Below are 230,686 nucleotides of genomic sequence, written 5' to 3' on the forward strand. Positions count from 1 at the left end.
GTCTTACTCCAAGCCGACCGCAAGGTCGGCTTTTTCTTTCTAAACAGGCCCGACCGCAGGTCGGCGTTTTCTTGCGATAGACTGGCGCCAAATCAGCCGGGCGGCTGGGACAGGGCCAGGTTGCCGCTGAGCAGCGCCGCCAGATCTCCCGCGGAAGCATCAGCATCGGCACGTAGCCGGATCGCGAATTCGGCCATCGGAACCGGCGGCAGGCCCAGCTCGCGCGGCGCTTCGACAATGCCGGAATGGGCAAAGCGCGGGGTTCGCAAGGTCAGCGCAACGCCGGCATTCACCGCGGTGCGCAGGCCGGCCAGGCTGGCGCTGCCGGCGGCGATGCGGTAGCGGCGGCCGGCCGCATCGAGCGCCGCCAGTGCGGCCTCGCGAAACCCGCAATGGGGATCGAGCAGCGCCAGCGGCAACTCTTCCTGCCGCCAGGCCAGCCCTTTCCCAGAACACAGCCACATCATCGGCTCACGCAGCACGCCGACCTCGTCCGGCGCGGCCGCCTGGCGCATGACAATCGCCAGATCGAGGCTGCCGGCCTGCAGCGCCTGCGCCAATTCGGCGGAGCGGCCAACCCGCAATTCGATCCTGACGCGCGGGTGGCTGGTGGCGAAGGCACGCAGCAGATCCGGCAGGCCGCTGTCGGCGAAATCCTGCGTCGTGCCGATGGCGACACGCCCGGCTGCCCGCGCCCCCTTCAGCGCCAGCCATGCCTCGCGGTGCGCGGCAAGAATGCGCCTTGCGTGGCCGACAAGGTCCTCCCCGGCCGGCGTCAGGCCGCGGCCCCTGCCCTGCGGCGCCAGCAGCGGCTCGCCGACGATCTCCTCCAGCCGCTGCATCTGGGCGGTCACCGCCGAAGGCGAACGGCCAACGCTGATAGCCGCCCGCGCCAGCGAACCGCTGTCGACGAAAGCGAGGAAGGTTTTGAGCAGATCCGGATCGAGTGCTTCCATAATTCGATAATATCGAATCTTCTGTTGAAAACAATTCGATTTTTTTGACTCAATGATGGTGGCATGGTCTCTCCAACGGCAATCAGACGCCGCTGGAAACCAAGGAGACGAACAATGCCTATCATCAATATCAGCGTCACCGGCAAGCCGGACGCCGCCTTGTCCGCCAGCATCGCCAGGGAAATAACCGAGATCACCGCCACGCAATTGCGCAAGGATCCCACGATCACCGCCGTTGCCATGTCCTATGTCGATCCGCAGCACTGGTTCGCCGGCGGCAAGTCGCTGGCCGAGCATGGCACCAACACGTTCTGGCTGGATATCAAGGTGGTCGACGGCACCAACACCAAGCTCGAGCTGGAAGCCTATCTCAAGGCTCTCTTCGATGCCTTCGGCCGCCTGTTGGGCAGTGTGCACGAGGAAAGCTATGCCTTCGTGCATGAAGTTCCGGCAGCCGCCTATGGCTATGGCGGCAAGACGCAGGAGTTCCGTTTCATCAGCGGGCGGTTGAAGGCAGCGTAAGGGTCGTTCTTTCTCCCTCCGGGGGAGAAGCAACACCGTCTCTTCCCACATTGACCTAGCGCCCACTTGCGCTACCCTCTGCGCCGAGGCGGCCGCGGAAGAGCCGCGATGACAAAAGTCGTTGGGAGAGAAGCGGCATGATCCTGACACTGGCGCTGCTTGCGGGTCTCGTTCTGGCCTGGCTGCTGATCGGCGTGGTGGAGAAATTCCGCCTCGACCTGCGTTTCAGCAAGGCGATGCTCTACGTGCCGTTCAAGCTCGCCTACCGGATCAACGACAGCCGCATCAGGATCGCGCGCAAGGCGCAGGCTCCCGTTATCTACGTCATCTCGCACCAGTCGCGCTTCGAACCAGCGCTGATGCTGTCGCTGCTGCCGGATGACACGCTGCACATTCTGGACGAGGTCTCGGCACGCTCGCCGTGGCTGGAACCCTGGCGTGAGCTTGGCCGAACGATCGCCTTCAATGCCGAACATCTTTTCGTCAGCCGCCGGCTGGTGCGTGTGCTGAAGGGCAAGGGCCGGCTCGCCGTCTATCTGCCGGACGCAGTCGAGCCTGACGTCAAGACGTTTCGGCTGTTTCGCGCCGTCACCCGCATTGCCATGCAGGCTGACGCCCGCATCGTGCCGATCTTTGTCGCCGGTGCCCGTAGCCTGCCTGTTTCCCTGACGCCGGCGGCCAAGGCCCCGCGGCACTGGTTTCCGCGGCTCTCGATCAGCGTACTGGAGCCGACGACCATCGCCGAACTGGTGGCACGCAATCCGGACCAGGCCTCGAACACCAATTCGCTGTTCGACCGCGTCGCCGAGGCCCGGCTTTTCGGCAACGACCTCGACCGCGGCCTGTTCCTGGCCATGCGCGATGCGGCAGCCAGGGTCGGCGCCTCGCATCCGATCATCGAGGACGTCATCTCGGGCGCACTGAGCTACCGCAAGATGTTCATCGGTGCCCGCGTGTTGGGCAGGCGCTTCGAGGCGGTGACGGCGCCAGGCGAAGCGGTGGGGATAATGCTGCCCAACGCCAATGGCGTCGTGCTGTCATTCGTCGGACTTCTGTCAGCGGGCCGGGTGGCGGCGATGATCAACTACACGGCCGGGCCGGCGAGCGTCACCGCCGCCGTGCGCACGGCCGTCATCCGCACCGTCATCTCATCGCGGGCCTTCGTCGAGAAGGCCGATCTCGCCGATATCGTCGCCGCGGTCGAAAAGGGCGGTGCCAGGCTGCTGTGGCTGGAAGATGTTCGGACCAGCGTCACCGCGCTGGACAAGCTTGCCGCCGCCTTGCTGTGGCGTTTGCCGCTGCAGCGCCAGGATGCGGCCAAGCCGGGCGTGATCCTGTTCACCTCCGGCTCCGAGGGCACGCCGAAGGCGGTTGTCCTGTCGCAAAAGAACCTTCTCGCCAATGCCATGCAGGCCGAGGCGCGCATCACTATCTCGCCGGCCGACATCCTGCTCAACGTGCTGCCGGTGTTCCATTCCTTCGGCCTGACGGGCGGCACCATCCTGCCGCTGGTCACCGGGGTAAAGCTGTTCCTCTATCCCTCGCCGCTCCATTACAAGATCATCCCCGAGATCGCCCGCAAGGTGAAGCCGACCATCATGTTCGGCACCGACACCTTCCTCGCCAACTATGCGCGCACCGCCAAGGACGGCGACTTCTCCAGCCTGCGATTCGTCGTTGCCGGCGCCGAGGCTGTGAAGCCGGAAACCCGCCGCGTCTACCGCGAGCGCTTCCAGGCCGAGATCATCGAAGGGTTTGGGCTGACCGAGGCCGCGCCGGTGGTTGCCGTCAACACCGCCCTCCATGGGCGCGACGGTACGGTCGGGCGGCTGCTGCCGGCCATGCGCATGAAGTTGGAGCCGGTCGAGGGCATATCGGATGCCGGCCAGTTGTGGCTCGACGGACCGAATCTGATGATGGGTTACATGACATCAGACCGCCCCGGAGAGTTGCAGCCGCTGAGCGGCTGGCACGACACCGGCGACATCGTCGCCGTCGACCGCGAAGGCTTCATCACCATTCGCGGCCGCGCCAAGCGCTTCGCCAAGATCGCCGGCGAGATGGTGTCGCTGGGCGCGGTCGAGATGCTGGTGCAGTCGCTGTGGCCGGAAGAACGCCATGCGGCGGTGGCGGTGCCCGACAAGAGACGCGGCGAACGCATCGTGCTGGTCACCACCGCCGACGATGCCAATCCTGAAGAGCTGCGCCAGTTCGGCAAGAAGGCCGGGGCCGCCGAACTGATGGTGCCGAACGACATCGTCAAGGTGGAGGAAATCCCGGTGCTCGGTTCCGGCAAGACCGATTATGTCTCGACCAGAAAGCTGGCGATCGACAGGCTGGGGCGGGGCATCGCGGCGTAACGCCGCCAGATCCAACCAATCGTTTCACCTCAGGCAAGCCGGGATGATCGGCGAGATCCGGTAGGATTCACGCTTCTTCCATGCCTCGACACCCCTGAAGATGGCCCCTCGCCAAAGAATCGCCAAAGTGGTGAGTGACCATTCACTCTCCATCGGAGCAAGATTTCCAACCTGGAGGAAAGCTGCACATGGCAAAAATCCTTGTCACGGGAGGGACCGGACATCTCGGTCGCGATCTTGTGCCGGCGCTGTCCCAGGCCGGTCACGTCGTCAGATTGCTCGCCAGGAAGCCGATGAATGATCCCTCCCTGCAATGGGCCTTGGGCGACTTGGCAACCGGCGAAGGCATCGATGACGCGCTTGGCGGCATCGACACCGTGATCCATGCCGCGACCCTCTCGCCCATCGCCAGGCGCGGCATGAGGCCGATTGACTTCTTCTTCAGCCCGACAAGCGTCGATGTCGAAGGCACGCGGCGCTTGCTTGCAGCATCGCGTCGCGCCGGTATCGGCCACTTCATCTTCGTGTCGATCGTCGGCCTCGAATTCAGCAGCCTGCCCTATGCCCGAGCAAAGTTGGCGGGCGAACAGCTTGTGCGGGAGTGCCCGCTTGCGTGGTCAGTCATTCGCGCAACGCCATTCTACTACCTCTTGGAGCAGATGCTGGGTGGGCTGAAATGGCTGCCTGTCTGGCCGTTGCCAAATTCGCTCTCAAATCCCGTCGATACGCGAGATGTAGCCCGCTATCTGGCGGAGGCGGTGAATGACGGGAAGCGCGGGGTACGCCCTGCGATCGGCGGCCCGGATCTGATGCCCTTCTCAAGTTTCGCACGGCAATACTACGATGCGCTCGGGCTCAGGCGGCTCGTCCTGCCACTGCCGGTCAGCCGCAAGATGAGCTTCAAAATGGGTTTGGTCGAAACCAATGAGCGGCTTGGTCAAAGGAACTGGAGGGCGTGGCTTTGCGAACGACACAAGCACGCGGCAGTCGATTCGCATCGCCAGGCCGCCGGCTAGCGCCGTTTGTGATTGTGCGCGTGGTGTTATTGTCCTCTGAGAATCCCCTACCCTAGTCATGGAGCTGGGATCCGCTATGAAACCGCCATCAACTGGACGGGAACGCATTCTGCGTGAAGCCATCCGACTGTTTGCCGAGCGAGGCTACGACCGGACGAGCGTTCCCGACATTCAGGAGGCGGCAGGCCTGTCGCGCGGCTCCGGCGCACTCTATAAGCACTTCCCTTCAAAAGAGGACCTGCTTGCCACCGCGATCGATCAGTTTGTCGATACGTCACGGGAAGGCCGTGCCGAACTTGGCGAGACAACGCTTTCCATCGACGAAAGTTCGCGGCGCCTTGTGGAGCGCATGCTTGAAAAGCTCAGCGCCAACCGCGACGTGCTTCGGATCTTGTGGCGCGACCTGGAGCATTTCCCCGCGCTGAAAGCCTCCGCACGTGGCGAGATCATGCAAAGCACTTATCTTGCCGTCGCGGAATGGCTGCGGGAGCGCCAGCGTCAGGGCGAATTGCGCCCGCACGACAGCGAGGCGATCGCCGCCGTGATCGTCGGCAGCGTCGCCATGTTCCGGGTCTTCGAAGCGATCTGGGGTGAACGTGCAATCGAGATCAGCGATGAACGCTTTGCCTCCGCCTGGGGCGATCTGTTGCTTGGCGGCTTGCGACCTAGACCAGTCTAGCGATCAGCCTATGTCCGAAGGCGGTACCTTCTCGCCTTCGAGCTTGGCGCGCTTGGAATAGGCGCGCACGGAAAACGGCAGGAAGATCAGATAGCCCGCGACCGATGCCGTCAGCGTGTACCAGGGATAGGTCATCAGCAAGAGGATGTAGAGCACCACGGCCAGAATGACCGGCAGCACCCTGTCGCCCGGGATCTTGATGCTCTTGCCGGAATAGACCGGCAGCCGGCTGACCAGAAGGAAGGCGACAAGGATGGTGAAGCCGGTGGCGACGAAGGCGGCTGGGCGGCTTGGCTCCAGCCCGAGCCTCAGGAAGAACAGATAGAGCGGCAGCATCACCAGCACCGCGCCCGCCGGCGCCGGCACGCCGACGAAATATTCCGACTGCCACAGGGGCCGCTCGGCCTTCTCGTCGTCGAGCACGTTGAAGCGGGCGAGCCTGAGCCCGCAGGCGATGGCGAACAGAAGGGCGGCTATCCAACCCGGCGAGCCGGCGCGATCGAGCAGGAAGGCATACAGCACCAGAGACGGCGCGACACCGAAATTGACGATGTCGGCGAGCGAATCCATCTGCGCGCCGAATTTCGAAGTCGCCTTCAGCATGCGTGCGAGCCGGCCGTCGATGCCATCGAGAAAGGCAGCCAGCAGCACCATCACCACCGCTGTCTCGAAGCGGTCTTCGAAGGCAAAGCGGATGCCGGACAGGCCGGCGCAGATGGCAAGCACGGTGACCAGATTGGGCAGCACCATGCGCATCGGGATCTCGCGGATGCGCGGACCGCCGCTGGCATGGGCCTCGAACTTCTTGAACGGCGCGCCCAAGGCTCAGGAAATCCTGACGAGCGGGGTGCCGGCGACACCGCCGAATTCGGCGAGCACGGTTTCACCGCCGACCGCCGTCTGGCCAACGGCGACACGCGGCGTCGCGGCCAAAGGCAGGAAGACGTCGACGCGCGAACCGAAGCGGATCAGGCCGAAACGCTCGCCGGTGCCGATCGAGCCTCCGGCCTCGGCCCAGCAGACGATGCGGCGCGCCACCAGGCCGGCGATCTGGACGGCGGCCACCGTGCCGTTGGGGCTCTCGATGACCAGGCCGTTGCGCTCGTTCTCGGTGCTGGCCTTGTCGAGTTCGGCGTTGAGGAATTTTCCGGGCCGATGCTCGATCTTGGTTATGCGGCCGCGCACGGGCGCGCGGTTCACGTGGCAGGAAAAGACGTTCATGAACACCGAGATGCGGGTCATCTCGACATTGCCGAGGCCAAGCTCGCGCGGCGGCACGGCCGGGCCGACCGCAGAAATGATGCCGTCGGCGGGGCTGACGACCAGGCGGTCGTCGACCGGCGTGACGCGCTCGGGATCGCGGAAGAAATAGACGCACCAGGCGGTCAGGATCAGGCCGATCCAGAACAGTATCGAGGAGAAATAGCCAAGGAAAAGTGCGCCCGCGCCAAAGGCCGCGATGAAGGGGTAGCCTTCACGATGGATCGGTACGAACGCGTTCTTGACCGTGTCGACAAGGCTCATGGGGTGGGGGCGGTCCCTGTTTCAGGTCCGGCCTCAATAGCCGAAACACCCCCTGCCCGCAACGCGACAATCGGCGACGCCACATTGGCTGCGGCTGGCGGGCGCGACGACGGGCTACAGCCCGTGCGATATTGGCGGTGCGGTCAAGACCCGCGGGTCGATACCGACGACAACCGACAAGCCGCCGTCATGCGGTGCCAACGCCCTACCGGCAATGTTCCCTGAACGGAATAACAAGGCGGCTGTCGGAAAGAAGGCCCCTCGCCCGTCCTTGGGTGTGACAGCGTCCTTCCAAAGCCTTTTCAGCCATGATGACGCGCAACAAGGAGGTCCGTAATGCAGATACAATCGGCCGCACCGGCGCGTCTCGTCACCGCCGGCCTTGCCTTCGGCGAATCCCCACGCTGGCATGACGGACGCCTTTGGGTCTGCAACTGGGGTACCGGCGAGATCATCGCGATGGATGCGCACGGCAATCGCGAAATCATGCTCACCGTGCCGGCCGTCCTGCCCTATTCAATCGACTGGCTGCCGGATGGACGCCTGCTTGTCGTCTCGGGCCGCGAAGGCTTGCTGTTGCGGCAGGAGGCTGATGGCAGGCTCGTCACCCATGCCGATCTGCGCGGTCTGTCGAAGAGCCCGTGGAACGAGATCGTCGTCGACGGGCGCGGCAACATCTATGTCAATGGCGGCGGCCCCGCGCCGGCTGCCTGTGAGCATTTCGGCCCAGGCACCATCGTGCTAATCACGCCGGATGGCGCGCTCCGCCAAGTGGCTGACGACATCGCCTTCGCCAACGGCATGGCGGTGACCCCGGACAACAAGACCCTGATCCTTGCCGAATCCCATGGCAACCGGCTGACCGCCTTCGACATCGCCGCCGACGGCAGCCTGTCCAACCGGCGCGTCTGGGCCGACCTCGACGGTTATCCCGACGGTATCTGCCTCGATGCCGAAGGCGCGATCTGGTACGCGGATGTCCCCAACAAGCACTGCGTGCGGATGCGCGAGGGCGGCGAGGTGCTGCAGACCGTCACCGTCGATCGCGGCTGCTTCGCCTGCATGCTGGGCGGTGCGGACAGGAGGATGCTGTTCGTCGTCGCTGCCGAGTGGCGCGGCTTCGAGCACATGGTCAGCGACGCACGCACCGGCCAGGTGCTCAGCGTGGAAGCGCCGGCACCCGGCGTCGGCTGGCCGTAAGCCTGGAGCAGTTCACGTTGCTCTATGCCTCGGGAATCCGCTGATAGTTGGCAATGTCGGCGCGCACCCCAAGCCGAGCGATCGTCTCCTGCGGATTGAAGGCGATGCGCTCGTGCGCGGCCTTGACGATCGGAACGACCTTGTCGACGGCGGCCTGGCTCTCCCATTCGACGATCGTCACCAGGTTGAATTCGCCCGGCCCCGAAAATTGTTCGAGCAGGAAATCCTGCACGAAACCCTGCTGCTGGCGCAGCAATTCGTGCGTCGTCCTGACCTTGACGAGGATCTCCTCGCGGGCGGCGGCCGGCACGACGAACTTGTCCACCCTGAACACGCTGCCGCCGTTAACGTTCTGATTTATGTCGTTCATTTCGATTGTTCCGTTCCTGGATGATGGTGTTTTCGGGGCTCCAGGAGCGGCGTACAATCTCAACTTAAGTTGAGGTCAAGCGGAAAAATCAATTTACCTCCGACGTCCGCCGGCGAACGATGACGCCGAACTCGTCGCCCTCGCGGGCAAGGCGCAGGCGCTCCTCGGCTTCGGTCGCCTCGCGCTGGCGGTCCCACATCGAGGCATAGAGGCCGTGCTTGCGCATCAGCTCGACATGGGTGCCGCGTTCGGCGATCTGGCCGTCCTTGAGCACGATGATCTCATCGGCGGAAATCACCGTCGACAGACGGTGGGCAATCACAATGGTGGTGCGGCCCTTGCTGACGAGATCGAGCGCGGCCTGGATCTCCTGCTCGGTGTGGCTGTCCAGCGCCGAAGTCGCTTCGTCGAGCATCAGGATCGGCGGCGCCTTCAGGATGGTGCGGGCAATCGCGACGCGCTGCTTTTCGCCGCCGGAAAGCTTCAGCCCGCGCTCGCCAACCATCGACTTGTAGCCGTCTGGCAGCTTTTCGATGAACGGCCCGATCTGGGCGAGTTCGGCGGCCTTGCGGACTTCCTCCTCGCTCGCGCCGACGCGGCCGTAGCGGATGTTGTAGGCGATGGTGTCGTTGAACAGCACCGTGTCCTGCGGCACCATGCCGAGCATCGCGCGCAGGCTGTCCTGGGTGACATCCCGGATGTCCTGGCCGTCGATCAGCACCTGGCCGGCCTGCACGTCATAGAAGCGGAACAGCAGCCGCGAGATGGTCGACTTGCCGGCGCCCGACGGCCCGACAATGGCGACCGTCTTGCCGGCCGGCACGTCGAAGGAAACACCCTTCAGTATCTTGCGATTGGGATCATAGGAGAAATGCACGTCGCGGAACTCGACCTTGCCCGCGCCGACGGTGAGCGGCTTGGCGTCCGGCTTGTCGACAATCTCCTGCGGCACGTCGAGCAGGTCGAACATGTGCTCAATATCGGTAAGGCCCTGGCGAATTTCACGGTAGATGAAGCCGATGAAGTTGAGCGGCACGGAAAGCTGCACCAGCATGGCGTTGATGAAGACGAAATCGCCGACGGTCTGCGTGTGGGCCTGCACCTCCAGCGCCGACATGCACATGACGACGACCGTGCCGAGGCCGAAGATGACGCCCTGGCCAAAATTCAGCCAGCCGAGCGAGGTCCAGGTCTTGGTGGCGGCGACCTCGTAGCGCGCCATCGAACGGTCGAAGCGGTCGGCTTCCATGCGCTCATTGGTGAAGTATTTGACCGTCTCGAAATTGAGCAGCGAGTCGATCGCCTTGGTGTTGGCGTCGGTGTCGCTGTCGTTCATGTCGCGACGGATCGAGATGCGCCAGTCGCTCGCCTTGACTGTGAACCAGACATAGAGCCAGACGGTGATCGCCACCACGGCCACATATTTCCAGCCATAGGTAAAACCGAATATGCCGGCGGTCAGCGCGAATTCGAGGATGGTCGGCGCCGTGTTGAGCATGATGAAGCGCACGATCGTCTCGATACCCTTGGTGCCGCGCTCGATGATGCGCGACAGACCGCCGGTGCGGCGCTCCAGGTGGAAGCGCAGCGACAGCTGGTGCATGTGGACGAAGGTGCGGAACGCAAGCTGGCGCACGGCATGCTGGCCAACGCGGGCAAACAACGCGTCGCGCAACTGGTTGAAGCCGAGTTGAACCAGCCTCAGCACATTGTAGGCGACGACCAGCATCACCGGGGCGAGCATGAAAGACGGCAGCGGCGGCGGCGTCTTGAAGCCGCCAGCCAGCGCATCGGTTGCCCATTTGAAGAAATAGGGACCGGCCACCAGCGTTAGCTTGGCGACTACCAGCAGCAGCGTAGCCCAGGTGACACGCGCCCTGAGATCGGCGCGGTCGGCCGGCCACATATAGGGCCACAAATTGCGCAATGTCGTGAGCGTTGAGGTGTCGGCGGAGACGGTTTTTTCGACCACTTTTCTTGCCTTTTGGGTGAGAGGGTCAGCGGCCGGAGCAGCAGGAATTGACGAGGGCGTTCAGCGATGCCGATACATCGGCAAGGGCTACGCGATCAACGGCATAGCGCGAGCGCTGGCGGTCGGGCTCGAAGCGGACCAGACCGGCCTCGACCAGTATTTTCAGATGCTGCGACACGGTGGACTGCGCCAGATCGAAACGGTCGACGACCTCGCGACAGCAGCAGGAATTGCTGGCCGAGAGGTGCTTCAGTATCTCAATGCGCGCCGGATGCGACAACGCCGCAAATTGCGCCGCGACAGCGTGGCTATCCAAGCTGCGGTTGGGTGGAGCGCCGGCAGCGCGATCTGTTTCAAGGGCGGATTCGGTCATCGTTCATCGGCGATAGACGATGGACGGCACCGCCGCAAGCTACTCTTCCGGGCAGATCGAACGGCGGCAAAAGCGCAGAACCGGATTCATGCGACGCGCTTTAGGTCTTTGTTTCCATGCATGTCGTCCCCCCAAAAACCGAGGTCACTCTTGGGCAGCATGCATCAATGCTCCGAGATGGATTTCTCGATCCCTGGAATAGCGGCGATCTCTTCAGCCAGAAATTCGACCAGCAGGCGGACCCTTGCGACGCCTGCGCGCTCCGGGACAATCAACATGTTCAGCGGGACGGATGGCAGCGAATAATCCGCCAGTATCGTCTCGAGCAAGCCCGCCGCCAGGAGATCGTCCACAAGCCATCGATGCGCCGGCGCGATCCCGCGAGCAGCGATCATGGCCTGCCGCGCGGCAAGTCCATGATCGATCCGCAACCGCCCCGCGAAAGGCACCGTGTGGCGTTCGCCGCCGGCGCCCTGCAAAGCGAGCGTTTCGCTGCCCGCCACGTTCGACATCCGGATGCCCTCATGCCGGGACAGATCCGAAGGGATGACGGGCCGTCCCCGCGCCGCCAGATAATCCGGAGACGCCACGAGCAGACGCCGCGACTGGCCGAGGGCCTGCAGCTTCAACGAGCTGTCCGTGAGCGGCCCCAGCCGGACGGCGATATCGACACCCTCGCGGACGAGGTCCACCCGCTCATCCGTGAGGCTGAGGTCAATCCCGATGTCTGGATGACGGTCCTGAAAAGCGAAAATCAGGCGGCTGACGTGCAAGACACCGAAAGCTGCCGTGCAGCTTATCCGGATCGTGCCGGCGGGCGCGCCACGCGTGCCCGGGCCTCATCGCTGGCCTGTTCGACGAGGCGCAGGATCTGAACGCTATTGGCATAATAGCGGCTGCCTTCGGCGGTCATCGTGACCCGCCGGGTCGTCCTGCTGAGCAAAGGCACGCCGACAGCTTCTTCCAGTTCCCGCACATGCCGCGTGATCGCTGACTGCCCGACACCAAATTCCCGCGATACGGCCGACAGGCTGCCACGCTCGGCCACGCGAATGAAGGTACGCATGCGCTCGAATGTAATGTCTGACTTATCCATTATCCGGCACAATATTATGCATTACCTGCATATAGTGGATTGAACGGCCATTGGCTACCTTGCCGTCAGTTTCCTCAATATTGGATCTGACCCATGAAAGTTCTGCTCGTCTTCGCTCACCCTGAATCACGTTCGCTGAGCGGCGCCCTTCGTGACGTCGCCACAAGGGAACTCGAGGCTCAGGGGCATGAGGTGCGCGTATCGGACCTGTACGCCGATGGCTGGAAATCCGAAGTCGATCGCGCCGACTTCCCGTCGCTTGAACCCGATGCGCGGCTCATCCCGGTCGCGGCTTCCAAGAAGAGTTTCGAGGCCAACACGCTAGCCGCAGATGTGCAGGCCGAGATCGAGAAGCTGCTGTGGGCCGACACCTTGATCCTGCAGTTCCCGCTCTGGTGGTTCGCCATGCCGGCAATCCTCAAGGGCTGGGTCGACCGTGTGTTCGCCTACGGATTCGCCTATGGCGTTGGTGAGCATAGGGGCGATCGCTATGGCGAGGGCACCCTTGTCGGGAAACGCGCTATGTTGATCGTGACCGCCGGGGGCTGGGAGGAACACTACACGCCACGCGGGATCAACGGCCCCATCGACGACCTGCTGTTCCCGATCAATCACGGGATCCTCTATTACCCCGGATACGACGTGCTTCCGCCGTTCGTGGTCTACAAGGTCGATCGTCTCGACGAGACCGGCTTCCAACCGGTGGCTGAACAGCTGCGTGAGAGGATGCGGACGCTACCGACGACGACACCCATCCCATACCGTCGGCAAAATGGCGGAGATTATCTCATTCCGAGCATGAATCTCCGCCCTGAGCTGGGCGATCCCGGGGCAAACGGTTTCGCCCTTCACTCCAACCAAGCAGGCGATGCCAGTTGATCGATGTAGGCTTCTACTGCGCCTTGGTCGGCGCCGTCGTCGCCTGCTCGCCCATTGCCTTGAGGTCGGCGGCTTCGCCTTCCTTGGACTTTTCCGGGACCTTGAACACCTGGCCGGGCCAGATGTGGTCGGGATCCCTGATCTGGTCCTGATTGGCGAGGTAGATGGTGGAATAGCGCACGCCGTGGCCGTAGACGCGTCGCGAAATCCGCCACAGCGTGTCGTTGCGGCGGATAATCACGGCGCCGTCGGCATGTTCGAGCTTTGGCGCCACGGCCTCCGGCACGTCGCTTGGCGGCGTGGTGGCAGCGACAACGGCCGGAGCCTCCGCAGCCGGCGCTGCCGGTGCGGCAGGAGCCGGAGCGGCGGGTGCTTCGGCGGCTGCCGATGCGGCAGGCTTGGTCTCAGCTGGCTTGGCATCCGCCGGCTTGGTCCCGGCAGGCGCCACGGCGGCAACCGCTTCGCCCGGCTCGCGCTCGAACGGCACCGCGGCGCGGGCCACGACCTTCACGCCGTCGGCATCGAGGCCGTCGACATGGATGGTGTAGCTGCCGACCGGAATGTCGCGCGTCGCTTCGACAAGGAAATGACCGTCCGGCGATGTCAGCGCGTCACCGAGCAGGATGTCGTTGGCGTAGGCGCGCACCTTGCGGCCTGGGTCGGCGAGGCCGGCGACGAAGATCTTGTTGCCGTCGATCTCGACCGCCTCGACGACGATCTTGGGTTCGGCCACGCCGGCGGGCGGTGTTGCCGGCGCGGCACCGGCGACGGCCGGGGCCGGTGCGGCGGGCGCCGGAGCAGCAGTTGCGGGCGCTTGAGCGGCCGGCGCCGGAGCAGCAGCCTGGTCGCCGGTGGCAGGTGCTGCCGGTTTGGTCCCTGGCGCCGGGACCGTCAGCAGTTCGGCCGGCTTGCCCGGCTCTTCGACCATGGCCAGCACCTGGCCGGCGGCTTCCTTGGGAACCGAAACGACAGCGGTCTGCACCGAGACGGTCACGACGGTGCCGACGGTCGAATGCAAGGCAATCGTATAGTCACCAGGCTTCAGCGGGTCGTCGAGCACGATGACAAAGGCGCCATCGGGACCCGCCACGGTCGAGCCAAGCACCGTCGTGCCGCTCAGGATCTCGACCTTTGAATTGGGCGCTGCATTGCCGGCAATGACGATCGAGCCGTTGCCCTCGACGCGCACGACATCGAAAGTCGGCGAGATCGGGCCGGCTGCCACGGGTGCGGCCGGTGCAGGCGCTGCCGGAGCCGTGGCCTCTGTCGCGGGTGCGGCTGGAGCAGTCGCCTGTGGTGCTGCGGCGGGAGCAGCCGGCACCGCCGGCGCCGGCAGTCGCCCTTCCGTGCCGGGATCAGCCGGTTTCGGCGCCTCGGGCGGCGCCAAGGCCGCGACCTTCGCCGGCGGCGTTGGATGAAGATACGGGTCGAGTGCGCCCGATACATAGGCGGTTCCCGCGGCCGCGACGGTCCCACCCGCCGCGAACAGGAATGCCTTCAGTGGATTAATTGCCATATTTCCCTACCCCTTAGCCACCTAATGCCGGTCTAGCGTGTTTTGCCAATGCCGACAAGAAAAACGGGCCGTCAAGAAAAACCTCGGCTTGTCAACCCTTGGGGCTTGACCACGCATTCAGACCCAATCACCAATCATCCGCATGAACACGATTCGATCCGTCTGCGTCTATTGCGGCTCGTCTCCCGGCCGCGATGAAATCTATGCCAAGGCCGGGCACCTACTTGGACGCTCGATTGCCAAAACGGGCCTGCGGCTGGTCTATGGCGGCGGCACCAAAGGCATTATGGGCGCCGTCGCCGAAGGCGCGCTCAAGGCCGGTGGCAAGGTGACCGGCATCATTCCCCGCTTCCTGATCAACAGGGAAGCAACCGAAACCGCGCTAGACCGGCTCGACGAGTTGCTGATCACCGACAACATGCACGAGCGCAAGCACAAGATGTTCGAGAAATCCGACGCCTTTGTGGCGCTGCCGGGCGGCATCGGCACAGTCGAGGAAATCGTCGAGATCATGACCTGGGCGCAACTCGGCCATCACCGCAAGCCGATCGTCTTCGGCAATATCAACGGATTCTGGGACCCGATGACGGCGTTGCTTGAACACATGACGGCAGAGGGCTTCATCCACACCGCGCAACGGGTCAAGCCGCTGGTCGTCAACGACCCGGAGGCCATCGTCCCCGCCATCATGGTGGCAGGCTCCTCCGTCGACGCCCCGACCGAGGGCGTGCAGTCGGTGATCGACAAGATGTAGGGAATAGGCAGTGGGAAATTGGGCCTGCCTACCGCCTACCGCCTACCGCCTACCGCCTACTGCCTACTGCCTTCCGCAAATCCCCAATCACCGCGCGCTCGTCCTGCCGGCGCCAGGCGAGATAAATCGCCACGCTGCGCTTGAACCAGGGCAGGTCGCGGAAGACTATTCCCGGCGGCGCGGCGCTTCGCAGGCTTTCCTGCACCGTCGCCAGGCCCAGCCCGGCGCTGACCAAGCCGAGTGAGGTCAAGGGGATCGGCGGTCTCATAGGCGATGTCGGGTACGAAGCCAGCCTCGATGCAAGCGGCCAGGAACTGACCGCGGTTAGTGTCGGCGGGCTGGCGCACCACGGTGATCCACGGGCGGCCGTCGAGATGATGCGGGCCGATGTCGGCGACAGCCGTAAGCGCATCGCCATCGGGTATCGCCAGCACCAGCGGCTCGCGGCGGACCAGCATCGAGGCAATTTCGGGATAGTCGGCCGACGGCGGCGAATAGACCAGGCCGAGATCGAGCGTACGCTGGCGCAGACCTTCCAACTGCGCGGCAGAGCGCAGGCTCATCAGGCTGAGATGCAATTGCGGTCGCTCGCGGCGGAATTGCCTGAGCATGCCGGCGACCAGGCCTGCATGCACGGCGCCCTCGACATAGCCGATGGCGAGACGGCCGACCGCGCCGCTGGCGAGGCTGCGGCCGAACTCCTCCACGCGCCGCGCATTGGCAATCAGAGCGCGGGCCTCGGTCAGGAAGGCGCGGCCCTCCGCATTGAGATGAACCCGCTGCTTTGCCCGTTCGAACAGAGTGACGCCCAGTTGCTCCTCGAGCTGAATGATCTGCCTGCTGAGTGGCGATTGCGAGATGTGCAGGATTTCGGCGGCGCGACCGACATTGCCGGTTTCGGCGACGGTGATGAAGTAGCGGAGCTGGCGCAGGTCGAACACTTTTTCTCCGAGCTTTACGACCTCAAAGGTCTCAACTTTATCCTAATCAGTCTTGGACAGTCTGACTAGTCAAAGGAATAGTCGGTCATCCCAACCGAAGGAGACCGACATGCAGTTCTTTGCCCTTCTCACCCGTAACACCGCAAAGTTTGGCGACGCCGACTTTGTACCGCTTCTGCCCGGCGAGGCCGAGCAGCGCCGCACGCTCTACGCCGAAGGCGCGGTGCGCCAGGTCTGGAACCGCGGCGACATCCCCGGCAGCGGCATGATGTTCGAGGCGGCGGACGACGCCGAAGTGCGCGGCCACCTCGCCACCTTGCCGCCGATCAAGGCCGGCATGATGGAGATCGCCGCCATCGTGCCGCTTAACCCCTACCCCGGGTTTGGGCCGAAGCGCTGAGTTACCCCGATCGCGATGCGGTGGCGGTGAAGGCGCCGTCGCCGCGCTCCTGCTCGACACACCGAGATCGGCGGATGTCAAGAAACTGTCACACGAAACCGGCTTCCCGCATGCTAAGACCTTGCAGTGAGCCGCTTGCGCGGTTCGTTGCTTGGACGATCTGGAGAAGCGACAGTGAACATCGCCCTCCCCGCCGAAGGCACCGATCTTTCACCCTATTTGCCTGATGAACACGGGTTGTTCTTCATCTACCATTTCACCGCTGAAGGCGTGCGCACCAAGGATCCGGCGCAAGCCCACTGGACCTGGCGCAGCTACCAGATCACCGACCTCCACGCACGCCAGGAAATCGGCGCCGAGTTGGCCCTGCCGGCCCCGGCGCGCGACGCATTCCTCGCCCCCAGCCATGGCTGCCACATCGATTATGAGGATGGCTGGCTCTATGGCGATCTGCCGGACCTCAAGCATGACTTCTCGGAGGCGCGCGGGCTCGTCCATTTCCGCTTCGCCTTCAACGACACGATGTTGATCGGCGCCCGCAAACAGCCGCTGGAGTCGGTCGACGCCGTCCGCAAGGCGGTGGAGAACGGATCGCGGAAATTCCGCTCGCCATCGGACCTGATCGAGGCGGTCATGGGCCAGTCGCTCGACGGCATGTCGGGCGAGCTCGGCAAGCTTGGCGATGCGCTCGACGGCATAGAGGATCGCGTCGTGCGCGATGCATGGCACAATGAACGCCAGGCGCTGGTCGAGGCGCGCCGGCAACTGGTGGTGATCCACCGCCAGATGGCGACGCTCACCAACCTGTTCCGGCATCTCGACCATTCGCATCGCGACGAGCTGCCTGATCTGATCAATGATATGGCGGCCAGACTCTCGCACCAGGCCCTCACCCTCTATAATGACGGCGAGCAGTTGCAGGCACGCACAAGGTTGTTGCAGGACGAGCTGATGGCGAAACTGACCATGCAGTCGAACCAGCTTCTCTACATTCTCTCCGTCATGACGGCGGTGCTGTTGCCGATGACCATCATCTCAGGCCTGTTCGGCATGAATGTCGGCGGTTTACCCCTGGTCGACACGCCGATGGGCTTCTGGGTGGTGACGGCGGTTTCGCTGCTGATCGCCGGCGTGACGTACCTGTTCGTCAGACGGCTCGGACAGATGTAGCCGCCGCCCGTCGCGCCGTGACCAGCATCGACCAGGAATACATCGCCAGCGCCGTCCAGATCAGGGCAAAGGCAATGGCTTGTGCCGTGCCGAACGGCTCGTCGAAGATCAGAACCGCGATCAGGAAAACCATGGTCGGCGCGATGTATTGCATGATGCCGATGGTCGAGAGGCGCAAAAGCTTGGCGCCGAACGCAAACAAAAGCAGCGGCACCGACGTGACCGGACCGCAGCCCATCAGCAACGCCGTGTCGGTGCCGGTGCTCGACACGATGTGGTCCTGTCCCGTCGCGATCAGGTAGACGATATAGCCGAGAGCCGGTACGGACAGCAAAAGCACTTCGAGCAGAAAGCCCTGGCTTGGCCCGATCGGCAGCGTCTTGCGGAAGAAGCCGTAGGCGGCGAAGGAAAACGCCAGCGCCAGCGACACCCAGGGCAGCTTGCCGCCCTCGATTGTCAGCACCGTGACGGCGACCGTCGCCAGCACCACCGCCGCGATCTGCAGACGGTCGAGCCGCTCGCCAAGCAGCAGCGCACCGACGACGACGCTGACCAGCGGGTTGATGTAATAGCCAAGCGCGGTCTCGACGGTGCGGTCGACCGCGATCGCCCAGACATAGATGCCCCAGTTGACCGAAATCAACGCCGCCGTCAGCGCCGCCATGGCAATGGTGCGGGGCGACCGAATTGCCGCCTTGAAGTCCGCCGTGCGGCCGGCCCAGACCAGGACCGCAGCGGCGATCGGCACGGACCAGACGATGCGGTGGGCGATCACCTCGGCAAGCGGCAGGTGCGCCACGGCCTTCATGTAGAAAGGCAGCAACCCCCACAAGAGATAGGCGCCCAGCGCCAGCAGGAAGCCGCGACGGGCCTTTGATCCCGCGTCCAGGGTAATTGCTTCAGTGACCATGGCCCAACGCTATGGCCCAGTAACCTTGGCAAGACCATCGCAAAGTTCTGATGGATCAATGGACTTTCGCTGATGGTTCAACCTTATTCGGCGGCAACAAGCCCGGCCATCTCACGGTTCTTCATCAGCTTGTAGATGATCGAATCCATCAGCGCCTGGAAAGAGGCGTCGATGATGTTTTCGGAAACCCCGACCGTCCACCAGCGCGCACCGGTGCCGTCATGCGATTCGATCAGGACGCGGGTGATGGCCTCGGTGCCGCCATTGAGGATACGCACCTTGAAGTCGGCGAGCTCGAGATCGACGATCTCGCTCTGGTATTTGCCGAGATCCTTGCGCAGCGCGATGTCGAGCGCGTTGACCGGGCCGTGCCCTTCCGCCACCGACATTTTTTCCTCGCCGTCGACCAGCACTTTGACGATCGCTTCGGACACCGTCTTCAGCTGGCCATTGGCGTCGAAGCGGCGCTCGACCATGCAGCGGAACGAGGTGACGTTGAAGAATTCCGGCAAGCCGTGCAGCATCTTGCGGGCGAGCAGCTCGAAAGACGCATCGGCGCCCTCATAGGCATAGCCCTCGGCCTCCCGCTCCTTGACGACCGCGATCAGCGCATCGAGCCGGTGATCGTCCCTGGGCACCTCGATGCCGCGCCGCTTCAGCTCGGCGAGGAAATTGGCCTTGCCGCCCTGGTCCGAGACCATGACGCGACGGCGGTTGCCGACGGATTCCGGCGGCACATGCTCATAGGTCGCCGGCTCCTTGGCCAGTGCGGAGGCATGGATGCCGGCCTTGGTGGCGAAAGCCGAGGCGCCGACATAGGGCGCCTGCGCTTCCGGCGCGCGGTTCAGCAATTCATCGAATGCGCGCGACAGACGCGAAATGCCGGTCAGCGCCTCGGCCGAAATGCCCGTCTCGAAGCGATCCGCGAATGCCGGCTTCAGCGCCAGAGTCGGCACGATCGTGATCAGGTTGGCGTTGCCGCAGCGCTCGCCTATGCCGTTCAGCGTGCCCTGGATCTGCCGCACGCCGGCCTCGACCGCGGCCAGGGAATTCGCAACCGCCTGGCCCGTGTCGTCATGGGCGTGGATACCAAGATGATCGCCGGGAATGCCTGATGCAATGACCTTGGCGACGATGGTGCGCGCTTCCGATGGCTGCGTGCCGCCATTGGTGTCGCACAACACCACCCAGCGCGCGCCGGCGTCATATGCCGTCCTGGCGCAGGCCAGCGCATAGTCCGGATTGGCCTTGAAGCCGTCGAAAAAGTGCTCGCAATCGACCATCGCCTCCTTGCCCGAGGTGACAGCGGTTTCGACCGAAGTCTTGATCGACTCCAGATTCTCTTCATTGGTGCAGCCGAGCGCGACGCGGACGTGATAGTCCCAGCTCTTGGCGACGAAGCAGATGGCGTCGGATTTCGACTGCACAAGCGCCGCAAGGCCGGGATCATTCGAGGCCGAGACCCCTGCCCGCTTGGTCATGCCGAAGGCGACGAATTTGGCGCGTGCCGTGCGTTTCTGCTGGAAGAACGCCGTGTCGGTCGGATTGGCGCCGGGATAGCCGCCCTCGACATAGTCCATGCCGAAATCGTCGAGCAGTTTTGCAATCGCGATCTTGTCCTCGACGGAAAAGTCGATGCCCGGCGTCTGCTGGCCATCGCGCAATGTGGTGTCGAAGAGATAGAGGCGTTCGCGGGTCATGGTCATTTGCCTGCAAATTTGTCCGTCGCACGGATCAGCCGGTCGAGGATGCCGGGCTCCGAATAAGCATGGCCGGCGCCCTCGATCAGATGGAAATCGGCTTTCGGCCAGGCCTTGTGGAGCGCCCAGGCATAGCGTGCCGGACACGGCATGTCGTAGCGGCCATGGACGATGGTACCGGGGATATCCATGAGCTTCCAGGCATCGCGCAGAAGCTGCCCCTCGTCGAGCCAGCCGGCATGGACGAAATAATGGTTCTCGATGCGAGCGAAGGCGACGGCATAGTCGTCCTCGCCAAACTTGCCGCTGGTTTCCGGTTCCGGCAGCAGCGTGATGGTTTCGCCTTCCCACAGGCTCCACGCGCGGGCTGCTTCCAGCTGCGCCTTGCGGTCCGAGCCGACCAGCCGCTTGCGGTAGGCGGCCATCATGTCACCGCGCTCGACCTCGGGGATCGGCGCCACGAAACGCTCCCACTTGTCGGGAAACATCTCGGAGACGCCGAACTGATAGTACCATTCGAGCTCGGCGCGGGTCAGCGTGTAGATGCCGCGCACAACCAGCTCGCTGACGCGATCGGGGTGCGTCTCGGCATAGGCGAGCGCCAGCGTCGAGCCCCAGGAGCCGCCGAACACCAGCCATGTGTCGAAGCCGGCCATTTCGCGCAGGCGCTCGATGTCGGCGACGAGATGCCAGGTCGTGTTGGCCTCCAGCGAGGCGTTCGGCGTCGATTTTCCGCAGCCGCGCTGATCGAACAGGATGACGTCGTAAAGTTTTGGGTCGAACAGCCGCCGGTGTTTGGGCGAGATTGTGCCGCCCGGCCCGCCATGCAGGAACACGGCCGGTTTGGCGCCCTTGGTGCCGGAACGCTCCCAGTAGACCTGATGGCCATCGCCGACATCGAGCATGCCGCTGTCGAACGGTTCGATCTCCGGGTAGAGGGTACGCAAGCTCATAGTTTCAGGCCCTGTTGCGGCCAGTTGGCCGTTTCGCGATCGGGGTGCTGGAAGGAGATGATCTGCTCCTGCCTTGCATAAAAGTCGGGATCGTCATGGACCGGCGCCTCGAAGATTTTTTCCACCCAGGGCAGCCTCGCCGCATAGTTGACCTGAATTTGCGGCGCCAGATCCGAGCGATCGTCGAAGGCGCCGATCGCGATCTCGAGCCCGCCGGGCTGGCGGTAGGTCAACGGTGTGCCGCAGCGGGCGCAAAAACCGCGATCGATGTTGACCGAAGACTGGAAATAGCTTGGTTCCTCACGCGTCCATTCGACACCGTCCCTGGGTGCCGTCACCAGCGCACCGAAGAACGAGCCGAACTGTTTGTGGCACATGGGGCAATGGCAGATGGACGAGCGCCCGAGCGCGCCCTTGATGCGGAAGCGCACGGCGCCGCACTGGCAACCGCCGGTTCGGACAGGTTCGATCATGGTCTTTCCTCCGGCGGCCATTGGTCGGTGTCGTGGTCGGGATGCTGGTAGGACACAAGCTCGGCGAGATAGGGAGCCGAACCCATGTCCGCCATCGTGTCCTCGCCCGGCAGTTGCGGAATGGTGTCGACATAAGGCAGTTTTGCCTCCGTACCCCACTGGATGGTCGGTGCGATACCAGCCGGATCGTCGAAGGCGGCGATCGCCAGCGCCATGCCGTCGGGCGCCTCGAAGGTCAGCGGCGTGCCGCATTCGGCGCAGAAGCCGCGCCGGGCGGCATTGGAGGAACGGAAGCGCTTAGGCTCGCCGCGTGTCCAGTCAACCCTGGCGCCGCGCACCGAGACCAACGGCAGGTAGAAATTGCCGCTCGCCTTCTGGCACATCCGGCAGTGGCAGATCGAGGCATCGCCAAGCGCGCCTTCGACGCGGAAGCGCACCGCCCCGCATTGGCAGCCGCCTGTGTAGACCGGCCGGTTGTCAAGGCTCATGGCTCACTCCGGATCATGGCAGACGGCCTCGACATTGTTGCCGTCGGGATCGAAGACGAACGCGCCATAATAGTTCGGATGATAGTGCGGGCGCAGGCCCGGCGCGCCATTGTCCTTGCCGCCGGCGGCAAGGGCCGCGGCATGGAAGGCATCGACCTCGGCGCGGCTGCGCGCGGTGAAAGCGACATGCTGATGGGCCTTTTGTCCCTGCTTGCCTTCCTGCAACCAGAACACCGGCCGATCACGGCCATAGCCTCCGACCTTTTCGCCGCCGGTGTATTCCAGCGGCACCATATAGAGCAGGGAAGCACCAAGCGGCGCCATCGCCTTGTCATAGAAAGCCTTCGAAGCGTCGAAATCTGCAACGTCGATGCCGAGATGGTCGATCATCTCTTTACCTCCCAAGTGGTGATGCGCTCGCCTGTGGCGGGATCCTTGCCGTCCTTCAACCGTACGCCTTGCGCCAAAAGCTCGTCGCGGATGTGGTCGGCTTCGGCCCAGTTCTTGGCGGCGATGAGAGCGAGGCGATTGGCGATTGCCTTGGCGATCTTGTCTTGGTCGACCTTTGCCGAGGCAACATCGAAGCCGAGGAACAGCAGTGACGCCTTCAGCGCGGCGGCGGCTTCGTTGCCTTCCGCGGCCTCGCCAGCCAACTGCGTCAGGACCTGGAAGGCAGCATAGGTGGCGAGATCGTCCGACAAGGCATTGATGACCTCCACCGGCAACCGCCCTGCCGCAGGCGCCAGATCGGCGGCGCGTTTCCACTTGCGCAGCGTGTTCTCCGCCTCCTCCAGCTTGCGCACGGAAAAGTCGATCGGCTCGCGGTAGTGCGTCATCAGCATCGCCAGCCGCAGCACCTCGCCCGGCCAGTTGCGGCCGCCGAAGGTCTCGGTCTCCAGCAGTTCGTGGATCGAGTAAAAATTGCCGAGGCTCTTCGACATCTTCTGCCCTTCGACCTGCAGGAAGCCGTTGTGCATCCAGACATTGGCCATGACTGATGTGCCGTGGGCGCAGCGCGACTGGGCGATCTCGTTCTCATGATGCGGGAAGATGAGATCGAGGCCGCCGCCATGGATGTCGAACACCTCGCCGAGATAGGCTGCCGACATCGCCGAGCATTCGATGTGCCAGCCCGGCCGGCCCCTGCCCCACGGGCTCTGCCAGCCCGGCTCTTCCGGCGATGACAGCTTCCACAGCACGAAATCGCCAGGGTTCTTCTTGTGCGCATCGACGGCGACGCGGGCGCCGGCCTGCTGTTCGTCGAGATTGCGCTTCGACAATTGGCCGTAGTCCGGCATCGACGCGGTGTCGAACAGAACTTCGCCCGCCGCGACATAGGCATGGCCGCGTTGGATCAGGCTTTGAATCAAGGTGATCATGTCGGCCTTGCCGTCGGCGCGGGGCTCGACGAATTCGGTGGCGCGCGGCTCGACCGTCGGCTCAAGGCAGCCGAGCGTGGCGACATCCCTGCGGAACTGGTCGGCGGTCTTTTCGGTCACCCGCCGGATCGCTTCGTTGAGCGACAGCTTTCCGGCCGATATCTCGTCACCGAAATCGCGCAGCGCACGCGCGTTGATCTTGTCGTCGACGTCGGTGATGTTGCGCACATAGGTGACATGCGCCTGCCCATAGAGATGGCGCAGCAGGCGAAACAGCACGTCGAAGACGATAACCGGCCTGGCATTGCCGATATGGGCGAAGTCGTAGACGGTCGGGCCGCAGACATACATGCGCACATTGAGCGCATCGATCGGAACGAAATTCTCTTTCGTGCGCGTCAGCGTGTTGTAGAGGCGCAGCCCCTGCGGTGCGTCGGACATTCCATGCCTTCCCGGTTCAGAACTTTTTATCCGGATGGAGCCGGTCCCGCGCCGAGGCGCAAATCAGACTCCAGCCTGCTGGCCGGGGCGTTTGTCCACTCTGGGGAAAGATGAGGCGAAAACGTCCCGACCAGCGCGAGGCTAGCCAATAATGCAAATGCCACAAATGGCGAAAGACGTTTTCATGGGCGGCTTTATCGCCTTGGTCAGTGTTGCCGTCAAGTCGCTGCTTCCGAGAAAAACGCCGTAAAGATTGGCAAACGCGTCGCTCGATCACGCGGAATCAGGCAGTGAAACATTTTATTAAACATGTCGGCACAGTCATGAAACATTGGCCGGCTAGATCACCAAACGTCACGATTTGGTCGGATTCGACGGTCAAACGCGAACACGAAAACGTTACCTGGGAAGAGAAACATGCCTCGAAGCAAGCAGGAAGCCACCCGCGCCAAGCAACCGGCGCTGGCCAGCCACTATCGCGCCATCGGCCCGGCCGCGATCGTCGCCGCCCTTCTTCACACCGCGAAGAAAAAGAAGCCGGCGCCGAAGATCATATCGCCCCGCGCTGCCTGAAGCAGAGTGCGGCCGGCGCCAAAGGCGCCGGGCATGAGGCGTATAAGCCTCCAGACAGAAACTTCAGCTAGAACAACGTCATCTGACTGTCGTCCGCGTCGGGCTTCTGGCGCCTGGTCTTCTCGGGCTCCGGCCCGACCTCGCCCCTCTGCTGAATCTCCGGGCCGGTGTTGGCGACCTTGTTGACGAGGTCGGAGACGGGGATAGCTTCGAATAAATCCGGTTGCGCCGGCCGCAGCAGGTCGGCGACATCGCGCGGCTCCAACGTGCGGCAATCCAGCCAGCGGGCGAAATCCCCGGGATCGATGACCACAGGCATTCGATCGTGGATGTGGGCGATGGCGGCATTGGCGTTGACCGTCAGGATGGCGCCGGTGTCCATTTCCGAACCGCCGGGCTCGGCATAGGTCTCCATCAGGCCGGCAAAGGCGACCAGGCCGCCTTGCCTGGGCCGGATCCAGTAGGGTTGCCCCTTCTTGCCCCCGCTCTGCCGCCATTCGTAGAAGCCTGACGCCGGCACCAGCGTGCGGCGATGGCGCATGGCGGCCTTGAAGGAGGCCTTTTCGGTTGCGCCTTCCGAGCGCGCGTTGAACAGCAGCGGAAACTCCCTTGTGTCCTTGACCCAGGTGGGAATGAGCCCCCAGCGCACTAGCATCGGTTGCCGATCGGGCAAATTGGAACCCGGTGCCCGCGGCGCACCGGCGGTCGCCATCAGCACCGGTTGCGTCGGCGCGATGTTGTAGCGGGCCGGGAAATCCTCGAGCTCCGCCAGGCCGAGAAAGGCAGCGGTCTGATCCGGTGTGGCGGTCAAGGCGAAACGTCCGCACATGATCGATTGCTCCTGCCTTCGAATGGCGCCGCCGGAAAGTGACAATGGAACAGCCGCACTGCAACCGCTAAAGCTGTCAGGCGGCGGCCGTCCACAGCGGGCTGCGGCGGCCGAACGGTGGGAGCCATGAACAATACACGAAAGATACTGCCGGCGGTCTCGGTAGCCGTGGTGCGCGGCGACACCGTGCTGTTGGTCAAGCGGGCACGGCAACCTTCACAGGGTCTCTACGCCTTTCCTGGCGGCAAGGTCGAGGCCGGCGAGACGCTGGAGGATGCTGTCAGGCGCGAGCTGCTGGAAGAGACCGGCTTGCGTGCCACCGGTTTTCGCCCGCTTCGGGAAATCCATATCGACGGCAGGGACGATTCCCACCCTGTCGATTACCGCCTCACGGTCTTTGGTGCCGCCTATGCCGGCGGCGAGGCCGTGGCCAGCGACGATGCCGAGACAGCAGCCTTCTACACGCTCCGCGAGATGGCGGCGCTGCCGCTTGCCGGCTCGGTGTTCGCGGTGGCGGAGGATCTGCTTGGCCGACCAGCTGGTTCCCCCGAAAGCCGCTGAATTCCCCAACCGCCGCGCCGGAAACGCCTTGCAGGCGACAAATTGTTTGGCCACATAGACTTATGAGCCGCGCTCCTTTCCTTGTCGCTTTGTGCCTTGCCGTCAGTACGGCCGCGGCCGCGCGGCCGGCGTTCAGCGCCGAGTCACCGTTCGAGCCGGGACTGATGCGGCTGGCGGAGGTGCTGGGGTCGCTGCATTTCCTGCGCAATCTGTGCGGCGAGAAGGGCGACCAGTGGCGTGGCCAAATGGAAAAACTGCTCGAATCGGAAAATCCGGATCCGGAGCGTCGCGCCCGCTTCATCGCCAGCTTCAATCGCGGCTATCGTTCCTTCGGCGGCACCTATACGAAGTGCACGGCTTCAGCCACGGAAGCCATCAGCCGTTACATGAAGGAAGGCGAGACGCTGTCGCGCGACATCGCCTCGCGCTACGGCAATTAGGCGGCCATCAACAGATATCCGCGCCGTCGCTGGTCCTATCAGACAAATCCGGCTTGTAGCGGTCTGTGTCTTGGTGCAATCCTGATGTTGCACTTCTGCAACAACGTTAATCAAACGTTACCGCAAGAATGCGAAATTAACTCAAACTGAAGGTTTTCACCCCGCAGGCCGGCCTAATCGGCTAAGTTTGATCCGGGTTGAAACGCAGCTTCGCCAAACACAGCCGTCTGCTGTAAAAGACGATCAAAAAAATGTCGTATTTACAGATACTTACTCAAGGCTGCGTGTAAACGGAACAGATCAAGCCTGATCCGCTCTGAGGGATCGCAGCTTGAAAGGGTGGACATCGCTTATGGAACATGGTGTCAACGACATCGACGCGCTGGTCAGGGAAGAAAAGCGCCTGACGGCGGTGGAAAGCCACAGCGAAGCCTGGGCCGAGGGCCTTTCGGCCGGCATCGAGCCCGAGATCATTGCCGAGGCGGCGCTTGAGACCGCGTTTGGTGAAATGCTGCGCGCCAACGGCGAGACATCGGCCCTTGCCCTGCTCGACCGCATGCGTGAAAAGGTGATTGCTGGCGCCTTCGAACCCGAGCGGCTGCGGCACTGAACCGACATCCGGTTCTTTGACGATCGAGTGCCGTTTGGGCATCATGCCCGGGGCCAAGGAGATACGGGCAGTGAATTTTCCGATGTCAGGCCGGCCTAAGGGCTTGGTCCTCCACATCCGTCTCGCCGCGTGCTGTGCCGCGATTGCCTTTGTGACGTGCCTGGCAAGCAGCCCTGCTCATGCGCTGAGCGAGATCCAACGCGAAGAGCTTCCCTCGCCTGTGACACCGTCAGCGGATGACGACGTTTCGTCGCCCGGCGGCGCGATTCCCATGCCCGACCCGGTGGGAACGCCACCTTCGACCGGCCAGCAGCCGGCCGCTCCGGACGCCGCGGAGCCCGACAGTCCATCGGATGGCGGCACCAACAGGCCGCGTGTCGATCCCGAAGCACCCTTGCCCGAGGTCGTCTACGACCTTAGCAAGCTGCCAGAGCCCGTGCGGCGCATGCATGATCTGATCATCGAGGCCTGCAAGAGCGGCGACATTGAAAAGCTGCGGCCCCTGATCGGCAAGGGCGACAGCATGACCCAGCTGTCGCTGGCCGACATCGACGGCGACGCCATCGCTTTCCTCAAGGGCCTGTCCGGCGACCCTGATGGCCAGGAGATCCTGGCCATACTGGAGGAAGTGCTCAGCGCCGGCTATGTCCATGTCGACGCCGGAACAGCGCAGGAACTCTATGTCTGGCCGTATTTCTTCGCGCTGCCGCTGGACAAGCTCGACGCCAAGCAGCGGGTCGAACTGTTCAAGATCGTCACCGCCGGCGATTTCGACGATATGAAGCAGTTCGGCGCCTATATTTTCTATCGCGTCGGCATCACGCCTGGAGGCCAGTGGACATTTTTCGTCGCCGGAGACTGAGGGCTTGCCCCTGATCAGAAGGGGAAAGGAGGCTCAGACGACAAGGCCTCGGAAAACTCCACCGCCGTGCCCTGCCCGGGCGTCACGATTTCGCCTTCCCACATGACGCGGCGGCCGCGAATGACGGTGCCGACCGGCCAGCCGGTGACTTCCCTGCCGTCATAAGGCGTCCAGCCCGCCTTCGAACCAGCCTGCGCATTGGTGATGGTCTCACGCCGCTTCATGTCGACAACCGTGAAGTCGGCGTCGTAGCCGGCGGCGATGCGGCCTTTTCTGGCCATGCCGAAAATGCGCTGCGGGCCGTGGCTCGAGAGATCGACGAAACGCTGCAATGTCAGCCGGCCTGCGTTGACGTGATCGAGCATGATCGGCACCAGCGTCTGCACACCGGTCATGCCCGAGGGCGAGGCCGGATAGGGTTTTGCCTTTTCGGCCAGCGTGTGCGGTGCATGATCGGAGCCGAGCACGTCGACAATGCCTTGCGCGATGCCGTGCCAGACGCCATCGCGGTGGCGGGAGGCACGCACCGGCGGGTTCATCTGGATCAGCGTGCCGAGTCTGGGATAGTCGTCGGCGCTGAGCGTCAGATGGTGCGGCGTCGCTTCGCAGGTCGCGACGTCCTTGTGCTGTTCGAGGAATGAGATCTCCTCGGCGGTCGAGATGTGCAGGACATGTATGCGGGCGCGAACGTCGCGCGCGATGCGCACCAGCCGTTCGGTGCAACGCAAGGCGGCGATCTCGTCGCGCCAGACCGGATGCGATGACGGCTCACCCTCGATGCGTTCGCCAAGGCGCTCGCGCAGGCGGAACTCATCCTCCGAATGAAAGGCGGCACGGCGGCGGGTGTTCCGCAGGATCGAGGCGACGCCTTCGTCATCCTCGACCAGCAGGTCGCCGGTGGACGAACCCATGAAAACCTTTATGCCCGCGGCGCCCGGCAGCCGCTCGAGCTCGCCGACATCCCTGGCGTTGTCGCGGGTACCGCCGACCCAGAACGCGAAGTCGCAATGCATGCGCCTGCTGCCACGCCGCACCTTGTCGGCCAGCGTTGCCTCGCTGGTGGTCAACGGGTTGGTGTTGGGCATCTCGAACACCGCGGTGACGCCGCCAAGCACCGCCGCCCGCGAGCCGGTTTCCAGATCTTCCTTGTGCTCCAGTCCAGGCTCGCGAAAATGCACCTGGCTGTCGATGACGCCCGGCAGGATATGCAGGCCGCCACAGTCGATCGTCTCGCCGGCCGAGGCCTGGCGGAGATCGCCTATTGTGGCGATGCGTCCATTCTTCACGCCGATATCACGTGCCCCCTCGCCATCATGGTTGACCACTGTGCCGCCTGTCAGGATGAGGTCGTAGGTCATGGCCATGCTCTCTTGCGGGGGGAGTGTCAGCGGCTTACGTAATGGCCAACCGTTTTGCAAGATCAGGCTTTTATCCTTCCCATGCCCTTTGCCCTGCTGAAAGACCGCGCGCTCATCTCCGTCTCCGGCCCGGATGCCGAGCACTTTCTGCAAAACATCCTGACCACCGATCTCGATACGCTCGGCGCCGGCGAAGCCAAGCCGGGCGCGCTGTTGACGCCGCAAGGCAAGATCCTGTTCGACTTCCTGATCTCGCGTGCCGGCGAAAACGCCTTCCGGTTGGAATGCCGGGCCGACATTTCAGACGATTTCATTCGCCGGCTGATGCTCTACAAGCTTCGCGCCAAGGTCGAGATTGCCAAGTCGGAACAGTCCCTTGTCGCAGTTGCGTGGGGAAAGGAGTCAATCGCCTCAGAAAATGATTCAACCGCGTTTGCCGACAAGCGCTTTGCCAAGGAAAGCGTCACACGCACCTATGCCGGCATTGCGGACGCCGGCGACATCGCTGCATGGCAGGCCTTCCGCATCGCCCATGGCATCGCGGAGAGCGGTGCCGATTATGCGTTGGGCGACGCCTTCCCGCATGACGTGCTGCTCGACCAGACCGGCGGCGTCGGCTTCAAGAAAGGCTGCTATGTCGGCCAGGAAGTGGTCTCGCGCATGCAGCATCGCGGCACCGCCAGGCGACGTGTGCTGATCGTGCAAGCTGGGCTTGCCCTGCCCGCCTCCGGCACCGAACTCACCGTCGAGGGCCGGCCGGTCGGCACGCTCGGCTCGAGCGCCGGCGACATCGGGCTTGCCATTGCCCGCATCGACAGGGTCAAGGCGGCGCTCGACGCCGGCCAGCCGATCCTGGCTGGCGATGTGCCGGTGACGATGGCCATTCCCACTTGGGCCAAATTCAGTTTTCCGCAGGAAACCGTCAGCGCGGAGGAAGCCTGATGGCGGCGGACCGCACCGGGGCGCCGCCACGCGCCTGGCAGCGCATGCTGTCCGGCCGCCGGCTCGACCTGCTCGACCCCTCGCCGCTCGACATCGAGATTTCCGACATTGCCCATGGGCTCGCCCGCGTCGCCCGCTGGAACGGCCAGACCAGCGGCGAGCATGCGTTTTCGGTCGCCCAGCACTCGCTGCTGGTCGAAGCCCTGTTCAATAATCTGGTGCCTCAGGCTTCTGCCACCGACCGGCTCGCCGCGCTGCTGCACGACGCACCTGAATATGTCATCGGTGACATGATCTCGCCGTTCAAGTCGGTGATGGGCGGCAGCTACAAGGACTGCGAATTGCGCCTGCAGCGCGCCATCCATCAGCGCTTCTCGCTGCCTCCCGAACCGGCCGCGGCGGTGCGCAGGGACATCAAGCGCGCCGACCAGATCGCCGCCTATTTCGAGGCAACGCTGCTTGCGGGCTTCTCGACCGCCGAAGCGACCGAATTCTTCGGCCGTCCGCGCGGTTTCTCCGCCGAGCGCTTCGATTTCACACCACGCTCGGTGACTTGGGCGCAGGATGCCTTCCTGAAGCGGTTTTCGGCGCTTGAGAAGTCGCGGCATCCAGTTGCGACATCGGCGGTAGGGTAGAGAACGCTAAATTAACCGGAAACGGCAACAGTGTGGTGTTCGATCACGCACCGCAGGCGCGCCTCATGCCCGTCGTGGATGTCAAGGATGGTTCGATCGTCCCGGAGCGGGCAGCCGAAGGCGTGGAGCGCTCTCGCCACATGGAAGACGAATTGCGCGAACAGAACGAGCGCTTTTCCGCCGCTGTCGAGAACATGTCGCACGGTTTGTGCATGTTCGATGCCGACGAACGCATGATCATCTGCAACGGCAACTACATCGACATCTTCTGCCTCGACGCCAAGCTGGTACGACCGGGCATCCGCTTCATCGACATCCTGCGGCACAGTGTCGACATCGGCATCGCCTCGCAAAGCGCCGACGAGCTCTATGCCATCCGCAAACCCTATATCGACCAGGCGAAACCCTCGACCTACGAAGAAACGCTGTCGGACGGTCGCATCATCAACATCTCGCACCGCCCGCTGGCCCTCGGCGGTTGGGTCTCGATCTACGAGGACATCACCGAACAGCGGCGCGCCGAGCAGGATCTCAAGGAGCAGCATCGCCGTTTCGACGCGGCACTCGCCAACATGTCGCAAGGCCTGCTGATGTACGACGCCGACGGCAAGATGATCGTACGCAACCGGCGCTTTCTAGAGCTCTACAAAGCCACCGCGGCGGACTTTCCGCTTGGGACGACGCATCGCGACGCGCTCGAAAAACTGCTGGAGCTCGGCATCTACCAGAAGATCGACGTCGACAGCGAAGTCGCCAAAACCGAAGCCTGCCTGAAAGCGGCAAAAATGCACGAGGCCTATCGTTATCTAACCGACGGCAGGACGATCCTGGTCACGCGCCAGCCGATGAGTGGCGGCGGCTGGGTGGTGACCTTCGACGACGTCACCGAACGTCGACGCACCGAAGAGCGCATGATCCATCTTGCGCATCACGACACGCTGACCGGACTGCCCAATCGCTCGATGTTCCGCGAACGGCTCGACGTGGCGTTGGAGGATGCGGCGGCACCGCCGTTGGCAATCTTCTCGCTCGATCTCGACCGCTTCAAGGCGATCAACGACACCTGGGGACATCCCGCCGGCGACTGGCTCCTGAAAAGCGTCGCCGAGAGGCTGCAGCGTTGCCTGCGCAATGAAACAGACGTGGTCGCCCGCTTCGGCGGCGACGAGTTCGTCGTCATGCAGTTCAACTCGAGGGGCATCGCCGATGCTGAAAAACTGGCGAAGCGCATCGTCGAGGCCATCGCAAAACCGTTTCGCGACAAGAGCCGGGATATGCATATCGGCATCAGCCTCGGCATCGCCGTTTTCCCTGAAGATGGCAAGGACGCCGATACGCTGCTGAAAAACGCCGATACGGCGCTCTATCGGGCCAAGAGCGAAGGGAGAAACCTCTATCGCTTCTTCGAGCCCGCGATGGATGCCATCGTGCAGGCCCGGCGGGCGCTCGAGGTCGACCTCGACGCGGCGCTGCCGCGCCAGGAGTTCGATCTCGATTTCCAGCCCATCATGAACATCGCCTCCGGCGAGATCATCGGCGCGGAGGCCTTGATGCGCTGGCATTCCCCGACGCGCGGCACGGTCGCGCCAGACGCGTTCATTCCCGTCGCCGAAGAGACCGGACTGATCGTGCCGCTCGGCGAGTGGGCGCTGAGGAAGGCCTGCGCAGCGGCGGCCAGCTGGCCTCCCGGCCTGCGCATCGCGGTCAATGTCTCGGCCGTGCAGCTCAAAAGCGGCGGGTTTGCCCGCAGCGTCATCTCGGCCCTGGCCTTTTCCGGGGTGCCGGCCGGACAGCTGGAGCTGGAAATCACCGAAACCGTGCTGATGGACGAGAGCAAGGCCGTGCTGAAGACGCTGCGGCAGTTGCGCGATCTCGGCATCCGCATCGCGCTGGATGATTTCGGCACCGGCTATTCCTCGCTCGGCTATCTCAGGCGTTTCCCGGTCGACAAGATCAAGATCGACCGCTCCTTCATCCGCGATATGGGCAATCGCGACACGGCGGCGATCGTCCGCACCATTATCGGCCTCGGCAACGAGCTTGGTATTGTCGTCACCGCCGAGGGCGTCGAGACCGAGGTACAACTCGACATGCTGCGCGACAATGGCTGTGAAGAGGCGCAAGGCTATCTGATCGGCGTGCCGTCGAAGGCAGCGGACATCCAGCGTCTGTTGAAGGCGCGTGCGCTACACAGCCAGACCGGCTGATGGCATCGGTCAATTCAGCGTTTCGATATATTTCTCGTGGAAGCTGACATAGCCCGGCTCGACCACCTTCAGATGCCGCTCGATCAGCGCGTGAAACAGCGGCAATTGGTGAAACGGCACGCCGGGATAGGCGTGATGCTCGGCATGGAACGGCATGTTCCAGGCGAGCTTGCGCACCACCCAGTTGGTCAGCGTGGTTCTCGTATTCTCCAGCATGTTGGCCACGAACGGACAGCGGCCGTGCTCGGCCAGCAGATAGAGGCGCAGAAACGGCTGCCCCAGCAGAGCGGGAATGATCCAGACATAGAAAAGCACGGAGAGCCGGAAATAGACGGCAAGCAAAAGGACGACCGCGTAGAAAGCAATCATGGCGCGCGCTTCGGCCCGCACCTTGGGCCGGCCTTTCGGCGGGACATAGCTTTCCTGGCTGCTGCCAACCGCATTGGCGTAGAGCGTCTTGAGATGGCCCCACCACAGCGGGATGCCGGAAACATGCACGAGATACTGTCTTAGCGTTTCCGGCTTGGGAAAGGCCAGCTCCGGATCGTTTTCGGGGTCCTGGGTGAAGCGGTGGTGGGCGAAATGGAAATAGCGGAACCAGTCGGCCGGCAGCGCCAGCGCCAGGCTGCATACGCGCGCCACGGCATCGTTCAGCCACTGCGTCGCGAAGGCCGTGCGATGAACCGTCTCATGCAGCAGCGTGAACAGGAAGACGATCAGGATGCCTTGCGGCAGTATCAGCAGCGGCCAGAATGGTACTTTCGCGGCGATCAGCGATCCAATGATCGCAATCGCCCCCCAATGGGCGCCGAGCTGAACGAGACCCGCAGCGTTGGACTTGGCGGTCAGGCGACCGCGCTCTTCCGGGGTTAGTGACGCGATGATGTCGCGATGGTCCATCGGTTTCGATCCAGGCTGGCGATTTGACAAGGCCCACTCTAGGCGGTGAAAAAGCTTTCCAAAAACGACGATTCCTGCGATTTGGATAAGCTCACCTTATCTATCTGGCGATCATGGTCACATCTCCATCGCTCAAAGGACTTCAGGCTTTCGAGGCCGCGGCGCGCACGGGCAGCTTCGCCGCGGCAGCGGAAGAGCTTTCGGTCTCGGCCGCCGCCGTCAGCCAGCTTATCCGCACCGTCGAGGAACAGATGGGGCGCAAGCTGTTTCATCGGGTCAACCGCAAGGTTGTGCTCACCGAGGCCGGCGTGGAAATGCTGCCACGGTTGACCATGGCCTTCCAGGAAATCGGCAGTGTCTCGCGCGAATTGGGCGGCGATGCCTTCCGCCCGCGCCTGGTGGTATCGGTGCCGCCTTCGATGGCCATGGGTTGGCTTTCCCAGCGTCTGGCGGGCTTCGTCGCCAGCCACGGTGCCGCCGACATCTCGCTGCGTGGCGACGACGACCCGGTGCCGTTCGACCGTGAACTGATCGACATCAGGCTCTCCTACGGTCTGCACTATCGCGAGCACCCGACCGAGGACATCACCCGGGACGCCGTCTATCCGGTCTGCACACCGGGGCTTGCCAGCACGATCAAGGCGGAGGCACTCGCCGGGTTGCCGCTGATCCACACCGACTGGGGACCGACCGGCGCCTCGTTTCCGTCCTGGCGCAACTGGTTCGAGGCTGAAGGTGCCCAGCCCGGACGGGCGGCGCAGCGGGGCCTGTCGGCCAACTCGTCGCGCGCCGCCCTCGACCTCGCCATTTCGGGGCTGGGCGTGGCACTGGCGCAAGGGGTCTATTGTGCCGAAGCGGTGGAGGACGGCAGGCTGGTCCGACCCGCCGCAAGGGCGATCGCGCTGCGCCAGCCCTATTGCCTGACCATTCCGGAGCGCAGCGCCAGGCGCGATGTCGTGGCGGCGTTCCGCGATTGGCTGATAGAGGAATGCCGGCGCGCTGTGGGCTCGCCGGCGCTCCGCTGACCCGTCCTTTAGTCAGAGGTGCCCGCTCAAGGCCGCCACCATGTCCTTGTTCGTCGCCACCGGAACAATCTCGAACTCGACCAGATCAGCCCATTCGATCACCCAGCGCTGCAGCAGTGTGACGTCGTCCGTCTCCACCAGCAGGAAGCAGCGGCTCATATCCGCGGCGATCCAGCTGTGGTGCACGACAAGCTCCTCCGGCTTCAGGCGGCCCCGATCGCGGAAGCGGCGGTAGATATCCTTGCGGTCGCAGCCGGTGAAATCCTCGATCACGATGAACTGCATGTCTTCCCCTTGGTTGACCGTTACCGCCCCGGCCGGTCGAGGCGCTCCAGGAACCACTGCGTCAGCCGCACCCAAACCTCGTCCTTCTCGCCGGAATCCTCCCAGCCATGGTCGAGATTTGGGTTGTCGTTGACCTCGATGACGAAGACGCCGTCCTTGGTCTCCTTGAGGTCGACGCCGTAGAGGCCGTCGCCGATGCAGCGCGCCGCCTTGACCGCCGTCTCGACGACATGGGGCGGCGTCTCTTTCAGCGTGAAGGTCTTGATGCCGCCCTGGTCGGGCTTGCCATTGGCCTTGTGATTGACGATCTGCCAGTGCTTCTTGGCCATCAGATAGTGCACGGCAAACAGCGGCTGGCCGCCGAGCACGCCGACGCGCCAGTCATATTCGGTCGGAATGAATTTCTGCGCGATGAGAAGGTCGGAATCCTCCAGCCACTCGGTCGCAAGCCGTGTCAGTTCCTCGAGATTCTCGCATTTCTTGACGCCGCGCGAGAAGGACGAATCCGGGATCTTCAGCACCAGCGGGAAGCCCAGCGTCTGTGCGGCCAGTTCGAAGTCGGAGGTGCCGGCGATCATCACGGTCGGCGGCACCGGCACCTTGTTGTAGGCCATCAGCTCGTTGAGATAGACCTTGTTGGTGCAGCGGATCATCGACAGTGGATCGTCGATGACGGGCATGCCTTCCTGCTGGGCGCGGCGGGCGAAACGATAGGTGTGGTTGGAGATCGAGGTGGTCTCGCGGATGAACAGTGCATCATAGTTCGCGAGCTTGGCAAGGTCCTTCCTGGTGATGGGCTCGATTTCGACGCCCATCTTTTCGGCGATCTTGGCCCAGTAGCGCAGCGACGAGATTTCCGACGGCGGCAGTTCCTCGTGCGGATCGACCAGCGTGGCGAAGGTGTAGCGCGCCGGCGTGCGCCCCTTGGTGTCGCGCCATTCGCGGTTGGTGTAGGTCTCCAGGCACTGGATGAAGCTTTTTTCCTCATCCTCGGTCATGCGCGCCAGCGGATGGAAGCCGATCTTGCGGATCGAGGCCCATTCGGCGCTGTCCTTGATGTGGACCTCGAGTGCCGGCGCCCGGAACCAGTCGAAAAGGAGCTTGGAGAAGCGGTCCCAGACTTTCGACGGGCCGATACCGAAGAAGATGCACACCTTGGCCGGAAAGGCGCCGCCGAGGTCCTTGCGGCATTTGTTGAGCGCCAGTTCCAGTTCCGGCAGCGCATGTTCGTAGAGCTTGCGTTCGGACAGGTCGATCATCGTCTCGACGGTCGGAATGACCTTGTGGCCGCGTGAACTCGCCAGCAGCGAGGCATAGTAGCCGCGGCTCTGGTAGCCGTAATTGTTCGACAGGTTGATGACCTTCGGCCGCTGGCCGCGGAACAGCGACGGATGCGCGAGATAGTCGCGATTGGTGATGATCTTGTGCGGTGTCGCCACCTGGTCGAGATCGCTCTGCCGGCCGGTAAGGATGACCCAGGTCATTGTGTGTCGCGCTTCCCCAGAGTGATGGCGGCACGCAGTCCGTCGCGGCCGAACTGCGCCATGTTCATGAAGATGCCGTAGGGCACGGGAATGTTGGCGGCATCAAGGATGGTTTCCTGCCTTTCGTCCTCGACCCAGGGGTCGTGGATCAGAATATGATCGCCGTCGTCGCCGATGGCCAGCACCCAGTGCGGCACCTTCTTGCCGAACATAAGGAAGCCGCTGATCAGCACCAGCACCAGTTTTCCCGCGGCGATCGCGGTTCTGATGTCATCTAGGGTGAACGGGCGGTAATTCACCGGGATGCCGTAAAGTTCCGCGCGGCGGCGAAAGTCGACCTGGGCCAGTTCCATCACGCGGCGCTTGTCCTCGCTGCGCACCGATTGCAGGAACAGCGCGCCGTAGAAGGAAACGAAGATCTCCGCCGCGAGTCCGCTTTCATAACCCGAGACAGCCAGGCCGAATGGTTCGCAGCCGCCCGGCCCCGACATCATGAAGACGGTCGTGGCTTCGCGCCAGAGGCGGATTTCCATCACCGGATCGGGCACGAAGCCGCGATCGAAATTGGCCATCGCCATCATCAGGCAGCATGGGCCGCAGGTGAACTCGCAGGTCTGCTGGTAGAACGGCACCCTTGTGGCGACCGGAAGGTCGCCGCGCAGGGTTTTCTCATAACGAAGCGCGGTCGCGCCGTCCTCGTAATAGCCAGGCTCGCGGCCAATCTTGCGGTAGCCGGCCTGCTCGTAGATGCCGATGGCGCGGCCGTTGTCCTCGCGCACTTCGAGACGCAGCATCATGCGGTCGTGCCCGAAGGCCGCCTCCTCCGCCGCGGTCAAAAGCTGGCGCCCGATGCCGAGCGCGCCGAAAAATGGGCCGACGGCTATGGAATAGAGCCGCGCCACCCCACTGCCCTTGCGAAACAGCACGATCGCGTAGCCCGCGACGCGGCCGTCGAGCTCGGCGACCAGCGTCTCGGCGGTCTCGCGCTCGATGAACAGGCGAAAGGAGCGACGGGAAATGCGATCGCTCGAAAAAACGGCTTTCTCGATGGCGGCGAGATCATCGACGTCAGACGCGCGGGCCGTGCGGATCTCGGCAGGCATGCGACTTGGGAAAACCTCGATTGCGTTGCGGAAACGGCCCCGGTCAAAAGCGTCGCAAACACCAGCCGAAGCGCCGGTATTCATCAAGCGCTATCGCTCCTTGATTAGGGCCGAATTGTGACAGTTTCCGCCGCGGCAAGGAAGCTCGCGGGCTTTGAACAGGATCGCTGTTTTGACAGGCCACCGGCTGCGAACAATTGCGGCCAACTCAGCTTGCGAGGCCTGCCAGAAGCTGGCCATAGGCATTCTTGGCCACGACCGCCAATTGCTCGCGCGGCAGCGAGCCGACGACGGCGCAGCCATAGCCCTTGTCCAGCCAGTAGACGGCCTGCGGGCCGTCCTGCACCGAAGCATAGGTGCCCTTGGCATTCTCCACCGATTCCGCGGTGACGAAGAGGGATATGCGTTCGCCCTTGTCGTCCTCGTAGAGCAGCATCGCGGCCTTGCTGTCGCCGGCCGGCAGCAAGCGGCCGCCAACCAGTTGGAAGCCGTTCGCGGTCAGGTCCGGCGCCACCAGCTTCAGCCCGACCCGGTTGGACAGCCAGGTCTGCAAATGATCCTTGTCGCTGGCCGGCACTTCCACGGCATGCCGCTTCTCGGCGGCGTATATGACATGGGCGGCAATCGCCTGTTCGGCGAGCCGATCTTCCGCCGGATCCTCCTGTCGGATGGCGTCCATGCCGGCAAAGTAGCCGCCAAATCCACCCGTGGCCAAAAGCACCGCGGCGGCAGCCGCAAGCCACCAGCGCGAGCGCGGCATCGCAGCCTTAACCGGCGCTTCGCCGAGCACCACCTTGCGCAAGCGCGCGGGAACAGGTTCATCCAGCACGCCGGCAAAGGCCGAGCGCAGTGCCTCCCGGTCGGCTGTGAAGCGGGCGCTCCTGGCCTTCATCTCGGGATTGGCGTCGAGCCAGGCATCATAGGCGGCGCGCTCGTCGGCCGGCAGTTCGCCGTCGAGCGCCATATGGATGTCACGTTCTGAAAAATCGCGGCGGATCATTTCTCGACGATCCTTATCGCGCGGCGACGCGCCGTGTCATCCAGCAAACCGCGCAGTTCCTCACGCCCGCGCGCAATGCGCGACATCAGCGTGCCGGCGGGCACGCCCAGCATGTTGGCGGCCTCGGCATAGGAAAAACCCTCGATGGCGACCATCACAAGGGCCGCGCGGCGATCGGGGCTGATCGCCTGCAGCGCGTCGATGATCTCGCGTGAGGCTATGCCGTCCAACTGCTCGGCCGGCTGGGCAACCGCCTCGCCCGCTTCCAGGGGCAGCATCGCCGCTTCACCGCGACGGTTCACCTTGCGCATCTGGTCGATGAACAAATGATGCATGATCGTAAACAGCCACCTCCTGGGGCTTTCTCCCGTCTGCCAGTTGTCGAGCCGCACGAGTGCGCGCTCGAGGCAATCCTGGACGAGGTCGTCGGCAGAATCCCGGTCGCGCAATAGCGAGCGTGCGTAGCGGCGCAGGCGCGGTATTTCGCCAAGGATTGCTGCCTTCTTTTCGTCCATGACCGCTGGTTCTGAAATCGCCCTTGTTGATCCCGATTCAACGCGCCTTCCCGGCGCGACGCAAGCGGCCAGCGCGAAGCGGTCCGCCGCCCCGGTCACCCAAGCAATGAGATAACGCTGGCGGGAGCCGGTTTATTCCCGGCTCGATTGAACGCCTGCCGTCATTGTTCGACGACCGGTATCTTCTCCCTCGCCGCCTGCGTCAAAAGTCGCTGGTAGAACAGGCCGATGCCGATCAGCACGGCGCCGAGGCCGATGAAGGAAAGCGCCCTGAGTACGCCCTCCAGCTCCGACATGTCGAAGAGGAAGACCTTCAGCACGGCGATCGCGATCAACGCGGCCGAAGCAATGCGCAGCACCTGCGACTTCAGCCAGACGCCGGCGGTGAGCAGCGCCACGCCGATCGCCAGCCAGAGCGCCGAATAGGTGTAGGTTTCCAGCTGGCCGAGCCCGCTCCACAGGCCGATGAACTCACCCTTGAACAGCCGTCTGACCGACAGGGTGGCATAAGCCAGCGCAAGCATGGCCGCCACCACCGCCAACATCTGCGCATACCATTTCGGCCGCTTGTCCCTGACATAGAGCGCCAGTCCGCCGGCGGCGACGGCCGGCAGGAGATAGGCGAGGAACAACAGGTTGAAGACCGGAATCCGGCCGGTCGATTCGTCCGTAAACAGCGGATTGAGCACCACGAAGTGCCGGATGACGATCAGGGCGACAGAAACCACGCCCGCCGCCATTGAGCCATAGCGCAGCACCGAACTTGGCGAGCGCATGTCGATGGCGACCAGGATGGCGCCGGCGCCGATGGCAATCAGCGTGTAGATCGCCTGTTCGGCGAGCGTCATCGGACCTGTGTCGATGACGCCGCCATGCATGGCGTGACGCACCAGCATGGCAACGGCAAGCAGCGCAAACAGCGCCGCCGCCGCTTCCATGGCGAGGCGCGGCCGGCCGTTGGTGGTGCGGGCGAGTTGCCAGGCGGCGAAGCCGAAGGCGAGCGCCGGGACGCCATAGCCCGGCAGCAGCCAGTTGAACACCGGTGTCGTCGACAGGAACTCGGCGCCGACGATGGTCGGATCGAAGCCGACACGCCCAAGTACGGCGATCACGGCGCCAACCGGAATCCAGCCGAGCACCGGGTAGGAGCGCCAACGCGTAGCCAGCGCCGGCACGATAGCTGCTGCACCAAGCAGAATAGTGGTCCAGCCGGAATTGAAAGCCATGTGCAGCATCAAGAGGCTGGCGAGCGCCGCACCGACCAGAGCAAACGACACGGCCAACCCGCCCTTGAGTGAAGGCTCTTCGGCGCGCGCGATCCATTCGCCGCCTCCGGCGAAAACCGCGACCAGCAGTGCGGCGACGGCGGCGTAGACAAAATCGCGGTCCAGATTGCCGAAGGTGAACCAGAGTGCCAGCAGGATGACCAACGGCACGATGACACCCGATGCCGCCCATGAGGCGGATCGAAACGAGGCAGATGCCGCGAATTTGCGGGCGGCCCACATGCCCGAGCCGATGAAGACCAGGCCCAGCGCAAGGCCGATGCGCAAGGTCAGTGCATTGGACGTCGCCGCGGGCAAACCATCGACACCGAGAGCGCCGACCGAAAAGTCGGATGCGATCGAGGTTGGCGGGATGATGCCAAGATAGATCATGACCGTTGCCAGTCCGGCGGCGTAAAGCAGTGGCAGCGCCAGCGGGCGATAAAGCGCGACGGCCACCATCGCCGCGAGGATCACGGCGCCTGGCAAGGCGTAGCCGGCTGCGGCGAAGGCCGGGTCGATCGACAGGCCCAGCGCCGAGAAGGCAACGAACAGGCCAGGCACGATGGACGGCCAGTCGAAGGCCCTGGCGGTTTCGTCGCGATGGCGGCCGAGCCAGACAAAAGCGAGCACGGCCAGGGTGACGGCGTCGATGAACAGGATGGCGGAGAGGTTCGCGCCCGGCGCGTCGGTCATGTAAAGAATGGTCCAGATGCCGGTGCCGAAAAAGGCGGCGGCCATCAGCGCTGTCCAGTCACGCATGCGGGCGATGACAGCGGTGGTGGCAAGCACGATGGCGAGGTAGCCGAACAATGCCCAGGGATTAGGCGCCTGCGAGGCGATCAGCACCGGCGTCACCATGGCGCCGACAAGACCGATGCCGGCCAGTGCCTGGCCATGGACCAGGGCCGCCGCGATCGTCGCCACACCGATGGCACCAAGCAGCGTGAAGGCAAGCGCCGGGCCGATGAAGCCGTAAATGCCGTGGGCGGCATAGACGGTGCCGAACAGGATGAAGGCACCGGCCGCCGTCAGGATCGCCGGAATATAGGCGCCGGCAACGCCTTGCACCGGCACCTTGAAGCCGGTGCGGCGGATGAACTCGCCGCCGGCAACCAGCACCAGCCCGAGCACCGCTGCCATGGTGAGCCGCACGCCGGGGCCGAAAATACCGGCCTCGATTGTGTAGCGGATCAGGAACAGGCCACCCAGCGCCAGCGCGATGCCGCCGACCCAGACCGCCCAGCGCGTGCCGAGTGCCGTCTCGATATCCGGCTTGCCGGGAGCCTTGGGCGCTGCAACCGGCTCGACAGGTTCTGCTGCCTTCGGAGCCTCGCCCGCGGACCAGGGGCCGGACACAGCCTCGCCAGCTGGAGCTTCCGTTTCTGTAGCCGGCGCCTGTACGATCGGTTCACTCACCGCCGGCGAGGCGATATCGGCCGCTGCCGCAGCCATCGGCGCCGCGTCAGCCTTGCCCTCGGCAGCTATCTGTTCTGCCGGTTTGGCCACCGGCGGCACGGCACCTGAAAGGACGAGACTGCGCAGCGCGCCAAGCTCGCGTTCGATCAGACCGATGCGGCTCTGCTGGCGCGAAATGATAACGAACAAGGCGATGATGGCGACAAGGCCGATCAGACTTTCAAACATGGCGGTTCCCCCAAACCAGGCCAGTTTTCACTGACGTTTCATCTCACTGACATCCAAATACGGCGGCTACACGGCTGAAAAACTCAACGCGCCGCCAGATCGGCGGCTGGAACATGTCTCGGTACCGAAAACCAAGGACTTGCCGCCGAGCGACGAACCGGTCTGGATAAAGGTCGACCTCCATCATGCGGCATTGTCTCCGGCAATGGCCTTGCGCGTCGCATGATGCTTGCGCAAGGCGGCGAGAAAGCCGGCGCGGGCATCGGGCTGTTCGATGGCACGCGGCTCATAGACGTGGCGCGTGAAGAAAAACCCGGTCAGCCGGAAGGCGTCCTCGACCGCCGCAGGATCTCCGCGCAGGCCGGAGCCGCGTTGCAGAAAGGCCGGCAGCGCCAGCATCTTGTCGCGCCATGGCGCGCCGGCTTCGCGCGACACCGCACGACCTGACTTCGGCGAGACATAGGCCAGATCCTGCTTCGTTCCGGTGGCGGCGCATTGGCTGAGGTCGAGGCCGAAACCGAGTTCATCAAGGATCAGAAGCTCGAAGCGCGCCACCAGTTCGCCGGCGGCGTCGGCATCATCGAGATGGACGATCATCACGGAAAGCGCCTCGTAAAGGCCGCCATGAGCGTCACGCTCGGGCAAGAGGCGCAGATGCGCGGCCATGGTCTGCAGGCCGTAGACGGCAACGGCGCTGTCCATCAGCCTGGCAGCGTTCATCTCGATCGCCTCGGCCTGGAATGTGCCGAGATGCTCGTCAAGGCGGGCCCGCCACAAGAGGTCGACGCGATTGCCGGGCTGGAGAACGGGTTGCTGCTTGCGCGAGCGGCCGCCGCGCACGAGACCGAGATGGCGGCCATGCGCGCGGGTCATCACCTCGAGGATGGCGCTGGTTTCGCCATGCTTGCGGGTGCCGAGAATGATTCCCTCGTCGCGCCATTCCATGCCTAGAGCTTTTCACCCGTTGGACAGCGAAATCAAGGTATGGGGTTTGGGTACCTGACAGACCGGGCACTGGGACGGCGAGCAAAAAAACGCCCGCAGCGATACGCTGCGGGCGGTCTGGTAGGGTCAGTCGATGCTTTAGAACGAGCGCTGGAAGCGGAGAATGCCGCCGACGCTGCTCTTCTTGTTGGCCTTGGTCCAGTTGCTGAAGTCGGCGTCGTCGAACTTTCCAGCATTCAGGTAGTCGACTTCGGCCGTGACCGTCATGCCGGGCACAACTGTATAGGCAACGTTGGCGGCGATGCCGAGGTTCTTCCAGTCGTCATAGGAGACCTGGGCGTTGAACGAAGTCTTGTCGTTGAACTTGTAGGTGCCGCCGCCCCAGACTGCCCAGTTGCCGCCCCACTGCTTGTAGAAGCCACGGCCCTTCGCGTTGACAGCGTTGGTCGGGTCGGTCAGGTTGTCATCGGTGCCGTAGCCACCCATGACGAACAATGACAGTTCCTTGGTGACGTTGACGTCCAAACGAACCTTGCCGGCCACTTCCTCGTAGTTGCTGTCATAGGCGACAACACCGGTGAGCGCACCCCAGTCGGCCTTGTACTTCAAGCCGCCGACGACATGCGGAACGTAGCTGTCGATCGTGTTGGCGCCGGCGCCTTCTTCGAGCGAGACCACCGCGGTGATGCCGTTGCCCGCGTCGAAGTAGTATTGAACGACGTTGCTCTCCTGCCCACCATAAGGAACCAGCGTATCCTGGATGACGGCGCCGGCATAGCCGATGAACGTATCGAAAGCCGTATCGTCCTTGCCGACACGCAGGCCGCCGAGCTGGATGTAGGCGAACCGCAGCGACGTAGACTTGTTGCGGCCCTGCCAGTCAGTGGAGCCCGAAGTATAGTCGCCGCTGCTGTTGCCGAAATTGAAGCGGGTTTCGGTGTAGGTCTTCAGGGTGCCGAGTTCGGTCTCCTGACCGGTCCAGGTCTTCAGCGTGAAGCGGGTGTTCTTGTAGTAGGTCGAATGAGTGTCGCCGTCCTGATGGTCCGGGACATGGTTGACACCATCCAACGAGCCGGAGTCACCGACGCCGATGTCATAACGGACATAGCCACCGATGCGCAGGCAGGTTTCGGTGCCCGGGATGTAGAAGTAGCCGGCGCCGTAGACGTCGCAGATCTTGACGTATTCGGCTGGTTCCGGTTCGGCGACGACGACAGCGTCGGCGGCGCGTGCGCCGCTGACCGCGATCAGTGCCGCGGCTGAGCCGAGAAGGAGGCTCTTGATGTTCATTTTATGACCTCTCCAGTCAAGTTTAAAATGGCTTCGGATTTGTGGCTGGCGGATATGTTTTCCCGCCTCACCCCCACAACGAAAAAGGCGCGCACCGCGTCCCCTTTTCGCGGCGAACATACCCATCAAACTTCCGCCTTCAATGACGGTTTTTGAAATAACAGCGATTCAAAGAACAGTTTTATTCTGTGTTGCACAAATAACACTCGCCGTATAGCAAATGGCACAATCGGTACAACGTCATAAAATCAATATATATCCCGATAATTTCTCGACTAACTATGTTTTAAGCAGGTTACCATTCCACAAAGACCCCGTTAAATGGGAATTTTTGGACTATTTCCGACAACACTCGGTGGTTATTTTTCGTTCCATCTATCGTGGACTGGGATCCAATCCACTCCGAGGTTGCGACGGATAGCCATGCTGGTCGCTGGGTTGGCCATATCTGCCAAAGCAATCGAAACGCACCGGCGCGCGCTGTCGCTTTCCCGATTTGTGGTGGTAGCGCTCTCGCTGCATGACAATCACATGCCGGTGCGTGCCACCGGACAGGCTTTAGGGAGCCCAGTGCGACAGGTGCGCGAACGAGAACAAAGACGGTCGAGGAATCACGTCATGTCCAGCGCCTGCGGTCGGCCAGCGCCGCGTCGATGACACGCCAGGGCGCTACTGCGGGAATTCGAGCCCCATCTCGCGGTAGCGTTCGGGGTCATCGCCCCAGTTCTCGCGCACCTTGACGAAAAGGAAGAGGTGCACCTTCTGCTCGAGGATGCCCGCTATCTCCATGCGCGCCGCCTGGCCGATGGCGCGGATGGTCTCGCCCTTGTGGCCGAGCACGATCTTCTTCTGGCTGTCGCGCTCGACATAGATGGTCTGGTCGATGCGCACCGAGCCGTCCGGCTTCTCTTCCCATTTCTCGGTCTCGATATGCGAGGAATAGGGCAGTTCCTGATGCAGCCTGAGATAGAGTTTTTCGCGGGTGATCTCGGCCGCCAGTTGCCGCATCGGCAGGTCGGAAATCTGGTCCTCCGGATAGTACCAGGGGCCGGCCGGCAGCGCCTGCGCCAGATAATCGAGCAGGTCCTTGCAGCCAGAGCCGGTCAGCGCCGAGACCATGAAGGTGCGCTTGAACGGCACTTTCTCGTTCGCCGCCGCGGACAGAGCCAGAAGCGTCTCATGCTTGACCCGGTCGACCTTGTTGAGGATCAGCGCCATCGGCTGGCGCACATCCTTCAGCCGTTCGAGGATGGCATCGGCGTCGCCCCGGATGCCGCGCTCGGCATCGATCAGCAAAAGCACGATATCGGCATCCTTGGCGCCGCCCCAGGCGGTGGTCACCATCGCGGTGTCGAGGCGCCGCTTGGGTTTGAAGATGCCGGGCGTGTCGACGAAGACGATCTGCGCATTGTCATGGGTGGCGATGCCACGCACGATGGCACGCGTCGTCTGCACCTTGTGGGTGACGATCGACACCTTGGCGCCGACCAACTGGTTGACCAGGGTCGACTTGCCGGCATTCGGCGCGCCGATCAGCGCGACGAAGCCGGAATGCGTGGTGGGGGTTTCGGCAGTTTCAATATCGGTCATGCCGCGTTCCATACACCTTCGCGCAGCAGAAGGGCAGCCGCGGCTGCCTGCTCCGCTTCACGTTTGGAACGGCCACTGCCGATCGCCGGTTGAAATGCACCGACCCTGACGCTGACGGTGAACAATGGATCGTGGTCCGGCCCCTCGCGGCTGTCGATCTGGTAGGCGGGAACCGCACTTGCCGCCTGATGCGCCCATTCCTGCAATTCGGTCTTGGCGTCGCGGCGCGCCGCACCGGAAGCCTGCGAACGCGGCTGCCAGTATTTGTGAATGAAGGCGCGCGCCGCCTCCAGCCCTCCGTCGAGGTAGAGCACGGCGATCAGCGATTCCAAGGCATCGGCGCGCAGATTGACGCGCTTGCGCCCCTCGAGCCCGCGCACATCCGATCCGGCGCGGATCAGATCCGGCAGCCCGATATGTTCGGCGATCTCGGAAAGCGCCTCGGCATTGACCAGCGCATTGAGCCGCAGCGACAATTCGCCTTCCGCCGCGTCGGGAAACGCCGCCAGCAGCATATCGGCAACGACCAGGCCGAGAACCCGGTCGCCGAGAAATTCGAAACGCTCGTAATCGGTGCCGGCATTGGCGCCGCGGGCGCTGGCGTGGGTCAGCGCGCGCTGCAAGCGTTGGCGGTCGGCAAAAGCATGGCCCGTGCGTTCCACCAGCGCTTGCGCGAGCGCATCGGCGGTCAACCGTTTTGTTGCCGCCATGACCCTAGTTGACGAAATGGAACAGGCGCGAAACGCGCATCAGCGACGGCCATTTCCAGATTTCGAGAGGGCTGGCCTTGCCGGCGATCGAGAAGAAGACAAGGTTGGCGCGGCCAACCAGGTTTTCGGCCGGAACGTAGCCGACGGTGAACCGGCTGTCGGCGGAATTGTCCCTGTTGTCGCCCATCATGAAATAGTGACCGGGCGGCACGTCGAATTCGCGCGTGTTGTCGCCGATCGAATTCGGATTGAGGTCGAGCGTGTCGTAGCTGACGCCGTTGGGCAGGGTTTCCCGGTAGACGTCGATCGGCTGAGGCATTTCAGTGATATCGGGATTGTCGATCTGGCCGGTCTTCACGCGCGGCACGCCGACGCCGTTGATGAACAGCTGGCCATTCTTCATCTGGATCTTGTCGCCGGGCAGGCCGACCACGCGCTTGATGTAGTCGACGGACGGATCCGGCGGGAACTTGAACACCACAACGTCGCCGCGCTTGGGCTCGGAGCCCCAGATGCGGCCCGAGAAGAGATCGGGCCCGAACGGCAGCGAATAGCGCGAATAGCCGTAGGACCATTTGGTGACGAACAGATAGTCGCCTTCCAGGAGTGTCGGCCGCATCGATCCCGACGGGATCGAAAAGGGCTGAAACAGCAGCGTGCGGATGACCAGCGCGAGCAAAAGCGCCTGGACGATGACGCTGACGGTTTCGCCAAGCCCGCCGGATTTCTTCTGGGATTTTTCAGCCACGCTCATGTCGTCCTCGATTGTGCGTTGGATGTATAGAGTCTCGGCGCGCGCTGGGCAACGTCAATGCCGGTCCGTCAGATGCAATCAATGTGGCGCTTGTTCGACGGGCAGCGCCTCGATGATCACAAAGGCTTGAGCGAGCGGGAAATCATCGGTGATGGTGAGGTGGATCGCCGCCTTGTGCGCCGGGGGCAGGATTTTTTCGAGCCGTGCCAGCGCCCCGCCGGTCAGTGCCATGGTCGGCGCGCCGCTGGGCAGGTTGACGACGCCCATGTCGCGCCAGAACACACCTTGCGCCAGACCCGTGCCGAGGGCCTTGGCGCAGGCCTCCTTGGCGGCGAAGCGCTTGGCGTAGGAAGCGGCGCGGGCACGGCGGTTCTCCGAACGCGCCTGTTCGACCTCGGTGTAGATTCTCTCGATGAAACGCCGACCGTGACGCTCCAGCGATTTCTCAATGCGCCTGATATCGATCAGATCGCTGCCGATGCCGATGATCATCGCGTAGCGGAACCGATGCTTGCTCCGGGATGAGGCGGTTGCTCGCGGCGGCTTGCGCGCTCGGCCAGCCGCTTGCGCCTCTGCTCGCGAAAGACATTCATGCCCCAGCGCGTGACGCCGTAGAACAGGAGGCCAAACACCAGCCCGAGCGGCACCGCGCCGATCAGCATGGGTTCCAGCACGGGATGCCATAGTTTCGCAAAGGAAAGCGTGTGCAGCATCTCGCCCAGATGCGCCGGCGGACCATGCGCCGGCAGGCGATCGTGCAGGATGAGCTTGCCGGTTTCCCAGGATGCGCCCCACAGAATGGGAAAAGTCAGCGGATTGCCGAAGAAAACAGCACCGAGTGCCGCCGCCACCAGATTGCCGGCGATCACCCAACACAGAACGGCGGCAATGATGAAATGGAAGCCCACGGGAAAGAACGAAGCGAAGACACCAGCCGCCACACCGGCTGCCACCGCGTGCGGCGTGGCCTTCAGCCGCAGGATGCGCTTGGAGAAATACTGCAGCGAGCGCGTGAACGACCGGCGCGGCCACAGATAGGTGCGCACCCGCTCCAAAAGGCCATCAGGCTTGCGGCGACGAAAAAGCACTCTCTTCCTATTCCCGATACTTTACAGCTTGCGTGCCGGCCATCTTCAGCCGGGCTTCAACCGCCACATCTTGCGCTTTACGGTCACCCGAAGGCAATCGCGACTTTGATATAGCGATCCGCAAGCCCGACAACAACCGAACGGTACCTGTACAGCGGCCGCGCCGCCATGATCTTTGGTAAGGTCCACGTCTTCAACACCTGACAATCGCGGCGAATTTGAGAATGGCTTCGGCCTATGGTCGCAGCCGGATGCCTGAGACATCACCGCAAGTACCGGCTGACTTCGACAAGATTGCCGTCCGGATCGCGGAAATAGACAGACATCATCGGACCGCGCGCCCCGATGCGTTCGACCGGCCCCAGTTCGAGCACAACGCCATTGGCTTCGAGACCGGCGCGGATTTCGTCGAGCGGTCGTTCGGTGATCAGGCAGAAATCGCCTGACCCTGGCGTCGGCGCCTTCGCCTTGGGCTCGAAGGTGCGGCTGATCTCGTGGACATTGATCTTCTGGCCGCCAAAAGCCAGCGCCGTCGGCCGGCCCGGCGTGTCGATGCGCTCGAAACCCAGCACGCGCTGGTAAAAGGCGCAGGTCGCTTCGAGCGACGCCACCGTCAGCACGAAATGATCGATCCCGACGATCATTTCGAATTTGCCTTCACGCATGTCGTCACTCCCAAAACCGCCGCGCACTTTTGGGCGACATGAACGGTCAGATATTGCGGCTGCCGGGCTTGACCGCCGGTATCGCCGCAAGCTCCGGCGGCAGCCGGTCGGGCGGATAGGCCGGAACCTCGTATTCGGCGAGCGCGATCAACGGCACGCCGACATGGGTCTTGCCAGCTGAACGGTCGATGATGCAGGCGGCAGCCACCACCTCGGCGCCAAGCTCGCGCAGGCACTCGATGGTTTCGCGGATCGACAGGCCGGTGGTGACGATGTCCTCGACGATGACGACGCGCGCGCCCCTGACGATCTCGAAGCGACGCAGGCGGAACTCGCCCCCTTCCCGCTCGACCCAGATCGCCGGCACGCCGAGATGGCGCGAGGTTTCGTAGGCCGGGATCAGGCCGCCGATCGCCGGGCCGACGACATAGTCGATCTTGCCTGGCACCGCTGTCCGGATCTTTTCGGCCAGCGCCTTGCAAAGCCGCTCGGTCTTGTCGGCATGCATGAACACCCGCGCCTTCTGCAGGAAGACTGGACTGCGCAGGCCCGACGTCAGGATGAAATGCCCCTCTAGAACAGCACCCGCCTCGCGGAAAATGCCCAGCACTTCATCGGTCTTCATCTGCGCCTGCCCCCAGATAGATCAGCCATGTCAGCCATTCACACGCCGTGCGTCGCTGACGCTCGAATTGTCCTTGAGCTGCGACAGCAGCCGGTTGAGATGCTTCAGATCCCAGACTTCTAGATCGATCAGCATTTCGGTGAAGTCGGGCGCGGTGCGCACCATCGACAGCGTATGGATGTTGGCGTCGTTGGACGCAACGACCTGGGCGATATCGGCGAGCGAGCCCGGCGCATTGATGGCGGTGACCGAGACACGCGCGGGGAAGCGCTCCTTGGTGCGCTCGTCAATGTCCCAGCGCACGTCGATCCAGCGCTCGGGCTGGTCATCGAAAGCCTGCAGCGCCGGCGACTGGATCGGATAGATGGTGATGCCGGTGCCCGGCTGGACGATGCCAACGATGCGATCGCCCGGCACCGCGCCTTCCGGCGCGAAGCGCACTGGCAGGTCGCCGCGCACGCCGCGGATCGGCACGGCGCCGTCGCGCGGCTGGTCCTTGTCCTTGCGCGCGGCCCGGCCCGGAATCTGGAACAGCATGCCGGCGGCGTTGCGGATCTTCGACCAGCCCTCCTCGCGCTGCTTGGGCGCTGCCGGCGTGACACGCTCGTCCTTATAGTCGGGGAAGACCGCCTTCATGACGTCGGTGGAAGCCAGTTCGCCACGGCCGACGGACGCCAGCACGTCCTCGATGTCCTTGCGTGCCAGCCGGTGCAGGACCGGCTTCAGGCTTTCCTTGGTGAAATTCTTGCCGGCCCGTTCGAAGGCGCGTTCGAGAATGCGCGCGCCGAGACCGGAATACTGCTTGCGGATGGCGTTCTTGGTGGCCCGGCGGATGGCGGCGCGCGCCTTGCCGGTGACGACGACCGATTCCCACGCCGCCGGCGGCACCTGCGCCTTGGAGCGGATGATCTCGACCTCGTCGCCATTCTTCAGTTCCGTCATCAGCGGCATGATGCGGCCATTGACCTTGGCGCCGACGCAGGTGTCGCCGACATCGGTGTGCACCGCATAGGCGAAATCGATGGGCGTGGCGCCGCGCGGCAAGGCAATCAGCATGCCTTTGGGCGTGAAGCAGAACACCTGGTCCTGGAACAGTTCCAGCTTGGTGTTTTCGAGGAAGTCCTCGGGATTGTCACCTTCCGCAAGCTGTTCGATGGTGCGCCGCAGCCAGGCATAGGCATTGGTCTCCTTCGAGATCGCATGGCCGGCGCCGTTCGTCTTGCCGCCGGTGTCCTTGTAGATCGAGTGCGCCGCGACGCCGTATTCGGCGATCTTGTTCATTTCGCGGGTGCGGATCTGCAGCTCGACGCGCTGGCGCGAGGGGCCGACGATGGTGGTGTGGATCGAGCGGTAGTCGTTCTGCTTCGGCGTCGAGATGTAGTCCTTGAAGCGGCCGGGCACCATCGACCATGTGGTATGGATGGCACCGAGCGCGCGGTAGCAGTCCTCGACCGTATCGACGACGACGCGGAAGCCGAAAATGTCGGACAGCTGCTCGAAGGACAGCGCCTTGGCTTCCATCTTGCGGAACACCGACCAGGGCTTCTTCTGGCGGCTCTTCACGCCGGCGTTGATGGCATGCTTTTCAAACAGCGCCGACAGTGCCTTTTCAATATCGGTCAGCACGCCCTTGTTGCGCTCGAAGATCTCGGCGAGCCGCGCGGTCACGGCACGGTAGGCTTCCGGATTGATGTAGCGGAAGGCGATCTCCTCCAGTTCCTCGCGCATGCCTTGCATGCCCATGCGCCCGGCCAGCGGCGCATAGATGTCCATCGTCTCCTCGGCGATGCGCAGGCGCTTGGCTTCCGGCACGTGGTCGAGGGTGCGCATGTTGTGCAGCCGGTCGGCGAGCTTGACCAGCAGCACGCGGACGTCTTCCGAGATCGCCAGCAGCAGCTTGCGCAGGTTCTCAGCCTGCTCTGCCTTCTTGGAAACGAGATCAAGCTTCTTCAGCTTGGTCAGGCCCTCGACCAGCTTGCCCATTTCGGGGCCGAACAGATCGTCGATCTCGGCCCGCGTCGCCGTGGTGTCCTCGATCGTGTCGTGCAGCAAAGCGACGGCGATCGTCGCCTCGTCCATGTGCATTTCGGTGAGGATGGCGGCGACTTCGAGCGGATGCGAGAAATAGGGATCGCCAGAAGCGCGCTTCTGGTGGCCATGCTTCTGCATGGCATAGACATAGGCCTTGTTGAGCAACGCCTCGTTGACGTCAGGCTTGTAGCGCTGGACGCGCTCGACAAGCTCATACTGACGCATCATGGGCGGAATCTCTCAGCGATGAAATGAATCATGCGCCGCACTGCTGTACGGCGCATGTCATAGATAGCCACGAAACTGCCGGGACGGAAGTGCCGGAAACGTGTTCCGGGCAGGTCCAGAAACTCTCTTAGTAGTCGTCGCTCTTTTCCGGCGGTACCAGACCTTCGATGCCGGCCAGCAGGTCTTCCTCGGTCATGCGATCGAAGGTGATGTTGTCCTCGGCTTCGTCGGTTTCGGTGGCCGCGACAGCGCCGCCGGTCTGGTCGGCGATCACCTCGCCATCGGCCTCGGGCTCGTCGACCTCGACATGCTTCTGCAGCGAATGGATCAGATCTTCCTTGAGGTCGTCGGGCGACAGTGTCTCGTCGGCGATCTCGCGCAAGGCAATGACCGGGTTCTTGTCGTTGTCGCGAGGAACGGTGATCTGCGCGCCCTGGCTGATCTGGCGAGCACGATGGCCGGCCAAAAGCACCAGCTCGAAGCGGTTGTCGACCTTGTCGATGCAATCTTCAACGGTTACGCGGGCCATGGACTGCCCCTTTCATGCCTGGATTTGATGGAAAACAGGCGCGGTCCATAACCCGAACGCCGCCAAAATACAAGCATCATGGCATTGGCGGGACTGTTGGCGCCCAATCCCTGCCTAAACACTGGATTTGGCAAACCGCCCGCGTCGTTCGCTCGACGCCGCGATCACAATTGCTTGCATTGCCCCATCACGCCTTGGATTGCCACCAAACTGGCGTTATCTCGGATGGACAAGGTCAGCCGGTTTATTATGAGCCCGACCGATAGTCGCTACCGCATTTCGTTTAGACGGCCGCATTTTTCGAAAAGGAATATTTTCCATGTTCGACCCACGTGAAAAAATCGCCTTGTTCATCGACGGTGCCAATCTCTACGCTACGTCGCGGGCGCTCGGCTTCGACATCGACTATCGCAAGCTGTTGTCGAGTTTCCAGAAGCGCGGCTATCTCTTGCGCGCCTATTATTACACGGCGCTGGTCGAGGATCAGGAATACTCCTCGATCCGCCCGCTGATCGACTGGCTCGACTATAACGGCTTCAAGGTGGTGACCAAGCCGGCCAAGGAGTTCACCGACTCGACCGGCCGCCGCAAGATCAAGGGCAATATGGACATCGAACTGACGGTCGATGCGCTGGAGCTCGCCGATGTCGTCGACCACTATGTCATTTTCTCCGGCGACGGCGACTTCCGCACGCTGGTCGAGGCGCTGCAGCGGCGCGGCCGCAAGGTGTCGATCGTCTCGACCATGGCCTCGCAACCGCCGATGATCTCGGATGATCTGCGCCGCCAGGCCGACCATTTCATCGACCTGACGACGCTGAAGAACGAAGTCGGCCGCGATCCTTCCGAGCGGCCCGTGCGCCGGCCCGAGCCGGCTGAAGTCGACGAGGACGACTACTGAGGGCGGGCACCTTGACCGCCCTCCCCGCTTCCGAACCCAGCCGCGACTGCCCGCTCTGCCCGCGGCTGCATGACTTCGTCGCCGAGTGGCGGCAACGCGAGCCGTCATGGTTCAACGCGCCGGTGCCGACCTTCCTGCCGCCGCAGGGTGAGGACACCGTCCAGCTTCTGATCGTCGGGCTGGCGCCCGGTCTGCGCGGCGCCAACCGCACCGGCCGCCCCTTCACCGGCGACTATGCCGGCGACCTGCTCTACTCGACGCTGATCGCGCACGGCTTTGCACGCGGTGAGTTCAAGGCGCGGCCCGATGACGGGCTGGAGCTTGTCGGCACGGCGATCACCAATGCCGTGCGCTGCGTGCCGCCGGAGAACAAGCCTGTCGGCGCCGAAATCTCGACCTGCCGCAGCTTCCTGGTGCCGACGATTGCACGCTTTCCCAAGCTACGCGCGGTGCTGGCGCTCGGATCGATCGCGCACCAGTCGACCGTGCGGGCGCTCGGCGAGCGCGTCGCCGCCTATCCATTCAGGCATGGCGGGCAGTTGCCGGCCGGTGGCATCACGCTGTTTTCCAGCTATCACTGCTCACGCTACAACACCAATACGGGCGTGCTGACCGAGGCGATGTTCGTCAGCGTTTTCAGCGAGATCGCGGCGTTCCTGAAGATATAGATTCACTCCTCAATGCGCCGGCGCAAGCAGCGCCGCCAATTTCTCCAGCCCGCCCTGCAGAACGTTCAGGTCGACGTCACCCTCGATACCGTCTATGCGCCCGCGATTGTGGTACTGCCAGTAGATCCAGTCGTGGCGGTCAGGTTCCACCAGCAGCGAGCGAAGCCAGAGCGGGCGAGCGGCGATCTGCCCGGCATAGGCAGCCTCGGCCTCATCGGTCAGATAGACGATCGCCGTCTTGCCGAATGCCTGCTCGACAGGTCCGAGGAAAGCCTGGAGTTCAGCATTCAGTTGCTCGGGCGATGGGCGCTGCGGACAGTTGCCGCCGAACTCGACATCGACGACCGGCGGCAGCAAGGGCTGATCGTGCGGTACCACCGAGATGAAATTCTTCGCCTGGTCGGCGCCGGGCCGGCAGAAGGTGAAGAAATGATAGGCGCCTACGGCAAGGCCGGCCGCGCGGGCCTCACGTAGATTGGTGGCAAAAGCACGATCGACATGATCGCCGCCCTCGGTCGCCTTGATGACGGCGAAGGCGACATCGTCGGCGGCAACGCGCCGCCAGTCGATCTGGCCTTGATGATGCGAGACGTCGATGCCTCTGACCGGATATTTGCTACGGTCGGGAGAATAGGTGTGGAAGTAGAAGAAGCCGCCGGCCACCGCCATCGCTGCAAACGCCAGGCTCATCAATCCCCAGAGGATGATCCGGTTCTTCAAAGCGATCCCCTCTGGCATCTGCCGATTGCGCTTGCCCGAAATTTGGAAGCCAAACTGGCTTTTCGAGGGCTACCGCCTGATGTCTCTCACCCACGCTCCTTCAAGAGCCGGCCCTTCTCACGCGACCAGTCGCGCTGTTTCTCGGTCTCGCGCTTGTCGTGCAATTTCTTGCCGCGGCCGACGGCGAGCAGCAGCTTGGCGCGGCCCTGGTCGTTGAAATAGATTTTCAGCGGCACCAGCGTCATGCCTTCGCGGTCGACGCTCTGCGACAGCTTGGCCATCTCGCGCTTGTTGAGCAGGAGTTTGCGCCGCCGCCTGGGCTCGTGGTTGAAGCGGTTGGCCTGCAGATATTCGGGCAGATAGGAATTGATCAGCCAGATCTCGCCGCCTTCGACCGAGGCATAGCTGTCCTGGATATTGGCCTGGCCTTGGCGCAGGGACTTGACCTCGGTGCCGGTCAGCACCAAGCCGGCCTCGATCGTGTCGAGCACCTCATAGGAAAACCGTGCCTTGCGGTTTTCCGCAACGGTCTTGTTGTTGGGATCGGCTTTTCTGACTTGATTCATGATGTGGAGAGGTGGCGCCTCATCCTCAATTAATCAAGCCGGCGTGCTTCATGGCCGCATCGATCTTCGCCGCGGTCGATTCCTCGACCGTGACCAGCGGCGACCGCAGCACATTCTCGACCTTGCCCAGCTTCGACAGCGCGTATTTGGCGCCGGACACGCCGGGCTCCAGGAAGATCGCCTTGTGCAGGGGCAAGAGACGATCCTGCAATTCCAGCGCCTTGGCGCTGTCGCCGGAAAGCGTCGCCTCCTGGAATTCGGCGCACAGCCGCGGCGCGACGTTCGAAGTCACCGAAATGCAGCCGACACCGCCATGGGCGTTGAAGCCGAGCGCCGAGGCGTCCTCGCCGGAAAGCTGGATGAAATCCTTGCCGCAGGTCATGCGCTGCTCGGACACACGCTCGACCTTGCCGGTCGCGTCCTTGACGCCGACGATGTTCTTGAAGTCGTGAGCCAGCCGCCCCATCGTCTCCGGCATCATGTCGATCACCGAACGCGGCGGGATGTTGTAGATGATGATCGGCAGCTTGGTCGCCCTGGCGACGGCGGCGAAATGCTCGTAGAGGCCGCGCTGCGTCGGCTTGTTGTAATAGGGCGTGACGACCAGGGCGGCATCGGCGCCAACCTTTTCGGCATACTGCACGAGGCCGACGGCTTCCGCCGTGTTGTTGGAACCGGCGCCGGCGACGACCGGAGCGCGGCCCTTGGCCACCTCGATGCAGACCTTGACGACATGGCGATGCTCATCGTGCGACAGTGTCGGCGACTCGCCAGTGGTGCCAACGGGAACCAGACCGGTCGTGCCTTCCGCGAGCTGCCATTCGACAAAGGCGCGAAAGGCTTTCTCGTCGAAACGCCCGCTCTTTTCGAACGGTGTCACGAGCGCAGTAAGCGAGCCTCTCAGCATGTCGTCCAACTCCTTGGGACTTGTTTGTCGATGCATGTCGCTGTCCCAAAACCGGTATCCACTTTTGGGCGACATGCATCGGTGTTTGTCGATCAGTTTGTCGTGCGCGCCTTCTAACCGAAAGCGAAGCGGCGCACCATAGTCTCGACATGGTTGCGCGGCAAGCATTGCCATGGTGCCAGCAAGCGCAATTCGAACAGCCTTGATAACTCTTTGTTTACGAGCCCTTCACGACCTAAGTCTAGGCTTCGAGGTATCTTCGCCTGCTGGTAGAATGCTGAACCAAGGAAGACACGAGACCATGCCGACCCGTCGGCCTCACCTCTTCGCGCTGCTTGGCGCCATCGCCGCGCTGATGCCCGGTGTGGCGATCAGCGGCAGCGTGGATGCGCGGGCCACCGCGGCGATCCCGATGCCGAGCCCGCAGGACAGCGCGCCGCAGGCCCCCTCGACCGGCGTCTTGCTGCTGAAGAGCGGGCTGGACGCGCTGGCGGCCGGTGATATTCCCGGCGCTCGTCGTGTGCGCGATGGGCTTCCCGCCCAATCGCTCGACCAGCACATACTGGCCTGGGCGATCGCACTTTACGGCGGCGACAAGGTTCCGAGCGGCGACATCGCCGCCGCCGCGAAGATGCTGCCCAACTGGCCGGGCACCATTGCCTTGCGCAAGAACAGCGAGCGGGCGCTCTATCGAGAAAACCCCGCTCCCGACATCGTCATTGCGGCGTTCGATGGCAGCCAGCCGCAGACATTCGAAGGCGTCATGGTTCTCGCCCGCGCCTATGTGGCGACGGGCAATCTCAAGGCGGCACGCTCGGTGCTGTCGCCGTTTTGGCGCACCACGGTCCTGGAAGCCAAGGACGAGACGTCGCTGATCAAGGAATTCGGCGGTCTTATCCCTGCCGCCGACCACCGTTTTCGCATGGACCGTATGTTTTATGCCGACCGGGTGAATTCCGCGCTGCGCATTGCCGGTCTTGCCGGCGCCCAGCAGTTTGCCGAGGCCTGGGCCGCGGCCGACAGAGGCGACAGGAATGCGTTGAAGCTGTTGAAGGCGGTCCCGGCATCCCAGCGTTCTGCCGGCTATTTCTTCGCGCAGGCCGAGTATCTGCGCAAGCAGGAGGATTTTGCTGGCGCCGCCGCCGTGGTGATGAAGGCGCCGACGGACCGCGAGGCTCTGGTCGACCCGGACGCCTGGTGGGTCGAGCGCCGGGTGCTGTCGCGCGAACTGGTTGACCAAGGCGACATGAAGACGGCGTACACGATTGTCGCCACGCATGCCGCCGAAAGTGCAGCCAATGCGGCCGAGGCCGAGTTCCATGCCGGCTGGTATGCGCTGCGTGGCCTCAACGACCCCAAGCTTGCCGCGACGCATTTTTCGCGCATCGCCGACCTTGCCCAAGGGCCGATGACCCTGTCGCGCGCCTATTACTGGCTCGGCCGTGCCGCGGAAGTCGGCGGTCCCGGCAGCGCCAAGGATTATTTTGGGCGCGCCGCCAATTATGGCACGACCTTTTACGGGCAGCTTGCCGCCGAACGTGTCGGCCGGCAGGCGCTCAACATCGTCTATCCCACGCCCAGTGCCGCCGACCGGCAGAATTTTGCCGGCCGCGAGGCGGTCAGCGCGATCAAGCGGCTGCAGGAGGCAGGCTATGATCGCTATGCCGAAACGCTCTATCGCGACCTCGCCGGCCAGTTGACCAGCCCAGGCGAACTGGCGCTGCTTGCTGTCCTTGCCGAGAAGCAGGGCAACCATTTCATGGCGCTGAAGGTCGGCAAGATCGCCGGCGCGCGCAGCATCGATGTCGGCGCGCTGTCGCATCCGCTCGGCGTCATTCCTGATTCGGCCAATATTTCCGGCTCGGGCAAGGCGCTTGCCTATGCGATTGCCCGCCAGGAGAGCGAATTCAACATCGGTGCCGTATCCAGCGCCGGCGCGCGCGGGCTGCTGCAGCTGATGCCGGGAACCGCCAAGCAACTGGCGAAGAAGGCCGGGTTGCAGTTTTCGCAGGCACGGCTGACCACCGACGCCGGCTACAACGCCACACTCGGCTCGGCCTTCCTCGGCGAGCAGCTCGATCGCTTCAACGGCTCCTACGTGCTGACCTTCGCCGGCTACAATGCCGGCCCCAACCGGGCCAGCCAGTGGGTGGCGAAATACGGCGACCCGCGCGGCAAGGACATCGATGCGGTGGTGGACTGGATCGAGCGGATTCCCTACACGGAAACAAGAAGCTACGTGCAGCGCGTGATGGAGAATTACGAGGTCTACAAGATGCGTATTTCCGGCAAATACGACATTGTCAGCGACCTCGTGAACGGGCGCAACTGAGGACGCTGACGGCTTGAGAGGCGACCGAGCGTCGCTCCTTCTATTTGACCATCCCTGCCCTCGTCTGTAGCAGTCGCAGACGATCCAGACAGGGAGTCCTTTCAGATGTCGAGCACCGGAGGTTTTCCCGACTTCTTCTACGTAGCGCCAGACGGGCTGAGACTTCATGCCCGCCTCTATGGCGAAGCGAAGCCTGGACATTGGCCGGTCATCTGCCTGCCCGGCCTGACCCGCAACGCGCGGGATTTTCATGAGCTGGCACTTTATCTTTCGACGCGATCGCCGGTACCGCGCCAAGTGGTTGCCTTCGACTATCGCGGACGCGGACAGTCGGCCTACGATCCCGATGTCAGCCACTACAATGTCGGCGTCGAGGCCAGCGACATCCTTGCCGGGCTGGCCGCGCTTGGCATTGAGGGGGCGGCCTTCATCGGCACCTCACGCGGCGGGCTGATCATCCATGTGCTTGGCGCGCTGCGCCCGGCCGTGCTGAAAGCCATTGTGCTCAACGACATCGGGCCGGTGATCGAGCCGGCCGGCCTCGCCCACATCCAGTCCTATCTCGAACGCACGTCGAAGCCGAAAACCTTCACCGAGGCGATGGATGCCCAGCGCAGCGTTCACGGCAAGGATTTTTCCAAGCTCACCGACGCCGACTGGACGCGGATGGTGGGAGCGCTCAACCGTGAGACGGATCAAGGGCTGTTGCCGGATTTTGATCCGAAACTGGTCGATATGGTCGCCAATCTTGACCTGTCACAGCCATTGCCGGCGCTGTGGCCGCAGTTCGAGGCGTTGGCAGCCATTCCCCTGCTCGCTATCCGTGGCGCCAATTCCAGGCTGTTGTCGCCTGAAACTCTGGAGCAGATGCGCCAGCGCCATCCGATGATGGAAGCGATCGCGGTCGAGGGCCAGGGCCACGCCCCTTTCCTCGAAACTGGCAGCTTGCCCGGCGATATAGCGACCTTCCTTGATCAGGCTGAGCGCAGACACCAAACAAAGTAAACCCTAAGACCAGATCTGGCCCTGAGGTCACCATGACAGTATATACAGGCCTTTGGAACTATTTGGCCTTTGAGCTTTTCCCTGACGCTTTCGCTGCCTTCGCCGCGCCCGCCTGACCCCGTTCGGTCATCGGAATGGCGCGGCTGAGGCCGGATTTGGTGATCCAGAAGGAAACGCGATGTTCCTGGATGTCGTTCAAGATCAGTCCGAGCGCCCCGCCGAGACGGCAGCCGCTGTCGACCAGGAAGACTGAAAGCCTGTAGGCATCCTCGCTTCGGCTCCTGATGGCGGCGAACAGCCTGGCCTACGGACGAAAGGGCTGTTCGGCTGCTATCCCCCAGCGTTGTTGCACAAATGACGCGATTTGGCCCAACTCAGAAAGCACTCGTTAACCATCAGGGCCGCCCTAACCCCCATATTCACGGGCACATCCGGCAACCGGCTGACGGAATCAAGGCGAGGCGACGAATCACGTGCCAGGGATTCGCCGCAGAACCGCCGCCGCTGGGAAAGCCACGGCGCGGCATGCGATTATTTTTCGACAGAATGACTTCTTTTTCCGAGATAATGGCCGGGGCTTGTTGATTGTGCCGGCGCTTTTCTTTATCCAGCGGCGCAACGGAGAGGTGGCCGAGTGGTCGAAGGCGCTCCCCTGCTAAGGGAGTAGAGGTCAAAAGCTTCTCGTGGGTTCGAATCCCATCCTCTCCGCCACCCTATGCCCTGCAGACTTCGAATCACATCAATCAGGCCATGTCGCCTCAACCATCCGGCCGAGACTCACAAGCGCATTGGCCAGCCCCATCCGGATAGCGGGACGGCCGCCGTCGATCTTGAGCGCTTTCTCATAAGGCGGCGCCACGATGTCGGCCTTGCCGAATTCGGCGTAGGCGCGACCAGCGCGCAAAGCGCCTCAACCCAGTCGGCATTCAGCTCGCAAGCACGTTCAAAATGCCTCATCGCATGCACATGCTCGCCGACCTTCAAATAGGTCTCACCCAGTGTCAAATGGTAGTGCAGATTTTGAGGGACCTCTTTTACCACTCGCTCAACAAACCGAATGGCCATTTGGTCTAGGCCGAGCGCAAAGGATGTCCAGTTTATGAGCCAATACGCGCTGACAAAGTGCCTCCGCATCCAGCAACCGATTTGCCCGATGCAATTGACAGCCTGCCTGAGCAATGCATCATCAGCCTGTGCACGGGGTAGTGGGCTTGCTTTCGGATGGGTGATTTCGGTCCGGACGAAATTTTCTGATGCTTCGACCAGGCGGGCGGCAGACGATTGTTCATGGTCCTTCGCTAGCAAAAAGAGGCGACGGAATCCGGCGTTACGGCTGCAGATCGCAGGGTGCTTGCACGGCCAGGCTGGTCACGCTAGCAAGGAGGCCCTTTCCAAGCGAGCTTCCCCCATGCGTCTGCGCCCTGCCCTTTCGCCGCTTATCGCAGCACTTCCCTCGACCGTGCCTTTTGTCGGCCCGGAAGCGCAGGAGCGTGAACGCGGGCGGGCTTTTCGTGCCCGCATCGGCGCCAATGAGAGCAGTTTTGGCCCATCGCCACGGGTCATCGCCCGCATGGAGCGCGTGGCGCGCGACCAGTGGATGTATTGCGATCCCGACAATTACGAGCTGAAGGTCGCGGCTGCCGCGCATCATGACGTGGCGATCGAGAACGTCGTTGTCGGCGAAGGCATCGACGGGCTGCTCAGCCTGGTGGCGCGCATGTATGTGGCGGCTGGCGATGCCGTGGTCACCTCGCTCGGCGCTTATCCAACCTTCAACTTCCATATTGCCGGCGTCGGCGGGCGGCTGGTGACAGTCCCTTACGAGAACGACCGCGAAAGCCTGGATGGTTTGCTTAAGGCGGTCGTCAAGGAGAAGGCCCCGCTGGTCTATCTGTCCAACCCGGACAATCCGATGGGCAGTTGGTGGGAAGCGGACGAGGTGATCCGCTTCATCGAGGCATTGCCTGAGACCACCATGCTGGTGCTCGACGAGGCCTACGGCGAATTGGGGCCGGCCTCGGCCCTGCCGCCGATCGACATCTCGCGACCAAATGTCATCCGCATGCGAACCTTTTCAAAGGCTTATGGGCTTGCCGGGATACGCTGCGGCTATGCGATTGCGGAGGCGCAGGTGATCCGCGACTTCGAGAAGATCCGCAACCATTACGGCGTCAGCCGCATGGCGCAGATCGCCGGCGTCGAGGCACTCGCCGACCAGCCCTATCTCGAGACGGTGGTGGCGCGGGTGGCTGCCGGGCGCCGGCGCATCGCTGATATCGCCGAGCAGAACGGGTTGAAGCCGCTGGCCTCGGCGACCAATTTCGTCACCATCGACTGCGGCCATGACGGCCCCTTCGCGCTGAAAGTGCTGCAAGGTCTGCTGTCACGTGATGTGTTCATCCGCAAGCCGATGGCGCCAGGACTCGACCGCTGCATTCGCGTCAGCGTCGGCCTCGACCACGAACTGGATATCTTTGCCGAGGAATTGCCGGGCGCGCTGGCGGCGGCGCGGGGGAACTAGGCAATTCAGCTGCGTTCGGATGCTGGCGCTGCGCTTAGCAGATGCCTGACGCGTGCCAATATATCCGACAACTCGGCCGCTTCCTCGTCGCCCAGGTCCACGGTCAGGCGGGTGAGATCGCGATCCGCGGCTGCCTGGAGTGTGGCAAGCGCGGCCTGGCCGCGAACGGTGAGCGAGAGGACGCGACCGCGCAGAGCCCCAGGGCCGGTGCGCATTTCGGTCAAGCCCGCGGCAAAGAGTTTTCTAAGGATTCTCGTGACATAGGCCGGATCCAGTTGGAGTTCCCTGGCAATGCCGGACGCTGCTGGCCCGAAATCGGTTTGAAACGTTCGTGCCAGAAAGCCTGCCTTGCCGCCAGGGGCGGCAGCAATACGGCCAGGTCGACGGCCCAGTTCGAACAGCACCCGCGCCTCGGTCAGCGTAAAGGCGCTGTGCGTCAAGGTTTCGTCGAGCAGCCCGACCAGGCCGGTATAGAACCGGTTGAAGCATCTGAGATCGCGGACCAAGGCACTCCGATCGGCTGGCATGTCATGCGCCTTCCCTGAGATTCCACATCGGTGGATCATTGCGTAAAAGTTGATCAAGTCAACTTTTTATTGGATCAAGTCATCCATCTTACGAGCAAGCCTCGGCTTCTGTTCGATAGTCCCCCTCAAGCCAGTTGCCTTCGCTCGATCCTGCGCCAGACTCTATGCAAGGGAGCGCACGATGAACGATCGGCAAAGGGCCGTGCAGGCCCGCGTACACGGCAGGGTGCAAGGCGTCGGCTACAGGATCTGGGCGAAGGGCGAAGCGGCAGGGCTTGGGCTGGTGGGCTGGGTGCGCAACGAAAGAGACGGCACGGTAACGGCATGGCTCGCCGGCGCCGAAACGGCTGTTTCGTCCATGATCGAACGGCTTCGGCAGGGCCCGGCGGGCGCTTCAGTCTCCCGAGTCGATGTCGAGGAGATCGAGACCTGGACCGCGCCTGGAGATTTCAGAATCGTCGCATAGGCGCATGCGCATCATTTGACTAGACTGGCACTCTTGAATTAATTGAACGTTCGTTTTATTTTTGTCAGCCTAACGAGGCGATCATGGCGCGCACCACGGGATCCGACGGCGAGCGAACCGAGGCGGCAGTCCGCGAAGCGGCGGTCAACCTGATCGCACGCTATGGCTACGAGGCGATGTCGATGCGCCGGCTGGCGGCCGAGGTCGGCGTGCAGGCGGCCGCGCTCTATCGCTATTTCCCGACCAAGGAAGACCTGCTGTTCACTCTGATGCGCGAGCACATGGAGGGGCTTCGCCAGGCCTGGGAACACACGAGGCCAACCGATGCAGATCCGGCGGAGCAGCTTGCGGCCTATGTGCGCAACCACATCGCTTTCCACATCGAGCGCCGGCATGCCACGCATGTGTCGAACATGGAACTGCGCAGCCTGTCGCCCGACAGGCTGACCCAGATCCTGCGCATGCGCACAGCCTACGAAAAGGAACTGCGCAGCATCTTGCGCGAAGGCGCCGAGGCCGGCGACTTCAGCATCGAGGACACCGGTCTGACGGCCATGGCGCTGATCCAGATGATGACCGGCGTCATCGTCTGGTTTCGCCCGGGCGAGCGGCTGTCGGTCTCTGAAGTGACGGCGACATATCTTTCGATGACAATGCGCCTGGTTGGCGCGAGGATGGATACCTGCAGCGCCGCACGTCCCTCGGACGTGCAAAGGACGCTGTAGCACTTGAATTTTGCGCATGATCCTTTCCGAAAATCGAAGTCGATTTTCGGGGTCATGCGGCGGGAGGAACGCCATGTACACCAACACGCTCAGCTTCGGGTATGACGAGGACATCGAGGCGCTGCGCGATATGGTGCGGCGCTTCGCCCAGGACAGGATCGCCCCGATCGCCGGCGATATCGACCGCCAGAACGAATTTCCGGCGCATCTGTGGCGCGAGCTCGGCGAACTCGGCCTGCTCGGCATCACCGCCGATCCCGAGTTCGGCGGCAGCGGCATGGGTTATCTCGCCCATGTGATTGCGGTGGAGGAAATCTCCCGCGCGTCGGCTTCGGTCGGTCTTTCCTACGGCGCCCACTCCAACCTCTGCGTCAACCAGATCAACCGCTGGGCGACGCCGGCGCAGAAGGAAAAGTTCCTGCCGCCGCTGTGTTCGGGCGAGCGTGTCGGCGCGCTGGCGATGTCTGAATCCGGCGCCGGCTCGGACGTCGTCTCGCTCAAGCTGCGCGCCGAAAAGCGCAATGACCGCTATGTGCTCAACGGCACCAAGATGTGGATCACCAACGGCCCGGACGCCGATACGCTTGTCGTCTATGCCAAGACCGACCCGGAGCGGAAATCGCGCGGCATCACCGCCTTCATCGTCGAGAAGGCCATGACGGGATTCTCCGTGGCGCAGAAACTCGACAAACTCGGCATGCGCGGCTCCAGCACCGGCGAACTGGTGTTTGAAAATGTCGAGGTACCGTTCGACAATTTGCTGCATGAGGAAGGACGCGGCGTCGAGGTGCTGATGTCGGGCCTAGACTATGAGCGCACGGTGCTCGCCGGCGGCCCGATCGGCCTGATGGCAGCCTGCCTCGACGTGGTGATTCCCTATGTGCACGAACGTAAGCAGTTCGGCCAGCCGATCGGCGAGTTTCAACTGGTGCAAGGCAAGCTTGCCGACATGTACACGGTGATGAACGCCGCGCGCGCCTACGTCTACGCCGTCGCGGCCGCCTGCGACCGCGGCCAGACCACCCGCAAGGACGCCGCCGGCTGTGTTTTGTTCGCCGCCGAAAAGGCGACGCAGATGGCGTTGGACGCCATCCAACTGCTGGGCGGCAACGGCTACATCAACGATTATCCGACCGGCCGGCTGCTGCGCGACGCCAAGCTTTACGAGATCGGCGCCGGCACCAGCGAAATCCGGCGCTGGCTCATCGGCCGCGAGATCATGGCGGAGGGGGTGTGAGCATGGCCGTCCTGCAGACTCAGATCTCCCCCTCCTCCGACATCTTCCGCGCCAATGCCGATCGCATGCGCGCGCTGGTCGCCGACATCGCCGAAAAGGCCGCGACCGTCGAGCGCGGCGGCTCGGAGGAGGCGCGCGAGCGCCATATTTCGCGTGGCAAGCTGCTGCCGCGCGAACGCCTGGCACAATTGCTCGACACTGGTTCGCCCTTCCTCGAGATCGGCCAGTTCGCGGCGTGGTCGATGTATGGCGAGGAGATTTCCTCGGCCGGCATGATCGCCGGCGTCGGCCGGGTCGAGGGCACCGAGGTGATGGTCGTCGTCAACGATGCCACGGTGAAGGGCGGCACCTACTATCCATTGACGGTGAAAAAGCATCTGCGCGCGCAGGAAATCGCGCTGCAGAACAATCTGCCCTGCATCTATCTGGTCGACAGCGGCGGCGCCAATCTGCCCAACCAGGACGAGGTGTTTCCCGACCGCGAGCATTTCGGCCGCATCTTCTACAACCAGGCCAACATGTCCGCTGCCGGCATCCCGCAGATCGCCTGTGTCATGGGGTCCTGCACGGCCGGAGGCGCCTATGTGCCGGCGATGTCGGACGAGACGATCATGGTGCGCAACCAGGCAACCATTTTTCTCGGCGGCCCACCGCTGGTGAAGGCGGCCACCGGCGAGGACGTCAGCGCCGAGGATCTGGGGGGCGCGGATGTGCATACGCGGCTCTCTGGCGTTGCCGACCACTATGCGATGGACGACGAACATGCGCTCGCCATCTGCCGGCGCATAGTCAAAAACCTGAATCGGAACAAGACCGTAAGCCTAAACTTACAGAGATCGATTCCGCCGCTTCATCCGGCGGATGAACTCTACGGCGTCGTGCCGACCGATTTGCGCCAGCCCTATGACGTGCGCGAGGTGATCGCGCGCCTCGTCGACGGGTCCGAGTTCGACGAGTTCAAGCAGAATTACGGCACGACGCTGATCACCGGTTTTGCCCATCTCCACGGCATGCCGGTCGGCATCATCGCCAACAATGGCGTGCTGTTTTCCGAAAGCGCGCTGAAGGGCGCGCATTTCATCGAGCTGTGCTGCCAGCGCGGGATCCCGCTGGTCTTTCTGCAGAACATCACCGGCTTCATGGTCGGCCGGAAATACGAGGCCGGCGGCATTGCCAAGGATGGCGCCAAGCTGGTGATGGCGGTTGCCACCGCCAGGGTGCCGAAGGTGACCGTGATCATCGGCGGCTCGTTCGGCGCCGGCAATTACGGCATGTGCGGCCGCGCTTACTCGCCGCGCTTCCTGTGGATGTGGCCGAATGCGCGCATCTCGGTGATGGGCGGCGAACAGGCGGCAACCGTGCTCGCCATGGTCAAGCGCGAAGGCATCGAGCGCAAGGGCGGCGAGTGGAGCGCCGAGGAGGAAGCGAAATTCAAGAAGCCGATCCTGATGAAATACGAGCATGAGGGCCATCCGCTCTACTCGTCGGCCCGCCTCTGGGACGACGGCATCATCGATCCGGCGAAGACGCGCGACGTGCTGGCGCTCAGCCTTTCCGCGTCGCTCAACGCCGAGATCGAGGACACGCGTTTCGGCGTGTTCAGGATGTGAGATGAGCAAGGCGTTGAACAGGATCCGCATTCACACCGGGGACATCACGAAGCTGGATGTCGACGCCATCGTCAATGCCGCCAACACCTCGCTTCTCGGCGGCGGTGGAGTCGATGGCGCCATCCACCGCGCGGCGGGTCGTGAGCTCGAGGTCGAATGCCGGATGTTGAACGGATGCAGGGTCGGCGACGCCAAGATCACCAAGGGTTACAAGCTGCCGGCTCGACATATCATCCACACTGTCGGGCCGATCTGGCAGGGCGGCGGCAAGGGCGAAGCCGAACTGCTGGCCTCTTGCTATCGCAGGTCGCTGGAACTCGCGACTGCCAATGATTGCCGTTCGGTGGCGTTTCCCGCGATCTCGACCGGTGTTTACCGCTACCCCAGGGCTGAGGCGACCGAAATCGCCGTCGGCACTGTCAGCATGATCATTGAAGAGAAACCCATGCCCGAAACCGTCATCTTCTGCTGCTTCGACGAGCATACGGCGGAACTATACCGGCGAACCGTTGCTGCGCTCCGGAAGGGTTGAACTGTATGGACCAATCGATTCATCAGCATAGGCAGCGTCGAATCTCCGCTGGCGAACTGGCGTCGAGACAAAATATTCGCTACTGCTTGTCCCGTGCAATGCAATGGGGACAGGGTGGGAATGGAACTGAAATATTGCCGGGGGATGGCTGCCTCGATACTTGCATCCATACTAATATTCACCACAGCTGGCGCCGGCCAGGCCGGATCACTCGCAGGAAGCAAGGGAGACGTGCATTTTCCGCCGACCGTGGGCTCGGGCGAATGCAACGTTGCCTACAAGGGCTACGTTGCGGCGAGCGGTCATTCGGCCTACGCCACGACCTTTTATTCGCGAGTCGTCGACCTCTACATCATCTGCGGGACGAAGCTCAACGCATCTTCCCAGAAGGCCGCGGAGGAGATGGCGCTGCGCAACTGCCAGGCTGGATTGACGCGTTGGAAGCTAAAGACCGCAAGTGGCGGCTGCGCGATCTCGGCATCGAAATAGGCACATGCGCTTCGCTCGTAGAGCGCTCCCTTGGTAAGGGGGCGCTCTATATCAAGTGCCGAACTGCAAGGCAGCATCCGGCAAACGGAAAGCCTATCCATATAGGTTTGCGACCCAGAGGGGGCGCGAAGGAACGCCTGCGTCGCTTTCAGCAAGGCCTGGCTACGGAGGCTCCATGTTCAGCAAGATCCTGATCGCCAATCGGGGCGAAATCGCCTGCCGTGTCATCCGCACGGCCCGCAAGATGGGAGTGCACACCGTCGCCGTCTATTCTGACGCCGACGCGAAATCCCTGCATGTCGAGATGGCCGACGAGGCCGTTCACATCGGCCCCTCGCCGGTCGGTGAGAGTTACTTGCGCGGGGACCGGATTGTCGCGGCTGCGCTTTCGACGGGGGCGCAGGCCATCCACCCCGGTTACGGCTTCCTGTCGGAAAACCCTGATTTCGTCGACCAGGTGGTGGCGGCGGGGCTCACCTTCATCGGCCCATCGGCGGCCTCGATCCGCGCCATGGGGCTGAAGGACGCCGCCAAGCGGCTGATGGAGAAAGCCGGCGTTCCCGTCGTTCCAGGCTATCATGGCGAAGCGCAGGAGATCGTGCTGCTCGCCTCCAAGGCACGCGAGATCGGCTATCCCGTGCTGATCAAGGCGCGCGCCGGCGGCGGCGGCAAGGGCATGCGGCGCGTCGAACATCCCGATGATTTCTCCGAGGCGCTGTCCAGCGCCCGGCGCGAGGCAAAGGCTGCTTTCGGCGACGACCGCGTGCTTGTCGAAAAATATGTCGACAAGCCACGGCACATAGAAGTGCAGGTGTTCGGCGACAATTTCGGCAACGCGGTGCATCTCTACGAACGCGACTGCTCGGCGCAGCGCCGCCATCAGAAGGTGATCGAGGAAGCCCCTGCCCCCGGCATGACGCCGGCGCTGCGCAAGGCGATGACGGAAGCCGCCGTGAAGGCCGCCAAGGCGATCAATTATTCCGGCGCCGGCACCATCGAGTTCATCGTCGATGCCTCGCAAGGCCTCAAGCCCGACCGCTTCTGGTTCATGGAGATGAACACCCGCCTGCAGGTCGAGCACCCCGTCACCGAAATGGTCACCGGCACCGATCTGGTCGAGTGGCAGTTGCGGGTTGCCAGCGGCGAAAAGCTGCCGAAGACGCAGAGCGAGATCGCACTGACCGGCCATGCCCTGGAGGCGCGCATCTATGCCGAGGATGCGGCAAAGGGCTTCCTGCCCGCAACGGGCACGCTGCATCATCTGAAGTTCCCTGAGGCGGCCTGCGAGGGCGCCACGATGCGCGTCGAAACCGGCGTGCGGGCCGGCGATGCCATCTCCCCCTATTACGATCCGATGATCGCCAAGCTGGTGGTTCATGCAAAGGACAGGCAAGCAGCGTTGGAAGCGCTCGGCGCGGCGCTGTCGCGGACCGAAATCGCCGGTTCCACCGTCAACACCGGCTTCCTTGCCGCCCTTGCCGCCGATCCCGACTTTTGTGCTGGTGACGTCGACACCGGCCTGATCGGCAGACATCAGGCCGCACTGACCGGCGTCGCGCCGCCGACCGGCGAAATCGTCTCGGCAGCAGCCCTTGCCGCCTCCGGCGCAGCAGCCTTGCCGCCATCGAACGACCCATGGTCGTCGCTTTCCGGCTACGCGCATTTCCACGGCGTGGCGCGGCGCACGCGGCTGAAGTTCGGCGAGGCCGATATACTGGCAAAGGTTTCAGTGCGGCCGGACGGGCGCTTCCAGGTGGCGCTCGATGCGCCCTATGACAGCACCAATTCGCATGATTTTCGCGCCGCTCCGCGCCTTGCCCGCTGGCCTGGCCACATCACGGTGTTCGAAGGCGCCGTCGGCTATACATTCGCGGTGACGGACCCGTTGGCACGGAGCGATGACGCGGCCGCCGCTTCCGGCAGCCTGCGCGCGCCGATGCCCGGGCTGGTCAAGCTGGTGCGCGTGGCTAAGGGCGACGCGGTGATCAAGGGGCAACCGTTGCTGATCCTCGAGGCGATGAAGATGGAGCACACCATTGCCGCCCCGCATGACGCGGTGGTTGCCGAGATCGCCGCGGAAGGGGCGCAGGTCACCGACGGGACTGTGCTGGTGCGGTTCGTAGAGGAACAGAGCGCCCAGACCGCTGCCGCGGGCCGATGAGCGGAACGCTTCGCGAAACGGCAAACAAAATGGCCGGGGTGAAAATCCCGGCCATTTCCTTGAATTACATCACTACCCGAGATTACTGCGCGATCGGCGCGTACTTGCCGTCATGCCACTGGTTGATGTCGTAGCTGGCGTTCTTGAGGTCGCCCTTCTCGTCGAAGGTGACGTCGCCGACAACGGTGCTGATCGGCGTGCCGTTCTTCAACGCCTCGGCAACCTTGGCCGGATCGTCGCTGCCGGCACGCTTGATGCCTTCGGCGAAAGCCTGGACCACGGCGTAGGAGAACAGCGTGAAGCCTTCCGGCACGAAGCCGCCGGCCTTGATCTTCTCGACAGCGGCCTTGGCTTCCGGCTTTGCCTGCGGGTCCGACGGGAAGACGAACATGGTGCCTTCCCCAGCCGGGCCGGCAACCTGCCAGAATTCCGGCGAGGCGATGGAGTCCGGCATGATCAGCTGGAACTTCAGGTTTTGTTCGGCCGACTGACGCAGGATCAGGCCGGCTTCCGGATGGTAGCCGCCGAAATAGACGACGTCGGCCTTGAGATCCTTCAGCTTGGTGACGAGCGCCGAATAGTCCTTCTCGCCGGGATTGATGGCGTCATAATAGACTTCCTTGAGGCCGCCAGTGTTCATGGTCGCCCTGACGGCATCGGCCACGCCCTGACCGTAAGCGCTCTTGTCGTGCAGGATGACGACATTCTTGCCGGCATATTTCTTGGCGATCCACGGGCCGATGAAGGCGCCCTGTGCATCGTCACGCGTATAGAGGCGCATGATGGTCGGCCAGCCGGCCTTGGCGGCCGCGTCGGTCAGCACCGGGTTCGAGGAAGCCGGGCTCATCATCAGCGCACCGGCCTCGGCATAGACGGCCGAAGCGGGAATGCTCGAGCCCGAGCAGGCATGGCCGTCGATGAACTTGACGCCGTTGGCGACGATGCGGTTGGCGACCGACACGGCCTGCTTGGGATCGCACTGGTCGTCCTCGATGTCGAGCTTGATCATCGAGCCGTTGACGCCGCCGGCGGCGTTGATGGCGTCGGCGGCGGCCTGTGCGCCCTGCTTGAACTGGTCGCCGATGGTGGCGAGCTGTCCGGTCATCGGGCCGACCACCGAAACGGTGATGTCGTCGGCGAATGCCACCGGCGCACTCATCATCAGGCCGAAAATGGCCGCGCTCAAAATACTCATTTTTTTCATGGCAATAGAACTCCTCCACTCACGCGCGGCCGCCCCGGCCGCGCTTCTTCCAGAGAGGCGGGACAATTTCATCCTTCATTGGGCCTGTCTAGGCGCATTGGCGCCACTCGATTGGGCCTGCGGACCCTCATCGACGCAAAAAGCCACGCCAGCCTTGTTCCGGCTGGTCGTGGCTGTTTGCCTATCGGGCTGTTTCCCCAGCGCCCCCGCGCCGCGAACCCCAACGTGGCCTTCCCTGTCGTCCCTGCCATGATCCGAAGAAACGGATTCTTTTCGGGATCATGGTCCGTCGCACGGCTTGGGCCTGTCCGGCTGCCGCATTCTTGTCGTTCATGGCCTGTGGTCTGGCTGTCTGCGCAGCCTTGTCCCTGTTTTGGCCCGACCGTCTTGGAGCGGTCTTGGCCGGAGCGTCCCCGCCTGCCGGAAATCTAGTGCATGGTCATCCATTCGCGGGCTTCGCGCAGCGCCTTGGCGATCTCGACCTTCGACATGGCGGCCGACAGTTCCGAGCGCAGTTCCGCGGCACGGGCCGAGCCCTTGATGGCGGCGATGTTGAACCATTTGTGGGCGGCAACGACGTCGGTTTCGCAATCGCGACCGGTCGCATACATCATGCCCAGTTCGAAAAGAATGTCGGCCTGGGCAGTTGCCCCCATGGCGCCGAAACCTGCTTCAAGCATTTCAAAACGTGCCATTTTAGTCCCCTGTCTGGCTCCCGAGAGCTGCCTCCGTTCGTCTTGTCCGGGCCGCTCTTTCGATGCTTTCGAGAATGCCGATCAGGCTTGAATCCGCCGTTAAATGGCGTGCTTAATTTGAGGAAAACAAAGCTAAAACAATAGGTAAACGTGGAAATTCGTTAAGGATACGAAGCCAGCAATTCAGCCGATTTTCGTCAAATTCGACGAAAATTTTCCGAGCCTCGATCAACACTCCGCTAACCACGGGAAACAAACAGGACGCGCCGGTCGTTTTCATTTCCTCGCCGACGGCGTCAATTCAGGGGGCTTTGAAATGCCAAGATCTTCCGCAGCGGCACCGCTTTTGTTTTGCCATGAGCTGGATTAGCTTACGTTTGCGTAAGCGGCAGACCGGCGAGGCGGAGAATTCGGCCGGCTATCCAAGGGAGCAAGATATGTTTCGAAAAGTGAGCCTGGCTCTTGCAGCCACATTGATCATGGCGGGTGCGGCGTCGGCCGATCCGATCGAGGGCAATTGGAAGACGCAAGCCGGGGATACCGCTGCCATTTCAGGCAGCGACTCGTTTTCCATCACGCTCAAATCGGGCAAATATGCCGGCAAGACGATCGGCTCGCTCAAGGCGGCGGGCGACAACAAATATGCCGGCAGCATCACCGATCCTGCAAACGACAAGACCTATTCGGGCAAGGCGACATTGTCGGGCACCGCGCTCAAGATGAGCGGTTGCGTGCTTGGCGGACTGATCTGCAAGAGCCAGACCTGGCACAGGCTCTGATCAGCCTATCCTTGTGACATCCTGACGGGGCCCGACGGGCCCCGTTTTCGTTTCACCGGCACGTCAAGCCTTGGGGCTCTTGCCCCCCGCTGCAGGTAGCCGCGCACGCCGGCGACGACCAGCCCAGATCCCGTCAATCAATTTGAACCGCAGATGAACACCGGCATCAGAGCCGGTTCAGAGGCGTTGGGGCATTCTCCAGCGCGTTGAAGGAGACACGACCCAATGCTTGCTCGCCGCTTCACCATCGTCTGCCTGCTGATGAGCCTGTTTGGAATGTTCTTCGCCATCCTCGTCGCCGAAGCGGGCCGTTCTCCCCGCTCCTGGGACGAAGCCACCAGACTATGCCGCCTCGCCTGCCCGACCAACCTTCGCCACTGAAACAAAGAAACCCGGACCTCGAAAAGAAAAGCTCAGACATCATGACCCGCATCGCCGCCAACACTCTCAAGACCCTTCGGCTCCTGCCGCGGGCGGCGCTTATCCTGGTGCTCTTGGCCGCGCCCGTCCTGGCGGTACCGATGATGCGTACCGATACCGGCTCGACGATCGAGGCACCGGCCCTGAGGAAGTCCGGCGTGGGTTTCGTTCTGCTGGTCAGCCTGCAGCGGGGATAAAGAAAAATCGCGCTCTGAGCGCCTTCGGCAGCGACACCCCTCCCAACCGCTCGTCCAAGTCTCTATATTGAGCCATGGAAAAGCGAATCTACCCCCAAGCCATCGAATCTGTCGTCATGCCAGAGCCTTTTGGCCGGCAAAGCTTCGACAGCGCCGAAAAAGCCGTTGCAGCACTGCAGCTGCTTTACGACCGCAACACCAAGTTCCTGCGCGACGCCTTCGCGGCCCTGGCGGCCGCCGGCGGCGACAGCAGCAAGCGCTACCGCGCCTTCTATCCCGAGATCGGCGTCACCACGAGTTCGTTCACCCAGGTCGACTCGCGCCAAGCCTACGGCCATATGCCGACACCCGGCCATTTCGCCACCACGATCACGCAGCCGCACCTGTTCGAGAGCTATCTGGTCGAACAGTTGCGCCTGATCATGCGCAACCACGGTGTCTCGGTCACTGTTTCGGAATCGACCACGCCCATTCCGCTGCATTTCGCCTTCCTGGAGGGAACTTACGTCGACGGAGCCGCCGCCGAACGCATCGAGCGGCCGATCCGCGACCTGTTCGACGTGCCGGATCTCGACGGCACCGACGACCAGATCGCCAACGGCACGTTCGAAGTGGCCTTCGGCGAACCAAGGCCGCTGGCGCCGTTCACGGCGCAGCGCATCGACTATTCGCTGCACCGCATGACCCATTATACGGCCACCAGCCCGCAGCATTTCCAAAACTTCGTGCTGTTCACCAACTACCAGTTCTACATCGACGAATTCGTCGCCCGCGCCCGCGACCTGATGGAGAAGGGCGGCGGCGGTTACGCGGAATTCGTCGAGCCGGGCAATGTCGTGACCAAAGCCGGACAGAACGCGCCCAGCGAAGGCGTTGGACCGCAGCGCCTGCCGCAAATGCCGGCCTATCACCTGAAAAAGCCGAACCATGGCGGCATCACAATGGTCAACATCGGCGTCGGCCCTTCCAACGCCAAGACGATCACCGATCATATCGCCGTGCTGAGGCCGCACGCCTGGGTGATGCTTGGCCATTGCGCCGGGCTGCGCAACACCCAGGCGCTCGGCGATTATGTGCTGGCGCATGCCTATGTGCGCGAAGATCACGTGCTGGACGACGACCTTCCGGTCTGGGTGCCGATCCCGCCGCTGGCGGAAATCCAGGTTGCCCTGCAGGAAGCGGTCGCCGAAGTCACCGGCCTGTCCGGCTACGATCTGAAGCGCATCATGCGCACCGGCACGGTCGCCACCATCGACAACCGCAACTGGGAACTGCGCGACCAGCGCGGACCGGTGCAGCGCCTGTCGCAGTCGCGCGCCATCGCGCTCGACATGGAATCGGCGACGATCGCCGCCAATGGCTTCCGCTTCCGCGTCCCCTATGGCACGCTGCTGTGCGTTTCCGACAAACCACTGCATGGCGAGTTGAAGCTGCCTGGCATGGCGACCGAGTTCTACAAGCGCCAGGTGGCGCAGCACCTTACCATCGGCATCAGGGCGATGGAGAAGCTGGCCGAGATGCCAATGGAGCGGCTGCATTCGCGCAAGCTCCGGAGCTTTTCGGAGACAGCGTTCCAATAGGCCGCCGCAGCGCCTGGGCGATGCATTTCGTCGTCTTGCCCGGGCGACAATTGGGTCGATAAGCAGATGGAACGGATCGTCAGGCGGCATTCGGCAGACACGACCTCGATGATGACAGGCGCGCGCTTGAAAATGATGGCTGGGTTGGCATTCCTGGCGATGACCGCGCTATCGGCCGCGCTGTTGGCCGGATTCTTCGGCTCGCTGCATCCGGCCTTCGATTCCTTCTCGCATTTCCGAATTCACTTCAGCGTGCTCATGGCGCTTCTGGCACTGCCGCTGCTTGCCAGCTCGTTTCGGCTGCAAGCGGCAGCGGGGCTGCTGTTTGCCATCGCCTGCCTGGCCACGACGGCAAGCGCCCTGCCGAGGCTCTGGCCGCAGCCGGCGGTTGCCAAGCCCGCCGATCAGGCTGTCTACAGTCTGCTGCAGATGAATTTGCGCTTCAACAACCCGACGCCGAAGAAAGTGCTCTCCCTGATCGGCCGCGCCAACCCGGACGTGATCACCCTCGATGAGGTGTCGCAGATGTGGACGACCGAGCTTGGCTACATCGCCAGCGCCTATCCCTACCGTATCCTGTGCCCCTACCCGAACGGCATGTTCGGGGTGGCGTTGCTGTCGCGCCGGCCGTTCGTGGCCGGCACCGCACCGCGCTGCGAGCCGCGCGGCGCGATGGCAACCGCCACCATCGACTTCGGCGGGATCGACGTCGATGTCGCCGCGATCCATTTGAGCTGGCCGTGGCCGAAGGAGCAATACTGGCAGATCGGCGAACTGGCGCAGACATTGGCCGGGTTGGGCGAGACCGCGATCATGGCCGGCGATTGCAACGCCGTGCCGTGGAGTGCGGCGGTGCGGCGGGTCGCGGCTTTCGGCGGGCTGACTCTTATGCCTTCGGCCGGGCCGACCTGGATCCACCGGACACTGCCCGACGTCCTGCGCCGCTATGCGGGCCTGCCGATCGACCAGGTGTTCAGCAAGGGCGGCTTGACGATCCTGTCTTCGAAGCGGCTGGAGGACACCGGCTCCGATCATCTGCCGGTGCTTGTCGAGTTCACGCTAAGGCCAGACGACAAGCAGCCTGAGAATGACCACGCCACCGCGCTCGCGGCGAGCGACTTGTCGGTGAAGCCGCAAAGCTGACACGCCAATCGAGCGGGGCTGGCGGCAAGGTCCCGCGATGGCGAGGGCTCTGGTCCCTTGTTCCAACGCAATTCCGAAGGGAAACCGCTGCGGCGCTTTCCCGGGAAAACCGCTTTACACTTTTCCTGGAATTGCCCTGGTTCAAGGTTTTCCGGTCAAGGCAGCGATCAGATGCTCGACATGGCCGCCATTGCGGTGTTCACGCCGATCGAAGGCGTTTTGTTTGGCCTCATATTCGGCATAGATCGCCTGGATGCGCAGCCGCGCCTCGCGGCGCGTCTTGTGGCAGGACGGGTCGTTGGCGACCCGCAGGCCGGTTATCGACCTTTCCGTAGCGCGCATCATCTCCCTGGCGATGCGCCCATGTGTTTCCTCATGGGCGCGAACACCTGCGAAAAACCTGTTCCAGCGCCTCCTCAGGGCCGGCGTCGCGGGCGAGGCAAGGCGCGGGAAGGTGTAGGAAAGATTCAGCGTGCCATTGCCCCCTCGCATCCGACAGAAGCCGTTGCCCTGGCCGGCGTCGAGATCCCAGTCGACGGTATAGGAGGTTGTGGCGATGGCGTGCGTCATGAAGCCGTGCCGGGGGCCTTGTCTGTCCATCGCGTCGATGAGGGCGGCGCCCGAGCCTCCCGTGACGTCGTAGGTCCGCGTCTGGATGACTGCCCTGGTGCCGGCCGAGGCCTGAGGCGCACACAGCGTCCCAATGGCGACGAGGCATGTCAGAACTATGCGGCGCATCGGCCTTCTCCCTATCCCCGGAGAAGGGAACCATAGACCGGCGGCCGTTTCAACGGTTCTGCTGACCTGCATGCCCTCGCAGCCGGCCCCCACCCACATTTTCTGCCGCCGAGGCCGAAACCGCCGGCCGCGCGACGTCACATGCCCTGGTAGACCGGACCCTCGCCGCCTTGCGGCGGCACCCAGTTGATGTTCTGGTTCGGATCCTTGATATCGCAAGTCTTGCAGTGGACGCAGTTCTGCGCGTTGATGACGAAGCGGACGTCTTTCGCCGCCGGATCGGCGGCGGCGTTGCCGTCCTTGTCGACCCATTCATAGACGCCGGCCGGGCAATAGCGTGTCGAAGGCCCGGCGAAGACATCGTGCTCGGACCGCTTCTGCAGTTCCATATCGCCGACCAGCAGATGGACCGGCTCGTTCTCTTCGTGGTTGGTGTTGGACAGGAACACCGAGGACAAGCGGTCGAAGGTCAGCACGCCGTCGGGCTTCGGATAGGCGATCTTCTTGTGCTGGGCGGCGGGCTCGAGCGTGGCATAGTCGGCCTTGCCGTGCTTCAGCGTGCCGAAGGGCGAGATGCCGAACAGCGTGTTCAGCCACATGTCGAGGCCGCCAAGACCGACGCCGACGATGGTGCCGAAGCGCGACCACAGCGGCTTGACGTTGCGAACCTTCTTCAAATCCTTGCCGATATCGGTCGCGCGCCAGGCTTGCTCGTAGGAAGTGAGCTCGTCATTGGCACGGCCGGCGCCGATCGCCTCGGCGACATGATCGGCCGCCAGCATGCCCGACAGGACTGCATTGTGGGAGCCCTTGATGCGCGGCACGTTGACGAAACCGGCAGCGCAACCCATCAGCGCGCCGCCCGGGAAGGACAGTTTCGGCACCGACTGCCAGCCGCCCTCGGTGATGGCGCGCGCGCCATAGCCGATCCGCTTGGCGCCCTCGAACGTGCCCGCGATCGCCGGATGGGTCTTGAAACGCTGGAATTCCTCGAACGGCGACAGATACGGGTTCTTGTAGTTGAGGTGGAGGACGAAGCCGACCGCCACCTGGTTGTCCTCGAGATGGTAGAGGAAGGAGCCACCGCCGGTCTTCATGTCGAGCGGCCAGCCGAAGGAATGCTGGACCAGGCCCGGCCGATGGTTCTCCGGCTTGACCTGCCAGAGTTCCTTGAGACCGATGCCGTATTTGCCTGGCTCGCGGCCGTCGGAAAGCTTGTACTTGGCGATCAACTGCTTGGCGAGCGAGCCGCGCGCGCCTTCGCCGATCAGCACATACTTGCCCATCAGCGCCATGCCCGGCGCGAAGCCCGGGCCATGCGTGCCGTCCTTCTCGACGCCCATGTCGCCGGTGACGACGCCGGTGACGGCGCCCTCCTCATTGTAGAGCAGGCCGGCAGCGGCAAAGCCCGGATAGATCTCGACGCCGAGCGCCTCGGCCTTGCCAGCCAGCCAGCGGCAGACATTGCCGAGCGAGACGATGTAGTTGCCGTGATTGTTCATCAGCGGCGGCATCAATATGTTGGGCAGGCGGAACGAGCCGGCAGGGCCGAGCACCAGGAAATGATCCGCAGTGACCGGCGTCTTGAACGGGTGACCTTCTTCCTCGCGCCAACCGGGCAGCAGCCGGTCGATGCCGATCGGATCGACGACGGCGCCGGAGAGGATATGGGCGCCGACCTCGCCGCCCTTTTCCAGCACGACGACGGAAAGCTCGGGATTGACCTGCTTGAGGCGGATGGCCGCGGCAAGGCCGGCCGGACCGGCACCGACGATGACCACGTCGAATTCCATGCTTTCGCGTTCGATATCGCTCATCAACCCCTCCGCACTGGCTTGCCGCTGTCGCGTATCTTGCTGGCTCTTGCGCTGCATAGCGCATCAATTGGCGACAGGAAACCGGCGCAGACGTGACAATGCGGATTTGGCCAAAAAGTCGCGCATCTTGCGGCAGGGCAGCCATTTGCGCCCGGCAAGACCGGCCACGCCTGCGTTTTTTGATTGTTCGGCGGCTTGCTTATCGGCCATACTTCCGGCCATGCGCATTCCTGGGCCAGCGGGCTTTTCTTCGACGCGCTTTCTTTTCCCGCCCGGCCGGGTCCGCCGGGCGATTCTTCTGGCCCTTCTGGTGGCGGCACCGGGTCACGCCGCCGCGAACGAGGTGAAGGTCTGGGCGACAGGCGCCTATTCCTTCTCCGACGAGCTCGGCGGCTTCCGCATCACCGGAGCTTCCGGCATCGGAACCAAGGACGATCCGCTGGTCATCACCGAAGAGCTGAATTCGGCAACACCGGTGACGCTGACCATCCGCACGACAAAGCCGATCCAGACATTCGGCAAGGCGGGCGAATTCGCCAATGGCATCATGTATATGCGCATCAACGTGCTCAACAACAGCGGCCAGGCCTGGATCGAATTCCAGTTCGAGCTCCAGGAGGTATTGGATCAGCCGAGCGTGTTTGGAGACGGGCTTTCCTTCGACCAACGCAACAAGACGCCGGACAATATCTGGTCGAGCAATTTCGCCGATTTCGACCGGGAGTTCGAGCCTTACGACCGGCTGCTGTTCAAGGACGGCAAGGTCGACCCGCTGAAGACCGTCAGCTTCGAGTTCCTGATGACCGATTACACGCCGCGATGGACCTTCTATCTGGTGCAGGATCCGCGCATCCCGACCGGATAGGGCAAGCGGCCGGTCTTGCAAAATGCAGTCATGCGGACGAATGTGCGCGCCATGACTGCCGCGTCCCCCAACAGCCCGACCGATATTGCCGACATCCTGGCCTTCTATGCCAGCGCCGGCGTCGACGAGGCGCTGGAAGACGCCCCGGTAAATCGCTTCGCCGAGGCGGCGCCGAGACCTGTCGAGCGCGCGCCGGCGCTGGTGGCGCCACCTCCCGAAGAGAAGGCGCCGGAGCGGCCAGCGGCACCGCCCGGACTGGATGCAAGCAAGGTGCCTGATGCGCCCCCGGCGCGTTCATCGGTCGCCGCGGTGCCAGACGAAGCCCAGGCGGCGCTTGCGCGCCAGTTGGCGACAACGGCAACGACCCTGGAGGAGTTGCGCCAGCACATGGCTGCCTTCGACGGCTGCAATCTCAAGGCCACCGCCAAGAACCTGGTCTTCGCCGACGGAAACCCGGACGCCGAGGTGATGCTGGTGGGCGAAGCGCCGGGCCGCGACGAGGACATCGAGGGGCTGCCCTTCGTCGGCCGCTCGGGCCGGCTGCTCGACCGCATGCTGGCCGCAATCGGGCTCGACCGCACTTCGGTCTACATTGCCAATGTCATCCCGTGGCGGCCGCCGGGCAACCGCACGCCGACGCCGCACGAGACCGAGATCTGCCGGCCGTTCATCGAGCGGCAGATCGAACTGGTCAATCCCAAGGTGCTGGTCAACCTCGGCGGCCCGTCGGCCAAGACCTTGCTCAACACCTCGGAAGGCATTTTGCGGCTGCGCGGCAACTGGCGCGTCCACACCACGGCCTCCGGCATCGCCATCCCGGCCATGCCGACGCTGCATCCGGCCTATCTCCTGCGCACGCCGGCGCACAAGAAGCTGGCATGGCGGGATTTTCTCGAGGTGAAGGCGAAGCTGCGGGCACTCTCGTAGATCGCCATAACCCCGCAGGTAATTGAAATGCCGCCCCTGTCAGCCTAACCATCCTGCCATGACATCAGCCCAAACCTCCGCCGGCAGTCTGATCCGCGAATGGCGCACGCGCCGCCGCATGAGCCAGCTCGATCTCGCCATGGAGGCCGAAATCTCCCAGCGGCATCTGAGTTTTGTCGAGAGCGGCCGCGCCGCGCCCTCGCGCGACATGGTGCTGCATCTTGCAGAGCAGCTTTCGATCCCCCTAAGGCAGCGCAACCAGCTGCTGCTCGCTGCTGGCTTTGCACCGAGCTTCAGCGAACGGCCGCTCGGCGACACGACGCTGGCGCCAGCGATGGCGGCGGTCGAGATCGTGCTCAAGGGGCATGAGCCCTTCCCTGCGCTGGCCGTGGACCGGCACTGGAACCTGGTTTCGGCGAATGCCGCGATTGCTCCCTTCCTCGTCGATGTCACCGAGGCTTCGCTGCTGGCGCCACCGGTCAACGTCCTTCGCCTTTCCCTGCATCCCGGCGGCATCGCACCGCGCATCGTCAATCTCGCGGAATGGCGCACGCACCTGCTTGAGCGTCTCAAGCACCAGAACGATGCCAGCGGCGATCCGGTGCTGGTCGAACTGGAGCGCGAGCTACGCGCCTATCCGTCCGGGCTGAAGGGCAGCAGGCCAACGCCCGTCGAGCCGAATGCCATCGTGCATCCGCTGCGCCTCGCGCATGGCGATCAGGTGCTGTCGTTCATCAGCACAATCACCGTTTTCGGCACGCCGCTCGACGTGACCTTATCGGAACTGGCGATCGAGTCCTTCTTCCCCGCCGACGAGCAGACTCGTGCGGTACTGGTGCGGCTGGCGAGGGAGCGGTCGGAACGGTCCTGATCACCCCTGCGGCGGTGCGGCCGTTCTGGTGCGCGTGCGCTCCAGACCGAGCTGCCGCTCGCGCCAGATGATGAAGATGCCGGCGGCGACCACGATCACGCCGCCGACCAGCGTGTTGAGCGAGGTCACGTCGCCGAAAATGAAATAGCCGACGACGACGCCGAGGATCATCGAGGTGTATTCGAAGGGCGCAACCACCGAGGCCTCGGCATGGCGATAGGCGGAGGTCATCAGGATCTGGCCGAGGCCGCCGCAGAAGCCGGCCATGACGAGCAGCGCGGCTTGCGTCGGCGTCAGAGCTTGCCAGCCGAAAGGCAGTGTCAGCAGCGAGAGCACGCTGGCGGTCGACGAGAACCACAGGACGATGGTCGCCGTCTTCTCCGTCTGCACGAGATTGCGCACGAGCAGCATGGCGACCGCCGAGATCGCCGCGGCCACCAGCGCGGCCATGACGCCCAGGACCTCCTGGTCGTCGAGCCCTTCATCCGAGTTGAGCAGCGTCAGCTCCGGCCAGGAAATGATGAGCACGCCGACAAGACCAACGGCGACCGCGCTCCAGCGATAGACGCGGATCGACTCGCCAAGGAAGACCGAGGAGAACACCACGACCAGCAGCGGCTGCGCATAGTTCAGGGTGATCGCCTCCGGCAACGGCAGCCTGGTGAGCGCGAAGAAGCCCAGCCCCATGGCGCCAACGCCGACGACGCCGCGCGCGACGTGGTTGAAGGGGCGTTTGGTGACGAATGCCGTCGGCAGCTGTCCCTTCACCGCCAGGAAGGCGATGATCGGGAAGATGGCGAAGAAGGAGCGGAAGAAGACGATCTGCCCTGCCGGCACGTCGCCGGCCGCCTTGATGCAGGTTTGCATGCCGACAAAGACCGCGACGGACACGATCTTCAGCGCGATGCCCCTCAGCGTGCCGTGGCCTGCCGTCGTTCCTGGTTCCGCCCCTGATGTCACGTCGGCGATGCGCCCCTGATCGCGGCCCAGATCCGCGCCGGCGTCGCCGGCATCTCGATATGCCTGATGCCATAGGCGCGCCACAGCGCATCGGTGACGGCATTGAGCGCCGCCGGTGTCGAGCCGATCGTGCCGGCCTCGCCCGCGCCCTTGATGCCCAGCGCATTGGTGGTCGAAGGCACGTTGCGGGTCTCGAAATGAAAGAACGGAAAATTGTCGGCGCGCGGCATTGCGTAGTCCATGAAGCTCGCCGTCAAGAGCTGCCCATCCTCGCCATGGATGGTGTTCTCAGTCAGCGCCTGGCCGATGCCTTGCACGACGCCGCCATGGACCTGGCCGGCGAGCAGGATCGGATTAACGGTGACGCCGAAATCGTCGACGATGGTGTAGCGGACGATCTCGGTCGCGCCGGTGTCGGGATCGATCTCGACCTCGCAGATGTGGGTGCCGTTCGGATAGGTGCACTCGTCCTGCACGAACTCGCCGAACCCCTTAAGGTCATCCGGCGTCTTCGCGGCCTTGGCGATGCTCGAGAAATCGATGCTCCGGTCTGTGCCGACGATGCGCGCAACGCCATCGGACAATTCGATATCGCCGGCCGAGGCCTCAAGCTCGTCGGCGGCGATGCGCTTGATCTTGTTGGCCAGATCCTCGCCCGCGCGGGAAGCTGACACACCTCCCAGCGGAATGGACCGCGAGCCGCCGGTGCCGCCGCCCGCCTTCAATTCGTCGGTGTCGCCCTGGCGGACATGGATCTTGTCGATGTCGAGATTGAGTTTTTCCGACAGGAACTGCGCATAGGCGGTAGCATGCCCCTGGCCGTTGGTCTGGGTGCCGATCTTCAGCGTCACCGTGCCGTCGCCATTGAGCTCGACAAAGGCCGGTTCGGAGCCCGGAAAGGCGCAGGCCTCGATATAGGTCGCCATGCCGATGCCGCGGATCTTGCCACCGGCTTTGGACTGTTCCAGCCGCTGCGGAAACGCCTTCCACTGCGACCGTTCGATGGCGCGGTCCATATGCCCTTCGAATTCGCCATTGTCGTAGAGCCGGCCTGTCTGCGTGCGATAAGGAAACTGCTCGGGCCGGATGAAATTGCGGCGGCGGATCTCTTCGACGGGCCGGCCAAGATCATGCGCGCAGGCATCGACCAGCTTTTCCAACAGGAACGCAGCCTCGGGTCGCCCGGCGCCGCGATAGGCGTCGACCGGGCAGGTGTTGGTGTAGAGGCCGGTCACCGAGACATCGAGCGCCCTGATATCATAGACGCCGGTCGACATGGTGACGCCGATATACGGGATGAAGGGGCCATATTGCGAGACATAGGCGCCGATATTGGCAAGCAGGTCGACCCGCATGCCGAGGAAGCGGCCATCCTTGTCGAGCGCCATCTCGGCCGTCACCGCATTGTCGCGGCCTTGGGCGTCGGTGAGGAAATGTTCCGTGCGGTCGCCGGCCCATTTCACCGGACGGCCGAGCCGCTTCGCCGCCTCGAGCACCAGCGGATATTCGCGGTAGACGAAGCTCTTCGGCCCGAAACCGCCGCCAACATCGGGCGTGATGACGCGCAGCTGGTCCTTTTTGATCTTGAACACGCTGGCCAGGATGTACTGCATGGAATGCACGCCCTGCGACCCTGTGGTCAGCACGAAGCGGTTTTCCCCGACATTCCATTCGCCGATCGCCGAGCGCGGCTCCATGTAGTTGCAGACCAGCCGATTGTTGACGAATTCGATGCGCGTGACGTGAGCGGCCCCCGCGAAAGCCGCGTCCGTCTTCTTCTTGTCGCCGATATGATAGGTGAAGGCACGGTTGGAGCCGAGTTCCGGCCAGACCAGCGGCGTGCCCTCGGCAAGCGCCGTCGCGGTGCCGGAGGCAGCGTCCTCGCCGTCATAATCGACCTCGATCAGTTCGGCGGCATCCTGCGCCAAGGCGTGGCTGTCGGCGACGACAAAGGCAACCGCATCGCCGACATAATTGACTCGATCCCGGCACAGGATCGGAATGTCGCGCGTCGGCGCTTTGGTGCCGTCCGGTTGTGCCTGCATGACGCCGGACTTTAGATCGCGCAGATGGGTGAGATCCTTGCCGGTCAGCACCAGATGGACGCCAGGTGCCGCCTTCGCCGCCGCGGTCGAACCAATGGTGAAGCTCGCCTTGGCGATCGGCGAGCGCAGGACATAGCCGTGCAGGACGCCGTCTGGCTGGATATCGTCGGTGTAGCGGCCCTGGCCCTGGATGAAGGCGGTATCCTCGCCCCGCAGCACGGAAGCGCCCATGCCGAATTTCGGTGTGACGACGGTCATGGCTGCCTCGCGGGATATGGAGAACGAATGCCTGAAATAGGCATCGGCCGAGTTTTGTCGAGGGACCATTTCGTGTAAAGAGCGCGGACTTCAAATTTCTTGGACCAGCGGGAACTCCGCGTCCAACGCAATCGACAGGAAAAACAACGGAATGCGCACGGACACCGGCCAGGTCTTCAAGCTCGAAGACTATCGCCCCAACGATTATCTCATTCCGCGGACCAACCTCACCTTCCGCCTTTCGCCCGAGGCCACGATCGTCACCGCGACACTGACTGTCGAGCGTCGCGACGGCGTAGCCGCGGCGGCGCCATTGGTGCTCGACGGCGACGGGCTGACGCTCAAGCGCGTCGAGATCGACGGCAAGAAGGCAAAACCGGCGGACCTGCTGGTGACACCTGACCAGCTCACCATTCTCAAGCCGCCCGCGCGCCGCTTCCAACTGCTGATCGAGACCGAACTGGCCCCGGCGGGCAACGAGGCCCTGATGGGTCTCTATCGCTCGAACAATGTCTATTGCACGCAATGCGAGGCCGAGGGCTTCCGCCGCATCACCTATTTCCTCGATCGCCCGGACATCCTGTCCGTCTACACCGTGCGGATCGAGGCGCTGCGCGACGAGGCGCCGCTGCTCCTGTCCAATGGCAATCCGGGGGACAAAGGCAATATCGGGGACGGCTGGCACTATGCCGTCTGGCATGACCCCTTCCCCAAGCCATCCTACCTGTTCGCGCTGGTGGCCGGCAATCTCGGTCGGGTCGCCGACAGTTTCGTCACAATGTCCGGCCGCAAGGTCGAACTCGGCATCTATGTCGAGCGCGGCAAGGAGAAGCTGGCCGGCTACGCCATGGACGCGCTGAAGCGGTCGATGCGATGGGACGAGGAGGCGTTTGGCCGCGAATACGACCTCGACGTCTTCAACATCGTCGCCGTGTCCGACTTCAACATGGGCGCGATGGAGAACAAGGGCCTCAACATCTTCAACGACAAATATGTGCTGGCCGACGAGGAGACGGCGACGGACGCCGATTTCGCCAATATCGAGGCGATCATCGCGCATGAGTATTTCCACAATTGGACAGGCAACAGAATCACTTGCCGCGACTGGTTCCAGCTTTGCCTGAAGGAAGGCCTGACTGTGTTCCGCGACCATGAATTCTCCGCCGACCAACGCTCGCGCGCGGTCAAGCGCATTGCCGAGGTGCGCACGCTGCGCGCCCACCAGTTTCCCGAGGACCAGGGTCCGCTGGCGCATCCGGTGCGGCCGCGCCGCTACCGCGAGATCAACAATTTCTACACGGCGACGGTCTACGAAAAGGGCTCCGAAGTGGTGCGCATGATCCGCACCATCCTGGGGGCAGATGCCTTCCGCGCCGGCATGGACCTCTATTTCGAACGGCATGACGGCGAAGCGGCGACCATCGAGGATTTCATCAAAGTGTTCGAGGATGCCTCGGGCCGCGACCTGTCGCAGTTCGCGCTCTGGTATCATCAGGCTGGCACGCCCAATCTGACGGTCAGTTCGACGCACAATCATTCTGCGCAGGAATTCACGCTCGAAATCGAGCAGTCGGTGCCGCCGACACCCTCCGAAAGCCGCAAGCGGCTGATGCATATTCCGCTCGCCTTCGGGCTGATCGGCGCCGGCGGCAAGCCTGTCGCTTATAGCGGCGTCGAGGGCGCCAGCGTCGAGGACGGCGTCATCCATCTGCGCAAGCGCCGCCATATGGTGCGCTTTTCGGGTGTGATTGAGCGTCCGGCGGTGTCGCTCAACCGCGGCTTTTCGGCGCCGGTGACGCTGTCGGTCGAGCAGAAGGCCGACGACCAGTTCTTCCTTGCCCGCCATGACAGCGATGCCTTCTCGCGCTGGCAAGCCTTCAACACGCTGCTCACCGATGCGCTGATCGCTGCCTTCCGCGAGTTCCTTGGCGGCAGGCAGCCGGTCTTCGCCACACGGCTGACCGAACTCGCCGGCAGCATCGCCGGCGACGAGACGCTGGAGCCTGCCTACCGGGCGCTTGCGCTGGCACTGCCGGGCGATGCCGACATCGCCCGCGACATCGGCAAGAACATCGACCCCGATGCCATTCATGCAGCCCGGCAGGGCTTTGCGCTGGCGATCGCCACGACCAATGCCGAGGCGTTTTCCAGCCTCTACCACAGGCTCGCCGACAAGGCGGCCTTCAGTCCCGACGCGGCGAGCGCGGGACGACGCGCCCTGCGCAACATTTTGCTGGACTATCTCTCGCTGCTGCAAGGCGGAGCGGCGTTGGCGGCCAGGCATTTCCAGTCCGCGACCAACATGACCGACCGCGCGGCCGCCCTTGCCGTGCTCGCGCATCGCCACCATGCTTCGCCGGAGGCAAACAAGGCGCTGGCGGCTTTTGAAAAGACCTATGCGTCCGACCCGCTGGTCATGGACAAATGGTTCCAGATCCAGGCCAGCGTGCCAGGGCCGCAGGCTGTGGACACGGTCCGCGCGCTAACCGCCCATCCTGCCTTCTCGATGGCCAATCCGAACCGGGTGCGTTCGCTGATCGGCACATTCTCCAGCGCCAACCAGACCGGCTTCCACCGCGCCGACGGCAAGGGTTATAGGTTCTTCGCGCAGACGGTGCTCGAGGTCGAGAAGCGCAATCCGCAAGTGGCGGCAAGGCTGGCGACGGCATTGCGGTCGTGGCGTTCGCTCGAACCGGGCCGGCAGGCCAAGGCCAGGGAAGCGCTGCTTTCGATCGCCAATGCCGAAAACCTGTCGGCGGACCTGCGCGATATTGTCGAGCGTACGCTGGCCTAAACGCGCCTTACCTTCTCCCGTGTGGGAGAAGGTACAGCCGCCGCACCTCCAGACGCGCATTATTTTAGTCGATTTTTAATCTTTTTTCGCCGGGCCACTGGACAAGGCGAATCACGTTTGATTCTTTACTGACGATTCGGAAGTGCGGCGTTTGCCGGATCACAAAGCAGCATAGGCAAATTCGGGGAGTGCCATTTATGGCAAAGGCGGACGCGTGGGGCGCGCCCGGTGGGATGGTTTTTGCGCGTCGCGAGGCGCGCAGCGACGGCCTTGCCGGGAATACGCAGCTCATTGCCGAACCGGCCTACAAGCGGCTTCTGGCCGCCGAACCGCTGCTGCGCCGGTCGATACCGGCCCTGATCATCATCTTCCTGCTCGTCATCGCGGCGCTGCGCGTGCTGTCGCTCATGAATGAGCGTGACGATGTCGAACGCGACGCCAAGGCGATCCTGACGCTGGCGGCGGGTCAACTGGCCAGTTCGTTGGCCACCACCTCGGACACCGTGCCCGGCGCCGTCCAGGACCTGCTGGAGACCACCAGCCGCCAGGGCGCGATGGGCCGCAGCCATGTGCTCGTCATCACCGACAGCGCTTTCAGGATCACCGCGGTGACGCCGCGCTCGATGCCCTGGCAAGGCCATTCGCTCGACGGCCTCGTCCAGGGCGGCCAGCCGCTGTTCATGTTCGGCGACCGCGCCGGCGTCATGGAGGTCAACATCGGCGGCCGGGACTGGTACGCCGCGGTCAGCGTGGCCAGGGATCGGAAGGGAGCCGCGGCGGCGCTGGTGCCGCAGGAGGCAGTGTTCGACACGTGGCGCAAGACTGTCTCGCTCAACGTCACCCTGTTCGTGCTGACGGCGGGCGTGCTGATCATCATCCTCTACGCCTATTTCGGACAGGCGGCGCGCGCCCAGGCCGCCGACCGCATCTACCTCGAGGCGCATCAGCGCATCGATATGGCGCTGGTGCGCGGCCGCTGCGGCCTGTGGGACTGGGATATGGTGCGCGGCAAGATGTACTGGTCGCGTTCCATGTACGATATGCTGGGCTACGAGCCCTGCGATACGATGCTGTCCTTCGGCGAGGTCGACGAGATCATCCATCCCGAAGACGGCGACCTGTTCGAGCTCGCCAACAGAATTGTCGCCCGCGAAATCGACCACATCGACCAGGTGTTCCGGATGCGGCATGCCGATGGCCAATGGGTGTGGATGCGTGCTCGCGCGCAGGTCATGGATCCGGAGGCGCCGGAAATCCAGCTGATCGGCATCGCCGTCGACGTCACCGAGCAGCGCCATCTGGCGCTGCGGTCCGAGGCTGCCGACCTTCGCCTCAGGACGGCGATCGAGAACATCAACGAATCCTTCGTGCTGTGGGATTCGGCGCAGCGGCTGATCATGTGCAACTCTAAATACCAGCAGGACAACGGGCTGTCGGATCGCGACGTGATGCCGGGTATGACACGCGCTTCGCTGGAAGGGCGGATGCTGGCCTTTGCGTCCGAACGCCGGCTTGCCAACACCAATGGTCCGCAAGGCGGCGCCACTTTCGAGCGGCAGCTGTCCGACGGCCGCTGGCTGCAGGTCAATGAACTCAAGACAAGGGATGGTGGCATCGTCTCGGTCGGCTCCGACATCACCCAGATCAAGCTGCACCAGGAGAAGCTGGTCGACAGCGAGCGCCGGCTGATGGCGACGATCCATGATCTCAGCCTCGCGCGGCGGGCCGAAGAGGAGCGGTCGCGCGAACTGGTCGATCTCAATCGCAAATACATGAAGGAAACCGAGCGCGCCGAGGCGGCGAACCGGGCCAAATCCGAATTCCTGGCCAACATGTCGCATGAACTACGCACGCCATTGAACGCCATCATCGGCTTTTCCGAGCTGATGGAACAGGGGTTGTTCGGCCCGCTGGGCTCGTCGCGCTACGAGGAGTACGCCACGGATATCAACAGCAGCGGCAAATACCTGCTCGGCGTCATCAACGATATTCTCGACATGTCCAAGATCGAGGCCGGCCAATTCTCGCTGGACCAGGAGCAGATCGACCTCGGTCCGCTGATCAGCGAGACGGTGCGCGTCGTCTCGCTGCAGGCCGCGCAAAAGGCGATCACCGTGGAAACGCGCATCGCCGACGCGCTGAGTCTGTTCGCCGATCGCCGGGCGATCAAGCAGATCGTCATCAACCTCCTGTCCAATGCGGTGAAGTTCACCGGCCAGGGCGGCCATATATCGGTCAGGGCCCGCAACACGTCCGGCGCGCTGGTGCTGACCATTGAGGACAATGGCTGCGGCATCCCGAAAGAGGCGCTGGGCAAGCTCGGCCGACCCTTCGAACAGGTTCAGAACCAGTTCTCCAAGAACCATGCCGGATCAGGCCTCGGCCTTGCCATCTCACGCTCGCTGGCCGAGCTCCAGGGCGGCGCGCTGAAGATCCGTTCGACCGAAGGTGTCGGCACGATCGTGTCGGTGCGCATTCCGGTGAAGAAGGCGCCGCCGGCGGTCAAGGCGGCCGCTTGAGCGGCAGGCCCCGAGCGATATCGCCGGAGCCTGGATCAAACAATCTTATTGGACGCTGTCGTCATCATCCGGTTGGCGGTGATGGCCAAAGCGATGGCCCTTCGGCAGTTCGCTCTTCTCGATCTTGCCGTCATTGTTCTTGTCGAGCATGGCGAACACCTTCTTCTCGCGACCGGTGATGTCATCCGTGGTCAGCGTGCCGTCGCCCTTGGTGTCATAGCGGGCGATGATGCGCCTGGCCATCCGCTCGAAGCGCGCCTTCTCCAGTGCGTCGGCGAGTTGGGCGACGGTCAGCTTGCCGCCATTGTCGGCAACGAGCTTCTTCAGCCGCGCGTTCATGGCGTCGGAAAACTGGTCGAAGGTGATGGCGCCGTCTGACGCGGTCATTGCCTTGTCGAGGCGGGCCATCATGCCGTCGCGCATTTTCGCGCTGGCATTGTTTTCGGCATAGGCGGTGGTGCCGACGGCGCCGGCAAGTGCTGCGAAGGCAAGGGCAAGCTTGGTTGACTTTCTCATGGTCTTCTCCTGTTGCATCGTCACCCCCGATGCGAGAGCGGCGGATCTTCGATCCTGTTGCCGCTCTATCTCTTTGTTCGAGGATCGGATTTTCCCAAAACCGGCTTCCACTTTTGGGTCCGATGCTTCGACAGCTGTTTCATGGTCGTCCGGCACGAAGCAAAAGATCAAAGTCCTTCCTGACCTTTTGCGACGTCTCCTTGAGATGTGCTTCCAGTACACCGAAATCCGGCAGGTCGGTGACCGCCAGAAGCAGATCCGAAAGCCCAGGCGGAACGTCGTCGCGCTCGAACGGGCCGGTGAGGCACAGCCGGGTCATCTGGGTCAGCGCCAGATAGAGTGCGAAGGCGGCACCAAGCTCCTGCCTGACGTCGGCACCAGCGAAGCCAGGCGCGAGGCGGGACAAAATCTCGGCCGTACCGGTGACACGCGGCCCGGCCTCGGCCTGCCCGGTGATGACAGCCACCTGGGCGATGAACTCAAGGTCGATCAGCCCGCCGGGGATCAGCTTGATGTCCCAGAGATCGCGCGGCGGCTTTTCCTTCTCGACCATGGCGCGCATGTCCGAAGCCTCGGTCTTGACCTTTGCCGCGTCGCGCGGCTGGCCAAGCACGGCTGCGACTTCCGCTTCGACCTCGGCGCACAGGCCGGCATCGCCGCCAATGGCGCGCGCCCGCGACAGCGCCATGTGTTCCCAGGTCCAGGCCTCCTGGCGCTGGTATTTCTTGAAGGCATCGATGTGGGTGGCCACCGGCCCCTTGTTGCCGGACGGCCTAAGCCGCAGGTCGAGTTCGTAGAGCACTCCCTCCGCCGTCGGCGCCGATACGGCCGAGATCAGCCGCTGCGTCATGCGGGTGTAGTAGTGGGAAGGCGCCAGCGGCTTGTCGCCGTCGGAGTCTTCGGCGTCCGCGTCATGGTCGTAAAGCAGGATGAGATCGACGTCCGACCCCGCGGTCAATTCGCGGCTGCCGAGCTTGCCCATGCCGAGCAGCGAAACCACGCCGCCGGCGATCATGCCGTGGCGCGCCGCGAATTCGGCGGTCACGGCTTGCAGCGCCGCCTCGATGGTGAGATCGGCGAGATCGGAAAAGGCGCGGCCGGCGCGGGCCGGATCGATCGAACCGGCAAGCAGCCGCACGCCGATCAGAAACTTTTGCTCAGAGGCAAAGATGCGCAGCCGGTCGAGCACCTCCTCATAGGCCCTGTCGCCTTCCAGGAAGGCGGAAAGCCGTGCCGAGAGATAGGCGCGGTCGGGGAGTTCAGTCAGCAAGGCCGGGTCGAGCAGGCCGTCGAAAACATGCGGCCGGCGCGTGATGATCGCCGCCAGCCGGGGCGCGGCGCCCATGATCGTCGCCATCAGCTTGAGCAGCGCCGGGTTGGACTGCAGCAGCGAGAACAGCTGGATGCCGGCAGGCAGGCCAGCAAGGAATTCGTCGAAACGGATCAAGGCTTCGTCCGCCCGGCGCGTCTGGCCGAAGGCCTTGAGCAGCGCCGGCGTCAACTCCGTCAGCCGCTCACGCGCCTCCGCCGACTGGGTGACGCGATAGCGGCCGAAATGCCAGCCGCGAATGACGCGGCAGATGTCGCTCGGCCGCTGGAAGCCGAGGCCGTGCAAGGTCTGCAGCGTGTTGGGGTCATCGACATCGCCGGTGAAGACCAGATTGCCGATGCCCGCCGAAAGCTCCGGGGCCGTTTCGAACAGCGCTGCATAATGGCGCTCGACCTGCTGCAGCGAGGCGCGGAATGCCAGGGAAAACGCCGCCGCATCGGCAAAGCCAAGCATGCGGGCGATGCGCTCCAGCCCTTCATCGTCTTCCGGCAGCGTGTGCGTCTGCTCGTCCGCCACCATCTGAACGGCATGCTCGACGCGGCGCAGGAACCAGTATTGGCGGGCGAGTGCATCACGCGCATCGGCAGTGATCCAGCCGCGCGCGGCGAGCTGGCCGAGCATCGGCACGGTTTCGCGGCCGCGCAGTTCGGGGAAGCGGCCGCCGGCGATGAGTTGTTGGGTCTGGACGAAGAACTCGATTTCGCGGATGCCGCCACGGCCGAGCTTGACGTTGTGGCCCTTCACGGCGATCTCGCCATGGCCCTTGTGGGCGTGGATCTGGCGCTTGATCGAATGGACGTCGGCAATCGCCGCGTAGTCCATGTATTTTCGCCAGATATAGGGCTGCAATTCCTTGAGAAAGGCGGCGCCCGCGGCGAGATCGCCGGCCACCGGACGCGCCTTGATCATCGCCGCGCGTTCCCAGTTCTGGCCGCGCGCTTCGTAATAGCGCAGAGCCGCTTCAACCGGGATCGCCAGCGGCGTCGAACTGGGATCGGGACGCAGCCGGAGATCGGTGCGGAAGACATAGCCGTGCTCGGTGCGGTCCTGCAGGATGCGCACCAAGCGGCGCGTCAGCCGCGAGAACAGCTCCGTGGCGTCGAGGGGGTCGACCACGGCGGGCGCATCCGGATCGAAGAAGACGACAAGATCGATGTCGGAGGAGAAATTCAGCTCATGCGCGCCAAGCTTGCCCATGCCGAGCAGGATCCAGCCCGATTGCAGCGACGGGTTGTCGAGATCCCGCAGTTTGAGCTTGCCCTGGCCATGCGCGTCGCGTAGCAGGAAGTCGACGGCCGCACGCGTGCAGGCATCGGCAAGATCGCTCAGCCGCCGCACGCTCAGCGACGTTTCCGCTTCACCGGCGAGATCGGCCAGCGCGATCAGGAAATGTGCCTCGGCCTTGCACTGGCGCAGCTCCATCATCACGCTGGATTCGGAGACCGTGTCGGCCAACGGCGCCTGTTCGATCGCGGCGGTGATCGCCTCCAGGCGCGCCTCGACCGGTTGTTCGAAAAGAGCATCCAGGATACGAGGCCTGCGGCGCGCCGTGTCGCGCAAAAACGGCGAGAGGTCGAAGACGGCGGCCAGGAAATCCTGCCCCTCCCCCTTGCCGGCCAGGAATTTGGCCAGCCGCGTCAACTCTTCTTCGCGTGCCGCCGCGGCGATTTCGGCCAGTTCCCGCCGCGACCGGCCTTCGTCGAGAGGGGCGAGCCCAACCACCGGCTTCAATAACCAGTCCGTGACCGTCCGTTTCGCAACCGCAGCCATCAGTGATCCTCCCGTGCGGGGAAACTCATGACCACGGATAGTCCCGGATTGCCAGGCAGGAGATCAAGCCGCCCATAGTGGAAAGTCATGACTGCCTTGGCGAGGCTGAGGCCAAGGCCGGAGCCCGGCCGAGAACGGCTTTTCTCCAGTCGAACGAAACGTTCGGTCGCCCGGGCCCGGTCGGCATCGTCCGGAATGCCCTGGCCGTTGTCGGCGACACAAAGCCTGATCTCGCCATGGGTCCGCTCGAGCGTCACGCGAACGGCCGGCTTGGACGTGGAGTCCGTCGAATATTTGATCGCGTTGTCGACGATGTTGGACAGCGCCTGGCCGATCAGCTCGCGGTTGCCGTCGACGAGAAAAGCACCATTCACTTCGGCTTGGAGCGAAACGCCGGCCTCTTCCGCCACCGGCTCGTAGAGCTCGGCGACATCACGCACGGCCGCCGCCAGATCGACGCGGTTGGTGTGCTCTGACGAATATCCAGCCTCGAGCCTGGAGATCATCAGGATGGCGTTGAAGGTCTTTATGAGTTGGTCGGACTCGGCGATGGTGCCTTCCAGCGCCTGGCGGTAATCGACGGGCTTGTGCTTGCCCGAAAGTGTCGCTTCGGCGCGGTTGCGCAGCCGGGTCAGCGGCGTCTTCAGATCATGCGCGATGTTGTCGGAAACCTGCTTCAGGCCTTCGTTGAGCGTGGCGATCCTGGCCAGCATGGAGTTGAGATTTTCCGAAAGCCGGTCGAATTCGTCGCCGGCTCCGGTCACCGGCAGCCGGCCCGAGAGATCGCCGCCCATGATGCGGCGGCTGGCCTCCGACACGCTGTCGATGCGCTTCAGCGCGGCGCGGCCGACAAAGAACCAGATTAGCAGTCCGCCGAGCCCCATCATGCCGAGCGCCAGCGTCAGCGCACGGCGGATGACGGCACGAAAGCGCTCCGGTTCGCCAAGATCGCGGCCGACCAGCATGATCATCTGGTTGGGCAGCCGCAGCACCAGCGCAATGGCGTTGTGGCCCTGCTCGCCTTCGGATTGCCGTGCCGCGTTGTCGCCAGTTGCAGGAGCTGTCGTCTGGTCGGACGTTCCGCTGCGCAGGCGGTCAAGCTCGCCTTCTCCGAAGCGCTTGTAGGAGAACGGCTCTGTCGTCCAGCCCTCCGTGTCGATCACCCCCGGTTCGAGGCTCTGCACGTTGCCGGTCAGGATCTGGCCGTTGGCATCGGCGATAAGATAGAGGTTGGCACCGGGCTGGCGGGAGCGGTTTTCGACCACGCGCACCAGCACGGGCAGGCCGCCGCGCTGATAGGCGCGGGCGAGGCCCAGCACTTCGTCGTTGATGGTCTCCTGCGTCTGCGCCGTCAGCATGCGCGCCGACAGCGAGGTCATATAGAAGACAAGCAGCACGGCGCAGAGCGCGAAGAGCAGAAGGTAGAGCGCCGAAAGTCGCGCTGCCGTCGTCTTCATGATGGCCGGCACGGAAAGAGCCATGCTGTCGCCTAGATCAGCGTGACGATTGGTCGAATCGTCATGCTGATCCAGCTCTTTGTTGGAGCATGATCTCTGGACAAACGGAAACCGTTTGTCCGAGAACACCGGTTCCCACTTTTCGGGATCATGCTCTAGCCGCCCTTCAACATGTAGCCCGCGCCGCGAACCGTATGCAGGATCGGCTTGTCGAAGCCCTTTTCGATCTTGCCGCGCAACCGCGAGACGTGGACGTCGATGACATTGGTCTGCGGGTCGAAATGATAATCCCAGACATTTTCAAGCAGCATGGTGCGCGTCACCACCTGGCCGGCATGGCGCATCAGATATTCGAGCAAGCGGAACTCGCGCGGCTGCAGGGTGATCTCGCGCGCCGCCCGGCGCACCGAATGCGACAGCCTGTCGAGTTCAAGATCGCCAACCCGGTAGACGGTTTCGGCCTCCTTGGCACTAGCGCGGCGGTTCAACACCTCGACGCGAGCCAGAAGTTCGGAAAACGCATAGGGCTTGGTCAGATAGTCGTCGCCGCCGGCGCGCAGGCCGGTGACCCGGTCATCCACCTCGCCCAGCGCCGACAGGATCAGCACGGGCGTGGTGTTGCCCCGTGAGCGAAGACCGGCAATCACAGACAAACCGTCGCGGCGCGGCATCATCCGGTCGATGACCATCACATCATAGTCGCCGGCATCCGCAAGCGCGAAACCGGTCTCGCCGTCACCAGCGACATGAGCGGTATGACCAGCCTCGGTGAAGGCTTTCTGCAGATAATCGGCAGCCTCGCGATCGTCTTCTATGACGAGAATCTTCATGGGGCCGTTATACGCGATTTCGCTGGAAGGTTGAGTAGCCGGCATCTGCATTTTAGCCTTTGCCAAAGCGCGCCGCGATCAAGATGATCGAGGTCTCGCGCGATAAAATCTTGTTCTCTGGTTGTCTTCATCCCGAACATGCCTGCTTCGGGGCATGATCGGGCAAATCATCACATTCTCACGGCCCATGCCCGAGGCAGCGTTTTCCGGCGGCTTTCAAAATGTGCGGCAGCGGGCGATGGGAGGCCCGCTGCCGCTGGAGGAGAGCACGATGACTGACTAACGTACCCCGCTCCATGCTTTCCCATGCGGCGGCTCGGGGGTGTTTGATACCGCCGCACCGGAAAAGTCGTTGTCAGCCCTTGGCGACGGGCAGCGCGACGAAACGGTTGTTGTTGTCGCGGGTGACCTGCATCAGCACCGCCTTGCGGCCGGACTTCACCGCGTCGGTCATCGCCTTGGTGACATCCTCGGTGCCATTCACTTCGTTCGAATTGACCGCGGTGATGATGTCTCCCGGCTGGATGCCGCGGTCGGCCGCGGCGCTGTCGGGATCGACATCGGTCACCACAAGGCCCTTGCCGTTTTCGGACTTGGTGACGGTGAGGCCGAGATCGGCCAGCGTATCAGGCTTTGCCGGAGCCGCGGGCTGCTGCTGCTGATCGTTCGAGGCCTGCTTGTCGCTGGCCGGCAGCTTGCCGAGATCGACCTTGATCGCCTGGCTCTTTCCGTCGCGCCAGACGGTGACATCAACCGACTTGCCGGGCGAATAGGCGCCGATCAGGCGGGCGAGTTCCTTCGGCGAGGCAACATCCTTGCCGTCGACCTGGGTGATGACGTCGCCAGCCGTGATGCCGGCTTTCTTGCCGGGGCCATCGTCCTGGGCGCTCGACACCAACGCACCATTGTTGGACTTCAGCCCGAGCGATTCGGCGATGTCGGAGGTGACCGGCTGGATTTCGACGCCGAGCCAGCCGCGCTGCACCGCGCCGCTCTTCATCAGGTCCTCGACAACCTGCTTGGCGGTCGAGGCAGGGATGTCGAAGGCGATGCCGACACTGCCGCCCGAGGGCGAGAAGATCGCCGTGTTGATGCCGACGACCTGGCCATTGAGGTTGAAGGTCGGGCCACCCGAATTGCCGCGGTTGACCGAGGCGTCGATCTGGAGGAAATCGTCGTAGGGGCCGGCGCCGATATCACGGCCGCGCGCCGACACGATGCCGGCGGTGACGGTGCCGCCGAGGCCGAACGGATTGCCGACGGCAACGACCCAGTCGCCGACGCGGACCTTGGAATCATCGGCGAAGTCGACATAGGTGAACTTGCCACCGCCTTCGACCTTGAGGACGGCGAGATCGGTGCGCGGGTCGGTGCCGACCAGCTTGGCGTCGAGTTCCTTGCCGTCATTGGTCACCACGGTGAAGGCGGTGCCCTCTTCGACGACATGGTTGTTGGTGACGAGGTAGCCGTCCTCGGAAATGAAGAAGCCGGAGCCCTGCGCCACCGGGCGCGGCTGGTCATTGCCGCGGTCGCGGTGACCGAAGCGGCGATGGCCTTCGTCATCCTGGCCGCCCTGGTCGCCAAAGCCGCGGAATTCCTTGAAGAAGCGGCGCAGTTGCGGATTGTTGGGCAGATTGTCGAAGCCGTCCTGGCCATCGGAGCCATCATCGGCGGTCGGCTGGATCTTGGCCTTCACCTTGACGCTGACCACGGCGGGCGAAACGCGCTCGACGACATCGGCGAAACCCTGCACCTGCGGCGCCTCGACGCGTACGGCATCGGCCAGAACGGGGCTGGTTCCGCTGGTCAGCGCGCCAACGCAGATCACGCCGGCAACGGCGACGGAAGCGGCGGCAGCCAGGAGACGCTTGCGGGTGCGGGAATATGAATTGGGGGCAATATTCATGGGGTCTCGTATCCTCTTTCAAAGGGACGCGCCTTGATCGGCATCCTCGGGCAAGGAGAATTAGAGCGACGCACATTACCGCGCCATTTCCGACACATGAAACTTTGGTAATGTTGGCGGGCGACGGCAGCCGTCAGTCGCGGTGCAGGATAGCGTCCAATGCCGCCTGCTCGTCGGCCGACAGGGTCTTTGTCGCCAGGGTCCGGCGCGAGCGCGCGGTCAGCACGATGAACACGCCTCCGACCAGCAGCAACAGCACAGGCGTGCCCCAAAGCAGCGCGTTGCGCAGGTCCAAGCGCGGCCTCAGCAGCACGAATTCGCCGTAGCGCGAAACCACATAGTCCATGACCTGCTGGTCGGTATCGCCGGCGACGAGGCGCTGGCGCACCAGGATACGCAGGTCGCGGGCAAGGTCGGCGTCGGATTCGTCGATCGACTGGTTCTGGCAGACCATGCAGCGCAGGCCTTCCGACAGCGCCCGCGCCCGCGCCTCGAGCGCCGGATCGGCCAGCATCTCGTCAGGCTTCACCGCCAGTGCCGTGCCGGCAGAGCCGAGCGCCAGCATCAGGACGAGCAACGCGGCGGAGAACCTTGCCTTCATGACAGGACCACGGGCGCCTCGGCGCTCGCCTGCTTGCGCCGACGCGACGGCGCGCCGACACGCAGACGCCTGTCCATCAGCGACATGGCCGCACCCGCCATCATCACCAGACCGCCGCCCCAGATCAGCGTCACCAGCGGTTTCCACCACAAGCGCACCACCACCGAGCCGTCCTTGGCCTCGTCGCCAAGCGAGATGTAGAGTTGGGAAAGACCAACGGTCCTGATGCCGGACTCCGTCGTCGTCGTCTGCCGCACCGGATAGAAACGCTTGGCGGAACTGATTTCGCCGACAGGACTGCCGCTGACACCGATCAGTTCGAAGCGGCCACGGTCCTCGCTGTAGTTTGGCCCCTGCGCCGGATAGAGCCCGACGAAACGCAGCGTATGGCCGGACAATTCCACCGTCTCGCCGGCGCGCATGGTGAGGATCTTCTCGGTACCGAAAGAGAGCGTGGCGACGATGCCGAGCAAGGTCAGGCCAAGGCCGAGATGGGCCAGGGCCGTGCCGAAGACCGAGCGCGGCAGTCCGGCGAAGCGCCTGAGCATGACGGATGGCGCGACCGATCCGACGCCGGACTTGACGGCAAGGTCGGTCAGCGCACCGGCGACCAGCCAGACAGCCAGGCCGATGCCGAGGGCCGCGAACACCGACGCGCCGTCGATAAACACGCCGGTGACGAGCATTGCCGCCAGCGCCGTGGCGAAGGCCGCCATCAGGCGCTGCGACGCGGCGATGACGTCGCCGCGCTTCCAGGCCAGCAGCGGGCCGAACGGCACGAGGACGAGAAGCGGCAGCATCAATGGGCCGAAGGTCAGGTCGAAGAACGGCGCCCCGACCGAGATCTTGTCGCCGGTGAGCGCCTCCAGCGCCAGCGGATAGAGCGTGCCGACGAGCACCGTGGCGGTCGCCGTGGTCAGGAACAGATTGTTGAGAACGAGCGCACCTTCGCGCGAGATTGGATGGAACAGGCCGCCGGCCGTCAGTCGCGAGGCGCGCAGCGCAAACAGCGCCAGCGAGCCGCCGATGAACAGCGTCAGGATGCACAGGATGAAGACGCCCCGCGCCGGGTCGGTGGCGAAGGCATGCACCGAGGTGAGCACGCCCGAGCGGACCAGGAAGGTGCCGAGCAGCGACAGCGAAAAGGTGAGGATGGCGAGCAGCAGCGTCCAGATCTTCAGCGCCGAGCGCTTTTCCATGACGATCGCCGAATGCAGCAGCGCGGTGCCCGCCAGCCACGGCATGAAGGAGGCGTTCTCGACCGGATCCCAGAACCAGAAGCCACCCCAGCCGAGTTCGTAATAGGCCCAGTACGACCCCATGGCGATGCCGCCAGTCAGAAACATCCAGGCGACCAGCGTCCATGGCCGCACCCAGCGCGCCCAGGAGGCGTCGATGCGCCCCTCGATAAGGGCGGCGACCGAGAAGGAAAAACAGATCGAGAAGCCGACATAGCCGAGATAGAGCAGCGGCGGATGAATGGCGAGGCCGAGATCCTGCAGGACCGGATTGAGGTCGCGGCCCTCGATCGGCGCCGGGTTGAGCCGGATGAAAGGATTGGACGTCGCCAGGATGAACAGAAAGAAGGCAGCGCCGATGGCGCCCTGCACGGCCAGCACATTGGCGCGCAGGGTCGCCGGCAGATTGGAGCCGAAAGCGGCGACAAGCGCGCCAAAGAAGGTCAGGATCAGCACCCAGAGCAGCATCGAGCCTTCGTGATTGCCCCAGGTTCCGGTGATCTTGTAGATCATCGGCTGCAGCGAATGCGAGTTTTCCCAGACGCTCGCCACGGAGAAATCGGAGTTCGCATAGGCGCTCGCCAAAGCGACAAAGGACAGCGCCGTCAAGGCGAAACCAGTCACGGCGACAGGACCGCCGACAGCCATCAGGCGCTGGTTGTCGAGGCGCGCGCCGAACAGCGGCACGATCGTCTGCACCAGCGAAAGCGCGAACGCCAGGACTAGGGCGAAATGTCCAGTTTCAACCATGCCCCTCACTCACTTTTGCTCTCCTGCCAGACACCTTTGGCCTTCAGCCCGTCGGCCACTTCCTTGGGCATGTAGCGCTCATCATGCTTGGCAAGCACGCTGTCGGCAACAAAGACGCCGTCCGGACCGAAACTGCCTTCGGTGATGACGCCCTGCTCCTCGCGAAAGAGGTCGGGCAGGATGCCGGTGTAGGTGACCTTGACCGATTTGTGCGTGTCGGTGACCGAAAAGGCGACCGTCGCGCCCTGCCCGCGCTGGATGGTGCCTTTCTCGACCAAACCGCCGAGCCTGATGCGCTGGCCGGGCTGGACACTCGCCGTGGTGAGGTCGGCCGGCATGTAGAAATAGGAAGCCTTCTGGCCAAGCGCGTAGAAGGTCAGCCCGGTGGCGGCACCCAGGAAGGCCAATCCGCCCACGATGACCGACAATCGCTTCTGCTTGCGTGTCATGACACGTTTACTCCGTCGCCGTCAGGCCGAGCGAGGCGGCAAGGGCGGTGAATTTCTTGGCTTCGTCGCTGCCCGGGCCAAAGACGGCAATGGCGCGACCGAGCGCCTCGCGCGCCTGATCGGCCTTGCCCAGCACGACATAGGAACGAACGAGCCGCATCCATCCTTCCGCGTCGCGCGGATTTTGCCGCAGTTTTTCGTCGAGAGCCGCGACCATGGTGTTGATCATGGCTTCGCGATCCTGCGGCGACATGGAGGATGCGGCGTCGATATCCGCGGCATCGGGGCCCTTCGCGGCCGCACCGGAAGCGACTTCGGGATTGGCGGATTTGGCCAGTGCCTGCTCCACGGCGCTGCGCCATGGCGAATCCGGCGGCAAAGTGCCCAGCATGGCCTGCCAGGCCGTGGTCGCGTCCTTGTTGCGTCCCTCCTGCGCCAAGGCCATGGCCAGGTAGAAGCTGGCTTTTGCGTTGGCGGGATCGAGCTTCAGCGCCGCCTCGAAGGCATCCTGCGCATCGGCGGAGACAATGCCGCCCGCCGCACCGGCAATCGCCTCGCCGAGGCCGGCCTGGCGAACAGCGCTGTCGCCGTCGAGGCGGATGGCATTGCGGTACGCGGCGACCGCGTCGGAGAAGCGCTGCATCCGCAGATAGACCGGGGCCAGCACGTCCCATCCCCTGCCGTCGGACGGGTTGGCGGCAAGATGGGCCTCGGCCCGTGCAACCAATTCGTCGACCGAACTGTCGGCCGGGTTCTTGGCCAGCCGTTGGCTGAGCGGCTGCGCCGGCAAGTCAGGCGAGCCAATCTGGCTGTAAACACCCCAGCTGACCAACGGCACCGCCAGCACGGCCACGGTCGCGACAAGCCGCGCTGTGACCGACGCCTGCCGCGCCGATGCCTTGCCGGCCGTATCGGCATTGTCGAGGCGCAGGATGCGGCGCGCGATTTCAGCGCGCGCCTCGGCTGCTTCGGCCGGCTGGATCAAGCCGCGCCCGGCGTCGCGGTCAAGCTCGGACAACTGGTCGCGATAGACTTCCAGATCGTGATCGCCACTCGATGACGCGCCCTTGGCTCCTGCGGCCAGCGGCAGCAGCACCGCCAGGCTCGCGCCGAGCGTCAGTATCGCGGCTATGACCCAGAACAGCATGGTTCTTCCAATAACGACAGAGCCCTGCCCTGCCAACACAGGCATCCTGCGACGCTTTGACGGTCAGCGCGCCTGACGTCCTTGATCGACATCAACCGGCCGGATTCCAATCGAAGCCGGTTCGGTCTTTGTTTGTGCATGTCGTTGTCCCAAAACCGCTGCGCAGTTTGGGCGACATGCGAGCTGTCAGGTCAGCGGCGTCCAGCTGCCATCGGCATTGCGGCAAGCGGTTCCGCGCGCCGTCACCCCGGCGCCGCCGGTGAACACCGTCTGCGTGTACTGGCGGCAGTCCTGCGAACCGACGCGATAAGGCTGGGCCGGAACCACCTCGCCATAGTGCGAAGCCTGATCGCCCTTCCACGCCACCTTCTGACCGCTCGTCGTATATTCGAGCGCCTTGTATTCAGCCTCGAGCGCGCTGTGCTTCTCGGCGTCGCTGAGGCCATTGCCGATCGAGCCGCCGATCAGGCCGCCGTCCATTGCCGAAATGATCGACTTGGTGACCTTACCGCTTGTCGGAGGCGTCGAGGCCGGTGTCGGCGTCACGGTGGGACCTTTGCCGCTCAAGGTGGTGCAGCCGGAGACGGCCAGCAATGCGGAAACGAGCGCGACGCGAATCTTCATGCCAACAACCGGTTTTCTTGAGTTGGAGCCTGCCATGGATGCGCCGGGGGCCGCGTCATCGGAGAAGTAGGCGTGGCCATAGTATTGATATTTGTCGGAAATTTGGCCGCTGCCGGCAAGTTCGAGAGCAATCGGCGTTGCTCCGGGATCAATCCATATGCCGCCATAACAAACGCCTTCCATCGCTGTCGGTTGGTCCGGGGAAGCGTCACTGAAGGCTCCGCAAGCGCACCACTGCCTTCAATCCACCCAGGCCGGACCGTTCGAGCGCGAGAACGCCTCCATACTCGTTGACGAGGTCGGCGACAATGGCAAGTCCCAGACCTGTTCCCGGTTTTGTCTCGTCCAGGCGCCTTCCACGCTTCAGCGCGTCGCGGGCCTTGTCCTCGGGAATGCCGGGACCGTCGTCGTCGATGCTGATCTCGAAAAGATTGTCGTCCTTGCCGGCCAGGGGGGCCACCGTGACCGAGACTGCGCTTTTTGCCCATTTCATCGCATTTTCGAGAAGATTGCCGAGCAATTCCTCGAGGTCCTCGCGCTCTCCGGCAAAGACGACCTCGGTGGCCGGCAGGGACAGCGACAGGCTGGTCTGCGGATTGAGCTTCTGCAGGACCCGCACCATGCGCTGCACCAGCGGCGCCACCGGCGTACGGTAGACGACGCTGTCGCGCTGCGCCGCGACGCGGGCGCGCTGCAAATAATGGTCGACCTGCTTCTGCATCGAGGCGGCCTGCTCGGCGATCAATTGTCCCTTGGCGCCGCCAAGCGCCCTGCCTTCGTTGAGCAGCACCGCAAGCGGCGTCTTCAGCGAATGGGCGAGATTGCCGACCTGGGTCCGCGAGCGCTCGACGATGCGTTTGTTGTTTTCGATCAAGGCGTTGGTTTCGTTGGCTAACGGCTCGATCTCGGCAGGAAAGCGGCCGTCGAGCCGCTGCGCGGTGCCTTCGCGCACCATGGCAAGGGCGTTGCGCACCCGGCGCAGCGGCTGCAGGCCGAGCAGGATGGCAATGGCGTTGATGGCGATCATGCCGACGCCGAACAGGCTGAGATAAGTCAGCAGGCGGCGCTGGAAGGTGGCGATTTCCTGTTCGAGTTCGCTCTGGTTGCCCATCACCCGAAAACGCGCGGCGCGGTTCTTGGCATCGAGCACGAATTCGCTCTCGAACACTTCGAGCTGCTCGCCGTCTATGCCTTCGGCCGAATAGCTGCGCTGGAAGCTGGCATTGAAGGGCACCTCGGCGACGCTTGGCGACGGAATTTTGCTCGTCATCGACGACGAATGAAGGTCACCATGCACGCCCTCCGAGGCAGGCTCGACCGACCAGTACCAACCGGAATTCGGCTCGGAGAAGCGGAGGTCGCCAAGGTCCGGGGCGCCGGTAAGCGCACCCGTGTCGGAAATGCCAACGGACCCGATCAGGTTGAACAGATGCGCTGAAAGCAGGCTGTCGAAGCCGCGCTCGCTGGCCTGGCGGTAGAGCGTGGTGATCAGGGTGAAAATGACGACAAGGGTCAGGATCGCCCACACAGTGGAAAAGGCGATCACGCGGAACGTCAGCGAACGCGGCCACAAACGCAGCGAAAGCGGCGCCCTTGCGGTTGGTTTGAGCGGTTCCGAGTTACGCCTCCGGCTCGCGCATGCGGTAGCCCATGCCACGCACGGTTTCGATCATGTCGATGCCCATCTTCTTGCGCAGCCGCCCGACAAAGACCTCGATGGTGTTGGAATCGCGGTCGAAATCCTGGTCGTAGAGATGCTCGACCAGTTCGGTGCGCGAGACCACCTCGCCCATATGGTGCATCAGATAGGCAAGCAGGCGGAATTCGTGTGACGTCAGCTTCAGCGGCACCCCGTCGACATCGGCCTTCGAGGCCTTGGTGTCGAGGCGCAGCGGCCCGCAGGTGAGTTCCGACGAGGCATGGCCGGCGGCGCGGCGGATCAGCGCCCTGAGCCGCGCCAGCACTTCCTCGATGTGGAACGGCTTGGTGACATAGTCGTCGGCGCCGGCATCGATGCCGGAGACCTTGTCGCTCCAGCGGTCGCGCGCGGTCAGGATCAGCACCGGCATCTTGCGGCCACCGCGGCGCCAGCGCTCGACCACGCTGATGCCGTCCATCTGCGGCAGGCCGATATCGAGCACGACGGCGTCGTAGGGTTCGGTGTCGCCGAGGAAATGGCCTTCCTCGCCGTCGAAGGCACGGTCGACGACATAACCGGCGTCGACCAGCGCGTCCGCTATCTGCCGGTTGAGATCCTTGTCATCCTCGACGACGAGTACGCGCATGCGGAGATCGATACCTTTTGAAGGACTTGTTCAGATATAGGCCGATTCCGGCAGCCTGGGAAACGGTGGGTCAGTTCTGCGGAACGACGATTTCGGAACGGCGCGGACGCTGCCCGTCCTTGCCAGGCACCAGCACGACGATGACGCAGACCGGCTGGCCACCGCGTGTCGACTGCGAGGCCTTGGCCAACGTCCCGCCATTCTGCTCGGCCACCTGCTGGCCGATCGCGTAGCAGTCGGATGCGGCCAGGACGATCGGGCTGGACTGTTCGGGCGCGATCACCGATATCGCCGTCGCCTGCGACGCAAACAGCCCGGCGGCACAGAGCGCCAGGGTCGCGGTTCGAAAGTGGGAGCGAAGCGTTTTCATGGTCCGCGTTGTAACGCATCGGTGCTGAACGTGAAATGAACGGTGATCGATGCGAAAACCATGCCCGCTACACCCCATGAACGCGAAACGACCGACCGTGATTTCGACGCCCCGACGCGACGAAATCCCGCAGACGCCAGTCTAGACTCCGTTTCGGCCGGATTGGAAGCGTGTCAGGCATTATCCTGCGTCAGCGCGCGAAACCGCAGCAGCCCGTGATGCACGAGGAGTTCCTCGTCGTACCGGGCCTCGGTGAATTCAAGCGACAGCCGCGTCTTGCCGCGCCGGCCGACCACCAGTGCGGCGTTGGCAAGGCGGGCCTTGATGGCGGCCATGATGGCAAGGGTTTCGTCGTCACCATGGGCTTTCGACCAGACATGCAGCGTAATCAACTGATCGTCGTCGTTCTCGGCGCCGGTGTCCCAGTCGAAGGCGGTGGTCTGACCAAAGGTCACGTAGGGAAAAGCGGCATTTTCCGTCGCCCGTTCGAGCAGCCCGGCGCCACCAAGCAGCGCAGACAGCGCCTTATCGCTTTTGAGCCTTAGAAAAAGTGCCTGCAGCAAATCGCCGGGCGCGGTCATTTATCGTCCCCCTCGCCTGTCATGCCTTGTGCAAGCGTTTCGTCATACTGGCAAATTCACGCGAGGCGTACCCGCTCGTCAAGCCTGCGCCATATCGCATGATTCGCCCCGGCGCGATGATGAACGCCGATGATCTCGAAAATAAGACTTTGATTTCCGCAATCTCTGTCAGTATCGAGCTCGGCCGCCCGACATATCGAAAACAGCGCCGGTGTTGAACACACAGGCATCCGAGCAAAGCCACACCACGAGCGCCGCTACCTCGTTCGGATCGCCGAGCCGCTTCAGCGGACTTGCCGATATCATCGCGTCGACGGTCTCATTGCCGAGGTCCCGGATAAGGCGCGTATCGATCGGACCCGGGGCGATGCAGTTCACGCGAATTTCGGTATCGCTGACCTCACGCGACAGTGCTTTGGTAAAAGCGATGACACCGGCGCTGGCCGCGGAATAGGCCGCAAGGCTCGGCAGTCCCTCTTTCCCGGCAAGGGATCCCATGTTGACGATACGACCCTTGCCCGCTTGTCGCATAAGCGGGAGCACGCAATGCGTTACCTCGAACGTACCAAGAAGGTTGACCTGCAGGATTCTCTGCCATTCCGCCGGTTCGAATTCCTCGAACGGCTTATAGCCACCCAGCCACCCCGCATTGTTGACGAGAATGTCGACCCCGACTTCACCCATGATGGTCAGCGCTTGGATGATGCTCTCGCGTTTCGTCACGTCCACTGAAAGAGAGCGTGTGCCTTCAAGCTCGACGGGCTCAATATCCCAGATCCAGACGTCCGCTCCACTCAAAGTGAGCTTGTGGGCTATCGCTCGGCCGATACCACGGGCGCCGCCTGTGACGATTGCTGTTCGGCCCGCAAAATCATACGTCACCGACATCATCACCTCCCATGAAACGCCAGTGCTTTGTATATTTAGCGCCGCATCGTGAATGAAGTCGAGGAGACGAGCCAGGCTCGGCTGCGCCTCAGTGCGGTTTGTCTAGTGCCCTGCACTCTGCCTGGTCATCACACTGCGCACCGCCAGCACCAGCACCGTGATGATGATCAGGATCACCGAGAGGGCGGCGATCGCCGGGTCGATATTGTCGCGCAGGCCCATCCACATCAGGCGGGGCAGCGTGATGGCGTTGACCGAGGTGATGAACAGGGTGACGCCGATTTCTTCCCATGACAGCACGAAGGACAAAAGCGCTGCTGTGATGATGCCGAACTTGATGTTGGGCATGATGATGCGGGTGGCGCGCTCCCAGACAGTTGCGCCAAGGCCGCGCGCGGCAAGGTCGATGCGGCGGTCGAGCTGGCTGAGCGAGACCAGGATCAGCACCGTGGCGAAAGGCACCGTCATCACCGAATGCGCCATGGCGACGCCGAGCCAGGTGTCGTAGCCGAAGAACGAGCTGAAGCCGGAGATCGAGGTCAGCAGGAAGTACAGCGTGATCGCCGAGACCACCGGCGGCACAACCATCGGCAACAGCACGAAACCGACCAGTGCCGCGGTAAAGCGCGGCTGGAACATCCAGACGCCGAGGCTGAAGCAAAGCGCCAGCAACGTGGAAATCGCGCTGCTGACGATACCGATGCGGATCGACAACAGGATCGACTGGAGCCAGCGAGGATCCTCGATCAGCGAGCGATAGTGGCGCAGCGACAGTTCGCCGGTCGGCATCGCCAGCATGCGGCTCGGCGTCAGCGACACCGGGATGACCGCAAGCAACGGCATCAGCAGGAACAGCGCCACAAGGGCGGCGAGGATCAGCGAGACGGGTCCGGGGCGGTAGGTCGGCATCAGATCAACTGCTTCGGTCTGACATAGCGGAACAGCAGCCCCATCAGCGCGCCGACGAACACCACCAGCACGACGCTGATCGCAGCTCCCAGCCCCCAGTCCGGGCTCTGGAAGATCCTGAGATAGATCAGTTCGGCGATCATCACGCTGCGGCCGCCGCCAAGGATCGCCGGCGTGACGAAGAAGCCGAGCGAGAAGACGAACACGATCAGCGCCGAACCGATGATGCCGGAGCGTGTCATCGGCACGAACACCGTCCAGAATGTGCGCGTGCGGCTGGAGCCAAGCCCACGCGCCGCAAGCAGCACGCGGTCGTCGAGACTGCGCATGGCGGACGCCAGCGGAAAGACCGCGAAAGGAATGAGGAAATGCGTCATGCCGACGACGACGCCGAACTCATTGCGCACCAGGGTCAGCGGTTCGGAAATGAAACCGATCGACTGCAGCCAGGTGTTGATCAGGCCGCGATTGGACAAAAGCGCCACCCAGCCGAAGGCGCGCGTCAGCACAGAGATCCAGAACGGGACCAGGATGCAGAATTCGGCGATGAGACGCTGCGCCGGGCTGCCGCGCACCCAGACGACCGTGATGGCGTAGGCGGCGGCGACCGACACAACCGTGACGATCGCCGCGATGCGCAGCGTGCGGATGAACACCGACTGCACCAGATCGTCGGTAAGCAAGGCATCATACTGGCCAAGCCCCGGCGTCGGCAGGGTAAAGCTCCACTTCACCACGCCGAGAAATGGCCAGGCATAGGCCAGGACGAGGAACAGGAGCAGCGGCGCCATCAACAGCGCCGCGCCCATCCTGTCGGAGAGAACGCCTCTCATCTCAGATCATCGCTGCCGATCAGGCGGAGATGATCTTGGTGTATTCGTCGAGCGCCGCGCCGTAGTTCTTGGCGTACCAGTCCATGTCGAGCGCGATCTGCTTCTTCATGTTTTCGGGATCGACGGGGTTGATGCGCTTCTTGTCGGCGGGGATCAGCGCGTCGGCCGCCGGGTTGGCCGGACCCTGGCCGAGCTTGTCGAACATGACGAGCTGCTTTTGCGGATCCTGCGCGCTGGCGATGAACTTCATCGCTGCGTCCTTGCCGCCGGGATTGTTCTTGAGCACGGCCAGCGCACCGGGCGAGATCAGGCCCTGGTCCCAGATGAACTTGATCTTGCCGCCGGAATCCTGCTCGATCAGCGACGCGCGGGTTGACCAGACGATGGCCATCGAAGCTTCGCCGTTGAGCAGCACGCTCTGGCTCTCGGCGCCGCCACCCCAGTAGGCGACGACGTTTTCCTTGAAGGCGGCGATCTTGTCATGCGCCCGCTTGAGGTCGAGCGGGTAGAGCGAAGCCGGCGCGATGCCGTCGGCCAAAAGCGCCGCTTCCCAGCTCGACACGCCCCATTTGTAGAGCGAGCGCTTGCCGGGGAACTTCTTCACGTCGAAGAAATCGGCCATGCCGGTCGGGGCGTCCTTGCCGTATTTCTCGGAATCATAGGCGATGACGTAGGAGAAGAAATAGGTCGAGGCGGCATATTCCCAGCCGAAGCCGGGGCGCATCTTCTTCTTGTCGACAATGTTGTAGTCGATCGGCTCGAGCGCACCCTGGGCGCCGAGGGTGATTGCCGAGAACGGATCGACGTCGACCAGGTCCCAGGTCGGCGCGCCGCTCTTGAACTGCGCCGAAATGGCGCCTTCGGTCGGGCCCGAGCCGTCCATCTTGACGGTGATGCCGGTGTCCTTGGTGAAAGCCTGACCATAGGCCGCATCATAGGCGGTGATGGCGTCGCCACCCCAATTGACCAGCACCAGTTCCTTGGCCGCGGCAAAGGCTCCGGTCGAGCGCAGCAGCATCGGCGTGCCGGCAAGCACGAGGGCTGCCAGCTGCGTGAACTGGCGGCGCGAGATCTCGCCGCGTCTGGTCCTTTCGGACAGCGTCTCGATGGCGTGTTTCTTGGTGTCGTTCATGTCAGTTCCCCTTTGTTTTTCGTTGATTTCAGTCCGGAAGCCGGTGCGGCGGATCAGGCCGCGCCGGTGCTCATTGTCCTCCGTCCGGAAGGAGGAAACCCTTTTCCGCCGGCCAGGTCAGCCAGACGGAATTGCCTTTGCTCAGTGCCGCAGCGGCAACCTCGTTCGGCACCGAGACGGTCACCTTCGCGCCTTGGCGCGTGGTCAGATCGAGCTTTGTGGCGGCGCCCAGATAAGTCGAGGCAATGGCGGTCGCCGCGATGCCGTTTTCACCGGCGGCCGCTTCGCGCGCGATCGACATATGCTCGGGCCGGATCGCCAGGATGGCGTCGCCACGGACCTTCTCGGCCTTGCAGTGCATATTGACCGCGCGGTCTTCGCAAAGGCCCGTCGAGCCATTGTCGGCAGGCTTGACCCCCTTCAGCGGCAGCATGTTGATCTCGCCAAGGAATTCGGCGACGAAGCGGTTGTCCGGCCGGTCGTAGACTTCATCCGGCGCCCCGACCTGCAGCAATTTGCCGTGGTTGAAGATGGCGACGCGGGAAGACAGCGCCAGCGCCTCGCTCTGGTCGTGGGTGACGAAGACGAAAGTGGTGCCGGTTTCCTGGTGCAGGCGCTTCATCTCGGCCTGCATCTGGCCGCGCAGGCTCTTGTCCAGCGCCGAGAACGGCTCGTCGAGCAGAAGCACCCCCGGCTCGAACACCAGTGCGCGCGCGAGCGCCACGCGCTGCTGCTGGCCACCGGAGAGCTGCGAGGGCAGTTTCTTCTCATGGCCGATCAGGCCGACGCGCTCGATCATCTCGCCGACGCGCTTCTTGATGTCTGCGGCCGATTTCTTGCGCACTTTGAGCGGGAAGGCGATGTTGGCCTCGACGCTCATATGCGGGAACAGCGCATAGCCCTGGAACACCATGCCGGCGGCGCGCTGCTCGGCCGGGCGGTCGGTGATGTCGGTGCCGTCGCTGAAAAGCTTGCCGTCTGTCGGCTGCACGAAGCCGGCCAGGATCATCAGGAAGGTGGTCTTGCCCGAACCGGAAGGGCCGAGCAGCGTCAGGAATTCGCCGCGGCCGATATTGAGCGACAGATTGTCCAACGCACGGAACGAGCCGAAGCTCTTGCCGATTCCAATTGCCTTGATCTCTGCGGCCCGGCCGGGTTGCTGCATCCTGCCTCTTCCTCAGTCCCAGGTGAAATCGTAGGCAGGCTGGCGGCTCACCGCAACCGAATAGTTTTCGCCTGATCGGCAAATTTGATTCACGTCTGGCAGTCGGGACGCGCCAAATCTCCGCATCGAGGGTCCCTTAAGAGGGACAGATCAGAGTCTGTTCTCCGACAGCTTCGCCCTGAGCCAGTCGCTGAAGGCGTTGAGCACGGGATGACCGGCCTTGGCGTGCTCGAAAACAAGGAAATAGGAGCGTGGCGAGGGCACTGACGCTTCAAACGGCTTGACCAGCCGGCCTTCGCTCAGCGCCCGGCGGCCGGTCAGCTCGTCGCCCATGGCAATTCCCTGGCCGGCGACCGCCGCCGAGAAGACGAGGTTCATGTCGGAAAAGAAGATACCGCCTTCGGTATCCGGGTTTTCCACCTTGGACAGCGCCAGCCAGCGCGCCCAGTCCTCGGTGTCGGAGAGATGCAGCAGGTTGGCGCGCAGGACGTCCGCCGGTTTGGAAAAGCCGCCGACCTTGTTGAGCAATGTCGGGCTGCAGAGCGGCGTGAAGTGGACTTCGCAGAGCAGCTCCACCACCCGGTTCGGCCAGTTGCCGACGCCGAAGGCGATGAAGGCGTCGGCGTCCGGGTTCGAGACGTCATCGAGCCGGCGCGGCGTCAGCACCGAGAGCGCCACGTCAGGGTACATCTGCTGGAACTCGCCGATATGGGTGCACAGGAACATGGAGGCGAAGCCGGGCGGACAGGAGATGGCAAAGGAGCCGCCGACGCCGGCGCCGTTCGTCTGCGCTCCCGCGTCGCCGAGCACGGTCAGCGCCTTCCTAACATCGGCTGCGTAGCGCTGGCCACGCGGCGTCAGCGCCACCCCCTTGCCGATGCGCTGCAGCAGATCGAAGCCGAGATCGCGTTCCAAAAGCCGCAGCTGGTGGCTTACCGCGCTGCGGGTAAGGTGCAGTTCGTCGGCGGCACGCCAGACGCTGCCGTGGCGGGCGAAACTGTCGAGGGCGCGCAGCGCCTGTGTGGATGGAATTCTCAAGAGGTGAACCGAATTTGCATGAACCGGGAAAACATATCACTTTTTGGCGAGCCGCTTCACTGCTTTCTTTGATGCATGGACAAACCGGTGACGACATCGGCGCAAGAGACCGCCCTTGCCTGCCTCGACGGCATCCAGCCGCTGCTGTCGGCGTGGACGCGCACCATCTTCGATTTCGGCGAGACCGCCTGGCGCGAGTATCAGTCCGCCGCGTGGTATGTGGAGCGACTGAAGCGGGAAGGCTTTGCCGTCGAGGAAGGTTCCGGCGGCATGCCGACCGCCTTCTGCGCCCACTGGACGAATGGCGCCGGGCCGACGGTCGGCCTGTATGCCGAATATGACGCGGTTCCCGGCAACTGCCAGGACGCGGTCACGGTCAAGCAGCCGCGGCCCGGCCTTGGCGTCGAGGCCGGCGGCCACACCGACCCGCATTCGGGGCTCGGCATGGCAAGCCTCGGCGGCCTGCTGGCCACCAAGGCGGCGATGCAGCACCATGGCATTCCAGGCACGTTGCGCTTTACCGGCGAGCCGGCCGAAAAGGTGCGCGGCTCGAAACCTATCCATGCGGCCAAGGGTTATTATGACGGCCTTGCCGGCATGATCTCCTTCCATCCCTTCTACATGCTGCCGCTCTGCAACACCGCGCGCTGGGACACGCATTGTGGAGCAGCCTACGCCATGATCTACCGCTTTGTTTGCGACGAACCCGAAAACTGGGTTCGCGCAGGCGATGGCGCACCGATCCCGCAGGCGCATTCGGCGGTCCGCGCGCCGGGCGCCAACGACGCGCTGATGACGATGTACATGGCGTCCAAGGCGCTGCGCGATTCCATGCTGCCGCATCAGGGCGGCTGGTCGATCAGCGAGGCGATCCTGACGGCGGGCCAGGCCACGGCCGACAATCTGCCGGCAGGGCTGGCCGAGATCCAGTACATGATCCGCGTGCCGACGCTTCGGATGGCCGAGCAGGTCACCGCCGTGCTGGACCGAAATGCGGCGGCGGCGGCCGCGATCGGCGGCTGCCGTTATGAGCGCCACTGGGTATCGAAGTCGCGGCCCGGGCTGGCCAATCACGCCATGGCCGAGATCGCCTATGAAGCGCTGTCGACGGTCGGGCCGCCATGCTGGGACGAGGCCGCCAGGGCGATCGGGCGCGAAATCCAGGTCAATGCCGGTGGTACCGCGACCGAGAACCCGTTCATCGACGAGCTGGAGCGGCTGATCGCACCACAGGAGGCGGAAGCGATCCTGCGCCGCGACCTGCCGCCTTCGCAGCTGAATTCGACCTCCGACGACTACACCGACATGAGCTGGCACGCGCCGACAGCACGCTTTTACGTCGCCCGTCCGGCGCTGCGTTCGGCCAAAGGCCATGCCTATCCCTCCTGGGTGATGAATGCGCTGGGCGGCATTTCAGCGACGATCGATCCGATGGTTGCCTGTGCGGCCAAGACGGTCGCGCTGGCGGCGCTGCGCCTGCTCGAGGACGAAAAAGCCCGCGATGCGGCGATGGACGAGTTCGTCACCCGCACCGGAGGCGGCATTGGCGGCACCAACTGGATCGCACCGCTCTGCGACTACGAACCGCCAATCAACTTCCGCTGGCCGGAATATGTCACCACGGCGCGCGGCCGCGACTGGTGGATCCCAAGCAAGACAGGTCCCGACCAACTCTTGAGAACAAGCCCACGAGGAGAACCGCATGACCGTTCATGATCGCATCGTCGCCGAGCCGTTTTCGCTGCAGCGCCGCAATCCGGCCGGCGGCACCAAGCCGCTGACATCGTGGGGCTTCGCCAACGAAACCGACATGTTGACCGACGTGCTGCTGGGATCGCCGAATTTCCTGCGGCATCTGTCGACCAGCTCGCTGTCGCGCAAGCACCTGCGCGAGGCGCCCTGCAACATCCAGATCGCGCAGGCGCAGCATAAGGACCTGGTCGCCGCCTACGAGCATTTCGGCGTCAACATCCACTGGCACGAGCCGACGCCGGAACTGCCGATGCAGGTCTATTCCCGCGATTCCAGCGTCATGACGCCCTACGGTGCGATCATTACCGCCATGGCCAATTGGTGGCGGCGCGGCGAAAATTATGCCGCCATCCGCACCTACGAGAAGCTCGGCATCCCGATCTACGACATGGTCACGGCAGGCACATTCGAGGGCGGCGACTTCAACGTCATCGAGGACGGCGTGGTGTTGATCGGCTGCGGGGGCGCCCGCACCCAGGAAGAAGGCGCCCGCCAGGTGCAGGCCTGGTTCGAGAAGGAGGGCTGGGAAACCCGCATCGCCTTCATCGACGAATATTATGTCCATATCGACCTGATGGTGGTGCCGATCGCCGAAAAGCTCACTGCAGTGTGCCTCGCCTGCACAGAGCCCGGCATCGTCGACTGGCTGAGGGGCAAGGGCCACGAGATCATCGATGTTCCCTTCCAGGACACGATGGCGCTCGGCTGCAACTTCATGTCGCTCGGCAAGGACCGGGTGATCGCGCCGACCTCCAGCCAGACGCTGATCGGCCAGCTCAAGGCGCGCGGCTTCGAGGTCGCGGCCGTCGACATGAGCGAGATCTCCAAGACCGGCGGCGGCATCCACTGCATGGCGCAGGCCTTGAAGCGCGAAGCAGCGTAAGAGATCACTGCCCCGCCGGTGTTATACGGCGGGGCGCGGAGACTGCCCTGGACGGGTTCTAGGCTCGATCCGATGCATCGTCCGTTTTCACAGGATGGACAACGCCCGGGATCGGTTTTACGAGTCAGCCCAACCAGCGGAGATGTTCGCGCCCCCCAATGAACAAGATCGATAGCCACAACAGCAAGGGCGCCGACGAGCGCTCTACCGCAACCAGCCTGCTGCGGCTCGGCACAAGGTTGAAGCTCTCCCGGCAGACGCGTGGCCTGACCCTGAAGGCGCTCGCGGCTGCCGCCAACTGCTCTGAAAGCCTGCTTTCCAAGGTCGAGAACGGCAAGGTCTCACCCTCGCTGCCCATGCTTCACCGGCTGGTCGAGGTGCTCGGCACCAACATCGGCTGGATGTTCGAGGAAGCCGATGGCGAGGAAGGCATCGTCTTTCGCGCCGGAGCACGGCCGCTGATCGCGCTCGATCCGCTCAGGCGCGGCGAAGGCATATCGCTGGAGCGCGTCATTCCCTATTCGCCGGGCCACCTTCTGCAGTGCAATATCCATCATATCGAGGTGGGCGGTGAAAGCGCCGGCCCGATCCAGCACGCCGGCGAGGAAGTCGGCTATCTCCTGGAAGGCGCCATCGAACTGATGGTCGGTGAAAAGACGTTTCGCCTGTCCGCCGGCGATTCCTTCGTTTTCAACTCCGAACTGCCGCACTGGTACCGCAATGTCGGCGACGAACGCGCCAGCATTTTCTGGGTAAATACGCCGGCGACATTCTGATCTCGCCGGCCCCCATCTCCTTTCGGCAACGCCAATTCAAGTCACTTGACAAGAAATCAAGTATCTTGAATTATGCGTCTGCGCCCAGCGCCAGATGAGCCCGATCAAGGGCCTTTTCCGCAAAACCAAGGGGAACCGGAATGCGTCTTACCAAGATCCTTTCAGGCTGCGCCGCAGCCATCGCCATGACCCTCGCGCTTGGCTCCGCCTCGGCCATGGCCGAAACCTATGCGCTGGTCACCATCAACCAGCAGGCCCTGTTCTTCAACCAGATCAATGACGGTGCCAAGGCCGCGGCAAAGGCCGCCGGCGTCGACCTCGTCATCTTCAACGCCAACAATGTGCCGAGCGCGCAAAACGACGCGATCGAGAACTACATCACCCAGAAGGTCGACGGCATCATTCTCGTCGCCATCGATGTCAACGGCGTAAAGCCCGCGATCACCGCGGCAAAGGCCGCCGGTATTCCAGTGATTGCCATCGACGCGCAGATCCCGAATGGCGACAATGTCGCCTTCGTCGGCGTCGACAACACCAAGGCCGGCGAGGATATCGGCAAGTTCTACGCCGAATACGTCAAGACCAAGCTGAACGGAACCGCAAAGATCGGCGTTGTCGGCGCGCTCAATTCGTTCATCCAGAACCAGCGCCTGGACGGCTTCAAGAAGGCTGTCACCGAGAGCGGCCAGAAGGTGACTTTCCTCGACACGGTCGATGGCCAGAACGTGCAGGACGTGGCGCTGTCGGCCTCCGAAAACCTGATGACGGCCAATGCCGACATGACGACGCTTTATGCGACCGGCGAGCCGGCCTTGCTCGGCGCCGTTTCGGCCGTCACCAGCCAGGGCCGTACCGGCGACGTCAAGGTGTTCGGCTGGGACCTGACCAAATCCGCGGTGCAAGGCCTCGAAGAGGGCTGGGTAATCGCCGTCGTCCAGCAGGATCCGGCCGGTGAAGGCAAGGCTGCCATCGAAGCCTTCGGCAAACTCAAGAAGGGCGAGAAGATCGATCCGATCATCAACGTTCCGATCACCATCGTAACCAAGGAAAATGTCGGCCAGTTCAAGGACATGTTCAAGTAAGATCCTCCCCAGACCGCCGGGCCGCGCATCGACTTTGTGGTCGTCGCGCAGCCCGGCGACCGATTGAACATGCCGCATGAGAACTGGAACCATGATGAGCGATGGCGAAACCTGCCGCGTCAGGATGACCGGTATTTCCAAACGATACGGCCCGATCCAGACGCTGGATGATGTTTCGCTGAACCTGAAACCTGGCGAGGTGCTCGGCCTGGTCGGCGACAATGGCGCCGGCAAATCCACCTTGAGCAAGGTTCTGTCCGGCGCGGTCATTCCGGATTCCGGCACGATCGAGATCGATGGCAAGGCCGTGTCCTTTTCCTCGCCGGCCGATGCCCGCGCGGCACGGGTGGAGATGGTCTACCAGGACCTTTCGCTCTGCGACACGGTGGATGTGGCCGGCAATCTCTTCCTCGGCCGCGAGCCTCGCCGCCACGTGCTCGGCGTCCCCTTTCTCGACAACAGGCGCATGCATGAACAGACGCGCGAGATGCTCGACCGGCTCGGCATCGTCATCGCCGATACCAGGCTCAAGGTCGAGAACCTGTCCGGCGGCCAGCGCCAGTCGATCGCCATCGGCCGCGCCGCCTCCTTCGATCCATCGGTGCTGATCATGGACGAACCGACAGCCGCCCTCGCGGTGGCGGAAGTCGAGGCAGTGCTGGACCTCATCCGCGCCGTCAGCGCCCGCGGCGTCAGCGTCATCCTCATCACGCACCGGTTGCAAGACCTGTTCCTGGTCTGCGACCGCATCCAGGTCATGTATGAGGGCCGCAACGTCGCCGAACGCAGGATCGGCGACACCAGCATCGAGGAGGTCGTCAACCTGATCGTCGGCCGGAAATTCACCGCACGATCGGCGCGTGCCAGCCGCGACGAGGGGGTACAGCCATGAACGTCACCTCCGCCGGTGTTGGCGCCTCGCCGCCCAAACGCGCCCACAACAGCACCTGGAAGGATGTGGCGGCAGCCAATGGCAGCGTCGTTTCCATCGCGCTGTTCTTCATCGTCGTCTGCGTGGTCTTCTCGCTGGTCACCGGATCCTTCCTGACCACGCCCAATCTGCTCAACATCGTGCGCCAATCGGCGCCGCTGCTGATCGTTGCGGCGGCGATGACCTTCGTCATCACCACCGGAGGCATCGATCTTTCGGTTGGGTCCGTGCTGGCGCTGACGGCGACACTTTCGGCCGTTGCGCTGCAGGCCGGCCTGCCATGGCCGCTGGTCGTTGTCGGCATGCTGGCGCTTGGCGCGGCGATCGGCGCCTTGCATGGTTTCTTCATCGCCTATGAGCGCATCCCGGCCTTCATCGTCACGCTTGCCGGGCTCTCGGTCATCCGTGGCGTGGCGCTGCTGATCACCGGCGGCTATTCGATCCCGGTCGAGCCGACGAGCTTCTTCGTCAACATCGGCAGGGCCTGGTTCCTCGGTGTGCCGGTACCCGCCTTGCTCGCCCTTGTCGTCCTGGCCATCGCCTATCTCGCCTTCAACCAGACGCCGTTCGGCCGCTATGTGACCGGCATCGGGGCCAACGCCGAGGCTGTGCGCCGCGCCGGCGTCGATACGCGCTTCATGACGCTCTTCGTCTATGTCCTATCGGGCATGGCGGCAGCGTCGGCCGGCGTCATTCTGGCCGCGCGGCTGGGCTCCGGCTCGTCCAATTCCGGCCAGGGTTTCGAGCTCGATGTCATCGCCGCCGTGGTGCTTGGCGGCACCAGCCTGTTCGGCGGGCGCGGTACGATCATCGGCACCGTGCTCGGTGCATTGACCGTCGCGGTCATCGGCAACGGCCTGATCCTGGCGCACATGTCCCCCTTCCTGACGCCGATTGTCACCGGCACTATCATCCTCGTTGCCATCTGGCTGAATTTCCGCCTGTTCAAGGGCGCGACGCGGAGCCGCTGACATGGATCATTTGTTCGACAACACGCCAAGGCAAAGGGTGCCGATCGGTGTTCGCTCCGGGACCGTGATGACCGTTACCGGCCCGGTCGCGATCGCCGACATGGGCGTGACGCTGATGCACGAGCATATCCTGCTCGATGGCTCGACATCCTGGAAATGCCCCTGCCATCCCGACGACAGGAAGATCGCCGAGCAGCCGGTCAGCATGGAGATCATCGGCGAGTTGCGGATGAACCCCTACATGAACCGCGACAATGTCTCGCTCGACGACAGCGACCTGGCGCTTTCCGAGCTCGCCAGGTACCGGGCGCTGGGCGGCCACACGGTTGTCGACGCGACCAATATCGGCATCGGCCGCGATCCGGTGAAACTGGCGCGTATTGCCCGCGCGTCCGGATTGCGCATCGTCATGGGCACAGGCTTCTACCTGCAGCACACCCATCCCGACTGGCTGAAGGCGATGGACGTCGATGCCGTCACGGAATTTCTCGTCAACGATGTCGGCGGCGGCTCGACGCAGCCCGAAATCATGGCCGGCATCATCGGCGAAGTCGGCGTCAGCAAGGATTTCACCGAAGAGGAACGCAAGTCGCTGCGGGCTTCAGCGCGCGCGGCCAGGATCACCGGCGTACCTCTGACCATCCATCTGCCCGGCTGGGAACGGCTGGCGCATGACGTGCTCGACGTGGTCGAGGCCGAAGGCGCGGATCTGAGACATACGATCCTTTGCCATATGAATCCGAGCCACAATGATCTTGCCTACCAGAGAAGCCTCGCCGCGCGTGGCGCCTTCCTGGAATACGACATGATCGGCATGGATTTCTATTATGCCGACCAGGATGCGCAATCGCCTTCCGACGAGCAGAATGCGCAGGCGATCCGTTCGTTGATCGACATGGGGCTGGTCGACAGGATCCTGCTGTCGCAGGATGTCTTCCTGAAGATCATGCTGACGCGCTTCGGCGGCTTCGGCTACGGCTTCATCCTCAAGCATTTCGTGCCAAGGCTGAAACGCCATGGTGTCGAGCAATCGGCAATCGACCGCATGCTCATCGACAACCCAAAGACCGTGTTCGCCGCGAGCCTCTGAGCTGCCGGCCACAGCAAAAAACAGGGAGTATACATGTCCAGGAAGAAAGTTCTTCTCGCCGGCGAGTCCTGGGTCTCGACCGCGACCCACATCAAGGGCTTCGACCAGTTCCCGACCGTCACCTATCACACCGGCGCCGATGAACTGCTGGCGGCGCTGAAGGATGGTCCGTTCGACGTCACCTTCATGCCGGCGCACGAAGCGCAGCGGAATTTTCCCCAGACCATGGAGACGCTTTCGGCCTATGACGCCGTGGTGCTTTCCGACCTTGGCGCCAATACGCTGTTGCTTCACCCCGACACCTGGGTCCACTCCAAGCCGACGCCGAACCGGCTGCGGCTGCTGCGCGACTATGTCGGCAATGGCGGCGGCCTCCTGATGTTCGGCGGCTATTACAGCTTCCAGGGCATCAACGGCGGCGCACGCTACCACAAGACGCCGGTCGAGGACGTTCTGCCGGTGACCTGCCTGCCGGTGGACGATCGCGTCGAGGTGCCCGAGGGCTATGCGCCGGTCGTTGTGGGCCCTCAAAGCCATCCGATCCTGAAGGGCCTGGGCAAGGATTGGCCGATCCTGCTCGGCTTCAACGAGGTCACTGTCAAAGAGGGCGCCGAAGTCCTTGCCACCGTGTCTTCCGACTACCATTCCATGCCCCTGCTGGTAACCGGCAAATATGGCAAGGGCCGCACCGTCGCCTGGACATCGGATGTCGGGCCGCACTGGCTGCCGCCGGGCTTCATCGCCTGGAATGGCTACAAGACGCTGTTCGAACAGATGCTGGGCTGGGCGACAGCCAGGGATTAGCTCATGCGCGTCCACGTCGTCGGCAATGCCTGCGTCGATACGACGTTTCAGCTGGGCCGCTTTCCGCGGCCTGGCGAGACGCTGAACGCGTCCAGTCATGTTGACGGACTTGGCGGCAAAGGGGCGAACCAGGCAGTGGCCGCCGCCCGCACCGGAGCCGATGTCCGTTTCCATGCGGCGATCGGCGACGATGCCGCCGGCCTTTGGATACGGGAACAGCTGAGCCGCGACCTCGACGCCAGCCATCTGACAATGCTGGCGCTGCCGAGCGACCGGTCGACGATCATCGTCGATGAGCGGGGCGAAAACCTCATCGTCACCGGCGCCAGCTGCGCCGCCGCCTTCGATCCGCTGGCCGACAGCGGTTTCGCGACGTCGATCGAACGCGGCGACATCGTGGTGATGCAAGGCAATCTTCTTCCCGATATAACGACAGCCTGCCTGCAAGCGGCGCGCAGCGCGGGCGCCATGACAATCCTCAATCCGAGCCCGCTTGCGGTCGGTTCGACACCGTGTCTGGGTGCCGTCAGCCTCGCTATCGTCAACGCAGGCGAAGCAGAGCAACTGACCGGAACCGGCGATGCAGCCGCGGCGGCCCGCGAATTGATCCGTCAAGGCGCCGACAGCGCGATCGTGACACTTGGCGCGGCCGGCTGCCTGGTTGCCGACCGTGAAGGACGGATCGACCGGTTCGCGGCGCCCAAGGTGGACGTGGTGGACACCAGCGGCGCGGGCGATGTCTTTTGCGGCTGCCTCTCAGGCTGCCTTGCGGCCGGGATCGGCCTCGCCGCGGCAGCGCGGATCGCGGTACGAGCCGCGGCCATTTCGGTCGGTCGCCCCGGCACGCTCGGCTCCTGCCCCGACAGGCAAGAGATGAAGATACTCATGGAAACGACGGAAGCGGAAACCGCATGACAAAATCCCCCAACTCCATCGGCTCCAAGCAGGTCGCCGATGACGCGCTGCAATCGATCTTCGGTCGAAAGAAAGTGGTGATCGGCGTCGTGCATCTGGCGCCCCTGCCGGGCGCGCCGCGCTACGATGGCGAGGCGGTCGAGGCCATCTACCAGCGCGGCCTCGACGATGCCAAAGCCTATCTCGATGGCGGTTGCGACGGCGTGATCGTCGAGAACCATGGCGACGTGCCCTTCGCCAAGCCGGACGATATCGGCCCCGAGACCTCCGCTTACATGTCCGTCGTCTCCGACCGCATCCGCAGGGAACTCGGCCGGCCGATCGGCATCAATGTGCTCGCCAATGCCTCCATCCCCGCGCTGTCGATCGCCAGCGCCTCGGGTGCCTCCTTCGTGCGCGTCAATCAGTGGGCGAATGCCTATGTCGCCAATGAGGGCTTTATCGAAGGCGAGGCCGCGCGCGCCATGCGCTTCCGTGCCAGGCTTCGCGCCAACGGCATCCGCATCTTCGCCGATGCGCATGTCAAGCATGGCGCCCATGCGATCGTCGGCGACCGGCCGGTCGAGGAACAGGTCAAGGACCTGGTGTTCTTCGATGCCGATGCGGTGATCGCCACCGGCCAGCGCACGGGCCACGCCGCCGACCTCGGCTACATCAGGATGATCAAGGACGCGGCCGGGCTGCCGACGCTCGTCGGCAGCGGCGTGACGCCCGAAAATGCCAACGACATTCTCGACATTGTCGACGGCGTCATCGTCGCCAGCTCGCTGAAACATGATGGCGTCTGGTGGAACCAAGTCGACCCGCTGCGGGTGAAGGCCTTCATCACCGGCCTCAAGCGATGAGTTTGACGCCTCGGATTGACGGCGACAGACTGCTCGGGCGGCTTGACGCTTTCGCCAGGATCGGGGCGACACCAGCCGGCGGTGTCAACCGGCAGGCGTTCAGCGTCGAGGATCGCAGGGCCCGGCGCCTCCTGGCGGAGCTGGCCCTGGAGCGCGGCTTCACGGTCTTTCAGGACGGTATCGCGAACCTCTTCATTCGCCGCGAGGGTACGGATGCCACGCTGCCACCGCTCCTGATCGGCAGCCATCTCGACAGCCAGCCGACAGGTGGGCGCTTCGACGGTGCGCTCGGCACGCTTTCCGCCTTCGAGGTGCTCGAGGCGCTGGAGGACGCACGGGCTGCAACCCGAATGCCGGTCGAGGTCGTCGCCTGGGCCAATGAAGAAGGCAGCCGCTTCGCGCCGGGCGTCATGGGCTCCATGGCCTTCACCGGTGCGGATACCGCCGCGTGGAAATCCATTGTCGGCGCCGACGGTGCACTCCTCGCAGCTGAGCTGGAGGCGACGATCACCGCCTTGCCGGAGGCTGCCCTTCGTCCAACCGGCATGCCGATATCAGGCTATGTCGAGCTGCATATCGAACAGGGCCCATCACTGGAAAAGGAGCAGTTGCCGATCGGTGTCGTGACCGCCGTCCAGGGTACGCGCTGGCTGGAAGTCTCCATCCAGGGCACTGCCGGTCATGCGGGCACGACAGACCTTGCCTACCGCAGGGATCCGATGGTCGCCGCGATTGCCGCGATACACAGGCTGCAAACGACAATCATGCCGCTCGACAGCAGCGCGCGGCTGACGGTGGGCCGGATCGCCGCCAGGCCGGGATCGATCAACGCCATACCGCAATCGGTGGCCTTCACCGTCGATATCAGGCATCCGCGGGCAGAGCAGCTCAATGTCATAGAAGCCGAGGTCCGCCAGGTCTGCGCGGCGGAAGCAGAGGCCCAGCATTGCACGGCAGTGATCAAGCGATCGTTCGATATGCCCGGGGCGGCCTTCTCGCCGGATATGGTCTACACCGTCGAGGAGGCCGCCAGTTCCCTGCAGCTTCAGTACAAGCAGATGATATCGGGCGCTTTCCATGATGCGCTGTTCCTCGCCCGTGTCGCGCCTGCCGCAATGATATTCGTGCCGTGCCGTGACGGGCTTAGCCACAACGAGGCGGAGTATGTGGAACCTGGCGACGCAGTGATCGGCGCGCACGTCCTGCTGCGGACGGCCATCATGGCCGCCTCGCCGCGATGACCATTCATAGCACCCGTCTATGACAGGTTGATCGCAGTCAGTCGACGAAGCGCGGTTTCGAGGTGGCGCCAATCATGGCTGCCCCTGCCCTCTCGTCGACAAACCTTGCAGCTGTGTCCTCGCAGCCCTTGTGGCACCCACAAAATGGATGAATAGTCGGGACAGGGCGCTGCCCTGAAATTGCCGGCTTGCGGTTTTCAGGTCACGCCACAGCCGAGCCGGGTTTTTGAATGGTCAGCCCTGAACCGCGCAAGAGAAGAGGTCCGATCGCGTCGCGCCTTCTGGCGCTGGACGCCTGGATCGATTCCTCGCTCTACGAGATCGGGTTCAAGGCGCGGCAGTTCTGGGAAGCGGCGACGATCTTCTCGCGGCGCTTCCGTCTCAAGGGCTGGCGGCGCGGCATCATCGAGATCTTGAGCGAGGGTTTCACGCTCGGCGCCGGCGGCGTGGTGGTGATGCTGGCGCTGGCCATTCCGGCGTTCCAGGACACGGCCGGCGACTGGCGCGCCCAAGGCGACTTCGCCGTCACCTTCCTCGACCGCTATGGCAATGAGATCGGCCAGCGCGGCATCATCCAGCGCGATTCCGTCCCGGTCGACGAGATGCCCGATCATGTTATCAAGGCGGTGCTTGCCACCGAGGACCGACGCTTCTTCGACCATTACGGCATCGACGTGCTCGGGCTGTCACGCGCGATCTTCGAGAATGTGCGGGCGAATTCGGTCGTCCAGGGTGGCTCAAGTATCACCCAGCAGCTGGCCAAGAACCTGTTCCTGACCAATGAGCGCACCTTCGAGCGCAAGATCAAGGAAGCCTTCCTGTCGCTGTGGCTCGAAGCCAATCTGTCGAAAAAGGAAATCCTGCAGCTCTATCTCGACCGCGCCTATATGGGCGGCGGCACGTTCGGCATCGAGGCGGCGGCGGACTTCTATTTCGGCAAGAGCGTCAAGGATCTTAATCTCGCCGAGGCGGCGATGCTGGCCGGCCTGTTCAAGGCGCCGACCAAATACGCGCCACACATCAACCTGCCGGCGGCGCGCGCACGCGCCAATGTGGTGCTGTCGAACCTCGTCGATTCCGGCTTCATGACCGAAGGCCAGGTGCTGCAGGCAAGGCTGCATCCGGCCGACGTCGTCGACCGCGGCGAACAGAAAAGCCCCGACTATTTCCTCGACTGGGCCTTCGACGAGGTCAAGAAGATCGCCAAGCCCGGCCAGCATTCGCTGGTTGCCCACACCACCTTCGACGCCAACATCCAGAAGGCCGCGGAAGAGTCCGTCGAGTTCCACCTGCGCCAGTTCGGCAAGGAGTACAACGTCACCGAAGGTGCCGTGGTGGTCATCGAGACCAATGGCGCGGTCCGCGCCATCGTCGGCGGCCGCGACTACGGCGCCAGCCAGTTCAACCGCGCCACCAAGGCGCTGCGTCAGACCGGCTCGTCCTTCAAACCCTATGTCTACGCCACGGCGATGGAACACGGCTTTACGCCCAATTCGATCATTTCAGGCGGGCCAATCAGCTGGGGCAACTGGTCACCGCACAATTACAGCGGCGAATCGGCCGGCAACATCACGCTGATCATGGCGATGGCCAAGTCGATCAACACCGTACCGGTGCGGCTGGCCAAGGACCATCTCGGCATCGCGCCGATCAAGGCGATGGCCGAGGCGATGGGCGTGGAATCGCCGCTCGAGGCGCACAAGACGATGGTGCTCGGCACTTCGGGCATGACCGTGATGGACCAGGCGACGGGCTACAGCGTGTTCGCCCAGAATGGCTTCGTCGGTTCCAGGCATGGCATCACCCAGCTTGTCACCCGCACCGGCGACGTGGTGTATGATTGGACCAAGGATGCGCCGCCCCCGCACAGGGTGCTGTCCGAGCAGGCGCTGAAATCCATGAACACCATGCTGGCGGCCGTGCCGGTGATGGGCACGGCGCGGCGCGCGCAAATTCCCAACATCGTCGTCGCCGGCAAGACCGGCACGACGCAATCCTATCGTGATGCCTGGTTCGTCGGCTTCACCGGCAACTACACGGCGGCCGTGTGGCTGGGCAACGACGATTTCACCCCGACCAAGAACATGACGGGCGGCTCGCTGCCGGCGATGGTGTGGCAGCGCCTGATGGTCTACGCGCACCAGAACATCGACCTGAAGCCGATCCCCGGCATCGACAAGCCGTTCATCGACGAGGAGATCGCGGCCAAGGCGGCCGAAGCGCAGAAGAAGGGCGAGGAACAGGCTGCGGCCGACGCGGCCGCCGAACGCCCGGCGGTGCTGTCCAGCCGGACCACGCAGACGCTGAGGGACTTGACGCAGTTGTTCCAATCCGCGCCCAAACTCGACGCCGCCTCGCCCGAAACGCTCTCGGCGCTGTGACTTCGGCCTCGGCGCGGAGCAAGCCAACAGGCAAATCCATCGCGCCCGCTTGCCACGAGGCCCCGCGCCGCGATATCCCCGAACGGCAATCCTTCGCGCACGCGGCCCTTCATGCTCAAGAACGCCTTCCTGATGCTGCTTTCGCTTGCCATAGCCATTGGCGGCGGCGGCGCCAGCGTCTGGTATGCGCTGAAGATCCAGGACGGTGTCGGCGCCATCCGCATCGGCCAATGGACGGCCTTCCCCGACATCGGCACGCCAGCAGCCGATCCCTATTCGAAGGCTCGCGTGGCGCGCGAGGGCGTGCTTGCGCTCGGCCGCGCCGAAGGCCTGTCCTTCGTCGCGGAAAATGACGCTGCCGGCGACCAGCTCAAGCGGGAATGCAGCTACAGGATAGAGGGTGGATTCCCGACCGCCCGCTTCTGGACGCTCTATGCCGCCGATCAATCGCTCGGCGTCGTCGAAACCGGCAAGCCGCGGCTTGCCGCGCTTCAATCCTACGAGGTACTGCGCCAGGCCGACAATTCGGTGACCATCTCGGTCGGCCATCACCCCATGCCCGGCAACTGGCTTCTGACCAATGGTTCCGGACGGATGTATTTCGTCCTGACCTTCTACGACACGCCGATCGCCAGCAGCACCGGCCTGTCGGACGTCTCGCTGCCCAGGATCGTGAAGGCCGGCTGCGATGCGTAATGTCCTGGCCGCGCTGCGCCGTCTTTTTCACGCCGTCCTGCTCGGTCTGGTCGGTGCCGGCATCGTCCACATCGTGGTGCTGCTTCTGGTGCCGGAATTTTCGGAACGCGATGCCTGGTCGCGACTGTCCATGGCATCCGACCTCTACCGGATGAACCGGCTCGATGCCGAGGCGGGCGGCGCGCCGGTGGTGAAATCGGTCGACCCGCTGTTCTACGCCGCGGCCTGCCGGTTCGATCTCGAGGAAGGCATGGTCCGGATCAAGGCGCCGGGGAACGTCCCCTTCTGGTCGGTGTCGGTCTATGACCGCAACGGCCACAACATCTATTCCTTCAACGATCATACGGCGAGCGACGGCAAGCTTGATGCCGTGGTGCTGACGCCGGCGCAGATGATCGATGTGCGCAAGGATTTGCCCGAGGACCTACAGGGAGCGATCTTCGTCGAAGCGCCGATCGACGAGGGCATCTTCGTCATCCGAAGCTTCGTTCCGGACGACAGCTGGAAGCCGATCGTGTCACGCTTTCTCGACCAGAGTTCCTGCGAGCTGCAGGATTTCTAGACCCTTTGTCTTTGGCGCAATTCCCCAGGGAAGCACTGCGCGCTTTTCCCGGGAAAGCCGCTCCACACTTTTCCTGGAATTGCTCTGGCCAGAGGCGCAGAACTGACGGCCTGACGGACTAGGCCGCGGCTTCAGTGGTGCGGCACCGGCGTCCGTGGCGATCCCGGCTTGTCGGGGCCGGCGGGCCGAACTTCGCCGGTGCTGGACCGCTCATAACGGATGCCGGGAAAGATGATCACCGCCGCCGGTATTTCGGTGGTTTGCTTGGCTCGATTGGTGGGTGCCGCACGCGGCACGAAAGACAGTACCATGCCCATGATTCGCGCATTCCTCTCGGTTTCCCCGGAGCACAACGCAACGCCTCCAAATATCATTAAGGCCGGCAGAGGGTTAACGGAGCGCTAACGGATCACCGCTAACTTGAACTTTGTCTTGAGGTCAGGCGGTTCTGACCGGAGCAATCGCGAAACCGACACGGTCCCGGTTGAGCGTGGCCAAGGCTGTGTATCGAGTATCGGGTATCCTTCGTGTCATCTTCGGACTTCAGGCAAATCGCGATACGGACGGAATCGGGCAAGGCCGAGAGGCTGTTCCGCGCCGCGGTGTCGGCGTTCTGCTCGCTGACCCGCCCGTCATGGCGCGAGATCGGCCAGCTCGAAGACCTGACGCTGCCGCTGTTCGACGATGTGTCCGTCGAATCGCGACGGTATGTCGCCGCCGCCCTTTCCGAATGCGAATATGCGCCCGCAGCACTCGTGCGGCGCCTCTGCGAGGAACCGGTCGACATTGCCGCGCCGCTGCTGATCCGCTCACGCGCCGTCAGCGATATCGACCTCATCGCGCTGATCGGCAGGCACGGCCTGCCGCATGCGCGCGCCATAGCGCGCCGCAAGGGCCTGAACCCGACCATTGCCGACCTGATCAGGGCGCTCGAACGGCCGACACTGGTGCGGGTGCGAGAACCGGACGTGCAAGCCTCGACGCCGCCAACCGTCGCAGCCGCGGATGCGGAAGCTGCCGAGGACAATGCTTCAAGCCAACAGTCTCCCGGCATTGCCGCCGAGAATGCGCGGCGCAGGCTGCGCTCGATGATGCGCACCGGCGACGAAGCATCGGCGGCGAAGGTCGATGCGTTCCCCGGCTCGGATACCTATGTCAAACTGCGCGAGACGGCGCTGACTGGAAACGCCGCGTTTTTCCAGACCGCGCTTGCGGACGCGCTCGACATTGATTTCGCGACCGCGCGCTCGCTGACTGCCAGCCAGAACTATGCATCATTGCTCGCGGCGCTGCGCTCGCTCGACTTCAGCGAAGACAGGGCCTTCCTGATCACGGTCGCCATCTATCCCAGCCTGTTCCCGCATCCCCAGGCCATCCGTACCTATCTCGACCGCTATCGCCTGCTACATCGCGATGTGGCTCTGGACCGGGTACGGGGATGGAAGGCCGAGGCCCTCTCCAGAATGGTTCGTGATGCGTCGCCCGCAAACAGCGACAGCCGCCAGGCGTCGTACAGCGACGATGCCACCGCTCCCGCCCTCAGAGCGTCTTCACGGAAATAAGCTCCTCGACGGGAACGGTGCCGGCCTCGATCTCCACCACCCAGATATCGGGATCGAATTTCTTTTCCCTTTCAAGCCGGGCATCGAGCACGGCCGGATCATCGCCGGCGGTGAGAAGGCTGAAGAAACGGTCGTCGGGCTTGGCCGAATCGTAGCTTGTCTGCGGCGCCGGCCCGTAGAGGGCGACGTCACCCAGCCTACCCCGCGTCAGCACGAAAACAGCACCGGCCTCGGTCGCGCCGCGGTTGACCACGGCGGCAAATCCGCCGGCGCCGAAAACGCGGCGCAGCAAGGCAGAAACCCACAGATCCGATGTGACGCGCATGAGAAAGCTCCGAAAGCGTGCGGGCTATCTAGCGATAATTCCGCCGCTCGGCGAGCCGTCGTTTCGGCCTCGTTGGTCGGACCTCAATTGGTCAGACCGATCTCGCGCATCTTGACGTAGACGATCTCGTCGGGCTCGCCGGTCTGCGGCAGGCCGAACAGCGACTGGAATTCCTTGATCGCCGCCTTGGTGCGCGCGCCGACGACACCATCCAGCCGCATGTCGTCATTGCCGAACGCCTTGAGCCCGGCCTGGATCTTGACGATGCGCGGGTCCGGTCCCTGGGCCTGGGCGGCATCCGTCTGTCCGGCATTCGCCTGCCCGGAATTCGTTTGTCCAGAATTTGTCTGCAGGGACACCGGAACGGCGGCCTGCGTATCGGGGCGCGGCTGCGGTTTGGGCACGGAGGCGGTCTTCGGCGTTGCACCAAGCTGATCGAGCAACAGGGCATCGATCTCGCCCGAAGCGTTGAGACCGACCTTCTGCTGGTAGGCCTGTATGGCCTTGCGCGTGTTGGGGCCGGAAATGCCGTCGACCGTGCCGGAATAGAAGTCGAGGTCCTTCAATATGCCTTGCACCTGCTCGACCACCGGATCGCCCTTCATCGGTGCGGGCGCCGCATTGGGCCGCACGATGTTGATCGTCGTCTCCGGCTCGTCGGAGGCAGTGTGCGGAAACCCCTGGAAATTGCGGGTGGCGAAGAACGCCCCGGCATGCGGGAAAGGCTGATACCACAGCGCATTCGCCGAGACATAGAACAGCGTCACCAGGAATGCCGTCGATCCGCCCACAAGGACGGGGTTGCGCGAAATCATCCCGCCGACGGCTATGGCGCCGTCCTGGAAGGCGTTGCTGCGGCGTTTGACCGCTTTAGGCTGTTTTGCGGAGCGAGCCATTTCTGTCCCCTTTCGCCCTCGTCACCGGCATCGTCAGCACCCCTGCCTCGTTCGCCGGGCGACCCTTCGGCCCGTTGACCGGCAGGCTGATGGTGACCGTGGTGCCCTCGCCCGGCATGCTTTCGATCGACATGGTGCCTTCGTGCAGCGCCACCAGCCCCTTCACCAGTGAAAGGCCAAGCCCGGTCCCCTCGAAACGGCGCGTATAGTCGTTCTGGATCTGCGTGAAGGGCTTGCCGAGATTGGCGAAATCCTCCTCGGCAATGCCGATGCCGGTGTCCCTGACCCAGAAATGCAGGCGCGAACCGATCCGCTTGGCGCCAACGACGACATTGCCGCCGTCGGGCGTGAACTTGATCGCATTGGAGACGAGATTGATCAGCATCTGCTGCACGGCGCGGCGATCGGCATTGATGTCGCCGGCGTCGGGAGCGATCTGCGTCTGCAGGTCGATGTTCTTGGCCTGCGCCTGCAGCCGCATCATCGACTGGCACATGTCGACGGCTTCCATGAACCGGAACGGCTCCGGGTCCGCCGTGTAGGCGCCCGATTCGATCCTCGAGACATCGAGTATGGATGTCACGACGGCCAGAAGATGCTGCCCTGAATCCCGCACCAGGGTGACATATTCCTTCTGGCGCGGATCCTTGAAGGCGCCGAACATCTCATGCAGCAGCATGTCCGAGAAGCCTATGATGGCGTTCAGCGGCGTGCGCAACTCATGGCTGACCACCGCCAGGAACCGGCCCTTGGCCACTTCCGCGGCGGCCGCCGCCTCATTGGCCTGCGCCAGTTCCTCACGAAGCCGGGCAGTCTCGCCATTCTCGCGCAGCACCAGCGTGAAGACGTCGCTCTGCTCCTCGCCACGCAGCAGTTCGAGCAGGAATGGCCGGTAATTGTCGGCCATCGAGCGCGTGTCATTCTGGCCATTGCCGTTCTGGGGCAGCCTGACGCGCAATTCGAGGCGGCGCGCAGCAGCACCATCGCGCATGTCGGCCAGGGCGCTGAGATAGGAGACACGGTCCGACAGATGGACACGGTCGAAGAAGCCGGTTCCGGAAAGCAGTTCCGGCGGCAGTTTCAAAAGCGTGCGTGCCTTGGCGGACGCATCGAGCACCTCGCCATGGCGGGCGACCCGCAGGATCACCGCATCGATGATGTCTTCCAGCCGATCGCCGGTATCGAGTGTATCGGCCGCACCGGCGCCACCGCGAAACGGCGACAGGCGCGGGATCAGCGTCAGCGCCCAGGCCAGCGGCACCAGCCAGTGCCAGGCCGCGATCTGCGCGCCCGCGAAGGGCAAGAAGGCCGCAGCCAGAGGCTGAAGGGCAATGGCGGCAATGGCCGAGACCGCTCCCCACAGGGCCGCACGCCGCGAAGCGCCGATCCACCAAGCTTCGAAGGGCAGCGCCACGGCAAGCACGGCGACGGGAGAACTCAACCCGCCGGCGGCCGCGATCAGACCGCCAAGGGCAACAGCCGCCATCGCCAGGACAATCGGTGCCGCCACGGGCATCTTGCCGGTAGCCGCCACCAGCAAGGCGACGAACCAGCACAGACCGAAGGCGGCGAAGATGGCGGCCATGGTCACAGCGGCGCCCATGCCTGATGTGACCAGCGTGACAGCGGCACCGGCGGCGAAGAATGGCGCTGCCAGCATGACACCGATGAAACGGCGTTGGCGCTCGCGGCCGCTCTGCCCGAGAATGGAGGGATGGACCATACGTTCGCAACCGGCGGCAATCGCGCCAGGCAATTCAGCGTATCTGGCCTTGATCGGCATCAACTCAACGCACTCGCACTCGTCGTGAACAGCTCTGCTTATGCAGATTGTTTTGATTGGCTCCGAAACTCTCATCCAGCGTTTAAGGAATGGATAAGGCAGGGCCGACCAAAGCCCGGCCCGTCGCAAATATCGGGATCGCGGCGGCCGAAAACCCGGGCAAATGCCGCCATAGTAAATGGAGGGTTATCTGCGAACGCCTGCCGTCACCGGATCATGGACTAGAAGAGAGCCGGCCGAATTCCAAAAGAATCCAATGGAAACAGCAGGATACATAGTTATCAAGAGGTAACCAAAATCGTCCCGATATGAAACAAATCCATGGCAAAACGCTTCGTTTCGAATTTGCCTAAAATTTGAGGAAAATTGTCGCTGTGCGCGCAAGCCGTCCTTTGCGCCTGTGTGCCAACATCCTGCCCATAAAAGAGGTCATGCCATATGATGCATGATCCGGTCACGACGAGAGGCAAGGCATGTTCTTCCTGATAAGAATGGCTTTCTGGTTTTCACTGGTGCTGCTGGCGCTGCCGCTGAGTGTCGGTTCCGACGAGCCGGGGCAGGAAAGCGTCGGGCCGATCCAGGCCCTGTTCGCGGCACGCGACGCGGTGGGCGACATTGCCGGCATCTGCGAGCGCAAGCCCGACGTCTGTGAGACGGGCAAGTCGGCGATGCACACCATCACCGCGCGTGCCAAGGAAACCGCCAAGATCGCGGCAGCCATGCTGGACGACAAGTCCAGCGGCCCCGATACCTCGACAATGACGGGCAGCGTGGCGGAAGAGATCGTCCTGCCCGAGACTGTCAACCTGCCGGTCAAGAATTAAGCCGTCTCGGCGGCGCACCGCGGGGCCGTCTGCCCTCTCGACGCCCGCGGTGTCCTTGTTTTTTCCGTGACGCGGGGCCGCCGCGTGACTATATCCGGGTTATGACGACCACGATCCAGACGATCCGCGACGACTTCTCCTTCCTTGACGAGTGGGAGGACCGCTATCGCTACGTCATCGAGCTCGGCGAGGCGCTGCCTCCCTTTCCCGATGAGGAGCGCAATGCCGCCAACAAGGTCCCGGGTTGCGTCAGCCAGGTCTGGTTGACCACCGAACAGGGACCGGGCAGCGATCCGGTCATCACCTTCACGGGGGATTCGGACGCCCATATCGTGCGCGGTCTGGTCGCCATCATGCTGGCGCTGTTTTCCGGACGGACCGCCAGCGAAATCCAGAAAACCGATGCGGAAGCGACGCTGAAGGCACTTGGCCTGGACGAGCACCTGTCGCCGCAGCGCGCCAATGGCCTTCGCTCGATGGTCAAGCGCATCAAGCGCGATGCCGAGATGGCACTCAAGCAGACCGCCTGACGCCCTCCGGCCAGCCTGTTCCGCAAAATCAAACGGCGCCCGAAGGCGCCGTCGATGTCGGTTCGACCTGAGGGAACAGCGACTACCGCGCCTTGCGCTTGCGGCCAAGGCCCATCTTCTTGGCGAGCTGCGAGCGGGCTGCCGCATAGTTCGGAGCAACCATCGGATAGCTCGGGTCGAGGTTCCACTTTTCGCGATACTGCTCCGGCGTCAGATCATAGTGGGTCATCAGGTGACGCTTGAGCGACTTGAATTTCTTGCCGTCTTCAAGACAGACAATGTAATCGTCATGAACCGAGCGCTTCGGGTTGACAGCCGGCTTCTGCTTGTCGGCAGGGGGCTGTTCGGCGGTTCCGCCCACACGCCCGAGAGCGGCATGGACATCGGATATCAGGTTCGGCAATTCGCCGACCGGCACGGGGTTGTTGCTGACATAAGCGGCCACCACATCGGCGGTCAGCTCGATCAGCGCATCGTTGTTTCTGGAAGGTGTTTCGACAATATCCATGGTCTTCAGGCCCCAACAAGAGTTACGTCGGTATGCGCCCTTTTTTACAGGCAGGGCATCGCACGAATTTTGAGCAGGTAGTGTTTCTACGATTCGTGTCGTGGGCACATCAATGCGACCATGGAGCAAGTAAGTCAATTCTCCCTTTGCATTATATTTAGGAAAGTTGATCAACTATTCGCCAGTCAGCTTCAATCTTTCGTGCATCATGTAATTTTTCGATATTTCGTTCGCCAAACCGGTTCCGCCTGACGTTACGTCAGCTGAGCGTTACATTCGCGATAACTCACAAAGCAATTTTCAATGCTCTGGTTTGCTTTGCCAGGGCGCCGTCAATCTTGGTTGTTCACATCTGTCCACAAAACCATAGGTTGCCTCTCATCTTTTTCGCGGACAACCAGGCGACATGTCCCGCCGGCCGCATCACGATCAATCGACGACCGTCGATCAATACGGGGCGATGTACTTGCCATAGGCCCAGCCGGTGACGAAAGCGCCGTTCTTGGCCGGGTCGTGCCAGACCTCGCACCAGCGATAGCGAACCGTCTGGTTGCTTCCATGCCGGTTGATTGGCGATGTCGAGCAGGTTTACGCCGCCGGCGCATCGCCCGGTCATCTGCAGGATGACCCCGTTCGGGTATGCGGCCTGCTTCTGGAAGATGCCGGAGGGATATTTGCGCACGTTGAGCGTGTCGCCGAACGGCACATTGGCCACTTGCCAAGCCGCGAATACGGTCGCATGAGACTGGCCGGCAAAGACCAGAGTCAGCGAAGCAACGGCGAAAGTCGCAGCGATCCGAGATCGAATAGTCATCATCCTTCCTCCCGGCCCACCTCATGGAGCCGACACACCTCCAGGTTACGGACCCTTGAACCCACGCTGATCGGCGTGTTCATTCATCATTCAAGATAGCTCCCAAGCGAGACGCAATGACCGAGACTTCCCGATTTCCGATCGTCAGCCCGCCGACACCGCAGAAGCGGCCGGTTTACGACACGCATCACGGCATCACGCGAACCGATGAATATGCCTGGCTGCGGGCCGACAACTGGCAGGAGATGTTTCGGGACCCTTCCCTGCTCGATGCCGGCATCCGCGCCGAACTCGAAGCCGAGAATGCCTACCAGTCAAAGTTGATGGCCGATACTTCAGACCTGCAGAAGCAGCTTTTCAAGGAGATGAAGGGCCGCATCAAGGAAGACGATTCTTCCGTTCCGATGAAGGACGGGGCCTATGCCTATGGGTCTTCCTTCAAGCTCGGCGGCGAGCAGCCGCGCTATTTCCGCATGCCGCGCGCGGGCGGAACCGAGCAGATCCTGCTCGACGGCGACCTCGAGGCGCAAGGCAAGCCCTATTTCCGGCTCGGCGGTGTCGACCATTCGGCCGATCACCGCAGGCTGTTGTGGGCCTTCGACGACAAGGGTTCCGAGTTCTACACGCTGCGCGTGCGCGACCTTGCCGATGGCAAGGACCTGGCGGACCGGATTCCCGCGACAGGCGGCTCGGGCGTGTGGGACGCTGGCAATGACGGGTTCTTCTATACGCGCCTCGACCCCAACCACCGGCCCTCGAAGGTGCTGTTCCACGCGCTTGGACAAGACCCTGAAGCCGACCGCCTGATCTATGAGGAAACCGATCCGGGCTTCTTCATGAATGTTGACGGCACCCGCGACAACCAATGGATCATGATCGGCATCAACGATCACGAGACTTCGGAATATCGCCTGTTGAGCGCCAGCGATCCGTTTGCCGAACCCAGACTGGTTGCTGCGCGTGAGACCGGCCTTCAATATGAGATGGAGGAAGGCGGCGACATCTTCTTCATCCTGACCAATGCGGACGGCGCCAAGGACTTCAAGATCATGACGGCGCCGGCAAGCGATCCGGTCCGCGCCAACTGGCGGGAGCTGGTGCCGCATGAACCGGGCCGGCTGATCCTGTCGGTGATCGGCTTCAAGGACCATATGGTCCGGCTCGAGCGCAAGGAGGGACTGCCGCGCATTGTCGTGCGCGACCGCACCAGTGGCGAAGAGCATCTTCTGTCTCTCGATGAGGAGGCTTTCTCGCTCGGCCTGTCGGGCTCCTATGAATACGACACCGAGATCATGCGCTTTTCCTATTCGTCGATGACGACGCCGGCGCAGGTGTTCGACTACAATATGCGCACCCGCGAACGGGCCTTGCTCAAGACCCAGGAAGTCCCATCCGGCCATGATGCGGACCATTATGTCACCAGGCGGCTGATGGCGCCCGCCGCCGATGGCGAGTTGGTGCCGATCTCGCTTCTGCATCATCGCGACACGCCGCTCGATGGATCGGCACCTTGCCTGCTTTACGGCTACGGCTCCTACGGCATCACCGTGCCGGCCGCCTTCAACACCAACTGCCTGTCGCTGGTCGACCGCGGCTTCGTCTACGCCATCGCTCATGTCCGCGGCGGCAAGGACAAGGGTTACGGCTGGTATGATGACGGCAAGCGGGCGCACAAGATGAACACGTTTACGGATTTCATCGCCTGTGCGCGCCATCTCGTTGCCGAGCGCTATACCGCGCATGACCGCATGGTCGCGCAAGGCGGCTCGGCCGGCGGCATGCTGATGGGTGCCATCGCCAATATGGCGCCGGACTGTTTTGGCGGCATCGTCGCCGAAGTTCCCTTCGTCGACGTGCTCACCACCATGCTCGACGCGACCTTGCCGCTGACGCCGCCGGAATGGCCGGAATGGGGCAATCCGATCGCGTCGGCCGATGACTACCGCACCATCGCCGCCTACTCGCCCTACGACAATGTCGCGGCGCTCGACTATCCGCCGATCCTGGCGCTCGCCGGCCTCACCGATCCGCGCGTCACCTATTGGGAACCGGCCAAATGGGTGGCGCGGCTGCGCGACCGCAAGAGCGGCGAAAATCCGGTGCTGTTCAAGATCAACATGGATTCCGGCCATGCCGGCGCGTCCGGCCGGTTCTCACGCCTGGAAGAAATCGCCTATACCTATTCCTTCGCGCTGAAGGTGACGGGAAAGGCGCGGCTTGCCGAGGAGACGCTCAAATGATCGATCTGTCCACGTTGATTGCCTATATCGCCGTCGTGCTCGGCTTTGTCTTTATCCCGGGTCCGGCCACGCTGTTGACGATCGCCCGGGCGACGAGTTTGGGAACGAAGGTCGGGATCGCGACCGGCGCCGGGATCGCCGCTGGCGACATATTTCACACTGTCATGGCGATGGTCGGCATTTCGGCGATCATCGCCAGGTCGGCGACGCTTTTCAGCATCGTAAAATACATCGGCGCGGCCTACCTCGTTTACCTCGGCATTCGCGCCATCATCGAGAAAACGCCGACCGACCCCTCCGCCGGCGCGCTCGCGATCTCGGCCGGCAAGGCGTTTCGGCAGGCTGTCCTGACCGAAGTGCTCAACCCCAAGACCGCGCTGTTTTTCCTGGCATTCCTGCCTCAGTTCGTGCGGCCCGAAAACGGAACGGTGATGCTTCAAATGGCCGTATTGGGAATTATCTTTGTCGTGCTCGGTCTTTTCAGCACGGTCGCCTTTGCCGTGAGCGCCGGGCGCCTCGGCTCCTTCCTGCGAAGAAATCCGACCGTCCTGAAATGGCAGGGCAAGGTTGTCGGCGGCATCTACTGTGCCTTGGGCGTCCGCCTGGCCTTGCAGCAACGCTGAGGCTCCGGATAGCACGTTCACTTTTGGATTTGGCAATCATGACTTTTTGAATTCCGCATTGCTCATTTCCACTCGCAATTGCGATGGTCGCGCGTTAACCCAAGGTACGACTTTCCCGGGCGACGAAGCCCGCACTCGCACAAGGGTCCATTATGCTGCTCGTCGACGTCTATCTCGACAAATCGCCGATCCAGGGCATCGGCGTCTTTGCCAAGCACCCCATCCCCAAGGGCACGCTGATCTGGAAGCTCGACCCCCGCTTCGACCGGATCATCGACGTCGAAACCTATGAGGGCGAGAGCGGGCCGGTGAAGAACTATCTCGACCGCTATTCCTACCCGGACCGGCGCGATCCGGCCTATATCGTCTTCGAAGCCGACGACGCCCGCTACATGAACCATGACGACGAGCCGAATTGCGATGTCTCCTCACCCGAGGAGACCTATGCCTTGCGCGACATCGCACCCGGCGAGGAACTGACCTGCAACTACAACCACTTCTTCGAGACGGGATTCGGTTTCCTCGGCGATCGGCACCTCTAATCGACAATCAACTCGCCGGCTTGCGCGCGGGATAACCGTTTGGATGCGGCGGCACAGCCTTGAGGTAGGCGGCGATCGCGGCCCGGTCCCCTGCTGTCAGCTCGGCCATGTTGCGCTGGACGTCAACCATCGCGCCGCCGACGGAATCGAAATCGGGCGTGAAGCCGGTTTCGAGGTAGTTGGCGATGTCGGCTTCCGACCAATTGGCGAGGCCGCCCTTGCCCGATGTGATGTTGGGCACGATGCCTGAGCCCTCGGCCGCCACGGCACCCGCCAGCCAGTCGCCTTTCTTCGTCCCGCCTGCGAAGTCACGCGGCGTGTGGCATTCGCCGCAATGACCCGGCCCCTCGACCAGATAGCGGCCGGCTACCACCGGATCAGGTGCGCTACTGGCCAAGGCAACAACAGGCTGGTTGTTGAGATAGAGCCGTTTCCACAGGCCGATGCCTCGACGAATGTTGAAGGGGAAACCGAGCGAATTGTCCGGCGCCTTGCCGGCGACGGCGGGCAGCGTCTTCAGGAAGGCATAGAGATCGGCAATGTCCGACGGTTTCATGCGGGCATAGGACGCGTAGGGAAAGGCCGGATAGAAATGCTCGCCGGACGGCGAAACGCCCTTGAGCATGGCGTTGGCGAGATCGTCGACCGACCACGCACCAATGCCGTCCTTTGGGTCTTGCGAAATGTTGGGCGGGACAAAGGTGCCGAACGGCGTCTTGAGTTGGAGGCCGCCGACCAGCTGAAGCCGGCCATCGCCCTGCGAGCCCGGCTTCGCATGGCAGGAGGTGCAGCCGCCGGCATAGAAAATGCGCTTGCCCTTGATCGCGTCGCCCGGCCCGAGTTGCGCCAGGGCCGCGGCATCGAGCTTGACCGGCGCCGACAGCAGCCAACCGCCGACCGCGCCGACGCCGCCCAGAATGATGGCCGTGCCGACGAGCTTCTTCAGCCATGCCATATCAGGCAATCAGCCCTTCTTGACCCTGTAGCCCTGATGGCAGGTGCCGCAATCCGAACCGATGGCGCCGACTTGCGCCTTCAGCGCGTCGACATCGGCGGGAGCCGCCGCGACCGCGGCCTTGACGTTGGACAGATACTTGTCCTCGGCGGCCTTGAAGCCGGCCGTGTCTTCCCAGATTTTCGGCCCCGCCGTGGTGTCGCCGGCATCGCTGCCTTTCGGGAACAACGCATCGACGTCGAACTTCTCGGCATTCGCCTGCAACGCCTGCAGCTGCGTCAGCACGGCGCCGGCATCAAAGGAGTCCTCGCCCTTGGCGACCTTCGCCAAGCCGCCGACGATCTTTCCGCGTTCCTTCATCAGAGCCTGCCGGTCGATGATCGGATCGGCAAAGGCCGCCGAACCGGCGAAGGCGAGCATTGAGATGGCGATGACAAGCTTTCTCATTCATTTGGCTCCGTGATGAAGGTATTTGGGACACGACGTTAACGGATGCGGCGGGGGGAATATTCCCTCTGCTTGGATGGTTTTTCCGGGCCTTCGCAGCCACTGATATCGGCACAGAAAAAGAAAAGCCCCGGGATTGCCGGGGCCTTTCTGATTGTCGACTACTTCGCCTTTTCGTAGAGCTCCAGCACATGATCCCAGTTGATCAGGCTGTCGACGAATGCCTCGAGATATTTCGGGCGGGCGTTGCGGTAGTCGATGTAATAGGAGTGTTCCCAGACGTCGACGCCGAGGATCGGCGACGCGCCATGAACGAGCGGGTTTTCGCCGTTCGGGGTCTTCGAGATCGCCAGCTTGCCGTCCTTGACCGAAACCCAGGCCCAGCCCGAACCGAACTGCGTCGTGCCGGCTGCGATGAAATCAGCCTTGAACTTGTCGTAGCCGCCGAGATCGCTGTCGAAAGCCTTCTGCAGCGCGCCCGGCAGCTTGTTGCCGCCGCCGCCCTTCTTCATCCACTTCCAGAAATGGATGTGATTGTAGTGCTGCGCGGCATTGTTGAAGAGACCGGCATTCTTGCCGAACGACTGCTTGACCACCTCTTCGACCGACAGATCACCCATTCCGGCCTCGGCAGCCAGCTTGTTGCCATTGTCGACATAGGCTTTGTGATGCTTGTCGTGGTGATATTCCAGCGTCTCTTTCGACATGTAAGGCTGCAAGGCCTCATAGTCGTAGGGCAGAGCGGGCAATTCAAAAGCCATGGGTAGTACTCCCTCGTGGAAAAAATCCGGTGTGGATACCGGATTAAGATAGGACTGGATTGAGCTGGAACAACTCCGGAAGTGAAGCGCCGGTTCCCTTTCTAGGCGGGTTCCGGAAAACTGTCACACGGTTTTCCTGCGGCGAAGCGCGCAGCCACAAAAAGGCCGAACCAGCGCGTCAGCCGGCCGACGGCGAATGCGCCCAATCCCAATAAAGCTCGCGCGCCTTCTTGGCCACCGGGCCGGGTTGCAGATTGCGATCCTCGATGCGGGTGATCGGCACCACCTTGGAGTGGTTGCCAGTCGAAAAGATTTCGTCCGCTTCGAGGAAATCGCGCACCGACAGCGTCTTTTCCGTCGTCTTGAATCCGTACTCGCCCAGCAGCGTCATCGTGCGCGAGCGTGTGATGCCGGACAGGAACGTGCCGTTCGGCGCCGGCGTCAGCACGTGTCCATCCTTGACCAGGAAGATGTTGGAGCTTCCGGTCTCGGCGACGTTGCCCAGCATGTCCAACACCAAAGCATTGTCGAAGCCGCGCATCTTGGCTTCGAGGATGGCGCGGCCATTGTTGGGATAGAGGCACCCGGCCTTGGCGTTGGTCGGCATGGTTTCGATCGTCGGGCGCCGGAACGGCGACACCGTCACCGAAAACCCGGTCGGCGAGATCATCGGCGATTCATAGAGGCAGAGGCAAAAACGGGTCGAAGCGGGATCGGCCGGCACGCCCATGTAGCCGCCATGCTCGGCCCAATACATCGGCCTGATATAGACCGCCGTCTTGCCATCGAACTTCTTCAACCCGTCCCAGGTCAGCCCGACGATCTGTTCGGGCGACATGTTCGGCTTGAGGCCGAGCGCGATCGCCGAGGCGTTCACCCGCCTGGCATGGAGGTCGAGGTCGGGCGCCACGCCCTCGAACCAGCGTGCCCCGTCGAACACGCTGGTGCCGAGCCACATGGCGTGGCTGCGCGGGCCTAGAATGGCGACATTGCCCTCGTACCAGTCGCCGTCGACGAAAGTCCATGTCGCGGATTGCGCCGCTGCCGCCAGTGTCATCGCGTTATCCCGTTCCGATCAATCTTGTGTGACAACATTGGATGATGCTTTGGCCGTCGCCGTCAACGGGCATTGGGGAGTTTTGTTGATGCCAGCGGCGCAGCGGTGCAATCAAGGCTTGCACCTTGCCTCGCCTCGCCTCAAAACTGTCGCCATGCAATACGCCGCCTATGTTTTCGACGCCTACGGCACGTTGTTCGACGTGCATGCCGCCGTGCGCCGGCATGCCGACCGGATCGGCCCGGACGGCCAATTGCTGTCCGAAATCTGGCGCGCCAAACAGCTCGAATATTCCTGGGTGCGCTCGCTGATGGGCGCCTATGCCGATTTCTGGCAGCTGACCGAGCAGGCGCTCGACTTCGCCTTGCGCAAGGTCCCCTCCGCCGATCCCGGCCTCAGGACAAAACTGCTGGAAGCCTACTGGCGGCTGGACTGCTACCCGGAGGTACCGGCCGTGCTGAAGGCACTCAAGGCCTCCGGAGCCAGACTGGCGATCCTCTCGAACGGCTCGCCCGAAATGCTGGAAGCGGCGGTCAAATCGGCCGCGCTCGATCAGGTTCTGGACGACATCTATTCGGTCGATACGGTGCGGCGCTTCAAGACCGACCCGGCGGTCTATGACATGGTTGCCACAGGCTGGCGCCTCTATCCCGGCGCGGTGTCCTTCCAGTCCTCCAATCGCTGGGACATTGCCGGCGCCACCAAATTCGGCTTCCGTACCGTATGGATCAACCGCTCCAATCAGCCCGAGGAATACCGGGATTTTCCGCCGGCCCTGATCCTGCCGACCCTCGAGGCGTTGGTCACCGCCTGAGCTGTCGAGCTGTGACCCAGGCGCCACAGTGGCGGCGCAGTCACAGCTTCGCCTTTGTTTGTCCACGTTCGGGCCAGAATCGGAACCGCCTATCGCCTCAGGTGTTGTCAGGCACCCGCGTGGCGGCAAGCGTATTCACGCTTTGTTGCAATTTGAGTCCTAAAGAAGGCAGCCATGTCCATAACCGAAATCGAATCCTATCGCCTGAGCCGTCGCGGCTTTCTCAACGCCGCAGCATTGGGCGCCGCATCGATCGCGGTTTCTGCATGCGCCACCACCGGGCCGGGACCGGTCGAGCCTCCGCCGCCGACCTATGTCGAGCCGCCGCTCGCCGACTATGCGTCGATGTACGCGGCCGTCAGCGATGGCGGCTTCGACCTGCCGGCCATCCCCTTCGACAGGATCGATCCGCAGTTCCTGCGCCAGATCGTTCCCGACCCGACCGGGCAGAAGCCGGGAACCATCGTCGTCGATACGACGGGCCATTTCCTCTATCTGGTTCGTCCGGGCGGCCAGGCCATCCGCTACGGCGTCGGTCTCGGCCGTGCCGGCTTCGAATGGTCGGGCGACGCCGTCGTCCAGTGGAAGCAGAAATGGCCGAAATGGACGCCGCCGGATGAGATGATCGCCCGGCAGCCGGAATTGAAGCCATACAGCGCCGACAATGGCGGCATGCCTGGCGGGCTGAAGAACCCGCTCGGCGCGCGCGCGCTCTATCTCTTCCAGGGCAATGTGGACACGCTTTACCGCCTACACGGCTCGCCGGAATGGAAGTCGATCGGCAAGTCGGTGTCGTCGGGCTGCGTGCGCCTGATAAACCAGGACATCATCGACCTCTATGACCGCGTGCCCTCGAAAACCCCTGTGATCGTGACCAGCGATGCCAGCCAGCCAATGGCGGCGGCGGCAACGGCGAACCACAAGGCGATCCCGATCGACGCCGGCGTGCCGGACGGATCGGTGCTGCTCGGCCCGGTCAAGGCGGTGACGGACGCGATCTTCTGATCCGACAGCGCCTATACAGATGCTTAGCACCCCGCGTTCAAGGGAACGCGCGGCGCTAAGGTCTAACGGCCTCTCGATAGGCTTCCCAAAATCCCGCGCACGATCGCGCGTCCGACCGACGAGCCCACCGAGCGCACCACCGACTTGATCGCGGCCTCCGCCACGGTCTGGCGATTGGAGGGGCGCGGCGCCGGCGCGCGGCGGCCACCGGACTGCGGCGCGGGATCGTCATCGCCGAAACCCGGTATGGTCCAGCGCGAGCCGCCTGTGCCTGCCTGCTGCGCCTGCTGCTCGGCGTCCTGTGCGTCCTTGGCCTTTTTCTGCAGGATCTCGAAGGCCGATTCGCGGTCGATGACCTGATCATACTGGCCAGTGACCGGACTTTCCGCGATCAGCTTTTGCCGCTCGGCGGGGGTTATGGGTCCAAGCCGCGACGACGGCGGCCTGATCAGCGTGCGCTGGACCATGGACGGCACGCCCTTGGCCTCCAGCGTCGAGACCAGCGCCTCGCCGGTGGCGAGCTGGGTGATGGTGATGGCGCAGTCGAAATCGGGATTGGGGCGGAATGTTTCCGCCGCCGTTCGAACCGCCTGCTGCTCACGCGGCGTATAGGCGCGCAGCGCGTGCTGGACGCGGTTGCCGAGCTGGGCCAGGACCTTTTCCGGGATATCCAGGGGGTTCTGCGTGACGAAATAGACGCCGACGCCTTTCGAGCGGATCAGGCGGACCACCTGCTCGACGCGGTCGATCAGCACCTTCGGCGCCTCGTCAAACAGCAGATGCGCCTCGTCGAAGAAGAACACCAGCTTCGGCTGGTCGGGATCTCCCACTTCGGGCAGTTCCTCGAACAGCTCCGACATCAGCCAGAGCAGGAAGGTCGCGTAGAGGCGCGGGTTCATCGTCAGCTTGTCGGCGGCCAGCACGCTGACGGCGCCCCTGCCGTCACGCGTGGTGCGCATGATGTCGGAGATGCGCAGGGCCGGCTCGCCGAAGAAGTTGGCCGCGCCCTGTTGCTCCAGCACCAGCAGCGTGCGCTGGATGGCACCCACCGATGGCTTGGTGACGTTGCCGTAGCGCGCGCTGATCTCCTCGGCGCGCTCGGCGATGTTGGCAAGCAACGCCTGCAGGTCCTTGAGATCGAGAAGCAGCAGGCCTTCTTCATCGGCAATGCGGAAGGCAATGTTCATGATGCCCTCCTGCGCGTCGGTCAGGTTCATCAGCCGCGACAGGAGAAGCGGTCCCATTTCCGAAATGGTGGCGCGGATGGGGTGGCCCTGCTCGCCGAACAGGTCCCAGAAGATGACGGGGAATTCCTGGAAGTCGTAAGGGTCGAGCTTGACCTGCGCGGCCCGCTTGACCAGGAAATCCTGCGCCGTGCCCATCATCGCGATACCGGACAGGTCGCCCTTGATGTCAGCGCAAAACACCGGCACGCCGGCATTCGAAAAACCTTCGGCCAGGATCTGCAAGGTGACGGTCTTGCCGGTGCCGGTGGCACCGGTCACCAGGCCGTGGCGATTCCCATATTGCAGCAGCAGTTGCTCCGGGCGCTGATAGCTGTCGTCGGGCTTGCGGCTGGCGCCGATGAAAATACTGGTGTCGTCAGCCATATGTCGGGTCTCCGCAAACTGATGTGTCAAAAGCCAGCCTTTGCCCGAAGGTATAGTGAGGCTGTTGCACAGCGACAATGCCAATTGTCCAGAGCGGGGCCAACCGTCCCGATCAGGCCTATCGTCGAAATCGGATTTTGGAACTTGCGGATTTTGCTGGTGTTTGGCAATCGTTCATGGTTCGTCCATGCAAGCCGACCTATATCAGGTGGATCGAATTCAGGCTCGGGATGCGCATTGCGATAACCGACCGGGAACCGTAGACTGAACCGCCCGGCTGGTGCGGCCATATGAACGAGGAAGATGGATGGGCGCCGGAGCCTTGACCAAGGATGTTGAACCAGTTGGCGCCGAGCGCCAGCGATGGCTGGCCCTGGCGGAAAAGGCACTGGCAGGCGCGTCCTTCGAGGAAAAGCTGGTTTCGCACACCGACGACGCCATCCGCATCGAGCCCCTTTATGACCGCGCGACCGGGGCCGAACCGCTCGTGCGCACGAATCCCCGATCGCCCTGGATTGTCAGCCAACGCGTCGACGATCCCAACGTCGATCGCGCCAAGGCCCAGGTTCTGGACGATATCGCGCAGGGCGCGACAGGACTGTCGCTCGTCTTCGAAGGCGCCCCGAACGCATTCGGCTACGGCCTGCCGAGGACTGCTCAGGCGCTGGAAACAGTGCTGGAGGGCGTGCCTCTCAATCGGATCCAGATCCGCATCGACACGCACCCGTGGAGCCGCCCCATGGCCGACTGGCTGGTGGCGTTCCTGAGCAAGCGCCGCTCCGATCCGGCAAAGCTCAACCTGTCCTTCGGCATCGATCCGGCGGCGATCCTTGCCGGCACCGGCCGGCTGCGCATGTCGATCGAGGCGCTGCAGGAATCGATGCCCCAGTCGCTGGCGCATTTCTTCTCGATGGGCGTTCCCGGCGTGCTGCTGGAAGCGGACGGTCGCGTCTTCCACAATGCCGGCGCCACGGAAGCGCAGGAACTCGGCATCATGCTGGCTTCGGCGGTCTCATATCTCAGAATGTTCGAGAAGGCACGGCAACCGCTGGTCTATGCCGCGCCGCATATCGGCTTCGCGCTCAGCGTCGACCAGGACCAGTTCCTCTCGATGGCCAAAGTGCGGGCCTTGCGCGTTCTGTGGGCACGTGTGCAGGAGACCTGCTCGATCCCCAACTCCACGGCCAACATCCATGCGGAGACATCATTCCGCATGATGACGGCGCTGGATCCCGAAACCAACATCCTGCGCACGACGATCAGCTGCTTCGCGGCGGCAGCTGGAGGAGCCGATTCGATCTCCATCCTGCCGCACACGATGGCGCACGGCCTGCCGGCGCCTTTTGCCCGCCGCGTCGCGCGCAACGCCCAGTTGATCATAGCCAATGAAAGCCATGTCGATCACGTCGCCGATCCCGCCTATGGGTCCGGCGCGGTCGAAGCGCTTACGGCAGACCTTTGCGAAGCCGCCTGGGCGGAGCTGCAGGCGATCGAGGCCGAAGGAGGCGTATTGTCGAGCCTTCGGGACGGACACATCCAACAGCGCGTTCACGCCGCGGCCGCCCGGCGCGACGCCGCCTTCAAGGCGGGTGAGCGGGCCATCATCGGCACCACACTTTATCCGCAGAAGAGCGAGCGCCCGGTCGAGACGCTGGATGCAAAGCAGCGGCCTGCCTTCACCGAAGGCGTCGTGCTGTGCGAACCGCTGTTTCCGGTCCGCATCGACCAATCCATCGGGGCCGCCTCTTGATTCCGGATTTCAGTCAAATCGGCTGGGCGCCGCCGCGCCGCGCGCCTGTCGAGGTCAAGGGCCAGCGGACGACGCCGGAAGGGCTTGTCGTCAAGCATCTGTACAATCAGGGCGACCTCAAGGGCCTGCCGCATCTCGACACCTATCCGGGCCTGCCGCCCTTCGTTCGCGGCCCCTACCCGACCATGTATGTCCAGCAGCCCTGGACGATCCGGCAATATGCCGGCTTCTCCACGGCCGAAGAGTCCAATGCCTTTTACCGGCGCAATCTTGCCGCCGGCCAGAAAGGATTGTCGGTCGCCTTCGATCTCGCCACGCATCGCGGCTATGACAGCGACCATCCGCGCGTTGCCGGCGATGTCGGCATGGCGGGCGTCGCCATCGATTCCATCCTCGACATGCGGCAGCTGTTCGACGGCATTCCGCTCGGCGACATGACGGTGTCGATGACGATGAACGGCGCTGTGCTGCCAATCATGGCGCTTTACATCGTCGCGGCGGAAGAACAGGGCGTTGCGCAGAAGGATCTGGCAGGCACCATTCAGAACGACATTCTGAAGGAGTTCATGGTCCGCAACACCTACATCTATCCGCCAAAACCCTCGATGCGGATCGTGTCGGACATCTTCTCCTACACGTCGAAGAACATGCCGAAGTTCAATTCGATATCGATCTCCGGCTATCACATGCAGGAAGCCGGTGCGACAGCCGACCTGGAGCTCGCCTATACGATCGCCGACGGCATCGAATATGCCCGCGCCGGTGTCGCGGCGGGCCTCGACATCGACCGCTTCGCGCCGCGCCTGTCCTTCTTTTGGGCGATCGGCATGAACTTCTTCATGGAAGTGGCCAAGCTCAGGGCCGCGCGCCTGCTGTGGGCGACGCTGATGAAGAAGAATTTCGCGCCGAAGGACGAGCGCTCGCTGTCGCTGCGCACCCATTGCCAGACGTCCGGCTGGTCGCTGACGGCGCAGGACCCCTACAACAACATCATCCGCACCATGATCGAGGCGATGGCGGCGACCCAGGGGCATACCCAGTCGCTGCACACCAACTCCTTCGACGAGGCGATGGCGCTGCCGACCGACCATTCGGCGCGCATCGCCCGCAACACGCAGCTCATCCTGCAAACGGAGTCCGGCACCACGCGCATCATCGATCCGTGGGGCGGCTCGGCCTATCTGGAACGGCTGACGCATGATCTCGCAGCGCGCGCACTGAGCCATATCGAGGAAGTCGAGGCTCTCGGTGGCATGGCCGCCGCGACCGAACAAGGCATTCCGAAGCTGCGCATCGAGGAAGCGGCGGCGCGCACGCAGGCCCGCATCGATTCGGGCGAGCAGATGCTGGTCGGCGTCAACGCGCATCGCCCCGAGAACGACATCGAGGTCGATGTGCTCAAGATCGACAATGCCGAGGTCAGGGCCCGGCAACTGTCGAAGCTGCAACGGCTGAAGGGCACGCGCGATGTCGCTGCGGTGGAAAGCGCGCTCGATGCGCTGACCCGCGCCGCGCAAGGCAATGAGAACCTCCTGGAGTTCGCCGTCCGCGCCGCGCGGGCCAATGCCACGGTCGGCGAAATCTCGTTTGCGCTGGAACGGGCCTTTGGCCGCCACGTCGCAACGGTGCAGACCATTTCCGGCGTCTATCGCAAGGCGCTTGGCGACAATCCCTTGGTCGACGGGGTGCAGGACAAGATCAGCGCCTTCGAGAAGAAATACGGCGGCAAGCCGCGCATCCTCGTTGCCAAGATGGGACAGGATGGCCACGATCGTGGGCAAAAGGTGATCGCCACCGCTTTCGCCGATCTCGGCTTCGACGTCACTGTCGGCGCGATGTTCCAGACACCGGAAGAGATCGCCAAACTGGCGGTCCAGCATGACGTCCATATCATCGGCGCCTCATCGCTGGCGGCGGGACACCTGACACTGATCCCTCAATTGCGCGATGCGCTGAAGAAACTCGGCCACGGCGACATGCTGATCGTCGCCGGCGGCGTCATCCCGCCGCAGGACTATGACGCGGTGCTGCAGGCGGGTGCCGCGGAAATCTTCCCGCCGGGAACCGTTATTCCGGAAGCAGCGGATCGGCTGATGGATAGGCTGCTGGCAGCCAACTAGGCTATGCTGCCCTAACTGTCCGAAAGCTTGACGATTTCCCATTCCTTGCCGTTGACCGCGGCCACGTCGCCGACCTTCTTGCCGAACAGCGCGACGGCCATGGGCGAAACATGCGAAATGCTTCCCTTGGTAGGATCGGCCTCGTCCTCGCCGACAATCTTCCAATGCACTTTCTTGCCATCGTCGCCTTCCAGCGTGACGCCCATGCCGAAGCGGACGACGTCGCTACCGGGCTCCGGCACGGAAAGCTCGGCGTTTTCGCGCCGCGCCGTCCAGTAGCGTAGATCGCGTGACACCACCGCGATGCGCTCGCGATCGGCTTTCTTCTCGGCTTTCGCCAGAACGTCGCGCAGATCGGCCAGATTCTCCTCGATCTGCGCCAGGCCGCGTTCCGTCACAAGATTGCGATGCGTGCTGATCGGCCGCTCGCCGACGCCGGCGATGGCATTCTCGCTGTCTTCTTCGCGGGTAAAAGCTCTGCTCATTGGCTGAACCTAGGCCTTGAGCGCCTGCTCTACAAGTCATTGTGAAAAACGAACAGAACGTTTGGCACGATTCCTGCGACGTCAGGTTGAACGTTGGGATTCTGTGCCGATGTTGAACAGACGAACGCTGCTAACCGGAACCGCCGGCTTTGCCGTTGTGGGCCTCGCGCTCGGCAAGGCGGCGGCCGCCGGCCTGACCGGTATCGAAAAAGCCTCGATGCGCGGTTCCATCAATGCCACCGAACTGGGCGTGCAGCCCGGCACGTTCGACGACCAGAGCAAGGCCTTCGCCAAGCTGCTGCGCGACGCGAACAACCGGGACATGCCGGTGTTCCTGCCGGCGGGCACCTATGTGGTATCCAATCTCTCGCTGCCCAGCCGAGTGCGCCTTTCCGGCGTGCCGGGCGCGACGCGGATCGTCTATGGCGGCGACGGTCATCTCTTCATGGCCGAACAGGCCGACCATATCGAACTGAGCGGGCTGGTCTTCGACGGTTCGAACCGCTCGATGGGCGACTATGCGCAAGGACTGCTCGATCTTCGACGGGTCGGCCATCTCGTTGTCGACAATTGCCAGATAACCGGCAGCGGCAAGAACGGGCTGGCGCTGGAACATGCGACAGGCCGCATCGAGCGCTCCGCCATATCGGGCGCGGCGGACGCCGGCATCTATTCGGTCGAGGCGGCTGGACTGACGATATCAGCCAACACGGTCTCCGACTGTGCCAATGGCGGCATCCTCGTGCATCGCTGGCAGGCGGCCGAAGACGGCACGATGGTTACGGGCAACCGTGTCGAACGCATCGGCGCGCGCAGCGGCGGGACCGGCCAGAACGGCAATGGCATCAACGCCTTCCGTGCCGGCAACGTCATCATTTCGGGCAATGTTGTCTCGGATTGCGCTTTCTCGGCGATCCGCGCCAACAGTTCCAGCAATCTGCAGATTTCCGGCAATACCTGCTCGCGCTCGGGCGAGACCGCGGTCTATTCCGAATTCTCGTTCGAGGGTGCGGTCATCAGCAACAACATCGTCGATGGCGCGGCCAACGGCATCTCGATCGTCAACTTCAACGAAGGCGGCCGCATGGGTGTCTGCTCAGGCAACATCGTGCGCAATCTGTCGACCAGCGGGCCCTACACCGCCGATCCGCCCGGCTTCGGCGTCGGCATCGGCGTCGAGGCAGACACCATCGCTTCCAACAACGTCATCGAGAACGCGCCGCTCTATGGCATGTCGATCGGCTGGGGACCGTATCTGCGCAATGTCGTGGCGACGGGCAACATCATCCGCAAGGCCGGCACAGGCATCGTCGTCAGCGTGGTAGAGGGTGCGGGCACTGCCGTCATCTCCGACAACGTCATCGACGGCGCGTTGAACGGCGCCGTGATCGGCCAGCGCTGGGCCGAGCCGGTGACGTCAGACCTCACCCAACTAAGCAGCAGCGGCTTTGCGCATTTGACCGTTGAGCGCAACCGCGTCAGTTGAGGGCGGCAGTCGGCCTCACCGCGCCTACCTTGGCTCCGATCCGGCTTTGGATCGGCGCATTTGCCAGTTCGATGAGTTTCGCCGCCAGGGCCTCGTCCGAACGCAGCAGCCTGGCGAGGACGGCGGCGACCATGGCTTCACTGGCGCGGTGGGCGCCATCATCGCATTTGAGCGCAATACCGAGGCCTAGTTCCGGAATTGCCGCACAGTGGACACCTTCGGCGCCGCCTTTCGCAAAAATCCGCCCAGGTGCTGCCTCCATCAGCGCGACGTCCTCGCGGCCTGTGCCGGCGACAAAGAAAGGCTCCGCCATGCAGGCAGCCAGCAGCCGCTTTGCCGCCTTGGCCCGCTCGGGGCCGAATCCATTTGCCGTGGCCATGCGGGCAAAGCCGAGCGCGAAGCTCCTGAGTGGCACCGCATAGGTCGGGATCGAGCAGCCGTCGGTCGCCCTCTCATCGGCGCCATGGATAGCACCCGTGACCGACTGCATCGCGTCGCGCACCATTTCCTGCAAGGCGTGGCCCGCCTTGACGTAGCCACTGTGCGCAATGCCGGAATGCACGCAGGTGCAGAGAAAGCCGGAATGTTTGCCGGAGCAATTGTTGTGCAGCGCATTTGGAGAACCGCCGGCTCGCGCGAGTGCAATCTCGGCGGCATGGCTCGAGGGCCAGTGCGCGCCGCATTCGAGCGCGGACCCGTCGAGGCCGGCCCTGGCCAGCATGGACCGCGCCAGTTCGACATGCTCCGGTTCGCCCGAATGCGAGGCGCAGGCCAGCGCCAGCTCGCGGTTGCCGAAGCCATAGGCATCGGCGGCACCGGTTTCGACCAGCGGCAAGGCCTGGATGGCCTTGACCGCCGAACGCGGGAACACTGGTTTCGAGGTGTCGCCGATCTCCAACACCGGTTTGCCGTCGGCGTCGAAAACCGCAACTGCACCTCGATGCGCGCTCTCGACGATCGCGCCGCGCAGAACCTCGATCAGAACCGGATTTGCCATGCCACCTCCCGCAGCGCATGACCTCGAAAATCGAAATCGATTCTCGGGGTCATGCGCAAAATCAAAGTGTTACAGCGTCCTTTGCGCGCCCCAAAAGGCGCGCCGCGCTGTAATGTCGGGGCGGTTTACCTGATCCGGTCGAGAATGGAAACGTAGTTGGCGACCGCAGCGCCACCCATGTTGAAGATGCCGCCAAGCTTCGCGCCGGGCACCTGGATCACGCCGGCTTCGCCGACAAGCTGCATGGCGGTCAAGACGTGCATGGAGACACCGGTGGCGCCGATCGGGTGGCCCTTGGCCTTCAGCCCGCCGGAGGGATTGACCGGCAGGCGGCCGTCCTTGGCCGTCGTACCATCGAGCGCCAGCTTCGCGCCCTCGCCGGGCTTGGCGAGGCCCATCGCCTCGTATTCGATCAGTTCGGCAATGGTGAAGCAGTCGTGCGTCTCGACGAAGGAGAGATCGTCGAGCGTCACGCCGGCGTTCTTCAGCGCGCGGGTCCAGGCCTGTTCGCAGCCCTCGAAGGTCAGGATGTCGCGCTTCGACATTGGCAGAAAGTCCTGCACATGTTCGTTGGCGCGGAAGGCGACGGCGCGGCGCATCTTCAGGGCGGTCGCCGTGTCGGCAAGGACAAGGGCGGCGGCGCCGTCCGAGACCAGCGAGCAGTCGGTGCGCTTGAGAGGACCGGCGACGAAGGGGTTCTTCTCGCTCTCCTGCCGGCAGAATTCATAGCCGAAATCCTTGCGCATCTGTGCATAGGGATTGTCGACGCCGTTCTTGTGGTTCTTGGCAGCGATCATCGCCAGCGCGTCCGACTGGTCGCCATAGCGCTGGAAATAGGCCTGCGCGATCTTGCCGAAGACGCCGGCAAAGCCGGCCGGTGTCTCGCCATCTTCAGGTAGATAGGACGCTTTCAGCAGGTTCTTGCCGATCTCGGGTCCCGGCGTCGTCGTCATCTGCTCGGCACCGACCACCAGCACGATGCGGGCAGCGTTGGCGTCGATCGCACGGATGCCTTGCCGGACCGCCGCCGATCCCGTGGCGCAAGCGTTCTCGACACGCGTTGCCGGCTTGAAGCGCAGCCGGTCGTCGGCCTGAAGCACCAGGCTCGCGGTGAAATCCTGCGCCGAGAAGCCGGCGTTGAAATGGCCAAGCACGATCTCGTCGACCTCCTCCGGGCCGATGCCGGCATGGTCCAGCGCATCCGTCGCGACCTTGACGATGAGGTTTTCGAGCGTCTCGCCCTCAAGCTTGCCGAAGCGCGAATGCGCCCAGCCAACGATGCATGCGGTCATTGCAATCTCCATCCTTGGCGCCATGCAAGGTGTATTGGGATTCAGATGATGCCGGCCTGCAAATGGCCTCACCTGAAGCTCAACACACCTTAGCATACCGGGCTCATGGCGCACTTCGCCTTTATTGTTCAAAGATAAACATTCTCGCCCATACCGTGAAGGGCCGGAACAGGACAATCGCTTGGTACAGGTCGTGCTCACGTCGATTTTTTGTTGATTGACGCGTCAATAAAAAATAACCTCCGGCAAAAATCGGGAACAGCATGCCAAAAGTCGGAATGGAGCCACTGCGCCGCAAGGCGCTCATCGACGCTGCGATCTCGGCGATCGGCGAGCGCGGCTCGCTTGACGTAACCATGTCCGAGATCGCCGGGCGCGCCGGCGTATCCTCGGCCCTTGCCCATCATTATTTCGGCGCCAAGGACGAACTGCTGTTTGCAACGATGCGGCACATCCTCGCCGAACTGACCATCGACATGCGTCGCGCCCTGCAATCCGCCAAGTCCCCGCGCGAACGCGTCGCCGCAGTGGTCGCCGTCAACTTCTCCGACATCCAGTTCCAGGCCCAAACCATCGCGGCTTGGCTTGCCTTCTATGTCGAGGCGCAGAAATCATCGGCGTTGCGCCGATTGCTCAAGATATACGCGCGGCGGCTGCATTCGAACCTGATGAGCGGACTGACCGGCATCCTGCCCAGGGCCGAGGCCGACCGCGCCGCCGAAGCGACAGCGGCGATGATTGACGGGCTCTACATCAGGCGCGCGCTGAAGGACGGCGTGCCCAACGCCGCGACCGCGATCGCGCTGGTCGAGGACTATCTCGAAACCAAACTCGGCGAGCGGCAAAAACAGTGATGGCGAAGCGACCCAATTTCCTGATCGTCATGGTCGATCAGCTCAACGGCACTTTTTTCGCCGACGGCCCGGCAGGCTTCCTGCATGCGCCGCATTTGAAGGCGCTCGCGGCGCGTTCGGCCCGTTTCAAGAATAACTACACGGCCTCGCCGCTCTGCGCGCCGGGCCGCGCCTCGTTCATGAGCGGCCAGTTGCCGTCGCGCACCGAGGTATATGACAACGCCGCCGAATTCGCCTCGTCGATCCCGACCTTTGCCCATCACCTGCGCGCCGACGGCTATCACACCGTGCTGTCGGGCAAGATGCATTTCGTCGGGCCGGACCAGTTGCACGGCTTCGAGGAGCGGCTGACCACCGACATCTATCCCGCCGATTTCGGCTGGACGCCGGACTACCGCAAGCCCGGCGAGCGCATCGACTGGTGGTATCACAATCTGGGCTCGGTGACCGGCGCCGGCGTCGCCGAAACCTCGAACCAGATGGAATATGACGACGAAGTCGCCTTCCACGCGGTGCAAAAACTCTACGACTTCGCGCGCATCTCCGACGATGCGGCGCACCGGCCCTGGTGCCTGACGGTTTCCTTCACCCATCCGCACGACCCCTATGTGGCGCGGCGGCAGTACTGGGATCTCTATGAGGATTGCCCGGCGCTCGAACCGGAAGTGGGCTTCATCCCCTACGACGGCCAGGATCCGCACTCGCAGCGGCTCTACAAGGCTTCCGACTACGACAGTTTCGACATCACGGCAGAGCAAATCCGCCGCTCGCGGCGCGGCTATTTCGCCAACATCTCCTATCTCGACGACAAGGTCGGCGAGCTGCTGTCCGTGCTCGAGCGCACACGCATGCTCGACGACACGATCATCCTGTTCTGCTCGGACCATGGCGACATGCTCGGCGAGCGTGGCCTGTGGTTTAAGATGTGCTTCTTCGAGGGCTCGGCGCGGGTGCCGCTGATGATCGCCGGCAAGGACATTCCCGCCGGCATGATCGAAGCGCCGGTCTCCAACCTCGACGTGACGCCGACGCTGTGCGATCTCGCCGGCATCGACATGAGTGCGATCGCGCCATGGACCGACGGCCAGTCGCTGTTGCCGCTGCTGAATGGGAAGCCACGCACCGCGCCGGTGCTGATGGAATACGCGGCCGAGGGGTCCAACGCACCGTTGGTGGCGATCCGCGAAGGCCGCTACAAGTTCGTCCATTGCGAGATCGATCCGCCGCAACTCTATGATATCGAAGCCGACCCACATGAATTGAGCAATCTCGCCGCCGGTCCGGCACATGCGGATCTGGTGGCGGCTTTCCTGGAAAAGGTGCGCGCACGCTGGGACATGGCGGCCTTCGACGCCGCCGTGCGGGCCAGCCAGGCCCGGCGCTGGGTGGTCTATCCGGCGCTGCGCAACGGCACGCACTATCCCTGGGAGTTCCAGCCGCTGCAGAAGGCCTCGGAACGCTATATGCGCAACCACATGGATCTCAACGTGCTCGAAGAGCAGAAACGCTTTCCGCGAGGCGAATGATGGCAGACCTTCTCGTCCCCTCCCTCGATCATCTCAAGCGGGCCTATGCCGTCACCTCCAGGGCGACGCAGATCACGCCGCTGCTGGAATCGGCCGCGCTTGCCCGGGAGACCGGCGCGGCGCGCGTCTTCATCAAGCCGGAATCGCTGCAATGGGCCGGATCCTTCAAGATACGCGGCGCCTATTGGCGGCTGAAGCGGCTGTCGGCCGACGAGGCGAGGAACGGCGTCGTCGCCTATTCCTCCGGCAACTTCGCGCAAGGCCTGGCGGCCGCCGGCCAGGCGCTCGGTATTCCCGTCACCATCGTCATGCCGATCGATGCGCCGGCCGCCAAGCGTGACGCGACCGCGGGCTACGGCGCGCGTGTCGTGTTGACCGATCATGGTGAGCGCGCCCGTGAAGAGGTCGCCGCCGCCAAGGCGCGCGAGATCGCCGAGACGGAAGGGCTGGCCCTGCTGCATCCCTTCGACGATCCGGAGATCGTCGCCGGCCAAGCTGGCGCCGGCCTCGAAGCGCTCGACCAGCTTGAGGCCAAGGGTGCCAGCGCCGACCTGTTGTTGTGCGCGGTCGGCGGCGGCGGGCTGATCGGCGGCGTTTCGCTGGCCTTCCACTATCTGTCGCCGGCGACAGAGATCATCGGCGTCGAGCCGGAAGGTTTTGATGGCATGGGCTCGTCGCTGGCGCATGGCAGCATCGAGACCATGCCGATCGGCCCGAAATCGATCTGCGACGGGCTGATGTCGCGGCGGCCGGGCGACGCGCCGTTCGCGGCGGTCAGGACCGCGGGTGTTCGCGGCATCACCGTCGACGACCAATCGGTGCGGCGTGCCATGCGGATCGCCTTCGAGAGGATGAAGCTGGTGCTGGAGCCGTCCGGGGCTGCATCGCTGGCGGCGCTGCTCGGCGGCAAGGTGGATGTGGCGGGTAAAACCGTCCTTGTTGTGGCTACCGGCGGCAATGTCTCGCTCGCCGATTTTATGGCGCATATGAACCATGCTTGAAGCGGATTTCGTTATCATCGGCTCCGGCTCCGCCGGCTCGGCCATGGCCTACCGCCTGTCGGAAGACGGCAAGCATTCGGTCATCGTCATCGAATTCGGCGGCAGCGATATCGGACCGCTGATCCAGATGCCGTCGGCGCTGTCGATCCCGCTCAATATGAGCCTTTACGACTGGGGTTTTGCCAGCGAGCCGGAACCGCATCTCGGCGGCCGCGTGCTGGCGACGCCGCGCGGCAAGGTGATCGGTGGTTCGTCCTCGATCAACGGCATGGTCTATGTGCGCGGCCATGCCCGCGACTTCGACCATTGGGCCGAAGAAGGTGCAACGGGTTGGGGCTTTGCCGACGTGCTCCCCTACTTCAAGCGCATGGAGGACAATGACGGCGGCGAGGACGGCTGGCGCGGACACGGCGGGCCGCTGCATGTGCAGCGCGGTTCGCGTAAAAATCCGCTCTACGGCGCCTTCGTCGAAGCGGGCCGCCAGGCCGGGTTCGAACTGACCGACGACTACAACGGCTCGAAGCAGGAAGGTTTCGGGCCGATGGAACAGACCATCCGCGGCGGCCGCCGCTGGTCGGCGGCATCAGCCTATCTGAAGCCGGCGCTCAACCGGAAAAACGTGAGTCTGGTCAAGGGCTTTGCCCGTCGGGTGATCATCGAGAATCAACGCGCCGTCGGCGTCGAGATCGAGGCTCGCAAACAGATTCAGGTCGTTAAGGCGCGACGTGAGGTGATCGTCGCCGCGTCTTCGATCAACTCACCCAAGATCCTGATGCTGTCCGGCATCGGGCCGGCCGAGCATTTGCGCGAAAACGGCATTGCCGTGGTCGCCGACCGGCCCGGCGTGGGCCGCAATCTGCAGGACCATATGGAGCTTTATATCCAGCAGGAATCGACCAAGCCGATCACGCTGAATTCCGTGCTGAACCCGTTCTCCAAGGCACTGATCGGCGCGCAGTGGCTGTTCTTCAAGTCCGGCCTCGGCGCCACAAACCATTTCGAAGCCGCCGCCTTCGTACGCTCGCGCGCCGGCGTCGATTATCCCGACATCCAGTACCACTTCATCCCGGCGGCGGTGCGCTATGACGGCAAGGCGGCGGCGAAGTCGCACGGCTTCCAGGCGCATGTCGGGCCGATGCGCTCGAAGTCGCGCGGCTCGGTGACGCTGCGTTCGCCGGACCCGAAAGCGAAGCCGGTGATCCGCTTCAACTACATGTCGCATCCAGACGACTGGGCGGAGTTCCGCCACTGCATCCGGCTGACCCGCGAGATCTTCGGCCAGCCGGCGTTCGACGCCTTTCGCGGCCAGGAAATCTCGCCGGGCAGCCATGTGCAGTCGGACGACGATCTCGATGTCTTCATTCGGGACCATGCCGAGAGCGCCTACCACCCGTGCGGCACCTGCAAGATGGGTCGCGCCGAAGATCTGATGAGTGTTGTCGATCCGGAATGCCGGGTCATCGGCGTCGACGGGCTGCGGGTCGCTGATTCCTCGATCTTCCCGCGCGTCACCAACGGCAATCTCAACGCGCCGTCGATCATGACCGGCGAGAAGGCGTCCGACCACATTCTCGGCCGCACGCCGCTGGCGCCGTCCAACCAGGAACCCTGGATCAATCCGCGCTGGCAGCAGTCGGACAGATAGAGCATGATCCACCCGACAGATTGAACCGTCCCTAGATCGAGCCGCCCATTCTTGGGGCGCAGACATTCGGAGACTACCCATGCGCGCCCAGCCCACGGCATCGCACTATGTCAACGGACGCTATATCGACGACGAGCAAGGAGCGCCGCTGCCGGTCATCTATCCGGCTACCGGCGAGACCATCGCCATGCTGCGCTCGGCGACGCCGAATGTGCTGGAACTCGCCATCGAGGCCGCACGCACCGCGCAGCCGGCCTGGGCGCGGCTGAAGCCGGTCGAGCGCGGCCGCATCCTGCGCCGCGCCGCCGACATTCTGCGTGCCCGCAATGCCGACCTCGCCCGCATCGAGACGCTCGACACCGGCAAGGCGATCCAGGAGACGCTGGTGGCGGATGCGCCTTCCGCCGCTGACTGCCTTGAATATTTCGGCGGCGCGGTCGCCGCCTACAATGGCGAGGCCGTCGATCTCGGCGGCCCCTTCGCCTACACGCGGCGCGAGGCGCTCGGCGTCTGCGTCGGCATCGGCGCCTGGAATTATCCGATCCAGATCGCCGGCTGGAAATCCGCGCCGGCGCTCGCCATGGGCAACGCCATGGTCTTCAAGCCGTCGGAAAACACGCCGCTTTCGGCACTGGCGCTGGCCGAAATCTACAGCGAGGCCGGCCTGCCCGACGGGCTGTTCAACGTCGTGCAGGGCTATGGCGATGTTGGCGCGGGCCTTGTCGGCCACGATGTCGTCGCCAAGGTCTCGGTCACCGGCTCGGTGCCGACCGGGCGCAAGGTGCTGTCGCTTGCCGGTTCGAAGATGAAGCACGCGACGATGGAGCTCGGCGGCAAGTCGCCGCTGATCGTCTTCGACGACGCCGACATCGAAAACGCCATTGGCGGCGCCATGCTCGGCAATTTCTACTCCACCGGCCAGATCTGCTCGAACGGCACGCGGGTCTTCGTGCAGAGCGGCATTCATGACCGCTTCGTCGAGCGGCTGGTCGAGCGGACGAAGAAAATCCGCATCGGCGACCCGCTCGATCCCGAAACGCAGATGGGACCACTGGTCTCCAAGGCGCAGCACGACAAGGTCGTCGGCTATATCGCGGTCGGCAAGCAGGATGGCGCTGTTCTGGCCTGCGGCGGCAACGTGCCGTCGCTGCAGGGTTTCCAGGGCGGCTTCTTCGTCGAACCGACGGTGTTCATCGGTGTCACCGACACCATGCGCGTCGCCCGCGAGGAGATTTTCGGACCGGTCATGAGCGTGCTGAAATTCGACGGCGAGGACGAGGTGATCGACCGCGCCAACGACACCGAATTCGGCCTTGCCGCCGGCGTCTTCACCCGCGACCTGCCGCGCGCCCACCGTGTCATCGCCGAGCTGCAGGCCGGCACCTGCTGGATCAACGCCTACAATCTGACGCCGGTGGAAATCCCCTTCGGCGGCTTCAAGCAGTCCGGCATCGGCCGCGAGAATTCTCTGGCGGCATTGGCGCTCTACTCGCAACTGAAGTCGATCTATGTCGAGACCGGGGACGTGGCGAGCCCGTATTGAGCCGAGCCTAGACCGCCTCCGCCGCCGTCCCATCCAGATACTGCGTCAGTGCGCAGACCAGATGATAAAAAATGCTGGCCGGAACATCTGACGCCAGCGAGCGGCCGCGTTCGTCGATGCGATCGATCCACAGGCCGAGCGGGGCCGGGTCGATGTGCCAGCGGAACAGCCGGCCGACACGGGCCTCGATCTCGGGCTTCAGGTCGGGGCCGCCTGAGCCGTCCAACGCGATCGCCGCCTTGATGGCTTCGGCCTGCGGCCAGCTGCGCGAGATCAGGTCGAGCGGCAGGCCTTGCCTGGAGACGGCGCCATAGGCAAGGCCGGTGGCCCGGTTGAGGCCGTTGGCGATGGCCGAGGCGTAGAGTTTCCTGGCGAAGCCGCTCAGTTCGGCCTGGCCGCTGCGTCCGGCGAAATCGACCAGGAGCGAAGCCCATTCGAAGTGATGGCCTGGCTCGGTCCAGCCGCCTTTTTCGCCTGCGGCCGGCTTCCATTCGGCATCGAAATATTCGCCGAGCGTCCAGCTCTCGGCATCGAAGAAATGGCTGCGGAAGAGGTCGATGATGCGCGCCGCGCGGCGCAGATGGGCGCGCTCGCCGGTCGCCTGATACCAGGCGAGAAAGGCTTCCAGCAAATGCATATGCGGATTTGAGCGACGCTCGCCCTCTCCGTCCGATGTCTCGAGGAAGCCAGTCATGCGATGATCCTCTAGATGGGCGTCGAGGAAGGCGAAGGTTTCCTCACCGAGCCGCAAGGCATCGGGATTGCCTGACATATGCGCATGCGCCAGCGCCAAGAGCACGCAGGAATGATCGTAGGCGTCTTCCGTGGCGTCGGCGACAGCGCCGTCGACATTCAGCGTGCGCACCCAACCGCCGCGTTGGGTGCGACCCTTTCCTGCCATGAAGTCGATGCCATGCGAGATCAGCCGCTCGGCCGGGCCAGTCCAGCCGCGCTCCTTGGCAACCGCGAAGGCATAGACCTGGCGGGCCTGCGTGCGCATGCGCTTCGGCTTTATCAGCGGTGAGCCGTCGAAGCCAAGCGCTTCATGGAAGCCGCCATGGCGCTCGTCGACGCCCGATGTCGACCACAGCGGCAAGGTTTCCTGGAACAGCCAGTGGTGCACGCGCCGCCGCCAGGCGCCGCTTTCGATGACGCGATCATGCGCCGGGGTGAATCTGGTTTCCAGCCGGCCCGATTTCTCGAGCTGCTCGACCACCTTCTTGACGTGCTGGCTGTGGCTTACCGGAGCGACGAAAGTGGCGTCCGATGTCGAGACGATGGCAACATCCTTCATGCCGATCGCCGACAAAAGGCGGCCGTCGCTGCGGATGTAGGAGTTCTCGCAATCGATGGCGACGACATCGCCGACAATGACATTGCCCTGGTCATCGGCAGGGCCGACATCGAGCAGGGACTGCCAGGAGCCGAGATCGTTCCAGTGGAAGCCCGCCGGCACCATCGCGATGTCGCTCGCCCGCTCCATGATGGCATAGTCGATCGAATTCGACGGGATGGCCGCGTAGAGCTCGAGCGGCATATAGAGGCCGGACAGATCCGATGTCGCCGCTGTGTAGGCCGCTTCGGTCGACTGCCAGATGTCCGGCTGGAACATAGCGAAAGCGTCGCGCATGGCACCGGCGCGAAACAGAAAGATGCCGGTGTTCCAATAGAAATTTCCGGCTTCGAGATAGCCCTGCGCGGTCGCCAGGTCCGGCTTTTCGACGAAGCGCGAAACGTCGAACACTCCGCCGTTCTCGGCGAAGACCTCGATATAGCCATAGCCGGTTTCGGGCTGTGTCGGCTTGATGCCGAACACAACGAGCCGGCCGGCGCGCGCCGCCTCGGCGCCTGCCTCGACGCTCTGCCAGAATTGCCCTGCCGTCGATATTTCGTGGTCCGACGGCACCACCAGCATCAGGCTGTCGCCGAATTCGGACAAGGTACGCAGCGTTGCAAGGGCCACCGCCGCGGCGGTGTTGCGCCCTGTGGGTTCGAACAGCGGACCGCCACCGGCAAGATCGAGGCCGGCGAGATCGGCATGAACGCGTTCGGCGTGGCGCTCCGAGGCAATCAGGAAGATCGGAGTTTTACCGTCGGGCCTTACCGCCAGGCGACGCAAGGTCTTGGCCAGCATGGAGCCATCACCCGAAAAATCGTGAAACTGCTTCGGATTGTCCTCGCGCGACAACGGCCAGAGCCGCGAGCCGACGCCGCCGCTCATGACAAAACTGACGATGCGCTGACTCATTCGGATCTCGCTGAGAAGTTGGTCGGAGGTAGCAGACATGCCTTAAGCCGTGTTTGCCCGATTGGAAATCCGCTCGACCGCCAGGTCGATGAAGGCCTTAACCAGGGGTGAAAGGTGCCGGCTGCTGGGAAAGAGAACGTGCAGGCCGCCGGCCGGCGTCGTGTAGCCGTCCAGAACGCGCCGCAACCGCCCCTCGTTGATCAGCCCGTCGGCCAGCGGCTGGGGCAATTGGGCGATGCCGAAACCCGCGAGCGCGGCCGCCACCACCGCCTGCATCTCGTTGGCGGCGAAGCGCCCGGCGACGACGACAGTTTCCTGGCCTTGTGGTCCATCCAGCACCCGATGAGCGCCTGAGGCCGACGGGCCCGCGATGACGCATCGATGGCGGGCAAGATCGGCCGGGCCTTCCGGCATCCCGTAGCGTGCGAGATAGTCATGGCTGGCGCAGAGCAGCCTGTGCGTGGAACCCAGCCTGCGGGCGATGAGCGTCGAATCCTCGAGCCTTCCGGTGCGGAAGGCAAGGTCGATGCCGTCCTCGATCAGGTAGAGCTTGTCGACACGGCGGCTGACGGTCGTCTTGGGCATAGCCAGCAGGCGCGCGGCAGCGGTGAAGCTGCCGGCTTCGACGACGCGGGCAAACACGACGACATCGTTGAGATCGATCATTGTATTTATTTGTGGGACAATTTTTTCCAATTATAGGCAATTATCAACGAGATAGAGCCTAATTTTGCTCCAGACAACAGCAGGGCGAGGACGCGGCACTGATGTTCGAATGGTTCGACCGGGTCGGCTACGCTGTCGATATCGCGGCCTTGCGCAGGCAATTTCCCGAGGTGCGGTGGCGTGGTTTTGCCGACTGGGCGCACGCGTTCGACTGGGGCGCCAGCGGCCTGCGCGGCGAAAGCTGATGAAATGCGACAGAAGCGCTGCCATTGCCGCTTGCAGGAATGAAGTGTGGCGGCTATAAGCCCGCCGTCTGGTCACGGAGTGTAGCGCAGCCTGGTAGCGCACCTCGTTCGGGACGAGGGGGTCGCAGGTTCAAATCCTGCCACTCCGACCAGAAAAAACAGATACTTAAATATCTGTTCTCCCGATGCCCACGGTTTGGGATCGCGTTTTACGCGCGGCGGGAGCGTAGCCCTATGTCCTTCCTGCTTCCTGCGATGCTGCTCGCCAATTGGCCGGTCGTTCTGGACGGCGACACGATCGTGCTCGATGGAACGCATGTCCGAATCGCCATCTCCTCTCGACGCAGCGGCGTGAGACGGGCATTCTTGTGGATGTTCATTCGGACCCTCCGATGAGTGCTGAAGCCTGGTAACTCCAGTCTCCTCGGTCCGGTCCGAATGGACAACCTCCTGAAAGCTCACAGCTCGTCGGCATGTTTTCCCGAGGAATGCCAGAATGCCGGTGGCATCGGAGCCAATATGAAAAGACTGGTTTTCGCAGCGGTGGTGTTTGCATTTGCCTGCCATTGCGCGCCCTCTCAGGCGGACGATGAGCGGTCATGCCAGATCATGGCAGCCGCAACCCTGCTTTCCGGGAAGACCAACTGCAGAGACGGCGACATCGCCACCATCGCCGGCGTCACCGCCAAAGAGGTGCCGGAAGCGATAGCCAGGTATTGCGATTTTTGGGCACAGATCGTCGTGCTGCCCGTCGCGAGCGCGTCCAATGCATCGAGCCACTTCGTTCTTTGCAAGTACCGCCAGCGAGAGGCGGCCCCCTCTCAGCCTTAGCCCTACGGCTGGCCCATTCGGTTTGCCGGAGGCGGTCCGACTGTCCTGGGACACCCCGGAACCAAAGGGCCTAGCGGCAGTTATCCAACGAAGGGCTAATCAAGGCAATGGAGAAATTGCAATGAAATCAATTATCATGTGCGCCTTGGCGCTTTCCATCGGATTGCCGGCTGTCGCTTCGGCGGCCGAAGCCGACGTCATCGTCAGGACTCACCATCGCCACCACAGCAACGTCAAGATCATCAACGAGTACGGCCAGCGCCTGCATCACCGCCACCACGGTACGGTAGCGTTCTACGATCATGGCCGCCGGCACCATCGTCCAGATGCCGTCATTGTCACGAGCTCGGTCTCCAAGCACCATCACCGTCGCCCCGTGGTGATCCAAAACAACGACTATTGATCGGCCCTAAGGCCCGGCTCGTTACAGCCGGGCCTTCTGCATGAAATCTGAAATGCCGCTGGGCGATCTGCGTGCCGGCACAAGGCATCATCGACGAACGGCCGCGCGATTACGATGCCATTCGGCCTCGCGAAATCTCGCCTTGTAGGCTGGGATGCCGGCTACCGGCGCCTGCAGATATTTGGGTTCGCCCACCACGCCAGCGCAGCGGACGAACCCTATCGGCGCAGGAAGGGACGTAGCTGCGCCAATCTGCCAAATATTCCTACTCTCGGATCGTCAGCCAAAGGCTATTCCAATCGCCATGAAGGTGATGGGCATGGCGAAGATCACTGCAAGCAACCAGCGTGCCTGGCGAACACTGTTGTCCATCAGCTTCCTCCCGAACGTGTAGGCGACAACGGCTACGAACGGTGGCCGTTCCGAGCAGCACCACAGGCAGGACCATTGCATTTTGCGGCCAGACCAAGGTCCGGCGCTCCGCCGGACCGAAGCCCAGCCAGGGAACGTTTTCGCTGCGGCTCAGTTTCGAGTGGTTGGGCGCGGGGACGATCAAACGAGGAAGCGAAACTGGATGAACGTCACCATGTCTAACAGCGAGGCCATACAATCCGATGTCTTGGGAGTGCGCGTAGCTGACCTCGAGGCCAGAATGCGGCAGGCCCGGATTACCATGAGCGAAATGAAGACCTTCCAAAAGGTCGCGGCCATGATGGTCGGCGGACGAGGCAGCATTGATGGCGACGATTTGATCGCCGCGTCCTTCGTTGCGGACACATTCCTGGACGAGAAAACGCTCTGAAACCATGCGGACAATCAGCAAGCTTTTTGATTCCCACGCCGAAGCCGCCCGGGTTGCTGGAGAGCTGGTGGCGGTCGGTGTTCCGCGCGTTCAGATTGCCATTATCGGGCCCTACCAGGACGAACTAACAGTCCTAAGGTCTCCACGCGTCATCCTTTGTGCCGTCGGTGCGGCATTGGCTTGCGTGAGCGCCCTCGCGGTGTACGGCGTCAGTTCTCCTCCGGCCGGACTGCCGGCAACAGCACTGGTTTGCGCCGTCTGTGGCGGCGGTGCCGGCGGGCTGCTCGGTGCCTTCATGACCACAGCGGCAAGGTCGGATGATCGCAGCGTTGCCGAGGGCATCGTCTTGGTGACGGCGCATGTCGATGAAAATGAGACCGGCATCGCCCAGGCAGTGCTGGACGGTTGCGCTCCCACCGCATTCATCGCCGAAGCAGCCTGAATTTCAGGCAGGCTCAACGAACGGCGGCACGAAGGCTGGGCGCCACAACCAGCGCGAGCCGCCGAGGTCGCACCGTCGGCCAGGAATCGACGGAAGGCCGCCCCGGCATCAACCGAGGCGGCCCCTCTTCGTTTCCAGTGATTGCATCAAGACACGCGACGGACACCAACTTCGAGGGACCGGGAACGTTCCCATATCGGCTGGCCTCTGTGGTCCATGCCCGTAGGGCTCTTTCGCGAGCCCAATCTTTGACGAAATAATCGTCGGCTCCAGATAGTTCGGTGGATATGATGAAGCCAGTGAAACGGTGAGCCGGTGTGGACATGAATTTGATCGCGACGACGACCTCGACACCGGTTCTTGTGATTGCGGCGCTTCTCGTTACCGGCTGCTCGTCGATCGGCAGGACCGCCGATCCGGCGACGTACGATAGAATGAGCTGCACCGAACTCAACAGCGCGCTAGGCGAAAAGGCCACCGAAATCTCACAGACCGCCGTCACCCGGGGCAAGGTCGTCAACACCAGTGTTCCGCGCTGGCTGCTTGGTGTTTCGCGCGTGAAGACCGCTGTCGCCAACCGTGAAACCGCCCGGATCGACCGGCTGAAACAGCAGCAGGACGCCATCGCCGCTGCGCGCGCGCGCAATTGTCCCAAGTCAGCGGGCTGAGCGAACGGACGCCGCCAAGATGATTGCCTTTACCTGAAACGTCTCAGGCGCTCAGCCGGAATCGGGTGACGTCGATCGCCGCCGCCATCAGCGTCTGCGTGTAGACGTGCTGCGGGTTGCTGAAGATTGCCTCCGTAGGCCCCTCCTCGACGATCTTGCCCTGTTTCATGACGATGATGTAGTCGGCCATGGCGCGCACCACGGCGAGGTCGTGGCTGATGAACAGGTAGGACAGTTCATGGTCCGCCTGCAGCTTGCGCAGGAGTTCGACGATCTGTTTCTGCACCGAGCGGTCGAGCGCCGAGGTCGGTTCGTCCAGCACGACCATCTTTGGTTTCAGGATCATGGCGCGGGCAATGGCGATGCGCTGCCGCTGGCCGCCGGAGAATTCGTGCGGGTAGCGGTTGCGGGCGTTGGGATCGAGGCCGACTTCACGCAAGGCCTCGACCGCGCGCTGGTCGCGCTGCTTGCCCGAAAGATTGGGCTCATGCACCAGCAGCCCTTCGGTGATGACCTGGCCGACGGTCATGCGCGGCGACAGCGAGCCGAAAGGATCCTGGAAGACGAGTTGCATCTGGCGCCGCAGCGGCCGCATCGCCTGGCGGTCGGCTGTCGAAATGTCGCGATCGCCAAAACGAATCAAGCCGTCGCTCGGCAGCAGCCGCAGCAGAGCGCGGCCAAGCGTCGATTTTCCCGAGCCGGATTCGCCAACAATGCCGATGGTCTGGTTACGCTGCAGCCGGATCGAAATGTCGTCGACGGCGCGCAGCATCAGCGGCTCGCCGGCCAGAAACCCGCCGCCGATCCTGAATGTGACCTCGACATGCCTGCCTTCGAGCACCACGGGTGCATTGGCGGGCGGCGGCGCCTTGCTTCCCGTCGGCTCTGCCGCCAGCAGCATCTTGGTATAGGCGTGCTGCGGGTTGGCGAAGATCGCTCCCGCCTCGCCCTCCTCGACCACCTCGCCCTGGCGCATGACATAGACCCGATCGGCGAAGCGCCGGACGATGCCGAGATCGTGGGTGATGAAGACGATGGCCATGCCGAGCTTGCGCTGCAATTCGGCGAGCAGCATCAGGATCTGCGCCTGGATGGTCACGTCGAGCGCCGTGGTCGGCTCGTCGGCGATCAGGATGTCGGGATCGTTGGCGAGCGCCATGGCGATCATCACACGCTGGCGCTGGCCGCCGGACATTTCGTGCGGGTAGGATTTCATCCGCCGTTCGGGATCGGGAATGTGCACCAGCCGCAAGAGCTTGAGCGCCTCTTCGCGCGCCTCGGCGGCATTCAGGCCGCGATGCCGGCGGATCGGTTCGATCAGCTGATTGCCGATCGAATAGAGCGGATCGAGCGAGGTCATCGGCTCCTGGAAGATCATGCTGATCTTGGCGCCACGCACCTTGTTCAGGTCGGATTTACTCAGCGTCAGCAGGTTGCGGCCGCGATAGTCGACGCTGCCCGTGGCCTCGCCGTTCGAGGCGAGCAGGCTCATCGCCGCCATCATGGTCTGGCTCTTGCCGGAGCCGGACTCGCCGACCACGGCGACGGTCTCGCCGGCATTGACGTGGATGTTGATGCCCTTCACCGCTTCGACCGCGCCGTCGAGCGTGCGGAAGCGGACACGCAGGTCCTTGACGCTGAGGATCGTTTCGGGAGTGGCCATGTCAGCGGTGCCCATCTTTATCGATCTCTCGGGTCGAGCGCGTCGCGCAGGCCATCGCCGACGAAGTTCAGCGCAAACAGCGTCGAGACGAGGAAGAAAGCAGGAAACAGGAGCAGCCAGTTGGCGGTGCCGATGTTCTTGGCGCCGACCGAAATCAGCACGCCCCAGCTGGTCATCGGCTCCTGCACGCCAAGGCCGAGGAACGACAGGAAACTCTCCAGGATGATGACCTGCGGCACCAGCAAGGTCATGTAGATGACGACCGGGCCGAGCAGATTGGGGATGACGTGGCGCAGCAGGATGCCGCGCTGGCCGACGCCCATGGCTTCCGCCGCCTGGACATATTCCTGGCGGCGGATCGACAGCGCCTGGCCGCGCACGATGCGCGCCATGTCGAGCCACAGCACCGCGCCAACCGCCAGGAACATCAGCACGAAGTTGCGGCCGAAGAACACCACCAGCATGATGACGAAGAAGATGAACGGCAAGGAATAGAGCACATCGACGATGCGCATCATCACCTCGTCGATCCTGCCGCCGGAGAAACCCGCGGCGGCGCCATAGATCACCCCGATCACCACCGCGACGACGCCGGCGAGCAGGCCGATGGCCAGTGAGATGCGACCGGCCATCAGCGTGCGCGAGAGCAGATCGCGGCCGGTGTTGTCGGTGCCGAACAGAAAATATTGCTGCTTGACCGACGCGCTCATCGTCACTTCCAGACCGTCGGGCGACTTGCTCTCGATCTTGGTGTCGTCAAAGGCATCGGAGCGGTCGAGGTAGCGGATGTTGCGGTCATCGATCGGCTTGGTCGACTTGACTGCGACGAAGACCTGATTGCCCTCCTGGTGCCATTCCTTGATATCGACCCGCATGCGCTTGATCGCATCATTGAGCGCGGACTCGATCATGTCGGGCTTCGGATAGGCTGTCAGGCTTGGCGGCATGCGCACATAGTCGGCATAGATGGTCGTGTACTGATGCGGCACGAACCAGGGGCCAAACACGCTGACGAGCCCGATCAAGGCGAGGTAGTAGAGGCTGAACATGGCGGCGCGGTTGGCCTTGAGACGCGCCCAGGCATCGCCCCACAGCGAGCGGCCGACGATAGCGGGAGCAGTGGCTGCGATGTCAGTCATAGCGCACCCTCGGGTCGACGACCGCGTACATGACGTCGACGATCAGGTTGAAGACGATGGTGAAGATGGCGATCACCACCACCGTTCCCATCACCAGCGTGTAATCGCGGTTGAGCGCGGCATCGACGAAGTAGCGGCCGACGCCGGGAATGGAGAAGATCGTCTCGACTATGACGGAGCCGGTCAAAAGGGCCGCCGCCGCCGGGCCGGTGAAGGAAACGATCGGCAGGATGGCGCCGCGCAAGGCGTGTTTGACCACAACCGACCAGTCGGAAAGGCCGAGCGCGCGGGCGGTGCGGATGTGATGGGATCGCAGCGATTCGATCATGGAGCCGCGCATCAGGCGGGCGACGATGGCGATCTGCGGCAAGGCAAGCGTCAGCACCGGGCCGACCTTGTTGATGAAGGCGCCATCGCCCCAGCCGCCGATCGGCAGAAGTTTCCAGGTCAGGCCGAAGAGAAGCTGGATCACCGGCGCGATGACAAAGGTGGGGATGGTGCTGCCGGCCGTGGCCAGCGCAATCACCGTATAGTCGCCAAGCTTGTTCTGGTTGAGCGCGGCGATGGAGCCGAGCACGGAACCGAGCAGCAGCGCCAGGATCAGGGCCGAGGCGCCGAGCTGCACCGAAATGGGCAGGCCCTTGGCGAACAGTTCGGTGACGGTGAAATCCGGCATGTTGTAGCTCGGGCCAAAATTGCCGCGTAAGAGATTGCCGAGATAGTGGACATATTGCAGCCAGAGCGGATCGTTGAGGCCGAACTGGGCTTCAAGGTTGGCTTTGATCTCGGGGCTCAGCCCCCGCTCCTGGTTGAATGGCCCGCCTGGCGCGACGCGCATCAGGAAGAACGCCATCGTCACAATGACGAACAGCGTCGGTATGGCGGTCAAAAGCCGCCGGAATACGTATCGCAGCATCGGTGCCCCACTTGATCCGGAACACGCCTGTCCGATGGGACCATTGTGCTCCAGCCTTCAAATCTTCGCACCGGATTTTCCGAAAATCGATTGCGCTTCCCGGCCGATGCGATGGCAAACCAGCACCGCCGCGCACGACGTGCGCGGCGGCTTGGCCAGGGATCAGTCCTTGCTGACGAAACGCGACGGATGGACATCCATCACATTGTCGACGAAGCCATGCAGCTTCGAGGACACGATGTCGTGGTAGCTGTAGTAGAGCAGCGGGATCTGGCCGACATCGTCGACGAGAATGCGTTCGGCCTCGGAGAGTTCCTTCATGCGCTCCTCGGGCTTGCCTCCGGCGGCGGCTGCCTTGTCCATCGCTGCTTCATAGGCCGGGCTGTTGTAGTTCGAGTAGTTGTTGCCGCTCGCCTTGCGCGAGATGCCAAGGAAGGTTTCCGGATCCTTGTAGTCGGCGATCCAGGCGGCACGCGCCACGTCATAGTCGCCCTTCTGCTCGAGGAAGGAGTAGTGCGTCTTGGTGTCGGTGTTGAGCAGCGTGACGTCGACGCCAAGCGGCTTCAGCTGCTCCTGGATGGCGACCGCGGTGTTCTTGTGATTTTCCGAGGTGTTGTAGCGGATTTCCATCTTCAGCGGATGTTCGGGCGTGTAGCCGAGTTTCTCGAGGATTTTCTTGGCCGCGTCCTCGCGGTCTATCTGCGGCATCTCGGCATATTTGGCCATTGCGGGCGTGTAGCCCTCGATGCCGGGAGGCACCATCGAATAGCCGGGCAGCATCGAGTTCTGCCAGACCTTTTCGGCGATGAAGTCGCGGTCGATCGCCATCGAGATGGCGTTGCGCAGTTCAGGGTTGTTCCACGGCGCCTTGTCGGTCTTGATGGCGTAATAATAGGTGCCGAGATAGGGGCCGACATGGATCTGGTCGCCGAACTTGGTCTTGAGGTCGGCAAGCTGTTCGGTCGGCAGATCGTCATAGCTGTCGAGTTCGCCTGCCTCGAAGCGCTTCATCGCCGATGAGCGGTCTTCGGTCGGGATATAGTTGACCACGTCGAACTTGACAGTTGCGGCGTCCCAGAATTTCGGATTCTTGACCAGCTTCATGTGGTCGTTGGGAACCCATTCTGCCAGCGTGTAGGCGCCGTTCGAGACGAGCTTGCCGGGCTTGATCCAGTCGGCGCCGAGTTTCTCAATCGAAGCCTTGCTGACCGGATAGGTCGCCTGGTGGGTCAGCATCTCCAGGAAGTAGGGCGTCGGCGCCTTCAGGGTCACTTCCAGGGTGTTGGCGTCGATGGCCTTGACGCCCATGTCCTCGGGCTTGCCTTTCTTGGTGTTGACGTCCTCGGCGCCCTTCACCGGATACAGCATCGAGGCGTATTCGGCCCCGGTCGCCGGATCTTCCAGCCGGTGGAAGGCGTAGACAAAGTCGTCCGCCGTCACCGGGCTGCCGTCCGACCACATGCCGTCCTTGCGCAGCTTGAAGGTGTAGACGGTGCCGTCATCCGACACCGTCCAGCTTTCGGCGGCGCCCGGAATGAGGTTTGCCTTCTCGTCCTGCATGACCAGTCCCTGGAACAGGTCGCGCAGCACGTTGGCTTCATACACCGTCGAGGTCTTGTGCGGGTCGACCGACTCCGATTCGGCGGCGGTGCCCCTGTTATAGACGCTCTCGGCGAACGCCGGCGAGTAGAATGCGCCGGCGGCTACCGCCATGGTGGCGGCGAATACCGTCGCCTTCAGCATGTTTTTCAGCATGAAGTTCTCCCTGTCGGCGCTGCCCGCGGCGCGCCTTTGAGTGTTGACGCCCCGGAACCGATGCCTGGTTCCTTTGAGCGTGCCGCCGGTTCCCCCCGGCAGCTGGTGGCAGGAGACTAGACAGGAGGTAAGCTCTTTTCAACCGAGTACTGATTGACCCTAAGTCAATCCTCAAAAACGAAGAAGCAACAGCTAAATTAGAACGGCATTTTCAATCGCGCGCATCCCCAGGTTGCACCCAGAGTTTTCGCTTTCTGCATGCGAACTTTGGCAAGCTGGTATCATGGTACAGAATCTCATTTCCAGGCTCCGAAGACGTGCGTTCCGAACAGACAATTCGGGAACGTCGGCGGTCGAGTTCGCCCTGCTGTCGCCGATTTTTATCCTTCTTCTGCTCGGAATGGTTGCGTACGGTATCTATTTTGGTGCTGCCAACTCGATCCAGCAGATCGCGGCGGATGCCGCCCGGACGGCTATAGCCGGGTTGAATCAGACCGAGCGGCAGACGCTCGTTGCCGCCTTCCTCGCCAACAATGCCGGTGGTTACCCCTTCGTGGACGCCAGCAAACTGACCTACCAGGCCAATGATAGCGTGGCCGACGGCAGCCAGTTCGTGGTGTCGGTCTCGTACGATGCACACAACCTGCCGATCTGGAATCTCTTCCCGGGCATAGCCATGCCAGGGACCACCATCAAGCGTCAGTCAACGATCAGGGTTGGGGGTATCTGAATGCTGCAGCGTGCGGGCAAGGGCATCGGCCGGCTTGCACGGTCCATGATGGGGGACAGGAAGGCGAATTTCGCCGTCATGACCGCGCTGAGCGCGCCGGTCGCCCTGGCGCTGGCCGCGGTGGCCATCGACGAAGCCTCCATCTACTCCGAGCGCCGGCAGGCCCAGGCGATGGTCGATCTGGCGGCGATCACCGCAGCCTCGAACATCAACAATGTCAACACGGCGGTCGTCACCACGCTCACCGACAACGGCATGCCGGGTGTCGTGGTTCAAGCCTCTGGCCAGACCATTGCCCCGGCCCTCGGCAAGACGGTGGTGACGGTCACGCAAGGCCGATATGCCTCGACGACCACCAATGTCACCCAACGCTTCCAGGCGGGCGTGACACCCTACAATGCGGTACGTGTCACACTGGCGAAAGTCCCCACCCGCTATTTTGCAAGTTCGCTCATCCCCACTCCGGTCATCGGCACCCAAGCCACGGCCAGCATGACGCCGCAGGCGGCATTCTCGGTGGGGTCGAGACTGCTCAGCGTCAATGGCGGCATCCTCAATGCTTTGCTGAGCGGGCTCCTCGGCGGCAACATCTCGCTCAGTGTCATGGACTATAACGGGCTGATCTCGGCCGATGTCAGCGTCTTGTCCTTCATCAGTGCGCTCGCCACACAATTGAACATCACGGCCGGCACCTATTCGGACGTACTGGCCTCGAAAGCGACTGTCGGCCAGATCGCCACCGCCATGGCCAACGTCCCCGGCCTCGGCAACACGGCCAAGGTCGCCCTGCAGACAATCGCCTCCAAGTCGACCAGCACGGTCAAGATCCCGCTCAGCAGCCTTGTCGATCTCGGCTCCGTCGGCAGCCTGGGCCTTGGGCAACAGCCGTCCGGCTTCGGCGTCGATGCAAGCGCCATGGGAATGCTGACCGCCGCCGCCGTGCTCGCCAACGGCACCAACCAGGCCGCGATCGACCTCGGCGCCACCATACCTGGACTGCTCTCGACCAAGCTCAACATCGCCATCGGGCAGCCGCCGCAATCCTCGCCCTGGCTCGCGGTCGACGGCATCGGCACTGTCGTGCGCACCGCCCAGACGCGCATCAAACTGACGGCCTCCGTCGGTGTCGGCACGCCGGGCCTCGGCGGCGGCATCAGCCTGCTCGCCGTCAACCTGCCGCTCAATGTCGAAGTCGCCTATGCCGAAGCCAAGCTGACCGACATCAGCTGTCCGACAGGACCTTCCAGCATCAGCGTTTCGATCGCCGCGCACCCGGGCGTTGCACAGCTTAACCTGGCCAACAGCAACAATCCCTCCGGCTTCGCCGATTTCAGCCAGCCGCAGACCTTCTCCGACGCCGACATCGCGGATGTGAGCCTCCATCTGCTGCTGATCAACATCCCGCTGATCCAGGTGATGGGGTCGGCAGCGACCGCGATCACCAACAACAGCCCACAGACCTTGACCTTCAACGCAACCGACATCACCAACAAGACGGTGAAAACCGTTTCGACGCGCAACATCTCGCAGTCGCTCACCACGTCGCTGGTCAACAACCTGTCGCTTTCCGCCAATGTGCTTGGTCTCGGTATCGATCTCAGTTCCCTGCTCGGAACGGTCAAACCGGCAGTGGTGACCCTGCTCAACACCGTAACGGCGCCCGTCGACGACTTGCTCTACAATGTGCTGTCCGCGCTGGGTGTCGGCGTCGGCCAGGCCGACATACGCGTCACCGGAGCGACCTGCGGCCGGGCGGTACTCGTTCAGTAAGGTTTTCGTGGCCAAGCGGGTCGCCTGGCCAAGGCGCCGTCGAACGGCCAGTCAGTCGAGCCGGCCAAGGAAGCAACCGAGAGCCGGCAGCGAAAGCGCTTCCTCCTCGCCGGCAGCGGTGCCAGCCAGGACGGCGGCGACAGCGCCAATATCCGGTGGCAAGGGCCAATTCGCCGGCTCTCCAGCGAAATTGAAGACGCAGAGCAGTTTCTGCCCACCGCCTTCGCGGATGAAGGCCAGCAGGTCGCCTTCGGCGTCGAGAAAGCGGATCGAACCGCTGACCAGCGCCGGATGGCGCCTGCGCAATGCGAGCGTCGAACGGTAGGCGGACAACACCGAATGGTCGCTGCCGTTCTGCACATCGGCGGCGCGGGCGCGATGGCTGGCGGGGACCGGCAGCCAGGGCTTGCCCGTCGAGAAGCCCGCATTGTCGGCGCCGGCTTCCCAAACCATCGGCGTGCGGCAGCCATCCCTGCCCTTCACACCGGGCCAGAAACGGATGCCGACGGGATCGCGCAGATCCTCATAAGCAAGCTCCGCCTCCTCCAGGCCGAGTTCCTCACCCTGATAGAGGCAGATCGAACCGCGCAGGCAGGCGAGCAGCATGATCGAGAATCTGGCCACCGCCTCGGCATCGCCATCCGGCCCTGTCCAGCGGCTGACATGGCGCACCACGTCATGGTTGGAAAACGCCCAGCAGACCCAGCCGTCGGCAACCGCATGTTCGAAGGCCTCGACGCAGCCGCGCACATGCGCCGCCGAAAATTGCGGACCGAGCAGGTCGAAGGTGTAGCACATCTGCAGCTTGTCGCCGCCGGAGGTGTAGGCTGCCAGCGTCTGCAGCGAGCGGCCCTCGTCGCCGATTTCGCCGACGGCGGCGCGGTCTGGATATTCGTCGAGCAGCGCCCGGAAACGCCTGAGGAAAGCCAGGTTCTCCGGCTGCGTCTTGTCGAACAAATGCTCCTGGTAAAGGTAGGTGTTGGTCTCGCCATTGGTGCCGGCGACGCTCGACGCCAAGGGCGGATTGCTGCGCAGCCAACGGTCGTGGACATAATAGTTGACGGTGTCGAGCCGGAAACCGTCGACGCCGCGCTCCAGCCAGAAGCGCACCGTGTCCAGCAGCGCGTCCTGGACCTCCGGATTGTGGAAATTCAGATCGGGCTGCGAGGCGAGGAAATTGTGCATGTAATATTGCCGGCGGGTCGAATCCCACTCCCAGGCCGGGCCGCCGAAGACGGACAGCCAGTTGTTGGGCGCATTGCCGTCGGGTTTCGTATCGGCCCACACGTACCAGTCGGCCTTGGGATTGTCGCGGCTGGCGCGGCTCTCGATGAACCATTCGTGTTTGTCGGATGAGTGCGACAAGACCTGGTCGATGACGATTTTCAGGCCCAGCCGGTGCGCCTCGGCGACCAGAGCGTCGAAATCCTCCAGCGAACCGAACATCGGATCGACGTCGCGATAATCCGAAACGTCATAGCCCATGTCGGCCATCGGCGACTTGAAGAAGGGCGATAGCCAGACGGCATCGACGCCGAGCGAGGCGATGTGGGCAAGTCGCGCGGTGATACCCCTGAGATCGCCGCTGCCGTCGCCGGTCGTGTCCTGGAAGGAGCGCGGATAGACCTGGTAGATAACGCAGCCGCGCCACCATTCGGCCGCCTGCCCCGCAACGTCATCGGCCATCACGAACCCTTCCTGGCGCGACCCTTGGCGGTCCGGCGCGAACTGGTTTTTTTCGCATCGGATTGCCCGAAGCCCGGCTGCCACTTTTCGGTCCGATGCTCTGCGATGAAATGGACGCTGCGGCCCGGCAGCGGCCGCATAAGGTCGATCGCCTGCGTCTCGATCGCCGGCTGCCATCGGAAGCCTTCCCGCACGGGCAAGGTGAAGACGCATTGGCGACGATCGCCATTGATCATGACGGCAAGGCGGTCGCCGCCCGCATCACCCAACAGCATGACGAGGCGGTGTCGGGCGGGGTCGTTCCAGTCCGTCTCGGCAAGCGGCATGCCGGTCTCGGTCAACCAGGCGACGTCGGGGATGCCTGTCGCATCGGCCGGTTGTCCTGTCAGGAAATCGGTATCCGACAAAGCGGGGACGGTACGGCGAAGCATGCCGAGCGCCGATGCGTAGCGCTCCAGCGCCTGGTCGCGGCCGGCCCAGTCGAGCCAGGTGATGGCATTGTCCTGCGCATAGGCATTGTTGTTGCCCTTCTGGGAGCGGCCGAACTCGTCGCCCGCTGTCAGCATGATGGTGCCGCGCGAGGCAAACAGCGTGGCGAGCAGCGCGCACTGGTCGTCGAAGCGCGCCCTGGTGATCGCCGTACTGTCCGTCTCGCCCTCGGCGCCATTGTTCCAGGACAAATTGTCGTTGTGGCCGTCGCGGTTCTGCTCACCATTGGCCGCGTTGTGCTTGCGCTCATAGGCGACGATGTCGGCCAGCGTCATGCCGTCATGGGCGGCGATGAAATTGAGCGTGCGGCTGGCCGGCTGGCCGGCCTTGCCAAAAACATCGGACGAACCGGCAAGCCGCGTCGCCAGCGCTCCTACCGCGCCGGCATCGCCTCGCCAGAAGCGCCTGGCGTCGTCGCGATAGCGGTCGTTCCATTCGAGGAAGCGCGGCGGGAAGTTGCCGAGCTGGTAGCCGTCAGGACCGATATCCCAGGGTTCGGCAACCAACACGCGATCGGCAAGGACGGGATCGCCGGCGATCGCCGCGAGCAAGGGCGCCGCGGGATCGAACACGCCGTCGACGCGGCCCAGCACCGGCGCCAGATCGAAGCGGAAGCCGTCGACGCCGGCATTGCAGACAAAATGCCGGAGGGTGTCGAGCACCATGTCCCGCACCGCCGGATGATCGCAGGCGACGGTGTTGCCTGTGCCGGTGTCATTGACCAGCCTGCCATCCGGCTGGTGCCGATAGTAGGCCTGGTTGTCGAGGCCGCGCAGCGACAGCGTCGGCCCCAGCCGGTCGCTTTCGCCCGTGTGGTTGAAGACGAGGTCGAGGATGGCGCCGATGCCGGCCTTGCGCAGCGCCGCCACGGTGTCGCGCAATTCCCCGAGGCCGCCGGGCGCAAGACGCGGGTCGAGCGCCATGAAGGTGACGGGATTGTAGCCCCAGGCATTGCTCAGGCCCAGCGGCGGCAGGTGCCGCTCGTCGATCGACGCCGTCACCGGCATCAGTTCGACGGCCGACACGCCGAGCCTTTGCAGATGCTCGATGACGACAGGATGAGCAAGTGCCGCGATCGTACCGCGCCGCGCTGGCGGAATGTCGGGATGCAGCTTGGTGAAGGCGCGCACAGGCACCTCGTAGATCAGGCCGCCCGGTCGAAACAGCGGCGGCAACACAGGCACCGCTTCGGGCACGGCTTTCGCCAGGGTCTTGGGCATCAGCGGCGCGGTGTCTGCGCCCTCATTGCGCCGCGCGGCGAGCCGCCAGTGATAGGCGTATGGCCGGTCGATTTCGACGGCATAGGGATCGGTAAGCAGCTTGTCGGGGTCGAACCACAACCCGCGCTCGGGCGCATAGTCACCGTCGGCGCGGAAGCCATACCGCGTCCCCGAGGCAAGGCCGGGAACGAAGAGCGCATGCACCCCCTCGCCTTCCGGCTGCAACTCCAACCGGTCGAGTTCGCGGTTTCCCTGCCCGTCGAAGATCGACACCCAGAGGCGGCGCGCCGACGAGGACCAGACTGCGAAGCGGATGCCCTCGCGGGTGACGGTGGCGCCGAGTTGGGTCATGGGAGCGCCTCACCTTCTCCCCTTGTGGGAGGAGGTGGATCGGCACGCAGCGCCGAGACGGATGAGGGGTGTTGGAAGGAATAAGGCGCCGGTGTTCTGGGCGTCGGTTTGCGCCAAGCTGGAGCACCCCTCATCCGTCCGAGCTTCGCTCGGCCACCTTCTCCCACAAGGGGAGAAGGGGGAGCCTCCGCCTCCACCCTCAAGTAATCACGCTCGGCTTGTTGCGGCCGGTGTGGCTCTTGATCCCGGCAATGTCGTCGGCGGCCGCGATGAGGTCGGCAAGGGCTGCCTGCGTGTCGAGATCGTGCCTGGCCTTGTCCGGCTCGTAGCGCTCGATGTACACGCGCAAAGTCGCGCCGGACGTGCCAGTGCCGGAAAGCCGGAAGACGACGCGCGAGCCACCTTCGAACAGGATTCTGATACCCTGATGCTCGCTGGTCGAACCGTCGACCGGGTCGTGATAGGCGAAATCGTCGGCCTTGGCGATCTTCAGGCCGCGCACGCTGGTGCCGGGCAGCGAGCCGAGCTTCGCACGCAGTTCATCGACCAGAGCGTTGGCGCGGTCGCTCTCGACCTCCTCATAGTCGTGGCGGGAATAGTAGTTGCGCCCATAGGCCGCCCAGTGCTCGGTGACGACCTGCTTGCAGCTTTCGCCCCGCGCGGCGAGGATATTGAGCCAGAGCAGCACCGCCCACAGGCCGTCCTTTTCGCGCACATGGTTGGAGCCGGTGCCGGCGCTCTCCTCGCCGCAGATCGTCGCCATGCCGGCATCGAGCAGATTGCCGAAGAACTTCCAGCCGGTCGGCGTCTCGTAGATAGCGATGCCGAGTTTTTCGGCGACACGGTCGGCGGCGCCACTGGTCGGCATCGAGCGGGCGATGCCCTTCAGCCCGTCCTTGTAGCCGGGCGCCAGACGGGCATTGGCGGCAAGCATCGCCACCGAATCCGACGGGGTGACGAAAATGCCCTTGCCGATGATCAGATTGCGGTCGCCGTCACCGTCGGAAGCGGCACCAAAATCCGGCGCGTCCGGCCCCATCATCTCGTCATAGAGATGCTTGGCGTGCACCAGGTTCGGATCCGGATGATGGCCGCCGAAATCCGGCAGCGGCTTGAAGTTGCGGCAGGTGCCGCTGGGCGCGCCAAGCCGGTTCTCGAGGATTTCCTTGCCATAGGGACCTGTCACCGCATGCATGGCGTCGAAGCGCATGCGGAAGCCCGATTTGAACAGTCTGCGCAGCGCGTCGAAATCGAACAGGCTTTCCATCAGCTCGGCATAATCGGCGACCGGATCGATGATCTCGACCGTCATGCCGGCGGCCGTGACGGTGCCGATCGTATCGATGTCGATCGGATCGATGTCCGATGTCTTGAAGCTCGAAATCGCCTTGGTCTTGGCAAAGATCGCATCGGTCAGCTTTTCCGGCGCCGGGCCGCCATTGCCGGCATTGTACTTGATGCCGAAATCCTCATGCGGGCCGCCGGGATTGTGGCTGGCCGACAGGATGATGCCGCCGAAGGTCTTGTATTTGCGGATGACATGCGAGGCGGCCGGTGTCGACAATATGCCGCCCTGCCCGACCATCACCTTGCCGAAGCCGTTTGCGGCCGCCATGGCGATTGCCTTCTGGATGACCTCGCGGTTGTAGAAGCGGCCGTCGCCGCCGATCACCAGCGTCTTGCCCTTGAAGCCGTCAAGCGCGTCGAAGATCGACTGGATGAAGTTCTCGGCATAGTGCTCCTGCTGGAACACGGGCACCTTCTTGCGCAGGCCCGACGTGCCGGGCTTCTGGTCTGAATAGGGCTTGGTGGGGACGGTCCGTATCATGCTTCAGGCAACCCTTTTCGAAAGCAGCAGGCGATAGAGTTCAAGATATTTTTCCGCGCTCTTGTCCCATGACACATCGCCCTTCATACCTTGGCGCTGGATGGTCTCGAAGGCCGCGGGATCGGCGTAGGCATCGACCAGGCGGCGTATGGCGTGCAGCATCGCGCCGCCATTGTTGGGAGCGAATTGGAACCCTGTCGCCACGCGGGCCGCCATAGCCGCTTCGTTGGCGTCGATGATGGTGTCGGCAAGGCCGCCGGTGCGGGCGACCACCGGCACGCAGCCGTAGCGCAGGCCGTAGAGCTGCGTCAGTCCACAGGGTTCGAAGCGGGACGGGATGATGATGGCGTCGCAGCCGCCCTGCATGGTGTGTGACAACCCTTCGTCATACCCGATGACCACGCCAATGCGGCCACGGTGGCGTGCGGCGGCGGCAAGCAGCGCGCCTTCGAGGCCCGCGTCACCGGAGCCCAGTATGGCCAGCCGCGCCCCAGCCGCGACGATGCCATCGATCACCGTCGCCAATATGTCCATGCCCTTCTGCCAGGTCAGCCGGCTGATGACGCAGACGATCGGGCTGTCGTCGCGGTCGAGGCCGAAACGCTCCTCCACGGCCGCCCTGTTCGGCGCCCGTGCCTTGAGCGTTGCGGCCGTATAGTTCGACACCAGATGCTTGTCCGTCTCCGGATCCCAGATGGCGGTGTCGATGCCATTGACGATGCCATAGAGATCGCTGGAGCGCATGTTGATCAGGCCGTCGAGTCCCATGCCGAATTCCGGCGAACGGATCTCCTGCGCATAGGTCGGGCTCACCGTGGTGATCGCCCAGGCCGCCTGCAGGCCAGCCTTGAGGAAGCCGACGCCACCATAATATTCGACGCCGTCAAGCGCCATCGCCACTGCCGGCAGGCCGAGTTCGCCGAAGATGCCGGCGCCGAACTGTCCCTGGAAGGCGAGATTGTGGACGGTCATCATCGACGGCGTGCCGACCGCCTTGCCGTAGCGCATATAGGCCAGCGTCATCGCCGACTGCCAGTCATGGGCATGGACGATGTCGGGCAGGTAGCCCGAGATGGCGCCGCCGGCGATATCGGCGCCGGCCTGGCTCAGGGCCGCGAAACGCCGCCAATTGTCCGGCCAGTCGGCGCCCGAAGCATTGCCGTAGGGACCGCCGGGACGGTCGAACAGATGCGGCGCGTCGAGCACGAAAAGGTCGAGCCCGGCAAGCTCGACGGCATGGATAGAGGCCTTGCCGCCTTGCAACAGCGGATATTGGTAGACGGCCTTGCGTTTCTTGAAGCCCTCCATCACCGCGGGAAAGCCTGGAATGAGCGTGCGCATGGTCACACCCTTGGCCGCCAGCGCGACGGGCAGCGCACCGGTCACGTCGGCAAGCCCGCCGGTCTTGATCAGCGGGAAGATCTCGGGCGTGACCGACAGAACCTGCATGCGTCTATCCCGATCCTGTCCAATTCTTTGTTTCCAGGCAATTCCCGCACGGAAACCCGTTTCGCACTTTTCGCGGAATTGCTCTAGAGCCCGAGTTTGTTGATCATGTCCTGCGTGACCAGGCAGATGCCCTTCTCCGAAACGCGGAAGCGCTTGGCGTCGAGCACGGGATCCTCGCCGACGACCAACCCCTCCGGTATCCTAACACCATGGTCAATGACGACGCGCTTCAACTTTGCGTTCCGGCCGACATGAACGTCGGGCAGCATGACCACCTCTTCCAGCGTCGAATAGGAATTGATGCGCGCGCCGGTGAAGATCAGGCTCTTCTTCAGCGTCGCGCCGGAGACGATGCAATCGCCCGAGACCAGCGAGGAAACGGCCGAGCCGCGCCGGCCATCCTCGTCATGGACGAATTTTGCCGGTGGCTTCAACTCGGCGTAGGTCCAGATCGGCCAGTCGCGGTCGTAGAGGTCGAGCTCCGGCGTCACGTCGGTCAGGTCGATATTGGCTTCCCAATAGGCGTCGACCGTTCCGACATCGCGCCAATAGGCTTCGTTCTCGGCGGTCGAGCGCACGCAAGATTTGGTGAAACGGTGCGCGATCGCCTTACCGTGCTCGACGATATAGGGGATGATGTCCTTGCCGAAATCGCGGCTTGAGCCCGGCTCGGCGGCGTCGCGGCGCAACTGCTCCATCAGGAACTTGGTCCTGAAGACGTAGATGCCCATCGAGGCCAGGGCGAAGTCCGGATTGCCCGGAATGCCGGGCGGATCGGCCGGCTTTTCGACGAAGGCGATGATGTTGTCCTTGGCATCGACATGCATGACGCCAAAGCCCGTCGCCTCCATGCGCGGCACTTCGAGACAGCCAACGGTGACGTCGGCATTGGCGTCGACATGCTGACGCAGCATCATCTCGTAGTCCATCTTGTAGATGTGGTCGCCAGCGAGGATGACCATGTATTCGGGGCCGTAGGCCTCGATGATGTCGATGTTCTGGTAGACGGCGTCAGCCGTGCCTTCATACCACTGCGTTTCCGAGACGCGCTGGCTGGCCGGCAGGATGTCGAAGCTTTCGTTTCGTTCCGGCCGCAGGAAGTTCCAGCCGCGCTGCAGGTGGCGGATCAGCGAATGCGCCTTGTACTGGGTGGCGACGCCGAGGCGGCGAATGCCGGAGTTGAGCGCATTGGAGAGCGCGAAGTCGATGATGCGCGTCTTGCCGCCGAAATAGACCGCCGGCTTGGCGCGACGGTCGGTCAGTTCCTTGAGGCGGCTGCCACGGCCGCCGGCCAGTACATAGGCCATGGCATCGCGCGCCAGCGGCTGGGTCCGTTTCAAGTCTGCCATTTCTACCCTCCCAATTTACTCAAGTCTCGCCCTGTTCGTCGGCCTCGGCCACGAGTTCGAGCATGATTGTCGACAGCGGCGGCAGAAGCATCGTCGCCGAGATGCTCTTGCCTTCCGCCCTTGCCTCGACCATGCCGCCATTGCCCATGCCTGAACCGCCATATTCGGATGCGTCGGTGTTGATGATCTCGCGCCACTTGCCGGCCTTCGGCAGCGGCACGCGATAATTGTCGCGCGGCACCGGCGTGAAGTTGGAGATGACGGCCACCGGGCTGCCGCCCGGCGCGTTGCGCACCCAGGCGAAAACCGAATTCTGGCTGTCGTCGACGATCAGCCAGGAAAACCCTTCCGGTTCGCAGTCGCGGCCGTGCAGCGCCGGGCGCGACCGATAGAGATAGTTGAGATCGCGCACGGTCTGCCAGACGCCGCGATGCGGGCGGAAATCGAGCAGATTCCAGTCGAGAGCGCGCGCCTCGCTCCATTCGCGGCGCTGCGCGAATTCCTGTCCCATGAACAAGAGCTTCTTGCCGGGGTAGCCCCACATGAAACCGTAATAGGCGCGCAAGGTCGCGAATTTCTGCCAGTCGTCGCCGGCCATCTTGCCCAGCAGCGTGCCTTTGCCGTGCACGACCTCATCATGCGAGAGCGGCAGCACGAAATTCTCCGAGAAGGCGTAGGTCAGGCCGAAGGTCAGGTCGTTGTGGTGGTGCTTGCGGAAAATCGGCTCCTTGGAGAAATACTCCAACGTGTCATGCATGAAGCCCATGTTCCACTTGAAGCCGAAGCCCAGCCCGCCTTCATGCACCGGCGCCGAAACCTTCGGCCATGAGGTCGATTCCTCGGCGATGGTCATGACGCCGGGATGGTGGCCGTAGACCTCCTTGTTCATCTTCTGCAGGAAAGAGACCGCCTCGAGGTTCTCGCGGCCGCCCTTCTCGTTGGGGATCCACTCGCCGGCCTTGCGCGAATAGTCGAGGTAGAGCATCGAGGCGACCGCATCGACGCGCAAACCGTCGACATGATATTTCTCGGCCCAGAACAGCGCATTGTTGACCAGAAACGACACCACCTCGCGGCGGCCGAAATTGTAGATCGCTGTGTTCCAGTCGGGATGAAAACCCTTGCGCGGATCGGCATGTTCGTAGAGCGCGGTGCCGTCGAAATGGACTAGGCCATGCGCGTCGACCGGGAAATGCGCCGGCACCCAGTCGAGGATGACGCCGACGCCGGCGCGATGCGCGCCATCGACGAAACGGGCAAAGCCGTCCGGATCGCCGAAGCGGGCCGACGGCGCGTAGAGGCCGGTCGTCTGATAGCCCCAGGACGGGTCATAGGGATGCTCGGAAATCGGCATGAACTCGATGTGGGTGAAGCCGGTCTCGACCACATAGGGGATCAGCCGGTCGGCCATTTCGTCCCATGACAGGAACGTGCCGTCGTCGTGAAGCTGCCAGGATCCGGCGTGGACTTCGTAGATCGAGACGGCCTCGCGCCGGGGATCGGCATTGCGCCAGTAGTTGCGATGCGCCTCGTCGCCCCACTCATGCGCCGGCGGCACGGCAACAACCGAAGCGGTGGCGGGACGCAGTTCGGATTTGAACGCAAACGGATCGGCCTTCAGCGGCAGCCTGACGCCATCGGGTCCAATGATCTCGTATTTGTAGGGTCGCCCGGCACCGATGTCCGGGATGAACACCTCCCATATGCCGGTGTCGCGGCGATCGCGCATCGTGTGGCGGCGGCCATCCCAGTCGTTGAAATCGCCGACCACCGAGACGCGTCTTGCGTTGGGAGCCCAGACGGCGAAATGCACGCCGGTGGCGCCTTCGTGCTCGATGACGTGCGCGCCAAGCTTGTCGAACAGCCTGAGATGCGACCCTTCGGCGATATAGTAGTCGTCCATCGGCCCGAGCACCGGGCCGAACGAATATGGATCGGTCAGCCACCAGTCACCGCCGGCATTGCGCGCGTGATAGCGCAGCGGCTGCCGCTTCTTGATCGACAGCCTGCCTTCAAAGAAGCCGGCATCGTCTCGCCTGGACAACGCACCGGCCTCGATGCCCGTCAGCGTATAGGCAATGACGGCCTCGGCATGTGGAACGAAGCAACGGGCAAACAGGCTTTTGCCGACCTCATGGACACCGAGGACCGCGAACGGATCTCCGTGCGTGCCGGCGACAATCGCCGCAACATCGCTGGCTGGCGCCAGTCCGTCCGGCCCGCTTGTCGCAGCGGTCACGCGCGGCTTCCTCATCAGGCAGTGTCCCTCCCAGGGCACCAGGTGTCTATTTCTGGTGATGTGAGTTCGCATTCAACCCAAATCACCGGGACCACATTGTTCGTGGCCTCATGCAATCACATCAGGCAGGCACGTTCCAGATTTCTTTCGCGTATTGGCGGATGGTGCGATCGGACGAGAACCAGCCGACGCGCGCGACGTTGCGGATTGCTCTGGCATACCAGTCCGGGCTGTTGCGCCAGACAGCGTCGACATCACGCTGGGCGGCGGCGTAGGCGTCGAAATCGGCGGCGACCATGAACCAGTCGCCGGTGTAGAGGCCGTTGATGAGGTCGCGGTAACGGTCCGGATCGTCCGGCGAAAAGACGCCCGAGGAAACGGCCGCGACCGCCTGCGACAGTTCGGGCGAGCCCTCGATCACGGCACGCGGGTTGTAGCCATTGCTGCGCCGTTCAGCGACCTCGGCCGTGGTCAGGCCGAAGATGAAGATGTTGTCGTCGCCGACGCATTCCTTGATCTCGACATTGGCGCCGTCGAGCGTGCCGATGGTCAGGGCGCCGTTGAGCGCGAACTTCATGTTGCCGGTTCCCGACGCCTCCATGCCGGCGGTCGAAATCTGCTCGGACAGGTCGGCGGCCGGCATCAAGACTTCGGCCAGGCTGACATTGTAGTTCGGCACGAACACCACCTTCAGCAAGCCGCGCACCGCCGGATCGCGGTTGATGACCCTGGCGACGTCATTGGCGAGTTTGATGATCAGCTTGGCGTTGTGGTAGCTGGGCGCCGCCTTGCCGCCGAAGAATTTTACGCGCGGCATCCAGTCGCGCTCGGGATGCGAGCGGATCTGGTCGTAGAGCGCGATCGCCTCGAGGATGTTGAGGAGTTGGCGCTTGTATTCGTGGATGCGCTTGACCTGGATGTCGAACAGCGCCGACGGGTCGACCTTGATGCCGAGCCGGTCGGCGACGAGATTGGCCAGCCGCGCCTTGTTCTGGCGCTTGACGCCCGCGAATTTCTCCCGGAACGCGCTGTCATCGGCAAAGCTGTCGAGCCCTTTGATGGCGTCGATATCGTCGAGAAAACGGTCACCAATCGCCTCGCGGGCGAGCGAGGTCAGGCCGGGGTTGCACTGGATCAGCCAGCGCCGCGGCGTGATGCCGTTGGTCTTGTTGTTGATGCGATCGGGATAGAGCTTGTGCAGGTCGGCAAACACCGTTTCCTTCATCAGCTCGGTATGCAGCGCCGACACACCGTTGATCGAATGCGAGCCGACAAAGGCCAGATTGCCCATGCGCACGCGGCGGTCGCCATTTTCCTGGATCAGCGAAATGCGGCTGATCTGCTCGCCCGAGAACTGGTCGGTGGCGCGTGCCTCCAGAAGCACCTGCGCGTTGATGGCGTAGACGATCTGCATATGGCGCGGCAGAAGCCGCTCGAACAGCGGCACCGGCCAGCTTTCCAGGGCTTCGGGAAGAAGCGTGTGGTTTGTGTAGCCGAAGGTACGTTTGGTGATGTCCCAGGCGAGGTCGAAGTCCATGCCGTGGACATCCATCAAGAGCCGCATCAGCTCCGGCACGGCGATCGCCGGGTGGGTGTCGTTCAAGTGGATCGCCGCCTTGTCGGGCAGCGACTTCAGGTCGCCATACTGGCTGAGATGGCGCTGCACGATGTCCTGCAGCGAGGCGGTCGAGAAGAAATACTCTTGCCGCAGCCTGAGCTCCTGCCCGGCCATGTGGGAATCGGCGGGGTAAAGCACGCGCGACAGCGCGTCCGCCTTGTTGCTTTCGGCGAGCGCGCCGATGTGGTCGCCGGCATTAAACTTGTCGAGCAGGATCGGATCGACCGGCATGCCCGACCACAGCCGCAGCGTGTTGACGCGGTTGCCCCGCCAGCCGACGACAGGCGTGTCGTAGGCAACAGCCAGGACATGTTCGGTCGGCTTCCAGACGTGGCGCTCGAGCCGGCCGTCCTTCGACGTGATGGACTCCACCGAACCGCCGAAGCCGACTTCGAAGGAGCGTTCGCGCCGTTCGAACTCCCAGGGGTTGCCGTGATCGAGCCATGTCTCGGGCAGTTCCACCTGCCAGCCGTCGTGGATCTCCTGACGGAACATGCCGTTGGCGTAGCGGATGCCGTAGCCATGCGCGGGAATGTCGACGGTCGCCATGCTTTCCATGAAGCAGGCGGCAAGCCGGCCAAGGCCGCCATTGCCGAGCGCCGCGTCGGGTTCCAGCGCCGCGATGAGATCGAGGTCGACGCCGAGCGACGACAGCGCCTCGCGCATATTGGCCATCAGGCCAAGATTGGAGAAGGAGTCGCGCATCAGGCGGCCGATGAGGAACTCCAGCGACAAATAGTAGACGCGCTTTTCCTGCTGGTCATAGGCCTCTTTGGTTGCCTGCATCCAGCGATCGACGATGCGGTCGCGCACGACCTTGATCGAGGCCGTCAGCCAGTCGTACTGGGTCGCGACGGTGGTGTCCTTGCCGACCCGGTATTTGAGGGCCACCAAGACTTCCCTTGCGAGCGTCTTCGGATCAGGATTTTCGAGCAGGGGCGGAAGGGTTTCGGATGTCATTGCGCGCGTCATGCTGCCTCTCGTGCGGTTGCAACGATCATACCGGCTTTCACCATTCATCCCAGCCCATGTTACCGCGTTGCAACATATATTCAATCGATTTAGATGAACGCCCGCCAGCTTACCCTGCGGCAATTTGACAATCAGGCGGCCAGCGCAGCCTCCGGAGGCGCCTTGGCGCCGGTCATGAAGGCGACGGCGTCGGACATCGTATATTGCTTGGGATCGATGACGGCGAGGCGACGGCCCAGGCGATGAATGTGGACGCGGTCGGCCACCTCGAAGACATGCGGCATGTTGTGCGAGATCAGCACGATCGGCAGGCCGCGCTTCTTGACGTCCAGGATCAGTTCGAGCACACGGCGGCTCTCCTTGACACCAAGGGCCGCCGTCGGCTCGTCCATGATCACCACGCGGCTGCCGAAGGCAGCGGCGCGCGCCACCGCGACACCCTGGCGCTGGCCGCCCGAGAGCGTTTCCACCGCCTGGCCGATGTTCTGGATGGTCATCAGGCCGAGTTCGGTGAGTTTGTCGCGGGCGCGCTTTTCCATCGCCGGACGGTCGAGCATGCGCAGCCATTGCCCGAGGAAGCCGGGTTTGCGGATCTCGCGGCCGAGGAACATGTTGTCGGCGATCGACAGTGCCGGCGACAGCGCGAGGTTCTGGTAGACGGTCTCGATACCGGCCTCGCGGGCTTCCATCGGCGACTTGAAGGCAACGGTTTTGCCTTCAAGCCGGATTTCGCCTTCGTCGGGCACGACAGCGCCTGAAATCGCCTTGATGAGCGACGACTTGCCGGCGCCGTTGTCGCCGATGACGGCGAGGATTTCGCCGGGATAGAGGTCGAAGTCGGCATTGTCGAGGGCGGTGACGCGGCCATAGCGCTTGACCAGGCCGCGCGCGGTGAGAATGGGGTCCTGGGTCATGCCGAAACCTTTCTGATCCATTGGTCGACCGCCACGGCGCCGATGATCAACACACCGGTGAGCAGCACTTTCCACTGCGGGTCGGCGCCAAGCATGTTGAGGCCCATGGAGACGACGCCGACGATCATCGCGCCGAACAGCGTGCCCAGGATCGAGCCGCGCCCGCCGAAGAGGGAAATACCGCCGATCACCGTCGCGGTGATCGCCTGCAGATTGTAGTCGGTGACGGCCGCCGACGGCGAGATCGAACCGTTGCGGCCGATCGAGACCCAGGCGGCGAAAGCAGCGATGAGCCCGGCAAGGGTGTAGACCGTCACCAGCACCTTCTTGGTCTGGATGCCCGACAGCTTGGCCGCCTCCTGGTCGTCGCCGACAGCGTAGACATGGCGGCCCCAGGCGGTGTGGTTGAGGACGTACCAGAGCAGCATCACCAGCGCGACCATGGCGATGACGCCGAGCGTCAGCACCGCGGTACCGACCTTGAAGCTCAGGGCGAACAGATGCAGCAGCGGCGCCTGGGTGTCGACGTCGGTGTCGCGGATCGTTTCATTGGCCGAATAGATGAAGTTCGTGGCCATGACGATGTTCCACGTGCCAAGGGTCACGATGAAAGGCGGCAGCTTCATGTAAGCGACCAGCAACCCGTTGAGCAGCCCGCAGGCAGCACCGGCGGCAAGTCCGAGCGCCACGGCCACTACGCTCGGCAAGCCGTAACTGACGGCGCAATTGCCCATGATCACGGCTGAAATCACCATGATGACGCCAATCGACAGGTCGATGCCGGCGGTCAGGATGACCAGTGTCTGCGCAGCGCCCAGAATGCCGACGATGGCGATCTGCTGCAGGATCAGCGTCAGCGTATAGGACGAGAAGAAGCGCCCGCCAATGGTGATGCCGAAGATGATGATCGACAGGACCAGCACGATCAGCGGCACCGCCGCCGGCGTCGAATGCAGGAAATGCTGGACGCGCCTGACTGCGGATTTGTGTTCGTCGAACGCGGCAACGCTGGTGTCGCTGCCCGAGAGAACCTTCTCGAATTCCTGAGTTTGAGCCATGTTTCCTCCCCGTGAGGGGTCAGCCTAGCGCCGACGCCCATCCACGTCTTTCCGGTCTGTCGCCGGGATTGCTCGCGGTCACGCGACCCATCGTCCACCCGAAGCGGCCGGGGATCAAGCCCCGACCGCTCGAGTTCGGTAATTGCCGGTCAGGTCGGCATCAGCCCCAGCACTTGGCGAGGCCTTCCTTGGTGTCGATGGACTTCACGCCGTTGGCCGGCTTGTCGGTCACCAGGTTGACGCCGGTGTCGAAGAAATTCTTGCCTTCGGTCGGCTTCGGCTTGGTTCCATCCTTGGCGAAGGCGGCGATCGCCTCGATGCCGAGCGCCGCCATCTGCAGCGGGTACTGCTGCGACGTCGCGCCGATGACACCTTCCGTCACCGACTTTACGCCGGGGCAGCCGCCGTCGACGGAGACGATCAGCACCTGCTTTTCAAGGCCGACAGCCTTGAGCGCCTGGTAGGCGCCGACTGCTGCGGGCTCGTTGATGGTGTGGATGACGTTGATGGTGTTGTCCTTCTGCAGAAGGTTCTCCATCGCCTTGCGGCCGCCCTCCTCATTGCCGTTGGTGACGTCGTGGCCGACGATGCGCGGATCGGTTTCGTCGCCGATCTTGTTGGGATCCTTCACGTCGATGCCGTAGCCCATCATGAAGCCCTGGTCGCGCAGCACGTCCACGGTCGGCTGCGACGGCGTCAGGTCGAGGAAGCCGATCTTGGCGTCCTTGGCCTTGTCGCCGAGCGTCGCGGCAGCCCAGGCGCCGATCAGCTTGCCGGCCTCGAGATTGTCGGTGGCGAAGGTCGCATCGGCCGCGTCGATCGGGTCGAGCGGCGTGTCGAGCGCGATCACCAGCAGGCCGGCGTCACGCGCCTTCTTCACGGTCGGCACGATGCCCTTGGTGTCGGATGCGGTGATCAGGATGCCCTTGGCGCCGTCGGCAATGCAGCTTTCGATCGCCGCCACCTGGCTTTCGCTGTCGCCGTCGATCTTGCCGGCATAGGTCTTGAGGTCGACGCCGAGTTCCTTGGCCTTTGCGGTCGCGCCTTCCTTCATCTTGACGAAGAACGGATTGGTGTCGGTCTTGGTGATCAGGCAAGCGCCGACGCCGGCTGCGGAGGCGGACGACGCAAACGCCATCAGACCCAGGGCAGCCGCGGCAAACACGGTCGATTTCAACAATTTTGTATTGGTCACGATCTTCCTCCCAGTGGAACCATTCCGGATGCCGGCCACCGGCATCTACGGCGCATCCTACGAATTCTCCCAGCGTGGACGCCGCCTCAACAGACACCAGACCGCGGCCGCTGTCAATAATTAAATCACTCTTATTTATTATTGACAGCCTTGCGTCGTTCACTCATTCTGGCCCAAAAGCGTTGAGGGGAAACGACGGGAGGAACAGGGTGGAGACCGCCACTGCGAGGCACGGTTCGCCCGAAGCGAATGACAGCCTGATTCACCGCGGCACCAACCAGAGCGGCATGCGCGATCACAACGAGCGGCTGGTGCTCTCGCTGGTGCGCCAGCAAGGCAGCCTGGCGAAATCCGACATCGCCCGCATGACCGGACTTTCGGCGCAGACGGTTTCGGTCATCATGCGCGAACTCGAGGAAGAAGGCCTGCTCGTGCGCCAGGCGCCGCTGCGCGGCAAGATCGGCCAGCCTTCCATACCCATGGCGCTCAATCCGGAGGGCGCCTTCTTCATCGGCCTCAAGATCGGCCGCCGCAGCGCGGAACTGGTGCTGATCGATTTTCTTGGGCACGTGCGCTCGATGCTGCAGCACTCCTATCGCTATCCGGCACCGCGCGAGACGGTTGAATTCGTCACTTCAGGGATGAAGAAGATGCGCGGCGAACTGACACCGGCGCAGGACAAGCGCATCGCCGGGCTCGGCATCGCCATGCCGTTCGAACTGTGGAATTGGGCCGACACCGCCGGTGCGCCGCGCGATGTCATGGACGAATGGCGCCACCGCGACATCAGGGCCGATATCCAGTCGCAATGCGATTTTCCGGTCTATCTGCAGAACGACGCCACCTCAGCCTGCGGCGCCGAGCTCGTCTTCGGCCAGGCGGGCGGCGCACGTGACTTCGTCTATTTCTATATCGGTGCCTTCGCCGGCGGCGGCATCGTGCTCAACGGCCGGCTGTTCGGAGGCCCAACCGGCAATGCCGGCGCGCTCGGCTCCATGCCGGTGCCCGGGCCGGACGGCAAGCCGACCCAGCTGATCGACGTGGCGTCGATCGCCATGCTGGAAAAAGCGCTCAATGCCCGCGGCGTCGAGGCCTCGCACCTATGGACGTCGCCAGAGGATTGGGGCGAGATCGGTTCCGAACTCGACGACTGGATCGCCAGCGCTTCACAGGCGCTCGCCTATGCCATCGTCGCGGCGTCCTCGGTCATCGATTTCGAGGCGGCGGTGGTCGACGGCTGGATGCCGCGGGCGGTGCGCCGGAGGCTGGTCGATGCCATCATCGCGGCCATTGCGACAATCGACGGCGAAGGTCTGAAACTTCCCGCCGTTCGCGAGGGCACCGTCGGCATTCATGCCCGGGCGCTCGGCGGCGCCAGCCTGCCGCTTTCCGAGCGCTTCCTGATCGGCTCGACGACGATTTCCAGGAGCGCCTGAATGCTTATCGGAATCCCGGCGCTACTCGGTCCGGACCTTCTGGCGACGCTGCGCGCCATGGGCCATGGCGATGAGATCGCCCTGGTCGACGGAAACTATCCGGCCGAGGAGCAGGCAAAGCGCCTGATCCGGGCCGATGGTCATCACCTCATTCCGGTGCTCGATGCGATCTTGAGCGTGCTGCCGGTCGACGACGCCGTTCCGGAAGCCCTGTTTCGCGCCTCCGTCAAAGGCAATCCCTCGATTGCCGATCCAGTCCATCACGAGATCGAGGCGATCTGCGCCAAGCACGCGCCGGGCCGCAAGGTGGTTGCACTGGCCGGCGCCGACTTCTATGCACGGGTCAAGTCGGCGCATGCCATTGTCGCGACAAGCGAGCCTAGGCTTTACGCCAACATCATCATCCGCAAGGGCGTGATCTATCCGCCGGAGACCAAGACGCCATGATCCTCTGCTGCGGCGAAGCCCTGATCGACATGCTGCCGCGCATCACGACGCAGGGCGAGCCGGCCTTTGCCCCTTATGTCGGCGGCGCGGTGTTCAACACGGCGATCGCGCTTGGCCGATTGGGTGCGCCGGCCGGCTTCTTTTCGGGCCTGTCGTCGGATCTTTTCGGCGGCCAGTTCAGGGATGCGCTGGGCGCGAGCAAGGTCAGTTCCACCTATGCCCACACCTCGCCCAGGCCGACCACGCTCGCCTTCGTGCGGCTGACCAATGGCCAGGCGACCTACACGTTCTACGACGAGAACACCGCGGGGCGCATGCTGACGATCGACGACCTGCCGTCGCTCGGCAACGAGATCGAAGCCATGCTGTTCGGCGCCATCAGCCTGATCTCGGAGCCAGCCGGCGGCGCCTATGAAGAGTTCATGCGGCGCGAGCATGCAAGCCGCGTCATGATGCTCGACCCCAACATCAGGCCGAACTTCATCCCGGACAAGGCCAAGCACCTCAAGCGCATCCGCGAGATGATGGCGATGGCCGACATCGTGAAACTGTCGGACGAAGACCTCCATTGGTTCGGCGAAGCCGGCTCGCATGAGGATGTCATCCGCAACTGGCTCGATCGAGGACCCAAGCTGATCGTCGTGACCCATGGCAGCGAAGGTGCCGTCGGTTACACCAAGGACCACACCGTCACCGTGATGCCGGAAAAGGTCGAGGTGGTCGATACGGTCGGCGCGGGCGATACGTTCAACGCCGGCATTCTCGCCTCGCTGCATGAACAGGGCCTGCTGACGAAGGCGGCCATCGGCGGCCTTCCGCAAGACGCCATTCGCAAGGCATTGGCGCTTGGTGCCAAGGCAGCGGCAGTGACCGTGTCGCGCGCGGGCGCCAATCCGCCATGGCGGCATGAAATCGCCTGAGTAACGCTCAATTTAAGTTGAGCCAGCCGATCACTTTATGTTTCGCGGGGCCGCCCAGCGGGACTATAAAGACGCAAGCGCGCCTGACGAAGCCCGGATTTCCGGCATCTTGTGAAGATACGCCGGAAATCGGAGGTAACAGACTGCGACACCCAGGCAATTGGCGGCTCTGGCTGTCCGGCTTTCTCGGCAAGCACAACTCTGGTACCAGCGGGCCGTCCTTTGGCTAAACCGCCTGGTTAAAAATCGTTTTTGAGGCTGACATGCAGTTCATCGATCTTGGCGCACAGCGCGAACGCATTCGCGACCGGCTGAAGGCCGCGATCGACCATGTCGTCGAGGACGGCCGTTATATCCTTGGCCCGCAGGTCGCGGAGTTCGAGAAGAAGCTTGCGGCCTATATCGGCACCAAACATGTCGTGGCCTGCGCCAACGGCACCGATGCGCTGCTGCTACCGCTGTTCGCCGCCGGGATCGGCCCGGGCGACGCGGTGTTCGTGCCGAGCTTCACCTTTGCCGCCACCGCCGAAGTGGTGGCGCTGGCCAAGGCGGAACCTGTGTTCGTCGATGTCGATCCGGTGACCTACAACATTGACATCGCCAGCCTCGAGGCGGCCATCGCCATGATCAAGAAAGAAGGCCGGCTGCAGCCGAAGGCGATCATCCCGGTCGACCTGTTCGGCCTCGCCGCCGACTACGATGCGATCATGGCGATCGCCAACCGCGAAGGGCTGTTGGTGATCGAGGACGCCGCCCAGTCGATGGGCGGGTCGCTCGATGGCAAGATGTGCGGTGCGTTCGGCCATGTCGGCTCGACCAGCTTCTATCCCGCCAAGCCGCTTGGCTGCTATGGCGACGGCGGCGCGATGTTCACCAACGACGACGAGATGGCCGACAAGCTGCGTTCCTTTGCCTTCCACGGCAAGGGCGAGACGCAGTACGACAACATCCGCGTCGGCATCAATTCGCGGCTCGACACGCTGCAGGCGGCGATCCTCATTGAAAAGCTCGCCATTCTCGAAGACGAGATGGTGGTGCGCCAGTTGGTGGCAAACCGCTATGCCGAAGGGCTGGGCGACATCGTCACCGCAGCCCGCAACCTCGACAGCAGCCGTTCGGCCTGGGCGCAGTACGCCATCGAGACGCCCAAGCGCGACGGCCTGAAGGTGCATCTGAGCGAAAAGGGCATTCCGTCCGTCATCTACTACGTCAAGCCGCTACATGCGCAGGTCGCCTATAGCGACTACCCGCGCACGCCGACCGGTCTTGCCGTCTCGGAGGAACTGCCGAAGCGCATCCTGTGCCTGCCGATGCACCCCTATCTCAGCGAAGCTGACCAGGACCGGGTCATCGAGACGATCCGCAACTATATCGGCTCGAACTCGGCGCAGGCCGCAGCCGAGTAATCGGCAGCAGCTCTCAGGCGGGGCTCGCCCCTGCCCTGCCGCTGGCAATGAAATGCGGGTTGGCGAAATCCTGGTCATCGGCCTGATCGCGTTTGCCGTAAGCCAAGGGCTTGCCATCGAGCGTTCGTGTCGTACCGCCCGCCGCGCGCAGCACCGCGTCCCCCGCGGCGGTGTCCCATTCCATGGTTCGTCCAAAGCGAGGATAGACATCCGCCTCGGCGCTGGCGAGAAGACAGAATTTCAAGGAAGAGCCAACGGAAACGATCTCGGCTGCGCCGAGGTCGCGAATATAGGCTTCGGTTTCAGGCGTGTTGTGGGAACGGCTGGCAACCACGGCAAGTGGTGATGTCGCCGCTCTCACCGAAATCGGCCGGCGGCCGACGACCTGATAGTCGTCATTGATTTCCAGGGCTTCCGCGCGGCCCGGCCGTCCCGAAAAGAAGCGGCCGGTGCAAGGCGCGAAAACGACGCCGACTTCCGGCACACCATGGCGGACAAGCGCGATGTTGACGGTGAAGTCGGTGCGGCGATTGACGAATTCCTTGGTGCCGTCGAGCGGATCGACAAGGAAAAAGGCCTCACCAAGATCGGTCGGCATGATTCCAGACGCCGCTTCCTCTTCGGCCACGCAGGGAATCTCGGGAAATGCGGCGCGCAGGCCGGAGAGAATGATCTTCTCGCTCTCGCGGTCCGCCTCGGTCACCGGCGAGGCGTCTGATTTCCGGTCGACGGCGCAGCCGGCGTGGAAGACGCGCATCACCTCGCGTCCAGCCGCCAGGGCCAGCCGCTCGAAGATGTCGAGCATCGATCTGTCGTCAGATACCGCCGCCACTTTCATATTGGTCTTCAGCAATGTCGCGCTCATTCAGCCAATGTTCCAGGGCATCTACCATCTCTTCCGCCGATTTGCCGAGCGTCTTCAGATGGATCTCCGGGTTTTCCGGCGCTTCGTAAGGTGAATCCACGCCGGTGAAATTCTTGATCTCGCCATTCAGCGCGCGGGCATAAAGGCCCTTCGGATCGCGCCTGGCGCACTCCTCGAAAGGCGTGTCGACAAACACCTCGATGAACTCGCCATCGGCCATCAACTCGCGCGCCACGCGCCGTTCGGCGCTGAACGGCGAAATGAAGGAGACAATCACGATCAACCCGGCATCGGCCATTAGTTTGGCCACTTCGGCGACCCGGCGGATGTTCTCGACGCGGTCGGCATCGGTGAAGCCGAGATCGCGGTTGAGACCGTGACGGACATTGTCGCCGTCCAGAATATAGGTGTGACGGCCGGTGGCGAACAGCTTCTTCTCGAACAGGTTGGCGATGGTCGACTTGCCGGAGCCGGAAAGCCCGGTGAACCAGAACACAGCAGGGCGCTGGTTCTTCATGTCGGCGCGCACGCGCTTGCCGACATCGAGCGATTGCCAATGGATGTTCTCGGCACGACGCAGCGAGTGCACGATCATGCCCGCGCCGACGGTGGCGTTCGATATGCGGTCGATCAGGATGAAGGCGCCGGTGGTCCGGTTTTCGGCGAAGGGATCGAAGGCGATCGGCGCCCGTGTCGAGATGTTGCAGATGCCGACTTCGTTCATTTCAAGCGACTTGGCCGCCTCATGGGCGAAGTCGTTGACGTTTATGCGGTATTTCAGGTCGGTGACGGTGGCGCTGGTCTGGTCGGTTTCGGTGCGCAGGATATAGGAGCGGCCCGGCAGCAGCGCATGCTCGTCAAACCAGACGATGTTGGCGGCGAATTGATCGGCGACCTGCGGCCTGGCGGCCGGCGAAACCAGCATATTGCCCCTGGAGACTTCGACCTCGTCGTCGAGAACAAGCGTGATGGCCTGGCCGGCCACTGCCTGTTTGAGATCGCCGCCATGAGCGACGATGCGTTTGACATGCGAGGACTTGCCGGATTTGGCGACGACGACCTCGTCGCCTTGCGCGATGGCGCCGGAAGCGATCGTGCCGGCAAAGCCGCGGAAATCGAGATTGGGGCGGTTGACGTACTGCACCGGAAAACGGAACGGCTGCTCGACGGCGGCTTCTTCGACCGACACGGTCTCAAGGTGCTCGATCAGCGTCGGACCGGAATACCATAGCATGTTGTCGGAGCGGCCGCTGACATTGTCGCCGTAGCGGGCCGACATCGGGATCGGCACGATGGTCTGGAAGCCGAGATCGCGCGAGAATTGTGCATAGTCTTGGACGATCCGGTCGAAGACCGCCTGGTCGAAATCGACGAGATCGATCTTGTTGACGGCCAGCACGATGTGACGGATGCCGAGCAGCGAGGCGATGATCGAATGGCGCCTTGTCTGGCGCAGCACCCCTTGCCTTGCGTCGATCAGTACGATCGCCAGATCGGCGGTCGAGGCGCCTGTCGCCATGTTGCGGGTGTATTGCTCGTGGCCGGGCGTGTCGGCGACGATGAATTTGCGCTTCGGCGTGGCGAAGAAGCGGTAGGCGACGTCGATGGTGATGCCTTGCTCGCGCTCTGCCTCGAGACCGTCGACCAGCAGCGCGAAATCGATGTCATCGCCCGTGGTGCCATGCTTGCGCGAGTCGCGTTCGAGCGCCGCAAGCTGATCCTCGAAAATCTGCTTGGTGTCGGACAGGAGGCGCCCGATCAGCGTCGACTTGCCGTCGTCGACCGAACCGCAGGTCAGGAAGCGCAGCAGCGACTTCTTCTCCTGCGCTGCCAGGTAGTCGCGGATGCTGTCGGTGGGGGCGAGGCTTTTTGCCATGATGTGACGCATGGTCAGAAATACCCCTCGCGCTTCTTCTTTTCCATCGAGCCGGCTTCGTCACGGTCGATCAGGCGGCCCTGCCGCTCGGATGTACGCGCAGTCAGCATCTCGCCGACGATGGCTTCGAGCGTGTCGGCATCGGATTCGATGGCGCCGGTGAGCGGATAGCAGCCCAAAGTGCGGAACCGCACCACGCGGTTCTCCACTGTCTCGCCGGGGCGCAGTTTCATGCGGTCGTCGTCCTTGAGGATCAGCATCCCGTCACGCTCCACCACCGGCCGTTCCTTGGCGAAATAGAGCGGCACGATCGGGATGTTCTCCTGCAGGATGTACTGCCAGATATCGAGCTCGGTCCAGTTCGACAGCGGGAAGACGCGGATCGATTCACCCGATGCGATGCGAGTGTTGAAGATCTTCCACATTTCGGGGCGCTGGTTCTTCGGATCCCAGACATGTTGGGCATTGCGGAACGAGAATATGCGCTCCTTTGCGCGCGACTTTTCCTCGTCGCGGCGGGCGCCGCCAAAGGCGGCATCGAAACCGTACTTGTCGAGCGCCTGGCGCAGCGCCACGGTCTTCATGACATGGGTGTGGGTGTTCGAGCCGTGGTCGAACGGATTGATGTTGTCTCGCACGCCGTCTTCATTGACATGAACCAAAAGGTCGAAGCCCAGTTTCTGCGCCATCTGGTCGCGGAAAGCGATCATCTCGCGGAACTTCCAGGTCGTGTCGACATGCAGGAACGGGAAAGGCGGCTTGGCGGGATAAAACGCCTTCATCGCCAGATGCATCAGCACGGATGAATCCTTGCCGACCGAATAGAGCATGACCGGCTTGGCAAAGGCGGCCGCAACCTCGCGGAAAATGTGGATGGACTCGGCTTCAAGCCGCTGCAGATGCGTAAGCGCGATTGTCATAGACTGTGAGCGTTCTCTCGTGCCTTGCGACAGAAGACCTTGCGTCAAATCATCGAGCTTTTGTGCCCGGTTCAAGCGTCGCTTCTGGACAAAGTGTTTCGTGCGGGCGTTCTAGCAGATCGGCGCACGGCAAAACAATGCAAGACGAGCCCGGCAGCAGTCAGTTCGGGAATGATTTTTCCATGCTTTCGCCAAAACCCGGAAATTTCTGTTCGCAAGGCTTGCAACCGGGAAAAGGCTAGGAAAAAATTACTCGGCAGACCATGTCGACGGACGCCCCTTGAGCCCATTCCCAATCGTCGGGCACCGGCCGCCGATTTTAGGTGACGACAAGCTCCACCGCACTATCGAAAAGACAGCCCAGCCGCTATACAACCCCCGGAAGCGGGCAAGATGCGTCATCAGGCACGGGCAAATTTCAACGCGAGCACACTCGGTCGGCCGAACAGGATGTGCCGCATAGAGCTACTCGAGAATAGCGAGCCCGAAACTTGACCCGGCTTTCGTCTGCAAGTCAGCAACTCACACCGTCGCGGATCAATATCTACTTCTCCATTCTTTGCTTCTTTTTTCCGCCGGTTTTGGGATCGGTGGTCAGCTTCGTATTCAACGGCGGCGCTCTGTCGTCCGTCCTGTTGATCGCCCTCAAGAAAAGGCGCTTCAATACCGACCCGGCGATGATGGCGATGACGATCGCGATCTATGCCTATTGCGCGGCCAATCTGGTGGCGTCCATCGTCAACCATGCGATCGCCAGGGACGCATTGCACCTGATCCCGCTAGTCACCTTCCTGTTTTTCCCCATCTCCTATTCGACCTGGAGCATTACGCGGAAGACGACGCTTGTCCGTATCATCGTGCTGAGCAGCATGGCGACCTGTTTTGTCGCGCTGCTTCTGGCGGTCTTCCAACAACATTGGCTTGGTATCCGCGCCGAGGGTGGGGCCGGAAATGCAATTGTGTTCGCGGAGGTCCTCTGCCTTGCCGTGGCGGTCTGCGTGGCCGGCGCCCTGTCGGATGTCGAGCGACACAGGATCGCCCTCATTTGCGCGGCACTTGGCGGGACGATCGCCATCATCTACTCCGGCACCCGCATTGTCTGGCTGGCACTGCTGATTGCCGGTATCGCCGTTCTGCTGATCAACCAGCACAGGCTCAAGGGAAGGAACGCCATTCGCCTGCTGGTGCTGTTGCTGGCGGCCGGCGCCGTCATCGCGGCTGTCGGCTTCCAGACAATATCCGGGCGTGTCGACTTTCTGCGTTCCGACTTGGACGCGCTCGCCCTCAACGGTGACCACACGACGGCTACAGGATTGCGATTGGCCGTGTGGGATATTGGCCTGAAGGCGTTTCGTGGGATGCCGCTGTTCGGACATGGAGTGGGTGCCACCCAGGCCCTGATAAAACAGGGCTTCCACGATCAGTTCGGGATGGATGCAGGCTTCAATCATTTCCACAACGGCTTCCTGACCGCCCTGGTGCAGGCAGGACTCCTGGGCGCCTTGACGCTGGCCGCGATCTTCGTCGTTGCCGCCAGGAACGCAGCCGTGGTTTTGCGAAATAGCACCGATCCGATCGAGCGTTTTGGCGCTACCATGATTGTCATCGTGGTGATCACCTATCTCACGTCCGGGATGACAGGCATCCTGATTGGCCACGACATTCTGGACTCGGTGCTGATGGTCTTCCTGGTGTCGGGAACGTATCTCGCCTCGGGCCGCCAGGCTCCGTTGCCGCAAGACCAGGCGTTTCCGCCCGAGACGCAAGAGCGAGTGCTTCCGCCGGTGACGGAAGACGCCCTTCGTCCAGGGATGAAGATCGGGCGCTTCGATTCACTCAATAGCGGTTCAGGGCAAGACCAATGAAAGTCCTGGTCACAGGCGCGACAGGCTTCATCGGCCGTCAAGTGGTGCATCGGCTTCATGAGGCGGGCGCCGAGCTTCGCCTCGCGTCCCGCTACCCGGAGAGGCTTGGTCGGGGGCATGAGGCCATGCAGATGCCCGATGTCGATGCGCCGGCGGCTGCCTTCCTGGCGCTTGCCGGGGGTGTTACCGATGTCGTTCATTGCGCGGGTCTGAACAATGATGAAGGCAACGCCGCCGAAGCCGATTTTCGGGCGGCCAATGCGGAATTGAGCGCAAGGCTGGCGCAGGCGGCGGCCGAACAGGCAAGCGGACGGTTCATCCAGCTCTCCTCGATCCGGGCCGTGATCGGCGCGCGCGTCAGTGCAACGATCGACGAGGACACGATTCCCGATCCGCAATGCGCCTATGGGCGCTCGAAGCGCGAAGCAGAGATCAGGGTGCTGGATGCCTATGCGTCGCATGGCCGTTCCGACGCCACCGTGCTGCGGCTGCCGCCAGTCTACGGAGCCGGTATGAAAGGAAACCTGGCGGCGCTGATGCGCCTGGCCGATACGGGCCTGCCGCTGCCGACAGGTGCCCTGACGGGAACCCGCTCGCTGCTGTCATCGCAATCGACGGCAGGTGCGGTATGGCATCTGCTCAGCCTTTCGGGGCGGCTGCGATCGATCTATGTCGCCAGCGATGTGCCGCCGGTTTCGATCGCCGACATTGTCGGCGCCTTTCGCGACGGTTTCGGACGGCCGAGGCGCCTTGTGGACGTGCCGGCCAGGCCGTTGCGGGCGGCCGCGATCCTGTTGGGCAAGCGGGCGTCCTGGAACAGTCTGACCGCGACACAGATATGCGACCCTTCCCTGCTCGTATCCGAAGGCTGGCTGCCGGAGACCGGGACGCTGGAGCGGTTGGCCGAAATAGCGCGGCTCGGAGACGCTCAATCGCCTCAGTTGCGATAGAGCGTTCCAAACAGGATGCGAAGGTCGAGCCAGAACGACGCCGTCCTGAGATAGGCGGCATCCGTTTCGGCCAGAAGCCGCGGGTTGGACATGTCGATGCCCCTGATCTGGGCCATGCCGGTAATGCCCGGACGTGCCGCCAAAACCCCCAGCTGCCGGCGACGCTCGATCAGTTCCGTCTGTGTCGGCAGGCAAGGGCGCGGCCCGACCAGGCTCATCTCGCCCCGAAGAACATTCCAGAATTGCGGCAGCTCATCGAGCTTGAACTTCCGCAAGGTCCTTCCGACCGCGGTCACGGCATTTGCTGGCGCCTCGTGCGAGGGCAAGGACGGCGTGCCCTGATACATCGTCCGCAATTTGTGGCAGCGAAACAACACACCATCGCGGCCGACCCGCGTCTGGGAAAAAATCACCGGACCGGGCGACGATGCCCGCACCGCAAGCATGCAGAGCAATAGAACAGGGGATGTCACCAACAACAGCAAGACCGCCGCGACGAGATCGAAGGCACGTTTCAGTCCCTTCACGGCCGTCCCCTCATCACTAGCGCCATTCCAGGAAGAGTGTGAAACGGTTTTCCCGGCAAAGGCCAGGAGCGCTTTCCCGGCGGAAATTGCTCCGACACCGCCGGCCGCGGAATCGATATCCAGGCAAAATCCCGCCATTCAACCGTCAGCCGCAACGTATCTAACCTGCTTGCCCGACCCTTCTCGGGCCAGTTTCCTGCTGCGTGTCGGGCGCCGGCGTCTCCGGCAGATGGAGTTGCGCCAACACGGCAAGGGCGGAAGCCTTGTCCTGGCTCTTCATTGCCGCCTGCAACGCGGCCAGCGCAGCCTGAACCGTAGGCCACGCCACCACATCGGTCCTGAGACCGAAGATCTTGGCGATGTCGAGCGTGATGATCTCTTCGTTGGCGCCCTGTAGCGTCTCATGCAGCTTCTCGCCGGGCCTGATGCCGGTGAAGCGGATCGGGATATCCGCATAGGGCGTCTTGCCGGCCATGCGGATCATGGTCTCCGCGACCTCGAGAATCGGCACGGGTTTGCCCATGTCCAGCATATAGATGGCATAGTCGTCCTTGCCGTTACGCGACTGGGCGTCGGCGGCCGCCATGATGACGAGATCGACGGCTTCCGCCATCGTCATGAAATAGCGGGTCATGCGTCGATCGGTAATCGTGACCGGGCCGCCGGCTTCGATCTGTGCCTGGAAGATGGTCGCCACCGAACCATTGGAGCCAAACACGTTGCCGAACCGCACGGCTATGAATTTGGTGCCCGTACGGCGCCCGTCCGGCGCGATTGCGTGGCTTTCGTGCAAGGAACTGACGAGTTGCTCGGCGGCTCTCTTTGTGATGCCAAGCACCGAGGTCGGATCCACGGCCTTGTCGCTCGATATGAGCAGGAATTGCGGAACACCGCATTTGGCGGCAACCTCAGCGCAGACAAGCGTACCGAAAACATTGGTCTGGATAGCCGATTCCCAGTTCTCCTCGAGCAGCGGAACGTGCTTCAGCGCCGCGGCATGAAAGATGATGTCCGGTTTGAATTCCGTGACGACACGAGTCATCTGACGCCGGTCCGCGACATCGACAATGCGCACCTTCAGGCGATCATGGTGCTTTTCGTCGACATACTGGCTCAACTGGAAGATGCCGAACTCGGAATTGTCGGCGACCAGCACCGCTCCTGCTCCCAGCTCCAGCGACCGCTTGACCAGCGTGCGGCCGATAGATCCGGCGCCTCCCGTCACCAGAACGCGCTTGCCGCCAACGAAGGCACCAATACGCGCGATATCGGATGGCACGGTCGGGCGGCGCAGGATCGTCTCCATCTCGACTTCATCGAGAACGATCTTTCCCTCCTGCCCAAGCTGCGAAAGGCTGGAGAACTGCAAGACGGTTATGCCGCCATGACGGGCGACACGCACAAGCTCGGAATATTCCTCGATCTCATGTTCGACGCCGCTGCCGAAAATAAGCAGGTCGATGCTCCTGGTGCCAGCGGCGTAGTCCTCCAGGACATCGATCAGGCGTGGCCGGGACGCCACCACGGGAACACCTTGAATCCGTGTGCCCAACGGTGCGCCGCGCTCGGTCGCCATGATGCCGGCAATGGAATAGTCGGTCGGCTCTGCCGTGCGCGTGAAGCGAATGATCAGGTCGGCCTCACCAAGCCGACCGACGAACAGCGCCCGCCTGGCCTGCACCTTATCGACCCTGAGGGTGAGGATGCCCCAGCTCGCGCCGTCGCGAAGAAATCGGTAGAACAGCCTCGGCGCCGATATGATGGTGAAGGAAACGAGGAAAAAGACGATGAATTGGCGTTCGTTGAGGCCAGCCACGGGCTGGATGAGACGAAACATCCGCGAAACAGCATAAAGCACGACCGTCAGAATCGCACAGCTCTTCAGAATGTTGAAAAAGTCCGGGGTCGAGGCAAAGCGCCAGATCGTGGTGTAGAGACCACAATATCTGAACAGCAGGTGGCTGATGAGAACGATCCCGGCCCAGGCGACCAGGCCTTGGTAGGAGAATGCATCGAACGAAAGGTCTGACCGGGAGAGGACGAGACTAAGCGCCACCGCAACCAGGACCATGAGCAGGTCCTGGACCATGATGATGACGCGCCGTATCTTCGGTCGAAATCCGAACACGGCTTCTGCAAAGGAAGTCATTGGCGAGTATTGAACTCCAGGCGTGAGAACTTCAACACTAATGCGGCGTCAGATCGAATACCATCCGTCACCGGCCACCTGTTCTCAGCGTCAAATCCTCGGCCCCCGCCATCGCTACCGCATAGCGTGGACGTGAGGTCATCGCCAGAGATTTTTTCACAGACAGTTCGATTGCGATCAAGTGCCGACCAGATATCGCGCAACCGGCGGAGAGGTTTAAGGTTCACGCTGTTGCCAGGAGCAGGTCAGGCGGTGCGATTGGCTGGCGTCTGACGCACTTTCCACAGCGCTGCCGTTACCCGTTCGTTCATCGCGACGCACTATTTTTCAAGCTCTCGGGGAAAACCTCGGGTGGGCGGCGAAGCGCTTTTCGGTTAACAGGGGAACCTACCTCGATATGACAGCTTCCCTCTCATCAGCCAAAGCGAAGTGATGAAATTTGGATCGAGTGGCCTCAGAGGCCTGGCTTCGGAATTGGTCGGGAACCCGAGTGGGCTTTATACTGAGGCTTTCGCCTGGCGCCTGGCTGCCGGCGGGATTCAGCCGAATGCCATGGTGCTGGTGGGTCGTGACTTACGCGACAGCAGCCCCACCATTGCCGCCAACTGCATGGCAGCCCTGGCGGCAAGCGGGCTTCAACCGGTCGATTGCGGCGCCATTCCAACACCGGCTTTGGCGCTGTACGGCCAGCAGCATGGCGCAGCGGCACTTATGGTGACGGGTTCGCATATTCCCGCTGACCGTAACGGTATCAAATTTTACGGCCCGCACGGCGAGATCAGCAAGGCGGATGAAGCCGCCATGGCACAATACGCCGCCGGAAGATCGGGAGCCTATCGCCCTCCGCCTCCGCCAGGAACGGCCTTGCCAACACGCCATGATCAGGCGATCGCCGCCTATCGCGCGCGCGCCGAGATCATATTGCAGCCCAATTCCCTTTCCGGCATGAGGGTCGGCGTTTATCAGCACAGCTCGGTGGCGGCGGATCTGTTGGTCGAGATTCTCCAATCCCTTGGCGCTCATGTGACGCCTGTCGGGAAATCCGGTACCTTTGTGCCCGTTGACACCGAAGCCGTCAGCCCGACCACACTTGCCAAATTCAAACGTTGGGCTGGGGAATTCAACCTCGATGCCATCGTGTCGACAGATGCCGATGCCGATCGTCCGCTTATCGCCGACGAGAATGGCGATCTTTTTCGCGGCGACCTGATCGGCCTCGCCACCGCCTTGTTCTTGCGGGCAGACGTCGTCGTGACGCCGGTGACTTCCAATTCGGGCATTTCGAAAGCTTTCGGTTTCGAGGTCGTGAGAACGAAAGTCGGATCTCCCTTTGTCATCGAAGGGATGGAAGCATCATACCATGCCGGCCGCATCGTCGTCGGCTTCGAGGCCAATGGCGGCGTTCTCCTGGGATCGGATTGTTCCCCGCGCGGAAAGACACTGGCGGCATTGCCGACACGGGATTCCCTACTCCCGATCCTCGCCGTCCTGGGTCTGGTTGCATCGACAGGAAAAACGCTGTCGCAGCTGCGCGCGGTTTGGAAGCTTCCGGTTTGCGCAAGCGAGCGACTTGAAAACTTCCCGATGGAAAGCTCGCACAGCCTGATGCACCGCCTCGCGGATCGGGATGCGTTGCAGCAATTCCTGGCGCCTTTCGGGACCGTTGCCGAAGTCGACGAGACCGACGGCTTCAGGATGCGAATGCAAACTGGTGAGATCATCCATTTGCGGCCCTCCGGCAACGCACCTGAACTTCGCTGCTATTCGGAGGCTGCAAACGCGGACAGAGCGGCCGCGATCGTGGCATTGACGCTTGAAAGGGCGCGGGCGATCACGTCCGCGGATTGAACAGCGGCCGTCTCATGAAGATGGTTCTCGCACTGGCGCAAGACCCCTTCCGACGGGTCACTGCGTTCGCTGGCCTCATGCGGGAACTCCCCGACGTATCGCCGTCAAATTGTGCCGGCGAAGAAACGCTCGGCCGATCGAGCACGGAGGCACCGCTCGACCACGCGCCTTGAAGCGATTCGATTTCAGATGCGACCCAGGATGAATGCGAGATAGAGCCCCAAGGTCCCGGCAAGGGTCTGCCGATAGACGCCGCTTGCGGGCAGAGTGCGCAAACGCTGGAAAAGACTGCCCTGCCGACCGCTTGCGAACAGGTCGAGGCACGCCGCGGCATCCGGCGTAAGGAGGTCGCGATTGACCGCCAGACCGGCAAGGTTGACATCGGTCCAGTCGGCAAACTCGCCCTTGAACAGGCGCCCAAGCCGCGAGAACCTTGCCCGCCACGACACGTTGGCGCCGACAAGGTTCGCCGCGTGCTGCCGGTAGTGCACCAGGGGCCGCGGGTCGTAGTGGACAACGCCGCCGGCGCCGGTGACAATCAGATAGGCCCACCAGTCGTGGCTGACGAAGCCCGTGCGTGCCGAAGCCCTTGCCAACAGGTCGCGTGCCGCGCGGTTGAGCAGGATGGTGTTGCCGCCGGCGATGCTTTGCACGAGCGCGTTGCGGAAGGACGGCGGCCGCCGAAACAATGGCGACTGGCCGACAAGGCTTCCCGTTTCGGTCATGGTCGCGGTTCGCGAGCAGAACATCAACGGCGTTTCCGCGCCGAACGCCTGCATCCATTGGATGGCACTTTCCAGCCTGTCCGGCTCCCAGACATCGTCCTGATCGCTGAAGGCATAGAAGTCGGCATCGATACGCCGGTCGAGTATCATCGAACGGAAATTGGCCGCGAACCCTCGGTGCGGCCCCTCTACCAACGTCACTCGACCCTTTGTCCAGCGGGACTTCCAGGCTTCGATGATGGGAACCGTGCCGTCGACGGAGCCATCGTCGGAGATCCAGAGGTCGATGAGCGGATGCGACTGTGCGAGCAGGGATTGCAACTGCTCATCAATGAACGCGGCGCCGTCTTTCGTGCCCATCAGCACCGCTATGCGCAGATCTGCCCTATCCACGAATGTCGAACACCTTACTTGAGTTCATGAAGGCGAGGTGCATCTGTGGCCGAAGTCCGAATACAGATTCCAGCTTCATCGGATGGCACCAGCTCCAGGTTCGTGGACGTGAACACCAGCACAGTGCGAACACGAAAATCGCTCATGGCCGTTCTTTCCTCAAAGGGCGATTTCCGGCCCGTCGCGTTGTATTGCATACTGTGGGCTCGAAGTCATAGCCAGAGGTTTTTTCGGGAAGAGCCGACGGTCAATAGAGAAGCGTGGCGCATCATCCTTGGGAGATTGCCGCGAGCCTGACATTAGTCTCGGCTAACGAAGAAAGCCGCATGGCATCAGCCCGTGTCCAGTTTTGCCGCAGTTGACTCTGCTCTTGACCTCGTTACGACGCAATGCGTTGCCATATGCCTGTCGAAATGGCTATTAGAGATGGGTGTGGTGGTTCGCCATGGCCAGCGAAGGACAATGCGCCAGAACAACGGATTGCGATACTCCCAGCTATGATTGCGGCACTAAACGGCGCTTTTGACGACATCTCAAAAGCCATGAGATTACACCGGGTCTGGATCGCGCTTGCCCATGAGGACATCGGCGACCAGCACAGACGCACGACGCTCGGCCCGCTTTGGATGCTGGTCAACTATTTCGCTTTCGTCGGCACATTTGCCTTTGTTTTCGTGACCAAGGACGCAAGCAACCCCAGCTATATAGCCTATGTGGCCATCGGCATGCTGGTGTGGTTCTATCTTACCGAGACCATCACCATGAGCGTGTCTCTCTTCCAGCGCGAAGCGAGCTTCATTCAGGGCACGACGCTGCCGTTGTTCGTGTATGTGATGCGATTGACGATGCAATGCATCATTCGGGCTGGTTATTCGCTGGCGGGTTGCGTTCTCATTCTGCTTTTGAGCGGTTACGGCATCAACACGAACTGGCTGCTGTCCTTGTTGGGATTGTTGCTCCTCATCCTGGCAACCCCTGCATTTGTGGTGGTTTTTGCGTTCCTGGGCGCATTCTTTCCCGACAGCGAATTCATCGTCGGCAACCTGATGCGGGTGGGCATGTTCTTCACGCCGGTCTTCTGGGTCTATAGTGGGCAAGAGGGCGTTCAAGAATATGCCTATCATTGGAACCCGTTCACCTATTTCCTGGAGGGCGTGCGCGAGCCGATCACGGCGGGCATATTTCCGGGGCATTCCTTGGCGGTGACAGGTTATTTCTGCCTCGGCCTCTGGGCTATTGCGCTGCTGCTGCTGGGCCTTTATCGCAAGCGCATCGTTTTCCTGATCTGAGTTCCATGACCTCCATCACCCTGAACAATGTCAGCCTCGTCTATCGCCTGTTTGAAAAGTTGACGCTTTCGGCGCCCGGCCGGCGTCGGAGCGCTCTCGGCGGCAATATAGCCAAGTCGGGCACCAAACAGGTCGTGCAGGCGCTCGACGGTGTTAGCTTCGAGCTCAAGGCGGGCGACCGGTTAGGGCTTGTCGGCCCGAATGGCGCCGGCAAGACCACCCTGCTCAAGGTTCTATACGGAATCTACCAGCCATCGGGTGGCACGATATCGATCGCCGGCAAGGTCGATGCCCTGTTCAACATCCACATAGGGTTTCGTCCCGAGGCCACCGGGCGCAGAAACATCGTGCTGAGAGGGTTGATCAGCGGTTGGACGGCGGCCGAGATCGAAGAGAAGATGGAAGAAATAATCGATTTCAGCGAACTGGGCGACTTCATCGACCTGCCGTTCAAGGCGTACAGCCAAGGCATGGCGGCACGTTTGGCGTTTGCAGCAGCGACCACTCTCGAGCCTGAAATTCTGCTGATGGATGAATGGATTGGCGCCGGCGACGCGTCGTTCCAGGAAAAAGCCAAACGACGCATGGACGAACTGGCGGAAAAGGCCGGCATCATCGTGCTGGCCAGCCACGACGATGCGCTCATCCAGCGCGTTTGCACGAAGAAACTCACACTTAGAGGTGGCCGGGTGGAGTCGCTGGCTTAAAGCGTCTCGCGATATTCGATATCGAGATCGAGCAAGGGCTCGATAGTCGTAGCATCATCCTTTTCCGCAGGCCGTCAACGGTCCAAAACCACTCGCGAAGCCACGGCCGAACGACAGAAATCGGCCCGCCCTGTCAGCCCCGCAACCCGACCAAGAGTTGCGTCCGTCGCGATCTTCATAGATTGACGTTTTGATAGAGGCTGGTCTAAGCGTACTGAACGTTGACCAACCGGACCGAAAAGCACCTCAATTTGATAACCCCAACAGCCGGATTGTCACAGGCACCGAGGCGTCAAGCCATCTTAATCCTGGGAATGCACAGGAGCGGAACCTCGGCGCTTGGGGGCGTAATCAATGCATTGGGAGCAGCCGGCCCGAAGACCCCGATGCCGTCGCACGCGGCCAATCCGCGCGGATTCTTCGAGAGCGCGCCCCTTGCCCTTGCCCACGACGAACTGCTCGCATTGGCAGGCTCGTCCTGGCTTGACTGGCGTCAACTCGATCAGCAAAGGATGAACTCAAAGGCAACAGAACCGTGTCGTCAGAAAATAAAACAGCTGCTCATCGATGAGTTCGGCGACGAACCGTTGATCGTTATCAAAGACCCACGGACATGCAGATTTGTTCCGTTCATGTCGTCGATCTTGGACGAAATGAATGTCAGCCCTGTCGCCCTTCTGCCCGTACGCAATCCTCTTGAGGTCGCATATTCGCTGCGCCGGCGACATAATTTAGCGCTGCCAGCGTCCCTGCTGTTGTGGCTCAGGCATGTGCTCGAAGCTGAATATCATTCACGACACATGCCGCGATATATTCTGTCATATGAAGGGTTCCTAGCCGACTGGCGAAAGCATATGGACCGCGCAGCTGAAAAAACCGGTGTCGCCTGGCCAGCTCAGCCCGACCACTCGGACGTCAAGATCGAACAGTTTCTGACGACAGACCTCTATCATGAAAGGTCCACGCTGGAAGATGTGCGTAATCATCCGGATGTTACGGCGCTGGTCCGTGAGAGCTATCAAATTCTGACCGCAATCGCCGCCGGCGATGAAGACGATGGCTTGCTTGCTCAGCTGGATATGATGCGGACGAGATTCGACGAAGCCTGCGAAACATTTTCGGCGGCCATGGCGACGGAGGAATTGGCGGTTGCGCAATTGCATGGTGAGCTTGGCGCGCGCAGCACCGAGATAAAGTGGGTCCGTGAAGAGAATTCGAAGCTTGCGAGCTTCTTGGAACAGCAATCCGTTCAAGTCCGCGGCTTGGCTGACGAACGTGATGCCCTCGTCGGATTTCGCGACACTCTGATCGCTGAACGGGATGCTCTCGTAAATACCCAAGCGAGCTTAATCGCTGAACGGGATGCCCTCGTAGATACCCAAGCCAGCTCAATCGCTGAACGGGATGCCCTCGTAGATGCCCAAGCTAGCTTAATCGCCGAACGCGATACGCTCCTACGGGGCATGAGCTGCATCGCCAATGAGCGCGATGCGCTGCTCACGTCGCGCAGTTGGCGGCTGACCGCACCTTTGCGGCTGATACGTCGCCTGTTCGCCCGTGGCTGATGCATGCGCGGACAGCAAACGCGCGGCGAGAGGCAGTTGGCGCCCTCACGAGCGACTTGCCCACGTGAGAGTGCTCTGTTTGTTGCATCGCCATCTGGCTAATCCCCAAACGCGATTATTCTTCGCAGGCCGCGATAGAGTGGCCTGAGAATCCTGAACGCTAGTGGCGATCTGAACACGATCGACCTCTTGATCGAGAAGAGGAGGCCGTGAAAGGATCTTTTCACGCCGAGGTTTCCGAATTCCGCCGGCGATGCATTCTCCAGCAATGATATCAATTTGGTTTCCAACATTACGTAGTTGTGAGCAGCATTCCTTGTGGTCATCACGTGCCGGAAGCTATAGCCGGCGTCGATTGCGACATAGGCTATGAGCCGCTCTATGGCATGGACCAAACTCCCATCCCGATAATCCATATTGGCAAAATCGTTCCAGCCCCACTCTTCTTCGAAAAGCTTCCTTAGAGCTGCAGGGCGAAACCAGTACATCCCACCGTAAGGCGCGACAGGTGTACTGTGATCCAGATGGGCATTCAGACCCAGTTTTTTGGCCAATTTTGCAACATTGGGCTTGTTGCCGAACCATGAGTTTCCCATGGTCGGATATCCAATATGGATGATCGGAGGAATAACGAGACCAAGTGCGGGGTTCTTGGCGAAAAGATCAAGCAAATTTAGAACATAATCAGGGCTGTGGAGAAGGTTCTCGAACATGTGAAGCTTGAACAAATCTCCCTTTGTGCCGTCTTGGGAAGATCGCTTGGAATGTATCCGGCATATCAAATCGTAGCGGTCCTCGAGCACATAGTCACGGCACCCGATGAGAAGGGCTGAAGTATCCCGGCCGTCATTCGACTGGACGACCAGAACCACGGCCTTTCTGCAGTTCGGTGCTTTGGTGATTGCCTGCTGGATCAACGCCTGCTTGTTGGTATTGTCGGTCGTAATGATGAGGTCATAACCCTTCGGGATGTTTTCGGTGTAGCCCAGAATCTCATCGATCATGTCAGCGTGATAGACATGGGCAAGAACAGCTACCCGAAACCGGGTTCTTCGAGCACCAATATGCACATCTGGCAGGACGGAGAGCAGCGCGGCGTTGCTATTGAGCGTTCGGGGTGGGCCCAGGCGACCGACGCTTCTCCATATCAGCGACAAATCGTAGTCCGATCGCTCTTCGATTATCTCCAAGGCTCGCGGCAGATTGATCGCCTCGCGCTCGAGAAACAGCGGGTCATGAAAGAAGAGGCGACGCTTCAGGATCGGGCTCCGGTCCTCCAGCGTTTTGTCCGGCTCCATGAAAACCGGGTATGGCGTCTTGTATCGCTCCGGATCGAGCAATACCGAACAGGTGTAGCCCAAAGCCTGAAAATGCGCTGTGAACACCATCTCGTGCTTCGCAACTGACTCCATATACGAGTTGATGGACACCATCCGGGTCCAATAGTCACGAAACGCCTTCGACTGATGCAAGGACCGCCGCACTGCGATGAAATGGGAGTTGAGATGGAAAGGCAGTTCGGATTTTGTGACGTCGATCGGATGGGGTCTTAACGCCCTGTGGGCGGAGATTCCCCAAAAGTCGCAGTGACGCCGGTCCATCTCCGAGAACATTTCCGAGAAGGGGAAAATCGGCCCGTAGAAAGTGTGGTTGAAAAACAATATCTCGTCGAAGTGTGAAAGTTCATCCCACCCGATATGTTCGAGGGCAGCCCGATAGGCCCAGACATCGAACCCCTTGTTTTCCCTAACCAGGACGTCGGCGGCGGCCTCGGAAAGGCGAGATTCGGCCGCTTCGTCCACCGGACCGTTGCAAACCACCAGCAGTTTTTCAACAAAAGGCTTTATCGATGCGATCAGGTGAAAATAATACTCATCTATCTTGCCATCTTGATCGTAATAAAATGCGATTGCCAGGCGCCTCATCGGCCTATCTCTCTCTGGTGCATATGGAACTTAAAATTGGCGCGCGCCCCGATACGGGATCGAAAGAGACGTTGGCCGCATCCTGCCACCCAGACGTCATCGAGGGATGATGTCTCCGGGTCGTCTCGTCAAAGTCCGTGATATCGGCACTATCCTGCAGAGCACATCAGGTGCACGCATTAGACCATTCGATGCCGATAAAAAAGGCCGGAGGGACGCGATCCTGTTCCGTGCCGACATGCGGCGTGCCAACTGACCCCTCACATTGGCCATGCAGAAGGTAACCAGAGTTACCCCGAAAGAAGCCTTGGGAATGAACAAGCGGCCTAACCCATTGAAGACTCAGCGAGAACCGGTTCCCCCGTCGCAAGCGCGCCGACGTTTTTGCGGCCGGCGACCCGAGACGAAAAGCGCTTGCCCCATTTGTTGACTGGATCTTCAACGAAATAATTGAGCAGGAAGGCAGACGGGATCACCAAGGCTAGAGTCATCGTCAGGCTGAGCATGAAAGCAATCGTTGGACTCTCGACCATCCCCTGGATCGACCTCATGGTCGGAATGAGCACGACGATAAAAAGGCTGTGAAGCAGATAGACCGAGTAACTGATTCTACCCAGCCACGCCGAAACAGGATTGACGATCACGGCAACGGGGAGAAGGCCGAGCCCGACCACCAACGCACCAAACATCACCCCTTCCCAATAATATTTGTCGAATATCGCAACCTTATTTGCCGTGATGGCAAAAAACATCACAGGCACAAACGTCAGAAGAGCCAAACCTATCCGCTTTCCTTCCGGATGCTTTTCCAATAACGGCAACAAATAGAAAGCGATAAGGCCGAAGGTAAAAATCGGAGCTCGATAAAGAATTGAATACAGGTAGTAATTGAATGGATCAGCAACAAATAAATTTATATTCATAAAGAAAAGGGTAGCTATGCATATAGAGGCAAAAAATACCGAAACCGACAGAATTACACCTTTAGAAAATCGGTACAAAAAGGGGAATATCATGTAAAATACCATTTCCACGCCAACCGTCCAACCCGCCGGAACGATGGACGTCTGGTAACCTGGAACCAGATTAAACAGAAATGTCATATTCAACAGGATCGATTTTCCATCGATCTTTACACCGCTGAAATTGTGAATGCACATGACCAGGATAATTAGGTAAAATAGCGGAGCTATCCTGAAAAATCTCCGCAGTGCGAACCCTAATATCGGGCGAACTTCCCGATCATGAACCGGCATGCTGAGGCAGAGTGAAAACGCACTCACCACGAAAAACAGATCCACCCCCATGGTGCCGTTTACGACGAACAGATCGAGAAACGGTGCAACCGGAAGACGCGGAGATGGAAGCATCGCCACGTGCACAACGACGACCCAAATGGCCGCCAGCCCACGCAAGGCATCCAAGAAGGGCACTCGGTTCAGACTTGCGTTGTAGCTGCCGGCCAATTTGGTACCTCACGGAATTCTAACAGCACCTACTTCGAACACCGCGGTTACGCAACCTGTCGGCTTTGAAAGGGCATCATTCCGGCACGGCGCCACCTTTAGGCTGGCACCACCATCGACCCTGCGGGGGCTATGATTAGCAGCAGATTGGCAGCAGTTAAATCTGTCCCGGCGGTACATCCAGTCAGCTTTTAGTCCCCAGCCGTCGCTTCAAAATCGCGCAGAATTCAAAAGTGTTGTGCGGCGTGGCATAGACTTGCTCCACGTCAAGCCCAATGAGGCCGAGATTGGCAAGTACCTCTATTCCGGAGCGGAAACTCTGCGGGGTGAATTGCCAGGCGTGCACATCGATGTAGGCCCCGCCGGAATTGTCGTACCCGCTCATTGCCTGCGAGACAGTCGTCATATCTTGCCGAAATTTTGCGACCCCGTGATCTCCAGCCCAATGGCGTGCCGCGTCATTATGCGTGGTTAGAGCTATGTGTTCGATAACGCTCGTTGCGGTGTGAACCTTGTTGCCCCGAGCGCCGATGAAATCCGCAATTGAGCTCTCTGGAATGAAATGATCGAAGCAGTAGCGCTTGTCCGGGATAATCAGGAGGTATCTGCCCGTCGGCACGAGAATTCTCGCCACCTGGTTCAGATGATAGATCAGATCCGGTTGATGCTCGATGCAGTGACTGCTCAGGCAAAAATCAAACTTTTCGTCGACGATACTCAAGTCGCCATTGCTGGAGACATAATGAATATCGACGGGGCTGGAGTAGGCATAGCCGATCGCATCCGCCCTCTTGATCAGTCCGTGTTTGTCCATGACGTCGAAATATTTAATATTTCGGCCACGCAGGGTTGGATTCGTGAAAGGCCCCAGTTCGAGGGTTGATTTGCGACCGACAAGAGCGGCAAGCTCATTTCTGCTGAATTCTGGCGGAGCGGCATCCATGTAAAAATCCTCGGTTGGTTCGGCTTCATGTGGCGCGCTTGGCATTGCAGCAGCGGCCGCTTAAGGCTGAAAATTCCACTGATGGATGAGTGGGTTGGGACCTCAGACGAGTCATTCCAGGCTATGCGCTATTACGCCGAGAATTTGGTTTTAAGACCGCCCTGACGCAGCGATAGAACGGCCTTAGAATCTTGAACAGGATAGGTACCCTGAACTTCAGGGAGCTTTTAGTGGCAAAATTGAGTTCAGCCAGAGAGCGCTTCACCGACAGTGGCGGCGCTGGTGCATACGCTGGTGCATACAGGGGAAAATCAGCTTTTTTCCACGTAGACAGCATCTGATAGTGCAATGGAAAGTCGTTCATCGGCAGCATGCCGACAAGCTTTTGCATCTTGAATTCCAGCATGGCGTAGTTGTGCGCCGCTTGATGAGCGCACATGATGTGCTGGGTGATATAGCCCACATCCTGGGCCGCGTAGGCCGTCAGGCGCTCAAGCGCATGAGCCAGGCCGCCATCGACATGATGTGGTTCGGCATTAAAGTCTTCCCACTTCCACTGATGTTCGAATAATTTTCGTAAGGCGCGGGGCCGGAACCAGAACATGGTGCCATAGGCAGCCACCGGAGTGGTGTCATCGAATTTGACATCAATGTTCAATAGGCGCGCGGTTTCCTCAACCTTGGGCCTGTTGGAGAACCAGACGCGCCCCATGGTTGGATAGGAGATGTGAATAAGCGGTGGAATGACGAGACCGATCGAAGCGTTGTCCTGGAACAGGTCCAATACGTTGTGAACGTAACCACGGGTATTCAGCAGGTTCTCGAGCAGATGCCGCTTGAACAGGTTGCTCCTCGATGACTGCACCTGAGGTGACTTTTTCGTGTGCAGGCGGCAGACAAGGTCATAACGATCGTCGACCAGCAGGTCACGCAAGGAGATGAACAGCGAAGACATGTCCCGACCGCGGTTCTGCTCCACGATCCTGACAATCGCCTTGTTAATGCCGGGGCGCTTTGCCAAGAGGGCTTCGATCTTGGCCTGCTTTTCCGACGTGTCCGTCGTGGCAATGAAATCATAGGGAACAGGGATGTTCTCGGTCAGATCCAGCATCTCGTCGAGCATATCGATGTAGTAAATATGTGCGCAAACCGCCACTTTGCCGTAGTCGGTAGGAGCATCATCGTCCTTGATGCGCTCATTCGGCAGCACACTCGTCAGAGCCGCGTTGGTGCTGAGATTGCGCAATTCGGAATCGCGCAGAACATCGCGCCAAATCAAATTCATATCGTAGTCGGACGTTTCCTCGATAACGCGCAAAGCGCGCGGTAAATCGACAGGATTGTGCTCAAGGACAGTTGGTTCGTTCAACAACAAGCTTCGCTTCAGCAGTGGAAAACGATTGATCACTGCTTCATCAACATTGATGAACGCGGGATCGTGCGAGCCGTATTTCTCCGGGTCGATATACGCTTCCGCCGAATAGCCCAGACCTGTAAAATGTTTTGTGAATTGCGACGCGTGAATCAGAAAGGCATCTGGGTCACTCTTTGTTTCCGGCAATTTTGCCCAGTATCTCTTGAAGGTTTGCGATCTCAGCATGTCGTTCCGGATGGCGATAAAGCATGTCTGGAGATGCCAAGGCAGATAACCTGCTCCAGTAAATGGATTTGCCGCGATTTCCTTGTGGGCGGCGGCGCCCCAGAAATCACTTTCGCGACCTTCCATCTCTGAAAACATTTCGGAGAAAGGAAAAAGCGGGCCGTAACAGGTGTCATTCAGCAGGATCAGTTCGTCGTACTGGGAAAGAGCGTCATGGCCGATCGCTTCAATTCCAGCCTTATATCCCCAGAGGTCCAATCCCTCTCTCTCGCGCACTAGCAGTTGATCACAGCTTGCCTTGACCGCTTTTTCCGACGGCTTCGACAGATCGCCATTGGAAACGACAACAATCTTGTCAACGACCTCTCGCAGCTTTTCGAGCAGAAAGATGACATAGTCATCCGCAACGCCACGCTCGTTGATGAGAAAAAACACAGCAATACGACGCACTTGGATGCTCCTGCTAACTAGACCGTGAACATCGCTGCTTCTGTAATCATGATGTGCGCTGTTCATTGCGCCGAGAAACCGGCTGCAAAACTGCCCTCGTGCCTCGATAAAACGGCCTCAATATCGTAAACAGGATTGGCACTCTAAATTTCAAAGAGCTTTTGATCGCCAGATTGAGGTCAGCCAAAGAACGCTTTACCGATGGCGGTGGTGGCGCTGGGGGTGGCGGCGCCTCCAGTGGATAGCCGGCCTTTTTCCACTCGGACAATACATGGCCGTGCCAGAGAAAGTCGCCCGACGGCATCACGCTTGCAAGCTTTTGCATCTTGAATTCCAACATGGCGTAGGCGTGCGCAGCCTGGTGCGAGCACGCAATATGCCGTGTGGTGTATCCAGCATCCTGGGCCGCGTAGGCCATCAAGCGCTCGAGCGCATGAGCCAAATCGCCATCGTCAAAGTACGGTTCGGGATCGAACTCTTCCCACTTCCAAGTGTGTGCGAATATTTTGCGAAGGGCGCGGGGCCGGAACCAGAACATGCCGCCATAGGCAGCCACCGGAGTGGTGTCGTCGAACTTGACGTCGATGTTCAACAGGCGCGCGGTTTCCGCAACCCTCGGCTTGTTGCCAAACCATGAGTGCCCCATGGTTGGAAAGGCGATATGAATCATCGGCGGGATGGCGAACCCGATCGAAGGATTGTCGTGGAACATGTCCAGCACGTTGTGAACATAACCACGGCTGTTCAGCAGGTTCTCAAACATGTGGCGCTTGAACAGGTTACCCTTCGATGCCTGCACCTGAGGCGTCTTTTTGCTGTGAACGCGGCAGACAAGGTCATAACGATCGTCAACCAACAGATCGCGCGTGGATATGAAAAACGCCGACATGTCCCGGCCGCGGTTCTGCTCCACGACGCGGACGATGGCCTTGTTTATGCCAGCGCGTTTCGCCAAGGCGGCTTCAATGTCAGCCTTCTTTTCCGGCGTATCCGTGGTGGCAATGAAATCATATGGTACGGGAATGTTCCCGGTCAGATCCAGCATCTCGTCGAGCATATCGGTGTAGTAGATATGCGCACAAACGGCGACATTGCCGTAGTCGGCAGGGGCGCCAGCGCCCTTGATCCGCTTGTCCGGCAGCACACTCATGAGTGCCGCATTGCTGTTGAGATTGCGCAATTCCGAAACGCGCAGAACATTGCGCCAAATCAAATTCATATCGTAATCGGATGTTTCCTCCAGAACACGCAAAGCGCGTGGTAAATCGATAGCATTATGCTCAAGGAATGTTGGGTCATGAAAAAATAGCCGCCTCTTCAGCAACGGAAAGCGGTTGATTATAGCTTCATCGATATTGATAAACGCTGGATAGTGGGAACCATATTTCTCCGGATCGATATAGGCTTCCGCGGAATAGCCGAGATCCGTAAAATGCCTCGTGAACTGCGATTCATGAAGCAGAACGGCATCCGTATACGTTTTTATTTCCGGCAAATTCACCCAATATTTCTTGAAGTCAGCCGATTTCAGTATGTCCTTTCGGATAGCGATGAAATACGTCTGGAGATGCCAAGGCAGATGACCCGTTCCGGTGAATGGATTTGGCGTCATTTCCTTGTGGGCGGCAGCGCCCCAGAAATCATTTTCGCGACCTTCCATCTCAGAAAACATTTCGGAGAAAGGAAAAAGCGGGCCGTAACAGGTGTCATTCAGCAGGATCAGTTCGTCGTACTCGGACAGAGCATCATAGCCGATCGCTTCAATTCCGGCTTTATAACCCCAGATGTCGAACCCCTTGTTCTCCCGCACCAGCAGCTGATCGCAACTGGCCTTGACCGCTATTTCCGAATGCTTGGACAGATCACCGTTGGAAACGACAATGACCTTGTCGACGACCTCTCGCAGTTTTTCGAGCAGAAAGATGACATAGTCATCCGCAATCCCACGCTCGTTGTAGAAAGAAAACACCGCAATACGATGCACCTCGTGCTCCTGACTAAAATATCAAGTTCGCTGAAAAACTGTCTTCGTCGTCCTAACCAAGGCGTGAGTCGATCCAGTTGCAAAGCTTCTCGATTCCCTGCTCGACATCGACCTGCGGTCGCCATCCCAGATCGCGCACCGTCCTGTCAATGCTGGCAACCGCGGAGCGCACGTCGCCGTTGCGGAACATGCCGTTGATGCTTGGTTCCGGTGCCTCGTATCTTTTTGCAACGATCCTCGCCAGTTCAAGAACCGTTGTTCTGGACCCTGTACCGACATCATAGGCGATCGACTGCGACAAATTTATTCGCGTTGCCGTGTCGATCGCCGAAGCCACGTCGTCGATGAAAACGAAGTCCCTGCCGATGTCTCCATCCTCGTAGATCGGGATACTTTTGCCTTCCTTGGCCATCCTGATGAACAGTGACACGATACCCGTATAGCTGTTCGTCAGCGACTGGCCGGGACCGTAGACATTCTGAAGGCGAAGGACGTTGACGGAGGTTCCGAACGAAAGAGCCCAGGCACGCAATATCTGCTCCTGGGTCAGCTTCGTTGCGCCGTAGATGCTGGTTGGATTCGGTATCGTTTTTTCCGCGTCCATCGGCAGAGGCTCTAAACCGGGAAAACTCCACTCGGCGCGTTCAAGCTGCTGCTTCGATCTCTGGCCCGGATATATGACCTCTCCTGCGTTCGTCGACCGCCATGCGCCTTCGCCGTAGACGGCGCGGCTCGAAGACAGGACAAAACGGTCGGGAACATGCGATACGGTGGCGAAGGCATCCAACATCCGGGTCGTACCAAGGACATTTGCCATCGCATGGCGGGAACCTTCCGTGAGCGATTGACCCGTTCCCGTCTCGGCCGCCAGGTGAATCACGACTTCAGGTCGAGCGGTTTCCAACAACTGCGTCCAGGTGGAAGCCTCGGCAACATCCGCAACCATGAGCTCAACGCGAGGATCAAGTTCGGCAGGACGCTTTTGCCCGGCATGAATCTGCGGATGCAAATTGTCAATGACAATGACCCGCTCGAAGCGGTTTGCCAGTCTGGGAGACAACGCGCACCCAATGAATCCGGCTCCGCCAGTCACCATACATGTTTTGGACATCAAGCAGCCATTTGCATTTCATCAGCTGGCTGTTCGTTACCAGCGTCAATCTCGTTTGAATAGGTATAAATGGGCTCGGTTTCGGGTCCGATGCGATCTTCGGCACCCGAGCCAGCTTGCATCTGCACAAGTGGCGGCAAATCGGCGATGCCGCAGCATTTCTGATTTACGGGCATTGAACCCATGCCGATATCCGCCCCTTTTTCGCCCTTATACCTAAGGCCGCAAGCCGGCAGAAATCCTGTTCCTTCCCGTCAGACAGCGGCCGTTCGCGGGCGTCTGCCATTGGCCACGATCAGGAGAATGGTTGCCGCCGCGAAACCGACAAGGCAGAATTCCAGCGTCTTCAACAAGTGACTGCTGTCGTAGTAGAAATGAATCTCGCTCGGTCCGGTCACCTCTACTGCAGGGAAGAAATCCAGAAACTTGTCTAGTTTCACTGGCTTTCCATCCAGTGTGGCTCGCCAGTATTTATTGACGCGGATAGGCAAAACGACCCATCCATGGGTCGCGCCCGAATAGCCCACCGTCAGGTCATCCGGAAGATAAGACGCAAGGCGCACCGGACCATAATCCGCCTCCGGTTGCCCGCTCAGCCCATTCACATAATAGCCGGACCCCGAAACCGCGTTATTTTCGATCACGTCGATGCCCGGCTCTACCGACGCGACCGAGAAATTCTGCGGAAGCCGGGGCTTTGCCCCAATCTTCATCTTTGGCATGCCGGGAAATGTCCTCGACCCGATCTGATAGGTCGCACCACCAGCGGTTTCGAAGGCCCATGCACTGATCGCCTTCTTGCTGTCGGGCTTGGTCATTGCAATGACATACCGATACGTGCCGGCATCGAGTGGAACGTTCCGATTGAAAGCAAAGGTAGCGTACAGGTTGTTGCGTATCGCCTCCGGCGGCAATTCCGCGTGAGCCACGAGGCGTTCATTTTGGTAGAGATCGAAGGTCAATGCCGAAGGGGCGTAATCCTCATCATAGGTTCCGAACAGCACCTGCACGTTCGTGGCGTCCATGGGCTTGTCGATTGACAGCCCACCCTGGAGGGCACCACCATTAAGAGCAGCCGTCGGCCGCTGGCCAACGCCGTCGGTCTCGTAAGCAATGCAAAAGTCCCTGACAATGAAGAAGCGGACGGCAGCGTAGACAATCCCCGGGCTGGAGAAATTGATATCCGAGCATTGGATGAGAGAGGCCGTATAGGACACCTCATGAGAAGGCGCTATGTCATCGACTATCTTCTTTTGAGCATCGGTGCGAAATCCATGAGCAAACAACTCAGGCAACCTATAGTTTGACAAGACGCCCGAGAAGTTGAATATATCTCCGGCAATAATACTTTGCCCAGGCAGAATTTCAGATAATACATAGGATATCGATGGCGTTTTTGGAAAAAAAGTTTCAATATCTGGACGCGCATTGAACTGCCTAAACCAATACCCAAGATTAATTGTTTGCAATACGCATAGAAATATAACGATATAGAATTTGTAATCTGACATTGAATGCAGCGACGTTACCGATTTAAATTTCAATGACAATATAAAATTTATAGAATAGGCCGACAATATCGCCAGGGACAATCCAAATAATATTACAACCCTGCCCCATCCATTGATGCCAAATCCCGGAATCATTTTCACGATGTCGGCGGGAGCCGCGCCAAACGCAGTCGCCAGCGTGAACGCTGCCAGCAGCAACCCAAAAGCGGCAAACCGGTTGGGTGCTTTAAAAACGAAAATTAACGCAAGAAGGGCCAGGACGGCCGCGGGTACGCCAGCGGAAAAGGTCCGCTCGACGCCGAGATGATTCACAAAGTCCGAACCGAACATGTTGACGATGTCATAGGGCGTGAAGATCGCCCTACCGTCTCGAATCGACAAATCGGTTGAATCGAGAATGTCTTTAACCTGCAAAAGACCTGGAAGAGCCAGCAGCGCCCCTGCAGCGCCGGCGCAGCCCAGCGCGATGGTTCGCCTGACCGCGAGCTGATTGATGCCCGCGCTCCGGAACTCGACAAAAAGCAGTACGGCCCCTAGCATAAGGGACGCGATAGCCCCAAGCAGGGCGACAAATGGAAATCCGCCCAGCCCCATCAGGGCGACGCTGAAAATGAGCCCAAAAGCCCAACCGAGACGGCCTGTCTGCCAATAACGAAGCTGAGTAGCCAGAACCCATGGAATAAGAGCGCTCGTGGTCAGATGAGGCCAATGCGCCCAAGCGATGTTGAAGCCGCAAAATGCAAATGTAATGGCGCCGAAAACCGCGGCCACATGATTTCTAAACATGAAAAACAGCAGGCAATAGGTACCGAAAGCCGCCAGCAGATAATTTGATAAAATTGCGAACGTGTAGCCCATGGCCTCATTGGGCGTGAGGGCATAAACCAGGAAGGGTATCGACAGGCCTTCGTAAATCGGCGCCTGGATGCCGGCCGTACCCAGCTGATTGAGTGGGTTCCATAGCGGGATGTGCCCTTCCCGCAACTCTCGCCTGAACTCCCGCCAGTTTGGCAGCCGGCTATCCAATATGTCGGAACGCTCCATGTTGACAAGTGGAGTGTCGATCCCGGCATTGTCCCATCCCGGATAGGCCAACAGCAGATCCATCGGTGCCAGCGTTTGCCGAAAAGGATTGACGCCCACAATCCCCAGGACGAGAACGAAAAGAAGCACCAGCGAAATGACGTGCCGCAAAAGTGGCGCCTGCTCCGGTACATGGTTGTCCTGCACGGACGTTCCCGTCATCTGCGTGTCCATACACTTTTCCCTTTTGGTGACCTACGCGCTAACTTTTATCTTCTGCATGGCGGGTGGCGGCATACCTGCCAAACAAGAGGCCGAGCAACGCCAACAGGCAATCGCCGGCACAAGAGATGATCCGAAAAAGCAAGGCTGCCGCAGTAGCTGAACCGGCGCCGTATACCGGTGACAGGAACTGTATAAGCAGATACTCCCGAATGCCTACGCCTGCGGGCGAGCCGGGGGTAACAAATCCCAGCAACCAACTGATCGATGTCCAAACAACCAGGCTCGAAAAATCTGCATCCGCACCGAGGGCCTTGAGCAAGTAACTCAAGCTAAATGCAAGAAAAATAAAACAAGGAACCCCAGATAATATTGATGCAAAAAATGCAGCTAATTTCCCTCTTAATCCCCCGAAAGCCAAGCCTGCGCCGACGAAAATTATCAGAACGGCAGCCATGATAGGCATTCTGTATTCATAAATTGCAGCGGCCTCGTCATTTCTGATCCACGCGGGCAGCAATGTGAAGTCAATGGTCCGTGATGAATAGGTAATTATTCCTATAGATGATACGACAATGGATATTATCTCCATTATTATTATGGACGCCGTCGCTCTATGTAATACGCCATGCTTCCCAGACAGATAAAATCTGCCAACATATTGACCTACATTGCCCGGGATATATTTGCCGATTTGAGAGACAAGGAAAATATACAAGAGACGAGACGGTGGAAGACGCACACCAAAAGCCTTTGAAAACATTCCAAACGCCAGAGCACCGGACATCACACTCAGCATGTACATCAGTAATGCCGTTAGAAATGACGGTTCAAAATAGAATGACGGCGGCTGCGAAAGAACTACGCTTCTGTTGATCCAGAAGGCTCTGCCTACGTAAACGATTGCCGCAACCGTGAGTATCGCACCCACGTAACCTGCAGCGCGTTTTCCAATTGCGACCCACGAACTACTTGTCACCGCGAAAGCGCCCTACCACGAAATATCCATCGCCTAGGTTCGTGCGCAGGAACGGTCGTTGCAACTGGATTGATAGCCACATGGCCAAGAGACCCGGCCAAGTGCACATCTTGTTGAATACGCTAATAAGACCACTCCTATCGATGCCGCTAGATGCCGTGCTTTGATCGAGGCCCTTGACTGCGCTTCGCTTGTCCATTTCCGCCTGATAGTACTTGATACGCTGGCTAGACAATAGATTTGCAAGTGGAAACCCGTAGGATTCGAATGCAACAATATCGAGGCCCGCCTTGTCGAAAAGGTCCTCTAGTTCTTGTCGTTCGTAGCGGCGCACATGGCCAGCCCAGTCGTCGGAAACAGTCCAGCGCTTCATAAGACACGGCACGGATGCGAGAAACAGACCGCCCGGTTTTAGCCATGAGACCCAGAGGCCGAGCGCCTCATGATCCTCTTTGATGTGCTCCAGGACCTCGAAGGCGGAAATCACGTCGAAAGTGCTGCGCCACTGAGGGTCAGGATCAGAAAGGATATTGACGCTTGTTTGAACAGTCAGCGCCTTCGCAACCGACACGGCGTCTGGCCCAGATTCAAGACCGCTAGCTTCGAATCCTCGGTCATAAAGATCAACCAGCAGCGCACCGGCGCCGCACCCGATATCCAGGGAACGCCGACCTTTACCGATCTTCAAATGATGAAGGACTCGTGACCGGCGCAATATGTATCTTGGCGCCGGCACCCAGCCCAGTTCGGGGGCCGCGGTCCCGTAAAGAAAATGCTTGAACACGTTTCAAACTCCTATCCGTTGCAATAGGTCGTCGCGCAACCGCTGACCGATTTTGGAAGGCGCAATTTCGGCAATGATCCTGTCCGAATACCCGGTGTCGGTCGCGCCGATCGCTTGAACGATGGCTTGCGCGAGCGCTTGCGGCTTGCCCGCCTCGATCAGAGTTACACCTCTTGGCGGGTTGTCTCCAAACAGCTCTCGAATGGCAGGAGAATCACGAGTGATAAGGGGTTTGCCCGCACTGACTATCTGAAAGACTTTGTTTGGAATTACCCTGCCCGATTTATCAGACGTCCCGAATATCCCAAGGCAGACAGTCGCTTTCTCGATTTCAATCTGGAGCTTTTCATACTCGACCCACTCGGTCCAATCCAGGTTTCCAGGATTGCGTTCTGCAATCATATCGCGAATTTTCGATGCCTCTTGACCCGTTCCGACGATTCGAAAATTGATCGCCGTATCAGACAACAAACGAGCCGCTTCCACTATGGTTTCAATACCATGAAGTGGAATGAATTGCCCATAAAACAAAACGGTGGCTATAGGTCCGGAGTCGACTGCATCCTTTGGGCTAAAATTCTCGCTCTCCACTCCAACAAAGGCCCTAACTATTTTCCTCGGATCAACCAAAAACGTGTCGGCGTAGTATCTGCCATGTGCATCCGTATCGACCAGCACAACGTCTGCCGATCTAAGCGATATTTTCTCCAACCAATGAATGAGGCGCGACGGGAGGGAGCCAACCTTAAACAACTTCCGATCTTCAACAACCGTGTTGAAGATCGGAAGGAACGCATCCACGACTACCTTTTCACGCCTCAGCTTCGCCAGCGGCCAGATAAGCAAGGAATCGAGATAAGCAAAGTAGCCGCAGACAACAAAGTCATGACGAGCGGAGAAGACGTACCGAAACAGAAGTATGGGGTACCAGATCGCAGCTGTGCCTATCAGACGAAAAGCAGACCACACCGAGGAAACTTGGCTCTTGTCCTCGATGCCGCGCCAAACGTGGAAATGCAGTTCGTCGACGTTGACTCCCGCCTCTCGAAGACCTTTCCGCAAAATCCGGATTCTGGGCTTGCCGGTATCATAGGTGCCCCACAAAAGAACCTTCAGCGTTCGCCCCATGCTCAATCTTGGTGTTCTTTGAAATGCAATCTTGCCACCTTCCCACCTGCACACTCGGCGGCAACGCCAAAGAGAACAATGGCGGATAAAAATAACTCGCCGTTCATCTGGATATGCGAGACCGGATTCACCAAAATATCTATTGGCAGATTGTCGATGCGGGCGCCGCAGGTTGACATGACTGCCGCCGCCTACACTATTTTCTCAATTTTTGACTCTTTGCTCTCCATCGCAAACGACCGGATCCTGGCCTTTGCACCATACTCTTGCTGCAATTGCCTGATCCTTATTTCTTCAAGCAATTGCCTGTTGACCGCTATGAGCTCGGAAATGATGCCGCTCATCGCAAGAATGCCGGCAAGCGCGAGCAAGGCGCTGGACAGAACGAGTGACTGGATGTTGCCACTGCCTTCGCCCATCAAATAGTGGACAAGGAACCGGACAACCCCGACCAACCCCGGCGCGGCGACGATTGCCGCACATGTCGAGAAGAAGCGCAGCGGGCTATAGACGACAAAAATCCTCACGACCGTTATCAACGAGCGCCGAACATAGCTTGGTATGCTCTTGACCAGCCGCGAGGGTCGAAGATCGCCGTTGACACGGATCGGCACCGAGGTGATCGGGATGTTCCTGCGTCCCGCCTGGATGATCGTTTCCAGCGTATAGGTATAGCGGTTGAAGACATTGAGCTGTATCGCCGCGTCGCGATGAATGGCCCGGAAACCGCTCGGGGCGTCAGGGACCGTCGTGCCACTGGCAAGCTTGACGACGAAGCTGCCAAGCTTCTGCAGAAATTTCTTGACCGGTGAAAAATGCTCTATCTCGCTGATCGGCCTTGCGCCGATGACGATCTGAGCCTTTTTCTCCAGTATGGGCCGGACGAGATCGGGAATGCAGGAGGCATCGTACTGGTTGTCCGCATCGGTGTTGACGACGACGTCCGCGCCCAGTTTCAGCGCGGTTTCGATGCCGGTCATGAACGCTTTGGCAAGCCCCTGATTGTGGGGCAGCGAGACCACGTGATCGACGCCGTTTTCCCGGGCAACCTCGACTGTTCGGTCGGTGGAGCCATCATCGACTACGAGCCATTCCACCGTGCTGAAACCCGCGACCTGACGCGGCAGATCGGCCAGCGTAACGGCGAGCGTCCCCTCCTCATTCAGGCATGGGATTTGAATAATAAGCTTTGACAATCCACCCTCTTCTTTCCGCAAGGCTGATCGGCTGCCGTGTTCCATATGGACCTAAAGAACTTTGCTTCCGCGCGCTACCTGCTTCGGCAAAATAAGCTGTTTTTGTGGCTGCCAACAACGGCGCGAGGAGGCTCCGGGCGGCGCCGAGTTCATGGCGTTCAGGCGAATTCGCTCAGGGAAGCGGATATCTGATGGAGAGGACAAGAGCAGGGCTGCCCATGCCCAATTCAATTTCGGTCTCAACGAAACTTTGCGGCGACGACCCGTTGAAACCTTGCGGCGACCCTTTTCAGTAACCGCCTGCCATTCAACAGCGCTCGCAGGGGACTGGTTATCCGCCAGCTTGTTGAGTCCTTGAACTCTTGAACAGCGCGCTGACCTTGCTCTATTTTTGCCTGGAGCGCGGCCGTCTGCGCTCGCGCTCGTGCGATCTCTTTGTCGCGCTCGGTCCGCAGTGCGCTCGCGGTTGCGTTGGCAGCCGATATTTCTCCCTGCAACCCCCGGAATTCTTCTGCTTTCTCGGCACGCTCGCTCTCAAGCGCTGCAATCTCGCTTTCGTGCTGTTGCCGCTGTTCTTCAAGGCTCTGTGCAAACCGCGCTTCCGCCTGTTCGCCCTTAGCTGTCAGTGCCTCGATCTCGCTGTTGCGCTGCTCGACCTGTCGCCGCCAGTCCTCAAGGCTTAGCGCAAACCGCGCTTCCGCCTGCCTTATCGCATTGGCTGTATTCCCACGCTGGGCGACTGCTTGTCCAAGATGGGCGAAAATGGTTCGTACAGCTTCCTGGCCATGATCTTGTTCGCCGCTGGTGAAAAGCGCCTCGACCGCTTTCGGGTAGCTGTTGCCCATCGCTAGAACGCCCAGGCCATGCCCATGAAGGAACTCGAAATGCGGCCGGCCGGCCGAGACCTCGCTCCAAAGGCGAAAGACTCCGAAATCGCGCTCACGTACATTCGTGTCGTGAAAGAGTACAATTGCATTCTTCGTCAACTTCGGTCGCCACGTCTCGAAGTCATGGCGAACGGCGTCATAGGTGTGCATACCGTCAATATGCAGCAGGTCGATGCTCTCATCCTCGAAATGGCCAACTGCCTCGTCGAAAGTCGACCGTACTAGACGCGAAAAGGCCGAATACTTTGCATCGTGATAGGTGGCAAGGCCGGCATAGACGCCCTCATCGTAAAAACCCGCGTGCTCATCACCCTTCCAAGTGTCGATCGCGTAGCAACTGCAGGAGAGACCCAGCAGTTCAATGGCTTGGCAGGCGGCACAATAGGAAACTCCAGTGTGCGTGCCAAGCTCGACAAACCGGTGCGGCCGCAGCGAATCGATCAGCCAGAACATGAAAGGAACATGTTCGATCCATGCGGACGGAGCTTCCAGATCAGGGGATCGGAACGCCGTCGAAGTAAAAGGAACCATCGCCGTCCCTCAGGTCCAGGCAAACGCGCGGTTCACGAAAGCCAAGGACGTCATCAAGCGTGCCGAGTAAGAGATCGCACCACCGCTTCCGTCGATTGCCGCCAGTCCGGCGCGTTCCAGCCGAAGGCGGAGGCGAATTTCGCGCTCGATAGCCGGGAATTGGCCGGACGGCGTGCCTTGGTCGGATAGTCCATCGTAGCAATGTCCCTCACCCGCGCCCAGGGACCACCAAACGCCAGGCTTGTGTCCAGGATATGGCGGGCAAAGCCGCTCCAGTTGGCCTCGCCGGTGCCGGCCAGATGATAGACACCGAAAGCGGCAAAGCTCTTGTTGCCATGCAGCTGTGCCGCGGCATGCAGGACAGCGTCGGCGATATCCAGCGCTGAGGTGGGGTTTCCCCATTGATCGGCCACCACTGCAATCTCGTCGCGGTCGGCCGCAAGCCGAAGCATGGTTTTGACGAAATTCTTGCCGAACGGACTGTAGACCCAGGCGGTGCGCAGGATCAGGTGGCGCGGATTGGCTGATGCCACCGCCTGTTCGCCGGCGAGCTTGGAGGCGCCGTAGACGCTGGCCGGCGCGGTTGCATCGGTTTCGACATACGCGCCAGAAGCGCTGCCGTCGAAGACATAGTCGGTCGAAAGGTGGATTACGGGAACGGCAAGCCGGCCCGCGGCCTCCGCCACCTTGCCGGCGCCGACGGCATTCACCCTGAATGCCAGATCGGGCTCATCCTCGGCCTGATCCACGGCCGTGTAGGCGGCAGCCGACACGACGATGTCAGGCTTGGCCGCAGCAATGGCTTCGATCACGGTGTCGGGGTTTGCCAGGTCGAGCTGCGGACGGCCAATGGCGATGACGTCCACGCCGGCAAGCTGGCCGGCCTCCAGAAGGCTCGACACAACCTGGCCTTCGCGTCCGGTGACGACGAGCCTCACGCGGCCCCCTTGCGGGCTTCGCCCAGTCTTTCGCCGGCATAGTTCTGCTCGCGGATCGGCCCCCACCACCATTTGTTGTCGAGGTACCAGTCCACGGTTCTGGCCAGGCCGCTGTCGAAATTCTCGTTGGGCGCCCAGCCGAGGTCCCGGCTTATCTTCGATGCGTCGATGGCATAGCGGCGGTCGTGGCCGGGGCGGTCGGTGACGAAGGAAATCAGGTCGCGGTAGCTCTTGCCTCCGGCCCGGGGGCGCCTGCTGTCGAGCAGGTCGCAGATCGTCTCGACGACGCTGAGGTTTGTCCGCTCCGAATTGCCGCCGACATTGTAGCTCTCGCCCGGCGTGCCTTTGGTGGCAACCAGTTCCAGCGCGCGCGCATGGTCCTCGACGAACAGCCAGTCGCGCACATTGGCGCCGGCGCCATAGACCGGCAGCGGCTTTTCGTCGAGCGCGTTGAGGATGACGAGCGGGATCAGTTTTTCGGGAAAATGATAGGGGCCGTAATTGTTCGAACAGTTGGAGAGCACGACCGGCAGGCCGTAGGTCTCGTGCCAGGCGCGGACCAGATGGTCCGAGGCCGCCTTCGAGGCCGAATAGGGCGAGGACGGCGCGTAGGGCGTCTCCTCGACGAACATGCCGCCATCGAAAGGCAGGTCACCGAACACTTCATCGGTCGACACGTGATGGAAGCGGAACCGGCCTTTCCTGTCGTCGGCAAGGCCGCGCCAGTATTCGAGCGCCGCATTGAGGATGCGGTAGGTGCCGACGATGTTGGTCTCGATGAAGGCGCCAGGCCCATCGATCGAGCGGTCGACATGGCTCTCGGCGGCAAGGTTCATGACGATGTCGATATCGTCACGGCGCATTATGTCGAGCACCGCTTTCTCGTCGCATATATCGGCCTGTGCGAAGCGATAATTGTGCGCGTTCTCGATTTGCCGCAGCGAGGCCAGGTTGCCGGCATAGGTGAGCTTGTCGAGATTGGTCACCCTGTAGGCCGGATTGGCGCACAGATGCCGACACACCGCCGAACCGATGAAGCCAGCCCCGCCTGTCACCAGAAAATTCATGCCGCCATCCTTCATGCCCATCAGGCAAACACTTCGGCCTCGGCGAGCACCGGCGCCTTGAGGTCCTTGTCCGAAAGCTGGTATCCGCCAGCCACCGAAGGCCATTCGATGCCGATGACGGCATCGTCGAAGCGGACAGACCGATCGTGCTCGGGCGAATAGGTGTCGGTAACCTTATAGAGAACCTCGGTGTCGGGCACGAGCGTCACAAAGCCATGGGCGAAACCCTTGGGCACCAGGATCTGATTGCCCTTTTCGGCGGTAATTTCGAGCGCAACCCATTTTCCGAAAGTCGGCGAGCTGCGGCGAATGTCGACCGCGACGTCCAGCAGCGCGCCCCTGATGACGCGCAGCAGCTTGTCCTGGGCCCGCGGCTCGAGCTGGTAGTGAAGCCCTCGCAACACGCCTGCCGTCGCGGAATAGGAGTGGTTGTCCTGCACGAAAACCAAGTCGATGCCTGCCTGCGAAAACCGCTCGGCATTGTAGGTTTCCATGAAGAAGCCGCGTGCATCGCCATGTCGCTTGGGGACGATTTCCAGCACGCCATCGATGCCGAGGGACCTGATCTCCAAAGCTTAGCCCTCCAACAGATCGGCGACGCGCCGCCGCAGATAGGCGGCATATTCATTTTTGCCCAACCGGGTTGCGCGTTGCAGCACTTGCTCTGCCGTCAGCCAGCCCTGCTCGAAGGCGATCTCCTCAGGGCAAGCAACCTTGATGCCCTGCCGATGTTCGATCGTGCGCACGAAAGAAGAGGCTTCGTGCAAACTGTCATGCGTGCCGGTGTCGAGCCAGGCATAGCCACGCCCCAAACGGTGCACATGCAGCTTGCCGCGCTCGAGATAGACATTGTTGACCGCCGTGATCTCGAGCTCGCCACGCGCCGACGGGCGGATCGTCGGGGCGATGTCGACCACGTCATTGTCGTAGAAATAGAGACCGGTGACAGCCCAGTTCGACTTCGGCTTCTGCGGCTTTTCCTCAATCGTCAGCGCGGTTCCGGTCGCCTTATCGAAGGACACGACACCATAGCGCTCGGGATCCTCTACATGGTAGGCGAACACCGAAGCACCCGCCTCGCGCGCAGCGGCGGCGCGGCAAAGCTGCGACAGGCCGTCACCGAAATAGATGTTGTCGCCAAGAATCATCGCGACGCTGTCTTTGCCGATGAAATCCCGGCCGATAATGAAAGCTTCCGCAAGACCATTGGGCTGCGGCTGCTCGGCGTAGGAGAACGCCAGCCCGAACTCCGATCCGTCGCCGAGTAAATCACGAAAAGCCGGCAGATCGCGCGGTGTCGAAACAATCAGAATCTCACGGATTCCCGCGAGCATCAGTACGCTCAGCGGATAATAAATCATCGGCTTGTCGTATATCGGAAGGATTTGCTTAGAGACTGCTAATGTCAGTGGATAAAGACGCGTTCCACTGCCTCCAGCAAGGATAATTCCTTTCAAGAAGCTCTCCTTGACATGCCGAAGCCCCCCAGCCCTGATCGACCGTGCTTAGGTTTCATTCAATGGCTTGTCAATGCGGCACGCGACACAGCAGAGGCCTGTTCCGCACGCAAGGACATGACCTCAGCCACCCTTACCCAAAATACGCCTGGTACCACTCGACGAACCGCCCTACCCCGTCTGATACGGACGTGCCGGGGCGGTAGCCAACAGCCTCCTGCAGCGCGGAAGTGTCGGCGAAGGTGTCCGGTACGTCGCCG

The 230,686-nt window shown here is 62.4% G+C and carries 208 protein-coding genes, 2 tRNA genes and 4 pseudogenes (1 of these 214 cut by a window edge); 90 read left to right on the forward strand and 124 right to left on the reverse strand.

The window, feature by feature from the left end; all coding sequences use genetic code 11:
* Positions 1-92: 92 nt before the first annotated feature.
* Positions 93-956: a LysR substrate-binding domain-containing protein gene (locus tag CK228_RS00005; protein ID WP_095786467.1), complete on the reverse strand. Its 864-nt coding sequence runs from the start codon at positions 954-956 to the stop codon at positions 93-95.
* A gap of 114 nt (positions 957-1,070) precedes the next feature.
* Here CK228_RS00005 and CK228_RS00010 point away from each other — a divergent pair, with 114 nt between their 5' ends.
* The 4 genes from CK228_RS00010 to CK228_RS00025 all read left to right on the forward strand — a co-directional run bounded on the left by CK228_RS00010 (position 1,071) and on the right by CK228_RS00025 (position 5,533).
* Complete coding sequence (locus CK228_RS00010) at positions 1,071-1,478, forward strand: 4-oxalocrotonate tautomerase family protein (protein WP_095786468.1); 408 nt, start codon at positions 1,071-1,073, stop codon at positions 1,476-1,478.
* A 137-nt stretch (positions 1,479-1,615) separates the two neighbouring features.
* Positions 1,616-3,838, forward strand: coding sequence for an AMP-binding protein (locus CK228_RS00015; RefSeq protein ID WP_095786469.1), 2,223 nt, complete (start codon positions 1,616-1,618; stop codon positions 3,836-3,838).
* Between the two features lie 188 nt (positions 3,839-4,026).
* Positions 4,027-4,854, forward strand: a complete 828-nt coding sequence (locus tag CK228_RS00020; RefSeq protein WP_095786470.1) for an NAD-dependent epimerase/dehydratase family protein — start codon at positions 4,027-4,029, stop codon at positions 4,852-4,854.
* Between the two features lie 76 nt (positions 4,855-4,930).
* Positions 4,931-5,533, forward strand: a complete 603-nt coding sequence (locus CK228_RS00025) for a TetR/AcrR family transcriptional regulator (protein ID WP_179295751.1) — start codon at positions 4,931-4,933, stop codon at positions 5,531-5,533.
* A 3-nt stretch (positions 5,534-5,536) separates the two neighbouring features.
* On the opposite strand, the gene CK228_RS00030 is transcribed toward CK228_RS00025, so the two are convergent.
* Positions 5,537-6,283: a phosphatidylcholine/phosphatidylserine synthase gene (locus CK228_RS00030; protein ID WP_245437956.1), complete on the reverse strand. Its 747-nt coding sequence runs from the start codon at positions 6,281-6,283 to the stop codon at positions 5,537-5,539.
* A 75-nt stretch (positions 6,284-6,358) separates the two neighbouring features.
* A complete protein-coding gene (locus CK228_RS00035; protein ID WP_095786473.1) occupies positions 6,359-7,057 on the reverse strand; it encodes a phosphatidylserine decarboxylase in 699 nt (232 codons plus the stop codon).
* Positions 7,058-7,393: 336 nt separating this feature from the next.
* Between CK228_RS00035 and CK228_RS00040 the strand changes: the two genes are divergently transcribed.
* Complete coding sequence (locus CK228_RS00040) at positions 7,394-8,257, forward strand: SMP-30/gluconolactonase/LRE family protein (RefSeq protein ID WP_095786474.1); 864 nt, start codon at positions 7,394-7,396, stop codon at positions 8,255-8,257.
* 22 nt (positions 8,258-8,279) lie between these two features.
* On the opposite strand, the gene CK228_RS00045 is transcribed toward CK228_RS00040, so the two are convergent.
* The 4 genes and pseudogenes from CK228_RS00045 to CK228_RS00060 form a co-directional block, all read right to left on the reverse strand.
* Positions 8,280-8,627: an antibiotic biosynthesis monooxygenase gene (locus tag CK228_RS00045; protein ID WP_095770695.1), complete on the reverse strand. Its 348-nt coding sequence runs from the start codon at positions 8,625-8,627 to the stop codon at positions 8,280-8,282.
* A gap of 88 nt (positions 8,628-8,715) precedes the next feature.
* A complete protein-coding gene (locus CK228_RS00050) occupies positions 8,716-10,599 on the reverse strand; it encodes an ABC transporter ATP-binding protein/permease (RefSeq protein WP_095770696.1) in 1,884 nt (627 codons plus the stop codon).
* A gap of 25 nt (positions 10,600-10,624) precedes the next feature.
* Entirely contained in the window at positions 10,625-10,972 is a 348-nt protein-coding gene (locus CK228_RS00055) for a metalloregulator ArsR/SmtB family transcription factor (protein ID WP_095786475.1), read from the reverse strand.
* Between the two features lie 164 nt (positions 10,973-11,136).
* Positions 11,137-12,068 (reverse strand): annotated as a pseudogene (locus CK228_RS00060) (LysR family transcriptional regulator).
* Positions 12,069-12,161: 93 nt separating this feature from the next.
* Here CK228_RS00060 and CK228_RS00065 point away from each other — a divergent pair.
* The gene (locus CK228_RS00065) at positions 12,162-12,947 is read left to right on the forward strand and encodes an NAD(P)H-dependent oxidoreductase (protein ID WP_095786476.1); all 786 of its coding nucleotides are present in this window, start codon (positions 12,162-12,164) and stop codon (positions 12,945-12,947) included.
* 13 nt (positions 12,948-12,960) lie between these two features.
* Here CK228_RS00065 and CK228_RS00070 read toward each other — a convergent pair whose 3' ends face one another.
* Positions 12,961-14,463 (reverse strand): LysM peptidoglycan-binding domain-containing protein, encoded by a 1,503-nt coding sequence (locus tag CK228_RS00070; RefSeq protein ID WP_095786477.1) that lies wholly within the window; start codon positions 14,461-14,463, stop codon positions 12,961-12,963.
* A 142-nt stretch (positions 14,464-14,605) separates the two neighbouring features.
* Here CK228_RS00070 and CK228_RS00075 point away from each other — a divergent pair, with 142 nt between their 5' ends.
* Entirely contained in the window at positions 14,606-15,217 is a 612-nt protein-coding gene (locus CK228_RS00075) for a TIGR00730 family Rossman fold protein (protein ID WP_095786478.1), read from the forward strand.
* A gap of 56 nt (positions 15,218-15,273) precedes the next feature.
* Here CK228_RS00075 and CK228_RS00080 read toward each other — a convergent pair whose 3' ends face one another.
* Positions 15,274-16,158, reverse strand: coding sequence for a LysR family transcriptional regulator (locus CK228_RS00080; RefSeq protein WP_245437936.1), 885 nt, complete (start codon positions 16,156-16,158; stop codon positions 15,274-15,276).
* Between the two features lie 109 nt (positions 16,159-16,267).
* On the opposite strand from CK228_RS00080, the gene CK228_RS00085 reads away from it, so the two are divergent.
* Both CK228_RS00085 and CK228_RS00090 read left to right on the forward strand, forming a co-directional pair.
* Positions 16,268-16,558 carry a hypothetical protein gene (locus CK228_RS00085; protein WP_095786479.1) on the forward strand — a complete coding sequence of 97 codons (291 nt, stop codon included), beginning with the start codon at positions 16,268-16,270 and terminating at the stop codon, positions 16,556-16,558.
* A 174-nt stretch (positions 16,559-16,732) separates the two neighbouring features.
* Positions 16,733-17,728: a transporter gene (locus CK228_RS00090; RefSeq protein WP_095786480.1), complete on the forward strand. Its 996-nt coding sequence runs from the start codon at positions 16,733-16,735 to the stop codon at positions 17,726-17,728.
* Here the strand turns inward: CK228_RS00090 and rarD are convergent.
* The 7 genes from rarD to cysS form a co-directional block, all read right to left on the reverse strand.
* Positions 17,706-18,638, reverse strand: coding sequence for an EamA family transporter RarD (rarD, locus tag CK228_RS00095; protein WP_095786481.1), 933 nt, complete (start codon positions 18,636-18,638; stop codon positions 17,706-17,708). The genes CK228_RS00090 and rarD overlap by 23 nt on opposite strands.
* Before the next feature lie 83 nt (positions 18,639-18,721).
* Entirely contained in the window at positions 18,722-20,344 is a 1,623-nt protein-coding gene (gene cimA, locus CK228_RS00100; protein ID WP_179295752.1) for a citramalate synthase, read from the reverse strand.
* Positions 20,341-21,291, reverse strand: coding sequence for a prolyl aminopeptidase (gene pip, locus CK228_RS00105; RefSeq protein WP_095786482.1), 951 nt, complete (start codon positions 21,289-21,291; stop codon positions 20,341-20,343). Before pip ends, cimA begins: the two co-directional genes overlap by 4 nt.
* Positions 21,288-21,764 (reverse strand): GFA family protein, encoded by a 477-nt coding sequence (locus tag CK228_RS00110; RefSeq protein ID WP_095786865.1) that lies wholly within the window; start codon positions 21,762-21,764, stop codon positions 21,288-21,290. The genes pip and CK228_RS00110 overlap by 4 nt, the downstream gene beginning before the upstream one ends.
* Positions 21,761-22,252, reverse strand: coding sequence for a GFA family protein (locus tag CK228_RS00115; RefSeq protein WP_095770708.1), 492 nt, complete (start codon positions 22,250-22,252; stop codon positions 21,761-21,763). The genes CK228_RS00110 and CK228_RS00115 overlap by 4 nt, the downstream gene beginning before the upstream one ends.
* A 3-nt stretch (positions 22,253-22,255) precedes the next feature.
* Complete coding sequence (locus tag CK228_RS00120; protein WP_095770709.1) at positions 22,256-22,642, reverse strand: VOC family protein; 387 nt, start codon at positions 22,640-22,642, stop codon at positions 22,256-22,258.
* Positions 22,639-24,072, reverse strand: a complete 1,434-nt coding sequence (gene cysS, locus CK228_RS00125) for a cysteine--tRNA ligase (protein ID WP_095786483.1) — start codon at positions 24,070-24,072, stop codon at positions 22,639-22,641. Before cysS ends, CK228_RS00120 begins: the two co-directional genes overlap by 4 nt.
* Before the next feature lie 417 nt (positions 24,073-24,489).
* On the opposite strand from cysS, the gene CK228_RS00130 reads away from it, so the two are divergent.
* Complete coding sequence (locus tag CK228_RS00130; RefSeq protein WP_095770711.1) at positions 24,490-24,645, forward strand: hypothetical protein; 156 nt, start codon at positions 24,490-24,492, stop codon at positions 24,643-24,645.
* Between the two features lie 67 nt (positions 24,646-24,712).
* On the opposite strand, the gene CK228_RS00135 is transcribed toward CK228_RS00130, so the two are convergent.
* On the reverse strand, positions 24,713-25,474 hold the full coding sequence (locus CK228_RS00135; RefSeq protein WP_095786484.1) for an SOS response-associated peptidase: 762 nt from the start codon (positions 25,472-25,474) through the stop codon (positions 24,713-24,715).
* 126 nt (positions 25,475-25,600) lie between these two features.
* On the opposite strand from CK228_RS00135, the gene CK228_RS00140 reads away from it, so the two are divergent.
* From CK228_RS00140 to CK228_RS00155, 4 genes are all read left to right on the forward strand, one after another.
* Positions 25,601-26,035 carry an NUDIX hydrolase gene (locus CK228_RS00140; RefSeq protein ID WP_095786485.1) on the forward strand — a complete coding sequence of 145 codons (435 nt, stop codon included), beginning with the start codon at positions 25,601-25,603 and terminating at the stop codon, positions 26,033-26,035.
* Positions 26,036-26,097: 62 nt separating this feature from the next.
* Positions 26,098-26,475 carry a TIGR02301 family protein gene (locus CK228_RS00145; RefSeq protein WP_095786486.1) on the forward strand — a complete coding sequence of 126 codons (378 nt, stop codon included), beginning with the start codon at positions 26,098-26,100 and terminating at the stop codon, positions 26,473-26,475.
* A 352-nt stretch (positions 26,476-26,827) separates the two neighbouring features.
* Positions 26,828-27,085: a hypothetical protein gene (locus CK228_RS00150; RefSeq protein ID WP_008874920.1), complete on the forward strand. Its 258-nt coding sequence runs from the start codon at positions 26,828-26,830 to the stop codon at positions 27,083-27,085.
* Between the two features lie 70 nt (positions 27,086-27,155).
* A complete protein-coding gene (locus CK228_RS00155; protein WP_179295753.1) occupies positions 27,156-27,947 on the forward strand; it encodes a hypothetical protein in 792 nt (263 codons plus the stop codon).
* Between the two features lie 14 nt (positions 27,948-27,961).
* Here CK228_RS00155 and CK228_RS00160 read toward each other — a convergent pair whose 3' ends face one another.
* Positions 27,962-29,311, reverse strand: coding sequence for a dihydroorotase (locus CK228_RS00160; protein ID WP_179295754.1), 1,350 nt, complete (start codon positions 29,309-29,311; stop codon positions 27,962-27,964).
* Between the two features lie 75 nt (positions 29,312-29,386).
* Here CK228_RS00160 and CK228_RS00165 point away from each other — a divergent pair, with 75 nt between their 5' ends.
* The 3 genes from CK228_RS00165 (at position 29,387) to CK228_RS00175 (ending at position 33,089) form a co-directional block, all read left to right on the forward strand.
* Complete coding sequence (locus CK228_RS00165; protein WP_095770715.1) at positions 29,387-30,247, forward strand: folate-binding protein YgfZ; 861 nt, start codon at positions 29,387-29,389, stop codon at positions 30,245-30,247.
* The gene (locus CK228_RS00170) at positions 30,247-30,882 is read left to right on the forward strand and encodes an HD family hydrolase (RefSeq protein WP_095770716.1); all 636 of its coding nucleotides are present in this window, start codon (positions 30,247-30,249) and stop codon (positions 30,880-30,882) included. Before CK228_RS00165 ends, CK228_RS00170 begins: the two co-directional genes overlap by 1 nt.
* Positions 30,883-30,947: 65 nt before the next feature.
* Positions 30,948-33,089: an EAL domain-containing protein gene (locus CK228_RS00175; protein ID WP_095786868.1), complete on the forward strand. Its 2,142-nt coding sequence runs from the start codon at positions 30,948-30,950 to the stop codon at positions 33,087-33,089.
* A 9-nt stretch (positions 33,090-33,098) separates the two neighbouring features.
* Here CK228_RS00175 and CK228_RS00180 read toward each other — a convergent pair whose 3' ends face one another.
* Entirely contained in the window at positions 33,099-33,989 is an 891-nt protein-coding gene (locus CK228_RS00180) for a fatty acid desaturase family protein (protein ID WP_095786487.1), read from the reverse strand.
* A gap of 113 nt (positions 33,990-34,102) precedes the next feature.
* Here CK228_RS00180 and CK228_RS00185 point away from each other — a divergent pair, with 113 nt between their 5' ends.
* Positions 34,103-35,014, forward strand: coding sequence for a LysR substrate-binding domain-containing protein (locus tag CK228_RS00185; protein ID WP_095786488.1), 912 nt, complete (start codon positions 34,103-34,105; stop codon positions 35,012-35,014).
* A gap of 12 nt (positions 35,015-35,026) precedes the next feature.
* Here the strand turns inward: CK228_RS00185 and CK228_RS00190 are convergent, their stop codons facing one another.
* From CK228_RS00190 to rpoZ, 17 genes are all read right to left on the reverse strand, one after another.
* Complete coding sequence (locus tag CK228_RS00190) at positions 35,027-35,299, reverse strand: DUF3303 family protein (protein ID WP_095786489.1); 273 nt, start codon at positions 35,297-35,299, stop codon at positions 35,027-35,029.
* A 20-nt stretch (positions 35,300-35,319) separates the two neighbouring features.
* Positions 35,320-36,783, reverse strand: a complete 1,464-nt coding sequence (locus CK228_RS00195) for a RimK family protein (protein WP_095770720.1) — start codon at positions 36,781-36,783, stop codon at positions 35,320-35,322.
* Entirely contained in the window at positions 36,780-37,886 is a 1,107-nt protein-coding gene (locus tag CK228_RS00200; protein ID WP_095770936.1) for a peptidase C39 family protein, read from the reverse strand. The genes CK228_RS00195 and CK228_RS00200 overlap by 4 nt, the downstream gene beginning before the upstream one ends.
* A 208-nt stretch (positions 37,887-38,094) precedes the next feature.
* Positions 38,095-38,886, reverse strand: coding sequence for an anti-sigma factor (locus tag CK228_RS00205; RefSeq protein ID WP_095786490.1), 792 nt, complete (start codon positions 38,884-38,886; stop codon positions 38,095-38,097).
* Positions 38,883-39,401, reverse strand: coding sequence for an RNA polymerase sigma factor (locus CK228_RS00210; RefSeq protein WP_095770722.1), 519 nt, complete (start codon positions 39,399-39,401; stop codon positions 38,883-38,885). The genes CK228_RS00205 and CK228_RS00210 overlap by 4 nt, the downstream gene beginning before the upstream one ends.
* A gap of 161 nt (positions 39,402-39,562) precedes the next feature.
* Entirely contained in the window at positions 39,563-42,313 is a 2,751-nt protein-coding gene (locus CK228_RS00215) for a DUF2339 domain-containing protein (RefSeq protein ID WP_095786491.1), read from the reverse strand.
* A gap of 183 nt (positions 42,314-42,496) precedes the next feature.
* Positions 42,497-43,258 (reverse strand): DNA repair protein RecO, encoded by a 762-nt coding sequence (gene recO / locus CK228_RS00220; protein WP_095786492.1) that lies wholly within the window; start codon positions 43,256-43,258, stop codon positions 42,497-42,499.
* A 138-nt stretch (positions 43,259-43,396) separates the two neighbouring features.
* Positions 43,397-44,548 (reverse strand): porin, encoded by a 1,152-nt coding sequence (locus CK228_RS00225; protein WP_095770725.1) that lies wholly within the window; start codon positions 44,546-44,548, stop codon positions 43,397-43,399.
* 669 nt (positions 44,549-45,217) lie between these two features.
* On the reverse strand, positions 45,218-46,150 hold the full coding sequence (gene era, locus CK228_RS00230) for a GTPase Era (RefSeq protein WP_095770726.1): 933 nt from the start codon (positions 46,148-46,150) through the stop codon (positions 45,218-45,220).
* Positions 46,135-46,848, reverse strand: a complete 714-nt coding sequence (gene rnc, locus CK228_RS00235; protein WP_095770727.1) for a ribonuclease III — start codon at positions 46,846-46,848, stop codon at positions 46,135-46,137. The genes era and rnc overlap by 16 nt, the downstream gene beginning before the upstream one ends.
* 4 nt (positions 46,849-46,852) lie before the next feature.
* Complete coding sequence (gene lepB / locus CK228_RS00240) at positions 46,853-47,602, reverse strand: signal peptidase I (RefSeq protein ID WP_010915103.1); 750 nt, start codon at positions 47,600-47,602, stop codon at positions 46,853-46,855.
* Positions 47,603-47,680: 78 nt separating this feature from the next.
* The gene (acpS, locus tag CK228_RS00245; RefSeq protein ID WP_095770728.1) at positions 47,681-48,094 is read right to left on the reverse strand and encodes a holo-ACP synthase; all 414 of its coding nucleotides are present in this window, start codon (positions 48,092-48,094) and stop codon (positions 47,681-47,683) included.
* Entirely contained in the window at positions 48,091-48,690 is a 600-nt protein-coding gene (locus CK228_RS00250; RefSeq protein WP_095770729.1) for a DUF2062 domain-containing protein, read from the reverse strand. The genes acpS and CK228_RS00250 overlap by 4 nt, the downstream gene beginning before the upstream one ends.
* A 263-nt stretch (positions 48,691-48,953) precedes the next feature.
* The gene (locus CK228_RS00255) at positions 48,954-49,355 is read right to left on the reverse strand and encodes a VOC family protein (protein WP_095786493.1); all 402 of its coding nucleotides are present in this window, start codon (positions 49,353-49,355) and stop codon (positions 48,954-48,956) included.
* A 46-nt stretch (positions 49,356-49,401) separates the two neighbouring features.
* Positions 49,402-49,980 (reverse strand): orotate phosphoribosyltransferase, encoded by a 579-nt coding sequence (pyrE, locus tag CK228_RS00260; protein WP_095786494.1) that lies wholly within the window; start codon positions 49,978-49,980, stop codon positions 49,402-49,404.
* A gap of 30 nt (positions 49,981-50,010) precedes the next feature.
* Positions 50,011-52,239 (reverse strand): bifunctional (p)ppGpp synthetase/guanosine-3',5'-bis(diphosphate) 3'-pyrophosphohydrolase, encoded by a 2,229-nt coding sequence (locus CK228_RS00265; protein ID WP_095786495.1) that lies wholly within the window; start codon positions 52,237-52,239, stop codon positions 50,011-50,013.
* Between the two features lie 127 nt (positions 52,240-52,366).
* The gene (gene rpoZ, locus CK228_RS00270) at positions 52,367-52,768 is read right to left on the reverse strand and encodes a DNA-directed RNA polymerase subunit omega (RefSeq protein WP_095770732.1); all 402 of its coding nucleotides are present in this window, start codon (positions 52,766-52,768) and stop codon (positions 52,367-52,369) included.
* 319 nt (positions 52,769-53,087) lie between these two features.
* Here rpoZ and CK228_RS00275 point away from each other — a divergent pair, with 319 nt between their 5' ends.
* Positions 53,088-53,669 (forward strand): NYN domain-containing protein, encoded by a 582-nt coding sequence (locus CK228_RS00275; protein WP_010915096.1) that lies wholly within the window; start codon positions 53,088-53,090, stop codon positions 53,667-53,669.
* A gap of 11 nt (positions 53,670-53,680) precedes the next feature.
* Positions 53,681-54,337 (forward strand): uracil-DNA glycosylase, encoded by a 657-nt coding sequence (locus tag CK228_RS00280; protein WP_095770733.1) that lies wholly within the window; start codon positions 53,681-53,683, stop codon positions 54,335-54,337.
* 9 nt (positions 54,338-54,346) lie between these two features.
* Here the strand turns inward: CK228_RS00280 and CK228_RS00285 are convergent, their stop codons facing one another.
* From CK228_RS00285 to dapA, 3 genes are all read right to left on the reverse strand, one after another.
* The gene (locus tag CK228_RS00285) at positions 54,347-55,057 is read right to left on the reverse strand and encodes a GH25 family lysozyme (RefSeq protein WP_095786496.1); all 711 of its coding nucleotides are present in this window, start codon (positions 55,055-55,057) and stop codon (positions 54,347-54,349) included.
* A gap of 86 nt (positions 55,058-55,143) precedes the next feature.
* Entirely contained in the window at positions 55,144-55,623 is a 480-nt protein-coding gene (smpB, locus tag CK228_RS00290) for an SsrA-binding protein SmpB (protein WP_006202221.1), read from the reverse strand.
* Positions 55,624-55,648: 25 nt separating this feature from the next.
* The gene (dapA, locus tag CK228_RS00295) at positions 55,649-56,530 is read right to left on the reverse strand and encodes a 4-hydroxy-tetrahydrodipicolinate synthase (protein WP_095786869.1); all 882 of its coding nucleotides are present in this window, start codon (positions 56,528-56,530) and stop codon (positions 55,649-55,651) included.
* Between the two features lie 301 nt (positions 56,531-56,831).
* On the opposite strand from dapA, the gene CK228_RS00300 reads away from it, so the two are divergent.
* Positions 56,832-58,862: a lytic transglycosylase domain-containing protein gene (locus CK228_RS00300; RefSeq protein WP_095786870.1), complete on the forward strand. Its 2,031-nt coding sequence runs from the start codon at positions 56,832-56,834 to the stop codon at positions 58,860-58,862.
* A gap of 105 nt (positions 58,863-58,967) precedes the next feature.
* Positions 58,968-59,867: an alpha/beta hydrolase gene (locus CK228_RS00305; protein WP_095786497.1), complete on the forward strand. Its 900-nt coding sequence runs from the start codon at positions 58,968-58,970 to the stop codon at positions 59,865-59,867.
* A 65-nt stretch (positions 59,868-59,932) separates the two neighbouring features.
* On the opposite strand, the pseudogene CK228_RS00310 reads toward CK228_RS00305, so the two are convergent.
* Positions 59,933-60,168 (reverse strand): annotated as a pseudogene (locus CK228_RS00310) (site-specific integrase); the annotation flags it as partial.
* 319 nt (positions 60,169-60,487) lie between these two features.
* Between CK228_RS00310 and CK228_RS00315 the strand changes: the two are divergent.
* Positions 60,488-60,578, forward strand: a tRNA-Ser gene (locus CK228_RS00315).
* Between the two features lie 28 nt (positions 60,579-60,606).
* Here CK228_RS00315 and CK228_RS35665 read toward each other — a convergent pair.
* Positions 60,607-60,771, reverse strand: a complete 165-nt coding sequence (locus CK228_RS35665) for a hypothetical protein (protein WP_245318002.1) — start codon at positions 60,769-60,771, stop codon at positions 60,607-60,609.
* A gap of 504 nt (positions 60,772-61,275) precedes the next feature.
* Between CK228_RS35665 and CK228_RS00325 the strand changes: the two genes are divergently transcribed.
* On the forward strand, positions 61,276-62,388 hold the full coding sequence (locus CK228_RS00325) for a pyridoxal phosphate-dependent aminotransferase (RefSeq protein WP_095786498.1): 1,113 nt from the start codon (positions 61,276-61,278) through the stop codon (positions 62,386-62,388).
* Between the two features lie 5 nt (positions 62,389-62,393).
* On the opposite strand, the gene CK228_RS00330 is transcribed toward CK228_RS00325, so the two are convergent.
* Entirely contained in the window at positions 62,394-62,915 is a 522-nt protein-coding gene (locus CK228_RS00330; protein WP_095786499.1) for a MarR family winged helix-turn-helix transcriptional regulator, read from the reverse strand.
* Positions 62,916-63,096: 181 nt separating this feature from the next.
* On the opposite strand from CK228_RS00330, the gene CK228_RS00335 reads away from it, so the two are divergent.
* From CK228_RS00335 to CK228_RS00365, 7 genes are all read left to right on the forward strand, one after another.
* Positions 63,097-63,381, forward strand: a complete 285-nt coding sequence (locus tag CK228_RS00335; RefSeq protein WP_095786500.1) for an acylphosphatase — start codon at positions 63,097-63,099, stop codon at positions 63,379-63,381.
* 83 nt (positions 63,382-63,464) lie between these two features.
* The gene (locus tag CK228_RS00340) at positions 63,465-64,106 is read left to right on the forward strand and encodes a TetR/AcrR family transcriptional regulator (protein ID WP_095770739.1); all 642 of its coding nucleotides are present in this window, start codon (positions 63,465-63,467) and stop codon (positions 64,104-64,106) included.
* Positions 64,107-64,179: 73 nt separating this feature from the next.
* On the forward strand, positions 64,180-65,343 hold the full coding sequence (locus CK228_RS00345) for an isovaleryl-CoA dehydrogenase (protein ID WP_095770740.1): 1,164 nt from the start codon (positions 64,180-64,182) through the stop codon (positions 65,341-65,343).
* A gap of 2 nt (positions 65,344-65,345) precedes the next feature.
* A complete protein-coding gene (locus CK228_RS00350) occupies positions 65,346-66,953 on the forward strand; it encodes a carboxyl transferase domain-containing protein (protein WP_095786501.1) in 1,608 nt (535 codons plus the stop codon).
* Position 66,954: 1 nt separating this feature from the next.
* Entirely contained in the window at positions 66,955-67,485 is a 531-nt protein-coding gene (locus CK228_RS00355; RefSeq protein WP_095786502.1) for an O-acetyl-ADP-ribose deacetylase, read from the forward strand.
* A 120-nt stretch (positions 67,486-67,605) separates the two neighbouring features.
* Positions 67,606-67,974: a hypothetical protein gene (locus CK228_RS00360; protein ID WP_095786503.1), complete on the forward strand. Its 369-nt coding sequence runs from the start codon at positions 67,606-67,608 to the stop codon at positions 67,972-67,974.
* A 175-nt stretch (positions 67,975-68,149) separates the two neighbouring features.
* Positions 68,150-70,135 carry an acetyl/propionyl/methylcrotonyl-CoA carboxylase subunit alpha gene (locus CK228_RS00365; RefSeq protein ID WP_095786504.1) on the forward strand — a complete coding sequence of 662 codons (1,986 nt, stop codon included), beginning with the start codon at positions 68,150-68,152 and terminating at the stop codon, positions 70,133-70,135.
* Positions 70,136-70,217: 82 nt separating this feature from the next.
* Here CK228_RS00365 and CK228_RS00370 read toward each other — a convergent pair whose 3' ends face one another.
* Both CK228_RS00370 and CK228_RS00375 read right to left on the reverse strand, forming a co-directional pair.
* On the reverse strand, positions 70,218-71,339 hold the full coding sequence (locus CK228_RS00370; RefSeq protein ID WP_027046653.1) for a branched-chain amino acid ABC transporter substrate-binding protein: 1,122 nt from the start codon (positions 71,337-71,339) through the stop codon (positions 70,218-70,220).
* A 428-nt stretch (positions 71,340-71,767) separates the two neighbouring features.
* Positions 71,768-72,034, reverse strand: a complete 267-nt coding sequence (locus CK228_RS00375) for a sel1 repeat family protein (RefSeq protein ID WP_010915070.1) — start codon at positions 72,032-72,034, stop codon at positions 71,768-71,770.
* A gap of 437 nt (positions 72,035-72,471) precedes the next feature.
* Between CK228_RS00375 and CK228_RS00380 the strand changes: the two genes are divergently transcribed.
* The 5 genes from CK228_RS00380 (at position 72,472) to CK228_RS00395 (ending at position 76,153) form a co-directional block, all read left to right on the forward strand.
* Positions 72,472-72,813: a DUF2147 domain-containing protein gene (locus CK228_RS00380; protein WP_095770746.1), complete on the forward strand. Its 342-nt coding sequence runs from the start codon at positions 72,472-72,474 to the stop codon at positions 72,811-72,813.
* Positions 72,814-73,038: 225 nt separating this feature from the next.
* Positions 73,039-73,194 carry a hypothetical protein gene (locus CK228_RS35130; RefSeq protein ID WP_167514750.1) on the forward strand — a complete coding sequence of 52 codons (156 nt, stop codon included), beginning with the start codon at positions 73,039-73,041 and terminating at the stop codon, positions 73,192-73,194.
* 41 nt (positions 73,195-73,235) lie between these two features.
* The gene (locus tag CK228_RS00385; RefSeq protein WP_095786505.1) at positions 73,236-73,430 is read left to right on the forward strand and encodes a hypothetical protein; all 195 of its coding nucleotides are present in this window, start codon (positions 73,236-73,238) and stop codon (positions 73,428-73,430) included.
* Between the two features lie 116 nt (positions 73,431-73,546).
* Positions 73,547-75,010 carry an AMP nucleosidase gene (locus tag CK228_RS00390; RefSeq protein WP_245318004.1) on the forward strand — a complete coding sequence of 488 codons (1,464 nt, stop codon included), beginning with the start codon at positions 73,547-73,549 and terminating at the stop codon, positions 75,008-75,010.
* Between the two features lie 66 nt (positions 75,011-75,076).
* Positions 75,077-76,153, forward strand: a complete 1,077-nt coding sequence (locus tag CK228_RS00395) for an endonuclease/exonuclease/phosphatase family protein (RefSeq protein ID WP_245437937.1) — start codon at positions 75,077-75,079, stop codon at positions 76,151-76,153.
* Between the two features lie 141 nt (positions 76,154-76,294).
* Here the strand turns inward: CK228_RS00395 and CK228_RS00400 are convergent, their stop codons facing one another.
* The 3 genes from CK228_RS00400 to CK228_RS35135 all read right to left on the reverse strand — a co-directional run bounded on the left by CK228_RS00400 (position 76,295) and on the right by CK228_RS35135 (position 78,930).
* Positions 76,295-76,891, reverse strand: coding sequence for a DUF922 domain-containing protein (locus CK228_RS00400; protein WP_095786506.1), 597 nt, complete (start codon positions 76,889-76,891; stop codon positions 76,295-76,297).
* Between the two features lie 137 nt (positions 76,892-77,028).
* The gene (locus CK228_RS00405) at positions 77,029-78,708 is read right to left on the reverse strand and encodes an electron transfer flavoprotein-ubiquinone oxidoreductase (RefSeq protein WP_095786507.1); all 1,680 of its coding nucleotides are present in this window, start codon (positions 78,706-78,708) and stop codon (positions 77,029-77,031) included.
* Positions 78,709-78,771: 63 nt separating this feature from the next.
* Positions 78,772-78,930, reverse strand: a complete 159-nt coding sequence (locus CK228_RS35135) for a hypothetical protein (RefSeq protein WP_179295755.1) — start codon at positions 78,928-78,930, stop codon at positions 78,772-78,774.
* Between CK228_RS35135 and CK228_RS00410 the strand changes: the two genes are divergently transcribed.
* Genes CK228_RS00410 through CK228_RS00420 form a run of 3 tightly spaced genes read left to right on the forward strand, consistent with a single transcriptional unit; the run spans position 78,929 to position 81,371 of the window.
* Complete coding sequence (locus CK228_RS00410) at positions 78,929-79,573, forward strand: hypothetical protein (protein ID WP_095770750.1); 645 nt, start codon at positions 78,929-78,931, stop codon at positions 79,571-79,573. The genes CK228_RS35135 and CK228_RS00410 overlap by 2 nt on opposite strands.
* Before the next feature lie 51 nt (positions 79,574-79,624).
* On the forward strand, positions 79,625-80,500 hold the full coding sequence (locus CK228_RS00415; protein ID WP_179295756.1) for a uracil-DNA glycosylase: 876 nt from the start codon (positions 79,625-79,627) through the stop codon (positions 80,498-80,500).
* Between the two features lie 58 nt (positions 80,501-80,558).
* On the forward strand, positions 80,559-81,371 hold the full coding sequence (locus CK228_RS00420; protein ID WP_095786508.1) for a helix-turn-helix transcriptional regulator: 813 nt from the start codon (positions 80,559-80,561) through the stop codon (positions 81,369-81,371).
* On the opposite strand, the gene CK228_RS00425 is transcribed toward CK228_RS00420, so the two are convergent.
* On the reverse strand, positions 81,372-82,331 hold the full coding sequence (locus CK228_RS00425; protein WP_095786873.1) for a DMT family transporter: 960 nt from the start codon (positions 82,329-82,331) through the stop codon (positions 81,372-81,374).
* A complete protein-coding gene (locus CK228_RS00430; protein WP_095786874.1) occupies positions 82,328-84,634 on the reverse strand; it encodes a xanthine dehydrogenase family protein molybdopterin-binding subunit in 2,307 nt (768 codons plus the stop codon). Before CK228_RS00430 ends, CK228_RS00425 begins: the two co-directional genes overlap by 4 nt.
* Before the next feature lie 151 nt (positions 84,635-84,785).
* On the opposite strand from CK228_RS00430, the gene pepN reads away from it, so the two are divergent.
* Entirely contained in the window at positions 84,786-87,428 is a 2,643-nt protein-coding gene (pepN, locus tag CK228_RS00435; RefSeq protein ID WP_095786509.1) for an aminopeptidase N, read from the forward strand.
* Positions 87,429-87,625: 197 nt separating this feature from the next.
* Positions 87,626-89,947: a PAS domain-containing sensor histidine kinase gene (locus CK228_RS00440; RefSeq protein ID WP_095786510.1), complete on the forward strand. Its 2,322-nt coding sequence runs from the start codon at positions 87,626-87,628 to the stop codon at positions 89,945-89,947.
* A 45-nt stretch (positions 89,948-89,992) separates the two neighbouring features.
* On the opposite strand, the gene CK228_RS00445 is transcribed toward CK228_RS00440, so the two are convergent.
* The 20 genes from CK228_RS00445 to CK228_RS00540 form a co-directional block, all read right to left on the reverse strand.
* The gene (locus tag CK228_RS00445; protein WP_095770944.1) at positions 89,993-90,463 is read right to left on the reverse strand and encodes a hypothetical protein; all 471 of its coding nucleotides are present in this window, start codon (positions 90,461-90,463) and stop codon (positions 89,993-89,995) included.
* Between the two features lie 139 nt (positions 90,464-90,602).
* Positions 90,603-93,563, reverse strand: a complete 2,961-nt coding sequence (locus tag CK228_RS00450) for a bifunctional [glutamine synthetase] adenylyltransferase/[glutamine synthetase]-adenylyl-L-tyrosine phosphorylase (RefSeq protein ID WP_095786511.1) — start codon at positions 93,561-93,563, stop codon at positions 90,603-90,605.
* A complete protein-coding gene (locus tag CK228_RS00455; RefSeq protein ID WP_095786512.1) occupies positions 93,563-95,044 on the reverse strand; it encodes a HAMP domain-containing sensor histidine kinase in 1,482 nt (493 codons plus the stop codon). The genes CK228_RS00450 and CK228_RS00455 overlap by 1 nt, the downstream gene beginning before the upstream one ends.
* 131 nt (positions 95,045-95,175) lie before the next feature.
* A complete protein-coding gene (locus CK228_RS00460; protein ID WP_027046649.1) occupies positions 95,176-95,850 on the reverse strand; it encodes a response regulator transcription factor in 675 nt (224 codons plus the stop codon).
* A gap of 355 nt (positions 95,851-96,205) precedes the next feature.
* A complete protein-coding gene (locus CK228_RS00465; protein ID WP_095786513.1) occupies positions 96,206-97,756 on the reverse strand; it encodes a Do family serine endopeptidase in 1,551 nt (516 codons plus the stop codon).
* A gap of 133 nt (positions 97,757-97,889) precedes the next feature.
* Positions 97,890-98,357, reverse strand: a complete 468-nt coding sequence (locus CK228_RS00470; RefSeq protein WP_095786514.1) for a cytochrome c-type biogenesis protein — start codon at positions 98,355-98,357, stop codon at positions 97,890-97,892.
* Positions 98,354-100,345 carry a heme lyase CcmF/NrfE family subunit gene (locus CK228_RS00475; protein ID WP_095786515.1) on the reverse strand — a complete coding sequence of 664 codons (1,992 nt, stop codon included), beginning with the start codon at positions 100,343-100,345 and terminating at the stop codon, positions 98,354-98,356. The genes CK228_RS00470 and CK228_RS00475 overlap by 4 nt, the downstream gene beginning before the upstream one ends.
* A gap of 5 nt (positions 100,346-100,350) precedes the next feature.
* Positions 100,351-100,794 (reverse strand): cytochrome c maturation protein CcmE, encoded by a 444-nt coding sequence (gene ccmE / locus CK228_RS00480; RefSeq protein ID WP_010915048.1) that lies wholly within the window; start codon positions 100,792-100,794, stop codon positions 100,351-100,353.
* 7 nt (positions 100,795-100,801) lie between these two features.
* Positions 100,802-101,941 (reverse strand): c-type cytochrome biogenesis protein CcmI, encoded by a 1,140-nt coding sequence (ccmI, locus tag CK228_RS00485; RefSeq protein ID WP_095770760.1) that lies wholly within the window; start codon positions 101,939-101,941, stop codon positions 100,802-100,804.
* A gap of 186 nt (positions 101,942-102,127) precedes the next feature.
* A complete protein-coding gene (locus tag CK228_RS00490; RefSeq protein WP_095786875.1) occupies positions 102,128-102,565 on the reverse strand; it encodes a hypothetical protein in 438 nt (145 codons plus the stop codon).
* Positions 102,566-102,773: 208 nt separating this feature from the next.
* Positions 102,774-104,144, reverse strand: coding sequence for an ATP-binding protein (locus CK228_RS00495; protein ID WP_179295790.1), 1,371 nt, complete (start codon positions 104,142-104,144; stop codon positions 102,774-102,776).
* Between the two features lie 40 nt (positions 104,145-104,184).
* A complete protein-coding gene (locus CK228_RS00500) occupies positions 104,185-104,850 on the reverse strand; it encodes a response regulator transcription factor (RefSeq protein ID WP_019857144.1) in 666 nt (221 codons plus the stop codon).
* A gap of 70 nt (positions 104,851-104,920) precedes the next feature.
* Complete coding sequence (locus CK228_RS00505; RefSeq protein WP_095786517.1) at positions 104,921-105,220, reverse strand: hypothetical protein; 300 nt, start codon at positions 105,218-105,220, stop codon at positions 104,921-104,923.
* 173 nt (positions 105,221-105,393) lie between these two features.
* Positions 105,394-105,801, reverse strand: a complete 408-nt coding sequence (locus tag CK228_RS00510) for a DUF3168 domain-containing protein (protein ID WP_095770763.1) — start codon at positions 105,799-105,801, stop codon at positions 105,394-105,396.
* 168 nt (positions 105,802-105,969) lie between these two features.
* A complete protein-coding gene (locus CK228_RS00515) occupies positions 105,970-106,689 on the reverse strand; it encodes an SDR family NAD(P)-dependent oxidoreductase (RefSeq protein WP_245437939.1) in 720 nt (239 codons plus the stop codon).
* A gap of 102 nt (positions 106,690-106,791) precedes the next feature.
* Positions 106,792-107,598 (reverse strand): ABC transporter permease, encoded by an 807-nt coding sequence (locus CK228_RS00520; protein ID WP_095786519.1) that lies wholly within the window; start codon positions 107,596-107,598, stop codon positions 106,792-106,794.
* Positions 107,598-108,431 (reverse strand): ABC transporter permease, encoded by an 834-nt coding sequence (locus CK228_RS00525; RefSeq protein WP_095786520.1) that lies wholly within the window; start codon positions 108,429-108,431, stop codon positions 107,598-107,600. The genes CK228_RS00520 and CK228_RS00525 overlap by 1 nt, the downstream gene beginning before the upstream one ends.
* A 19-nt stretch (positions 108,432-108,450) precedes the next feature.
* The gene (locus CK228_RS00530; RefSeq protein WP_095770767.1) at positions 108,451-109,563 is read right to left on the reverse strand and encodes an ABC transporter substrate-binding protein; all 1,113 of its coding nucleotides are present in this window, start codon (positions 109,561-109,563) and stop codon (positions 108,451-108,453) included.
* Positions 109,564-109,633: 70 nt separating this feature from the next.
* Complete coding sequence (locus CK228_RS00535) at positions 109,634-110,728, reverse strand: ABC transporter ATP-binding protein (protein ID WP_095786521.1); 1,095 nt, start codon at positions 110,726-110,728, stop codon at positions 109,634-109,636.
* A gap of 150 nt (positions 110,729-110,878) precedes the next feature.
* Positions 110,879-111,766: a LysR substrate-binding domain-containing protein gene (locus CK228_RS00540; RefSeq protein WP_095770769.1), complete on the reverse strand. Its 888-nt coding sequence runs from the start codon at positions 111,764-111,766 to the stop codon at positions 110,879-110,881.
* A gap of 75 nt (positions 111,767-111,841) precedes the next feature.
* Between CK228_RS00540 and CK228_RS00545 the strand changes: the two genes are divergently transcribed.
* From CK228_RS00545 to CK228_RS00610, 14 genes are all read left to right on the forward strand, one after another.
* Positions 111,842-113,482 (forward strand): amidohydrolase, encoded by a 1,641-nt coding sequence (locus CK228_RS00545; protein ID WP_245437674.1) that lies wholly within the window; start codon positions 111,842-111,844, stop codon positions 113,480-113,482.
* Positions 113,469-114,401: a dimethylarginine dimethylaminohydrolase family protein gene (locus tag CK228_RS00550; RefSeq protein WP_095786522.1), complete on the forward strand. Its 933-nt coding sequence runs from the start codon at positions 113,469-113,471 to the stop codon at positions 114,399-114,401. Before CK228_RS00545 ends, CK228_RS00550 begins: the two co-directional genes overlap by 14 nt.
* Before the next feature lie 158 nt (positions 114,402-114,559).
* Positions 114,560-115,177, forward strand: a complete 618-nt coding sequence (locus tag CK228_RS00555) for a cupin domain-containing protein (protein ID WP_095786523.1) — start codon at positions 114,560-114,562, stop codon at positions 115,175-115,177.
* A gap of 140 nt (positions 115,178-115,317) precedes the next feature.
* Positions 115,318-116,259 (forward strand): substrate-binding domain-containing protein, encoded by a 942-nt coding sequence (locus tag CK228_RS00560; RefSeq protein WP_095770772.1) that lies wholly within the window; start codon positions 115,318-115,320, stop codon positions 116,257-116,259.
* A gap of 94 nt (positions 116,260-116,353) precedes the next feature.
* Positions 116,354-117,151: an ATP-binding cassette domain-containing protein gene (locus tag CK228_RS00565; protein ID WP_095786876.1), complete on the forward strand. Its 798-nt coding sequence runs from the start codon at positions 116,354-116,356 to the stop codon at positions 117,149-117,151.
* Positions 117,148-118,161: an ABC transporter permease gene (locus CK228_RS00570; protein ID WP_095786524.1), complete on the forward strand. Its 1,014-nt coding sequence runs from the start codon at positions 117,148-117,150 to the stop codon at positions 118,159-118,161. Before CK228_RS00565 ends, CK228_RS00570 begins: the two co-directional genes overlap by 4 nt.
* Position 118,162: 1 nt before the next feature.
* Positions 118,163-119,251, forward strand: coding sequence for a phosphotriesterase (locus CK228_RS00575; protein ID WP_095786525.1), 1,089 nt, complete (start codon positions 118,163-118,165; stop codon positions 119,249-119,251).
* Positions 119,252-119,284: 33 nt separating this feature from the next.
* Positions 119,285-120,055, forward strand: a complete 771-nt coding sequence (locus CK228_RS00580) for a glutamine amidotransferase (RefSeq protein WP_095786526.1) — start codon at positions 119,285-119,287, stop codon at positions 120,053-120,055.
* A gap of 3 nt (positions 120,056-120,058) precedes the next feature.
* Positions 120,059-120,970 (forward strand): ribokinase, encoded by a 912-nt coding sequence (locus CK228_RS00585; protein WP_095786527.1) that lies wholly within the window; start codon positions 120,059-120,061, stop codon positions 120,968-120,970.
* Entirely contained in the window at positions 120,967-121,815 is an 849-nt protein-coding gene (locus tag CK228_RS00590; RefSeq protein WP_095786528.1) for a BtpA/SgcQ family protein, read from the forward strand. Before CK228_RS00585 ends, CK228_RS00590 begins: the two co-directional genes overlap by 4 nt.
* Positions 121,812-123,056 carry a Zn-dependent hydrolase gene (locus CK228_RS00595; protein ID WP_095786529.1) on the forward strand — a complete coding sequence of 415 codons (1,245 nt, stop codon included), beginning with the start codon at positions 121,812-121,814 and terminating at the stop codon, positions 123,054-123,056. Before CK228_RS00590 ends, CK228_RS00595 begins: the two co-directional genes overlap by 4 nt.
* 230 nt (positions 123,057-123,286) lie before the next feature.
* Complete coding sequence (locus CK228_RS00600; RefSeq protein WP_095786530.1) at positions 123,287-125,437, forward strand: penicillin-binding protein 1A; 2,151 nt, start codon at positions 123,287-123,289, stop codon at positions 125,435-125,437.
* Positions 125,438-125,548: 111 nt separating this feature from the next.
* On the forward strand, positions 125,549-126,133 hold the full coding sequence (locus CK228_RS00605) for a DUF1214 domain-containing protein (RefSeq protein ID WP_095770780.1): 585 nt from the start codon (positions 125,549-125,551) through the stop codon (positions 126,131-126,133).
* On the forward strand, positions 126,126-126,695 hold the full coding sequence (locus CK228_RS00610; protein ID WP_095786531.1) for a DUF1254 domain-containing protein: 570 nt from the start codon (positions 126,126-126,128) through the stop codon (positions 126,693-126,695). The genes CK228_RS00605 and CK228_RS00610 overlap by 8 nt, the downstream gene beginning before the upstream one ends.
* A 131-nt stretch (positions 126,696-126,826) precedes the next feature.
* Here CK228_RS00610 and CK228_RS00615 read toward each other — a convergent pair whose 3' ends face one another.
* On the reverse strand, positions 126,827-127,012 hold the full coding sequence (locus tag CK228_RS00615) for a hypothetical protein (RefSeq protein ID WP_095770782.1): 186 nt from the start codon (positions 127,010-127,012) through the stop codon (positions 126,827-126,829).
* Between the two features lie 210 nt (positions 127,013-127,222).
* On the opposite strand from CK228_RS00615, the gene CK228_RS00620 reads away from it, so the two are divergent.
* Positions 127,223-128,257 carry a hypothetical protein gene (locus tag CK228_RS00620; protein WP_095786532.1) on the forward strand — a complete coding sequence of 345 codons (1,035 nt, stop codon included), beginning with the start codon at positions 127,223-127,225 and terminating at the stop codon, positions 128,255-128,257.
* Here CK228_RS00620 and CK228_RS00625 read toward each other — a convergent pair.
* The 3 genes from CK228_RS00625 to CK228_RS00635 all read right to left on the reverse strand — a co-directional run bounded on the left by CK228_RS00625 (position 128,235) and on the right by CK228_RS00635 (position 131,201).
* Positions 128,235-128,582: a DUF1491 family protein gene (locus CK228_RS00625; protein WP_095786533.1), complete on the reverse strand. Its 348-nt coding sequence runs from the start codon at positions 128,580-128,582 to the stop codon at positions 128,235-128,237. The genes CK228_RS00620 and CK228_RS00625 overlap by 23 nt on opposite strands.
* Positions 128,583-128,665: 83 nt before the next feature.
* Positions 128,666-129,478, reverse strand: a complete 813-nt coding sequence (locus tag CK228_RS00630; RefSeq protein ID WP_095786534.1) for a peptidoglycan-binding protein — start codon at positions 129,476-129,478, stop codon at positions 128,666-128,668.
* Entirely contained in the window at positions 129,453-131,201 is a 1,749-nt protein-coding gene (locus CK228_RS00635) for a HAMP domain-containing sensor histidine kinase (RefSeq protein WP_095786877.1), read from the reverse strand. Before CK228_RS00635 ends, CK228_RS00630 begins: the two co-directional genes overlap by 26 nt.
* 533 nt (positions 131,202-131,734) lie before the next feature.
* Here CK228_RS00635 and CK228_RS00640 point away from each other — a divergent pair.
* Together CK228_RS00640 and CK228_RS00645 are read left to right on the forward strand one after the other, a co-directional pair.
* A complete protein-coding gene (locus tag CK228_RS00640; RefSeq protein WP_095770787.1) occupies positions 131,735-132,085 on the forward strand; it encodes a DUF5330 domain-containing protein in 351 nt (116 codons plus the stop codon).
* A gap of 101 nt (positions 132,086-132,186) precedes the next feature.
* A complete protein-coding gene (locus CK228_RS00645) occupies positions 132,187-132,615 on the forward strand; it encodes a SufE family protein (RefSeq protein ID WP_095770788.1) in 429 nt (142 codons plus the stop codon).
* A gap of 82 nt (positions 132,616-132,697) precedes the next feature.
* On the opposite strand, the gene CK228_RS00650 is transcribed toward CK228_RS00645, so the two are convergent.
* Together CK228_RS00650 and CK228_RS00655 are read right to left on the reverse strand one after the other, a co-directional pair.
* Positions 132,698-133,123 (reverse strand): MucR family transcriptional regulator, encoded by a 426-nt coding sequence (locus CK228_RS00650; protein WP_019857114.1) that lies wholly within the window; start codon positions 133,121-133,123, stop codon positions 132,698-132,700.
* Between the two features lie 447 nt (positions 133,124-133,570).
* Positions 133,571-133,937 (reverse strand): annotated as a pseudogene (locus CK228_RS00655) (SH3 domain-containing protein).
* Between the two features lie 116 nt (positions 133,938-134,053).
* Between CK228_RS00655 and CK228_RS00660 the strand changes: the two are divergent.
* The 3 genes from CK228_RS00660 (at position 134,054) to CK228_RS00670 (ending at position 137,342) form a co-directional block, all read left to right on the forward strand.
* Positions 134,054-136,177, forward strand: coding sequence for a S9 family peptidase (locus CK228_RS00660; protein WP_095786535.1), 2,124 nt, complete (start codon positions 134,054-134,056; stop codon positions 136,175-136,177).
* The gene (locus tag CK228_RS00665; protein WP_095786536.1) at positions 136,174-136,800 is read left to right on the forward strand and encodes a LysE family translocator; all 627 of its coding nucleotides are present in this window, start codon (positions 136,174-136,176) and stop codon (positions 136,798-136,800) included. Before CK228_RS00660 ends, CK228_RS00665 begins: the two co-directional genes overlap by 4 nt.
* A gap of 152 nt (positions 136,801-136,952) precedes the next feature.
* Positions 136,953-137,342 (forward strand): SET domain-containing protein-lysine N-methyltransferase, encoded by a 390-nt coding sequence (locus CK228_RS00670; RefSeq protein ID WP_095786537.1) that lies wholly within the window; start codon positions 136,953-136,955, stop codon positions 137,340-137,342.
* Between the two features lie 7 nt (positions 137,343-137,349).
* Here CK228_RS00670 and CK228_RS00675 read toward each other — a convergent pair whose 3' ends face one another.
* The 4 genes from CK228_RS00675 to CK228_RS00690 form a co-directional block, all read right to left on the reverse strand.
* The gene (locus CK228_RS00675) at positions 137,350-138,297 is read right to left on the reverse strand and encodes a cytochrome c (protein ID WP_095786538.1); all 948 of its coding nucleotides are present in this window, start codon (positions 138,295-138,297) and stop codon (positions 137,350-137,352) included.
* A 9-nt stretch (positions 138,298-138,306) separates the two neighbouring features.
* On the reverse strand, positions 138,307-138,744 hold the full coding sequence (locus CK228_RS00680) for a cytochrome c (protein WP_095770792.1): 438 nt from the start codon (positions 138,742-138,744) through the stop codon (positions 138,307-138,309).
* A gap of 161 nt (positions 138,745-138,905) precedes the next feature.
* Entirely contained in the window at positions 138,906-139,505 is a 600-nt protein-coding gene (locus CK228_RS00685; RefSeq protein ID WP_095786539.1) for a superoxide dismutase, read from the reverse strand.
* 178 nt (positions 139,506-139,683) lie between these two features.
* Positions 139,684-140,562 carry a branched-chain amino acid aminotransferase gene (locus CK228_RS00690; protein WP_095770794.1) on the reverse strand — a complete coding sequence of 293 codons (879 nt, stop codon included), beginning with the start codon at positions 140,560-140,562 and terminating at the stop codon, positions 139,684-139,686.
* Between the two features lie 154 nt (positions 140,563-140,716).
* Between CK228_RS00690 and CK228_RS00695 the strand changes: the two genes are divergently transcribed.
* Together CK228_RS00695 and CK228_RS00700 are read left to right on the forward strand one after the other, a co-directional pair.
* A complete protein-coding gene (locus CK228_RS00695; protein WP_095770795.1) occupies positions 140,717-141,376 on the forward strand; it encodes a haloacid dehalogenase type II in 660 nt (219 codons plus the stop codon).
* Between the two features lie 174 nt (positions 141,377-141,550).
* Complete coding sequence (locus tag CK228_RS00700) at positions 141,551-142,381, forward strand: L,D-transpeptidase (protein ID WP_095770796.1); 831 nt, start codon at positions 141,551-141,553, stop codon at positions 142,379-142,381.
* Between the two features lie 62 nt (positions 142,382-142,443).
* Here CK228_RS00700 and CK228_RS00705 read toward each other — a convergent pair whose 3' ends face one another.
* Positions 142,444-143,991 (reverse strand): helicase HerA-like C-terminal domain-containing protein, encoded by a 1,548-nt coding sequence (locus tag CK228_RS00705; RefSeq protein WP_095786540.1) that lies wholly within the window; start codon positions 143,989-143,991, stop codon positions 142,444-142,446.
* A 307-nt stretch (positions 143,992-144,298) separates the two neighbouring features.
* On the opposite strand from CK228_RS00705, the gene CK228_RS00710 reads away from it, so the two are divergent.
* Positions 144,299-145,741 carry a methylmalonyl-CoA mutase gene (locus CK228_RS00710; RefSeq protein WP_095786541.1) on the forward strand — a complete coding sequence of 481 codons (1,443 nt, stop codon included), beginning with the start codon at positions 144,299-144,301 and terminating at the stop codon, positions 145,739-145,741.
* Complete coding sequence (gene scpA / locus CK228_RS00715) at positions 145,738-147,861, forward strand: methylmalonyl-CoA mutase (RefSeq protein WP_095786542.1); 2,124 nt, start codon at positions 145,738-145,740, stop codon at positions 147,859-147,861. Before CK228_RS00710 ends, scpA begins: the two co-directional genes overlap by 4 nt.
* A gap of 11 nt (positions 147,862-147,872) precedes the next feature.
* Here the strand turns inward: scpA and greA are convergent, their stop codons facing one another.
* Positions 147,873-148,346: a transcription elongation factor GreA gene (gene greA, locus CK228_RS00720; RefSeq protein ID WP_064982947.1), complete on the reverse strand. Its 474-nt coding sequence runs from the start codon at positions 148,344-148,346 to the stop codon at positions 147,873-147,875.
* Between the two features lie 109 nt (positions 148,347-148,455).
* Between greA and CK228_RS00725 the strand changes: the two genes are divergently transcribed.
* On the forward strand, positions 148,456-149,832 hold the full coding sequence (locus tag CK228_RS00725; RefSeq protein ID WP_095786543.1) for a TIGR03808 family TAT-translocated repetitive protein: 1,377 nt from the start codon (positions 148,456-148,458) through the stop codon (positions 149,830-149,832).
* Here the strand turns inward: CK228_RS00725 and CK228_RS00730 are convergent.
* The gene (locus CK228_RS00730; protein ID WP_095786544.1) at positions 149,825-150,829 is read right to left on the reverse strand and encodes an asparaginase; all 1,005 of its coding nucleotides are present in this window, start codon (positions 150,827-150,829) and stop codon (positions 149,825-149,827) included. The two genes, CK228_RS00725 and CK228_RS00730, sit on opposite strands and share 8 nt — an antisense overlap.
* A 125-nt stretch (positions 150,830-150,954) precedes the next feature.
* A complete protein-coding gene (locus CK228_RS00735) occupies positions 150,955-152,121 on the reverse strand; it encodes an acetyl-CoA acetyltransferase (protein WP_095786878.1) in 1,167 nt (388 codons plus the stop codon).
* Between the two features lie 263 nt (positions 152,122-152,384).
* Here CK228_RS00735 and betI point away from each other — a divergent pair, with 263 nt between their 5' ends.
* The 5 genes from betI (at position 152,385) to betB (ending at position 158,690) form a co-directional block, all read left to right on the forward strand.
* Complete coding sequence (gene betI, locus CK228_RS00740; protein WP_095786545.1) at positions 152,385-152,975, forward strand: transcriptional regulator BetI; 591 nt, start codon at positions 152,385-152,387, stop codon at positions 152,973-152,975.
* Complete coding sequence (gene betC, locus CK228_RS00745; RefSeq protein WP_179295758.1) at positions 152,972-154,501, forward strand: choline-sulfatase; 1,530 nt, start codon at positions 152,972-152,974, stop codon at positions 154,499-154,501. Before betI ends, betC begins: the two co-directional genes overlap by 4 nt.
* Positions 154,498-155,502, forward strand: a complete 1,005-nt coding sequence (locus tag CK228_RS00750; RefSeq protein ID WP_179295759.1) for a threonine/serine dehydratase — start codon at positions 154,498-154,500, stop codon at positions 155,500-155,502. The genes betC and CK228_RS00750 overlap by 4 nt, the downstream gene beginning before the upstream one ends.
* A complete protein-coding gene (gene betA, locus CK228_RS00755) occupies positions 155,495-157,147 on the forward strand; it encodes a choline dehydrogenase (RefSeq protein WP_095786548.1) in 1,653 nt (550 codons plus the stop codon). Before CK228_RS00750 ends, betA begins: the two co-directional genes overlap by 8 nt.
* A 79-nt stretch (positions 157,148-157,226) precedes the next feature.
* Positions 157,227-158,690, forward strand: coding sequence for a betaine-aldehyde dehydrogenase (gene betB / locus CK228_RS00760; RefSeq protein WP_095786549.1), 1,464 nt, complete (start codon positions 157,227-157,229; stop codon positions 158,688-158,690).
* A 7-nt stretch (positions 158,691-158,697) separates the two neighbouring features.
* Here the strand turns inward: betB and CK228_RS00765 are convergent, their stop codons facing one another.
* Positions 158,698-160,938, reverse strand: coding sequence for a mannose-1-phosphate guanylyltransferase/mannose-6-phosphate isomerase (locus CK228_RS00765; RefSeq protein WP_095786550.1), 2,241 nt, complete (start codon positions 160,936-160,938; stop codon positions 158,698-158,700).
* A gap of 42 nt (positions 160,939-160,980) precedes the next feature.
* Positions 160,981-161,604 (reverse strand): LysR family transcriptional regulator, encoded by a 624-nt coding sequence (locus tag CK228_RS00770; RefSeq protein WP_095786551.1) that lies wholly within the window; start codon positions 161,602-161,604, stop codon positions 160,981-160,983.
* Positions 161,605-161,672: 68 nt separating this feature from the next.
* On the opposite strand from CK228_RS00770, the pseudogene CK228_RS00775 reads away from it, so the two are divergent.
* From CK228_RS00775 to CK228_RS00805, 7 genes and pseudogenes are all read left to right on the forward strand, one after another.
* Positions 161,673-161,849 (forward strand): annotated as a pseudogene (locus CK228_RS00775) (NmrA/HSCARG family protein); the annotation flags it as partial.
* 75 nt (positions 161,850-161,924) lie between these two features.
* Positions 161,925-162,001: transfer RNA gene (locus tag CK228_RS00780), tRNA-Pro, on the forward strand.
* A gap of 286 nt (positions 162,002-162,287) precedes the next feature.
* Entirely contained in the window at positions 162,288-162,680 is a 393-nt protein-coding gene (locus CK228_RS00785; RefSeq protein ID WP_143750566.1) for a hypothetical protein, read from the forward strand.
* Between the two features lie 121 nt (positions 162,681-162,801).
* The gene (locus CK228_RS00790) at positions 162,802-163,083 is read left to right on the forward strand and encodes a hypothetical protein (protein ID WP_095786553.1); all 282 of its coding nucleotides are present in this window, start codon (positions 162,802-162,804) and stop codon (positions 163,081-163,083) included.
* Between the two features lie 586 nt (positions 163,084-163,669).
* On the forward strand, positions 163,670-163,885 hold the full coding sequence (locus CK228_RS00795) for a hypothetical protein (protein ID WP_095770948.1): 216 nt from the start codon (positions 163,670-163,672) through the stop codon (positions 163,883-163,885).
* Between the two features lie 4 nt (positions 163,886-163,889).
* Positions 163,890-164,327 (forward strand): hypothetical protein, encoded by a 438-nt coding sequence (locus tag CK228_RS35140; RefSeq protein ID WP_179295760.1) that lies wholly within the window; start codon positions 163,890-163,892, stop codon positions 164,325-164,327.
* 323 nt (positions 164,328-164,650) lie between these two features.
* Positions 164,651-164,995, forward strand: a complete 345-nt coding sequence (locus tag CK228_RS00805; RefSeq protein ID WP_095786554.1) for a hypothetical protein — start codon at positions 164,651-164,653, stop codon at positions 164,993-164,995.
* A gap of 43 nt (positions 164,996-165,038) precedes the next feature.
* Here CK228_RS00805 and CK228_RS00810 read toward each other — a convergent pair whose 3' ends face one another.
* From CK228_RS00810 to CK228_RS00825, 4 genes are all read right to left on the reverse strand, one after another.
* On the reverse strand, positions 165,039-166,658 hold the full coding sequence (locus CK228_RS00810; protein ID WP_095770949.1) for an ABC transporter ATP-binding protein: 1,620 nt from the start codon (positions 166,656-166,658) through the stop codon (positions 165,039-165,041).
* 17 nt (positions 166,659-166,675) lie between these two features.
* The gene (locus CK228_RS00815) at positions 166,676-167,797 is read right to left on the reverse strand and encodes an ABC transporter permease subunit (RefSeq protein WP_095786555.1); all 1,122 of its coding nucleotides are present in this window, start codon (positions 167,795-167,797) and stop codon (positions 166,676-166,678) included.
* Positions 167,790-168,713, reverse strand: coding sequence for an ABC transporter permease subunit (locus CK228_RS00820; RefSeq protein ID WP_095770814.1), 924 nt, complete (start codon positions 168,711-168,713; stop codon positions 167,790-167,792). The genes CK228_RS00815 and CK228_RS00820 overlap by 8 nt, the downstream gene beginning before the upstream one ends.
* Positions 168,714-168,875: 162 nt before the next feature.
* Complete coding sequence (locus CK228_RS00825; protein ID WP_095786556.1) at positions 168,876-170,468, reverse strand: peptide ABC transporter substrate-binding protein; 1,593 nt, start codon at positions 170,466-170,468, stop codon at positions 168,876-168,878.
* Between the two features lie 283 nt (positions 170,469-170,751).
* On the opposite strand from CK228_RS00825, the gene CK228_RS00830 reads away from it, so the two are divergent.
* Both CK228_RS00830 and CK228_RS00835 read left to right on the forward strand, forming a co-directional pair.
* On the forward strand, positions 170,752-171,198 hold the full coding sequence (locus CK228_RS00830; protein WP_095770816.1) for a TadE/TadG family type IV pilus assembly protein: 447 nt from the start codon (positions 170,752-170,754) through the stop codon (positions 171,196-171,198).
* Positions 171,199-172,968 carry a TadG family pilus assembly protein gene (locus CK228_RS00835; protein ID WP_095786557.1) on the forward strand — a complete coding sequence of 590 codons (1,770 nt, stop codon included), beginning with the start codon at positions 171,199-171,201 and terminating at the stop codon, positions 172,966-172,968.
* A 51-nt stretch (positions 172,969-173,019) separates the two neighbouring features.
* On the opposite strand, the gene CK228_RS00840 is transcribed toward CK228_RS00835, so the two are convergent.
* The 10 genes from CK228_RS00840 to CK228_RS00885 all read right to left on the reverse strand — a co-directional run bounded on the left by CK228_RS00840 (position 173,020) and on the right by CK228_RS00885 (position 189,318).
* Positions 173,020-174,654: an alpha-glucosidase family protein gene (locus tag CK228_RS00840; protein ID WP_095786558.1), complete on the reverse strand. Its 1,635-nt coding sequence runs from the start codon at positions 174,652-174,654 to the stop codon at positions 173,020-173,022.
* Complete coding sequence (gene glgX, locus CK228_RS00845; protein ID WP_095786559.1) at positions 174,654-176,714, reverse strand: glycogen debranching protein GlgX; 2,061 nt, start codon at positions 176,712-176,714, stop codon at positions 174,654-174,656. The genes CK228_RS00840 and glgX overlap by 1 nt, the downstream gene beginning before the upstream one ends.
* Positions 176,715-176,913: 199 nt before the next feature.
* Positions 176,914-178,542 carry an alpha-D-glucose phosphate-specific phosphoglucomutase gene (locus tag CK228_RS00850; protein WP_095786560.1) on the reverse strand — a complete coding sequence of 543 codons (1,629 nt, stop codon included), beginning with the start codon at positions 178,540-178,542 and terminating at the stop codon, positions 176,914-176,916.
* Positions 178,543-178,545: 3 nt separating this feature from the next.
* Positions 178,546-179,991 (reverse strand): glycogen synthase GlgA, encoded by a 1,446-nt coding sequence (gene glgA / locus CK228_RS00855; RefSeq protein ID WP_095786561.1) that lies wholly within the window; start codon positions 179,989-179,991, stop codon positions 178,546-178,548.
* 83 nt (positions 179,992-180,074) lie between these two features.
* Positions 180,075-181,340, reverse strand: coding sequence for a glucose-1-phosphate adenylyltransferase (gene glgC / locus CK228_RS00860; protein ID WP_095770822.1), 1,266 nt, complete (start codon positions 181,338-181,340; stop codon positions 180,075-180,077).
* Between the two features lie 19 nt (positions 181,341-181,359).
* Positions 181,360-183,594, reverse strand: coding sequence for a 1,4-alpha-glucan branching protein GlgB (gene glgB, locus CK228_RS00865; RefSeq protein ID WP_095786562.1), 2,235 nt, complete (start codon positions 183,592-183,594; stop codon positions 181,360-181,362).
* Between the two features lie 106 nt (positions 183,595-183,700).
* Positions 183,701-186,169, reverse strand: coding sequence for a glycogen/starch/alpha-glucan phosphorylase (locus tag CK228_RS00870; protein ID WP_095786563.1), 2,469 nt, complete (start codon positions 186,167-186,169; stop codon positions 183,701-183,703).
* Positions 186,170-186,300: 131 nt separating this feature from the next.
* Positions 186,301-187,104 carry an ATP-binding cassette domain-containing protein gene (locus CK228_RS00875; RefSeq protein WP_245318013.1) on the reverse strand — a complete coding sequence of 268 codons (804 nt, stop codon included), beginning with the start codon at positions 187,102-187,104 and terminating at the stop codon, positions 186,301-186,303.
* Positions 187,080-188,141 (reverse strand): ABC transporter permease, encoded by a 1,062-nt coding sequence (locus CK228_RS00880; protein WP_095770825.1) that lies wholly within the window; start codon positions 188,139-188,141, stop codon positions 187,080-187,082. Before CK228_RS00880 ends, CK228_RS00875 begins: the two co-directional genes overlap by 25 nt.
* Positions 188,142-188,301: 160 nt before the next feature.
* Complete coding sequence (locus CK228_RS00885) at positions 188,302-189,318, reverse strand: sugar ABC transporter substrate-binding protein (protein ID WP_179295792.1); 1,017 nt, start codon at positions 189,316-189,318, stop codon at positions 188,302-188,304.
* Positions 189,319-189,545: 227 nt separating this feature from the next.
* Here CK228_RS00885 and CK228_RS00890 point away from each other — a divergent pair, with 227 nt between their 5' ends.
* From CK228_RS00890 to CK228_RS00905, 4 genes are all read left to right on the forward strand, one after another.
* Positions 189,546-190,772 (forward strand): ROK family transcriptional regulator, encoded by a 1,227-nt coding sequence (locus CK228_RS00890; RefSeq protein ID WP_095786564.1) that lies wholly within the window; start codon positions 189,546-189,548, stop codon positions 190,770-190,772.
* Positions 190,773-191,219, forward strand: a complete 447-nt coding sequence (locus CK228_RS00895) for an RbsD/FucU family protein (protein ID WP_095770827.1) — start codon at positions 190,773-190,775, stop codon at positions 191,217-191,219.
* A complete protein-coding gene (locus CK228_RS00900; protein WP_095786565.1) occupies positions 191,216-192,139 on the forward strand; it encodes a carbohydrate kinase in 924 nt (307 codons plus the stop codon). Before CK228_RS00895 ends, CK228_RS00900 begins: the two co-directional genes overlap by 4 nt.
* 263 nt (positions 192,140-192,402) lie before the next feature.
* The gene (locus CK228_RS00905; protein ID WP_095786566.1) at positions 192,403-193,545 is read left to right on the forward strand and encodes a DegT/DnrJ/EryC1/StrS aminotransferase family protein; all 1,143 of its coding nucleotides are present in this window, start codon (positions 192,403-192,405) and stop codon (positions 193,543-193,545) included.
* Positions 193,546-193,558: 13 nt separating this feature from the next.
* Here the strand turns inward: CK228_RS00905 and cysQ are convergent, their stop codons facing one another.
* From cysQ to cysD, 3 genes are read right to left on the reverse strand one after another with little or no spacing between them, the layout of a single operon-like run.
* Positions 193,559-194,350, reverse strand: a complete 792-nt coding sequence (gene cysQ / locus CK228_RS00910; RefSeq protein ID WP_179295793.1) for a 3'(2'),5'-bisphosphate nucleotidase CysQ — start codon at positions 194,348-194,350, stop codon at positions 193,559-193,561.
* Positions 194,351-194,360: 10 nt separating this feature from the next.
* The gene (gene cysN / locus CK228_RS00915; protein ID WP_179295761.1) at positions 194,361-196,298 is read right to left on the reverse strand and encodes a sulfate adenylyltransferase subunit CysN; all 1,938 of its coding nucleotides are present in this window, start codon (positions 196,296-196,298) and stop codon (positions 194,361-194,363) included.
* Between the two features lie 2 nt (positions 196,299-196,300).
* Entirely contained in the window at positions 196,301-197,206 is a 906-nt protein-coding gene (gene cysD, locus CK228_RS00920; protein ID WP_095786568.1) for a sulfate adenylyltransferase subunit CysD, read from the reverse strand.
* A 491-nt stretch (positions 197,207-197,697) separates the two neighbouring features.
* Between cysD and CK228_RS00925 the strand changes: the two genes are divergently transcribed.
* The gene (locus CK228_RS00925) at positions 197,698-199,071 is read left to right on the forward strand and encodes an O-antigen ligase (RefSeq protein WP_245437940.1); all 1,374 of its coding nucleotides are present in this window, start codon (positions 197,698-197,700) and stop codon (positions 199,069-199,071) included.
* Positions 199,068-200,021: an SDR family oxidoreductase gene (locus tag CK228_RS00930; protein WP_095786569.1), complete on the forward strand. Its 954-nt coding sequence runs from the start codon at positions 199,068-199,070 to the stop codon at positions 200,019-200,021. The genes CK228_RS00925 and CK228_RS00930 overlap by 4 nt, the downstream gene beginning before the upstream one ends.
* Here the strand turns inward: CK228_RS00930 and CK228_RS00935 are convergent.
* Positions 200,009-200,548: a sugar transferase gene (locus tag CK228_RS00935; RefSeq protein ID WP_095770832.1), complete on the reverse strand. Its 540-nt coding sequence runs from the start codon at positions 200,546-200,548 to the stop codon at positions 200,009-200,011. The genes CK228_RS00930 and CK228_RS00935 overlap by 13 nt on opposite strands.
* Before the next feature lie 160 nt (positions 200,549-200,708).
* Entirely contained in the window at positions 200,709-202,697 is a 1,989-nt protein-coding gene (locus CK228_RS00940; RefSeq protein ID WP_095786570.1) for a nucleoside-diphosphate sugar epimerase/dehydratase, read from the reverse strand.
* Between the two features lie 432 nt (positions 202,698-203,129).
* Here CK228_RS00940 and CK228_RS00945 point away from each other — a divergent pair, with 432 nt between their 5' ends.
* A complete protein-coding gene (locus CK228_RS00945) occupies positions 203,130-204,545 on the forward strand; it encodes a phosphomannomutase (protein ID WP_095786571.1) in 1,416 nt (471 codons plus the stop codon).
* A gap of 185 nt (positions 204,546-204,730) precedes the next feature.
* Here CK228_RS00945 and CK228_RS00950 read toward each other — a convergent pair whose 3' ends face one another.
* Entirely contained in the window at positions 204,731-205,663 is a 933-nt protein-coding gene (locus tag CK228_RS00950; RefSeq protein WP_095786572.1) for a glycosyltransferase family 2 protein, read from the reverse strand.
* Positions 205,664-206,160: 497 nt separating this feature from the next.
* Here CK228_RS00950 and CK228_RS00955 point away from each other — a divergent pair, with 497 nt between their 5' ends.
* The 3 genes from CK228_RS00955 (at position 206,161) to CK228_RS00965 (ending at position 209,224) form a co-directional block, all read left to right on the forward strand.
* Complete coding sequence (locus CK228_RS00955; RefSeq protein ID WP_095770836.1) at positions 206,161-206,952, forward strand: ABC transporter permease; 792 nt, start codon at positions 206,161-206,163, stop codon at positions 206,950-206,952.
* Positions 206,953-206,957: 5 nt separating this feature from the next.
* Positions 206,958-207,659: an ATP-binding cassette domain-containing protein gene (locus CK228_RS00960; RefSeq protein WP_095770837.1), complete on the forward strand. Its 702-nt coding sequence runs from the start codon at positions 206,958-206,960 to the stop codon at positions 207,657-207,659.
* A 386-nt stretch (positions 207,660-208,045) separates the two neighbouring features.
* The gene (locus CK228_RS00965; protein ID WP_245437941.1) at positions 208,046-209,224 is read left to right on the forward strand and encodes a sulfotransferase family protein; all 1,179 of its coding nucleotides are present in this window, start codon (positions 208,046-208,048) and stop codon (positions 209,222-209,224) included.
* A 98-nt stretch (positions 209,225-209,322) separates the two neighbouring features.
* On the opposite strand, the gene CK228_RS00970 is transcribed toward CK228_RS00965, so the two are convergent.
* From CK228_RS00970 to CK228_RS01050, 19 genes are all read right to left on the reverse strand, one after another.
* Entirely contained in the window at positions 209,323-211,149 is a 1,827-nt protein-coding gene (locus tag CK228_RS00970) for a rhamnan synthesis F family protein (RefSeq protein WP_095786574.1), read from the reverse strand.
* 326 nt (positions 211,150-211,475) lie between these two features.
* Complete coding sequence (locus tag CK228_RS00975) at positions 211,476-212,615, reverse strand: acyltransferase (RefSeq protein ID WP_095786575.1); 1,140 nt, start codon at positions 212,613-212,615, stop codon at positions 211,476-211,478.
* Between the two features lie 184 nt (positions 212,616-212,799).
* The gene (locus tag CK228_RS00980) at positions 212,800-213,558 is read right to left on the reverse strand and encodes a methyltransferase domain-containing protein (RefSeq protein ID WP_095786576.1); all 759 of its coding nucleotides are present in this window, start codon (positions 213,556-213,558) and stop codon (positions 212,800-212,802) included.
* 121 nt (positions 213,559-213,679) lie between these two features.
* Entirely contained in the window at positions 213,680-215,608 is a 1,929-nt protein-coding gene (locus tag CK228_RS00985) for a rhamnan synthesis F family protein (protein ID WP_095786577.1), read from the reverse strand.
* A 46-nt stretch (positions 215,609-215,654) separates the two neighbouring features.
* Positions 215,655-217,592: a rhamnan synthesis F family protein gene (locus CK228_RS00990; protein WP_095786578.1), complete on the reverse strand. Its 1,938-nt coding sequence runs from the start codon at positions 217,590-217,592 to the stop codon at positions 215,655-215,657.
* A gap of 52 nt (positions 217,593-217,644) precedes the next feature.
* On the reverse strand, positions 217,645-218,703 hold the full coding sequence (locus CK228_RS00995; RefSeq protein WP_095786579.1) for an NAD-dependent epimerase/dehydratase family protein: 1,059 nt from the start codon (positions 218,701-218,703) through the stop codon (positions 217,645-217,647).
* On the reverse strand, positions 218,703-218,888 hold the full coding sequence (locus CK228_RS34610; RefSeq protein WP_142875425.1) for a hypothetical protein: 186 nt from the start codon (positions 218,886-218,888) through the stop codon (positions 218,703-218,705). The genes CK228_RS00995 and CK228_RS34610 overlap by 1 nt, the downstream gene beginning before the upstream one ends.
* A gap of 69 nt (positions 218,889-218,957) precedes the next feature.
* Positions 218,958-221,471, reverse strand: a complete 2,514-nt coding sequence (locus CK228_RS01000; protein ID WP_095786580.1) for a hypothetical protein — start codon at positions 221,469-221,471, stop codon at positions 218,958-218,960.
* 28 nt (positions 221,472-221,499) lie between these two features.
* Positions 221,500-222,264 (reverse strand): lysylphosphatidylglycerol synthase domain-containing protein, encoded by a 765-nt coding sequence (locus tag CK228_RS01005; RefSeq protein WP_095786581.1) that lies wholly within the window; start codon positions 222,262-222,264, stop codon positions 221,500-221,502.
* A 163-nt stretch (positions 222,265-222,427) separates the two neighbouring features.
* Positions 222,428-223,222, reverse strand: a complete 795-nt coding sequence (locus CK228_RS01010) for a class I SAM-dependent methyltransferase (RefSeq protein ID WP_095770847.1) — start codon at positions 223,220-223,222, stop codon at positions 222,428-222,430.
* 3 nt (positions 223,223-223,225) lie between these two features.
* Positions 223,226-224,350, reverse strand: a complete 1,125-nt coding sequence (locus tag CK228_RS01015; protein ID WP_095786582.1) for a glycosyltransferase — start codon at positions 224,348-224,350, stop codon at positions 223,226-223,228.
* A gap of 2 nt (positions 224,351-224,352) precedes the next feature.
* Positions 224,353-224,529 carry a hypothetical protein gene (locus CK228_RS35145; RefSeq protein WP_179295762.1) on the reverse strand — a complete coding sequence of 59 codons (177 nt, stop codon included), beginning with the start codon at positions 224,527-224,529 and terminating at the stop codon, positions 224,353-224,355.
* 12 nt (positions 224,530-224,541) lie between these two features.
* On the reverse strand, positions 224,542-225,546 hold the full coding sequence (locus tag CK228_RS01020; protein ID WP_348629228.1) for a glycosyltransferase family 2 protein: 1,005 nt from the start codon (positions 225,544-225,546) through the stop codon (positions 224,542-224,544).
* A gap of 239 nt (positions 225,547-225,785) precedes the next feature.
* Positions 225,786-226,886 carry a class I SAM-dependent methyltransferase gene (locus CK228_RS01025; protein WP_245318020.1) on the reverse strand — a complete coding sequence of 367 codons (1,101 nt, stop codon included), beginning with the start codon at positions 226,884-226,886 and terminating at the stop codon, positions 225,786-225,788.
* A gap of 131 nt (positions 226,887-227,017) precedes the next feature.
* Positions 227,018-227,902 carry a dTDP-4-dehydrorhamnose reductase gene (gene rfbD / locus CK228_RS01030; RefSeq protein WP_095786583.1) on the reverse strand — a complete coding sequence of 295 codons (885 nt, stop codon included), beginning with the start codon at positions 227,900-227,902 and terminating at the stop codon, positions 227,018-227,020.
* Positions 227,899-228,969: a dTDP-glucose 4,6-dehydratase gene (gene rfbB / locus CK228_RS01035; RefSeq protein ID WP_095770953.1), complete on the reverse strand. Its 1,071-nt coding sequence runs from the start codon at positions 228,967-228,969 to the stop codon at positions 227,899-227,901. Before rfbB ends, rfbD begins: the two co-directional genes overlap by 4 nt.
* A 20-nt stretch (positions 228,970-228,989) precedes the next feature.
* Positions 228,990-229,541 carry a dTDP-4-dehydrorhamnose 3,5-epimerase gene (gene rfbC, locus CK228_RS01040; protein ID WP_095770851.1) on the reverse strand — a complete coding sequence of 184 codons (552 nt, stop codon included), beginning with the start codon at positions 229,539-229,541 and terminating at the stop codon, positions 228,990-228,992.
* A 3-nt stretch (positions 229,542-229,544) separates the two neighbouring features.
* Positions 229,545-230,426, reverse strand: a complete 882-nt coding sequence (gene rfbA, locus CK228_RS01045; RefSeq protein WP_095770852.1) for a glucose-1-phosphate thymidylyltransferase RfbA — start codon at positions 230,424-230,426, stop codon at positions 229,545-229,547.
* 133 nt (positions 230,427-230,559) lie between these two features.
* Positions 230,560-230,686, reverse strand: the 3' portion of a protein-coding gene (locus CK228_RS01050; protein ID WP_095786584.1) for an NAD-dependent epimerase. It continues 893 nt past the right edge of the window; only the last 127 of its 1,020 coding nucleotides appear in the window; its start codon lies beyond the right edge, outside the window; it ends in the stop codon at positions 230,560-230,562.

This window comes from Mesorhizobium sp. WSM4312, assembly GCF_002294875.1.
Taxonomy (GTDB): domain Bacteria; phylum Pseudomonadota; class Alphaproteobacteria; order Rhizobiales; family Rhizobiaceae; genus Mesorhizobium.

Bases quoted from the DNA above. Each gene is read 5' to 3' on its own strand.
- CK228_RS00205 (WP_095786490.1), bottom strand. From the start codon at position 38,886: ATGATCCGCCGCGATTTTTCAGAACGTGACATCCATATGGCGCTCGAC.
- CK228_RS00445 (WP_095770944.1), bottom strand. From the start codon at position 90,463: ATGAGAAAGTCAACCAAGCTTGCCCTTGCCTTCGCAGCACTTGCCGGC.
- CK228_RS34610 (WP_142875425.1), bottom strand. From the start codon at position 218,888: ATGGGTTCAATGCCCGTAAATCAGAAATGCTGCGGCATCGCCGATTTG.
- dapA (WP_095786869.1), bottom strand. From the start codon at position 56,530: ATGCTGAGAGGCTCGCTTACTGCGCTCGTGACACCGTTCGAAAAGAGC.
- CK228_RS00430 (WP_095786874.1), bottom strand. From the start codon at position 84,634: ATGACCGTCGTCACACCGAAATTCGGCATGGGCGCTTCCGTGCTGCGG.
- CK228_RS00490 (WP_095786875.1), bottom strand. From the start codon at position 102,565: ATGAAGATTCGCGTCGCGCTCGTTTCCGCATTGCTGGCCGTCTCCGGC.
- CK228_RS00440 (WP_095786510.1), top strand. From the start codon at position 87,626: ATGGCAAAGGCGGACGCGTGGGGCGCGCCCGGTGGGATGGTTTTTGCG.
- CK228_RS00955 (WP_095770836.1), top strand. From the start codon at position 206,161: ATGATTGCGGCACTAAACGGCGCTTTTGACGACATCTCAAAAGCCATG.
- CK228_RS00385 (WP_095786505.1), top strand. From the start codon at position 73,236: ATGACCCGCATCGCCGCCAACACTCTCAAGACCCTTCGGCTCCTGCCG.
- CK228_RS00770 (WP_095786551.1), bottom strand. From the start codon at position 161,604: ATGATCGATCTCAACGATGTCGTCGTGTTTGCCCGCGTCGTCGAAGCC.
- CK228_RS00275 (WP_010915096.1), top strand. From the start codon at position 53,088: ATGTTCGACCCACGTGAAAAAATCGCCTTGTTCATCGACGGTGCCAAT.
- CK228_RS00190 (WP_095786489.1), bottom strand. From the start codon at position 35,299: ATGCAGTTCATCGTGATCGAGGATTTCACCGGCTGCGACCGCAAGGAT.
- CK228_RS00630 (WP_095786534.1), bottom strand. From the start codon at position 129,478: ATGGCTCGCTCCGCAAAACAGCCTAAAGCGGTCAAACGCCGCAGCAAC.
- cysQ (WP_179295793.1), bottom strand. From the start codon at position 194,350: ATGCTCGACATCTTCGAGCGGCTGGCCCTGGCGGCTGGACGCGAGGTG.
- CK228_RS00825 (WP_095786556.1), bottom strand. From the start codon at position 170,468: ATGCTGAAAAACATGCTGAAGGCGACGGTATTCGCCGCCACCATGGCG.
- CK228_RS00030 (WP_245437956.1), bottom strand. From the start codon at position 6,283: ATGGTGCTGCCCAATCTGGTCACCGTGCTTGCCATCTGCGCCGGCCTG.
- CK228_RS00145 (WP_095786486.1), top strand. From the start codon at position 26,098: ATGAGCCGCGCTCCTTTCCTTGTCGCTTTGTGCCTTGCCGTCAGTACG.
- CK228_RS00015 (WP_095786469.1), top strand. From the start codon at position 1,616: ATGATCCTGACACTGGCGCTGCTTGCGGGTCTCGTTCTGGCCTGGCTG.
- CK228_RS00360 (WP_095786503.1), top strand. From the start codon at position 67,606: ATGGAACTGAAATATTGCCGGGGGATGGCTGCCTCGATACTTGCATCC.
- CK228_RS00160 (WP_179295754.1), bottom strand. From the start codon at position 29,311: ATGGCCATGACCTACGACCTCATCCTGACAGGCGGCACAGTGGTCAAC.
- pepN (WP_095786509.1), top strand. From the start codon at position 84,786: ATGCGCACGGACACCGGCCAGGTCTTCAAGCTCGAAGACTATCGCCCC.
- CK228_RS00300 (WP_095786870.1), top strand. From the start codon at position 56,832: ATGCCGACCCGTCGGCCTCACCTCTTCGCGCTGCTTGGCGCCATCGCC.
- CK228_RS00085 (WP_095786479.1), top strand. From the start codon at position 16,268: ATGCAGTTCTTTGCCCTTCTCACCCGTAACACCGCAAAGTTTGGCGAC.
- cysS (WP_095786483.1), bottom strand. From the start codon at position 24,072: ATGTCCGACGCACCGCAGGGGCTGCGCCTCTACAACACGCTGACGCGC.
- acpS (WP_095770728.1), bottom strand. From the start codon at position 48,094: ATGATCATCGGCATCGGCAGCGATCTGATCGATATCAGGCGCATTGAG.
- rarD (WP_095786481.1), bottom strand. From the start codon at position 18,638: ATGGTCACTGAAGCAATTACCCTGGACGCGGGATCAAAGGCCCGTCGC.
- CK228_RS00185 (WP_095786488.1), top strand. From the start codon at position 34,103: ATGGTCACATCTCCATCGCTCAAAGGACTTCAGGCTTTCGAGGCCGCG.
- CK228_RS00065 (WP_095786476.1), top strand. From the start codon at position 12,162: ATGAAAGTTCTGCTCGTCTTCGCTCACCCTGAATCACGTTCGCTGAGC.
- CK228_RS00045 (WP_095770695.1), bottom strand. From the start codon at position 8,627: ATGAACGACATAAATCAGAACGTTAACGGCGGCAGCGTGTTCAGGGTG.
- CK228_RS00380 (WP_095770746.1), top strand. From the start codon at position 72,472: ATGTTTCGAAAAGTGAGCCTGGCTCTTGCAGCCACATTGATCATGGCG.
- CK228_RS00375 (WP_010915070.1), bottom strand. From the start codon at position 72,034: ATGGCACGTTTTGAAATGCTTGAAGCAGGTTTCGGCGCCATGGGGGCA.
- rpoZ (WP_095770732.1), bottom strand. From the start codon at position 52,768: ATGGCCCGCGTAACCGTTGAAGATTGCATCGACAAGGTCGACAACCGC.
- CK228_RS00685 (WP_095786539.1), bottom strand. From the start codon at position 139,505: ATGGCTTTTGAATTGCCCGCTCTGCCCTACGACTATGAGGCCTTGCAG.
- CK228_RS00420 (WP_095786508.1), top strand. From the start codon at position 80,559: ATGACATCAGCCCAAACCTCCGCCGGCAGTCTGATCCGCGAATGGCGC.
- CK228_RS00675 (WP_095786538.1), bottom strand. From the start codon at position 138,297: ATGGCATGGCTGAAGAAGCTCGTCGGCACGGCCATCATTCTGGGCGGC.
- CK228_RS00645 (WP_095770788.1), top strand. From the start codon at position 132,187: ATGACGACCACGATCCAGACGATCCGCGACGACTTCTCCTTCCTTGAC.
- CK228_RS00830 (WP_095770816.1), top strand. From the start codon at position 170,752: ATGGTACAGAATCTCATTTCCAGGCTCCGAAGACGTGCGTTCCGAACA.
- CK228_RS00610 (WP_095786531.1), top strand. From the start codon at position 126,126: ATGCGTAATGTCCTGGCCGCGCTGCGCCGTCTTTTTCACGCCGTCCTG.
- CK228_RS00455 (WP_095786512.1), bottom strand. From the start codon at position 95,044: ATGGCTCTTTCCGTGCCGGCCATCATGAAGACGACGGCAGCGCGACTT.
- lepB (WP_010915103.1), bottom strand. From the start codon at position 47,602: ATGAGCGTGGCTGAAAAATCCCAGAAGAAATCCGGCGGGCTTGGCGAA.
- CK228_RS00575 (WP_095786525.1), top strand. From the start codon at position 118,163: ATGGATCATTTGTTCGACAACACGCCAAGGCAAAGGGTGCCGATCGGT.
- CK228_RS00345 (WP_095770740.1), top strand. From the start codon at position 64,180: ATGTACACCAACACGCTCAGCTTCGGGTATGACGAGGACATCGAGGCG.
- CK228_RS00140 (WP_095786485.1), top strand. From the start codon at position 25,601: ATGAACAATACACGAAAGATACTGCCGGCGGTCTCGGTAGCCGTGGTG.
- CK228_RS00695 (WP_095770795.1), top strand. From the start codon at position 140,717: ATGCAATACGCCGCCTATGTTTTCGACGCCTACGGCACGTTGTTCGAC.
- cysD (WP_095786568.1), bottom strand. From the start codon at position 197,206: ATGACAATCGCGCTTACGCATCTGCAGCGGCTTGAAGCCGAGTCCATC.
- CK228_RS00465 (WP_095786513.1), bottom strand. From the start codon at position 97,756: ATGAATATTGCCCCCAATTCATATTCCCGCACCCGCAAGCGTCTCCTG.
- CK228_RS00210 (WP_095770722.1), bottom strand. From the start codon at position 39,401: ATGGACGAAAAGAAGGCAGCAATCCTTGGCGAAATACCGCGCCTGCGC.
- CK228_RS00815 (WP_095786555.1), bottom strand. From the start codon at position 167,797: ATGACTGACATCGCAGCCACTGCTCCCGCTATCGTCGGCCGCTCGCTG.
- CK228_RS00710 (WP_095786541.1), top strand. From the start codon at position 144,299: ATGGGCGCCGGAGCCTTGACCAAGGATGTTGAACCAGTTGGCGCCGAG.
- CK228_RS00365 (WP_095786504.1), top strand. From the start codon at position 68,150: ATGTTCAGCAAGATCCTGATCGCCAATCGGGGCGAAATCGCCTGCCGT.
- CK228_RS00965 (WP_245437941.1), top strand. From the start codon at position 208,046: ATGCCGTCGCACGCGGCCAATCCGCGCGGATTCTTCGAGAGCGCGCCC.
- CK228_RS35145 (WP_179295762.1), bottom strand. From the start codon at position 224,529: ATGTCAACCTGCGGCGCCCGCATCGACAATCTGCCAATAGATATTTTG.
- CK228_RS00585 (WP_095786527.1), top strand. From the start codon at position 120,059: ATGCGCGTCCACGTCGTCGGCAATGCCTGCGTCGATACGACGTTTCAG.
- CK228_RS00670 (WP_095786537.1), top strand. From the start codon at position 136,953: ATGCTGCTCGTCGACGTCTATCTCGACAAATCGCCGATCCAGGGCATC.
- CK228_RS00350 (WP_095786501.1), top strand. From the start codon at position 65,346: ATGGCCGTCCTGCAGACTCAGATCTCCCCCTCCTCCGACATCTTCCGC.
- CK228_RS00820 (WP_095770814.1), bottom strand. From the start codon at position 168,713: ATGCTGCGATACGTATTCCGGCGGCTTTTGACCGCCATACCGACGCTG.
- CK228_RS00995 (WP_095786579.1), bottom strand. From the start codon at position 218,703: ATGTCCAAAACATGTATGGTGACTGGCGGAGCCGGATTCATTGGGTGC.
- CK228_RS00945 (WP_095786571.1), top strand. From the start codon at position 203,130: ATGAAATTTGGATCGAGTGGCCTCAGAGGCCTGGCTTCGGAATTGGTC.
- CK228_RS00790 (WP_095786553.1), top strand. From the start codon at position 162,802: ATGAAATCAATTATCATGTGCGCCTTGGCGCTTTCCATCGGATTGCCG.
- CK228_RS00355 (WP_095786502.1), top strand. From the start codon at position 66,955: ATGAGCAAGGCGTTGAACAGGATCCGCATTCACACCGGGGACATCACG.
- CK228_RS00055 (WP_095786475.1), bottom strand. From the start codon at position 10,972: ATGACCGAATCCGCCCTTGAAACAGATCGCGCTGCCGGCGCTCCACCC.
- CK228_RS01005 (WP_095786581.1), bottom strand. From the start codon at position 222,264: ATGTACATGCTGAGTGTGATGTCCGGTGCTCTGGCGTTTGGAATGTTT.
- CK228_RS00835 (WP_095786557.1), top strand. From the start codon at position 171,199: ATGCTGCAGCGTGCGGGCAAGGGCATCGGCCGGCTTGCACGGTCCATG.
- cimA (WP_179295752.1), bottom strand. From the start codon at position 20,344: ATGACCATGACCCGCGAACGCCTCTATCTCTTCGACACCACATTGCGC.
- glgX (WP_095786559.1), bottom strand. From the start codon at position 176,714: ATGACCCAACTCGGCGCCACCGTCACCCGCGAGGGCATCCGCTTCGCA.
- CK228_RS00680 (WP_095770792.1), bottom strand. From the start codon at position 138,744: ATGAGAAAGCTTGTCATCGCCATCTCAATGCTCGCCTTCGCCGGTTCG.
- CK228_RS00690 (WP_095770794.1), bottom strand. From the start codon at position 140,562: ATGACACTGGCGGCAGCGGCGCAATCCGCGACATGGACTTTCGTCGAC.
- CK228_RS00615 (WP_095770782.1), bottom strand. From the start codon at position 127,012: ATGGGCATGGTACTGTCTTTCGTGCCGCGTGCGGCACCCACCAATCGA.
- CK228_RS00785 (WP_143750566.1), top strand. From the start codon at position 162,288: ATGGACAACCTCCTGAAAGCTCACAGCTCGTCGGCATGTTTTCCCGAG.
- CK228_RS00040 (WP_095786474.1), top strand. From the start codon at position 7,394: ATGCAGATACAATCGGCCGCACCGGCGCGTCTCGTCACCGCCGGCCTT.
- CK228_RS00555 (WP_095786523.1), top strand. From the start codon at position 114,560: ATGAACAAGATCGATAGCCACAACAGCAAGGGCGCCGACGAGCGCTCT.
- CK228_RS00525 (WP_095786520.1), bottom strand. From the start codon at position 108,431: ATGAGAGGCGTTCTCTCCGACAGGATGGGCGCGGCGCTGTTGATGGCG.
- CK228_RS00650 (WP_019857114.1), bottom strand. From the start codon at position 133,123: ATGGATATTGTCGAAACACCTTCCAGAAACAACGATGCGCTGATCGAG.
- glgC (WP_095770822.1), bottom strand. From the start codon at position 181,340: ATGGCAGACTTGAAACGGACCCAGCCGCTGGCGCGCGATGCCATGGCC.
- CK228_RS00010 (WP_095786468.1), top strand. From the start codon at position 1,071: ATGCCTATCATCAATATCAGCGTCACCGGCAAGCCGGACGCCGCCTTG.
- CK228_RS00130 (WP_095770711.1), top strand. From the start codon at position 24,490: ATGCCTCGAAGCAAGCAGGAAGCCACCCGCGCCAAGCAACCGGCGCTG.
- CK228_RS00600 (WP_095786530.1), top strand. From the start codon at position 123,287: ATGGTCAGCCCTGAACCGCGCAAGAGAAGAGGTCCGATCGCGTCGCGC.
- CK228_RS00390 (WP_245318004.1), top strand. From the start codon at position 73,547: ATGCCAGAGCCTTTTGGCCGGCAAAGCTTCGACAGCGCCGAAAAAGCC.
- CK228_RS00870 (WP_095786563.1), bottom strand. From the start codon at position 186,169: ATGACGCGCGCAATGACATCCGAAACCCTTCCGCCCCTGCTCGAAAAT.
- glgA (WP_095786561.1), bottom strand. From the start codon at position 179,991: ATGCAGGTTCTGTCGGTCACGCCCGAGATCTTCCCGCTGATCAAGACC.
- CK228_RS00255 (WP_095786493.1), bottom strand. From the start codon at position 49,355: ATGCGTGAAGGCAAATTCGAAATGATCGTCGGGATCGATCATTTCGTG.
- CK228_RS00120 (WP_095770709.1), bottom strand. From the start codon at position 22,642: ATGATCGACCATCTCGGCATCGACGTTGCAGATTTCGACGCTTCGAAG.
- CK228_RS00415 (WP_179295756.1), top strand. From the start codon at position 79,625: ATGACTGCCGCGTCCCCCAACAGCCCGACCGATATTGCCGACATCCTG.
- CK228_RS00195 (WP_095770720.1), bottom strand. From the start codon at position 36,783: ATGACCTGGGTCATCCTTACCGGCCGGCAGAGCGATCTCGACCAGGTG.
- CK228_RS00810 (WP_095770949.1), bottom strand. From the start codon at position 166,658: ATGGCCACTCCCGAAACGATCCTCAGCGTCAAGGACCTGCGTGTCCGC.
- CK228_RS00150 (WP_008874920.1), top strand. From the start codon at position 26,828: ATGGAACATGGTGTCAACGACATCGACGCGCTGGTCAGGGAAGAAAAG.
- glgB (WP_095786562.1), bottom strand. From the start codon at position 183,594: ATGAGGAAGCCGCGCGTGACCGCTGCGACAAGCGGGCCGGACGGACTG.
- CK228_RS00590 (WP_095786528.1), top strand. From the start codon at position 120,967: ATGACAAAATCCCCCAACTCCATCGGCTCCAAGCAGGTCGCCGATGAC.
- CK228_RS00665 (WP_095786536.1), top strand. From the start codon at position 136,174: ATGATCGATCTGTCCACGTTGATTGCCTATATCGCCGTCGTGCTCGGC.
- CK228_RS00075 (WP_095786478.1), top strand. From the start codon at position 14,606: ATGAACACGATTCGATCCGTCTGCGTCTATTGCGGCTCGTCTCCCGGC.
- CK228_RS00180 (WP_095786487.1), bottom strand. From the start codon at position 33,989: ATGGACCATCGCGACATCATCGCGTCACTAACCCCGGAAGAGCGCGGT.
- CK228_RS00395 (WP_245437937.1), top strand. From the start codon at position 75,077: ATGGAACGGATCGTCAGGCGGCATTCGGCAGACACGACCTCGATGATG.
- CK228_RS00325 (WP_095786498.1), top strand. From the start codon at position 61,276: ATGCGTCTGCGCCCTGCCCTTTCGCCGCTTATCGCAGCACTTCCCTCG.
- CK228_RS00470 (WP_095786514.1), bottom strand. From the start codon at position 98,357: ATGAAGGCAAGGTTCTCCGCCGCGTTGCTCGTCCTGATGCTGGCGCTC.
- ccmI (WP_095770760.1), bottom strand. From the start codon at position 101,941: ATGCTGTTCTGGGTCATAGCCGCGATACTGACGCTCGGCGCGAGCCTG.
- pip (WP_095786482.1), bottom strand. From the start codon at position 21,291: ATGAGCTTGCGTACCCTCTACCCGGAGATCGAACCGTTCGACAGCGGC.
- CK228_RS00025 (WP_179295751.1), top strand. From the start codon at position 4,931: ATGAAACCGCCATCAACTGGACGGGAACGCATTCTGCGTGAAGCCATC.
- era (WP_095770726.1), bottom strand. From the start codon at position 46,150: ATGGAACGCGGCATGACCGATATTGAAACTGCCGAAACCCCCACCACG.
- CK228_RS00545 (WP_245437674.1), top strand. From the start codon at position 111,842: ATGGACAAACCGGTGACGACATCGGCGCAAGAGACCGCCCTTGCCTGC.
- CK228_RS00735 (WP_095786878.1), bottom strand. From the start codon at position 152,121: ATGACCGCATGCATCGTTGGCTGGGCGCATTCGCGCTTCGGCAAGCTT.
- CK228_RS00200 (WP_095770936.1), bottom strand. From the start codon at position 37,886: ATGCCTGCCGAGATCCGCACGGCCCGCGCGTCTGACGTCGATGATCTC.
- CK228_RS00305 (WP_095786497.1), top strand. From the start codon at position 58,968: ATGTCGAGCACCGGAGGTTTTCCCGACTTCTTCTACGTAGCGCCAGAC.
- recO (WP_095786492.1), bottom strand. From the start codon at position 43,258: ATGGAATGGCGCGACGAGGGAATCATTCTCGGCACCCGCAAGCATGGC.
- CK228_RS00725 (WP_095786543.1), top strand. From the start codon at position 148,456: ATGTTGAACAGACGAACGCTGCTAACCGGAACCGCCGGCTTTGCCGTT.
- CK228_RS00500 (WP_019857144.1), bottom strand. From the start codon at position 104,850: ATGCGCGTACTCGTCGTCGAGGATGACAAGGATCTCAACCGGCAGATA.
- CK228_RS00340 (WP_095770739.1), top strand. From the start codon at position 63,465: ATGGCGCGCACCACGGGATCCGACGGCGAGCGAACCGAGGCGGCAGTC.
- betA (WP_095786548.1), top strand. From the start codon at position 155,495: ATGCTTGAAGCGGATTTCGTTATCATCGGCTCCGGCTCCGCCGGCTCG.
- CK228_RS00660 (WP_095786535.1), top strand. From the start codon at position 134,054: ATGACCGAGACTTCCCGATTTCCGATCGTCAGCCCGCCGACACCGCAG.
- CK228_RS00750 (WP_179295759.1), top strand. From the start codon at position 154,498: ATGATGGCAGACCTTCTCGTCCCCTCCCTCGATCATCTCAAGCGGGCC.
- rnc (WP_095770727.1), bottom strand. From the start codon at position 46,848: ATGGCGGCAACAAAACGGTTGACCGCCGATGCGCTCGCGCAAGCGCTG.
- CK228_RS00875 (WP_245318013.1), bottom strand. From the start codon at position 187,104: ATGGATCAGAAAGGTTTCGGCATGACCCAGGACCCCATTCTCACCGCG.
- CK228_RS00510 (WP_095770763.1), bottom strand. From the start codon at position 105,801: ATGACCGCGCCCGGCGATTTGCTGCAGGCACTTTTTCTAAGGCTCAAA.
- CK228_RS00560 (WP_095770772.1), top strand. From the start codon at position 115,318: ATGCGTCTTACCAAGATCCTTTCAGGCTGCGCCGCAGCCATCGCCATG.
- CK228_RS00730 (WP_095786544.1), bottom strand. From the start codon at position 150,829: ATGGCAAATCCGGTTCTGATCGAGGTTCTGCGCGGCGCGATCGTCGAG.
- CK228_RS00930 (WP_095786569.1), top strand. From the start codon at position 199,068: ATGAAAGTCCTGGTCACAGGCGCGACAGGCTTCATCGGCCGTCAAGTG.
- CK228_RS00570 (WP_095786524.1), top strand. From the start codon at position 117,148: ATGAACGTCACCTCCGCCGGTGTTGGCGCCTCGCCGCCCAAACGCGCC.
- CK228_RS00035 (WP_095786473.1), bottom strand. From the start codon at position 7,057: ATGAGCCTTGTCGACACGGTCAAGAACGCGTTCGTACCGATCCATCGT.
- CK228_RS00580 (WP_095786526.1), top strand. From the start codon at position 119,285: ATGTCCAGGAAGAAAGTTCTTCTCGCCGGCGAGTCCTGGGTCTCGACC.
- CK228_RS35130 (WP_167514750.1), top strand. From the start codon at position 73,039: ATGCTTGCTCGCCGCTTCACCATCGTCTGCCTGCTGATGAGCCTGTTT.
- CK228_RS00505 (WP_095786517.1), bottom strand. From the start codon at position 105,220: ATGAAAACGCTTCGCTCCCACTTTCGAACCGCGACCCTGGCGCTCTGT.
- CK228_RS00530 (WP_095770767.1), bottom strand. From the start codon at position 109,563: ATGAACGACACCAAGAAACACGCCATCGAGACGCTGTCCGAAAGGACC.
- CK228_RS00605 (WP_095770780.1), top strand. From the start codon at position 125,549: ATGCTCAAGAACGCCTTCCTGATGCTGCTTTCGCTTGCCATAGCCATT.
- CK228_RS00635 (WP_095786877.1), bottom strand. From the start codon at position 131,201: ATGGTCCATCCCTCCATTCTCGGGCAGAGCGGCCGCGAGCGCCAACGC.
- CK228_RS00880 (WP_095770825.1), bottom strand. From the start codon at position 188,141: ATGGCTCAAACTCAGGAATTCGAGAAGGTTCTCTCGGGCAGCGACACC.
- CK228_RS00765 (WP_095786550.1), bottom strand. From the start codon at position 160,938: ATGAGTCAGCGCATCGTCAGTTTTGTCATGAGCGGCGGCGTCGGCTCG.
- CK228_RS00840 (WP_095786558.1), bottom strand. From the start codon at position 174,654: ATGGCCGATGACGTTGCGGGGCAGGCGGCCGAATGGTGGCGCGGCTGC.
- ccmE (WP_010915048.1), bottom strand. From the start codon at position 100,794: ATGACACGCAAGCAGAAGCGATTGTCGGTCATCGTGGGCGGATTGGCC.
- CK228_RS00165 (WP_095770715.1), top strand. From the start codon at position 29,387: ATGCCCTTTGCCCTGCTGAAAGACCGCGCGCTCATCTCCGTCTCCGGC.
- CK228_RS00265 (WP_095786495.1), bottom strand. From the start codon at position 52,239: ATGATGCGTCAGTATGAGCTTGTCGAGCGCGTCCAGCGCTACAAGCCT.
- pyrE (WP_095786494.1), bottom strand. From the start codon at position 49,980: ATGAAGACCGATGAAGTGCTGGGCATTTTCCGCGAGGCGGGTGCTGTT.
- CK228_RS01025 (WP_245318020.1), bottom strand. From the start codon at position 226,886: ATGTTCTGGCTGATCGATTCGCTGCGGCCGCACCGGTTTGTCGAGCTT.
- CK228_RS00850 (WP_095786560.1), bottom strand. From the start codon at position 178,542: ATGATACGGACCGTCCCCACCAAGCCCTATTCAGACCAGAAGCCCGGC.
- CK228_RS00475 (WP_095786515.1), bottom strand. From the start codon at position 100,345: ATGGTTGAAACTGGACATTTCGCCCTAGTCCTGGCGTTCGCGCTTTCG.
- CK228_RS00410 (WP_095770750.1), top strand. From the start codon at position 78,929: ATGCGCATTCCTGGGCCAGCGGGCTTTTCTTCGACGCGCTTTCTTTTC.
- CK228_RS00905 (WP_095786566.1), top strand. From the start codon at position 192,403: ATGCAGTTCATCGATCTTGGCGCACAGCGCGAACGCATTCGCGACCGG.
- CK228_RS00520 (WP_095786519.1), bottom strand. From the start codon at position 107,598: ATGCCGACCTACCGCCCCGGACCCGTCTCGCTGATCCTCGCCGCCCTT.
- CK228_RS00550 (WP_095786522.1), top strand. From the start codon at position 113,469: ATGACCGTTCATGATCGCATCGTCGCCGAGCCGTTTTCGCTGCAGCGC.
- CK228_RS00960 (WP_095770837.1), top strand. From the start codon at position 206,958: ATGACCTCCATCACCCTGAACAATGTCAGCCTCGTCTATCGCCTGTTT.
- betI (WP_095786545.1), top strand. From the start codon at position 152,385: ATGCCAAAAGTCGGAATGGAGCCACTGCGCCGCAAGGCGCTCATCGAC.
- CK228_RS00330 (WP_095786499.1), bottom strand. From the start codon at position 62,915: ATGCCAGCCGATCGGAGTGCCTTGGTCCGCGATCTCAGATGCTTCAAC.
- CK228_RS00970 (WP_095786574.1), bottom strand. From the start codon at position 211,149: ATGAGGCGCCTGGCAATCGCATTTTATTACGATCAAGATGGCAAGATA.
- CK228_RS00110 (WP_095786865.1), bottom strand. From the start codon at position 21,764: ATGATCGAACCTGTCCGAACCGGCGGTTGCCAGTGCGGCGCCGTGCGC.
- CK228_RS00535 (WP_095786521.1), bottom strand. From the start codon at position 110,728: ATGCAGCAACCCGGCCGGGCCGCAGAGATCAAGGCAATTGGAATCGGC.
- CK228_RS00625 (WP_095786533.1), bottom strand. From the start codon at position 128,582: ATGCGCGTCACATCGGATCTGTGGGTTTCTGCCTTGCTGCGCCGCGTT.
- CK228_RS00940 (WP_095786570.1), bottom strand. From the start codon at position 202,697: ATGACTTCCTTTGCAGAAGCCGTGTTCGGATTTCGACCGAAGATACGG.
- CK228_RS00565 (WP_095786876.1), top strand. From the start codon at position 116,354: ATGAGCGATGGCGAAACCTGCCGCGTCAGGATGACCGGTATTTCCAAA.
- CK228_RS00640 (WP_095770787.1), top strand. From the start codon at position 131,735: ATGTTCTTCCTGATAAGAATGGCTTTCTGGTTTTCACTGGTGCTGCTG.
- CK228_RS00005 (WP_095786467.1), bottom strand. From the start codon at position 956: ATGGAAGCACTCGATCCGGATCTGCTCAAAACCTTCCTCGCTTTCGTC.
- CK228_RS00405 (WP_095786507.1), bottom strand. From the start codon at position 78,708: ATGAGCGATATCGAACGCGAAAGCATGGAATTCGACGTGGTCATCGTC.
- CK228_RS00020 (WP_095786470.1), top strand. From the start codon at position 4,027: ATGGCAAAAATCCTTGTCACGGGAGGGACCGGACATCTCGGTCGCGAT.
- CK228_RS00805 (WP_095786554.1), top strand. From the start codon at position 164,651: ATGAATTTGATCGCGACGACGACCTCGACACCGGTTCTTGTGATTGCG.
- rfbB (WP_095770953.1), bottom strand. From the start codon at position 228,969: ATGAATTTTCTGGTGACAGGCGGGGCTGGCTTCATCGGTTCGGCGGTG.
- CK228_RS00070 (WP_095786477.1), bottom strand. From the start codon at position 14,463: ATGGCAATTAATCCACTGAAGGCATTCCTGTTCGCGGCGGGTGGGACC.
- CK228_RS00795 (WP_095770948.1), top strand. From the start codon at position 163,670: ATGTCTAACAGCGAGGCCATACAATCCGATGTCTTGGGAGTGCGCGTA.
- CK228_RS00335 (WP_095786500.1), top strand. From the start codon at position 63,097: ATGAACGATCGGCAAAGGGCCGTGCAGGCCCGCGTACACGGCAGGGTG.
- CK228_RS00595 (WP_095786529.1), top strand. From the start codon at position 121,812: ATGAGTTTGACGCCTCGGATTGACGGCGACAGACTGCTCGGGCGGCTT.
- CK228_RS00135 (WP_095786484.1), bottom strand. From the start codon at position 25,474: ATGTGCGGACGTTTCGCCTTGACCGCCACACCGGATCAGACCGCTGCC.
- CK228_RS35135 (WP_179295755.1), bottom strand. From the start codon at position 78,930: ATGGCCGGAAGTATGGCCGATAAGCAAGCCGCCGAACAATCAAAAAAC.
- CK228_RS01000 (WP_095786580.1), bottom strand. From the start codon at position 221,471: ATGGACACGCAGATGACGGGAACGTCCGTGCAGGACAACCATGTACCG.
- CK228_RS00450 (WP_095786511.1), bottom strand. From the start codon at position 93,563: ATGGCTGCGGTTGCGAAACGGACGGTCACGGACTGGTTATTGAAGCCG.
- cysN (WP_179295761.1), bottom strand. From the start codon at position 196,298: ATGCGTCACATCATGGCAAAAAGCCTCGCCCCCACCGACAGCATCCGC.
- CK228_RS00115 (WP_095770708.1), bottom strand. From the start codon at position 22,252: ATGAGCCTTGACAACCGGCCGGTCTACACAGGCGGCTGCCAATGCGGG.
- CK228_RS00515 (WP_245437939.1), bottom strand. From the start codon at position 106,689: ATGTCGGTGACGTATGATTTTGCGGGCCGAACAGCAATCGTCACAGGC.
- smpB (WP_006202221.1), bottom strand. From the start codon at position 55,623: ATGAATCAAGTCAGAAAAGCCGATCCCAACAACAAGACCGTTGCGGAA.
- CK228_RS00175 (WP_095786868.1), top strand. From the start codon at position 30,948: ATGCCCGTCGTGGATGTCAAGGATGGTTCGATCGTCCCGGAGCGGGCA.
- CK228_RS00895 (WP_095770827.1), top strand. From the start codon at position 190,773: ATGCTTATCGGAATCCCGGCGCTACTCGGTCCGGACCTTCTGGCGACG.
- CK228_RS35140 (WP_179295760.1), top strand. From the start codon at position 163,890: ATGCGGACAATCAGCAAGCTTTTTGATTCCCACGCCGAAGCCGCCCGG.
- CK228_RS00460 (WP_027046649.1), bottom strand. From the start codon at position 95,850: ATGAAGATTCTCGTCATAGAAGACGATCGCGAGGCTGCCGATTATCTG.
- CK228_RS00700 (WP_095770796.1), top strand. From the start codon at position 141,551: ATGTCCATAACCGAAATCGAATCCTATCGCCTGAGCCGTCGCGGCTTT.
- betB (WP_095786549.1), top strand. From the start codon at position 157,227: ATGCGCGCCCAGCCCACGGCATCGCACTATGTCAACGGACGCTATATC.
- CK228_RS00400 (WP_095786506.1), bottom strand. From the start codon at position 76,891: ATGCGCCGCATAGTTCTGACATGCCTCGTCGCCATTGGGACGCTGTGT.
- CK228_RS00980 (WP_095786576.1), bottom strand. From the start codon at position 213,558: ATGGATGCCGCTCCGCCAGAATTCAGCAGAAATGAGCTTGCCGCTCTT.
- greA (WP_064982947.1), bottom strand. From the start codon at position 148,346: ATGAGCAGAGCTTTTACCCGCGAAGAAGACAGCGAGAATGCCATCGCC.
- CK228_RS00705 (WP_095786540.1), bottom strand. From the start codon at position 143,991: ATGGCTGACGACACCAGTATTTTCATCGGCGCCAGCCGCAAGCCCGAC.
- CK228_RS00225 (WP_095770725.1), bottom strand. From the start codon at position 44,548: ATGAACATCAAGAGCCTCCTTCTCGGCTCAGCCGCGGCACTGATCGCG.
- CK228_RS01015 (WP_095786582.1), bottom strand. From the start codon at position 224,350: ATGGGGCGAACGCTGAAGGTTCTTTTGTGGGGCACCTATGATACCGGC.
- CK228_RS00900 (WP_095786565.1), top strand. From the start codon at position 191,216: ATGATCCTCTGCTGCGGCGAAGCCCTGATCGACATGCTGCCGCGCATC.
- CK228_RS00215 (WP_095786491.1), bottom strand. From the start codon at position 42,313: ATGTTTGAAAGTCTGATCGGCCTTGTCGCCATCATCGCCTTGTTCGTT.
- CK228_RS00170 (WP_095770716.1), top strand. From the start codon at position 30,247: ATGGCGGCGGACCGCACCGGGGCGCCGCCACGCGCCTGGCAGCGCATG.
- CK228_RS00370 (WP_027046653.1), bottom strand. From the start codon at position 71,339: ATGAAAAAAATGAGTATTTTGAGCGCGGCCATTTTCGGCCTGATGATG.